This is a genomic window from Actinomadura sp. DC4, from assembly GCF_030406325.1.
Taxonomy (GTDB): Bacteria; Actinomycetota; Actinomycetes; order Streptosporangiales; family Streptosporangiaceae; genus Actinoallomurus.
Genome location: NZ_JAUEQY010000002.1, coordinates 225,626 through 450,769, shown reverse-complemented (window position 1 = coordinate 450,769; position 225,144 = coordinate 225,626). Strand labels below are relative to the sequence as shown.

Here is a 225,144-nt window from a genome sequence, read left to right as displayed (position 1 = left end):
ATGTTACGTTGTGGCGTTGAACGGAGGTTCGATGACCGCACAACCGATCTATGAGCCGGATCCTGATGATCCGATTGAGATCCTCCACGTCCTGCCCAGGACATATCATGAGCAGTTCCTCGCGGAGTATACGAGCGCGGTCGACCAGGCCCGGCGACCTGAGCAGTATCGGCGGCTCCATGACTTGCTGAGGCTGTGGCGACTGAGAGCGGTTGCCTACTCCGATCCTGGATACGACGCCAGGCTGGCCGCCGCCCCCTCCGGGAGCGAAGCGGACTTCGTCCCCGTCGAGCAGGTGATTCCTGACTGGCCCGGTGGCCGGACCGCCCGGTGATCTATCGGGTCGAGTTCGGTGGGGGCGCCGAAGGCCAGTTTCACAGCCTTCCCAAGGATGCACGTGAGGCTCTCATCGAGCGCGCCGTCGATCTCTGCGAACATCCTTGGGACAACGCCGCCATTCGACCGCCCGGTCAGGGCCGGAGATTTCGCGAAACCATCTACGGCTCCGGCCACGGAGTCCTCGGTTTCTATGTGGACGACAGCGCGGAGTTCGTCCGGATCTTCGACATCGTATGGGTTGGCTGATGATTTGCCGCCTTCGACCCGACGCGGCCGCGTCTTGGCATTGGGGCGGACTCCTAGCCCGAGAGGCTCTCTGGTCCAGCCCGACCAGAGAGTCCACATGGCCTGACGGTCGCCGCTCACTCAGTCGTCGCCGTGCCGGCGGCGCGCTCGCTCAGCGATCCCGCTGGAAAGCTTGTCCGTCACCGATTTGGCCCGGCCCAGGGTTTCGTTACCGACGTGCTTGGCGGCATCGACGCCCGCTGTTCCTGTTTCGAGAACCTTGTCTCTTGCCTCCGCAGCCGCGTCCGCCCATCGTCTCGCCTCCAATGACTGTCGATCGCGCTCGATCCCGAGCCGCCCTTGAAAGTCGACGACGGCGGTCGCAACATGGTTGCTCGAATGGACCACGGTCCGGCACACGGTCGGGTGCAGCAGCACCTTGGTGTTGGCCGTGCCGGCGGCCGCATTCATGCGGGCCATCAGATGCTCAGTGCACTGTGAGATGCGTTCCAGCCGGTTCTGCCGGGCAGCCCTCAGCGCGAGGCGATGCCGGTCAAGCTCCTCCGGAGACGCGTCCAGCACGCGGTCGAGTTCCAGCACCGCGATCGCATCCTGCAGCTGGGTACAGCGAGCCAGAACGGCGAGCCACTCCTGAACCTTGGACTCGGCTTCCTTGGACGCCTTGGCGAGATCACCGATCCTGGCTTTGTGCTCCACCTTCTCCGCGAGTGCGTCGAGCTGCCGCAATGCGTACGCCTGGGTCCGCGCGATGGTCATCGATGTGGCCTGGACCTTCGACCATGTGACCTCGGAGACCCGGCCCACATGCTCTCGGACGGTCATGGCCTCCTCGATGACGAAGTCCACGCCGATCATGTCCGCCAACACAGCGTCCTTCTGGGCGCGGAGCACGTCGTCGACTTTCTCGTCGATCGTGGCGAGATAATCGGTGATCTCGTCCATGGTCTGCTGCATCGCAAGCTGCGCCATGATCCCTGCGGCACCGGCCAGAAGGGCCGGGTTGGTCAGAAGTGATCCAGGCCCCTTCGTGAATTCGACGAAGCCCTTGATCTGGCCATTTTTTCCTTTCAGCACACCTGAGCTGAGACCTGTCTTCGAGCTCGTCCTCAGCCCGTGCTTGTTGACAAGCTGCGCTGACTCCTTGCTCATCTTCACCCAGCGACCTGAGTGGACGGCGATCTCAGAACCTGCCTGTGCGGCTTCGGCCGCGGCACCGAGGGCAGCAGGCGTGAACCGTTGCAGCCCCAGGTCCTTCGACGGCAGTCCCTCAGAGACGAGGAAGCGTTCGACATCCGTCGGACTCCCGATGACGGCCAGGCCATCGCCGTCACTGATCAGCTGAATCTCGCTGTCCATCGTTGCTCCTGGGGTGTGGGCAGGGAGGGCCCTGCGATGGATGGGGCGGGTGAGAGCTCAGGCGTAGCCAGGCTTGGGATGCTCAGTGGGGAACGGACCGCTGCCACTGCGGTCGGCAGGTGCAGGCGTCGGGCGCCGGCCGGGCCGCTTCGGCTGCAAAGTCGACCGTGGGCGGCGCGAATCGCCGTTCGATGAGGCAATGCGCGAAGTCGGCGTGATCGGCATAGTGGGAAACATCGTGCCCGTCGAAGAGATCGGCGATCAGACCTATCAGGGAGAGCACGCGCTCGCGAACGGCCGATGCCGGGTCGGTGAACGCGTCTCCCAGAGCGGTTGCCAGATTGCTGGCCTTCCACGCGCCCTCGCCCTCTTGGTCGATGCCGAGCCACTTTTCGATCGTGCCGCTCAGCCGTACGCCGCCGAGCAGAGCCGGGTTCGTGTTTCGGGTGGAGGCTCGACCATTCAGCTCCACTTGGTAGGAGTACGGGACCTCGTAGGCGAGCGGGTCATCCTCGGCGGGAGCCGGTTCGTCTGCCGGGGCGGGCGTCTCACTGACATCCAGCGTTTCGGCGGCGGCTCGCAGTGCCTCCAGAGCAGCGTCATCACGGCATTTCTGCTGGTACTGCTCCCAGGAACCGGAAACACGCATTGCAGCGTCCTCGTCCCAGACGACCACATGCGGGATCTGGAAGAGCGTCAGGATCGACACCGCACGGTGCAGCTCGTACTTGCCGCCCGCGTCGAGGACACCGACGTTCGGCCCGATGAACGCGAGGTGACCACGCCGGCCGAGCCACTCGAAGAGGACTGCGTCGCTGTGCCCTTCGACCACGATGACCTGGTCGGCGAAGAAGGCGGCGGAGCGCCGCGCGTCAAGGTCGTACAGGAGGCGAGAGTGCTCCTCCCCGGCGGGCGTCATCCGCTTCCTCTTGAAGCAGTGGTTCGCGGACTGGGCGTAAGCGGACCGGAGGTGGATCGCCTCGAGGACCTTGCCGACGGTCTCCGGATCTGGAGAGATCGCCCTGGTTCGGGTGCCCCAGCGGTGGACGCGCACCAGACCTTCCAGGGGCGTCTCGCCGGCGGACAACGTGGTGGGATCGTGGGTCGTGATCGTCACTGTGGCGTTGCCGACTGACGCGATCTTGGCGAGGTCCTGGGTGAGCCGGGCGACCTGAGCCGGATGTAGGTACGCCTCCGGCTCCTCGAACAGGATCCAGCGGAACGCGTTCTCGTCGGCGTCGTTGCGGAGCTGGGCGGCCGCCTGGATCAATGCCGCGACAAGCGACCGCTGGACCCCGGAGCCCTGAGTCTCCATCGGGCGCTCGGTGCCCTCCTGCTCGATCGTCAGATCGACCAGATGGTTGATGATGAACTCGTTCGTCAACCCTCCGATGCCGATTCTCGCGGTCAGTCCCCAGGGCCGTAGCGCCTCCCCCAGGGCCTTCTCCAGGTCAGCCACCGGTCCGGTCTTCATCAGGTGCCGGGTGCTCTGCAGCGCTTGGCTGCTCGCGGCGAGAGCGCCGTCGACGCCCCGGTCGGAGAAGGCGAGGAGCATCACATCACGCAGCGGTGACGGCCCGTTGAGCGAGGTCTGATCGTGTACCGGCGACATGGCCGGCACATAGACGCACTGACCGAGCCGTCCGGCGACCTCTGGCCAGCCGGTCCATGTCTCGTCGCCTTCGGCGGGAGTGAAGTAGTACTTGCCGTTCCGCTCACCGGAGAAGTATCGGCGTATGTCGAGCCGATTACCGGTCAGCTGTCCGACCTCGAGGTGTTCGATCTCCTCATCGGTCAGCCGGTAAGTGATCTCCACCCAGGATGGTTCCTGGGGATCGCAGTCCCAGGGGCGATCACGCGCGGCATCCCAGCGCAGCGTGTCGTAGAAGAGCCGGATGGCATCGAGCAACGTGGACTTGCCGGCGTTGTTGGGGCCGATGAGCGCGTTTAACGGCCGTACGTGAAGCTCCACGTCGCCGGCGCCTCGTATGTTCCGAACGCGTACGCGCAGGGGTTGCATCGGGGACTCCTCGGTCAGCGCGGCAGGAAGGGGCTCGGTGCGCCGGAGTGGGTGACGTACAGGCGGTCACGCGCCCGCGTGCAGGCGACGAAGAGCAGGCAACGCTCACGTTGCAGGTCTTCCTCATGAGCGGCACGGTCGTCTTCGGCCGGAGTGACGGCATACGGCAGGGGAACGATCTCCTCGTCGACGCCGGTGACGGCGATGCAACGGAACTCCAGGCCTTTCATGGCGTGCATGGTCGCGACTCGTACACCTTCGCCGGTGGCCTGCGTGGACACTGCGGTGATTCCCACTCGACTCAGCGCGTCCTTGACCTGCTTCACGAGGGTGTTGACACGTGCCGCGATGCCGATGGCCCTCGCCTCCACACCGTCGTTCAACCAGGCCCGGACCTGGGCGACCAGCGCGTCGATCTCGGCCTCCCGATCGGGGAACCGGCGTACGGCGGGACGGCGGCCGTGCATGGGCGATCCGTAGCCTTCGAGGCCGTCGGGTTCGTCGTCCAAGCCGGCGGCCGGCGTCAAACCGAGCACGTGCACGGCCCAGGTGAGGATCTCCTGCGTGGTGCGGTAGCTGACCGTGAGCCGGCGGCTGCGCCCGCGTACGTCGATGCCCAGGCGGGCGAGCGACACCCGGTGACCATAAATGCGCTGGTGCGGGTCACCGACGAGGAACAGGTCGTCGGGTCCACGCGGTACGAGGGCACGCAGCAGCCGCCACTGGACGGGATGCAGGTCCTGTGCCTCGTCAACGATCACGTGCCGGTACAAGTGCCCGCCGCTATCCGTAAGGACGCGCGCGGCCTCGTCCACGAGCTGCAGGAACGACCACTCGTCGGCCTCTCGCATGCGCTCCGTCAGCGTGGTGATCGCCTGCCACACGGCGTGGCGTCCGGCTGCGCCGAGGCGTTCCCGCCGACCTGCGCGGCTGCAGGCCAGGTACGCCTCTTCAGTGGTAAGGCCTTGGGCGAGGATCACCTGCTCCCACTCGTCCACCAGAAACCGCCCACTGTGGTCGAGGCGCAGCTTTCTGGAGGCGGTTTCCCAAGAGTCGCGCAGCCGCGGTGCGGCGACCAGCGTGGGCTGACGGCCGATCGCCTGGCGAACGATCTGTGCCGCGACCTTGTCGAGATTGCGCACCTCAACGCGGTCGCGGAGCTCGGGATCGTCGATGAGCAGGGTGAGCTGCTGTTCGAGCGCGTGCGCGAGACTCGTCGTGTACGTGGTGAGCAGGATCGACGCGCCGGGCTCGGCGATTCGGCGGTCGGCGAGGTGCGCGGCGCGATGGAGCGCCGTCACCGTCTTTCCCGTGCCGGCCCCTCCGCTGACCATCGCCGGCCCGCTGTAGGACTCGCGACGGGCGATCTTCTGCTGCATCGGGTGCAGGAAGACCCGCCAGACGTCGAAGGGGTGGTCGAGCATCTTGGTGAGCTCATCCGGCCCCTCGACGAACGTCACTTGGTCCGGCGTACGCGCGATGGCGGAGCCGAGGTCGTCAGGGTCGACCCGCTCGGGCGGGGTGCTGTCGACGAGGCTCTTGCTGATCTCGGCCCATGCCTCCTCGATGCTCATCCCCGAGGCGAGCGCCAGCAGCGCGTCGTACTGCAGCGTCGGCAGCAGGTGTTGCAGCGCCTCAAGATGGGCCTCGCGGGTGAGCAACCGGATGATCGGCAGAACCTGCTCGTCGATGCCGAGCCGCTTGAGGTCGGGGTCCTTGAAGCCGTCGAACAGCCGCGCCGGCGCGATCTCGGCCGCCTTGCGCAGGGTCGGCTCGAGCGTCTCCAGCTGCGACTCGTCGCGGCTCTCCAGCACACCCAGGGTCTGGTTGACGGTGAACCGGCGACTCATCGCGAAGGCGTACGCGTCGTCGTGTGGCAGGACGCGCAGCAGGCAGTACAGGTCGCCGGTCTCGGGAGCGAGCACGACGCCGCGCCAGAACTTGGCGATGCGGATCGTACGTATGCGGGGGTCGCGGGCATGGGTGACGGGTTCGAGGTGCAGGCCGGCGTGGGTGTGCCGACCGAACTTCTCGATCGCCTCCTGCACCGCGCGCTGCACGGGCTTCTCCAGCTTCGCGTACTCGGCGAGGAACTCCTTGGCGATCGCGAGCTGTGCCACGTACGGCTTCCTCTCCGGCGGTGACGCCTGGGATGCTGGATTGCCCGGGATGCCGGAATGTTAATGCGTACGTCACTTGCGTGCAGCGTTACGGTGCGGTTCTGTCCAGTGTCGGTTGCCTACGCGAAGAGGCGAACCGGCCGTAGGAGAGCCGGAGCGCGGGCAGACTGGTGACTCCGAGTACGGGCCGCTGGCGTGGTTTGCGGGGAAACGTCGGCCGCCGACACTAGTCTTCTCGGCGACGGACGAGCGGGGAGAGGTCACTACGTGGCGAAGCTGACATTGCCGCAGCTTGAGGCGCATCTTTTCGGGGCGGCGGACATCCTCCGCGGCAAGATGGACGCGTCGGAGTTCAAGGAATACATCTTTGGCATGCTGTTCCTCAAGCGGTGCTCCGACCAGTTCGAAGCCGTCCGCGAGCGGCTCATCGACGACCAGGTCGCGAAGGGCAAGGCACGCGAGCAGGCCGAGAACCTGGCCGAGATGCGGCACTTCTATCGCGAAGGTGACTTCTACGTCCCCGACGAGGCCCGCTGGCCGTCCATCAAGGACGCGTCGCGCAAGAAGGGCGTCGGCGACATGCTCAACCGCGCCCTCGCCGCGCTCGAAGAGGGCAACACCCCGGCGCTCGACGGCGTGCTCCAGCACATCAGCTTCACCCGTAAGGTCGGCCAGACGTCGCTGTCGGACAAGAAGCTCCAGGAGCTCGTCGACCACTTCGGCCGTTACCGCCTGCGCAACGAAGACTTCGAGTTCCCCGACCTGCTCGGCGCCGCGTACGAGTATCTGATCGGGGAGTTCGCCGACTCGGCCGGCAAGAAGGGCGGCGAGTTCTACACGCCGCGTGGCGTGGTGCGCATGATGGTGCGCATCGTCGAGCCGCACGCCGACATGCGCGTGTACGACCCGTGCTCGGGGTCAGGGGGCATGCTCATCCTCGCCAAGGAGTACGTCGAGGAGCACGGCGACGACGCCCGCAGCCTGTCGCTGTTCGGCCAGGAGTACAACGGCGGCACTTGGGCGATCTCAAAGATGAACATGATCCTCCACGGCGTCGGCAACGCCGTACTGGAGAACGACGACACCCTCACCAGTCCCAAGCACCTTGAGGGCGGCGAGCTGATGCGCTTCGACCGGGTGCTGACCAATCCGCCATTCTCCCAGAACTACACGCCTGACGGCATGGCCTTCCCGGAGCGGTTCGAGTACGGCTGGGCGCCGGAGAGCGGCAAGAAGGCCGACCTGATGTTCGCCCAGCACATCCTCGCCGTGCTGGCCCGCGACGGCATCGGCGCGACCGTCATGCCGCACGGCGTGCTGTTCCGCGGCGGCGCGGAGAAGCAGATCCGCCAGGGCATCATCGAGGACGACCGCCTCGAAGCGGTGATCGGCCTCGCGTCCAACCTGTTCTACGGCACCAGCATCCCCGCCTGCATCCTGGTGCTGCGCGGCACGGCCCCGCGCCCGGCCGAGCGACGCGGCAAGGTCCTGTTCATCAACGCCGACCGCGAGTTCACGGCCGGCCGTGCGCAGAACTACCTCGACCCCGAGCACGCCGAGAAGATCGTCGCCGCGTACCGCGCGTACGAGGACATCGACGCCTTCGCCCGCGTCGTCGACGTCGGCGAGCTGGCTGAGAACGACTTCAACCTCAACATCCGCCGCTACGTCGACAACACCCCGCCACCCGAGCCCCAGGACGTACGCGCCCACCTGCACGGCGGCGTGCCCAAGTCAGAGGTCCGTGACAAGGAGGCGCTGTTCGCCGCCTACGGCGTGGACGCGCACTCCCTGTTCGCCGAGCGCGACGCGGACTACTACGACTTCCTACCGGAAGGCTGGGAGCGAACGGCCGAACGCATCCCGTCGCTGACCGAGCCTGCCGAGGAACGCCTGCGCGAGGCATTCAACGAGTGGTGGAACCGCCACTCGAAACGCATCCGCGAGCTACCGGACACCAGACGCGTCATGGCAACCCGCGCCGAACTGCTGGAATCGTTCGTCGCTGAGCTGGAGCCGCTGGGCACTTTGGACCGCTTCCAGCTCGCCGGCGTCATCGCGAGCTGGTGGGGCAGCGTCCAGTACGACATCCGCACCCTGTCATACCACCAGTTCAGCGGCGTCGTCCGAGGCTGGCTGTCGACGATCGAATCGGCCTTTACCGATGATGCGAACGATGCCAGAGACACGCAACGCCTGGCGGCGGCGAAGCGCAATGCCCGCGACCACCGCATCGTGCCCGTCCTGATCCCAGATTACCTGGCCGAGCTTGAGGAGGCCGAGGCCCATCACACCGCACTCGGCGCCGAAGTGAAGGCCGCGATGGCACCGCGCGACGAAGACGGCGAAGAAGAAGCCGAGAACGTACCCAGCCCGGCAGAGCTAAAGAGGCTCAAAGCAAAGCTGACCACAGCGAAACGCGAGGTCCGCGCACTGGAGGCCGCCTTCGTTGGGCGCCTCGGTCGTGCGGTCCACCGCAAACTTGCTGAAGGTGGCACGGACGACTTCGTACTCCATATACTCAAGGGCGACCTGCAGTGCCGTCTGGATGCCTGCCTTCTTTCCGGCCGACACGTCGTAATCAACGGCTTTCGAACCTGGGCCGATAAATACGCTATCACGCTGCGCGATATCAAGGTTCAACGTGACGCAGCGGAGTCTCGACTGAATACATACCTTGAGGAGCTTGGCTATGCCTGAGCTGCCCTCTGGCTGGGTAAGAAGCTCTCTTGCTGAGTTGACGGTTATCAAGGCGGGAAGTGTCCCAGTAGGCTCGAATTATGGTGACATACCCGTCATGGGGGCCAACGGTCGTATCGGCAGCACAAGTACGTCAAACTTCGGTCCGGGTTATCTTGTCGGACGCGTCGGCGCGGCCGGCGCTGTAAATTATTCCGACGAGCCATGCTGGGCGTCAGATAACGTGTTGACAGTTCTTCCGCGCGAGTCGATTGTCGATATTAACTTCTTGTGGCACCTACTTGTCTATACTGATCCGCGAAAACTGGCCACTCGACAGGCGCAGCCGCTGCTGACTCAGAGCGCCGTTGCTTCGCTGAAGGTGGTCTACCCGGTTTCCGTAGCGGAGCAGCGGAGGCTCGCGGAGATTCTCGACACGATCGATGATCAGATCGGTAGGTCCGAGCGTGTCATAGCTAAGCTGAGCTTGAGGCAGAAAGGCATCCAATCGTATCTGCTGAATCAAATCCAAGGCTCCTGTCGATCCTTGATGGACTACCTGGCTTGTGGTCCTCGTAATGGTTTTTCGCCGAAGGAGGTTGATGAGTGGACCGGGCTCGTTGCTATCGGGTTGGGATGTTTGACGGAGTCCGGTTTCGAGCCGCGTCAGCTTAAAAATGTTCCTTCTTGGAGCGTATCGAACAGGCAGGCTATACTAGAAGACGGTGATCTGCTAATAAGTCGAGCCAACACTCGGGATTTGGTCGGCCTTGCCGGGTGTTACCGCGAAATAGGTGTGCCTTGTATTTATCCGGATCTCATGATGCGACTCAAGCCAAACGCTTGGTGTCGTGCGGATTTCCTGGAAATTACACTCCAGAGCTCCTCTGTTCGGCGGCAGATTCAAGCCGTAGCGCAGGGGACCTCCGAAAGTATGGTGAAGATCAGCGCAAGTAGTGTCCGTTTGCTAAAGGTGGCTATCCCGGATCTCTTCGAACAGGACCGAATTGTTCGACTCGTCGATCATGGAAACGCGCTGATTCGAAGCGAAAAGCGGCAGCTAGAAAAGCTCCTCCTTCTCAGGCAAGGACTTATGGAGGATTTGTTGAGTGGGAACGTTCGGCTGCCTGATTAATTCGTGCTGCAGAACTGGCGATCAGTTGACGGTGCTTCAGCAGGGTTCGATCAGCCCGCTTTCTTTCTTAGGGTAGTCGGTCTGGATAATGGTTATTTCTATGCACTCTCCGTTTGGGTCGCTGTGGCTAGACTTGCGCCAATATTTGCATATCCCGATCATTTGTAATGTCCCGCCTTATTGGCTAGTTGATCTGCGATCTTGCTCAGAAGAGAGAGGCTGGCCGCAGGAGAGAGTGATGCAGATTCAAGACGCGCGTAGTGTCCGGCGTATCGTGATACCGCATCTGGTTCGGTGTAGACAAGGTCGGCATTGACCGTATCGGTTACGGCCATAGGTGGATCCTCGGGGTCGGGGAATGTGTATAGCGTGAAGGACGACTTCGGTAGCAAGCCACCGAAGAGAGCTGCATCGATGGGTAGTACGTGCACGGTTAGTCTTGGCTCTTGCGAGACTACGTCGATCAAGTGTCTGAGCTGTTTTTCCATCACCACAGGATGAACGGCGAGGCGGCGCAGGACGAACTCGTCGAGGACGACTTCGTATGTGGGGCCGCCAGGCGCGGCAAGAGTCCGTTGCCGCTGAACGCGAGCTTCCGCCATGCGTTCCGGACGATAGTCGATCGGACCCTCACTTTTGTTTAGTTCGATGAGCGCCCATACGAATTCCGGTGTCTGAAGAAGACCAGGAATTGCGGTCTGATTGTAGGCGCGGATGGTCTTGGCGCCGGACTCTAAATCGGCGTAGAGGCGTTGGCGGGGGCCCATGGCGTCGCCGTAGGCGTCCCACCAGCCTTTTTCTGCTGCGTCGCGGGCGATGCGGACGATGTCGTGCCAGCGTTCGCCCTTCGCGCCGAGGATGTCGAGGATCTTCATGACCTCGGCGAGGTCGGGGCGGATGTGGGCGTTCTCCAGGCGGCTGATCTTCATGCGTGACTGGTGGATCAGCTTGGCGAGCCGATCCGTGGTCATGCCGGCCTCCTCGCGAAGCGTCCTTAGCTCGATGGCGAGCCTGCGGCGGCGTACGAACGGGCTGGTCATCGCTGATCGTCCAAAGAACTGTTCAGGTGCTGCACGTCCATTCTCCGTTCTTCGACTATCGCACGCACGTGATGTGAACGTTCAAGGCCTGCCCGTGCGAATGTGAACCGATGGCCGCATCGGGCCGACAAGAGCAGTACACGGACGATTGCACAGTGTAATCATGGGTGTGATGACCTGGTCGCGAAACGCACGGTTCGAAGCCCAAAGCACTTTCGAGGTGTCTTATGTCGATTCTCTTGGCCACCCGCCCCGACGCGCCCGTGGACGTCTTCCGCTGGGGCCGCGCCTTCCCCGGTTGCCCAGAGCAGGCGTCGGTCGTGCGCCGGTTCGTGGCGATCCTGCTGCACGGCTGCCCGATCGTTGACGACGTCCTCCTCGCGGTCGACGAGCTCGTGGTCAACGCGCTCCGGCACACCAGATCCGGTCAGGCCGGCGGTACGTTCGCCGTCGGGGTACGCCGTGGGTACGCCGAGGTCGCGGTCATGGTCACCGACCAGGGCTGTGCGACCGAACCGGCCCCCACGGACGCCGACGAACTCGCCGAGTCAGGCCGCGGCCTGCGTACCGTCTCCCTGCTCGCGACGAGCTGGGGCTGGCACGGCAACGCCGGTGGCCGTACGGTCACCGCCGTCTTCCCCACCGAGCTGACCGGCGTCGTCCGGCTGTCCGGCTTCAGCCCTGAGCACGAGTGACCGCCTGGCGGGAGCGAGGTCGCGGGTGCGACCCACTGATCGTGACCCGGAAGGTCCCGTCCGCTTTACCTGAGTCGGCGCGAGCTCCACTCGCCGATTACGTGCCTCAGTGTGTGACTCAATCCCGCCGCCTTCGGCGGCGTGGCGTCAGCAAAGGCTTTGTCGACCTCGGCGGTGAAGAAGTACTCGGCCTCGTCGCCGGTGGTGATCGCGCCACGTGCGCTGCGGGCCTTCGTCCAGAAGCGGTACATGTCGCGGCTGGCCATCAGATAACGGAGTGCACCGCGCAGCTCGGCCAGTTCGATCGTGTGTGCCTCGTACGCGACTTTCTGGAGATTGAGGATGAGGTTGCAGTAGTGATCTTTCTTGGTTTCGGCGATGCCTGGTGCGATCGGCGGCCAGACCTCACGTAGCTCGCGGTCGCTGATGGCCATCTTGATGAGATCGGTGTGCAACTGCCGCAGCGCGACCTCGCTGTTTCGTTGCTGCTCTTCTCTGGTGATGGTCAGCTCTTCTCGCTGGTTCTGGAGTTCGCGCGACTGGAGGAAGAGCGTCAGGGCGATCCCGATGAAGGCCACGCCTGAGAAGAACACGCCGACCGGCTCGAGCGCCTGTCCTACCTGGGACCACCGGCTCAGCGCCGCGTCGTCGACACGCAAGAGCAGGACGACGGGGACGGCCACGCCGGCGGTCACCAGCATCAAGCCGACTACCAGGGCGACACCGATGGCTACGGGCCTCGACTCCCGGCGACTCACTGCAAGACCATAACAGTCACCCAAGCGTGGTCATCGGGCTGCGGATGACCGAGGTCGGCGATGACGGCGCAAATGGATCGAGCTATGTGTTCACCAGGTACTGCTGGAGAGGTACGGCGCTGCGGCGGAGCTTCGAGATCGTCCCCTCCAAGCCGGCGATGGCGTCCCGGTCGTGCGTGAGCCAGCCGCCGGTCTGCAGGCCGACGTCGCCTGCGCCATAGTCGTGTATGAGTGCGGTATGCCTGTCGAACAGGAGAAAATCGAAGTGCCGTTCGTCTGGCAGGCGCAGAGCCGGATCGCAGCGGACGACCTCGATCCTCTCGCCCATGTCAGCGCGGATCCGGTAGCTCAGCAGCTCGTACCCGAGGTAGCTGCTCAACGGTTCCTGCACGAGGCGAACCCGTGCGTATTCGAGGCGTCGTCGATCGACCTCCTCATACAGCGACCGGTCGGCCTCCGCCTCGCGCTGAAGGAGCCGACGGGCGGTCTCGATGTCACCGCGTTCGTAGGCCGCCTGTGACTGGCTCGCCTCCGACTCTCGGTACGCCTGCCAGCATTCGAGCTTCAGGAAGCCTGACTCGATCCTCGACCAAGCCGTCGCGAACGCGGCCCCGAACTTGGCAAGATCCAGCCGCGTGCTGGCCGAAAGCATCCATTCCGGTGGATACATTTAGCCTTCCGGAATGTCGTTTTTGGCCGCTGTAAGAGTGTTGCGCGGGATTCTCACCACGCGTTCGTTCGAAGCACAGCGCGCGCTGAACGAACCAAGATCCTGGACCTGATCGGTGATGTCGACGCCGATCACTGCGAAAGCGCCGTCGTCCAGCTCCAAGATGTCAGGTGAACCACTGACGCCCGTGGTGTTACCAAGCTCGGCCGGAGTCTTGCCGAGGCGACGAACTGCCTTCATGCTGCACTCCTCGGTGGGAGTAGTTACGGGATAACCGAGAGCGTAGACGAATCAGGCCTCGGAATTCTCTGGCGCGTGTCCGGAAAGTCCGCCATAACGTCGTACCTCTGAGCGATCATGTCTGTGAGGGGCGTTACGGGGAGGATGGGTAGAGCTGTGGGCGATCCGGAGTACGTACAGGTCGAGGAGCCGTTGATCCGCCAGCTCGGAGGGATGGGCTGGACACATTTCGCGGGGTCGGCACCGGATGCGCCGAAACCGACCGACCCCAGCGCCTCGGGGCGCGAGTCGTTCGCCGAGGTGTTCCTCCTCGATCGGCTGCGGAAGGCGCTGCACGCCATCAACCCTGGGGCGGACGGCAGGCCCTGGCTGGACGAGCATCGCATCTCCCAGGCGGTCAACGCGCTCGACCGGCTCGGCGTCACCGACCCGGTAGAGGCGAACCGGACCGCCACCGGTCTGCTGCTGGACGGCATCACCGTGGACGGGTTGCCGACCTGGGACGGCGGCCGTGAGCAGCGGGTGCACTTCATCGACTGGCGCCATTGGGAGCGCAACGACTTCGTGCTCGTATCGCGGTTCCGGCTCGACGTCCCTGGCACCCAGGGCCGTAAATACGTGGTGCCGGACGAGGTGCTGTTCGTCAACGGCATCCCGCTGGTCGTCGTCGAATGCAAGAAGCCCGGCTCGGACAACGCCATCGGTGAGGCCGTCACGCAGCTGAAGCGGTACGCCGAGAGCGGCGGGAGTCATACCCCGGAAGGCAACGCGAAGCTGTTCCACACCGTGCAGCTCACCGTCGCGACCTCCGGGGAGGAGGCCAGGCTGGGTACGTTCACCGGCGCGGCCGAGCACTACATGCCGTGGCGCGACCCGTACCCGCTGACGCGTGACACGCTCGCCGGGATGCTCGGAAAGGCGTCGGCGTCGGTGACTCCTCAGGACGTACTGGCCGGCGTCATACTCCAGCCCGAACGGCTGCTCGACATCGTGCACAACTACGTCACGTTCATGCCGACCGACGACGGCCCGATCGTCAAGGTCGCACCCCGATACCAGCAGTACCGCGCGGTCGAGAAGGCGATCAAGAGGCTGTTGACCGGTGAGACCAAGCCCATCAACGGCGAGGCGGACCAGCGCGGCGGGATCGTCTGGCACACCCAGGGCTCCGGTAAGAGCTTGACCATGACCTTCTTGGTCCGCAAGATGCGTTCGATCGAGGACCTTGACAACACCAAGGTCGTCGTCGTCACCGACCGTACGCAGCTCCAGGGCCAGCTCAACGCGACCATGCATCTCGCCGGCGAGAAGACCGATGTAGCCAAAAGCGTCCGAGACGCCCGAGCGCTGCTCGGTCAGCACGGGCCGGGCATCGTCTTCGTGATGATCCAGAAACAGCAGGACGGGGGCGCGCGTAAGGGCGCGCGTGACGATGCGCTGGATGAGAAGCACGCCCCAACGCTCGGCGAGCTGAACGCCGACGAGTCGATCGTCGTGCTCATCGACGAGGCCCACCGGTCCCACGGCTCCGTCCTCCACAAGAACCTGCTGGAGGCACTGCCCAATTGCGCCCGGATCGGCTTCACCGGTACGCCCATCATCATGGGCAAGCGGAAGAAGACACACGAGATCTTCGGCCCGTTCATCGACATCTACCGGCTCGCGGACGCCGAGAAGGACCGCGCCGTCGTACCGATCTTCTACGAGGGCCGTACGGTCAAGGGCGCGGTCCGGGACGGGCGCGATCTCGACGACGTGTTCGAGGACATGTTCGCCGAGCAGACCGACGAGGAGCGCGAGGCACTCCAGCGGAAGTACGCCACCAAGGGCGATGTGCTGGAGGCCGAGGAGCTCATCGCCGCCAAGGCGCGCAACATCCTCCACCACTATGTCGGCACCGTGATGCCGGGCGGGTTCAAGGCCCAGCTCGTCGCGCACAGCCGCAAGGCCACGATTCGTTACCGCGACGCTCTCATCAAGGCACGTGACCAGCTCGTACGACGGGCCGAGATCCTGCCGGAACACCTACGCGGCGTCGACCCGACCGAGTTGACGAATCCGCGGACCGCGCTGCTGATCCATGCGTACCGCCAGCTCGACCGGCTCCGTTCGATCGACTTCGTACCCGTCATCTCGCCGGGCACGGCGAACGACGAGGAGCGCTATACCGAATGGACCGACGAAAGCCGCCAGAAGAGCCTCATCAAGGCGTTCGTCCGGCCGTTCCGTGACGAGGAGCCCCCGATCGCCTTCCTGATCGTGAAGTCGATGCTCCTCACCGGCTTCGACGCGCCGATCGAGCAGGTGCTGTACGTGGACCGGTCGCTGAAGGAGGCGGAGCTGCTGCAAGCGGTCGCGCGGGTCAACCGTACGGCCGACCGGAAACGCTGCGGCTACGTCGTCGACTACTTCGGCGTCGCCAACCACCTGAACCAGGCACTCCAGGCGTACGCGGACGAAGACGTCCGGGGAACACTGCGAAGCCTGACCGAGGAGATCGACAAACTCGATCCCCAGCGTCGGCGGGTGCGGGCGCTGTTCACCGAGCGCGGTGTCACCCCCGGGTCCGGCGAGCAGGCCATCGAGAACTGCGTCCTTTTGCTGCTCGCCGAACATCAGCTCTTCGACCGGTTCGAGGCCGAGCTCAAACGCTTCCTCGCCACGGTCGACACCATCCTGCCGAATCCCGCCGTGACGCCGTACCTTCCCGACGCCCGGCTCTTCGCGCAGATCCAGCTGCGGGCGCGCCGCCGGCGCCGGATCGACGGCGGCGAGTTCAACCCCAGCCTGTACGGCGAAAAGGTGCGCGAGCTGATCGACGAGCACCTCGTCTCCCTCGGCATCGAGCAGAAACTGCCGCCGATATCACTCACCGCCAACGACTTCCGCGAGAAGGTCGAGGCACTCGGCGGCTCCCGAGCAAAGGCGTCGGAGATGGAACACGCCATCCGCCACCACATCGAGGTCAACTTCGACCGCGACCCGCACCGGTACACGTTGCTCAGCCAGCGGTTGGAGGAGATTCTCCGCCAGCACAAGGAGAACTGGGAACAGCAGGTGCTGGCCCTGCGAGATCTCCTGACTGATATCGAGAGAGACCGGCAGGACGAGGACGACCCGCTCAGTCCGGTCGAACGAGCGCTGTACGGCGTGCTTCTCGGCGAGACCGCGACCGATGGTGTCGTCGACGATGCCATCGACCGGCGGCTGTGCGACTTCGTGTCGAAGGTTCACGTCCTGGCCGTCGGAGAGATCCACCGCCGCGATTTCTGGCGCCGCGCCGTCGACCAAGCGGACTTCACCCGGCTGATCGGCCAGAGGCTGATCATCGACGACGTCTGCCGACTGGATCAGGTGGACTCGCTCGCCGACAAGCTCTTCGACGTCATCAGGGCCAACCGGCGCGACATACCTCGCCCCTGACGAGGCGGATGTCAGCATCGGATGGAATGCTGGTCGTCGTGAGTGAGCCTGAGGTGCTCCATATCGGTGACCTGGACGTACGGGTTCGTTTCAGCGACCGTCGACGCTCCGTGCGGCTCACCGTCGAACGCGACGCCACCGTGACCGCGGTCGTCCCGCCAGGGACCGATCCCGACGACCTGGTCAGGCTCGTCAAAGCGAAGCGGCGCTGGCTCTACGGCAAGCTCGCCGACAGACAGGCGCTCGGCGAAGCGCGATCGTCCCGGCAGTACGTGTCAGGTGAGGGCTTCTTCTACCTCGGGCGCAGTTACCGGTTGCTGCTCGTCGATGACGCGCCGGCTCCGGTCAGGCTGGTTCGCGGCAGGCTCGAGCTGCGGCGCGACCACGTCCCCGACGCTGCTCGCCACCTCGTGCGGTGGTATCGCCGGGCGGGATGGTCGTGGCTGGGCAAACGCATTCAGCCTTGGGCGGCCAGGATGGAAGCCCCGCTCACGGAGTTGAGGGTGCTTCCGCTCGGCTTCCGATGGGGTTCCTGCTCAGCCGACGGACGGCTCAACATCCATTGGGCCACGATGCAGCTGCCGCCTGACCTCGTCGACTATGTCCTCGCCCATGAGCTAGCGCATGTACATCGGCCTGACCACGGCCCCGAATTCTGGCGACTCATCGAGCGGGCCATACCCGACTGTCATTCCCGAAGAGACCGGCTCCGTCGCCTCGGCCCCGACCTCTGGCTTCCTGGTGCCTCAGACCCAGGGGAAAACCTGTTGTAACGGCGGATGGCGCGAGTCGATCATGGAGTATGGGTGAGGAGCGGTGCGAGAAGTGTGACCTGCCGATCGGCCAGTGTCCCTGCTCCAGCATGCGGCCGGGGATGCTCCGGCGCGTCTGGGCGACCAAACGAGGGCAGGCATATCACCGGTCGGCGTACTGCGAAGGCCTCCTCGATGGCCACCGCTACGCAGCCAGGCTCGGCCAGGAGATCCACGACGCCGTCTCTATCCCCCATGATGACGCCCTCGCCCAGGGACTGGGCGAATGTGCCTTCTGCTTTCCGGCTAATGACCCCAGCGGCCAGGCCAGGCCCGCGCGGCCGAGCGGCCACTACCGTCGGCAGTGACGCGTGAGGACCGCTGGGGCCTCCCCTCCCATCGCATCGAGGTCCCTACGAGCCGATCAGCAACTTCGGAAGACGTAGTGCGGACCGCCCGGCGCGGTCACCTCCAGGTCCCGTAGGACGATGGAGAGTCGCGCGCCTACGCGGCGGCAGGCCTTCGTGAAGTCGCCCGGCCGGTACTCGATGTCGACGACGCGGTTCGCGTACGCCGACGCGTAGTCGTCGCACTCGCCGTACCGCCCGCACTCCTCGGTGACGGCGAAGTCGAAGCCGATGCTCGTACGCCGCGCCAGCAGGTCCGCCGCGTTCTTCTGCCCGATCGCCAGCCCGCCGGCGTGCGCGCGGCGGGCCAGGAGGGTCGCGAACGCGACGTTGTCGTCCCTGGTCAGCCGGCCGTCCGAGCGCTCGTAGGAGTCGAGGTTGTCCGGCTCGACGGCCTGGAACCCGGCGCGGGCGCAGCCGTCGATCCAGCCGCCCACCACACCGGCGGCCTCACGACGCTTGGCGGGCGTCGAGACGTCCAGGAGCACCTCGTCCCAGCCCTCGTCCACGACGAGGCGGCCGTCCGCGCCGCGCAGGAGCAGGTCCGGATGGGCGCTCTTCCACCAGCCCAGCTCGTCCGGCTGGGCCTGGAAGGCGTTGACGTAACAGATGGAGTAGAGCGAGGCCGCCGGCCGGCTCGACCGGTCGCGGGAGACGACGCCGACGCCACGGGCGGGCGGGTACGGCGCGCCGATCTGGTAGTCGAATGTCCCGTTGACGGGAGGAGGCGCTACGGACGGCGAACGAGGAACGGCGGACGGCGAACGAGGCACACCGGCAGTGGGCGGCTTCGCCCGGCACGCGAGCGCGGTGACGGCCAAGACCGCGACGACGGCCGCCAGACGGCGGGTCACGGCAGCGGAGGCGCCTTGCGAGCCGAGCCGCGGTACGTCTCGACGTCGTAGCGCCGCTCGTTCTGGTCCAGTTTGGCGTGCCCGGCCGCCACGAGGTCGATGCCCAGCGCGTCGGCCAGGCGGACCAGGTAGAGGATCACGTCACCCATCTCCGCGCGCACCCGGGCGCCCGCCTCCGGATCGGCCATGACCGTCGCCGACTCCTCGGGCGTCAGCCACTGTAGCTCCGCGACGAGCTCGCCCACCTCGCCCGCCAGAGCCATCGCGAGGTTCTTCGGTGTGTGGAACCGCTCCCACTCACGGGCCGCGACGAACTCCCGCAGCCGTCCCGTCAGCTCCTCCATCAAAGATCCTTCTGGTAGACGAGGAAGTCACAGGGCGCCCTGAAGCTCCTCCACCCGACGGCCGCCTTCCACACCCTGCCCGAAATGCCGCGTCCGATGGTGCCATGTGATCGGCGCGGGGTACGGACCCGGGGTGTGGCAGGGCCTGCCGGGGATCGCGTATCGCGGCACACTGAGTGCCATGGCTGACTTCGACGAGCTGCGCGGGGAAGAGTGGCGGCGGCTGCTGGCCGCGGCTCGTCGCAGGCTGGACCGTACCGGCGGCGAGGTGGCCGGGTCCGTCGCGCTCGCCCATCCCACCGGCGACGAGCTGCGCGTCCTCGGGCGGATCACGAGCCGTACGGCGGCCGGGCGGCGGTCCGTCGTCTCGCTGGCCGAGCTCGACGGCGCGCTGCGCCACGACCATGGCGTCGGGCTGCGTACCGCGCTGGCGCGCCTCGACCGGCCCGGCCGGCCCGCGGACGTCCGTACGGCGCTGGAGGCCGCAATGCGCTGCCGCCACGCCGGCGAAGGGTGGTTCACCGGCTGGCTCGGCGGGCTCACCCGCGACGGTACGGCCCGGCGGCTCGTCCAGCGCGGCGACGGTGACCTGCTCGGCTGGGCGGCGGCGGTCCTCGACCGGCTGCCCGCCCGCGACGTCCCGCTGCCGGTTCTCGCCGAGTGGGCGACCGGCGACGCGACCGCGCTGTCCGGCCGGCCGCTGGCCGGGTTGGTGCTGCGCGCGCTCGTCCTGTGGCAGGGTGCGCCGCCGCCCGTCGGGCGGGAGGACGAGCACCGGGTCTGGGGCGACGCCGGCGTGCTCATCGACGACCTGACCAGCCAGGTGCTCGTCCTCGGCCTGCGCGTACGGGAGAAGCACACCGTGGCCGGGTGGCTGGAGGACGCCGCGGCCGCGGGCATGCCGTTCCGGCTGACCCTGCAGCAGCTCGTGGCCGGCCCGGTGACTCCGGCGGGGCGGCGGATCCACGTCTGCGAGAACCCCGGCGTGCTCCGGGCGGCGGCGGCCGAGCTGGGCGCCGGGTGCGCCCCGCTCGTGTGCACGGAGGGCCGCCCGTCGGCCGCCTGCGACCGGCTCCTCGGCACGGCCACCCGGTCACGTGTCCGCTGGCGGAACGACTTCGACTGGGCAGGGCTACGCCTGACCGCCGCGGCGACCGCACGGTACGCCGCGGAGCCATGGCGGATGACCTCCGAGGACTATCTGGACGCCCTGAAGACAGGCCCCGGCGATCCGCTGGAGGGCCCGCGCGCGGCCACGCCCTGGGACGCGAGTCTCGCGGCCACGATGGCCCGCGAGGACCGCGCGGCCAGGGAGGAGTGGCTCCTGCCGGCCCTTCTGGCCGACCTCCGGGAGGCCTGAGGCGTTCGCCCGGCGTTCCGGGCCGACCTGCGGCGGATGACCATCCGGACACCCTGAAGACAGGCCCCGGCGACGCGCGGCCACTCCCCGGGACGCGAGTCCCGCGGCCAGGGAGGAGCGGCTCTCGCCGGCCCTTTTCAGCGACCCCGGCGAGGTCTGAGGCGCGGGGTTACCCCTCGTCCATGGAACCGTCCCAGGCCCAGGCCAGCGCTCGTGGAAGACCCCAGCGGCCGAGATCGGTGAGGCGGCGGTGCTCGTCGAGCGCACCGACCGCCTCCCAGATCGGCACGATCAGGCCGAAGGCGAACTCGATCGGCTCGCGGTCGTCCGGCTCGTACGCGCCCTCGATCTCCGGGCAGTTGTCGGCGAGGGAGTAGAGGTCCTCCGCCCACGCCCGTGTGCCCACGCCCGCACGGGCCAGGCCGATCACCGCGCCCGCCCAGTCGCCGTGCTGCAGGGTCATCAGGGAGCTTTCCTCGTGGCTCCCCAGCCCCGACTCGCCGTTCATCGACACGAGCGCGCCGGCGGCCTGGATCCACAGGATCTCGTCGTCGGCCGGGGGCTGTTTGCCCCAGTCGGCCGCAGCGGCGAGGTGGCGGTGTGGCCATTCGGTCAGGTGGGTTCGGATGTGCTTCGCCGCCTCGGCCAGCGACTCGGCCGGGACCGTCGCCGCGACGACGTCCGGCAGAGCCTCGCGGAGCAGGTCCACGGCGGCGCGGTCGGCCTCCTGCCATTCCTGCAGGAAACCCTCGGCGTCGAAGTCCGCTAGATCGTCGTAGCCTTCCACGTCGCCGGTCGGCAGCCGTGTGACGTTCTGGTTGCTGTCACTCACGCCTAACGACTGTAGTGGCGTTACCAGCATGCTGTGCGCGGCTGAAACGGCTCGAAACTCACGACCCGGGCCTCAGCAGCGGGAACGGGATGGTGTCGCGGATGTTGCGGCCGGTAAGGGTCATGATCAGCCGGTCGACGCCCATGCCCATACCGCCCGCCGGCGGCATGCCGTACTCCAGGGCGCGGAGGAAGTCCTGGTCGAGATCCATCGCCTCGGGATCGCCGCCGGCGGCCAGGAGCGACTGCTCGGTGAGGTTGCGGCGCTGCACGATCGGGTCGATGAGCTCGGAGTACGCGGTGCCGAGCTCGAGCCCGAAAACGATCAGGTCCCACTTTTCCGCGAGCTCCGGCGAGTCGCGGTGCGTCCGGGTCAGCGGCGAGGTGCTGGCCGGATAGTCGCGGACGAACGTCGGGGAGCGCAGGCCGGACTCCACCAGGATCTCGAACAGCTCCTGGGCGAGCTTGCCCTGGTCCCATTCTGGATTGTGGTTCAGCCCGATCCGGTCGGCGTGTTTCTGCAGCGTGCGCAGGGTGGTCGCCGGGGTGACCTGCTCGCCGAGCGCCTCGGAGACCGAGTCGTAGACGGTGATCTCCCGCCACGGCTCCGCCAGGTCGTACTCCACGCCGTCACGCGCCACGACGGTGCCGCCCAGGGCCGCCTGCGCCGCCGCGAGGACGAGGCCGCGGGTGAGGGCGGCCATCGTGTCGTAGTCGCCGTACGGCTCGTACGCCTCGAGCATCGTGAACTCGGGGTTGTGCCGCGGGGAGACGCCCTCATTGCGGAAGTTGCGGTTGATCTCGAAGACCTTGCCGACGCCGCCGACGAGGAGGCGCTTGAGGTAGAGCTCGGGGGCGATCCGCAGGTAGAGATCGAGGTTGTAGGCGTTCATCTTGGTGGTGAACGGCCGGGCGGCGGCGCCGCCGTGCACCGGCTGGAGCATCGGCGTCTCGACCTCGAGGTAACCGCGTTCGCGCAGGCCCTCCCGCAGGGACGTGACGACGTCGCCGCGCAGCCGCAGCATCCGCCGCGCCTCGTCGTTGACGATCAGGTCGACGTACCGCCGGCGCACCCGCGACTCGTCGGTCAGCGAGCCCGGGGTGTGGGCGGGCAGCGGGTGCAGGCACTTGGCCGTGAGCTCCCAGGAGGACACGAGCACGGAGAGCTCGCCCGTACGGGAGGTGATGACCTCGCCGCGCACGCCCACCTGGTCGCCCAGGTCGATCAGCTGCTTCCAGTGCTTCAGCGACTCCTGGTCGACCGAGTCGGCCGCCAGCATGATCTGCAGGTCGCCGGACTCGTCGCGGAGCCGTACGAAGATCAGCTTGCCGTGCTCGCGGGCCAGCACGACCCGGCCGGCGACCGCCACCGTCTCGCCCGTGTGGGAGTCCGGCGCGAGCTCGCCGAACCGCTCGCGCACCTGCGCCGCCGTGGCCGTACGGTCGAAGCCCAGGGGATAGGGGTCGATGCCGGCCTCGCGCAGGCGCTCCAGCTTGTCGTGGCGGACGCGCTCCTGCTCCGAGAGCCGCCGGGCCGGCAGGCGCGCGGCGTCCGCGGCCTCCTCGATCTCCTTGATCCGGTTGACCAGGGTCGGGGACGGCGACGGCGTGTCGAGCCGCGGGGAGAACAGCGTGGGCAGGAAGCCCTCGGCGCGCGCGGCGGCGAGCCCGATGCGTACGAGGTCGCGGCTCTGCGGGAAGCACATGAACCGCGGCGTCCACACCGGGTTGTACTTGGCGTTGGCGAGGAACAGCGACTCCAGCTGCCAGAACTTCGAGGCGACCGAGAGCAGGCGGTACGCCAGCCGCGAGATCGGCCCGGCGCCGATCGCCGAGCCGCGCTCGAAGACCGACCGCAGCATGGCGAAGTTGAGTGAGACGCGGGTCACGCCCACCGCGGCGGCGTTCTCGGCGAGCTTGGCGACCATGAACTCGTTGAGGCCGTTCTCCGCGTCGCGGTCGCGCCGCATGAGGTCCAGGGACAGCCCGGGCCGCCCCCACGGCACGAAGCTCAGCAGCCCCCGGCGTACGCCCGCGCCGTCGAACGCCTCCACCATCACGCAGCGCGCGTCAGTGGGGTCGCCGAGGCGGCCCAGGGCCATCGAGAAGCCCCGCTCGGTGTGCCCGTCGCGCCAGCGGTCCGCGTCGGCGACCAGCTCGGTCATCTCCTCCCGGCTGATCGAGCCGTGCCGGCGGATGCGCACGGTGTAGCCGGCCCGCTCGACCCGGCGTACGGCCTGGCGGACCTGCCGCATGTCGCGGCCCTCGAGGTTGAAGTCGCGCAGGTCGAGGATCGCCTCGTCGCCGAGTTCGAGGGCGTCGAGCCCGCAGCGGCCGAACGCGGCGGCGGCGCGCTCGCTCGCGCCCAGGACGCCGGGGATCCACGCGTGCGCCCGGCACTCGGCGAGCCATGCGCTGATCGCGGCGTCCCACGACTCGTGGTCGCCGAGCGGGTCGCCGCTCGCCAGGCTGACCGAGCCCTCGACGCGGTAGGCGATGCCGGCGCGGCCGTTGGGGGAGAGGATGACGTCCTTGTCGCGGCGGAGGGCGAAGTAGCCCAGGGAGTCGCGGTCGCCCCACTCGGCCAGCAGGGCGCGGGCGGGCAGCTCCTCGTCCGGGGTGAGCACGGCGAGCCGCCGGCCCGGCCGGAACAGCGCCCACACGGTGATCACGAGCAGGCCGCTGCCGAGGATGCCGAGGATGCCGTCGACCCACGCGGGCACGTTGACGTTGAGGTCCCAGCCGTTGTCGCCCGCCCCGAGGAGCGTCTGCAGCCCCGCGTACACCAGGTGGGTCCAGGCGGGGCCGCGCGGGTCGCGGTCGGTGAGGAAGACGAGGTTGGTGCCGATGACGCCGCCGACGATCAGCAGCCCGGTGAAGACCAGGAGCGCGAGCCGCCGGTTGGCGCGGTCGGGCAGCGCGTAGAACTCCTTGTGCGCGGCGACCAGCAGGGCGACGACGAGACCGAAGGCGCCCGCGGTGATCAGCTCGCCGTAGCCGCCCCAGTCGGAGAGCCCGGCCAGCGCCCAGACCGCGAAGAACAGCAGGAAGAGCACCACGCTGATCCGCCACGCGGCCTTCTTGCGGCGGCGCACGCCGACCGAGACCAGGATCAGCAGCAGGCCGTACGGGAGGCTGGGGTACCACCCGAAGTAGTTGATGGAACGCAGCACCCAGACGCTGAACATCCACTCGATCAGGCCGTAGGAGAGCCATGCCAGGACGGACAGGACACCTGACACGCGGAGGTACCAGAACAGGACGGTTGGCACGGCCTCGATGACACGCCGAGACCATGATCGCCCCGCAGCCGCCACCTTCGTCGTCATCTCGCTCCTGGGGTCGCGCACCATATTCTTTCTTTGTACCGGTGATTGGGCGTGCGTCAGGCCAACGAAAGGCCTCGCGGTGGGTATCGTGGGCGAACTATGCCGGAAAACCCCCTTCTTGCGCAGCGCTATCGCCTGCTCACCGAAGTAGGCCGCGGCGGCATGGGAACCGTCTGGCACGCTCGGGACGAGGTTCTCGGCCGCGACGTCGCGGTCAAAGAAGTGATCTTGCCGCACGGCTTCTCCGATGAGGAGCGCGAGATCCAGCACAAGCGCACCTTCCGGGAGGCGAGGACCGCGGCGCGGCTGAGCCATCCCGGTGTCGTCACCGTGTACGACGTGGTCGAGGAGGATGGCCGGCCATGGATCGTCATGGAGCTCATCCGCGCCCGCTCGCTGCACGAGCAGATCAAGCGGGACGGTGTGCTCTCGCCGCAGAAGGTCGCCGAGATCGGGCGGCAGATGGCGGGTGCGCTCCGTGTCGCCCACGAGGCGGGCATCCTGCACCGCGACGTCAAGCCGAGCAACGTCCTCGTCAGTGGCTCGCGCGCCGTGCTCACCGACTTCGGCATCGCGCGGGCGCAGAGTGACGCGACCCTGACCCAGACGGGCATGCTCATCGGCTCGCCCGCCTACATCGCGCCCGAGCGTGCCCGTGGCCGTGTCGCCGTGCCGGCGTCCGACATGTGGTCGCTCGGCGTGACGATGTACGCCGCGGTCGAGGGCAAGTCGCCGTTCGAGCGTCCCGACGCGATGGCGAGCCTCGTGGCGGTGCTCACCGACGAGCCGGAGTCCGCGCCGAACGCCGGCCCGCTGCGGCCGGTCATCGAGGGCCTCCTGCGCAAGAATCCGGCCGAGCGGCTCACCGTGGACCAGGTGGCCTCGATGCTCGACCGGATCCTGGCCGGGGATCCCGAGAAGACGCCCGTCGACGCCGAGTCCCCGGAAGGGGCGACGCGGCGGCTGCCGTCCCCGGTCGAGACGATGCCGGACGAACCGGAGGTCCTCGCCGAGTTCGTCGAGGCCGCGACGACGCCCGGGAGCGGCGAGTCGGGGACGATGGCGTACCCGGTCCGGTCGATCGTTATCGTCGCCGTGGTGCTGCTTGTCCTTTTCGGCGTGTTCGTTTTTGCGACATTTAGCTGAATTACTCGGCTAACCGTGCCGATCAGCCACCGGCGGTCGGTATGGTCCTCAGCTATGCCGTTCGGGGAGGGTTCGGTGCTCGGGCGTCGCTACCGCCTGCTGAGCCAGGTCGGTCGCGGCGGCATGGGCAGGGTCTGGCATGCGCACGATGACCTCCTGCATCGCGATGTCGCGGTGAAAGAGGTCATTTTTCCGCCGGGGCTGACGGCCTCGGACCGCGAGGTGCTCTACGAGCGCACCCTGCGCGAGGCGCGGTCGGCCGCGCGGCTGACCCATCCGGGCATCGTCACGGTCCACGACGTCGTCGAGGAGGACGGGCGGCCGTGGATCGTCATGGAATTCGTCCGCGCGCCGTCGTTGCAGGAGGTCATCGACGGCGAGGGCCGGCTCCCGGTGACCAGGGTCGCCGACATCGGCGTCCAGATGCTCGCCGCGCTGCGCGTGGCGCACGCCTCCGGCGTCCTGCACCGCGACGTCAAACCCGCCAACGTGCTGCTCGACTCCCGCGCGGACGGCTCCACCCGTGTCGTGATCACCGACTTCGGCATCGCCCGGATCGACGGCGACGCCACGCTGACCCAGACCGGTCTGGTCCTGGGCTCGCCCGCCTACATCGCGCCGGAGCGCGCCCGCGGCGACGGGGCGAGCCCCGCCTCCGACCTCTGGGCGCTCGGCGCCACGCTGTACGCCGCGTGCGAGGGCCGCAGCCCGCACGACCGCGTCGAGGCCATGGCGGCGCTCACCGCCGTCCTGAACGAGGAACCCGACCCGCCGCGCTACGCCGGCCCGCTCGGGCCGCTGATGATGGGCCTGCTGGTCAAGGACCCGGCGCAGCGCGTCACGGCCGACCAGGCGGCGGCCGATCTCGCGCGCGCCGCCCGCGGCGAGGTGCCGGCCCCGGCGACGGGCCCGGCCGAGACCTGGCATGACATTCCGGACACCGCCCGGGTGCCGCAGTCGTGGACCAGCGAGTTCGGCAGCGGCGCGAGCCCCGCACCCCGGTTCGACGAGACGGTGCGCGAGTTCGAGGAGCCCGTGCCACCGCCGTCGCAGGAGGCTCCGCCGAAGCAGCGGCCGAAGGCCCTGCTGATCGTCGTCGCGGTGCTGGTCGTCGCCGCCGTCATCGCCGCAGCGGTGCTCCTGACGCGCCACTCCGCCAAGGGCTCGCCCGGCGGCCCCAGCCCGAGCCCCAGCGCCACCCCCAAGACCACTCCGAGCCCCACCGCGACGCCCGCGCCCACGCTGCCGCCCGGCTTCCACTGGTCGACCGGTCCCGACGGGTCGCGCGTCGCCGTGCCGGCGGGCTGGACGCGGCAGGTCGTGGGCGCCTCGTCGGTCCGCTGGTCCCTCGCCTCGACCGGGGAGCAGATCCAGATGGACACCATCCCGTGGGGCGTCGCCGACCCGGTGGAGCACTGGCGCAACTTCGCGTCCGAGGTACGGACCAAGAACACCGTGCCCGGTTTCGCCGTGACCCGCCTCGGCGACCGGTTCACCGCGCGCGGCTGGCCGGCCGCCGATCTGTTCTACAACTGGTCGACGAGGGATCACGGCACCATGCGGGCCGTCGACCGCGGGTTCACCGCGAACGGCCGGCAGTACGCCATCCTCGTCACGGCCCCGGTCGCTTACTGGGACAAGGACGCCGGCTACCTGAGTTCGATCTTCGAGTCGTTCCAGCCCGCGCACTGAGAACGCGCGGGTTTCGCCACCGAAAGTAATCATGTGGCGTCCCCGGTGCACCGATGCCGGTACGTTTTCCCTCGCAATGCGTAATCGATCGACTGCTCTCTGTCACGATGAGTGTCCAAGTGGTCGAGCGAGCGGCAACTCGCGAAGGGAGCTCCCGTGCGAACGATTGTGCGGGCGGCCTACCCGGCGGACCGGACCGCGGTCGCGCAGGCTCGCCGGTTCGTCCGGGAGACGCTGATCGGGTGGGGCGCCGATGACGCGATCGACGACGCGGTCCTGCTGACCAGCGAACTGGCGACCAACGCCGTCATCCACGCGGGGACGCCGTTCGAGGTGATCTGCCGGGCGGGCGGCGGCTCGGTCCAGGTCGAGGTGGTCGACGGCGACACGACGCGCGTGCTGCCCGCCCCCGGCAAGGGCGACGACGCCGACCGCATCAGCGGACGCGGACTGCTCATGCCGATCATGCTCGCCGCCGAGTGGGGCGTGTCGTACGCCGCCGGTTCCAAGACGGTCTGGTTCCGCCTGGGTACGCGCGCCACGCCGGCCCTGGTCATCCCGGGCGTCGAGCACCGCCTCGTACGCCCCGCGGGCCGGCCGCTCGACGGCGACCTGTACGACGTGTTCGAGGCGGCCCCGGGCCACTGGCGCTTCTCCGTCGGCGGCGTCTGCGGCACCGGCCCGGAGACGGCCACGCTCACCGGCCTGGCCCGGCACGGCCTGCGCCTGCTCGCCGCCGAGGGCCACGAGGTGGCCGCCGCCGTGGCCCGGCTCAACGAGGCCATCCTCCGCGAGGGCGTCCACGGGCGGCTGATGACGCTGCTCCACGGCGAGCTCGTTCGCCGCCCGGGCGCGGGCGTGCGCCTCACACTGGTGTCGGCGGGCCACCCGCCCCCGCTGCGCCTGACGCCCTCGGGCGAGGCGAGGTCGCTGACCGGCACCCAGCGCCTGCTGGGCGCGGTCCACGGCTCGCACTTCGCGGGCGAGACCGTCGACCTGGACCCGGGGGAGCTGCTGGTGTGCGTGACGGGCGGCGCGATCGCCGCCGCGCCCGACCCCGACGTGGCGCGCCTGCTGGCGGGCTGGGCCCCTCCCGAGACGGTCGCCGACTGCCTGAGACGGTCCCAGGGGGGAGCCGTCCTCGTCATCCGGGTCCGGTAGCGCGTCACGGAGCGTCGAGGTGGCGGTGGAAGAAGCCGACCGCCCCCGCGAAGGCGGCGAGTCCGGCAAGGCCGGTCTCGGCCGCCTCGTGACGCGCCAGCCAGGTCAGGCCCGCGACGGCAGCGCCGCAGGCGGCCGCGAGGAGGAGGACGACTGCGGTTCTCGTCGTGAGCAGGGCCGGCGGTGTCTTCGTGCTCATCGGGCTTCCCTCGTTCGTCGTGATGGCGTTTCGTAGGGATCTATGGCGAGCGGCCGCCGCGGGCCCACGTGTGGGCCGGGGCCCGTTCTCGCGCATAGGAAGGGAAGAGGGCCTCAACGCGGGAGCCCGAGGGAGACTCCGATGACGAAGACGATGACCGCGGCCGCGAGAACGGCCGCGCCGCCGCCGAGCGATGGCGGAAGGCCGGTTCGCCTCGGCGGCACCGATGTGGCGCGGGAGGCGGCCGGCGCGCAGCGAGAGATGGAACGCCGCCGCGAGGTGTTCGACGCTCGCGGGCCGCAGCTCGGCCTGCCCGAGACGATCAGGCTCTGGGGCGAGTACGAGCACGCCAAGCTCCGCTACGAGCGGCTCAAGAGGCGATTGGGCGGCCCCACGGCCCACGCAGGGGGTGCGCAGGAGCCCCAAGACGTACCGGACGAGCCCCTCGTACGCCCGGTGTCGTACGACGGCCGGCCGTCGTCCTGCGGCCAGACGGGCCCGCCTCACGCACGACTGGGCGGTGAGCGACGACCGGTCGTGGACACCCGCTCGCAGGAGCAGCGCACGGCCGAGGCGCGGCTCGTCGAGCATCTCGCGGCCCAGGGCTTCGCCGGCCCGGACCACGACCGGTTCCTCGACGGCCTCGCGCGCCACGGGCTGGCCGTGATCAAGCCCTGGGTGCGCACCGGCTACATCTTCGAGCGCTGCGCGGCCCGGCGCGTACGCGGGCTGCCCTCGTCCATCCCCGGCTCCTGGTCCCCCGAGGACATCGAGGAGCTCGTCCTGGACACCGTGGCCCGTGCGATCACGGTGTTCGAACGCGACGCCCTGCACGGCCGCCGGTGGACGCCCGACGGTGGCGCGAGCCTGGCCACCTATTTCATCGGCACGTGCCTGTTCGCCTTCGCCGAGGTCTACCGGCGACGGCACACCGAGTGGCAGCGGCGGCTGAGGATCGAGTCCGCCGTTCGCCGGGAACGCCCCGACGACCTGCCGGACGTGGCCGAGTCCGTCGTCGAACAGGCCACGGTCATGGGCTTCCTGGCGGCCACCACCCCGGACCCGCGCATGCGGCTCGTGGCGTACCTGCACTGCGAGGGCCACACCCACGCCGAGATCGCGGCGGTCCTCGCCGACGGGACCGGCGCCCGGGCGGTCGAGGGAATGCTCTACCGCTACCGCCGGCAGCTCGCCCAGGACAGGAAGGCGGCGCGCGATGACGAGTGAGCCCGGCTTCGAGGACCTGCTCGCCGGCTCGTCCCTGGACGGCGAAGACCTCGGCTCCCGGGTCGAGGACGAGAGCGTCCGCGAGGTCCTGCGGCGCAGGACCGCCGAGGAGATCCTCGACCGTCTCGACCCGGAACCGGACGGTGACCTGTGTCCCGAGCCGATGGCCGCCGACGACCCGGCGACCTGACCTGTACGGTCGAATCCGGTCAGCGGTAGGCAAACCCGGCATGACGTGGCACGATTTCGCAGGTGACCAGCAGACTCGACGAGGCGCAGCGCCTGCGTGATCTCGCGCGGCTGCGCCGCGTACGGGACCGGATCGACCGGGACCACGCGCAGCCGCTGGACGTCGAGGCCCTCGCCCGGGGCGTCCACATGTCGGCGGGCCACCTCAGCCGCGCCTTCCGGCTCGCCTACGGCGAGTCGCCGTACGGCTATCTGATGACGCGGCGGATCGAGCGCGCGATGGCGCTGCTGCGCCGCGGCGACCTCAGCGTGACCGAGGTCTGCTTCACGGTCGGCTGCTCGTCCCTGGGCACCTTCAGCACGCGCTTCACCGAGTTGGTCGGCGTGCCGCCCAGCGTCTACCGGCGGCAGGCGGTGGCCGCGACGGAGGGGATGCCCTCGTGCGTGGCCAAGCAGGTGACCCGACCGATCAGGAATCGAGAAGCGTCCTCCGGCGAGGCGCAACTAGCGTGACCTCCATGGAGACACGATGAGCCCGCACCTCGCGGACGGCCACGACCTGATCCGCGTGCACGGCGCACGGGTGAACAACCTCAAGGACGTCAGCGTCGAGATCCCGAAGCGCCGGCTGACGGTGTTCACCGGCGTCTCCGGCTCGGGCAAGAGCTCGCTGGTCTTCAGCACGATCGCCGCGGAGTCGCAGCGGATGATCAACGAGACCTACAGCGCCTTCGTGCAGGGCTTCATGCCGACGCTGGCGCGGCCCGAGGTCGACGTCCTCGAAGGCCTGACGACCGCGATCATCGTCGACCAGCAGCGGATGGGGTCCGACCCCCGCTCCACGGTCGGCACCGCGACCGACGCCAACGCGATGCTGCGCATCCTCTTCAGCCGGCTCGGCAGGCCGCACATCGGCTCGCCCCAGGCGTTCTCCTTCAACGTCGCCTCGATCAGCGGCGCGGGCGCCGTCACCATGGAACGCGCCGGGCGGGCCGTGAAGGAGCGCCGCAGCTTCAGCATCACCGGCGGCATGTGCCCGCGCTGCGAGGGCCGGGGCTCGGTCAACGACATCGACCTGTCCCAGCTGTACGACGACACCAAGTCGCTCAACGAGGGCGCGCTCACGATCCCCGGCTACAGCATGGACGGCTGGTACGGCCGGATCTTCACCGGCTGCGGTTTCTTCGACCCGGACAAGCCGATCGGGAAGTTCACCAAGAGGCAGCTGAACGACCTGCTCTACAAAGAGCCGACCAAGATCAAGGTCGAGGGCGTCAACCTCACGTACGAGGGCCTGATCCCGAAGATCCAAAAGTCGATGCTGTCCAAGGACGTCGACTCCCTGCAGCCGCACATCCGCGCCTTCGTGGAGCGGGCGGTCACCTTCACCACCTGCCCCGAGTGCGAGGGCACCCGGCTCAGCGCCGAGGCGCGGTCCTCGAAGATCGACGGGATCGACATCGCCGACGCCTGCGCGATGCAGATCAGCGACCTCGCCGAGTGGACCGGGCGCCTGGACGAACCCTCCGTCGCGCCCCTGCTGACGGCGCTGCGGCACACCCTCGACTCCTTCGTGGAGATCGGGCTGGGCTACCTCTCGCTGGACCGGCCGTCGGGCACACTGTCGGGCGGTGAGGCGCAGCGCACCAAGATGATCCGCCATCTCGGCTCCGCGCTCACCGACGTCACCTACGTCTTCGACGAGCCGACCATCGGCCTGCACCCCCACGACATCCAGCGGATGAACGACCTGCTGCTGCGGCTGCGGGACAAGGGCAACACGGTGCTCGTGGTGGAGCACAAGCCGGAGACGATCGCGATCGCCGACCACGTCGTCGACCTCGGCCCCGGAGCCGGTACGGGAGGCGGCGCCGTCTGCTTCGAGGGCACCGTCGAGGAGCTGCGCGCCGGCGACACGATCACCGGCCGCCACTTCGACGACCGGGCCGCGGTCAAGGAGAAGGTGCGGACCTCCGTCGGCACGCTGGAGATCCGCGGCGCGACGAGGCACAACCTTCGCGACGTCGACGTCGACATCCCGCTCGGGGTGCTGTGCGTGGTCACCGGCGTGGCGGGCTCCGGCAAGAGCTCGCTGCTGCACGGGTCGATCTCGGCCGGCGAGGACGTGGTGTCGATCGACCAGAGCCCGATCCGCGGCTCGCGCCGGAGCAACCCGGCGACGTACACGGGGCTGCTCGACCCGATCCGCAAGGCGTTCGCGAAGGCCAACGGCGTGAAACCGGCGCTGTTCAGCGCCAACTCCGAGGGCGCCTGCCCCACCTGCAACGGCGCCGGGGTGATCTACACCGACCTGGCGATGATGGCCGGCGTCGCCGCCACCTGCGAGCAGTGCGAGGGAAAGCGGTTCGACGCGTCGGTGCTCGAATACCGCTTCGGCGGCCGGGACATCAGCGAGGTGCTCGCGATGCCGGTGGCCGAGGCCGAGGAGTTCTTCGGTGACGGCGAGGCGCGTACGCCGGCCGCGCACCGCGTCCTCGCCCGGCTCGCCGACGTCGGCCTGGGCTACCTCACCATCGGCCAGCCGCTCACGACGCTGTCCGGCGGCGAGCGGCAGCGGCTCAAGCTGGCCACCCACATGGCCGACAAGGGCGGCGTGTACGTCCTGGACGAGCCGACCACCGGCCTCCACCTCGCCGACGTCGAGCAGTTGCTCGGCCTGCTCGACCGGCTCGTCGACTCCGGCAAGTCGGTCATCGTCATCGAGCACCACCAGGCGGTCATGGCGCACGCCGACTGGATCATCGACCTGGGCCCGGGCGCCGGCCACGACGGCGGCCGGGTCGTCTTCGAGGGCACGCCCGCCGACCTCGTCGCCGCCCGCTCGACCCTCACCGGCGAGCACCTCGCGGCGTACGTGGCGGACCGGTGACCAGACCGATCAGGAATCGAGAAGCGCCGGTCACGGGGCCGCAACTAGCGTGACCGGCATGGACTTCACGATTCACTCGAGCTTCCTGCCGCACGAGGACGCGGACGCGTCCCTGGCCTTCTACCGCGACCTCCTGGGCTTCGAGGTCCGCAACGACGTCGGCTACGGCGGCATGCGCTGGCTGACGATCGGCCCCGTCGGCCAGCCCGACACGAACATCGTCCTGGAGCCGCCGGGCGCCGACCCCGGCGTCACCGACGACGAGCGCGGCACCATCGCCGAGATGATGGCCAAGGGCACCTACGCACGCGTCCTCCTGGCCACCGCCGACCTCGACGCCACCTTCGAGCGCCTCCAGGCGAGCGACACGGAGATCGTCCAGGAGCCGACCGAACAGCCGTACGGCGTCCGCGACTGCGCCGTCCGCGACCCCGCGGGCAACCTGCTCCGTATCCAGCAGAAGCGCTGACACCGGACGATCGCCGTGGCGGGCGCCTACGAGCTGCCCTTCCCTGACGGCGCTCCTGCTCGACGCGGGCTTCGCGGGCGTCCTCACCTCGCCCTCTGCTGTTCGTGACCGCCGCCACGCGCCGCTGAGGCGGGTTCAGGTCGCCGCGATGATGTCGCGGAGCTCGGGTGAGCGGGCCTCGAAGATCTCGAACAGGCCCACCGCGGCGACGGCCGGCGTCAGCGCGCGCAGCTGGTCCGAGACCTGGCGGTGTTCGTCGGTGCCGGGGGTGAGCCGCTGCAGTCGCTGGGCGTTGGCCACGAAGGCGGCGACCGAACCCTTGCGGACCGGGACGCCGTTCAGCAGGGTGCCGTCCACGCCGTCGGGCAGGACGTCCTCAGGGCGGACGATCGCGTTGTCGGCCATGGCTCCTCCTTAGAGCGTGCAATTTGCACGCTTTCCATCCTAGACCAAAGTGCGTGTAAATTGCACGTAGGATCGGACCGTGACCGCGCACGCCGAACAGATCGCCACGACCTTCGGGGCCCTGCTGCTGCGCACCAACCGCGCTCATCTCTACGACCGGCTCACCGCGGGGGTCGACGGGGTCGACGGCACCACCTACCCGGTCCTGTCCGGCCTGGCCCGTACGGGACCGGCGACGGCGAGCCGCCTCGCGGAGCTCATCGGCCTCGACCGTACGGTGACCACGAGGTACGCCACCCGGCTCCAGAAGGCCGGTCTGGTGGCGCGGGCGGCCGACGCCGACGACGCGCGGGCGACCCGTCTGTCGCTCACGCCCGAGGGCCGCCGGGCCGTCCAGGCCATGCGCGCCGCCCTCGGAGCGATCGTCGCCGACGCCCTGAGCACGTCCGAGCCCGAGGAGGTCGAGGTCTTCGCCCGGGTGCTCCAGCGTCTCCTCGACGCGCTCGCCCCAGGCGCTTAGGGCCTGTCTCGAAGTCCCGCTGCGCGGGGACTTCGAGACAGGCCCTAAGCGTCCTCGTGCTGCAGGTGCTGGCTCACCCAGAGCAGGGCGCTGGGCAGGACACGCCGCCAGGTGCGGGGGTTGTGGCCGCCGCCCGGGACCAGGATCTTGTCGGTGATCAGGGGCGCGCGCGACGCCTGGAGGAACTTCCTCGCCTCGCCGAAGTCGCGTTCGCCGTCCGGGCTCGTCGTGACGAGCACCGAGATCGGCGGTGGCGGGAGGTGCTGGAGGCGCCAGATCAGGCTGTTGTCGTTCTTGACCTGCTTGCTGCCGCCGTACAGGTCGCCGGTCTGCCAGTCCTGGCGCGGGTAGAAGTAGCCCGCCATCGACACCGCCGCCGTGAACCGGTCCGACGCCTTCATCGCCAGCTTGACCGCGCAGTAGCCGCCGGTCGAGTCGCCCATCGCGCCCCAGGCGTGGTAGCTGCTCGCCACGCGGTAGGTCGACATGAGGGCCTCGGCGACGTCCTGCGTGTAGAAGGTGAGCACCTGCGGGCCGGCCGGGACGTCCGTGCACTCGGTGTCCTTGGGCATGACCGAGGACGGCGACGGCCGCATCATCACGATGATCATCGGCTGGATCTGGCCGGTGTTCATCATCTGGAGGGCGGTGGCCGGCACCTTGAGCCGGGTCACGAGCTGCTCCGGGATGCCGGGAAAGCCGGTGAAGTCGTACAGCACGGGGAAGTGACGCTTGACGAACTGCTTCTGGAAGTACTGCGGCGGCAGGAACACCAGCGCCTGGGTGGTCAGGCCCGTACGGGCGCCCTGGATCTGTACCTGCTCGATCTGACCGTCGCGGGCCGGGTCGGGTTTGCTCTTCTTGTCATAACCCGTCGTCTGGCGGGCGAGCGGCTGCCCGTTGCCTTTCGGTTTGGTGGCGATGATGGCGTTGTTGGTCTGGATATGCACCGGCTGGTGATTGGTGCCGAGCAGATCCGACCATGAGGCGTAGAACAGGAAGTAATTGTTCACCGCCAGCAGGAGCACCATCAACAGGGTGAACTGGGCACTCACGAACAGCCCGATCCGGGAGAGCACCGCACGCACCCCGGTACCGGCGAACTTCGGCCACCACCAGATCGTGGCCGCGCCCAGCCCGACGGCCACCAAGAGCATAAAGGCGAGGAGGCCCCCGCTCGTCAGTCCCACCGATGTCCTCTCATGCTCCGGCCCGTCCCTGACGGAACGCGCCTCGGACGGGGTCAGGGGAATTGGTCACGACACCCCCGGCCGGTTCACGGTATCCGTCCAACCGACTCCTCCGGTCCACTTATGAGCGCCCGAGTCGCTGCAAGAACGCCGCACACCTCCCCTATGGGCGAGACGGGCCCGGCCACAGTGTTGTGGATGGCGGGCAAACGACTGGTAAATGCGAGGTCAGCCAGTGGCTACTCCCGTCGGCGTAGTCCCGATGTCCACCGGCGCACGATGCCGTACGCACGCATGACCTCCTAGGGTTCAGGTGTGACGGGCGAGCGCGAGACGAGATGGCGGCCCAGCGGGCTGCCGGTGTTCGTCGTGCCGCTCGTCGTCGGGTTCGTCCAGGTCATGGGCTCGTCGGGCGCCGACGCCCACATGCGTTATCCGCTGACGCACCTCGACGCGGCGGCGTACGCGCTGCTGGTCGCGGGCCCCGTCGCGCTGCTCTTCCGCCGTCGTTTCCCGGGCGCCGTACTGACCGTGGTGATGGTGATCACGATCGGGTTCCTGCTGCGCGGATACGTCTTCGGCCCGATCTTCCTGAGCCCGGTCGTCGCGCTCTTCGGCGCGGTGCTGGCCGGCCGCCGTACGCTCTCGCTGGTGGCGGCCGGCCTCGCGGTGACCGTGCTCACCGTGCTGGGGCTGTCCGTGCCCTTCGGGCCGTTCCGCCTGCACGAGTGGAGCCTCGGTCACAGCGGGGTGGCGCTCACCTGGCTCCTGCTCGTCGTGGCCGCCGCGGAGGTCGTCCGCATCCGCCGCGAGCGCGCCGACGAGGTCCGCCGCACGCGCCAGGAGGAGGAACGCCGCCAGGCCAGCGAGGAGCGGCTGCGCATCGCACGGGAGCTGCACGACGTCCTCGCGCACAACATCTCGATGATCAACGTCCAGGCCGGGGTGGCGCTGCACCTGATGGACGAACGCCCCGAGCAGGCGCGTACGGCGCTGAGCGCGATCAAGGACGCCAGCAAGGAGGCGCTCACCGAGGTGCGGTCCGTGCTCGGTGTCCTCCGCCAGGTCGACGAGAGCGCCCCGCGCGCGCCCACCGCGGGCCTGGCACGCCTGGACGACCTGCTCTCCCGCACCCGTGTGGCCGGCATCACCGTACGCCTGCGGACGACGGGCGAGCCGCGTACGCTGCCGGCGGGCGTCGACCTCGCCGCGTTCCGGATCATCCAGGAGTCACTGACGAACGTCACCCGCCACGCCGGGCCGGGCGTGACGGCGCAGGTGCTGCTCGGCTACTCCGACGGCGAGCTGCTCATCGAGGTCCAGGACGACGGGCGCGGCGCCCCCGGCGACCTGCCGGACGGCGGCAACGGCATCCCGGGGATGCGCGAACGCGTCTCGGCCCTCGGCGGGGATATCCGGACCGGCCCCCGTACGGACGCCGACGGCTTCCGCGTCCGGGCCCGGCTCCCGGTTCGCTACCCAGGCGACGAGGCCGGGCGTCCGGCCGACGACAGGAAAAGAGAGCACGGTTGATCCGCGTACTTCTCGCCGACGACCAGGCACTCGTACGTGCCGGGTTCCGCGCGCTGCTCGACGCCCAGGCCGACATCGAGGTGGTCGGCGAGGCCGGCGACGGCGAGGAGGCCGTACGCCTCGCCCGGCGCGAGCGGCCCGACGTCGTGCTGATGGACATCCGCATGCCCGTCCTGGACGGCCTGGCCGCCGCCCGCCAGATCATCGGCGACGCGCGGCTGGCCGAGACGAAGATCATCATCTTGACCACGTTCGAGCTGGACGAATACGTCTTCGAGGCGCTGCGGGGCGGGGCGAGCGGCTTCCTGGTCAAGGACACCGAGCCGGCCGAGCTCGTACGGGGCGTGCGCGAGGTCGCGAGCGGCGACGCCCTGCTGTCGCCGGGCGTGACGAGGCGGCTGATCTCCGAGTTCGCCGCCAAGGCGAAGAAGCCGAGGTCGGCGGTCGAACTCTCCTCCCTCACCGACCGCGAACGCGAGGTCATGGCCCTGGCCGCCGAGGGCCTGTCGAACGAGGAGATCGCCGCCCGCCTGGTCGTCAGCCCGGCCACGGCCAAGACCCACGTGAGCCGCGCCATGATCAAACTCCACGCCCGCGACCGCGCCCAGCTCGTCGTGATCGCCTACGAGACCGGCCTGGTCAAGCCCGGCTGGCTCGACTAGCGGAAGGGTCAGGCGGGGCGGGGGGTCCAGCGGATCGGCAGGCGTTTGATGCCGTTCTGGAAGTTCGAGCGCAGCCGGATCGGGTCGCCCGCCGGTTCGATGTCGTCCAGGCGGTCGAGGACGGCGGTGAACATCGCGCGCATCTGGAGGCGTGCCAGGTGCGCGCCGAGGCAGAAGTGCGGGCCGTGCCCGAAGGTCAGGTGGTCGTTCTCGGTCCGCCCGACGTCGAACCGGGACGCCTGGTCGAAGACGGCCTCGTCCCGGTTGGCCGAGGAGAACCACACGACGACCTTCTCGCCCTTGCGGACCGGGACGTTGCCGACGACCGTGTCCGCCGTCGCCGTACGACGGAAGTTCATCACCGGGGTCCACCACCGCAGCATCTCCTCGACCGCGGTCTCGAGGAGGGAGCGGTCGGCGCGCAGCCTGGCCAGCTCGCCGGGGTTCTTGAGCAGCGCGAACATCCCACCCGGCAGGCCGTTGCGCACGGTCTCGTTGCCGGCCACCGCGAACAGCCAGAAGAGGTTCTCGAACTCCTCGACCGCGACCGTGCCGTCCTCGTCGTCGACGTGGTGCATCAGGGCGGTCATGACGTCGTCGCCCGGATGGCGGCGTTTGTACTCGCCCAGCTCGTGGGCGTAGGCGTACAGGTCGGGCATGCCGGCGCGCGAACGCGGGTTCACCGGGTCTCGCGGGCGCAGCCGCATCGCCCGCCGGGCCATCTCGGTGGCGCTCGACGCGTCGAACGCCGCGCTGCGGGAGTATTCGGCGTCCTGGTAGCCGATGACCCGGTTGGACCAGTCGAACAGCAGCCACCGGTCGGACTCGGGGATGCCGAAGACGTCGGCGAGCGTGAGCAGCGGCAGGTCGGCGGCGATCTCCTTGGCGAAGTCGGCCTCGCCCTTCTCGGCGACCGCGTCCACCAGCGCCTGCGCCCGCCGGTCGATGCGCTCCGCCAGCCGGGCCACCGCCCGCGGGGTGAACGCCTTGCCCAGCAGCCGCCGCAGCCGGGAGTGCTCCGGCGGGTCCATGTTGAGCATCATCCGGCGTACGTAGTCGAGGTCCTCGGCGTCGCGGATCTGCGTCGCGCCAAGGTGTGAGGAGAACAGCCGTGTGTCGCGCAGCACGTGACGCACGTCGGCGTGCCGTAACACCGCCCAGAACCCCGGTCCGGCCGGCCAGTCGTCGACGGGCCGCTCCTCCACCCAGGCCACGGGCGTCGAGTGCCGCAGCCGGGCCAGGGCGTCATGCGGCACCGACCGTACGTAGGTGTCCGGACTGTAGATCAGCTCCGTGTCCGACACGGCATGGCTGACTCGCCGTTGAGCCATTTCTTCCCTCCCGTGTCCAAAGACCGTAACCTCTGCCACCCGCTCGGATCCAGGTCCGGTATCGGCCTTCCGCGGAATGTGCCGGGAAGATGGGGGGTTGGGGAAGCCATGAGCCTGACTTTGCCTGGAGCACCTCTGTCCGGACGGCCCGCGGGAGTGTTCAACGGAGACGTACGGGCCCCCGAGCACCTTCTTTACTTCGAGCCGACGCCGAAACGGATCCGCGTGGAGTTCGGCGGCGAGACGATCGCCGACACGACCGGCGCGCACCTGCTGTTCGAGACCGGCATCCTGCCCCTGTACTACATTCCCGAGGCCGACGTCCGGATGGATCTGCTGACGCGGACCGACCTCTCGACGCACTGCCCGGTGAAGGGCGACGCGGCGTACTGGACCATCTCGGCCGGCGGCCGTACGGAGGAGAACGCGGTCTGGGGCTACCCGGACCCGATCGCGCCCTGGCTCAAGGGCTATGTCGCCTTCTACTGGGACAAGATGGACGCCTGGTACGAGGAGGACGAGCAGGTCTTCGGGCACCCGCACGACCCGTACAGCCGCATCGACATCCTCGCGAGCTCGCGGCACGTGAAGGTCGGCGTCGGCGGCGAGGTGCTCGCCGAGTCCTCCAAGCCCGTGATCCTCTACGAGACGGGCCTGCCGGTCCGCTACTACCTCCCGCGCGAGGACGTACGCCTGGACGTGCTGAAGCCCTCGGAGACGACCAGCTACTGCGCCTACAAGGGCGAGGCGTCCTACTGGGCGTACGGCGGCGAGGACATCGCCTGGACGTACGAGGCGCCGCTGCGTGAGGCCGAACCGGTCCGCGACCTCGTCTGCTTCTTCAACGAGAAGGCCGACGTCGAGGTGGACGGCAAGGCGCAGGAGCGCCCCGCGTCACCCTGGTCCTGACCGCCATCAGGGCGCGAGGACGGCGGCGAGACGTGACAGGCCGTCGGCCCCGTGTCCCGCGTCCACGGCCCGCCTGACGACGGCGTGGGAGGCCTCCAGCACGCCCGTGTCCATGCCGTGCGCACGTGCGGTGGCGACGACGTGCTCCAGCCCGGCGGCGGCCGAGGCGACGGTGGACCGCTCGCCGGGATGGTCCCCGTCGTCGAGCCGTCGCGCGAACCTCGTCGCCATCTCCGGCAGCAGGGCGAAGACCAGCGCGGCGTACGGCGCGATCACGTCGCCGGAGATGCCCTCCGCGCGGGCCAGGGCGAGCCCGTGGACGAGGCCGCTGACCGAGGTCCAGAAGACGTCGAGCAGGGTCACGTCGAAGGCGGCGGCCCGGCCGGGATCCTCGCCGAGGTACGTCGCGGTGCCGCCCAGGCCGTCCAGTATGGGGCGATGCGCCCGGTAGAGGTCCTCCGGCCCGCTGTAGAGGACGAGGGCCGACGAACGCCCGATGGTCGGCGTCGGGGTCAGGATCGCGCCGTCGAGGTAGCCGGCGCCCTGCTCGCGGGCCCACTCCGCCCGCCGGCGCGCCTGCCCGGGCGCGCTGGAGGTGAGGTTCACCAGCGTCCGGCCCCGGAGATCCGCGGGGCCGAGGACCGCCTGCACCGCGTCGTCGTCCAGCAGGCAGGCGACGACCAGCGGGCTCGCGGCGACCGCGGCGGCGGCCGTCGCAGCCCTGACCGCCCCGCGCGCGACGAGGTCGTCGGCCCTGGCGGCGGTGCGGTTCCACACGGTCGTCGGATGGCCGGCCTCGACGAACGCCCCCGCCAGCGCCCGGCCCATCGGGCCGAGGCCGATGACGGTGACCGGCGCCTCTGCGCGTTGTGTCATGGAGACTCCTGAAGGTTTGATGGTTGGGCGATCGTCAAACTAACAGCATGGTTTTATGTTCGTCCAACCGTCGAACCGTGCGTTAGGCTGCCGGGCGTGAAGGCGCGGGAGGACTGATGCGGGAGCCGTTCCATCCTCCGGCCGGGGACATCTCCCTGGCCGCGGTCATGCACGCGCTCTCCGACCCCGTACGCCTGGAGATCGTCGCGCGGCTCGCCGACACCGACGGGGAGAACTGCGGGGGCATCGGCGACGGCATCGACGTGCACAAGTCGACCATGTCCCACCACTACCGCGTCCTGCGGGAGGCCGGCCTCACGCTGACGACGATCGAGGGCCGGGCGCGCGTCGTCCGGCTGCGCCACGACGATCTGGAGGCCCGGTTCCCCGGCCTGCTGGGTTCCGTGCTCGCCGCCCTCGGGCGTACAAGAGTGCTTAAAAAGGCATGACTTACCGCTTATGTAGTGACTACTGTCGCTGACCGGTCTCTCTTTCCGGATCGTTGCGGCGCCGGGGGTCACATTGCGGTTTCGAGCTGTCCTGCTCGGCGTGGCGACGCTTCTGGCGCCCGCGTGTTCCGCCGGCCACAAGGGCGACGACACGACGCCGCCGAAGGTCCGGACCGACCACTCCACGACCGGCGCGGCCGCGGCCGCGCTCGTCGACGCCGGGCCGGCGGCCGGCACGCTCGGCGAGTCCTGGCACGTGGACACGCGCCCGCCCGCGGACTCTTCCGATCCCCAGGTCTTCCGGCGGCTCGTGGACGGAGAGCTGATCGTGGGGACCGTCACCGGCGTCGACGCGTACGACGCGGGCACCGGGCGGGCGCGCTGGCACTACCGCGAGCCCGGCCGGAAGGTCACCGGCTATGCCGAGACATCGGGCTCGCTCGTGGTCATGACCGCGGACCCGGACCTGGCGCGCGGATCGTCGCGCTGGACCGGGCTGGCGACGGCGACCGGGCGGGTCCGCTGGACCTCCGCCCGCCCCGGCTACCAGCTCACGAGCGGCGGCCTCGACGTCGCGGCGGGCCAGGGCGTGCTCCCGGTGCTCCCCGTCTCCGGGTCCGGAGTGCGCGGCGTCGACGCGAGCACCGGGCGTACCCGGTGGATCCGGCCGGTGGCCGAACACGGCTGCAAGACGCCGATCATCGACCAGCTCGGCGCGCAGGACACCGACGGCAGCCTGTTCGCGCTCCGGGAGGAGTGCGCCGGCCACGTACGGGTCCTGGCCCTGGACCCGGCCACCGGCACCGTGCGCTGGGCCCACGACGCCGATCGGCGCGCCGTCACCGTCGTGCGCCGGGGGATCGCGCTGATCGATGACATCAAGGGCGTGACGGTCGTGGCCGCGAACGGGCACGACGTGGTCGCCGGCCGCCCGTGCCCGGCGCCCTGCCGGTTCGCGGTCACCGGCGAGCACGCCGTCGTCACGAGCGCGAGCCAGGCCCTGGCCGTCGACCTGACGAGCGGGAAGGTCACCGCCCGGCCGCTCCTCGCCCCGTACGGCGCGCTGGCCGTCGCGGGAGACGAGGTGTACGGCGTGCGCGGTCACCTGGGCCAGGGCGGCGTGCGGCTGCTGCCCGCCGCGCTCGACGCCATCGACCCGGCCGCCGGGACGGTACGGACCGGGCCCGCGCCCTTCGCGCTGGCCGAGCAGCCCGGCGACGCGGGAGAGCGCGCCGTGCCGTGGATCGCGGTGGCCGGCCGGCGGCTCTACGCCGGGTACTCCGTCTCAGGGCTGTTCCGTACGACCTCCTACGACACGACCAAGGCGGGCTCGCCGGGGGAGCTCGGGGGCATACCGCAGTCGGACTGGCCGGACGCGTGCGCGGTCGCGCCCGGGTACAAGGCCGCGTCGCCGCCGGTCACCCCGGCCGTGAGCGTCGGCTCGGTGGCCCTGCACGACCTGAGCTGCGCCTACCGGCTCGCCGGCGACACGAACGCCTCTCTCGACATCGCCTGGGTCGCCCCGACCCCGGACGACGCCCACCGCCTGCTCACCGTGGACGCCCAGGCGCAGCCGGTCCAGGTCGACGGCGCCGACGAGGCGTACGCCTACCCCTCACCGCCCGTGCTCTGGTTCCGCGCGGGCCGTTTCGTGATGCGGATCGACCAGACCGGGCTGGACGCGCGGGCGCTCGCCTCGGCGGCGGCCAAGCACCTGCGGACCCACTGAGGCACAGGCCCTAGCTAGGCGCGGACGACCTTGACGCCGGCCTCCTCGTACGGCCCGGCGTCCGCGTCCGCGTCGGTGACCAGCATGTCGACCTCGCCGATCCCGCAGATCCGGGCGAACGCGCGCGTGCCGAGCTTGGAGCCGTCCGCGACCACGACGACGCGTTCGGCGCGGACCGACATCTGCCGGTTGATGCTCGCCTCTTCCTCGTTGGCGCAGGTCGCGCCGCGTTCGACGTCGAGGCCGCTGACGCCGAGAAACGCCATGTCGAGCGTGACCTGGTCGAACACCCCGTTCGCGAGCGGGCCGACCAGCTCGTACGACTGCGGCAGCGCCACTCCGCCGGACAGCACGATCTTGATGTGCGGGCGGACGACCAGCTCACCGGCGATGTTGAGCGCGTTCGTCACGACGGTGACCGCGAAACCGCCGGTCTCGGTGTGCAGGTCCGCACGCGTGGCGAGCGCCCGCGCAACCTCGGTCGTGGTCGTGCCGCCGTTGATGCCGACGACCGCGCCGGGCTGGACGAGGTCGGCGGCGACGGCCGCGATGCGCTGTTTCTCCGAGGCGCGCCGCGCGCTCTTGTAGCGCAGCGGCAGGTCGTAGGTCACGGTGTGGGCGACGGCGCCGCCGCGCGTACGGGTCAGCATCTGCTGCTGGGCGAGCTGGTCGAAGTCGCGGCGGATGGTCGCGGCGGAGACGTTCAGCTCGGTGGCGGCCTCCTCGACGCTGAGCCGTCCCCGGCCCGCGAGCAGGGAGAGCAGGCCGTTCCACCGCTCGTATCGGCTCATCGGCCCATGTCTCCCGTCACCCGCGTGCTCGTTTCAGGGGGCAGGGTGCAGGTCAGCGGTTAGACCAGTGCCGCCCGTGAGCTGAACTGATCGTACATCGCGTACACCGCGCACGATTGTGCACGCGCGGGGAGTCATTGCTTCCGATGCCGAAAAGGCGGATAAATCCGGGCAGCTAACGCAGAAGCCATTCCCCGGTACTGACGCTGACCAGGCCGTAGCGGGCCGCGGCGATGACGGCCTCGCGCTGCGAATGGACGCCGAGTTTGGTCAGGACGCTCTGCACGTGGCTGCGGGCGGTGCTTCGGGTGATCTCCATCGTGCGGGCGAGGGTGGCCGTGTTCTCGCCGCGGACGAGCCGGGTCAGCACCTCGCGTTCGCGCGGCGTCAGGTAGCGGGCGAGCCGCTGGGCCTCGCTGGGCGGGCGCAGCGGCATCCGCGAGCCCGTGGCCGGGTCGGCCACGACGTCGCCGGCGTGGACGCGGGCCAGCATGGCGACGATCTCGTCCGCCTGCTGGCCCTTGTGCGCGAAGCCTCGTACGCCCGCGGAGAGGGCGGCCGCCAGCACCTCGGGTTCGCGCGAACCGGACAGCACCACGAACCGCGTCGCCGGCGCCACCCGCAGGAGAGCGGGCAGGCTGTCCAGCGCCGACCCCTCGGGGAACTGCAGGTCGATCAGGCAGATGTCGGCGGGCGCCGAACCGAGCAGACGTAAGGCGTCGGCGGGGGAGTAGGTGACGCCGATCACGTCGTGCCCGGACTCGCGCAGCACCATGGCCAGCGAGTCCGCGAACACCGCGTGATCGTCGCAGATCACCACTCTCATGGATGCGCCGCCAAGGGCAGCAGGATGCGTACGCGCGCGCCGCCGAGCTCGCACCGGCGGACCTCCAGGCTCCCGCCGTAGCCGGAGACCAGGTCGTGGACGATGCCCAGCCCGAGCGAGGCGAGGCCGCCCGCGCCGGCGCCGAACCCCGGCCCGTCGTCGTCGACCTGGACGACCGTCCAGCCGTCCTGGCCGAAGACGCTCACGTCGATGCGTTCGCCGGCGATCCGGCAGGCGTTGTCGAGGATGTTGCGCACCGCGCGCCACAGCGCGAGCGGGTCGATGTGCGCGCACGCCGGTACGGAGTCATACGCGACGCGGCGGATCGAGGCCAGCCGCAGCCCGGCGACGATCTCGCCGACGAGCTCGTCCACCCGTACGCGCTCGGGGCTGGGCAGGTGGTCCTCCGGCCGGTCGTCGTCCTCGTCGAGGCGCCGCAGCAGGTGGTCCAGCCAGCGGGTCTCCCCGAGCAGCGCGTCGACGCGCCGGCGGCTGTCGGGCCCGACGTCGTCGGCGACCGACATGGCGGAGGCCAGCATGATGATGGTGCCGAGCTCGTGACGGATGTCGTGGCGGATCCTCCGCCGCCACAGGTCGGGGTCGCCGTCAGAGGGGACCGGGAGTGCGACGGGCTGAGGCTCCAGCAAAGGAGCGGTCGCGGAGGGTGATGAGCGTGACTGTCCATCGATCATTGGAGACCCCCGTCTTTGGAAAACATGGACCAACGTTGTCGACCGTCACTCCGTACGACGCCGGTGTCCAGGCAGCCGGTGGTAAATAGAGGGTTGCTGGCCGGAGGTGGTCATGTGGTCACTCTCGGTAAACTAAGCTTGAAGATACAGCGTCTACGTGCAATCCAAGTGCGCGGACGAAATTCGATAAACCTCGTCCAAAGTCACCGAAAGTGACCGGGGGTCGCAGCGATCGGCCACCCGAGTCAGCGCGGCTCGACTCATTCGACGCGCTTCTCCGGGATTGTCCAAAATAAAGGCGATTGCGTCGGCGAGTTGTCCGGGATCGCCGGGCGCGGTGAGAAGACCCGTTTCGCCGGCCCGGATGATGTCCGGTCCGCTCGGCGCCACCGTCCCGACGAGCGGCACGCCGGCCGCGGCCGCCTCGACGGCGGTGTACGGCACGCCCTCGTGGCGGCCGATCATGGCGAGCACGTCGAAACCGGGCAGCAGGTCGGCGATCTCGTCGCGGTGGCCCAGCCACAGCAGCCGGTCGCCGCCGAGGTGTTCGGTCAGCCGGCGGCTCATCCGCCCCGGCAGCCGGGGCCCGCCGTCGATGTCGGCCCAGACGCCGTGGACGTTCGTGGGCAGCCGCGCGATCGCCCGCGCGAACACGTCGGACCGCCGCGCGCCGCGCGCCGCGCCGATCCCCCCGACCACCTGCGCGCCGAGCGGGAGCCCGAGCGTCCGCCGCGCCCGCGTGCGCGTGCCGGCCTGCTTCGGGAGTTCGACGGCGGGCCAGATCGCCCGCAGCCGCTCCGGAGCGGCGAGCCCGAGCCGGAGCGCCCGCGCGGCCGTCCGCGTGCCCACGGCGAGGAACACGTCAGTGTGCCGGGCCGCCCGCCGCTCGGCGGGAGAGGGCGCGGGCGGGGAGTACCAGGTGTGCACGAGCCGCGGCACACCCGCACGAACGGCGGCGAGCCGCCCCGCGGTGCCGTCATGGGTGTGAACGACGTCGTACGAACCGGCGTCCAGGACGTCGGCCAGCGCCCGCGTCCCCTCGGCGCGCACCACCTCGACCCCGGACTCCGCGGCCCACTCGTCGAGCGCCCCGGGCCCCCCGGTGACGACGGTGTGGTCGTACGCTCCGGCGTCGAGTGCGAGTGCGGCGGTCAGGGCGGCGCGTGCGGGGCCGCCTTCGAACCGGTTGAGGACGAGGGCGACGCGCAGCCGGTCGGCCGGCGCTCCGTCGGTCATGGGTCTTCCTCGCGGGGGCGGTACTCCGGCAGGATGCGGCGCATCAGCGCCCGTACCTCGTCGTCGGCTCCCCGGGCCGCCGCGTCCAGGAGCGCGGTGAGGGGCTCGTTCCGGCCGTGCGCGGGCACCGTGGCGCGGGTGGCGAAGATCAGCGGGTGGGCGGTGCGCAGGCGTTCCTCCGAGGCCGCGAAGGACCGGGCGCGCAGCCGTTCGCCCGGGCCCAGGCCCGTGAAACGGATCGTCACGTCCGGCACCCGCAGGCCGTCCACCAGCGCGCCCACCACCTCCAGCACCGGCGACGGCGGGCCGGTGTCCAGGGCGAACGTCTCGGCGTCCTCGGCCATCGCGGTGGCCTCCAGGACGAGTTCGGCGGCCTCCCGCGCGCTCATCAGGTGCCGCGCGGCGTCCGGATGGGCCACGGTGACCGGCTGGCCGGCGGCGAGCTGGCCCGCGACCGCGCGCAGCGGGGACGCGCCCGAGCCCAGCACGCTGCCGGCCCGTACCGCAGCGAAGCACGTCGGGCCGCCCGCCTCCGCCTGCAGGACGAGCTCCGCCAGGCGGCGGGTCGCGCCGAGGACCGAGACCGGCTCGGCGGCCTGGTCGGTGGAGACCAGGACGAGCCGCTCGACGTCGTACCGCACCGCCGCGCGCACGAGGTTGCCGGTGCCCAGGACGTTGGTGCGCACCGCCGCGGACGGGCGCCGCTCCAGCGGCCGCGGGTCGTGGTTGAACCCGGCGGTGTGCAGCACCAGCTCCGGCCGTACGTCGTCGAACAGCGCGTCGACCCGCGGCCCGTCCCGGATGTCCACGGCGGCGGGGCGTCCCTCGTCGCTCTCGGCGGTCAGCCGGGCCAGCGCGCCCGAGTCGTTGTCGAGCTGGATGAGCGCCGCGGGGCGGAGCGTGCGCAGGCGGCGGCAGAGCTGGGCGCCGACGGCGCCGCCCGCGCCGGTCACCAGCACCCGCCGGCCCGCGACGAACCGGCGCGCGCGCAGGCTCGCCACCATCAGCTCGTCCCGGCCGAGCAGCCGCAGCGGCTCCGTACCGGCCCGGGCGCCCGGCGGCAGATAGCGCACGTCCAGGCCCGCCCGCGAGACCTGCTCGATCAGCCGCGCGACGCGTACGGGCGGCAGGGACGGGATCGCGACGACGGCGACCTTCGCGCGTACCGGCCACGCGGCGCCCGCGACGTCGCCGGTGCCGCCGAGCACCGGGAGGTCCATGGGGTCATCGGGCCCGTCGTCGAGGAACCCGACCGGCGTCAGGCCGCCGCCGGACTCGAGCAACGCCCGCGCGAGCGTACGGCCGGCGTGGCCCGCCCCGATGATCAGGGTACGGACGCGGCCGTCGCCGCCGTGGCATCTGCGCTTCCGCAAGGTCAGCCCCGCCCGTTTTCCACGAACGCCCCTCTCGCCTGCGCCGAGAGTACGGGCGCCGTCACCGCGCCTGAACGCGCATCAGGACGATGACGACCTACGCCATATGGGGGACGCCCGTTCACATCGGGGGATCATCGCCGGGATTCGACGGACGCATCCCGGCGCGCATCGCGACCGTGATGGCCTCGAGCGCCGAGTGCGCGTCCAGCTTGGAGAGGAGGTTCTGGGTGTGGGTACGCACGGTGTTGGCCGACAGCCCGAGCCGGTCGGCGATCTCGGGGCGGTTCCGCCCGTCCACCATGCACCGCAGCACCTCGCGCTCGCGAGGCGTCAGCTCGGCGAGGTCGTCGGCGTCCGGCATCCCGTCGGCCAGCAGCCGGCGCAGCACCTCGCCGAGCACGGCGGGCGGGATCCAGCCGCCGCGCCCGGCCGCCCCGCGGATCACCCGCGAGACCAGGTCGGCGCTCTCGGTCTTGGGCAGCCAGCCGACCGCGCCCCGGCGCAGGGCGGTCACGATCGGATCGATGTCGGTGACCCCGCTGAGCACCACGGCGCGTATGTCGGGATGGCGCCGGCGCAGGAGGTCGAGCGCGTCCAGTCCGCTCTCCTCGCCGAGCACGAGGTCAAGGACGACGACCTGCGGCGACTCGGTCGCGATGAGCGCGGTGGCACGCCGGATGTCGTGGGCGACGGGAAGGATCTCCAGGTCGGGCTCGGCGCTGAGCCGGGCGGCGAGCGCCTCGGCGAACAGCACCTGGTCATCGACGATGAGGACGCGGATCAATCCCATGCGGCCAGGATGACGTAACCCGGGCCGCAGGGGATCCCGCATTTGCGGGAGCCCGTTTCAGGCGATCGCGCCGCTTTCGCGCAGGTCGGCGATCTCTTCCGGCGTCAGGCCGAGCTCGCCGAGCGCGGCGTCGGTGTGCTCGCCGGGGCGTACGGGCGGGGCCGGGGTCTCGGCCGAGGTGCGGCTGAAGCGGGGTGCGGGCGCCGGCTGCGGCAGGCCGCCCACCTCGATGAAGCCCGTACGCGCGGTCGCGTGGCCGTGGGCCGGGGCCTCGGCGAGGCCGAGGATCGGGGCGACGCAGGCGTCCGTGCCGTCGAAGACCGCGGTCCACTCGTCCCGCGTCCGCTGCTTGAACACCTCGGTGAAGCGCGCCCGCAGCTCCGGCCAGCGGTCGCGGTCGAGCTGACCCGGCAGGTCCTCGTCCGCGAGGCCCAGCCCGTGCAGCAGCGCCGCGTAGAACTGCGGCTCCAGCGCGCCGACGCTCATGAACAGCCCGTCGGCGGTCTCGTACGTGTCGTAGAACGGCGCCCCGGTGTCGAGCAGGTTGGTGCCGCGCGCGTCCTGCCACGCGCCCGAGCCGCGCATGCCGTGGATGAAGGAGGTCAGCAGGGCCGCGCCGTCGACCATCGCCGCGTCCACGACCTGGCCGCGGCCGGACCGGGACCGCTCGAACAGCGCGGACAGGATGCCGACGGCCAGGAGCATGCCGCCGCCGCCGAAGTCGCCGAGCAGGTTCAGCGGCGGCACCGGCCGCTCCCCGGCGCGTCCGATGGGTTCGAGCGCGCCCGCGATGGCGATGTAGTTGATGTCGTGCCCGGCCATCTGGGACATCGGGCCCTCCTGGCCCCAGCCCGTCATACGCCCGTACACGAGGCCGGGGTTGCGCTCCAGGCACACGTCGGGACCGAAGCCGAGACGCTCGGTCACGCCCGGCCGGAACCCCTCGACCAGGACGTCGGCGGTCTCCACCAGCCGCAGCAGCACGTCGACCCCGGCGGGGTCCTTCAGGTTGAGACCGATGGAACGACGGCCGCGCCCCAGCGGGTCGGGCGACGCGTCGCGTCCGACGCTCGTGGGCCGGTCGACCCGGAGCACATCGGCGCCCAGGTCGGACAGCACCATGCAGCCGAACGGCGCGGGTGCGAGACTAGCGATCTCGATGACGCGTACACCGTGCAGCGGTCCCATGCTCCACCTCTCAGGTCGTCGGCCTACTCTAGAACCTGGTTCTACAGAGCCGTGCACCGGGGAGCACGAGATACAGGGTCGGCCACGAGGTGGTCACGTGGCGAAATCACAGCGGACGGTCCGCCGGAAGTGTGAGGGTGGCGCGGCTGAGGCCGCGCCGGGGATCACAGTGCGTTCACGAACCTCGACAGTGAGTTGCCCGCATCGGCGAGGGTACCCAGTGCGTTGTGCACTACGTGAGCCGCACCTGACGGAGAATTGAGCAGGTAGAACACAACAAAGGCCCCGAGTGCCCAGGTGAGGTACTTCTTCATTGGCGCTCCCGCCTCCCAACGAACGCCGATTTGCCACCAACCCGTGGCGCGGACGGCATCCTTCCAGTTTTAGTTGTTCTGGTGCGCGCCGCCCGGCGGGCGACCGTCATCGCGACCGTCTGTCTCCCACGTCTGAGTATCACCGCTCTTCTGCAATCTGTCGCGTGTCAACTTTGACACACATCGGTACGGCGCGACGACCGGGAACCAAGACCCCGGGCGAGGTTTCGCATATGCGATTAAATGTACTGGTCACAACGGTCGTGGGGTACCTCAGCCGTTCCGTCGCGAAGGCCAGGAAAAAGCGAACGAGACGACGCGACAGCCGGAGATGCGCCGACGGTTTCGTCGCGGAGCGTGTCCGCCGGTCACGCCGGGTCGGCGACCGGGGATTCGGGCATCCGGGTACACCTCTCCCGGCGGGGGACCGCCCCGGCCGCTTCTGGACACGCTCCCGGCCGATCTTGCGGTTAAAAGGCTGTGGCCTGCGCAAACGCATAAGCGGGGTGTCTGCCGGGTAACTCATCGTTGCCGTGAACGACCGTCGGGGGGCGGTGTGTCCGCGGCGCAAAATCGTGCGGCTTCCCAACGAGCAACTCAGCAGAGTGCGCGTCACCGTCATCGCGATGGTGGTGACGGGTTTCCTCGCCATGCTCGCGTACGGCGCCCTGCTGGCCTTCGTACGGATCCAGGCCGGCGCCCAGCTGAGCAACCAGCTCGTCTTCACCGCGCGTCAGGTCGGCGCCATCGCGCGTACGGGCCACCTCGCCACCCCGATCGTCAGCGGCACGCCCGGCCTGATCCAGGTCCAGGACGACCGGCGGCACGTCGTGGCGGCCAGCCGCTCTCTCGTCGGTCTGTCGGCGCTGCGGGCGCCCCGGCCGGCCGGGGACGGCCCGCTGTTCGAGCGCGTCTGCCCGGGAAACCGCTGCTTCACCGGCGTCGCGACCCGCGTGGCCGGCCCGTCCGGGCCGCTCACCGTGTACGTCCTCGCCCCGGAGCTGGGGCTGTTCCCCCGGCCCGGGCTCGCGGTCTTCCTCGCGCTGGGCATCCCGGTCAGCATCGGCGCGGCGGGGGCCTGGAGGTGGTGGCTCGACGCCCGCAGGGCGCGCCCGGTCGAGCTGATCCGGGCCGAGCTCGACGAGATCAACGCCGCGGACCTGCACCGCCGGGTCCCGGTACCGCCCCGGCGCGACGAGTTCCACTCGCTGGTGATGGCGATCAACGCCACCCTCGACCGGCTGGAGGCGGCGGTCGAGCAGCAGCGGCGGCTCGTCTCCGACGTCTCTCACGACCTGCGCAGCCCGATCGCGGGGCTGCGCGCGGAGCTCGAGACCGCGCTGATCGACCCGGAGGGCGCCGACCTGCGGGCCGCGCTCGGCACGACGCTGAAGAACACCGAACGCCTGCAGAACATCGTCACCGAGCTGCTCGTCCTCGCCCGGCGGGAGGCCGGCCTGCCCGGCCGGGCCGAGCACGTCGACCTCGGCGACCTGGCCGAGCGCGAGGTCGCCCGCCGGCCGCGCCGCGTCGCCGCCAAGGTGGACGCCGAGCCCGGTGTGGTCGCCCGGGTGAACAGCGTCGACATCGGCCGGGTGCTCACCAACCTGCTCGACAACGCCGCCCGCCACGCCGACTCCGAGGTCATCGTGACCGTGCGCCGCGAGGCCGACGACGCGGTCGTCGAGGTGTTCAACGACGGCGAGACCATCGCGCCCGAGGACCGGGAACGGATCTTCGAACGGTTCATCCGGCTGCCGGCGGCACGCAGGCTCGACTCGGGGGGTACGGGCCTGGGCCTGGCGATCTCCCGCGACATCGCCCACGCGTACGGCGGCTCACTGACCCTGGCCGACGACGACCTCGGCACCTGCTTCGTCCTCACCCTCCCGATCCTCGGCGAGGACCTCTAGGGCCTGTGGGGCAGCGGCCCCGGGACCTTTACGGCCCCTCGCGCAGCGGGCCCGCGAGGATCACGAGACGGTGTGCGGAGTGCCGGTGTGGGCCGCGACGTCCGCCCGGCGTCGACCGGGCGGACGTCGCGGCCGCCATCGCGGATCCTGCCGTTCAGGCCCTGTTTCTTCGCCGCCGCCGTATAAGGGACCGGCCACCGATGATGCTTGTGAGGATCAGGCCGACGATGAGCGCCACGAGGGGGTAGGTCATGGCCGTCTCCGCCCTGGCCGTTTCCCGTCCCGCGGAGATCGGGAACGTGATCGTGGCCTCGGCGGTCCGTTGGGTCAGTCCACTTCGCAGCCGGATGTGGGCACGCCACGGACCGTTCGGCACGTGCACCTCCAGGGGCACGGACACGGATCCCGAGTCGCCGGGGGCAAGAGTGGTCCCCGTCTGGACCGGGAACGGGCCGGCGTTCAGACTACCCGGGCCGTTCGTCAGCTTCAGGCTGCCGCTCAGGTCGAGAGCGCGACCGCCGGTGTTGTGGACCTGGGCCTGCACCGCCTGGCGGCCGTCGGGTGACCGCAGAGCGGTGATCGAGTCGATGGTGAAGGCTGCGGCCGGCGGGTTGCCGGGGCCGACGGAAAGATAGATCCGGATCCCGACCCGGTTGATCTCGGCGACGCCACCGTTGGACGGCGCCTTCGCCGCCGTCTCGGCCCAGACGACGGCGTAGCGCTCCCCGGGAGCGGCGTCGCCGGGCACGTTGATGGTCGTGGTGACCATCGACCGCGTGTGCGGCGGGAGGGTCAGCTCTTGTTTGTCCGTCTTGGTCCAGGTGGACAGCTCGTTGGGAGTACGGGCGGGGGCGAACTGGAACTTCTGCTTGCCGATCTGCGCGGCCGCCGCGTAGAGCGCGATCCGGCGAGTCGAGCCGGTCGTGTTGGTGATCTGGACGCGCCGGTGGATGACGGCACCCGGCGGAAGGTGGTCGATGATGTAGCGCCAAGCGCGGGAGTCGGGTCGCTCGCTGACCGGTGCGTCGACGAGACGGAGCTCGATTCCGTTGCTGTGCGGCCGGGGCGCCGCCGCGGCGGTTCCGCCGAGGCTGCCGGCGGCCGGGATGATCGAACCGGCGGCCAGCAGCCTCATGATGGTGGTGAGAAGCCGCACGATCGTCATTCGCGCCGGCTAGGCGACCGAATGGGTGATGGTGCCGGTGTACGTTCCCGCGACGGCCGCCGCCGGAATCGTGATGGTGAGCGTCGGGTTCCAGGTCGCGGTGTTGTTGCCCGTCAGCGCGGTACCGGTGAAGGCGACTCGCGGCACATTGAGAATGCCGCCCGGGCCCGGAGTGAAGGTGCCCGTGCCTGTCGTGCTGGTCGCGTCCCCGGGGACATAACTGACGTTGATGGCCGGGATGGTCTCAGGTCCCGTGGCGGCACCGGTGGTGAAATCGGTCGAGGTGACGGTCGCCGTCCAGGAGCCGCCGAGAGTACCGCGGAGGTCGGTCACCGTGACCGGCCCGATCTGACCCGAGACGTTGGTGGCGCCCGATGCCACCTCCCCGAGGTTCACCGCTCCCGGCGCGCTGATCGTGAGACCGGCGGTCGTGATCGCGAATGTGACGGTCGTGTCGACCGCCGCGGCGGGCAACGCCGTCGCCGCGACGAGGCCGACGGTGCCGGCCAGCGCACAAAACGTTTTACGCATTCAATTTATCCAATGTTAAAGCGGATATGGGAGGTGACGCGATGGCTGAATACTCGACTGGCATTTCACGCCGTCGCCTCACCCGAAGCAGATGGTAACTCTCCGTAGCCGCCACAAGATCAAAAGTGTCGCAAACAGCTTCTCCGGGAAACGGCATGCCGTTGTAACCAGGTGCCATTCAAGCACCGCTTAAGTCGATCACCTTATGGAAAGTGATCCGGTGAGGGGTTGGGGATGGCTACTGGGGGTTTCGCCACATCGGCCACAAGCGCGGACCATCGCCCGGCAGGCGGATCTCTCCGGTGACCCGGAAGCCGAACCGCTCGTAGTAGGGGACGTTGCTCTCCTTGGACGACTCCAGGTACGCGGGAAAGCGCCGCTCGTCGCAGCGGGTCAGCCTCGACCGCAGCAGCGCCGATCCGAGCCCGAGCCCCTGCGCGCGGGGGTCGGTGCCGAGGACCGCCAGATACCAGTGCGGCTCGATCGGATGCTCCCGCTCGACCTCGCCCAGCCCGCGCAGCACCGTGAAGGTCCGCCCGCCCAGTATGCGCATGAGGCCGGGAAGCTGGCGTAGCTGGGTGGCGAGGGGGACCCGCCAGCGGCCCGGAGGGTCCCACATCGCGCCGGCCACGATCCGGCCGTCCCGTTCGGCCAGTTCGGTGAGGCCGTTCGGCAGGTGGGCGTGGCGCAGCATCGACGCGAACATCGAGCCCATCCGCTCCGGACGCCGGGGGAACATCCACTGCCAGACCGGGTCGCCGGCGAAGGCACGGCCCAGCACCGCCGCCAGCGGATCGGCGTCCGCCGCGGTGACGTCACGGACTTCACTCACGAGTCCTCGCTCATAAGAGGGTGCGCGGGTGTGCTCCGCTCACTGATGCGCTGAGTGTTTCGTGCAACGATCGGTATGTGAAGATCCTGATACGAGTGGTTACGACCGCAATCGCCCTCTGGGTGGCGACCCTGATCGTCAGCGGCATCGAGCTGACGACGGCCTCCACACCCCGCAAGGTGGGCACCCTGATCGCCGTGGCAGTCGTGTTCGGTCTGATCAACGCCTTCCTCAAACCGATCATCAAGACGCTCGGCTGCGCCTTCTACGTCCTCACGCTGGGACTCTTCGCGCTCGTGGTGAACGGGTTGCTGCTGTGGCTGGCGAGCTGGGCGGCGGACAAGATGAACCTGCCGTTCAACGTGTCCGGCTTCTGGGCGGCCTTCTGGGGCGCGATCGTCGTCGGCCTGGTGAGCTGGCTGCTCAACCTGTTCGTCCACGACGACCAGGAGTGAGGCTCAGACCGGGTCGAGGTGGTCGGTGCTGCTGAACGTGACGAGACGAAGGTCGCCGTCCTCGCGCGCCCACACGGTGAGCGAGCCGTTCGGCACGAGCGTGCGCTCGATCTCGAGCACCTCCCGCTCGGTGAGCCGCTCCACGATGTAGCGCGTCAGCACCACGACCGCGTCGTGGGCGAAGACGAGCACCCGGCCGTCCGGATGGTCGCGTTCGATGTCGGACAGCGCGCTGCGCAGCCGCAGCGCGACGTCCGCCCACGACTCGCCGCCGGGCGGCCGGTAGTAGAACTTGCCGGTCAGCCGCTTGCGCGCCGCCTCCTCGGGGAACCGGGCGGCGATGCCGCGCCAGGTCAGCGCGTAGAGCACGCCGGTCTCGCGGTCGCGCAGCCGTTCGTCGAAGTGGATCGGCGGGTCGCCGATCTCGGCGAGCGCGATGCGCGCGGTCTCGGCGGCGCGGACGTACGGCGAGGAGACGACCGCGGTGGGCCGCTCGTCCGGCGGCATCGCGGCGAGCCTGCGGCCGAGCGCCTTGGCCTGCCGCCGGCCCGTCTCGGACAGCGGTACGTCGGGGTCGCGCAGGCCGACGTCGATCTCGTCGAGCTCGGCCGACTCGGCCGCCCGCCAGGCGGCGTTGCCGACGCTTTCACCATGCCGGGCCATCGCCAGCCAGTCGAGTTCGCTCACAGCACCCCGACCCTACCGGGCGCTCATGACATGGGGCAGGCCTGCCCACAGGTGAGACGGATGAGCATCTCCAGGAACACCTCCTGGATCTGGCCGGGGTCGAGCGTGACGAACGCCTGCCCGCCGGTCGCCCTGGCGATCTGCTGCAGCGGCCCGGGGTCGATGTCGGGGCCGAACGCGATGGGCACGATCGCGACCGGCTTGAGCGGGTCGGCGGTCTTCGCGAGCTCCTTCATCAGCTCCTGCAGCAGGATCGTGTGCCCGGGGTCGTAGTTCATGCCGTCGGTGAGCACGACCAGGACGTTGTTGCGGTCCGGCTGGTATGTCCGCACGGCCTCCTTGTACGCCGCGAGCACGGAGTCGTACAGCGCGGTCCGTGTGCCCAGGACGGGCTGGGCGGCGTTGAACGCCGTGATCAGGGCGTCGCGCTGGATGCCCGTCCCCACCTTCTGGGTCAGCGGCCGGTACGGCACGAGCTGCCGGTAGTCGAGGTCGTGGTCCAGCCGGGTGGAGAACTCCCAGAGCGCGACCTGGGAGTTGTCGCTGAGGATGCGGGTGCCGCTGATGGCCGCGCGGGTCGTCGCCCGGATGCGGGTGTCGTTGCCGCTCGGCACCGGGTCGCCCATCGAGGGCGAGACGTCGAGCAGGATCAGCATCCGCGCGCCGAGCACGGTCCGCTGCCACATCTGCAGGATCTTGCCGACGGTCGCCGGGTCCTGCGGGCGCGCCGGGATCGGCGCCTCGGAGGCGACGCCGTACTTCGTGCCGAACCCCGCTCCGGCCACGCCGTCCGGCGTACGCAGCCCGAGCGACTGCAGCGCCTCACGTGACTGCGACTGCGAGAGCGCGGAACGGAAGTCCTCCACCGTCCGGCTCTTCTCGCGGTCGCCGGTCACCGAGACGTACGGGAAGTCCAGCGCGAGCGCGCCGTCGCGGGGATACCTGGCGCTGACCGGCCGCTTGGCGTCCGTGTGGTTGTGCTGCCAGACGGACTGCTCCGACAGCACCACCGCGGTCGGCGGGTCGCCGCCGCGGAACATCGCCGCGTACGCGGCCTTGTCGTCGGGCAGCGCGGAGGACAGATCGGAGTAGAGCGTGATCGCGAAGGTGCCCAGTCCGGTCTTTCCGGGCCCGGAGGCCTGATGGGCGAGCATGAGCGCGCCGAGCCCGGCGGCCTGCGTCGTGGGGTCGAGGAACCGCACCCGTACCGGCGGCTTGCCGGCCCCGGTGCCGGGCAGACGGGAGGACAGGAGCAGTCGCCAGCTCACGTCACTGGGGGACCGTCCCTCGGCCGCGGCGAGCACGAGCGGCGACGAGGCGATCGACGTCCCGGTGGGCCGTACGGCGCCGGCGCCGAGCTTGGTCCGCCGGGCGACGGGGAGCCAGAGCGATGAGTCGGGGATCCAGGCGTCGGGCCGCGTGGCGCCGGGCGACGAACCCTGGCCGGACAGCACGCCGGCGACGTCCGCGGGCTCCTCGTGGGTCACGGTGACACGGACACAGGTCGTACGGGCGTTGTAGCGGCGTGCGGTCTGCTCGACGGCCGGGGCGATGGCGGGGGTCACCGCCACGGTGATCGCCTCCGCCCGGCATCCGTCGGCATGGGAACCGATCGAGCACGCGGCGGTGGCCGGTGCGATCGCCAGCAGCAGGGTCAGTACTTGTTTTCGGGCAGCGCTGCGACGGTATGGCATCCGAACTTCCCGTCCCCGATCAATGACGGCATCCCGTCTTTTGCCCGGAGATTATCCGGTTAACCAGTCTGGCAGCGCCCCTTTCGTGACATTTCGCCGGACCGATGGCTCGGGGGGTGGATACCACCCGTCACACCAGTAACATCCATTTCTTTGATGCCGTCTTTCACCAGGTGAGAGTATGATGTCCGTTCCCTTGACGAATTGAAATACCTGACGTGGCATTGGTGTCTGACTAAACTCCCTGGGTGTGGGACGTCATGTCTCTTCCGAGCGCAGGCGTTCGCTACGCGGCAGATTCCTCCTAGCGCTTCTCGCGATCGCGGTGCTGATCTGCGCGGCGTCCTTCGCGGCGTACCAGATCTGGGACCAGGCCGGCCTCCAGCGGCCGGCCCGCAAGAGCCGTGCCACGGTTTCGGCCACACCGGTCGCCGCGGTCACGTTGACGGTGACGGTCACGGGGGCGAAGTGCCAGGTGTTCGTCCGGGTTCCGGGCGGCGACATCCTGGTCAACCGGAACCTGCTGCGCGGCGAGTCGATCCGCTTCGAAGAACCTCAGCTGAGCGTGGTCCTGGGCGATGCGAGTGCCGCCCAGGTCTACGTCAACGGCGCGCTGCGCCCACCTGGCAAGCCCGGCCGGCGCGACGCCTTCATCGCCACCCGGGGCTGAGATGGGTCCCCCCGCCAGGTCAGAGCCCGGCGAGGGAACCCCTGTACGCCGCTAGCGGCGCCGGCGGGCCAGGGCCAGGCCGCCGCCGGCCAGGGCGACGACCAGAACGACCAGGCCGATCCACCACCAGCCGGCGCTGGAGGTCTTCTTCTCCGCCGACGTGGCCGGCTGTGTCGCCGGGGCGACGGCCGGGGTCGTCGGCGCCGTGGAGGCCGCGCCGCCTCCGGCCTTGACCGTGAACTTGTACTCACCCGTGACCGGGTGACCGTCCGGGGCGACCACGCGCCAGCCGACCGTGTACACGCCGGGGGCCAGCGTGCCCGCGACGGCCTCGGTCACGTGGTTGTCCACCGCCTGCGACTTGCCCGACTCGTGGTGGCCGCCCGTGGCGTCCTCCACGACGACCCCGGTGAAACGTACGGGGTCGGCGAAGGTCAGGCGGATCTGCGCCGGCGCGGTCACCGTCGCGCCCTTGCCCGGGGTGGCCGAGGTGAGCGTGGTGTGGGCCTCCGCCGGGGCGGCGGTGACCAGCACTCCCAGGAGCGCCGTCGCGACGGCGGCCAGTGCGAGCCTCATGCCGCCCGCTTCCGGGTCAGGCCGTACACGCCGGCGGCCAGGCCGATGATCCCGGCGGCCAGGCCGAGCCCGCCCAGCCACCGGGCGGTGCCATCGGAGGAGTCCGTTGACGACGGAGCGGCCTTCGGCGCCGTCCCGGCCCCGGCGGCCTTGACCAGACGCACGGTCGGCGCCGGGTGTTCGGGCTCCTGGCCCCCGTTGCCGGGGTCCTGGTCCCAGTTCACGACCTCGCCGTTCGAGTAGGTCTGCGCGGTCTTGAACATCAGCCGGTCCGTGTCGGTCGGCAGCGGCCCCATCGACACGTCGAACTCCTGGAACTGCCCGGGCGTGATCTTCCCCCCGCTCCACGTGATCGTCGAGACCGCCTTCGTGATCTCACCGTCGTCCGACTTGAGCGGAGTGGCGAGCTTGGCCGAGGTGACCTTGACGCTCCAGCCGGGCACCGGCCGTACCGACACCGAGGCGATCGGGTGATCGGTGGGCAGGGTGATCTCGAGCTTGGTCGTGTCGGCCTTCGGCTCCTCATTGGGAACCCGGAACGACACCTTGCTGTACGAACCCGGTTCGGCGGTACTCGGGTTCGCCGTGACGTGCGCCGAGGCGGCCGTCGCCACCGCGGTCAGGGCGAGCGCCGCGAGGCCGGACACGGCCGCGGCGCGCTGGAACGTGCGCATTGAGGGGATCTCCGTTCGAAAACGCTGATCGAGGAAGGCCGGGTCCGCGATGGGACCCGGTGACGTTTCCGGCGCCTCAGACGAGCGCCGCGAACGGAGCCGGCGGCCCCCGCCGTACGACGACGTGGCGGAGGAATGCCTTCCGGGGCGAGAGAACCCCGGCGGTGGCGGCGACGGGAGACGGCGGAGCCGGGACACGCGACGGCGAAGGCAGCACGACCCGGCGTACGAGGCCGGCTGCGACGCGCTTGGCCAGGCCCCACACGGCGCGCTCGCCGCGCCGCAGCCACCAGGCCGACACGATCGCCGCCGCGACGTGGACGAACGTCATCGCCGCGCCGCCGGAGGAGGGCGACATCGGGCTGCCGTGCGTCAGGTGCTGGCCCTGCTGTGCCGCCGTGAAGAGGGCGTGCAGCATGAACTGCCCGCCGAGCAGACCGCCCAGGATCGTCGCCAGCGAGCGTTCGGTCCCGGCGAGCGCCGCGCCCATCACGGTCAGGCCGAGGAGGCCGCCGGCGGCCGCGAGCGGCGGCACCGGCGCCCCGGAGATCATCATGTGACCGGTGATGGCCAGCCCGACGCACACGGTGGCGAAGACCACCGCGCGCGCGGCTCGATACACCGGATGGGTCGGCATGACGCCCCAATTATCGGCCTACGCGCCCGCGCACGCCGAAGGGGTGGGGCCATAAGCGGACGGCCGCAGGTGGCCGCACCGACTCAGGCGCCGCGCAAGGTTTGGGCGGCAACCTATTGACGTGGTGATCGTAAGTACTTAACTTCCATACGACCACGTCATGACGTTGGATATTTTCGAGCCCCGGGAGTTCCATGTTCCGGCCCGCCCTCCGACTCTCTCGTCACACGCGCCGCAGCAAGCGAATCGCCGCCGTCGCGGCCCTCCTCCTGGGCGGCGCCGCGGTCGCCCCGTCCGCCCAGGCCACGACGCCGGGCGAGCTACGGTTGCGGGTGATGGCCTACAACATCCAGGCCGGTGCGGGCAGCGATCACGTGTTCGACCTGGAACGACAGGCTCGCGCCATCGAGTCCGAACACCCCGACCTCGTAGGCCTCGAAGAGGTCGACGTCGACTGGGCGGCCCGGAGCGACTACACCGACGAGGCGGCCTGGCTGGCCCGCCGGCTGCACATGCACGTCTTCTTCGGGCCGATCTACGACCTGCCGCCGGACCGCGTCGGCGCGCCCGACCGGAGGTTCGGCGTCGCGCTGCTCTCGCGCTTCCCGATCCTCCACGCCGCGAACCGCGAGATCACCCGACTCTCCACCCAGGTGCCCGACCCGGTCCCGGCGCTCGGGCCGGGCTTCCCCGAGGTCCTGGTCAGCGCGCACGGCGTGCCCCTGTGGGTCTACGTCACCCACCTGGACTACCGCGGCGAGCCGGACGTACGCGAGGCGCAGGTCGCCGACATGGACAAGATCATGGACGGCAGGCACGGCCGGAAGCTGCTCCTCGGCGACTTCAACGCCCAGCCGGACGACGCCGAGCTGGCTCCGCTGTGGACCCGGCTGACCGACGCCATGACGGTCGCCGGGCAGCGCACCACACCGACCTGGCCGGCCGACGTGCCGGCCAAGCGCATCGACTACGTCACCTACTCACCCGGCCTCCGCGCGCTCGACGCGCACGTGCCGGACACGCTCGCCTCCGACCACCGGCCGGTCGTGACCGACCTCATCGTAAGGAGGATGAAATGACGACGACACGACGAGGAGTACTCCGCGGTATCGCCGCCGCGGGGGCCGCGGCACCGTTCGCCTCGCTGTCCGCCACGCCCGCGGAGGCCAGGACCGGCGGGGTCCAGACCGGTTTCGACGTCCTGCACGCGGGCGGCTACAAGGAGCTCAAGGGCCAGAAGGTCGGCATGGTGGCCAACCCGACCGCTGTGGTCCGCGACCTCACCCATGAGGTCGACGTGATGCACGACTCCGGCGCCGTCGACCTCGTCGCGGTGTTCGGGCCCGAGCACGGCTTCCGCGGCTCGGCGCAGGCCGGCGGCTCCGAGGGCTCCTACAAGGACCCGCGGACCCAGATCCCGGTCTACGACGCGTACGCCAAGAGCGTCTCGGCGATCGCGGCCGACTTCACCAAGTCCGGCATCGACACGGTCGTCTTCGACATCCAGGACGCCGGCGCGCGGTTCTACACCTACATCTGGACGATGTACGACTGCATGCAGGCCGCGACCCAGGCGGGCAAGCGCTTCGTCGTGCTCGACCGGCCCAACCCGCTCGGCGGAACCGCGGCGACCGGGCCGGTGATGCACCCGGAGTACACCTCCGGCGTCGGCAAGAACGCGATCTCCGAGCAGCACGGCATGACCGTCGGCGAGCTGGCCCTGCTGTTCGACAAAGAGTTCCTCGGCGGCAAGGTCAAGCCGCAGGTGATCAAGATGCGCGGCTGGCGGCGCGGGACGTTCTTCGACCAGACCGGCCTGCCGTGGGTGATGCCCTCGCCCAACATGCCGACCCTCGACACGGCGATCGTCTACCCGGGCATGGGCCTGTTCGAGGCGGTGACGATCTCCGAGGGGCGCGGCACGACCCGCCCGTTCGAGATCGTCGGCGCGCCGTTCCTCGACTGGCACTGGGCCGACGCGCTGAACGCCCTCGATCTGTCCGGCGTACGGTTCCGCGAGGCGTACTTCGTGCCCACCTTCAACAAGTGGGCGAACCAGAACTGCGCGGGCGTCCAGGTCACCGTCACCGACCGCCGCAGGTACGACTCCATCCGTACCGCGGTCGCCATGATCGTCACCGCCAGGAAGCTGTACCCCAAGGACTTCGCCTGGCGGGAGAGCGCCCCGCCGTACTGGATCGACAAGCTGACCGGCTCCGACCTCGTACGGACGGGGGTCGACGCAGGCTCAACGACGGACCAGATCGTCGCTTCGTGGCAGGGCGAGCTGGCACGGTTCCGCGCCCAGCGGGCCCGTTATCTGCTGTACCGCTGAGGAGGAACACATGCGTCGCCCCCCACGTCGCTCCCTCATGATCCTTTTGGCCGCCGCGTGCCTGTGCACGCCGGCGGTCGCCCAGGCCGCCCCCCAGGCCGCGCCGGCGAACGGACCGCCCACGGTCACCGCCGACGACCTGAAGTTCACGCCCGGCCGTACGCTCCACTACGGCTCGGCCGCCTCGGTGGGCCTGCTGCCCGACCAGGTCGCGGCCATGGCCAAGGACGCGGCGGCGTACGAGACGGCCCTGCCGGGCGCGGCGCACCCGCTGTACCCGGGCGCGGTCGTCCTGGCCGGGCACGACGGCACGATCGTGCAGCACAGCGCGTCCGGGTACGCCCTGCGCTACTCCGACGACACGCCCACCGAGCTGCCGCAGGATCAGTGGATCCCGATGCGGAACGACACGATCTTCGACCTCGCGTCGATGTCGAAGCTGTTCACGACGATCGTGGCCCTGCAGGAGGTCGAGCGCGGCAAGATCGACCTGGACGCGACCGTCGCGTCGTACCTGCCGGACTTCGCCCAGAACGGCAAGGGCACGATCACGCTGCGCCAGTTGCTCACGCACACGAGCGGCCTGCGGCCCGACCTGCCCTTCTACAACTACACGGGCCGTGCCGCGCAGGAGCAGGCGCTGTACGCCGAGAAGCTGCAGAACCCGGTCGGCACCGCGTACGTCTACTCCGACCTCAACCTGATCACCCTGCAGTTCGTGCTGGAGAAGGTCACCGGCAAGACCCTCGACGTCCTCGTACGCGACGGGATCACCGCCCCGCTCGGCCTGCGCGACACCGGCTACAACCCGCCCGAGGCCAAGAAGCAGCGGATCGCGGCGACGGAGTACGAGCACACGCCGTACGCGGCGCTCAACCGCGGCCTCGTCTGGGGCCAGGTGCACGACGAGAACTCCTACGCCCTCGGCGGCGTCGCCGGGCACGCCGGCGTCTTCTCCACCGCGCGCGACATCGCGACCCTCGCCCAGATGATCCTGGACGGCGGCCGGTACGGGCGCACCCGCGTCCTCAAGGACGGCTCGGTACGGCTGATCTTCACCAACTTCAACCAGAAGTTCCCGGGCAACTCGCACGGCATCGGCTTCGAGCTGAACCAGCGCTTCTACATGGGAGCCCTGTCCTCCCCGGTGACCGCCGGCCACACCGGCTACACGGGCACCGACATCGTGATCGACCCGCTGTCCCGGTCGTTCAGCATCCTGCTGACCAACCGGGTGCACCCGAGCCGCAACTGGGGCAGCATCACCCCGGCGCGCGGCGCGGTCGTCGGCGACCTGGCCCGGTCCATCCCGGTACGCCCGGTCGCGGGGCGCGACGCGTGGTTCTCCCAGATGAAGGACAAGACCACCGCGACGCTCGCCGCACCGGTGACCGGGGCGGCCAAGCTGTCCTTCGACCTCTGGTACGACACGGAGGACACCGACCTCGGCGTGCTGGAGACCACCACCGACGGCACGACCTGGACGCCCGCGCCCTTCTCGCTGAGGACCGGGCACAACGCGTGGACCTCGACCGGCACGTTCTCCGGCTTCGAGGATCGGCGCTGGCTGCGCGCCACCGCGACGCTCCCGGCGGGCACCACGTCCGTACGGTGGCGTTACACGACCGACACGGTCTACCAGGGCCGCGGCGTGTACGTGGACGGTGTGCGGGCCTCTGACGGCTCCGGGCACGTCGTCTTCGACGGCGAGCGCCGCTCCGACGCGGCGCGCTTCGTCTCCAACGGGTGGGTCCTCAGCTCCAACTGATCACAAGCCCTCTCCCGGCCCTGATCCGCCGTACGGCCGCGTACGGCGGATCAGGGCGTGATCACCGGTCTGTCAGCGACCGGTTGTGGCCAGCGGCTATGGTGTGCGTGAGGGGAGTACTTCCTCGCACCGGCCCGGTCAGCACGGACGTCCCTTGCGGCGTCCCCGGGCGGTGGCCCGCCTCGCGCGGGTGAAGGAGACCTCGGACGACGAGCCGTTCGAGGAGCCCGCATGCCCCACACCACCCCGTCCGTCGCCTCACCGCTGCTCTGGGCGGTGACCCTCGCGGGGGTGCTGTTCTTCTTCGCGGTGGACTTCGTCATCACGCGCCGCCCGCATGCGGTCCGGTTCCGCGAGGCGCTGGCCTGGACCGGCTTCTACCTGGCACTGCCGGTGCTGTTCGCGGTCTTCACCTGGCTGCGGTTCGGCTCGGAGACGGCCGTCGACTACTTCACCGGTTACCTGGTGGAAAAGTCGCTGTCGGTCGACAACCTCTTCGTGTTCATGCTGCTCATCGCGGCCTTCGCGGTACCGGCCGTGCTCACCCAGCGGGTCCTGCTGTACGGCATCGCCGGCGCGCTCGTCCTGCGCGGGATCTTCATCGCGATCGGCGCGGCGGCGGTGCAGACCGTCGCCTGGACCTTCCTGATCTTCGGCGGCATCCTGCTGTTCACCGCCGTGAAGATCTTGCGGGACACGGTCACGGGCGCGAACCACGAGGTCGATGTCTCCTCGCTGCGGTCGGTGCGCCTCGTACGCCGGTTCATGCCGGTGACCGACGACTACCAGGGCCCGAACCTGACCGCCCGGCAGGGCGACCGCCGCGCGCTGACCCCGCTGGCGCTCGTCGTCATCGCGGTGTTCGGCACCGACCTGGTCTTCGCGGTCGACTCCATCCCGGCCGTCTACGGCGTCACCCAGGACCCGTACCTCGTCTTCACCGCCAACGCCTTCTCACTCTTCGGCCTGCGCGCGCTGTACTTCGTGCTGCAGAGCACGCTGAGCAAGCTCATCCACCTCGGCTACGGCCTCGCCGTCATCCTCGCCTTCATCGGCGTGAAGCTGATCCTGCACTGGGCGCACGGCACGTGGAAGTGGCTGCCGGAGATCCCGACGCCCGTCTCCCTGGCCGTCATCGTCGTGACGCTGGCGACCGTCACGCTGACGAGCCTGTACGCCGGCCGCCGTACCGCGCCTGCGGTGCCGGACCGGGCCGACCTCAGCCACCGTTAGTAGCCCACGTAGGAGAACGTCACGCCTGGACCCTGGTGGCCGGTCGAGGCGTGGCGGCCCAGGAACAGGTACTTGCCGCGGTACTTCGTGTCCTTGGCCGAAACGCTCTTGTCGGGCCCGTCGACGCGGGTCACCTTCACCGTCGTACCGCTCACGGTGATGTGCAGGCTGGCGGTCTGCCCCTTCTTGATCGCGGGCGTGGTGATCGTCTTGAGCGTGACCGTCTTTCCGGCGTCCTTGCGGTACAGGCCGAGCTGTCCGTTGGTGCGCAGGATCGCCGAGTAGCCGCCGTTGAGGGAGGAGTCCGCGTCGCTGTAGGCCGCGTCGTTCTTGGCCGAGAAGTACACCCCGGCCCAGCGCGCACGGTCCGTACCGAGCGAGTCGTAGCGCATGTGGACGTGCAGCGTGTACGTCTTCGGCAGCGGGCTCGCCCAGCCCTGGAGCACGAACAGCGGGTACTCCCCGAGGTCGGCGTGCCACAGGTTCGGCGTGATGAACCGGCCGCGCTTGGAGGCGGACAGCGCGTCCGCCGTCTGGGACTGGCTGATCTGCCCGTACCAGAAGGCCTGCTTGCTGAACGGGTCGCTGGTGCGGTGGTAGATCGCCGTGTCGCCGCTCACGTACGTCGGGTCGTTGCTGTCGATGCCGCGGACGCCCATGGCATAGAGCTGGTCGCGGCGGTACTGCCGGTCGACGTTCCACACCGAGACGGCCAGGCCGGCCTCCACGTACGAGCGGATCACGCTGTCGGGCAGCGTGTCGTGCAGAGAGACGCGCGGGACCCCGTCGGCGACGAGCGAGGCCGGGTCGTCCACCTGGGCCTGGGCGGTGTCCTCGATGAGCAGCTGGCCGTTCATACCCGCGGCGAGCGCGAGTTCGAGATCGCTGCGGGAGAACGTCTGCACCTGGACCGCCGGGGTCAGACCGCGCCGGGTCACCTCGTCGATCACCAGCCTCATGGCCGCGGTGTCCTTGGGATGCGCGAGCAGCAGCCGCTTGCCGCCGAACTCGGTGAGCACCTGATCGAGCAGGACAGGGTGCGTGTTCGCGACTCCACCGCCGAACCAGGTCTTCGAGTCGATCACCAGCTTGTCGAACGCCGCGCTGCTGAGGTCGTCGACGGAGCCGGTCGAGGTGCTGACCCGGTCGACGGTGGGGTCGTGCCAGACGCCGCCAACGCCGTCGGTGAGGACGCGGACGTCGAACTCCAGGAGGTTCGCGTCGGGTTCGGCGTTCCCCTTGCTGAGGGCCTGCTCGGTGTTCTCCGGAGCGACGTACGCGCCGGCGCCGCGGTGCGCGATGAAGTAGTGCTGCGGGAGGTCGGCGAGCCGCACCTGGATCTTGGGGCGGGGGGAGGGAGCGGCGTTCGCCGCGGTCGCGGCGGAGGCCGAGACCACGAGCCCGGTCGCGACGAGAGCCGTGAGAGATGCGCGCATTCCCGGGAAGTTAAACGATCAACCACCTCGGTGCACGGGGTACGGCCACATTCAGCCATGTGTCGTGATTTAGGGCGTTTTGGCTGTGATTGCTGGCGCTGCCGTAACCGCCGATTCCGCCATCGCCGTCCGACCGCCACTGGCCTGCCGCCGATGCCGATGCCAGCACCGGTGCGGGTGTGGGTGTGGGTGCGCTGTCCTACCGCCTCGTCCTGTGGTCGCCGGTCCCGCTTCGCCGTCTTGCACGGCCGTCACCGGCCGGAGTTCAGGAGCCGGGCAGGCCCTTGTCCAGGCCCGCGCGGCGGAGGGCGTCGGCTAGCGCGCCTCCGCCTCCTGAGCCTGAGTCGCCCTGGCGCGGCCGGGGCGGGCGCTTGCCGCCGCCGCGCTGGCCACCACCACCTCCGCTACCTCCGCCCTGACGCCGTCCGCCCTCGCGGCCACCGCCACCGCCTCCCTCGCGACGGCCTCCCTCGCGACCGCCACCGCCGCCTCGGCGGTCGGTTTCGTCCTCCAGGCGCAACGTGAGCGAGATGCGCGCCCGCGGGATGTCCACGTCGAGGACCTTCACGCGCACGATGTCGCCCGGCTTCACGATGTCGCGGGGGTCCTTGACGAAGGTCTTGGACATCGCCGACACGTGGACAAGACCGTCCTGGTGGACGCCGACGTCCACGAAGGCACCGAAGGCCGCCACGTTGGTCACCACGCCCTCGAGGAGCATGCCCGGCTCCAGGTCGGCGATCTTGTCCACGCCTTCCTTGAACGTCGCGGTCTTGAACGCCGGGCGAGGGTCGCGGCCAGGTTTGTCCAGTTCCTTCAAGATGTCGGTGATCGTCGGCAGCCCGAACGCGCCGTCCACGAACTCCTGGGGCTTGACCGCACGCAGTGCCGAGGAGTTGCCGATCAAGGCCGAGACGTCGTCGCCCAGACCGGTCGACTTGAAGATCCGGTGGACCACGGGGTAGGCCTCCGGGTGCACGCTGGAGGCGTCGAGCGGGTCGGCGCCGCCCTGGATGCGCAGGAAGCCCGCGCACTGCTCGTACGCCTTCGGGCCCAGCCGCGGCACCTCCTTCAGCGCCGTACGCGACCGGAACGGGCCGTTGGCGTCGCGGTGCAGCACGATGTTCTCCGCCAGGCCCGAGCCGATGCCCGAGACCCGCGTCAGCAGTGGCGCCGAGGCGGTGTTGACGTCGACGCCGACCGCGTTCACGCAGTCCTCGACCACCGCGTCGAGCGAGCGGGACAGCTTGGCCTCGGAGATGTCGTGCTGGTACTGCCCGACGCCGATCGACTTGGGGTCGATCTTGACCAGCTCGGCGAGCGGGTCCTGCAGCCGGCGGGCGATCGACACCGCGCCGCGCAGTGAGACGTCCATGCCCGGGAGCTCCTGCGAGGCGAACGCCGAGGCGGAGTAGACCGAGGCGCCGGCCTCCGAGACCATGATCTTGGTGAGCTGCGGGAGCAGCTTGATCAGGTCGGCCGCGAGCTGGTCGGTCTCCCGCGAGGCCGTGCCGTTGCCGATCGAGATCAGGTCCACGTTGTGCTGCTTGGCGAGCTTGCCGAGCGTGGCGAGCGCCTCGTCCCAGCGTCCCTGCGGCTTGTGCGGGTAGATCGTGTCGGTGGCCACCACCTTGCCGGTGGAGTCCACGATGGCGACCTTGACGCCGGTCCGGAAGCCCGGGTCCAGGCCCATCGTCGTACGCGTGCCCGCGGGGGCCGCCAGCAGCAGGTCGCGCAGGTTGGCGGCGAACACCCGTACGGCCTCGTCCTCGGCCTCCTGCCGCAGGCGCAGCCGCAGGTCCAGGTCGAGCCGGACGATGATGCGCGTCCGCCAGGCCCAGCGCACGGCCTCGGCCAGCCACCGGCTGCTCAGCGGCACCTCGAACCGGTGTGCGATCGCCCGCTCGTACGAGGTCACCTCGCCGTCTTCCTCTTCCGGCGCCAGGGTGAGCTCGAGGATCTCCTCCTTCTCACCGCGGTAGAGCGCGAGGATGCGGTGCGAGGGCAGCCGCGTCAGGGGCTCGGCGAAGTCGAAGTAGTCGGAGAACTTCGCGCCGGCCTCCTCCTTGCCGTCACGTACGCGCGCGACCATGCGGCCCTTGGTCCAGAGGCGTTCGCGCAGGTCGCCGATGAGGTCGGCGTCCTCGGCGAACCGCTCGACCAGGATCGCGCGGGCGCCCTCCAGCGCCGCGGCGGCGTCGAGGTCCTCCTTGACGAAGGGAGAGGCCGCGGCGTGCGGGTCCAGCGAGGGGTCGGCCAGGAGCTGGTCCGCGAGCGGCTCCAGACCCGCCTCGCGGGCGATCTGCGCCTTGGTGCGCCGTTTCGGCTTGTACGGCAGGTAGATGTCCTCGAGCCGGGACTTCGTGTCGGCCGCCATGACCTGCGCGCGCAGGGCGTCGTCGAGCTTGCCCTGTGAGTCGATCGACTCCAGGATCGCGGCGCGCCGCTCGTCCATCTCGCGCAGGTAGCGCAGGCGTTCTTCGAGCGTGCGCAGTTGCGCGTCGTCGAGCGTGCCCGTCGCCTCCTTGCGGTAGCGGGCGATGAACGGCACGGTGGCGCCGCCGTCGAGCAACTCGACGGCGACCTGCACCTGCCGTTCGCGCACGCCGAGCTCTTCGGCGATCTTCTGGTGAACCGACGTCGACACGATCCCTGCCCTCCCGCTGAGCTTCGGGATGCATTGTGCAGGCATCCGCCGCCATTGTCGCGTCAGACCGTGCGGACGGACAGGTCGTGCACAGGCTGTGGATAACTTTTCGTCACCAGGGGCAGCGGACCGTCGTCGTCGAAGCACCCGCCCGTCGGCCCGTCGTCGCCCAGCGTGGCCAGCCGCACCGCGATCGCCGCGCCCTGTGCCGCCGTACGGGGGCTCGGGCGCCCGAGCCCCTTGGTGAAGTCACGTGAAGTCGCGTGAAGTCACGTGAAGTCACGTGAAGTGTGAAGTCGGTCGCGCAGCCGCCGGGGTCGGCGGCGTTCACCAGGATGCCCGCGTCGCGCAGTTCCTGGGCATAGTTCACGGTCAGCGCGTTGAGGGCGGTCTTGGCCGGCCGGTACGCCGTCGAGGCGGGCAGGTTCACCTGGTGGGTGCCGGGGGTGGTCATGAGGCCGAGCGAACCGAGGCTGCTGGTGACGTTCACGATCCGGCCGGCGGGCGAGCGCCGCAGCAGCGGCAGCATCGCGTCGGTCACCGCGATCACGGCGAACACATCGACCTCGAACACCTCTCGCGTCACCGCGAGGTCCGCGGTGCCCGGCCTGACGGGTGATGTCCCTGGAGATCCCGGCGTTGGTGACCAGCACGTCGAGGCGGCCTTCGCGTACGGGTCGCGGCGGCCGGCGGCCGCGCCGCGTGAGGCTCTCAGGCTCGCGTACGGGCGCCGCGTACCTCCAGATGGGCCAGCAGGTCGGCGGTCGCCTGAGCCACCGCTTCGACCGCCTGGTCGAAGACGGCCTCGTTGTGCGCCGCGGGCTTGCGGAACCCGGAGATCTTGCGGACGTACTGCAGGGCCGCCGCGCGGATGTCGTCGTCGGTCACGACCTCGGTCGCGGGCGGCCGGAGGGTCTTGATGCTTCTGCACATGCGGTCCATCTTGCGCCCTGGCCCGGAGCCGCGTCGACGTCACGGCTGGGACATTTCGCCTCATCGGGCACCATGGTGGGGTGACTCGGACCGTAGATGAGGGTCCAGGGGACCTGGACACGCCTTCCGCCTTCGCCACGCTGACCGACCTCGTCGGGGACGGCGAGGTGGTGATCCTCAGCGGCGCCGGCCTGTCCACGGAGTCGGGCATCCCGGACTACCGGGGCGAGACCGGCCGGCAGCGGCGAGCCGAGCCGATGACCTACCAGACGTTCGTCGGCAGCGCCGCCGCCCGCCGCCGCTACTGGGCGCGCAGCCACCTCGGCTGGCGGCACGTCGCCCGCGCCGTGCCCAACGCCGGCCATCGCGCCGTGACCGAGCTGCAGGCGCGCGGCCTGGTGGCGGGGATCATCACGCAGAACGTCGACGGCCTCCAGCAGGCCGCCGGGGCGCACAGCGTGATCGAACTGCACGGCAGCCTCGACCGGGTGGTCTGCCTCGACTGCGGCCGGCGGACCGCACGGCAGGTTCTGTACCGGCGGCTCAACGAGGCCAACCCGGGCTGGAGCGCCCAGGTCACCGAGATCAACCCCGACGGCGACGCGGTCCTTCCGGACGACCGGATCGAGGCGTTCGAGGTCGTGCCCTGCGCCGACTGCGGCGGCGTGCTCAAGCCCGACGTGATCTTCTTCGGCGAGAACGTGCCGCCCGCCCGGGTGAGGCAGTGTTACGCGCTCACCGAGGACGCGAACGTGCTGCTCGTCCTGGGTTCGTCGCTGACCGTCCTGTCCGGATTCCGGTTCGTCCGCCGCGCGTCCGAGCTCGACATTCCGGTCGTGATCATCAATCACGGCGTCACGCGCGGTCACGATCACGCGTTCTTGACCTTCGACGCCCCGCTGGGCCCGACCCTCACCACTCTCGTACGGAGCCTCGGCCCATAGGGCGAGCCGCACGACACGCCCACCGTGTCAAGGACGGGCAATTCCTTCTTGGGGCGGGCAAACCCATGATCGGCAGGTGGGGCGGCCCCTGCTGCGGTTACGGGCCTGCGTATGCCGAGTGTGGCCCGGATGACAGGGCCATATCGTCCCGCGAAAACGGCCCTGAGAGCAGGATTCGTGACGGAGTTCGCAGATCGGACGGCCCGTATTTACACCGCTGAGGCTCCGGCGGGCGCATACTAATGAAGATGAAGCCACCCCGCGCCGCGACCCGGCGACACCTGCCCACCAGTCCTTTCAAGCCTCCGGCCGCCGCGCCGCCGGTCGAGCGGTTCGCCGTCGACGACCGAGTGAACCACGACCAGTACGGTCTCGGCGTCGTCATCGGCGTCGAGGACGAGGTCGCCGTACTCGTCGACTTCCGCCCTCGCCAGGAGCGGATCACCGCGCCGTACGACAAGATGACCAAGCTCTGAAGACGAGACCGATGACGCGGCCGTTGCCGAGCGGCAGCGGCCGGGTGATCGAGCCGGGACGGTCGCCCCTGACCGGGTTACCCCGGATACGGCGCTGATATCCGCGCCGAGTACTCACGCGTCGTGATCGCCGGACCTGGGTAGGTCCGCCCTCGTCGAGCAGGCGATGCGCGGCGAAAGGAACTCGGTGATGACCCAGCGCCCGGAGACGATGCCCGAGACGGGTGCCGTCGCACTGCTGATGCGACAGCACGAGGAGATCCGCGACCTCTGCCGGATCGTGGAGTCGACCACCGGCGAGCGCCGGGCGGACGCGTTCGACCGGCTCCGGCGGCTGCTCGCCGTCCACGAGACGGCCGAAGAAGAGATCATCCATCCGCTCGTACGGAACAGCCTCCCCCGGGGCGACGAGATCGTCGACGCGCGGCTGGCGGAAGAGCGCCTGGGCAAGCGGATGCTCCGCGAGCTGGAGCGGATGGGCACCTCGGGCCCGAGCTTCACGCCGATGTTCGCGCGGTTCCGCACCGCCGTGCTCGAACACGCAGAGCGCGAGGAGAACGAGGAGTTCCCCATCCTGCGGCAGCGGAGCGAGGCCGAACTCCGCGGGCTCGCGGCGGCGATCAAGACGGCCGAGGCCCTGGCGCCCACACATCCCCATCCGGGCGTCGAGTCGGCGCTCAGCAACCTGGTCTTCGGCGGGGTCGCCGCGGTGGCCGACCGTACGCGTGATCTGATCCGCAGGCTCACCGGACGCCGCTGAGTGATGTCATTCTGACGTCATCGTGACGTCAGTGCCGGGGCGCCCGCTTGGCTCTCGTCGCCGGTGGCACATGGCGTTGCCACGTCGGCGGCTTCGTGGTCGGGCGCCCCGGCGGCTCGGGGAGCTCAGCTCGCCACGGCGCCCAAGGCTACGCGGCGCGCGTCGAGGAGCGCCAACAAAATTGGCGGGTCGAGCACCCGCATCGGCCTGAGCTGCAGGTTCAGTGGCGCGATGACCCGTCCCGGCCGTACGGAGACCGGTCCGTGGACGGCCACCAGCGGCGGGCGCGGGCTGAGAACGTCCTCCTCGCCGGGGCGTACCGACTGGGCGAGGAGGTACCACGTGCCCTCCGGCGCCCGGTCGAGCCGGAACCGCCCGGGCCGGCGGAGCACGGCACAGCTCGCCGGATGGCCCTGGGGGATGGTGTCGGGGAACAGCCCGAGGAACACCGGGCCGGGCTCGTCACCGTCCTCCAGAGGCTCCGGTGGCGCGCAGATCTCGCCCTGGACGACCGCGGTGTGCAGGCGGAAGCGCCGGTCGTCGGAGATGTACGGGGCGTACCCGTGGAGTTCGCGGTACGCGGTGGGCGCCAGGCCCACGCTGCTCTTGAACCGCGAGCTGAAGGTGCCGACGCTCGAGTAACCCACCCGGTGACTGATCTCGGTGACGCTCAGCCCGGTGGAGAGAAGCAGTTTCTTGGCCTCTTGGAGGCGTACGGCGGACAGAAAACGGCCCGGTGAGACCCCGGTCATGCGCTGGAAGAGGCGAGTGAAGTGGAACTTGCTGAACATCGCGGTACGGGCCATGTCGTCGATCGTGATTCGTTCACTGATGTTCTCGTAAATGCTGTCGATAACCCGTTGGATGTTCTGCTCGGTCTGCTGGTCGTACGGGCCCATTCCGTTGCGCTTCCTTCCCGGGTCGGGGACCAGGTCAATATGCGGGGGTGGTCCCGGCGACAGCCGGCGGCCGGTCCGTCATGGTTTCCCCTGGACCCGCGACGGGCGGCCACGCTGGTGAAGCCGTGGACAAAGGCTAACATCCATTGTTTTAGGGCCAGGTTGCGCGAGTGAACGATATTGGCCCTCTGTGTTGTCGTGTGACGGGACGCCGAATAGAGAGCGCGCCCCCACCTATCGGCGATTTACCTCCGTGCTCAGCGGCGGGCCTGGCGCCGCAGTGACTGGGCGAGAAGATCCCAGTCCTTTGCGCATTGCTGAGCGATTTTAAAGATCGCTTCGATACGATGGGGTGGCACCGAATCGGCCAATTCAGGCCAATCGGCGATCACCGTGCTGGAGAAGAGCAGCCGGAGCATCCGGCGGCCCGGATCGGTGAGACGCAGCGCCGGATCCTTGGCCAGCTTCTCCAGGAGGAGCGGCAGTTCGGCCGACATGTCCGGCTCTTGGGGGACGTCCGCGGTGAGGGCGGTCCCCACGGCGTACGCGTCGACGGCGGAGGCGGGCGGCTCGGGTGCGTCGGCCCGGTGTCCGCGGGGGATCGGATCCTCGCCGCGGCGCAGCCGGGACCGTACGTCGTGCGCGGTGCCCAGGGAGACGCCGGCGGTCTTGGCGATCTCGCGCAGCGATGCGTCGGGGTGTTCGGCGATCAGGTCCACGGCGCGGAGCCGGCCCTCCGTGGCGTCCAGGGGGCGCCGGCGCCCGTCGAGGCCCTCGCGGGCGTTCGACCGTGGGGTTTCCTCGGTTGAACACCGCCGCAGCGTCGCGATCGTCCGTGCGGACAGCCCGGTGTGTGTGGCGATCATGCGGTCGGACAGCTCCGGGTGCGCGGACATGATCCGCACCGCGGCGGCCTTGCGCTCGGCGAGGTTCAGCGGGAGCCCGTGGGCGATGTTCTCCTCGACGGCCCGGATGAACGCGTGCTCCTCGCTGCCGTCGAAGAACACCACGTCGATGGTGTCGCGACCGCGCAGGAGCGCTGCCCGGAGGCGGTGCCGGCCGTCGATCACCTGCATCGTGGACCGGTGCACGAGGATCGGCGGGAGGGGGGAGTCGGTCTCGGCCAGGCGGTGGACGTGGTCCTCGTCAGTGGTGCGACGCGGGGTCGGCCCCGGGCGCAGCGCGCTGATCGGCACGGTGTGGGCTCCGGGAGCGGCGGCCTCCGCCGTGCGGTGGTCAGCTGGCGCCGTCACTTGTGTCACCGTGTGACCCCGACTCACGAATCCTCATCCCTGTCGCGTCGCGAGTCATGGCTGCTCCTCGGCCAAACGGATAGGGGGCGGCAGTACGCTCGCGAATCGCTGGTCGACCATGCAAAAAGATACCGGCTGGCCGAGTTTTGGCAATGGCGGACGCGGCCACAGTCGGTCGGACTCGACCGTTGCCGGGCCGTCGCGGAACGTGGCGCGCCGCTGCTCATCGGCATTTTTATCGCCGCGTGTACAGAGCATTTCGCGCGGCGCAATGTAACGCGAAGGTAAATCACACGAGTGTAAAAGGTAAGAATAGCGTTCGCGCGCCTTGACAGCGGACGAGAACGCGCTGATGCCGGGCGCGTGAGCCTATGCGTCCCCGCTCAGTGCGCCGAGGTGTTCCATGATCTCGGGCAGGCGTTCGGCCGTCACGAGCCCCGGCAGCATGTGCCGCCACATCGCCGTCACCAGCTCCTGGAGGTCGGTCTTGGCGGGGTTGATGGCGTTCATGCGCTGCAGTCCGGCGAACGCGGCGACGACGACCTCCGCGACCACCCGCGAGTCGGCCTCCGGGAGCAGGTCGCCTTGCTCACGGGCCTCATGCAGGAGCTCCTCGACGACGTCGGCCCAGCCGGCGAACAGACGTGGCGCGGAGGAGTCGATCAGGTCGAGCTCGCAGGCGAGGCGCGTGCTCGCGCGGGCCAGCGCGTCGTCGCGGAGGATCGCGGTCGCCTGGCAGAACAGCTCCAGCAGGATCCGGATCGCGCTCTGCTGGCGGCGGCGCAACTCGCTGATCAGGGCGGGCCAGAGCTCGTGCTGGTCGGCGAGGATCGCGAGGGCGAGGTCCTCTTTCGAGGGAAAGTGAAAGTAGAGCGCGCCTTTGCTGACGTGGCGTCCGGTGACGATGTTCTGCAGGCTGGTGCCGAGGTAACCGCGGGCTTCGAAGGTCTCCGCCGCGGCCTTGAGAATGACATGCCGCGTCCGCTCTGCTCGCCTCTGCATGCTCCTGCCCAGGGCTCGGGGATGAGCCGAATTGTATAACGGTCAGTCCGCGATCGTGTACGTATCCGATCGTGACACGTATCACTGACACCTAGTCATGAACTGCTGAAATTGGGAACGTGCCTGTTCAGAAGAGTGCGCTTAAGTGAGCATTTTGAAAGATGCGGGAGGCGGACCGTAACTGTATGCGCGCGGTTTCCTCCACGGAACCCTCCACGTCGTGCGGGCGGCGTCCGGTTCGGGTGCCCCCGCCGGTGTCTTTCCACCGTCAGGTCCGTGGCGGCGGTTCCCTGGTCGGCGCCGGCCGCCCGCCGACGCTCACGTACGGTCGTCGATCGAGCGCGTATCCCCTATTACGGACGTTCCTTTCGGGGGTCACCGCGTCGTCACCTCGGGTCCGGTCCGAGACGCCGCCGCCGGGACCGAGTGATTCGCTACTTAATCTATTGACAAAGTAGGAAAAGCTTTACACTCTGGAGAGGTGACTCGTGATGTTCCGCTGACAGTGCGCCTGCATGTCGACCTCCGTCTGCAGGCGAGCGCGCTGTGTGCGGCTTCCGTGCGATGAGAGCAAGAGTCCGACGCCGCCCGGCTGATCGCTGAGCCGTACTCCCGGCATTCCGGCCCAGCCCGGTGGCGGCCCTATCCGCATGTGAAGAGGGTCTGGCATGACACTGCCGCGAAGCTCCAACGTCATCGACGTCGCCACACGCATCCCGTACGGCGAGCCACCGGTCTTCGCGCTGGGCGACGTCGCGCCCGGCAAGGTGCTCGACATCATCCCGGTGCCCGACACCGGTCAGTACATGATGATCGTCGCGCACCTCGTCTCCGCGGACGAGGCGAAGGCGGTGAAGGCCGAGAGGCCGCAGGCGTCCGACGGCCTCGGCGGGCTGGTCCTCGACCGCGACGCGCGGCGGGTCTGGGCGGAGGGCGACGAGGTCGCGCTCACCTTCCAGGAGTACGAACTGCTCGCCTATCTCACCGAGAAGCCCGGCACGGTGTTCACCCGCATCCACCTGATGAACGTGCTCTGGCCGGGCTCCACGCGCGCCACTCCGCGGACCGTCGACGTCCACGTCCATCGCCTCCGGCGCAAGCTCCGCGGCCACGGCGCGAGTCTGGTGACCGTACGGCGGGTCGGGTACGCCTATCGGCCGGCGCGCTCCGGCAGGTGAAGGCCCGGCGGACGCTCCGCTATTCAGGAGTAGTTTCGGTCATGCAGCTGAATGGTTGCTGGATGACCTTAATGCCTGTTCTGCATGTTACTTGTCCGTTAAGTCAGGGCCGGAAATCGCGAATAGGGCTACTAGCGAGTTAGGTTTCGACCATGGAGTTCGACAGGGAAAGCCTCGAACGCGACCTGCGCGCGCTCGAGTCCCGGACCCGGGAGACGCAGGAGGAGCTCGACACCTTGGCGGTCGGGGCGAAGAGCAAGGACGGCCTCATCGAGCTGACCGTCGTCAGCCCGGGACGTGTGCACGAGCTCACCCTCGACCCTCGCGTGAAACGGCTCGACATCGAGGACCTCTCCGAACGCATCGTCGCGATGACCAATGACGCGCTGGATCTGCTCCATGAGGAGACCGCCGCGAAGGTCGGCGCCCTGCTCCCCGATTTCTCGCCCGACGAACTGTTCGGAGGCGGGCGTTCGTGAGTACGACACGGGAGCTTGTTCGATGAGTGCGGCCTTCCGTCCCGGTCTTTTCATCGGCGGGAACATCGCTCTCGCCGTCTACAACCTGCTGTCGGTGGAATACCCGGCAGGCGATCCCGCCAAGGCCCGCCAGGCGGCGGAGGTGTGGGCCGGTCTCGCGAAGGACATCCGGGACTGGGGGGAGTACGGCGACGCGGCCGCATTGGCGATCGTGATGAACAACGCCGGTGAGAGCATCAACGCCTTCGGGGACTTCTGGCGACGCTACTTTCCCCCTCCGCCCGCGACGGGCGACGTGGACAAGCTGGTCGCCCACTGCGAGGGAATGAGCGCGGCGTGCCAGCACTACGCGGAGGTCGTCGACTACGCCCGGCAGGCTTATTACGCGCTTCTCCTGTCGACCATTCTCAGCTTCCTTTTCCTCAGCACGTTCCCCTGGCAGGCGGGTTTCGCGTACCGGATCGCCGAGAACAAGATCAAGGCGAAGATCGTCGAGAAGTTCGTCGAGGACACGATCGCCAAGAAGATCGTGGGGACGCTCGCCGCCAAGGCCGCGGAGTACTCCCTCGGCAGCGCCATGTTCGCCGTCGGCGACGTCGCCGTGATGGATGGCGGAAAGCTGCTGGCCGGGAAGTTCGCCGGCGACGGTTTCGACTGGCACGACGCGGGCTCGCTGAGCGACAACTGGGACGAGACCTGGAAGGAGTTCGTCGCGTCGATCGCCTTCTACGGCGTCTTCGACGTCGTGGCCAAGCCCCTGAGCTGGACACCGAAGCGGCTTCCCGCAGGGGGACTCCCGGAGGGGACGCTCCCCCCGGCGACGGCACCGGCGAAACCGCTGGTCAACCCGGACGTGAATTACTTCATCTCTCGAATGGCCGGCGGGAACATCGGCTATGGACCCGTCTACCACTATCTGAACGGCGACCGCGGCAGCGACTTGAAGCCCACGGAGAAGGACTACATCCTCAGGACGCTGCTCTACACGACCATGGCCGCCAAGCCGGCCGGTTGACGCAAGGACGAGGCCGACATGACCCCTCCCAAGAAGCCACCGCCCCCGCCGCCGGAGTTCGTCACCGTCACGCGCTGGGACACGCCGCACAGCTCGCTGTGGAAGATCGCCGAAGAGCAGTTCGAGGACGGCACCAAATGGCGTGACATCTACGAGGCGAACCGCGACCTCATCGGCGACGATCCCGGGAAACTGCGGGTCGGCATGCGACTCCGCATGCCGACCACGGAGGTGCATCCCGCCTATATCCGCTCCGTCGCCGGCGGCCTCGACGAGGAGAGCGCCACCATCACGGCGAAGATCCTCGCCGCGGAGCAGCGGCTGAGCGAGATAGGGAACTTCTGGGGCAACGACGACGTCGGTACCAAGTTCTACCGGGGGGCCGACGGAAAACCCGGCTATCAGACCGTGAGCACCGAGACCGAGACGGCCGTCGGTGCTTTCGGCCAGTTCTACAAGAACGTGGCGGACAGACTGCGTGCGATGGCGGACCGGCATGACGTGACCGAGTGGGAGAACACCATCCAGGTGCTGTCCGTCGCCCTCAAGGCTCTCGACAAGTAGCTACGAGCGGGCGTACAGCCTCTTCGACCAGAGGTAGCCGGCGAGCGCGATGCCGCAGCACCAGGCGACCGCCTGGACCGCGCTGCCGCCGATCGGGTCGCCCAGCAGCAGTCCCCGTACGGTCTCGATGAGCGGGGTGAAGGGCTGGTACTCGGCGAACCAGCGCAGCCCGGCCGGCATCGAGTCCGTGGGGACGAACCCGCTGCCGAGGAACGGCAAGAGCGTCAGCGGCATGGGCGCGTTGCTCGCGGCCTCGACGGTCTTGCACACGAGGCCGAGCGCGACCGACAGCCAGGTGAGCGCGAGCACGAACAGGCCCAGGACGCCCGCGGTCGCCAGCCACTCGAGCGGGCTCGCGGTCGGCCGGAACCCGATCGCCAGGGCGACGCCGATGACGACGGCCATGCAGACCAGCGTCTGGATCACGCTGCCGACGACGTGCCCGGTCAGCACCGAGGCGCGAGAGATCGCCATCGTACGGAACCGGGCGACGATTCCCTCGGTCATGTCCATGGCGACCGAGACCGCCGTACCGGTGGCGCCGCCGGCCACGCACATCAACACGATGCCGGGAGTCACGTAGTCGACGTACTCGGCCCGGCCGCCGCCGATCCCCGCGCCGAGCGTGCCGCCGAAGACGTAGACGAACAGCAGCAGGAAGACGACCGGAATGCCGACGAGGAACAGGGTCATGGAGGGGTAGCGGAGCATGTGCCGGAGATTGCGGCGCAGCATCGTCGCCGAGTCGCGCGCGGCGTACGGCAGAGAGCTCATCGAACGCGTTCCTTTCCGGTCAGCGTCAGGAAGACGTCATCGAGGTCGGGGGTGTGCACCGACAGCTCCTCGACCTCGATCGCCTGGTCGTCGAGCCGGGCGAGCAGGGCCCGCAGCGACTTGACGCTGCCGTCGCTGGGCACATGGAGGGTGAGCTCGTCGCCGGGCGAGCTGTCGCCGAGGGCGCGCCGGGCCGACTCGAGCCCACTCGCCTCGGCGAACCTCAGGCGTACGTGACCGCCGGGGATGAGGCGTTTCAGCTCCTCGGGTGTGCCCTCGGCGATCAGCACGCCGTGGTCGAGGACCGCGATGCGGTCGGCGAGCTGGTCGGCCTCGTCCAGGTACTGCGTGGTGAGGAAGATCGTGACGCCGCGGGCGACGAGGTCGCGGATGATCTGCCACATGTCGCGGCGGCTACGGGGATCGAGGCCGGTGGTCGGCTCGTCGAGGAAGATGACGCGAGGGTCGCCGATGAGCGTCATCGCCAGGTCGAGGCGGCGCCGCATGCCGCCGGAGTAGGTCGCGGTCGTCTTCCCCGCCGCCTCGGTCAGGTCGAACCGGTCCAGGAGCTCGGCGGCGCGGCGCCGGCCTTCCTTACGGCCGAGGTGGTGCAGGTCGGCCATCATGATCAGGTTCTCCTCGCCGGTGAGGAACTTGTCGACGGCGGAGTACTGACCGGTGACGCCGATCGCGGCGCGTACGGCGTCGGGGTCGCGGGTCACGTCGTGGCCCGCCACCCGCATCTCTCCGGCGTCGGCGCCGATCAGCGTGGAAAGGATCTGCACCACGGTGGTCTTGCCGGCGCCATTGGGCCCGAGCAGGGAGAAGGTCGTTCCTTCGGTGACGTCCAGGTCGATGCCGTCGAGCACGACCTTGTCGCCGTAGGACTTGCGCAGTCCGGTGGCCGCGATGGCTGTCATGGTCCTTCTCCTCAGGGGCGGCGGATCAGGATGTCGCCGTACGAGGTGCGGCCGTGCACCTCGACTGTGTCGTCGGACTCCCCGGGTTTCTCGCTGGCCTCGAGGTCGCTGCGTACGGTGCCGTACTGGGAGCTGACGTCGAGCCAGGCGGCCGTACCCTCGCGTACGCCCAGCTCCACGTCGCCGAACCCGGTCTCGAGGACGACCGAGCCGCGGACGACCTCGCCGACCCGTACGCTGCCGTTCGCGGTCTTGGCGCTGACCGCGGCGAGGGCGCGATAGACGGTGATGTCGCCGTTGGCGGTCTTCAGCTGGACGTCACCGGTCACGTCGCCGACCGTGATGTCGCCGTTGGAGCTCTTGACCACCGCAGCGCCGTCGATCTCCCCGACCCAGACCTTTCCGGAGGAGGTGCTGATGTCGACGGGCCCGGTCGACCGGGCGACGGAGACGTTGCCCGCTGCGGTGCGAAGCTTGAGCCGCCCGGTCTGGTCGAGCCGTACGGAGCCGAGGGCGCCGTCGAACACCGACTCGCCGATGCGGCCCTGGCTCTGGTAGTCGGCCCAGCCGGTCGCCTGGAGACGCGAGTCGCTGGGCAGGTCGATCGTGACCTCGATCGCCCCGGGCCGGCCGAAGAGCGTACGCAGGGTGTTGCGGGGGGCCTTGACCGTGAGCTGGCCGTTGGCGTAGTCGACCTTGGTACTGCCGGCGGCCTGGACGTCGGCGTCCCGGCTCGCGTCGGCCGGCCGTACCTCGACGACCGTGTCGGTACGGTCGCCGGCGTGGATCCTGACGTGGCCGGCGGTGACGTCGAGGGTCACGGCGATCGGCTCTGGGGTGTCGAAAGCAGGCATGGCAATGCCCTTCTTTGTGCTTTGGGGGTCGTGGGGGTCTTCGGGAGGGTCAGCGGACCCAGCCGGTGTAGCGCTGCCCGAGCTGCTGGCCGCCGGGGTTGCCGGGCGGCGGTGGGGGGCCGGGTTCGAGCGCGGCGGAGACGGCGCGTACGAGCCAGGCGTTGACCGAGAGACCCATGCGGCCGGCGGCCTGATCGATCAGCGGCTTGAGGTGCTCGGGGAGCCGGAGTGTGATCCGGCTGGTGCCACCGGTCTCTTCGGCGGCCTCTTGGTAGGGCGCGCGTACGCCCATGGTGACTTCGAGCGCCCCGGCCAGGGCGCTGCGGAGGGTGGGCTGTGACGTCTCCTCTGACGTCGCCGGTGGCGTCGGCGGTGGTGTCACGACGAAGTCGGGGTTCTTTCCACGGAGCCGTACCTCGACGGAGCCGGGGGCGAGGTCGGTCGTGATCTCGTCGGCGGCGGCTGAGAGCGCTTCGAGCAGCGCAAGCCGGGCAGCAGAGTCGAGCGCGACGGAAAGCCGCTCCGCAAGCGCCCTCGCGTCCTCCCCGCCGGCCTCAGCCGCAGCCGCAAGCTCGCGACGAAGGTTGTCGATGTACGGCGTCAGGTCCATGGCGCCACTATGACATCACAATGACGTCACCGCAAGACCACGGGTCGCGAGCGCCGCGCCATTACAGTGAGGGCATGTCCGGTGAAATGGTGCCCGATCGCCGCGAGCTGCGTGCGTCTCACGAGGATCGAGACCGGGTCGTGGAGCGACTGCGGGATGCCGCCGGAGACGGCCGGTTGAGCGCGGATGAGCTGGACGAACGGCTTGACGTGGCGCTGACGGCCCGTACGTACGGGGAGCTTGAGGCGCTGCTCACGGATCTGCCGGCGGCCGGACCGGCGCTGGCTGCCGCTTCTCCGAAGGAGATGTCGCGGATCGCGGTCGGCAGTGCGAGCGCGAAGCGAGACGGCCCTTGGGTGGTACCCCGGCGCATCGAGATCGAGGCCAAGAGCGGCTCCGTCGTGCTCGACTTCACCGGTGCCGTCATCGCCTTGCCCACGTTGGAGATCGAGGCGTCGGTGCGCAGCGGGTCGGTGACGCTGGTGGTTCCGCCGGACGTTCTCGTGGACGTCGACGATGTGGAGATGCACAGCGGCAGCGTGCAGAATCGCGCACCTGTCGACCCCGCGATGCCGATCCGGCTACGCGTCCACGTGACGGGGAAGGTACGTAACGGCAGCATCGTCGTACGGTTGCCCAAGCCACCCCGCCGTAGCTTCTGGCAATGGCTGCTGCGGCGCCCTCGGCCGATGACGGCACTCACTCGCTGAGTCCGGGTCCACGGCGCGGCGTAGGGTCCGTCGGCGATCTACCTCGGCCCTTCCTGACAGTGGCCGGCGCTCTCGTTCCGATCACGAGTGGCCTGGCGTGGCCGGCTTCCCGTACGTGCCGCCGCACCGACGCATGGTGTCGGGGCGGCCGACAATCGACGGGTGCTCCGACCCGCGAGAGGGCTGGGCGCTTCCGCGCCGGAGGCAGGTCCCTTGACACTGCGTGGATTGTGGCGGTGCGTCGAGATCAAATGCCGGGCGGAGCGCTGCGACTCGGCATGTCCGTATCGGTGATCCCACGAATGCGGATCGAGGTCGCCGGGCCGAACCGGTTCTGGATCTGGCAGGAAACGGGGCCGGTGCCACTGGCGAAAACGGCGCGCTGAAACTACGGCGTGCATTATCTGCGCCTCCCCGGATACCTGCCGGTGCTCCCGCCGATCACCGCGGCGTTGGCGCGTACGGCGTCGGCGTGGCACCACCGGTATGCGTCATGCCTGACCACCGCGCGTGCTCTCCCGCGCGTACGGCGGGACGTCGTGACAGACATCAATCACGTGGGTGAGCACTCCGGTGCGCGGGGGTCTGGGGGCGGCGGAGCCCCCAGGAGTAGCGCTCGACCAGCATTGACGTCAAGGCCGTGGTCCTTTCATCGCATCCGCGTACTATCGAACATGCTGCAGTTTCTGTGTTTGGGGGGACGATGTATAAGGCGTTCAACTGGGTGCGGTTCGGGAACGTGCGGACCTTGCTTTTCGTGGCTGTCGTCTTTGACTTGGTCAACCAGTCGATGGCCCGTTACCCCTCCGGCAGTCGGGGCGTGGCTGTGATGTGGCTATGCGTTGATCTCATGTTGTTCATCGCAGTAGCTCGGGGCAGTCGCGCTGCATGGCGGGTACTTGGCGCGTTGATGGCGTTCGGTGCCGTGCTGTTCTTGATTGCCGAGCTCGGGGATCCGTCCGGTTTCCAGCTGCCGCGCGGCCTGTTGTTCGCGGCTCAGCTTCTTCTGCTCTTCAGCCCAGCGGTACGAATACGGGTGGGGATCAGGCGCGAGCAGCTCGAAGCAAGAGCGGGTTGAGCGGCACCTCGCGGAGTTCGGGACCGACGAGCATGGGCGACTCTTCCGAACTGTGCGAGGGGGCGTCTATCGGCGCTCCACGCTGTGGCAAGCTGGACAAGGCGTTCACGCCGGCTCAGATCAAGCGGCCGCTGGCGCGTAAGCCCTACGACTTCCGTCACGCAGGTGTCTCACTACGGCTTAACGCCGGCACTCCACCCACCAACGTCGCGGAGTGGGCCGGGCACTCAGTGGAGTTCCTCCAGCGGGTCTACGCCCGCTGCCTCGACGGCCACGACGGCCACGACGGTTCGAACGAATCGACGCCGCGCTAGTCGGCTGGGCTGCGAGCCCCGGTGGTTCCGCCGGGGCTCTCGTTTTCCCGGATCGACCTGGGAAGACGGCACGGAACCATTCCGCATATATTCCGCGAACAGCGGCAATCAGTGGCACATGGCTGCAAAAGCACGAAACCCCGGTGGACAGCATCGAGGCTGTTCAACCGGGGTTTCGCTGATCATCTCGTGCGCCCCCTGCTGGATTCGAACCAGCGCACCCGGCTCCGGAGGCCGGTGCTGTCTTTCAGTCCGATCATGACTTGACCTGCGGCCGGGCGGTATCAGGATCTGCCGTGCGAAGGATCATTCCGCGTATATTCCGCGGTCCAGATTCGCCTGATGGATCGCGGCGCACCGCTCCGGGGTGCTCGTCCACGCGTAGGCGAGAAGTGGTGACAGACCTCGATCGCGTGGGCGAGTGCCCTGGCTCGCGGGGGCCTGGGGGCGGCGGAGCCCCCAGAGGTGCGCTCGACTAACCCGTTGGGGTTAAGCCCTCGGCTTGGAGGCGTATGGATCCCGGCCGTCATGTGAGCTGACCTGGGTGTCCGGATGCTCGCGAGTGACCTTTGTCGACCCCGCGCTCGTCAGGTTGGTGGCGCGACGCGAGTCCCGGCTCCTTCTCGGGCGCGCGGTTAGTTTGGCCCTGCAGACAACCGCTGTACGTAACGAGGCGTCTCCTCTTTGTTAAGTGAGAGCCATCGATGGGGGTCATGGTGAGTGCAGCACGGGGCTTGTCGCTGGTGGGCTTTCTGGTGGTGGTCGCGGGGTTGATTACCGGGTTCATGCCCGTGTCTGCTCAGGGGACGAACTGCGGTTCGGCTTTTCACGCCTCGCGTGACGCGGAGACCGCCGACCTGACACACGCCATGGAGGCTGATGGCGCTGGAGTGAGTCTCTTCGACGTCAGCTCGACCGCGGACGCCTGCTCATCGCTGCGGTCAACAGTGCGGATACCTGCGGTCGTGTTGCTGATGTTAGGCGGATGTGTCCTGCTGGTGGGGGCTGTGAAGTCCAGCAACCAAGCATCACCGCCGGCCAGCGATCCGGCCGAGTCGAGCTCGTAAAGTTTTGGATCCGCTGCGGCGGATGCTTAAGTCCGACGGGCCGCCCGACCGGCGCGACCGAGGGACCGGCGTCCACGCCGCACGCCCGTAGGGCGGGCCGAAGCGGGCGGCCAGCGCCGGCGCGAAGCGCCGGCGCCTTGATCTTATACAGCGAAACTCTGCAAAATCCGCGCCTAGCTTTAAGGGTGATCTTGCGTAGGAGCGCTAATTCCAAGAAGCAGCATAGAGTGGAGGATGGCGAGGGATGAACACCCCATTCAGAGTAACCAACCTATCGTTTAATGGTGACACGTCGATCGATGTGCAGGATGCTGACGTCGTTGTTCTTATTGGCCCGAACAATACAGGAAAGTCACGAACGCTCCAGGAGATATCTGACCACTTGTCCCTTGGGCCCGGTCAGCCAGTCCCCCAGAATGCCTTCCTGGCTCTCAGTGATGTGGCGATAGATAAGCGTATGTCAGGCTATGAAGTAAATGCCTGGCTTAAGGAACGTCGCTACACATGGAGTAACCATAATGACCTAAGGGAGCGCATTCACACGACTAATGTTGGCGAGCTCTACCTTGATCAGGTGGTGGCAGTCTGGGATGCTCACTCAGGAGGACGACTTGGCGCCCTAGCTAATCACCTTGTGCGAGGGCTGTGGTGCGGCGAGCGGCTTGGTTACCTAGGATCCCCGGGGCGCCTAGAGATGGGTGCACATCCTGATCATGCAATACATCTTTTGACGAGAGACGAGCAGCTTAAATCCTCCTTTCGAGAGGCGTTATTTGGTGCATTCGGAATGAATACCATTGTCGATGCGTGGGGTAACTCAATTCGCCTTCGTGTCAGCCGTGTCGATACACAGGAAGACTTCGCTACCACATCGACCGATGGTTTCGCTGACAGCGACACGCTTCAACGACTCTCCGCCCTACCGCCGATAGAGTCACAAAGTGATGGCGTCCGAAGTTTTGCGGGAATTCTTCTTACGCTTCTAGCGGCGCAATATCCCTTGGTTCTCATCGACGAGCCGGAGGCGTTTCTTCATCCGCCCCAAGCTCGCCTGATCGGTAAATATATTACCGAACTGAAGGGGGAGGGTCAGGTATTTGTTGCTACTCATAGCCTTGACATCCTCCTTGGTCTTATTGAGGCACAACCCGATAGGGTTTCAATAATTAGGCTTACGCGCGACTCCGACCTGACTTCCGCTCAAAGCCTTCCTCGGAGTCAACTGGCAAAGCTCTGGCGTGACCCTTTTCTTCGATTCTCACGCTCACTTGATGGGTTGTTTCATGACGCCGTAATTGTTTGCGAAGGTGACACTGACTGTCAATTCTATAGTGCCATTGCCGAAAATGTCCGGACGACGGGATCGTCGCCATATAGGCGCGATGTAATGTTTACCTATGCTGGTAGTAAGCATAGGATTCCCACCGTTACCGCAGCATTGCGGGCGCTAGGTGTGCCCGTCAGGGTGGTGGTTGATTTTGATGCGTTGAATGACGAGTCGGTTCTCAAGAATCTCGTCGAGAGCGTTGGTGGGGAATACACGAGTGAGATGACAGGGGACCGCAATTTGCTGGATTCGCAAATACGGGGAAGCGGGACGGTGCTAACGGTCGGAGCGATCCGAGGCAAACTAGCACAACTACTGGGGGACAAAGATGATCGAAAGATGACTAGCGCAATGATACGCGCGATCCGCCAGTTGACAGAACCCGAAACAGGCTGGAGGGCGGCGAAGAAGAGCGGTACATCGGTAGTCCCTTCTGGCGACGCAAGTGCTGCGCTACAGCGGTTGCTAGCTTCATTGCAGGCAGTGGGCGTATTTGTTGTTCCGGCCGGTGAAGTTGAGTCATTCGTTAAGGCTGTTCCGGGGAAAGGTCCTCGATGGGCAGTGGAAGTCGCCGAAGGTGGGTACCTCGACAGCGCCGTCGAGGCCCAAAGATTCATCCAAGATCTATGGTCCTCTCTATGAGGAATCCGCGCTCGGGTTGCTGTATTCAACGATTAGGGGCCGCGACCCTCTCGACTGCTATATTTTGACGGGTAGACTGATTCCGAAGCCACTCTCCGGGAGGTTTGCCAACCGAACTGTCGAGTCCGGAGGATAGGGATGGAAAGGTGATTTACTACGGGGTCGTCCCTATCATCTCGCTAGCGCCGCTTCTCGAAATTAGAATCCGGCTACCGCTTCCCTGACGGCAGCAGTGTCGGCAAGGTCGTACAAGACGGTGGTCGCCCCTGCAGATCGAAGGTCCTCCGCTGATGTGTTGCCAGAAGCGACGGCAATGATCTGTGCACCACCTTTCGATGCGGCTTCGACGTCACTTGGGCTGTCGCCAATGATGACGGTGGTCTTCTTGGTGAATGTAACGCCAGTCTGTTTATAAACGCGCTGTCTGGCGATGTCAACGAGGTTCGCTCGTATTGCGTCGTCATCGCCGTACGCTCCGGTGTTGCCGTTCAACATTGTGGCCAAGTCGAATATGCTGAGTTTGGCTTCTGCAGAGGGGCGCGGGTTACCGGTCAAGACCGTTTGGTAGGCATCCAGACCCGTTGCAAGGCTTTCGAGAGCTTCACGCGCTCCGGGCAGGACTCGACCGCGACGCCGCATCTCCTCGGCTCGGCTTTGGTATCCCTCGGCTTGGGCTCGGACGAATCTAAGGAAGTAGTCGCCGGGATCCTCAATGCCGTAGATCTCCAACGTCTCTTGGAAGATGATCGGCTCCGTGCGGCCGGTGACATCGGCCAGCTTTTCGATCTTGTGGCCGGTGACCTGCTCGAACGCGTCACGGAAGACTTCGCTTCCAACTCCGCCGGTTTCGATCAATGTGTGGTCGATGTCCCACAGGATGAGCTTTGGCGTGGTCACGGATACGTCCTCCGGTCGTCCGGGCACTTCAAGGCAGGCTGCCATACGGTGCGTTGACTGCTTACGCTGGGACTGACCGGCCAGATTCCCGTTCCTCTGGGGAGCATGCGTGAGCCCATCGGCTGAGATCCGGATCGGGGAGAGGCTGCGCTTCTACCGGCAAGGGCGGGGCAAGACCCAAGCGGCCGTGGCCGGCCTTGCCGGGGTGACTGAGGACTACCTCTCGCAGATCGAGCGGGGGTTGAAGACTCCGACGATCACGCTGCTGCACCAGTTCGCGCGCATCCTCGGGGTGCGGGTCTCGGTGTTGCTTGGCGAGCCGGAGTTCGAGCAGGACGGGACTGCGCATCCCGTGGCTTCGGAGATCCACCGGGCGATGATGGCGTACGGGGGTGCTGACAGCCCGGTGGAGCTGGCGCCGCTGCGCGGGCGCGTCGATGCGGCCTGGAACGTCTGGCAGTGCTCGCCGAACCGGTACACCGAGGGTGCGGCCATCCTCCCGGAGCTGATCAGTGACGTGCAGCAGGCCGGCCGGGCCTTCCACGCGGTTGGTGAGGCGGCTGAACGGCGGGACGCTGCTCGGCTGACGAGTGACATGTACTTCCTGCTGCGGACCTTCGCCAAGCGCATCGGCCGTACAGACCTATCGTTGTTGGCGGCCGACCGCGGCATCGCAGCTGCTCAAGATGCCGACGACCCCTTGCGTATGGCGGCGGCCACCTGGAACCTCGGTCACATCCTCCTCGCCCAGGGCGAAGCCGAGGCAGCCGAAGAGACGGCCCTCCGCGCGGCCGAGGAGTTGAAACCCCGTCTGGACGACGGTCCGGACTGGGTGGCGCTGTACGGCTCTCTGTGGTTGGTCGCCGTGGTTGCTTCCGTACGGCAGGGAGATTCCTGGACCGCGCGTGACCGGCTGCGCGAGTACGCCTTGCCTGCGGCTAAGGCTGCCGGTGAGGGGAACGTTCTGTGGACGGTCTTCGGTCCGACCAACGTTGACCTTCACGCGATGAGTGTGGAGATGGAATCCGGCGAGGCCGCGACGGGGCTGGCGATCGCCGATCAGATCGACGTCACCAATTCGCCCTCGTTGGAACGTCAGACGACGTTCTACCTGGAGTTGGCGCGGCTGAATGACCAGCGTCGGGACGACGCCGCGGTGCTCCTGCATCTGATCAGTGCCGAGGCGAGCGGGCCGGAGGACATGCGGTACAACCTCCTCGCCCGTGATCTCGTACGCGGGTTGTTGCGGCGTGCCCGTCCTTCCCTCGCTCCTCAGGTGCGTGCGTTGGCCAAGCGCATCGGCCTCGTGACGCCCTAGCGATCCGAGCCAATGGGCTACCCGAACTGAGAGTTCGGGTTGGCGGCCCGAACTGCTTCTAACGTCCCGTGACACGTTCACGTCTCGGGCTAGAGGAGTCGGGCCTTTATGGATTCGCGAGAGACCCCCTGTAGCGATCTCTGCGTCGCTTGCAGTGGGCGGCGGTGGAAGTACGTGAGTCCTCGTCGGGGTCTGGTGGTGGCGCGGGCGGGTGAGCCGGTGGCCGCGGTGCGGGTTCGTGCGGCGTGTTCGCGGTGTGACGGGTCGGGCCGTGAACGTGTGGCGGCTTGATCGATAGCTGCGGGGCCGGTGACGTCGCTCGCTGAGGCTTTGTGGTCTTCGTTCCTATGTCGCGGTACGGAGCGCACCACGAGTGTTCTCGGCTGAAGCTGTTGCCGGTCCCGCTTCCATTCGGGAGGAGTGGGTGTGTCGTGGCTGGCCACGATAGGGGGCTTGGTTCCTTGACGCGGTTGTGTCGGGAGCTGGCGGGGCTCGGGTTGAACGTGGGGTTGAGTGATGCGCGGCCGGCGTTGCGCGTTACCGCCGGGCCTGGGGTGTTGCTGTGGATCACGGTGGATGACTCGGGTGAGTTCTTCGAGTGGGACCAGGCGGGTCGCCATCCGGTCGAGGATCCGGCGGGTGCGGCGGCGCTGATCTCCCGTGCCGTCAGCGCTCGGTCTGGTTCGGGTGATGGGTCGTGATCCCGGCCGAGGGACTGACGGGTTGGGTTGCGGCCGGCGGTCCGGCTCCGCGTCGGCGGTCTCGCCGAGTTGTCCCGGGAGTGCTTGACGCTGAGTGTGTGCGGCGGGCTCAGCAGCTTCAGCAGAGTCACCGCGGGTGGGTGGTGATGTGGTCGGCCTGGCATTGGACGTACACGGCGTTCGGTTGTTTCTCTGACGCCGGGCTGGTGGTGGATGAGCCGACCGTCGATCGTCTGGTCGACCAGATGCGTCGCATCGAGGGGCACCACTGCCCTACGCGCGTGGATGTCTTCGGCGGCGTCTCCGTCCCTGTCCCTCAAGTTCCGGCGGCTTCGCCCACGCCTTCTGGTCGTGCCGTCCCTACGTGGAAAGGGCAGTTCCGTTCATGAATGACAACGCGACCACACCGCCGGCGTTCGACTCGAACACGCCGACTCCAGCGCGCGTCTATGACTACTACCTGGGAGGCAAGGACAACTTCCAGGTCGATCGGGAGGCGGGGAAGAAGGTTCTGGAGGTTTTCCCGCAGGCGTCCACGCTGGCGCAACGAAACCGGGGCTTCCTGCTACAAGCCGTGCGGTACTGCGCCGAGGCGGGCATCGACCAGTTCATCGACCTGGGTACCGGCATCCCGGCGTCTCTTAACGTCACCGAGATCGCTTGTAAGTTCAACCAGGATGCGCGGGTGGTCGGGGTCGACAACGATCCGGTGGTGCTGAGCCACCAACGCCTCGAAGTCTCCGCGAAACGGGGCCGCTACACCGTCATCGAGGGTGACATCCGTCGGCCATGGGCGATCCTGGCCGACCCGTGCCTGTCCGAGGTGATCGATCTGTCTCGGCCGGTCGCGGTGCTGTGCGTGGCGGTCCTGCACTTCATCTCCGATGAAGAGGATCCGGCTGGAATCCTGTCCGCGTTCACCGACGCCATGGCGGCGGGGAGCTTCCTCGCCGTGTCGGCGGCCACCTCCACCAACACCGACCTGGCCGTCATCGCTCCGATCGAAGACGCTTACCGGAGTGCCTCGACGCCGGTGATCTTCCGGCCCGCTGATCAGATCTGCTCGTGGTTCGAGGGGCTGGATCTGGTTTATCCCGGAGTGGTGGATGTGACGCACTGGCCGACGTGCATCGGTGTCCCTACCCGCGTGCGCATCCTCGGCGGTCTGGCCCGGAAGCCGGGCGGCCCTGATAGCGGTGGCTCGTAACAGCTCTGGCTCTTCCTCTAGGACTTCTCCCCGTACCCCTCGCACTAGATTGGCCTGCTCGCGTGCTGCTCATGAGTTCTGGACATGACGATGATCTGCTTCGACCCCGTGAAGTTGCGGCGCTGTTAGGTGTGAGGCCCACGACCGTCGCCCGGTGGGCGCGTGATGGGCTCCTCAAGGCCGTGATGCTGACGCCGGGTGGTCATCGTCGCTACCGTCGCGCGGACGTCCTCGTGGCCCGCAACGCCGGCGATGCGGCGGGGGCGGATCCGGAGCTGCGCAGGATGGAGCAGGACGCGGTACGGCTTTACGAGCAGGGGTGGACGATACGCCGGGTCGCGGATGAGTTCGGTGTGGGTTACAGCAAGATGCGTCGGATTCTCAGTGAGAACACGGTGTTGAGGGACCGCGGCGGGAGGCCCCGCGAGGGAGCCGCAGGTGACGCGGGGTGGTTCTCGTGACAGATCGATGGCGTTCGTGCGACGCTGGTTGACCTGTCGAGTTGTTGGGTGGTCGTCATGGTCGATGATGCGGGGTTCGAGCCCCCCAAGTACGCCCAGATCGTGGCGGCCATCCGCCGGCGTATCGCCGATGGCACCTACCCGCCCGGCTCGCTGCTGCCTTCGGAGTCGAAGCTGGTCAAGGAGTTCGGGGTGTCCCGGCCCACGGTGGTGCGGGCACTGGAGGCGCTGAAGCTGCGCGGGGAGATCGACCGTGAACACGGCCGGGGCTCCTTCGTCAAGGCCACGCCCCTCCCCGGTGATGACGCTCCCCGTCCGGTTCGTTCGGTGCTGGACCGGGCCGAGGCCGAGGAAGCCGGGTGGACCACGACCGTGGAGCGTTGCCAGGCTCCCGCGGCGATCGCTGGTCTGCTGGGCCTGGCTGAGGCCGTGCCGTTGGTGCTGCGGCGGCGGCTGACGGTCGCTGATGATGCACCGTATGAGCTGGTGTCGCTATGGCTGCCGGTCGAGCTCGCCGAGGCCGCCGGGCTGGACCAGGACGCTCCCCTGACCGCGAGTGTGCGACAGCTCGTGCAGTCCGCGACCGGTCGCCGGTTCGGCCACGTCGCCGAACGTCTCACCGCCCGGCGCCCCACCTCAGATGAGGTCAGTCAGCTCGCGATCGGTGAGAACGCGCCGGTCCTCGGAGTGATCTCGACGGTGTTCGACACGGCCGGCCGCGCGGTCCTGGTCGCTGAGCTGGTGCTTCCCGGGGACCTGCACGAGCTGACGGACAACTACGCCCTGTGACGTGGCTTAGGTCACATAAGCGCCTCCAAAACTCGACTTGTCAAGTGCACATCTCCGGCATACCTTCGATATAGCTCGACAAGTCAAGTTGTTGAGCAGGCAACTAAATGCGGAGGTGGTGTCCGATGGCGCTTTCTGGTGGGACGCGGTTCAAGGTTTCGATGGGTGAGGTGTTCCCGGCCGGCTGTGCGCTGGTGCCGGGTTCGATCGCTGAGGCGCAGGATTACGACGAGCGGACGGGGCGGCGTTCTCCGGCGAAGGACAAGGTCACCGGTCAGCGGGTCTGGTCGTGCCGGGTGATGGACATGGACCCGGAGCTGGAGGGGCGTTCGCGTGAGGTCGCGGTGAAGATCCTCGCCGACGTGCAGCCGGTTCCGCCGACCGGGGGGCTGTTCGAGCCGGTGGAGTTCGAGGGGTTGATGGTGACCCCGTACGCGAACGACAAGGGCCGGATGGCGTTCTCCTTCCGCGCGACGGCGATCCTCGCGCCCAAGGGCGGCAAGGCTCAGGCTCCGGGCGCGGGTTCGGCCGGTAAGGCGGCTGCGTGATGCCGGGCCGGATGTCGGCACTGTCGCTGCCGGTCGAGTCCCGCTCGGGCGCGGAGTTCCGTTCCTACGCCCGCCGTACGCCGGTGTTCACCCTCAACGCGGGCAAGGTGCTGGTCTCGCTGACCCTGCCGGAGCGGCTGCGGCCCGAACACGTCGAGTTCGCCCGGTCTCTGGCCGAGCAGGCGGCGGCGTACGCGGCCGAGGTCGAGCGCCTCTACCGCCACGGGTACAGCGCGGGGAGGGCGGCGTGATGGGTGGCGGCTACAGCTACACCGTGATCACCGGCCAGACAGGCGAGGAGATGAACGTCCGGACCTCGTTCTACCTGGACGAGACGGCCTGGATCCGGCTGTGCGGTGCGGGCAAGGACCAGGTGTTTCTCGCGATCGACCACGGTGAGGTCAGCGTCACCATCGGTCTTCGGATGGACGTGCGGCTCACCGACACCGACATCACGCTGATCCGCCAGCTCGCCGACCAGTCCGCGGCGCTGCTGGCCGAGGTCGAACGCATCCACGCCGAGCAACAGGCCGATCGGGCCGAGACGGCGGCGTAAATCGGAGCGGGGCGGCCGGAAGCTCTCACCTTCCCGGCCGCCCCTTGGTCTGCCCCTGCATGGCTTCTACCTGAGGAGACCCCTCGCATGTCTACCCGAACCAAACGGCCGCGCTGCGTCGTTTGCCGCAACGTCCTCCCTGATGCCTCCCGCGACAAGTGCGCGGGCACTTGCCAGCACCAGACCGTCTTGTTCCCCAAGAGGGTCGCGCTCCGGCTCGCCCGCAAGGTCGGGGGTGGTCGGTGATGGGTTGGGAGTTCCGCCGATCGGCCCCCTCCGACAACGTCATGGTGCCCGCCACCTCCGACCCGTTCGAGTCCCCGAAGTGGGCGCCTCCGGTCTGGCACATGCCCCCGGCCTTGGTGCTCATCGTCAACCTGGTGCGCGGGCTCGTCGGCCTGGCTGCCTTCTGCGCCCGTCATCCGGTCGCGGTGGGCGTGGCCGGCGTCCTGGGCTCGCTGACCTATCTGGCGGGTTGGCGGCTGCTGGTGTGGCTGGCCGGTCTGCTCGCCTTCGTGCTGTGTGGCTGGGCGTGGTGCTTCTGGCCCTCGTTCGTGCGTCTGGTGGCCCGGCCCGTCCGTGCCCGCTGGCGGTACCTGGCGGTGTATCGGCGGAACTGGCGGCCGGTGATGGTGATGTCCGGCCTGGCGTTCTACCGCAATGCCCGCGAGTACCTGCCCACGATCCTGCGGGTGGAGGTCACCAAGACCACGGACCGTGTCCTGGTCAAGATGCTGTCCGGTCACGCCCCCTCGATCTGGCAGGACCACGTCGAAAACCTCGCGCACGGCTTCGGGTCCACCACATGCCGGGTCCGTACGGCCAAGCGTCCCCGCCGTCGTGTCTGGCGTCGGGGGCTGTCGGGGCAGGACTGGCCGGGACACCTGTGGCTGGAGTTCGTCCGCCAAGACGCTCTGCGCCGGCCGCTGGCGGGTCTGCTCGACGCCGGGCACCCGGTCAACCTGACCGCCCTACACGTGGGCATGCGTGAGGACTCCCTCCCGTGGCGGGTGTGCCTGCTCGGAACCCATCTCCTCGTCGCTGGCGCGACCGGCTCGGGCAAAGGCTCGGTGCTGTGGTCACTGGTCCGGGCGATGGTCCCGGCGATGCGCGCGGGCCTGGTCCAGGTCTGGGGCATCGACCCCAAACGGATGGAACTCGCGTTCGGGCGGGGCATCTTCAACCGCTACAGCGATGACACCGGCGGCGGCATGGTCGAGTTGCTGGAGGCCGCGGTAGCCGAGATGTCCAAACGGGCCGCACGCTTCGGAGGCGTCACCCGTACGTTCATCCCCACCGTGGCCGACCCGTTCATCGTCGTCATGGTCGATGAACTCGCCTTCCTCACCGCGTACTGCCCGGACCGGGATCTGCGCCGGCGGGCCTTGGCCGCGTTGTCGACGCTGACCAGTCAGGGCCGATCGGTCGGTCTGTGCGTCGTCGGGGCGCTCCAGGACCCGCGCAAGGACGTCATCAACATCCGCAATTTGTTCCCCACCCGGATCGCGCTGCGGCTGGATGAGGCCGAACAGGTCGACATGGTCCTCGGCGACGGCGCGTACGAGCGGGGTGCGCTGGCCGACCAGATCTCACCGCTGCCAGAGATCGGCGCGGGCGTGGGCTACGTCCGGCTGGAGGACTCACCGGATCCGGTGCGGGTTCGCGCTGAGTGGGTCTCTGATGCCGAGATCGCGCAGATGGCCGACTACCTCACGGCGGAGGCCGCTTGATGCTCCGCCTCACCGCGAATGAAGGGCCGGCGGCGCTACCTGTCCTGTTGGACGACGGAACGGAGGACGCGTGACAGACCAGATCAACGACGCCCCGTCCACTTTGGGCAAGGTTCGTCCGCCCCTGGCGCGGGACCTGGTGAAGGCCGTCGCGGTCGAGCACGGGGTGTGCATCCGTCCCGTGGCGATGCGCCGGACCGATCTGGCCACGGGTGAGAGCCAGATCGTGAACCTGCCGTGCGGGCACACCCTGGCGTCGGTGTGCCCGCCGTGCGCGGAGAGGAAGCGCAAGATCCGGGCGACGCAGTGCCGGGAGGGTTGGCATCTGGAGGACGAACCGGTCATCGTCCGCGCGGACCCGGACGAGGAACAACGGTTCTGGATGGAGAAGCGCGCCGAGGTCCAGGCCCAAGCGGAGAAATCCGAAGCAGCAGGTCAAGATGCTTCGGAGCTGCGCGAGTTGCTTGGGGAGATTAACAGCGAACTCACGCGGACCGGCGTCGTCGGCCGGATCCCTACGGACGTCCCGGACCGTCCTAAGAGGTCCACAAGACGTCGCCAGGACGTCCCGGATCTTCCTCGCCGTCCTGTCTCGTCCCGGACGGTCGGCAAGGTCTACACCGCCCCGGACGGCAAGACCTTCCGTCCGTCCCTGTTCGTCACCCTCACCCTGGACTCCTACGGCCGCGTGAAGGCGGACGGGACACCGGTCGACCCGAGCACGTATGACTACCGGCGGGCGGCTCGGGACGCGTTGCACTTCTCCAAGCTGGTCGATCGGTTCGTGCAGAACCTGCGCCGCCTGGTCGGCTATGAGGTGCAGTACTTCGCCGCCGTCGAACCACAACGCCGACTCGCCCCACACCTGCACATGGCCATCCGCGGAACCATCTCCCGCGCTGAACTGCGTCAGGTGGCGGCGGCGACCTACACACAGGTGTGGTGGCCACCGACCGACACCGTCCTCTACGCCGGTGCCCACGTGCCCTACTGGGACCCGCGGCAACGGGCCTACCTCGACCCGGACACCAACACGCCCCTCACGTCTTGGGGCGACGCCGTACGGGCTCTGGACGACGACGGGGCCGAACCCCTGCACGTGGGCCGGTTCGGCCGTCAGGTCGACGCTAAGGGCGTCATGGCGGGCTCTCCGGACTCGGACCGGTGCATCGGCTACATCACCAAGTACCTGGTGAAGGACATCGCCGAATGTCACGAGGCTAAGACCTCAGCGGAGGCCGATCACGCGGACCGGCTCCTCGACGCGCTCCGGCACGAGCCGTGCTCACCGGCGTGCGCGAACTGGCTGCGGTACGGCGTCCAACCCAAGGGGGCCAAGCCGGGAATGACGCCGGGCTACTGCAAGAGCAAGGCACACCGCCGCGAATACCTCGGCTACGCCGGACGCCGCGTCCTGGTCTCCCGCAAGTGGTCGGGCAAGACCATGGCCGATCACAAGGCCGACCGCAAGAACTGGGTCCTCGCCCGCCTTGCCGAGGCCGGTGTTTCGGCAACCGGTCATCCGACCGAACCGGGCCGCTACGCCTGGGAACTCGCACCACCTGACCACCCCGACGTCGGACCCGTCGAACAACGCCTCATGGCAGCCATCGCCGAACGGCTGGAGATGCGCCGCCAGCTCGACCAGGCCAACGCGGCGGCCGATCTTTCGGCAACTCCGGAGGCGGCGTGAACGGCATGGACAGTGAGGACCTGTTGACCGTCTCGGAAGTCCTCGCAGAGCTGCGCGACGTCTCGCGTCGGACCTTCTACCGCTGGCGGGAGCTGGGCATCGTCCCGGCCTGCATCCGACTCCCGAACGGGAGTCTTCGTGTCCGTCGTGCTGATCTGCGGGCCTGGTTGGACGACCACAGCGAAGAGGCGGCCTGAGATGCACGGACGTAAGGCGCGCCGATCACCAGAGGCGGCCCGAAGGGTGAACGGAGTGAATCAACCGGCGGCGCTACCCGCACCAGCCGCGACCATCGAAGGGGCTCATTCATGAGGTCACATGACGTGCGCTTCTGGGGGATCAAGCCGAACAAGGTCACGCGGGATGGCAAGACCGTCGTCCGTTCTCACACGGTGCGGTGGACCGTCGCCGGGCGCGAGAAGTCCAAGACCTTCACGAAGAAAGCGCTCGCGACCCGGCACCTCGGCAGGCTCAATCAGGCGGCGGACAACGGGGAAGCCTTCGACGTTGACACCGGGCTGCCGGACTCCATGGCGCGGGAACGTTCCGAACGGACCCGGTACACGCATGCCTGTGAGTACATCGATCACCGCTGGCCGGATCTTTCGGCAAAAGGTCGGCTGTCGGTGGTTGAGGGCCTGGTGGCGGTGACCGTGGCTCTGGTGAAGCCGGGGAAGGAGGCTCCCGATGCGGCAGTACTTCGCCGGGCGCTGCGCAAGTGGGCGTTCAACACGGCACACCGTGACGACCCGATTCCCGAAGCGGAGGCGGCGGCACTGCGATGGATCGCCAAGGCATCGGTCGCGCTGACCGCACTGGATGAAGAACGCACCATCACTAAGGCACTCAGCGCGTGCGCTCACAAGCTCGATGGGAAGCCGGCCGCTGCTGAGTACTACCGGCGACGTCGGCGCGCTCTCTACGGGGCGCTGAAGTGGGCGGTCCGTGAGAAGCGGCTGTCGGTGAACCTGCTGGATGACAAGACTCAACTCGACTGGAGGCCGCCGGAGGTCGTAGTGGAGTTGAACCGTCGTCGCGTGCCCAACCCCGTCCAGGTGCGGGCGCTTCTCGACGCGATCAAAGGCGTAGGCGAGACGCAGGGACCGCGCTTGGTCGCGCTGTTCGCGTGTATGTACTACGCGATGCTCCGGCCCTCTGAAGCCATGGCGCTGACCAAGGACGCCTGCCACCTGCCTAACGAAGGCTGGGGGTACCTGGAGATCGACGAGGCGATGTCCGATGGCGGCCGTGAGTGGACCGATGACGGGGAGGTTCATGAGAAACGGGGTCTCAAGGGGCGACCGCGCAAGACGGTTCGCCGGATCCCGATTCCGCCTGCCCTGGTAAAGCTGCTGCGGGAGCACCTCGCGGAGTTCGGAACCGACGAGCACGGGCGACTCTTCCGAACCGTCCGAGGCGGCGTCTACCAGCGCTCCACCTTGTGGCAAGTGCTGGACAAGGCTCGGAGCAAGGCGTTCACACCGGCTCAGATCAAGTCGCTGCTGGCGCGTAAGCCGTACGACTTCCGTCACGCGGGTGTCTCCCTGCGGCTCAACGCCGGCACTCCACCCACCAACGTCGCGGAGTGGGCCGGGCACTCAGTGGAGATCCTCCAGCGGGTCTACGCCCACTGTCTCGACGGTCACGATGAACGATGGTTCGACCGAATCGACGCCGCGCTAGTCGGCTAGCCTGAGAGCCCCGGTGATTCCGCCGGGGCTCTCGTTTTCCCAGCTCGACCTGGGAAGACGGCGCGGAACCCATTCCGCGTATATTCCGCGAACAGCGACAACCAGCGGCATCCGGTGGCACATGGCTGCATACGCACGAAACCCCGGCGGACAGCATCAAGGCTGTTCAACCGGGGTTTCGCTGATCATCTCGGGCGCCCCCTGCTGGATTCGAACCAGCGCACCCGGCTCCGGAGGCCGGTGCTCTATCCCCTGAGCTAAGGGGGCTCAAGACGGATAGAGGCTACCAGCATCCGCCACCCCGTCGCTCCAGTCCCAGCACCCGCGCGCGATCAACGGCCCCTCCCGGATAACGATGATGCTGCACCTTGCGGGTTATCCGCGTGTCAGCACCGTGAGACCCGCTAGCTTGGCCGCCGTGACCCTTGGACGCGTGCTGGTCGTCGATGACGACGAGGTGATCCGGCAACTCATCGCCGTCAACCTCCAACTGGAGGGGTTCGAGGTGGCGACGGCTGTGGACGGGCAGGACTGTCTGGAGAAGGTGCGCGACGTCGATCCCGATGTGATCACGCTCGACATAATGATGCCCCGGCTCGACGGGTGGGTCACGGCGGTGAAGCTCCGTGAGGACCCCGGTACGCAGGCCATCAAGGTCGTGATGATCACCGCGCGGGCGCAGGAGCACGACATCAGGCGGGGGCATGAGATCGGGGTGGACGCCTACGTCACCAAGCCGTTCGACCCCTCCGAGCTCATCCGGACCGTACGGCGGCTGGCGGGGGCCGGCGACGACGAGTGACGCTGTCCACATGCTGGTCAGATAGTCTCGTACCCGTGACCCCGGGTAGCCTCGCGCACGTGAGCCCGGGTGACCTGAGCAGTGCGGTCATCGGCGCCGTGCGTGACGCGGTCGCCGATGGCGACATCACTGTGTCCGTTCCCGACACGGTGCACATACAGGCGACCGCCACCGGGGACTACGCCACGCCGCTCCCGCTGCGGCTCGCCGAGGCCGCCGGGCGACCGGCGCCCGAGGTCGCGGCGCTCTTGGCGCAAAGGCTGGCGAAAAGGCCCGAGATCGGCGAGGCGCGGGCGACCGGACCCGGGTTCCTCACGATCACGCTGGGCACACCGCTGCTGAAACGGATCGACGAGAACTACGGCCTGGCCGAAGTACCCATGGGCCCGACCTGGCCCGTACGGCCGATGACCTTTGAGAACACGGGCTTCCGCGTACGGTTCGCGTACGCGCGGGCCAGCGGTGTCCAGCGGCACGCCGCCGACCTCGGCATCCCCGAAGGCCCGGCGACGACAGTGGCGACAACAGACCCACGCGAGCACCGCCTGACGGGCCTGCTCGCGGACTTTCCCGGCCGGGCGGAGCAGGCGGCGCGGCAGGACGACCCGCGCCCCCTCGCCCGGCACCTCGAGTTGATCGCGGACGCCTACCACGACGTCCACGAACAGTGTCCGGCTCTGCCGAAGGGCGATGAGCCCGCCGGCGACCGGCACATCGCGCGGCTCGGCCTGGCCAGGGCCGTGCGCATCGTCTTGGGAAACGGACTGCGGATGCTCGGGGAAACGCCGGACGACCGCCTGTGAGCGCAACGGAGAAAGCATGAGTCGAGTCCATCCGGCCGGGTCCCGGCACGCCGACGTGCTGCCCGAGGACCACCCGCTGCCGCCGGCCAGCGACCTCAACGCGATCGCGGCGGGGGTCTGGCCGCGCAGCGCGCGCCGGGACGACCAGGCGTTGATGATCGGCGGTGTCGACGTACGCGACCTCGCGCAGGAGTACGGCACGCCGCTGTACGTCTACGACGAGGACGACTTCCGCTCCCGCTGCCGCGAGTTCGTCGGCGCCTTCAGCGACGGCGACGTCTACTACGCCGGCAAGGCCTTCCTGTGCACGGAGATCGCGCGGTGGGTGGCCGAGGAGGGGCTGGGCCTCGACGTGTGCAGCGGCGGCGAGCTCGCCGTGGCGGTGCACGCGGGCTTCCCGCCCGAGCGCGTCACCTTCCACGGCAACAACAAGTCCACCGCGGAGCTGAGGAAGGCCCTGGACGTCGGCGTCGGGCGCATCGTGCTCGACTCCTTCGAGGAGATCGCGCGCCTCGGCTACCTCGCGAAAGAGGCCGGGCAGCGGCCCAAGGTGATGATCCGCATCACGACGGGCGTCGAGGCGCACACCCACGAGTTCATCGCCACCGCGCACGACGACCAGAAGTTCGGGTTCTCCCGCGAGACCGCTCTGGAGGCCGTACGCCGCGTGCACGACCTCGACGAGCTGGAGCTCGTCGGCCTCCACTCCCACATCGGGTCGCAGATCTTCGACACCGACGGCTTCGAGCTGGCCGCCCGCCGCGTCATGGACCTCCTGGTGGCCGTCCACGACGAGCACGGCATCGAGCTGCCCGAGCTGGACCTCGGCGGCGGGTACGGCATCGCCTACCTCGACACCGACGACCCGCTCGACCCCAAGCACATCGCCGACAACCTGCGCTCGATCATCACGCGGGCCTGCCAGGCGCGTGACCTCGCGGTTCCGCGGCTGACCGTGGAGCCCGGGCGCACGATCGCCGGGCCCGGCGGGATCACGGTGTACGAGGTGGGCACGATCAAGCCGCTCGACGGTCTCCGCACGTACGTCTCGGTCGACGGCGGCATGAGCGACAACATCCGGACCGCCCTGTACGGCGCGGACTACACGAGCGTGCTCGCCTCACGGCGCTCGGACGCCGCCCCGATGCTCAGCCGCCTCGTCGGCAAGCACTGCGAGAGCGGCGACATGGTCGTCCGTGACCTGTGGCTGCCCGAGGACCTCGCCGCCGGCGACCTCGTCGCCGTGGCGGCCACGGGCGCCTACTGCCGCTCGCTCGCCAACAACTACAACCACGTGCCCCGGCCGGCGGTCGTGGCCGTACGCGGCGGGCACGCGAAGCTCATCCTCCGCAGGGAGACGGAGGAAGATCTGCTGCGTCTGGAGGTCGCGCCGTGAGCCGGGCCACGACACCGATCAAGATCGCGCTGCTCGGCTGCGGCGTCGTCGGCACCGAGGTCGTACGCCTCCTGCGGGAGCAGGCCACGGACCTCGCCGCGCGGGTCGGCGTGCCGCTGGAGCTGGCCGGCATCGCCGTACGCCGCCTGGACAAGCGGCGTGACGGCGTGCCCGCGGAGCTGCTGACGACCGACGCGATGAGCCTGGTCACGCGGGACGACGTGGACATCGTGGTGGAGGTCATCGGCGGGCTCGAACCCGCCCGCGGCCTCCTGCTCGCCGCGATGAAGTCGGGCAAGTCCGTCGTCTCCGCGAACAAGGCGCTGCTCGCCGAGGACGGCGCGACGCTGTTCGGGGCGGCGCGGGAGTACGGCACCGACATCTACTACGAGGCGTCCGTGGCGGGTGCGATCCCGCTGCTGCGCCCGCTGCGCGAGTCGCTCGTCGGCGACCACGTCCACCGGGTCATGGGCATCGTCAACGGCACGACCAACTACATCCTCGACCAGATGGACACCTCCGGCGCCGGGTTCGCCGAGGCGCTGGGCGAGGCGCAGGCCCTCGGGTACGCCGAGGCGGACCCGACCGCCGACGTCGAGGGCTTCGACGCGGCGGCCAAGGCCGCGATCCTGGCCCAGCTCGCCTTCCACACCCGCGTCACCGCGGCCGGTGTGCACCGTGAGGGCATCGCCGACGTGACCTCGGGCGACATCGACAGCGCAAAGGCGATGGGCTGCGTGGTCAAGCTCCTGGCGATCTGCGAGCGGGTGCCGTCGAGCGAGAGCCGGGCCGGCCGGGGCGTCGCGGTCCGCGTCCACCCGGTCATGATCCCCCGCTCACACCCGCTGGCGAGCGTCCGCGAGGCCTACAACGCCGTCTTCGTCGAGGCGGAGTCGGCCGGGTCGCTGATGTTCTACGGCGCGGGCGCGGGCGGCGCGCCGACCGCGAGCGCGGTGCTCGGCGACCTGGTTGCCGTGGCCCGCAACCGCGTGCAGGGTACCCGCGGACCGGCCGAGTCGACCTACGCCGACCTGCCCGTACTCCCGATGGCCGACACGATCACGCGCTACCACGTGGCGCTCGACGTGGCCGACCGCTCCGGCGTGCTCGCGCGGGTCGCCGACGCGTTCGCCGAGAACGACGTGTCGATCCAGGCCGTACGCCAGGAGGGGCACGGCCGGGAGGCGCAGCTCGTCATCGTCACCCACCGGGCCCCCGACGGCGCGCTGTCGGCCACCATCGAGGGCCTGCGCGACCTGGAGATCGTCCGCGAGGTGGCCAGCGTCATGCGCGTCGAAGGCGACGAATAGTCAGAAAAGAGGCTCGTACGTCGCCTCGTAGAACGAATCGCCCTCTTCGTGGCGGGCGATGGGCAGGAAGTCCGGAACGGTACGCGCCGCGCTGGCGCGCAGGAGCGCGAGGGCCTCTTCGGGGGCCGGCGGCTCCACGCCGAGCAGGGCGAGGAGCTCGCCGCGCGCCTGAGGAAAGTCGGGGTCGTCGTCGACGATCTCCGCGGCCAGTTCCTCGGCGGAGTGGCCGCGGCCGAGGTCCTGCCAGTACGGGTACGCGGCGATCAGGGTGACGGCCTCGACGAGGTCGGCGGCGACCAGGGTGGCCCCGCCCTCGGAGTCGGCGTACAGGACCGGGCGCGGTCCGCCCGGGTCGCCGCACAGGAAGTAGCTACCGCCGCTGCCGTCGCCCGCGACCGGCGTCAGCGGCCATCCGCACGGGACCCGCAGCTCCTCCACCGGGTCGCGGCGGGCGATGTCGAAGTCGCCCGGCCACACGAGCAGGCCGGCCAGCCGAGGCTCGGTCTCGATGCGGCGAAGAAGATCGTCGGCAGCGGTCATGCCCGGACTCTAACCTCCGGCGTACCGCCCGCACACAGAGAAACCTGATTAGCATTCCGGGCGATGGACGACGACGCGACCGTGCCCGTGGTGCTGCTGCCGGTCGCCGCGGTACGCCTCGCCGGCCGTTACTTCGTCCCGCTGGCGCTGTGGTTCAGCGCCGGGGCGATCGTGCGCTACCTGCTGATCCAGGAGATCTCCCGGCTCGGGCACGGCGGTCACTCCGAGGTCCGCCGCGCGCTCGTCCTGCTGCCGCTGAGCGTCACCGTGCTGGCCTCGCTGGCCGTCACGATCGGCATGATGTTCACGCTCGGCCGTGGCCTGAAGGTGATCCACGATCCCGCCGAGCCGTACGTCACCGCGATCAGCCGCACGCTGTTCCCCTTCGTCCTGATCTACCTCGGCTGGAACCTCTACACCGACGACCTGCGCGCGGTGCTGCGGGCCGACGCGCAGCGGCTGGCCGACGCCGGCGACGCGATGAACGCCGGCAACCTCCTGGACCTGTCGATCGTCGTGTGCCTCGTGGTGGCCGCGGTCGCCTGGCTGCTGCGGTTCCTCTGCGAGCGAAGGTATGAATCCCGGCCGTCACGGACGCTCGAGGTGCTCATCGCCTTCCTGGAGGTCGACTTCACGCTGTACGCGCTGTACTCCGTCGTGCGGTTCGTCAGGGGAGCGCAGCGCTGGATCGCCGACCGGGAGTTCTGGCACGCGATCACCGGGGTGGTGAGCCTGCCGGGACCCGGGCCGGTCGAGGACGCCCTCATCCTGCCACTCGTGTGGCTCGCCATCGCGGCCATCGTGTACGGCCTGGAGATGCGCGACCGCGAGGCCGTCCAGGGCACTCCGCTGGAGAAGATCCCCGACCGTCTCGCCGGGCACCCGCGCCGCCTCGCCGAGGTGGCCAGCCGCAGCCTGAGAGAGAAGTACGTGCCGGTGGTGCACGCCGTACGGCTGGTCCTGCGCGCGGGCGCGCCGGCGTTCGCGTGGTTCTGCCTCTGCTACGTCGCGATCGGCGCGCTGATGGACCGTCTCCAGCGCGGTGTCGTCGTCCTCATCGGCACCGACCACACCGTACGTTTCTGGAACCTCGCGCTGACGCCGGTGGAATTCGGCCGCCATCTGCTGCAGGAGATCCTGCGGCTCGCGCTGCTGGCCGCGATGTTCGACCTCGTGATGCGCAAGGTCAGCGCCGGAACACCAGCTCCGGACCGCCCAGAGCCGGCGACAGATCCCGATGCTGATGCCGCATCACCAGCTCGAACGAGCCCACCGCCCGGCTCGGCACCAGGCCCATGACGTACGCCGGGTCGTGACCGCCGTAGTAGATCGTCGTGTGCCAGGGGAACGCGCTCCAGCTGTGCCCGGCGCGGTCGCGCAGGGAGTAGTCGATCTCGAAGTCGCGCGGTTTCTCGGTGAGCGGCTCGGCCCGCAGCGTGGCGAGGACGAGGGTCTCGCCCGGCCGGGCCGGGGAGCCGATGCCCTGCGCGGGCAGGTCGCCGGGTTTCAGCACGGCCGGGCCGTAGCCGACCAGCGTCCAGCGGATCTGCTGGAAGTCCGCCGGACGTCCGGGCGCGACCGTACGGGTGTGGCTCCCGGGCACGTCCTGGCGGTAGTACTTCCACTCCGGCCGGAACGGCAGGTAGACCGCCACGCCCGCCAGCGCCACCAGGGCCACGATCCGGATCGCGTGTCTCATGACGGCTCCGGGAGGCCGTAGCCGGTGGCCGCCGTGCGGTTCAGAAGTGCGGCGTCGGCGGGGGAGATGCCGAGGTCGACGTGGGCCTCGGCGCTGAACCGCACCGGGTCGTTCCGGTAGAAGCCGAACTGCGCGTCCTCGATGTCGCGGTCGGAGGCGTACAGCCACGCGCCCGCCAGCGCCCGCGCCGGCACGTCGAACAGGTACGCGCCCCGCCGCGGCATACCGGGCTGGAACCGCACGTAGCTCAGCGGCGTGACCGGCGGCCCGGACAGGAGCCCGCCGCCGAGCTTGTCGGTGGGGTAGTAGTCGCCGAACCTCGTGTGCAGCCGGGCCGAGGCGACGTACACGGGCGAACGCCGCGCCGCCACGGTGGCGATGACCACGACGAACACACCGGTCGCGGGGATGATCTGCGGCTTCGCGCCGTACTCGCCCTCCGGTATCCGGATCGTCCGTGCCGTCTGGACCTGCTCGACGCGGATCGTGAAGTGCGGCTCGGCGACCGTACGGCCGATGTGCCCGTTGACCGGGATCGGGCCGTACGCCCGGTCGTAGCTCCAGTGCGCGCCCTGCAGCGCCACCGCCGCCCACGCCAGGCCGACGGCGACCAGGATCGACGGCGCCCGCCTCATCGCCGCACCGGCAGGGTCACGTCGGCGGCCAGCACCGGGATGATCCGCGTGACCCGCCCCGACTTGTGGGTGAGTGGATCGGTCTCGTTCTTCTTCTCGTACCGGCGGGCCTCCCACTCCCAGTAGCCGCGCGGGTCGAGCACACCCGCGCCGGCGTGCTCGTAACGCGCCAGTGCGACCGTCACGTGGTCCGGTACGACGGTGTTCGCGGCGAGTTCGTACTGCACGGCGACGTAGGTGGGCAGTCGCGGCTGGAGAGAGTGGAAGAGGGTGTTCCCGGCGATGCCCTGGGCGTCCACGAGGCGCGGGGCCGGGCCGTTCCGCGCCTGCCAGCGCAGGAACATGCCCTGGGAGAAGGCGTCGTGGTCGTCGCCGCGATGCGTGGCGATCGTCTCGCGTGTCGGGTTCACCACCCAGGCGTTGACCACCAGCAGGCGGCGGCCCGCGGTGAACTTCGTCTTCGCGAGGACGGCCACGTGGGCGCCGACCAGTCTGGTGCGGAACAGGTGCTGGTCGACCTCGCGCCCGGGCCGTACGGACCGGGGCGTGTCGGCCGCGCGCAGGCCGCCGGACAGCCACAGGGCGCCCGCACCGACGAGGAGGACCAGCGCGGTGGAGGCTGCGATTCGTGCTCGGGGGCGCACGGGGCACAATGATAAGTGCGCACCTCATGCAGCGGGGGGTCCAGCATGTGGAACGACATGAGACACGAGGCCCGCTGCCCGTAGACTCGGCGCACAGTCATCGCAGGTCAGGAGGAGCACCGTGACCAAGGCATGGCGGGGGGTCATCGAGGAGTACCGTGATCGGCTCCCGGTGACGGCCGACACGCCGGTCGTCACCCTGCTGGAGGGCGGCACGCCGCTCCTCCCGGCCCCACGGTTGTCCCAGCTCACCGGCTGCGACGTCTACCTCAAGGTCGAGGGGCTCAACCCGACCGGTTCCTTCAAGGACCGCGGCATGACCGTCGCGATCAGCAAGGCGGCCCAGGACGGGGCCAAGGCGATCATCTGCGCCTCGACCGGCAACACCTCCGCCTCGGCCGCGGCCTATGCCGTACGGGCCGGCATGGTGTGCGCGGTCCTCGTGCCGTCGGGCAAGATCGCGATGGGCAAGCTGGCCCAGGCGCTCGTGCACGGCGCGCGGCTGCTGCAGATCGACGGCAACTTCGACGACTGCCTCGAACTCGCCCGCAAGCTCGCCGCCGACTATCCGGTCTCGCTGGTCAACTCGGTGAACCGCTACCGGCTCGAAGGGCAGAAGACCGCGGCGTTCGAGATCGTCGACACGCTCGGTGTCGCGCCCGACGTCCACTGCCTGCCGGTCGGCAACGCCGGCAACATCTCGGCGTACTGGATGGGCTACAAGGAGTACGACAAGCGCCCCCGGATGCTGGGTTTCCAGGCATCCGGCGCCGCGCCGATCGTGCGCGGCGAGCCGGTCCTGAAGCCCCAGACCATCGCCACCGCGATCCGCATCGGGCACCCGGCCTCCTGGGACCTGGCGATCCGTGCCCGCGACGAGTCCGGCGGCGCGATCGAGGCCGTGACCGACCGGCAGATCCTCGCGTCCTACCGCCTCCTCGCCCGCGAGGAGGGCGTCTTCGTCGAGCCCGCGTCGGCGGCGAGCGTCGCCGGCCTGCTGCAGGCCCGCGACGAAGACCTCGTACGCCCCGGGCAGCTCGTCGTCTGCACGGTGACCGGCAACGGCCTGAAGGACCCGGACTGGGCCATCTCTGGCGCGCCGGCGCCGCTCACGGTCCCCGTCGACGCGCACGCGGCGGCCTCCGCGCTGGAGCTCACGTGAGGGAGCGAGCGGCGAGGGAGCTTCCTTGACCCGTGCCGTACGGGTCCGGGCTCCGGCCACCAGCGCGAACCTCGGCCCCGGCTTCGACGCGCTCGGGCTGGCCCTGACCCTCTATGACGAGGTCGAGGTCGAAATGGCCGGATCCGGCCTGTCGATCGAGGTCAGCGGCGAGGGCGAGGAGACCGCGGACCGCGGCGAGGAGCACCTGATCGCCCAGACCTTCCGCACGGCGTACGGCCTCATCGGAGGTACGGCGGGCGGGCTGCGCATCCGCTGCGTCAACCGCATTCCGCACGCGCGGGGGCTCGGGTCCTCCTCGGCCGCCACGGTCGCCGGCATCCTCGCCGCCCGCGCGCTGCACCCGGACGGCGAAAAGCTCACCGACGACGACGTCCTCGCGCTCGCCACTCGTGTCGAGGGCCACCCCGACAATGTCGCCCCCTGCCTCGCCGGCGGTCTCACGATCGCCTGGCAGACCCCGTCCGGAGCGCGGTCGACCCGGCTCGAGGTCGCCCCGTGCGTACGTCCCGTGGCGCTGGTGCCCGCCTCGCGGCTGGCCACCGAGCGTGCCCGCGGGCTGCTGCCCGCGACGGTGCCGCACGCCGACGCGGCCGCCAACTCCGGACGTGCGGCGTTGCTCGTCGCCGCGCTGGCCGGCGCGCCGGACCTTCTTCTGGAGGCGACCGAGGACCGGCTGCACCAGTCCTACCGCGAGCCCGCGATGCCGGACTCCATCGCCCTGGTCGCACGATTGCGGATGAAGGGCATCGCGGCGGTCGTATCTGGGGCAGGTCCGACAGTTCTGGCACTCACCTTCCGCGAGGGGGAAGTTGATTCAATAGGCGCGGAAGTGGGTACTTCGTGGCACATACGGGTGCTGGAAGTGGCCCCCTATGGCGCAAGCACCTCGCCGATCGATCAGTGACACGCGACATCGACCTCTGGGGAATAGCAGTGTGCCCAGGTGATGTTAGGCTAGGTGCCGCACCAGATGCCCCGCTCGGGGGCGTGGGCTCGTCGGCCACTCCGGCTTTTGCCGGCCGCGTGACGCGGATGTGGTTCCCCGGCACCGAATCCGCTCGTTGTTCATTGTTCCGGCAAAACTTCGGACGTAACGGGATCGGGGATCAGATCCGGCGACCTGCCTCCATCATCTGGCTGTGGCCAGAACTCTTCGCCGATCAACACCAGATCAGCAGAGCTCGACTGATCCGGCGCCCCCGCCGGCTCGCACTACCGGGTTGCCTGGCCGACGGCGGCCACACCCGCTCCCTGGGAAGGACCCTTAGTGAGCGAATCCACCGAACTCCTCACGGACGCAGCCACACCAGCGCCTGACGTCGCCCCTGCCGAAGAGGCGGCTCCCGCTCCGCGGCGCCGCCGCAGCGGCACCGGCCTGTCGGCGATGGTGCTCCCCGAGCTGAAGGCCCTTGCCTCCAGTCTCGGCATCAGCGGGACGGGCGGCATGCGCAAGAGCCAGCTCATCGCTGCCATCCAGGAGAAGCAGGCGGCGAACGCCGGCAGCGGTGACCAGGCGACAGCGCCTAAGAACGACGTGAAGAACGACATCGCGACCGCGCCGACGGTCGCCGAGACGGCGGTGGACGCGGAGCACGCGCCCCGCGTCCAGGACGACAACGAGGCCGCCCAGCAGCCCCGGCGCGAGCGCGCGCCGCGGCGCGAAGAGGCCACGGCCCAGCAGGGCCAGCAGCAGGAGATCAAGACCGACTCCGGCGAGGCCGAGGGCGGTGGTCGCGAGAACAACCGCGACAACAACCGCGAGGGCGGCGGCCGTGACGGCGGTCAGCGTCAGCGCCAGCGGAGCAACCGCAACCGCGACGGGCAGCGTGATGACAACCGCGGCCAGCGCGACGACAACCGCGGACAGCGCGAGCAACGCGACGACAACCGTGGCCAGCGTGATGACAACCGCGGGCAGCGCGAGGACAACCGCGGGCAGCGCGAGGACAACCGGGGGCCTCGCGAGGACAACCGTGGTCAGCGCGACGACAACCGCGGCGGTGGCCAGGGCCAGCGCGGCGGCCAGGGCCAGCGGCAGAACGACCGGCAGCAGAACAACGACGACGATGACGAGGCCGGCGGCAGGCGGCGGCGCGGCCGGTTCCGCGAGCGCAACCGCGGACGTGGGGGCAGCCGTGAGCGCTACGGCGAGGCCGAGCCGGTGATCAACGAGGACGACGTCCTGATCCCGGTCTCCGGCATCCTCGACATTCGCGACAACTACGCGTTCGTCCGTACGACCGGCTACCTGCCGGGCCCGCAGGACGTCTACGTCTCGCTCGCCCAGGTCCGCAAGTACGGCCTGCGCAAGGGTGACGTCATCACCGGCGCCGTGCGGCAGCCGCGCGAGGGCGAGCGGCGCGAGAAGTTCAACGCGCTGGTCCGCCTCGACACGGTCAACGGCATGGAGCCGGAGCAGGCCAAGGGCCGCGTCGACTTCTCCAAGCTGACCCCGCTCTACCCGCAGGAGCGGCTGCGCCTGGAGTCCGACCCGACGCAGCTCACCACGCGGATCATCGACTTCGTCGCCCCGATCGGCAAGGGCCAGCGCGGTCTGATCGTCTCGCCGCCGAAGGCCGGTAAGACGATGGTCCTGCAGGCGATCGCCAACGCGATCACCAAGAACAACCCCGAGTGCCACCTGATGGTCGTTCTGGTCGACGAACGCCCTGAAGAGGTCACCGACATGCAGCGCACGGTCAAGGGCGAGGTCATCCACTCGACCTTCGACCGGCCGGCCGACGACCACACCATGGTCGCGGAGCTCGCCATCGAGCGCGCCAAGCGTCTCGTCGAGCTCGGCCACGACGTCGTCGTGCTGCTCGACTCGATCACCCGTCTCGGCCGGGCCTACAACCTGGCGGCCCCGGCCAGCGGGCGCATCCTGTCCGGTGGTGTCGACTCCACCGCGCTCTACCCGCCGAAGCGGTTCTTCGGTGCCGCCCGCAACATCGAGAACGGCGGCTCGCTGACGATCCTGGCCACCGCCCTGATCGAGACGGGCTCCCGGATGGACGAGGTCATCTTCGAGGAGTTCAAGGGCACGGGCAACATGGAGCTGCGGCTCCGCCGTGAGCTCGCCGACAAGCGGGTCTTCCCGGCGATCGACGTCGACGCCTCCAGCACCCGTAAGGAAGAGATCCTGATGGCTCCGGAGGAGCTGCGGGTCGTCTGGCAGCTGCGCCGGGTGCTGCACGCGCTCGAGGCCCAGCAGGCCCTGGAGCTCCTCATCGAGAAGATGAAGGAGACCAAGTCCAACGCGGAGTTCCTGCTCCAGGTGCAGAAGACGACGCTGAACGACTGACACGCGTGATCGACGGACGCCCCGCGGCTTCGCCCGGGGCGTCCTCGCGTATCCGGGGTGGGGGTAGCCCTACCTCGATGAGGCTGGGACGCTCCATGGCGGCGGAGACCGCGATTCGCGAGGCTGTAGCCGTACGGTTGATGGCGGCGCGAAAGGGACAGCGGTGAACACCACGCTCGAGATGACATCCTCCCAGCGGAGGTTCGGGCCGCTGCGGTTGGCGAGAGAGTCGCTGACCTGGCGGTCGGCGGCCTACCTGCTGTTGCACTTCCCCCTGGGCGTGACCTACTTCGTGGGGCTGGTCACGCTGCTCTCGGTGTCCGCGGGCACGGTCGTCATCTGGGTGGGCGTGCTCGGCCTCGCCCTCGCGATGATCCTGTGGCGCCTCGCCGCGAGGTTCGAGCGCCGGCTCATGAAGGCCGCCTTCGGGTTCGAGATCACCGACCCGTACCGCCCCCTGCCGGCGGGCGGCAACCTGTTCAAGAAGTGGCGGGCGATGGCCGTCGACCCGGCCACCTGGAAGGACCTTCTCTACCTCTTCCTGGTCTTCCCGCTGGGCACGGCCGAGTTCGCGCTGTCGGTCGGGCTCTGGTCCGCCTCGGCGGCGCTCGTCGCCATGCCGCTGACGATCAACTGGCAGGACGCCGGCTTCATGTACATCACGCTCGGCGGCCACCAGATCTGGTTCGACAACACGATCGCGACCCTCCCGGCGATCCCGCTGGGCATCGCCCTCGGCTTCGTGACGCTCTACGTCGTCCGCGGCGTCGGCTACGCCCACGGCTCGCTCGCCCGCTACCTCCTCGGCCCGAACGAGAACCAGAAGCTCCGTGCCCGTACGGCACAGCTTCAGGCCAGCCGGGCCCGCGGCGTGGACGCCGCCGAGGCCGAGCGCCGGCGCATCGAGCGCGACCTGCACGACGGCGCCCAGCAGCAACTGCTCGCGGTGGCGATGGACCTCGGCCGTGCCCGCGCCAAGCTGGAGACCGACCCGGCGGGGGCCGAGGAGCTGATCCAGCAGGCGCACGCCGGCGCCAAGGAGGCCATCGCCGAGCTGCGCAACCTCGCCCGTGGCATCTATCCGGCGATCCTGACCGACCGCGGCCTGGACGCGGCGATCTCCGCGGTGGCCGCACGCACCCAGGTGCCGGTGTCGGTCGAGGTCGACCTGCCCACCCGGCCGCCCGCCGCGGTGGAGAGCATCGCCTACTTCATCGTCTCCGAGGCGCTCACCAACGTCAGCAAGTACGCCCGCGCCACCCGCGCCTCCGTGCGCGTCACCCGCGATCAGAACTGGATCGTGGTGGAGGTCTCCGACAACGGCGTCGGCGGCGCCGCCGCCGAGGCGGGCGGCGGCCTGGCCGGTCTCGCCGACCGCGCGGCCGGGATCGACGGAATCCTCACGGTCAACAGCCCGGCGGGAGGTCCCACCGTGATTCGGGCGGACCTCCCGGCTGTCTGGTAGCGGTTCAGCCCGGGCTGTGCCGCCCGGGCTCCACGAGCGCGATGACGTGAGCCGATGCACACGCGTGACGTGGACCTGCTCCCGGCCGATCGCGGACGATCTTGATAGGTTGCGGCCGATCGGAACACGTACGGGGTGAGGAAGAGGATTGTCGGTCGTGAATCGGGGACAGGCCGGGACGAGTCGGGAGCGGTGGCTTACATCGGGGCACAGCGCGGCCATGGGCGGGACTGCCTGCGTGCAGGCGGTCGAGGCGTCACACTGGCCGAACGGAATGATCACGCTTGGTCACAGGTCGAGCTCACGCGAGAGGTCGGTCGTGCTGAGGCCGGCCGTCGGCCACGACATGATCGCCGCCGCACCTGCCGACGGCGCTGAAGCCAGGCGAAGCCGTCTGCGAGAGCGGCTGCGGGGGGTCTCGTTGCCCCGGTCGTCGCCGGGCGCCGATGACTGCGTGCAACGGCTGGAGATCATTCGCAGTGCGTTCTACGGTTCGCCGGTGGTGCGCGACTCATCCCGGCTCGGCACCGGCCGGCCGCAGGATGCCCTGGCGGCGGCCACGGGTGGTGACTGGCGGCCGGTGGAGCACACGCTCAGGTCAGTGGTCGACCGGGTCGGGACCCTCCCTTCCGGCTCGGCGGCGTTCGTGCTGGTGTCGCGGCCCGGCAGGCCACGGCATGGTTTCCTTGTGGTCAACGAGGGAGGCGAGGTCTTTCGGGTCGAGCCTCAGGCGCCGCAGGAGCCCCAGATCACGAGTGTCTCCGAGAAGTGGCCGGTGGCCTCGGGGGCTCGAGTGATCGTGATGGACCCTGCCGGCCGGGCCGTGCCACTGATGGACGAGGCCGGCGAGCCGATGGCCGTCACTCCGGCCAGTACCCTCAACGCGCTCCTCGACCCGTCACCCGGCTTGCGATACGAGGGCGGGGGGATGGAGTGGGAGACGTATTTCATCCTCGGAAGGTCGGACGGCAAGGACATCGAAACCGTCGGCGACATTCTTCTCCGGGACGAAGACACCGGGATAGAGATCGTCGCCGACAGCTACGGATTTCCGGCGGCCGGCAACCGTTATTTTTCAACGGTCGCGGATGCGGAGGCGTCCGGCCTGGGGCCGGTCTACACCGCAGATGTGAAAATCCTGGAAATCGTTGTTCCGGTCATGTTCATGGTGCCAGGAGATGACGGGCGGCCGAAGTCCGAAAGTATTCTGAGGGAGGCTCGCCGTATGCTTGACGCATTGAAAGAAGCGAGCCAGGACAACAGCGATCCCCGGTCCGGCGTCTTTTTGAGCAGCATCTTCACTGGTCGCCGTTATCGGTATCTGGCTTGGGGGAAGCGGGCGACCTTCAGGCCGGGCCCCAAGAACATCGATGAGATCGCAGTGCAGTTTTCGGTTGGTGTGCCCTTGGCCGGACTCAAGTATTTCTTGCAGTTTGCCCATCATTATACGTGGCTGGACCGTGACGCCCGTAATGCACCGCCCGATGCCCCGCCGTTGAAAAGCCATATGGAGCAGGCACTCGAATTCGGCAGAGGACTTGCCCGTCGCTATGTCGGGCAGCTCATCGGCCGAGGGGCCGATGAGCACGTCGTCAGGGCCTTTGAAGGTATCGATGGTGTAGCCGAACTGGAAAGCGCGGCGGCGATCGCCTACCTGCAGTTTGCGGCTGTGGCGAATCAGGTGCTCGACAGGAAGATCATCGCCAAGAACTATACCAGCGTGCTTCTGCGCAATTCATTGGCGAGTGTCCGAGAATCGCTCCCCTCTGGCGTACAGTCGTTCTTGCTGAACCATGCGGCCTGGGTGAAGGGCATGATCGAGGTCCACCTCAGTGAGACGCTTGGTGATCTGGAATCGCTGTGGACAAGAAGCTCTTCAAGCGATGGTGCGTACCCGGGGCTGATGGGCCTGAGCCTGGAGGACCTCGTGCCCGGGCGATCTTTTGGTGATGTCGTGGACAACTTTCTGCGACAGGTAGGTGGTAGCCGTAGGATCGGTACGGCTGAGCTGTTCCAGTCTTTTGGCTTCGACGCCCTCGACTTCAACAGGGGGAAGTCGAAGGTCGGCCTCGCGGTGATGGAACTCCGTTTCCATCGTGCTTCTGTAATGACGTCTTCCGGAGCTGTCATGGCTTATGGGGAGATAGAAAAAGTAGCAGGAACTGCATTTGAGCGGGGTTCGACGATCAAAAAGGCCGCGATGGCCGCCTCGAGCGAGGCTCATGTCCGCTCTCTGGTCGACGCGGCGAGTCATCTTGCCGGCCGTCAGCAGGGGCAGGACCTGGCATCGGTGGTGTGGGACCTGCTCCGGCGCATCGAGGCCATCGCCGGCTGGACTCTGAGTAAGCCGCTGACGAAAGGCGACCTCACCAGCAACGTCGCCGCGGTTGTGACGCTAGCTCTGCACGAATTTCTTCTCGGCGGCGTCCCCGGGTCCGCTGTGACGCTACGTGATCTCTTGGGCTCGTTGCGGCACGATGTCGCCACCGCCCGGGACAAGTTCCAGGACACGCGAGTCGTCGACACCTGGCTGAGCGAGCTCGGCCGAGTGATCGACGCGCTCACACCCGTCGGCGTCGGGCCGGTGCCGGCGCCGGTCCCGCTGATGGGCCGTGGCGTGCCGATGGGTCGTGGCGCAATGAGGGGGCGTGGCATACCCACGGTGCCGTTGCCGCCGATGAGTCCCTTCGGGTCGGCGAACCACGGCGCGTCGACGGGCCACATCGGCATGATGGGGCCGGTCGCACCTATGGGTCCGAGGGGGACGTCGTACGGTGGTCCGGGCGTCCCCGGCCGTGGGACGTTCGGCACGCCTGGCACGAATCAGCCAGGTCGGGGTGCGCACGCACACGGAGGCGCCGGTTTCGTCGGGCGGGGAGGCGCCGGATATCGCCGGATCTTCATGGCCAACGGCGCCGACTCAGTCCTCAATGGGCTCCGGCGACATCTGAAGGAAGCCGAGGGCGGGTCCGCACAACGCTACTCCGCCGAGCACGTTCGGTTCTTCCGCCACAGATTGGTTGAGTGGACGACGCCCGCGGGCACAAGTCCCGTTGAGCCGTCCCTGCCCCAGAGCGGGCCCGCCGCCATGAACCGGGCACAGGATCGGGCCATCGAGTATGACGAAGACGGGATCGGCTGGAAGTCTCCGCGAGCATGCGTTTTCTACGCGGACGGCACTCCAGTCCCCCACCCGACTTGCGTCAACGTCGCGGTCATCGCACTGAATCCGCGTGCGAGTGTGAGCGGCTAGGCCGATCCGGCAGGCACGTCCCCCATCGACGACGGCGGGCCCGTCCGGAGGTGCTCTAAGCTGAACCACCGTGCGGGTCGTGATCGCGGAAGACGCTGTGATGCTGCGCGAAGGCCTGATCCGCCTTCTCGCCGATGAGGGCATCGAGACGGTGGCCACCTCGGGAGACGGGACCAACCTCGTCGCCCAGGTCGAGGAGCACCGTCCGGACCTTGCCATCGTGGACGTGCGCATGCCGCCGTCCTTCACCGACGAGGGTCTGCGCGCCGCGCTGGAGGTACGGAAGCGGGTGCCGGGCACCCCGATCCTCGTCTTCTCCCAGTACGTCGAGGAGCGCTACGCCACCGACCTGATCGGCGGCGGCGCGGAGGGCGTCGGCTACCTGCTGAAGGAGCGCGTCGCGGACGTCGCGGAGTTCCTCGCCGCGGTCCGCCGGGTGGCCGAGGGCGGCACCGTGATCGACTCCGAGGTGATCGGACAGCTGCTCGGCCGGCGCCGCAGAGGCGACCGCCTGGAAGCCCTGACGCCGCGCGAGCGCGAGGTACTGGCACTCATGGCCGAGGGAATGTCCAACGCCGCGGTCGCCCGCAAGCTCGTCGTCACCGACGGCGCGGTGGAGAAGCACATCTCCAACATTTTCCTCAAACTCGGCCTCCAGCACACCAACAGCACCCATCGCCGGGTCATGGCCGTCCTCGCCTACCTCGGCCAGAGCTGAGACCGGCCACGGCCGAGACGGGGCAGGTGAGCCGGGAAGAATCCGCAGGGTTCGGCCCGGGAGCGCGCCCCGGAGGCCGGCCCTAAGGGTCTGTCCTCAAGGCCAGGCGAGCAGGTTGGTCAGGTCGATCAGGGCTTGGTAGACCGGGCGGTCTTGTCGTAGCGGGTGGCGAGGGCGCGGTATCGCTTGAGGTGGTTGAAGCAGCGTTCGACCACGTTGCGCCGTTTGTAGATGAAGCGATCGGAGGCCGGTGGCCGGCCGCCGCATGCACTGCGGCGACGGCGTCCGGCTTCCTGGTCGGTGTGTTCGGGGATGGTCGCGGCGATACGGCGGCGCGCAGGTAGGTGCGGATGGCGCGGGGCAGGAGCCCTTATCGGCGATCACCCGTACCGGACGTCTCCACGGGCGTCCCGGTCGCTTCAGTGGGTGTCGTGGGATGCAGAGACCACATCGAGCGGGTACTGACCGACAACGCCTGGCCCTACCGCACAAGCGACCACCACAGATGCCACACCGCACGCGGCGGCCAGCCACCCGTCACCCGCGGCAACAACCGATCAGATCAATACACCTAGGTGCCGCCCAGGTAGGCCAGGACCGCGAGGACGCGGCGGTTGTCGTCGTCCGAGGGCGGCAGGTCCAGTTTGAGGAAGATGTTGGACGTGTGCTTGGCGATGGCGCGCTCGGTGACCACGAGCCGCTGGGCGATCGCGACGTTCGAGCGGCCCTCGGCCATCAGCGACAGCACCTCGCGCTCGCGAGGAGTCAGCGCGCCGAGCGGCTCGTCCCGCGACTTGCGCATCAGGAGCTGGGAGATCACCTGCGGGTCCATCGCGGTGCCGCCCGCGGCCACCCGGCGTACGGCGTCGACGAACTGGTCGGCGTCGAACACCCGGTCCTTGAGCAGGTAGCCCACCCCGCCGCTGCCATCGGCGAGCAGCTCGCGGGCGTACAGCTGCTCCACGTGCTGCGACAGCACCAGCACCGGCAGGCCCGGCACCTCGCGGCGGGCGTGCAGGGCGGCCTGAAGGCCCTCGTCGGTGAAGGTCGGCGGCAGCCGGACGTCGACCACCGCGACGTCCGGCTTGATCGTCACCAGCGCCCGGGAGAGCTCCGGTCCGTTGTCGACCGCGGCCGCGATCTCGAAGTCGTACGCCTCCAGCAGCCGGACCAGGCCGTCTCTCAGCAGGAACAGGTCCTCGGCGAGGACGACACGCATGACGGCTCCCAAGGACTATTGCTCAGGCGAGGACAGCTCGCACGGCAGCTCCATGGTCACGATCGTCGGGCCGCCCGCCGGGCTGTTCAACGCGAGGATGCCGTCGAATGTACCGAGTCGGCGCTCGATGCCGCGCAGGCCCGTTCCGCCGGACAGCGCGGCCCCGCCGCTTCCGTCGTCGGTGACCATGATGTGCAGCATGCCGTTCTCGTGACGAAGGTCCAGCCAGACGCGCTGCGCGCCCGAGTGCTTGGCCGCGTTGGTGAGCACCTCCGAGACCGCGAAATAAGCGGCCGACTCGACCGGCGCGTCGATGCGGCCGGGAATGTCGACCTCCACCTCGGTCCGCAGCGGGCTCGCCATCGCCAGGGCGCGTACGGCGTCGCCCAGCCCGCGCTCGGCGAGCACCGGCGGATGGATGCCGCGGACCAGGTCGCGCAGCTCGGTGAGGGCCTTGGAGGAGGACTCGCGCGCCTCGGCCAGCAGGAGCCTGGCCCGCTCCGGGTCGCGTTCGAGCAGGTGCTCGATGGTGCCCAGGCTCATGCCCATGGCCACGAGCCGGGCCTGCGCGCCGTCGTGCAGGTCGCGTTCGATCCGGCGCAGCTCGGCGGCCTGGGTGTCGATCGCGTCCGAGCGGGTCTCGGTCAGCCGCGCGACCCGCATCTCCAGCTCCCGCTCGCGCGTGGGCTTGAGCAGGTTCGCCGCCATCCGCGCGTGCTGGAGCATGACCCGGGGGGTCAGCCACAGGCCCAGGCCGAGGTAGACGAAGCCGAGCAGCCCCGCGTAGTTCGCGGTGCGCTGGTCGCTGATGCGGACGAAGGTGTACCACTCGTTGCCGCCGGAGTGCACGATCGGGCGCCACACACCGGCCGCCAGCACCCAGCCGTACGGGCCGTACATCGGCAGTGAGAAGGCGAAGATCCCCAAGGTGAAGCCGGCCGTGGCGTCGACGATCATCCAGGCCATGTCACGCCACGTCGCCGGGTCGGTCATGATCCACCGGTAGCGCTCCATCGCGCCGATCACGCCGCCCTGGAAGCGCGGCCGCGGCTTGTACGGCTCCCTGACCTCGACGCCGAACCACTCGTGGGCCAGCCTGCGGCGCAGGTTGGCGTGGCTGCGCGCGACCTCGGTGACCAGGGGGACGAGCAAGACGCCGATGCCCACCACCGATAGAGAGATCGACACCACCGACAGGATGAACAGCACCAGCGACCCGACCATGCCCAGCAGGGCCAGGCCGAGGCCGCGTACGGCCCCGAGCGCCGTGGCTCGAATGATGTTCATCGTTCCTCCCGATCCCGGTCTTATCTTGCCCTCCCGAGTCTCGTGATGGGAGCGCCGCCGGTCACTGGGGTCAGGCACCGGCCGGGGGTGTCGCCAGCACCACCATCGAAGGGGTGGTGAGCGGCTGGGGCGCGCCCGCGTGGATTCCTAGCGTCTCGTACAGACCCCAGAAGTCGGGAGACGCTGATGAGAAACCCTGAGAGAACACCCACGTCCGTCGCCGCACGGCTCGGCGGCTGGAGCGTACGGCACCGCAAGACCGCGATCATCGGCTGGCTGCTGTTCGTGATCGCCGCCAGCATGATCGGCGGGATGGTCGGCCAGACCACGATGAAGCCCTACGAGAACGGCGCCGGCGACTCCGCCCGCGCCGAGAAGATCCTCAGCGACGCCGGGATCCAGCACCCGGCCGGCGAGATGGTCATCGTCCACAGTGCGGAGCCGGGCGGCTGGCGCGACGCGGCGGGGGCCGTGGCGGCAGGCGTACGGGCGACCGGCCGCGTGGACCACCTGCAGCCCGCCCTGGCGGCCAGGGACGGCCGTGACGGCCTGGTGCGGTTCGACGTGTCCGGCGACCCGGAGACGGCCCCGGACCGGGTCCAGCCCGTGCTCGACGCCGTCGCCCGGGTCAAGGCGGCCCATCCGGAGGTGACGATCGGCCAGTTCGGCGACGCCAGCTCGGGCAAGTGGCTGAACGACATCCTCGGCAAGGACTTCGCCCAGGCGGAGTGGACCGCGGTGCCGCTCGCGCTGGGCATCCTGCTGATCGTGTTCGGCGCGCTCCTGGCGGCCCTGCTGCCGGTCGGGCTCGCGCTGACCGCCTTCATCGCGGCGAACGGGCTGCTCGCCGTGGGCAGCCACGCCCTGCACGTCTTCGACACGACGAGCTCGGTGATGATGCTCATCGGCCTGGCCGTCGGTGTGGACTACTGCCTGTTCTACATCCGCCGCGAGCGCGACGAGCGGGCGGCGGGCCACGACAAGGAGACCGCGCTGCGCATCGCCGCCGCGACCTCGGGCCGGTCCGTGCTGGTCTCCGGGCTCACGGTCATGCTGGCCATGGCGGGCATGTTCCTGTCCGGCCTGCTGCTGTTCAAGGGCTTCGCGCTGGCCACCATGCTGGTCGTGCTGATCGCGATGCTCGGCTCGGTGACCGTGCTGCCGGCGCTGCTGTCCCTGATCGGGGACAAGGTGGAGTTCGGCCGCCTTCCGTTCGTGCGCCGCGGCCGTGGCCGTCGCGCACGGGGAGGGCGCGTGTCGGCCGCCGTCCTGCGCCCGGTGCTGGCCCGTCCCGGGATCTTCGCGCTGCTGGCCGCCGGGGTGCTGGTCGTGCTGGCCGCGCCGGCGGTGGGCATGCGCACCCAGAGCCTCGGCCTCGACCAGCAGATGTCCAAGGGCACGCCGATGGTGGACGCGTACCAGCGGATCACCCGGGCGTTCCCGGGCGGTCCGGCGCCCGCGCAGGTGGTCGTCAAGGCCACCGACATCCGCTCACCGCAGGTCACCCAGGCCATCGCCGCGCTGAAGAGCGAGGCCGGCCACAGCGAGGAGTTCGGCGCCCCGGTCGTCGTGACCGTGCACGCCGACCGGAACGTCGCCCAGATCGACGTGCCGCTCGCCGGCGACGGCACCGGTGCGGTCTCCCAGCACGCCCTCGCGACGCTGCGGGAGCGGCTCGTGCCCGCGACGGTCGGCGGCGTGGCGACGGCGCACGTCACCGGCCAGCTCGCCGGGTCGCTCGACTTCACCGCGCAGCTCCGCGCGGACATCGTGCCGGTGTTCGCCTTCGTGATGGTCGTGACGTTCCTGCTGATGCTGGTCTCGTTCCGGTCCGTGGCCGTCGCGGTGACCGCGATCGTGCTCAACCTGCTGTCGGTGGGGGCCGCGTACGGCGTCATGGTCGCGGTCTTCCAGCACGGCTGGGGCGCGGGCCTGTTCGGCGCCGAGCCGGTCGGCGCGATCGAGTCCTGGATGCCGCTGTTCGTCTTCGTGGTGCTGTTCGGGCTGTCGATGGACTACCACGTGTTCGTCGTGTCCCGTATCCGCGAGGCGCGCGACCGCGGCCTGCGCACCCGCGACGCCGTCGCGGACGGCGTACGCTCCAGCGCCGGTGTGGTCACCAGCGCGGCGGCGATCATGGTGGCCGTCTTCGCGGTGTTCGCGACACTGTCGATGCAGGACATGAAGCAGATGGGCGTGGGGCTGGCGGTGGCCGTGTTCCTGGACGCGACCGTCGTACGCGCCGTGCTGCTGCCGTCGGCGATGGCCCTGCTCGGCGAGCCCAACTGGTACCTGCCCCGGTGGCTGGGGTGGCTGCCGAAGGTCTCCCACGGCGACGAGACGGCGACCCCGCGGCCGGTGGAACACGCGATCCCGGTCCGGCGTTGACCCCGCCCGTACGGCCCTCTACGGGCCGGGAATGCACGGTGGCCTCGGCATGTTGTGCAATCTGGCACACTGGTACGCGCTGCGGTACCGGTTCACATCGCCCGGATCCCCGGGAGATGACCCGGCGACCGCCTGAAGCGAGGAGAAGTAGTGAAGCCTGAAATCCACCCGGACTACGACGTCACCACCGTGACGTGCACCTGCGGGAACACCTTCCAGACCCGTAGCACCGCCCAGAACGGCGCGATTCACGCCGACGTGTGCTCGAACTGCCACCCGTTCTACACGGGCAAGCAGAAGATCCTCGACACCGGCGGCCGCGTCGCCCGGTTCGAGCGTCGCTTCGGCAAGAAGGCCACGGGCGAAAAGAAGTAAGACTTTCGTTTTACGCCGGCCGGAGAGGCTGTTCTCCGGTCGGCGTCGGCCTGTCTGCCCAGTGCCAACCTTGGACCTGACGTGAACCTCGACGATCTGACCAGCGAATACGCCGACATCGAAAAGCGGCTCGCCGACCCGGCCGTGCATGCGGACCAGGGCGAGGCGCGGCGTCTCGGCAAGCGCTATGCCGAGCTACGGCCGATCGTCGAGGTCGGCCGCGAGCTCTACACCGCCCGCGAGGACGCGGACGCGGCGCGTGAGCTGGCCACCGAGGACCCGGCGTTCGCCGAAGAGGCGGCCGAGCTGGACAAGCGCATCGGCGAGCTCGAGGAGACGCTGCGGCGCCTTCTCGTGCCCCGCGACCCCAGCGACGGCAAGGACGTCATCCTCGAGATCAAGGCGGGGGAGGGCGGCGAGGAGTCGGCGCTGTTCGCCGGCGACCTGCTGCGGATGTATCTGCGTCACGCCGAGCGCACCGGCTGGAAGACCGAGATCATCGACGCCCAGCACTCCGACCTCGGAGGCTACAAAGACGTCACCGTGGCGGTGAAGTCACGCCCGTCCGCCGAGGGTGTGTGGGCCCGTCTGAAGTATGAAGGCGGAGTGCACCGCGTCCAGCGCGTCCCCGCCACCGAGTCCCAAGGCCGCATTCACACCAGTGCGGCGGGCGTCTTCGTCGTCCCCGAGGCCGAGGACGTCGAGGTCCAGATCGACCCGAACGACCTGCGCATCGACGTGTTCCGCTCCAGCGGCCCCGGCGGCCAGAGCGTGAACACCACCGACTCCGCGGTCCGGATCACCCACCTGCCGACCGGCATCGTCGTCTCGTGCCAGAACGAGAAGAGCCAGCTCCAGAACAAGGAGCAGGCCATGCGCATCCTGCGCGCCCGGATGCTCGCCGCCGCCCAGGAGCAGGCGGACGCAGCGGCGGCGGCCGAGCGTAAGAGCCAGGTGCGTACGGTGGACCGCTCCGAGCGTGTCCGCACCTACAACTATCCGGAGAACCGCATCTCCGACCACCGCGTGGGCTACAAGGCCTACAACCTCGATCAGGTGCTCGACGGCGACCTCACCAACGTCATCCAGGCGCTCGTCGACGCCGACATGGAGCACAAGCTCGCCGAAGCCACATGACGGTCATATGACGCATCTGCTCTCCGACGAGATCGCCCGAGCGACGGCACGGCTGGCCGCCGCGGGGATTCCGTCGCCCCGGGCCGACGCCGAGGAGCTCGCCGCGTTCGTCCACGGCGTCAAGCGCGGTGAGCTGCACGGGGTCCCGGACGGCGCGTTCGACGCGCGTTACTGGGAGGGCATCGCGCGGCGCGAGGCGGGCGAGCCGCTGCAGCACATCACAGGCCGCGCCTTCTTCCGCTATCTGGAGCTGCGGGTGGGCCCGGGGGTGTTCGTGCCGCGGCCGGAGACCGAGGTCGTGGCGGGCTGGGCGATCGACACGCTGCGCACCATGGACGTCGGCGACCCGCTCGTCGTGGACCTCGGCACGGGCTCGGGCGCGATCGCGCTGTCCATCGCCCAGGAGGTCCCACGGGCGCGCGTGCACGCCGTGGAGAAGGATCCGAAGGCCTACGTCCACGCGACCCGCAACGTCGAGGAGCTGGACGAACGCGGCCGCGTACGCCTGCACCTGTCCGACTTCGGCGACGCCCTGCGCGACCTGGACGGCACCGTCGACCTGGTGGTCAGCAACCCGCCCTACATCCCGATGTCGGAGTGGGAGTACGTCCCGGAGGACGTGCGCGACTTCGACCCGCCGCCGGCGCTGTGGGGCGGGGGAGACGACGGCCTCGACGCGATCCGTGTGGTCGAGCGTACGGCGCGGCGGCTGCTGCGCCCCGGTGGCTGGACCGCGGTCGAGCACAGCGACCTGCAGGGCAACCCGGTCTACTGGATCTTCGCCGAGGAGAACGGCTGGCGCGACATGCGCAACCACAAGGATCTGACCGGACGCGACCGCTTCGTCACGGCACGGCTCGGCACCGACTGAGGTCGTGCATGAACGACTGCCGGGCGGTGGGAGAATAACCGCCGTGAGCCGAAGCTATGACTGCTCAGAGCCGATGGAACGCACCCGCGGGATCGCCGAGGCGGTCTCGGCCGTACGCCGCGGCGAGCTGCTGGTGCTGCCGACCGACACGGTGTACGGCATCGGCGCCGATGCCTTCACGCCGTCCGCGGTGACCGCGCTGCTCGACGCCAAGGGCCGTGGCCGCGACATGCCCGCGCCGGTGCTGGTCGGCTCGGTGCGCGCGGCCCAGGCGCTGGTCGAGGACTTCGGCACGTACGGGCAGGACCTCGTGGACGAGTTCTGGCCGGGCGCGCTCACGCTGGTGTGCCGGGCCAACAGCACGCTCGCCTGGGACCTCGGCGACGCCAAGGGCACCGTCGCGGTCCGCATGCCGCTGCACCAGCTCACGCTCGAGCTCCTCAAGGAGACCGGGCCGCTGGCGGTCAGCAGCGCCAACCGCTCGGGCGCCCCGCCGGCGCGTACGGCGGCCGAGGCCGAGACCCAGCTCGGCGACTCGGTGGAGATCTACCTGGACGACGGCCCGAGCGGTGCGGCGGAGCCGTCCTCGATCGTGGACCTGACCGGGGCCGTGCCGCGCCTGCTGCGGGCCGGCGCCATCTCCGAGGAGCGCATCCGCGAGGTGTGCGGCGTCCTGCTCAGCGACGAGGACGAGCCGGTGAGCGCCGACGAGGGCCTGGTGAACTCCGACGACGTGGTGGCCGAAGAGGCGCCGGCGAAGCCGGATGAGCCCGTAGAGATCACCGGCGAGCCTGTGGACAAGTCACCGGTAAAAGCCGACGAGCCTGTGGACGGTTCCGCGAAGCCGCCGGTCACCGAGGCAGCACCTGTGGATAAAACGGCCATCCCAGACAAGCTCGCAGACACGCCCGTCGACAAGCCCGTCGACAGGCCGGAGAGCGGCGAGCCCGGTCAGTAGCGTCGGCGCCAGCCGCCGCACTTCTTGATCCGGAACGCCTTGCCGTGCCACCGCCCGACGCATTCCTGCACGTAGAGGTGGCCGGTGTTCGCCGACTGGACCGTCCGCCACCGGCGCTTGGCGCCCGCCGGGCGCAGCGCCACGACGCGGACGGCGTTGCGGTGGTGCCGTTCGGTGAAGGAGAACCGCACCGCCGCGCCGTACCGGTCCTTCCTGGTGTCCTTCAGGAAGAACGCCAGCGCGACCCGGGCCGGCCGCGTGCGGTAGACGCCGAACGCGTCCACCCCGGGCAGCCCGGCCGACCGCCAGAAGCCGGTGTCCGCGCTCGCGGGGCCGAGCGCGGTGATGATGACGCCGGCCGTCAGCGTCGCCGTCGCGACTCGCCACATTGATCCCCCCGAGAGCGTTTCGCCGGAAACAACCGGCGATGGCAACCGCTTGAGTCCATGCCCGCGAAAAGGGACCGTGAGAGGCCGCGAGAGAGGGCTCTGGCGGTACGTGACCCATTCGTGACCGTCGTGGCCAAACTCATCGCCTCGTTCGCGGGTCCAACGGATCAGGTCGACACGTACCCATGTCCGTGGCGTCATCGCCACGGACGGAGCTGGGAGAACGCCGAGAGGCCCGCACCAGCCTCCGTCACCCGCCCGGGAGACAGGGAGTCGCGGCGTCGACGCGCATCGAGGAGCGATGTCCACCGTGGAGCTGAACGACCATTCGCACGAAGGAGCCCTCACGCGCCATCGTGAAGGTACGGAATCGGCGCGTGAATGCCGGTGGGCGTTCGAGTCGATAACCGCGTGCCCGCGCCAGTCCGATAGAGATATCGGTCGCATTGTCCAGATCGACGCGTGGATCGGCGCCGTGCCGCAGCGGGACGGTGCCGCGCAGGACCTGACGGGCCCGGCCGTTCCCGCACGAGTGCCGGTCGTTGAAGACGATCAGCGAGCGCGCGCCGGGAGCGCCGAGCCGGCGCGCTCCCTCGGCCAGGACGCCGCGAGAGTCCGATTCGAGCCGGCTGGCGGCCTCCGGCAGGGTCGTGCCGCGGGCGCAGCCGGAGCCGAACACGAGAACGAACGCGCAGATCTGCGGGACCCTCATCGCCGGAAGACTAACGAGCACCGCCACTGAGCTGCGGAGACACACGCACGGTGACGGAAATGTGATGCGTCGGTCGCGGGACGTGAGTACACGCGGGACGGGCGTCGTGGTCGTCTGGGAGCAATAGAGTTGGTGCCCGGTCAAATGACGAGCATCGGCGCCCGGTCGAGGGAGGTGGAGCGGTGAGGGAGTACATCCTCACGTTCCTTACGGGTGCGATCGTCACCTACCTGCTCGTCCCGCTGGTCCTGAAGTTCGCCATCGCGTTCAAGGCGATGACTCCGGTCCGCGACCGCGACGTCCACGCGATCCCGACGCCCCGGCTCGGCGGCCTCGCGATGTTCTTCGGGATGATGGCGGCGCTGCTCATGGCCTCCCGCCTGCCCCACCTGCACCGGGTCTTCACCGAGAGCCCGACCTGGATCGGCCTGCTGTCGGCCGGCGGGCTGCTCGTCGTGGTCGGCATCGCCGACGACCGGTGGGAGATCGACGCGCTGACCAAGATGGCCGGCCAGGTCGCCGCCGCCGGCCTGCTCATCATGAACGGCGTCCAGCTGCTGTGGATCCCGCTGCCGGGCGCCACCCTCGTCCTGCCCCCGTCGTACGGCGTGCCGCTGACCATCGTCCTCGTGGTCGCCACGATCAACGCGGTCAACTTCATCGACGGCCTCGATGGCCTGGCCGCCGGCATCGTCGGCGTGTCGGCGCTGGCCTTCTTCCTCTACGCCTTCCTGGTCACGGTCGTCGTGCACCTCGACCACCAGTCGGCGCCCGCGCTCATCGCGGCGATCCTGGCCGGCATGTGCGCCGGGTTCCTGCCGCACAACTTCAGCCCGGCCCGCATCTTCATGGGCGACACCGGGTCGATGCTGATCGGCCTGCTGCTGGCCACGTCCATGATCACCGTGTCCGGGTTCGACCCGGTCGCGCTGCGGGGGTCGATCAACCGGTTCCCGACGATCCTGCCGCTGATCCCGCTCGCGATCCTGGTCGTGCCGTACGCCGACATGCTGATGGCGGTGATCCGCCGGTCCTACGACGGGCGGTCGCCGTTCGCGCCGGACAAGAAGCACCTGCACCACCGGCTGCTCGACCTGGGCCACTCGCACCGGGGCGCGGCACTGGTGATGTACTTGTGGACCGCGCTGTTCTCGTTCGGAGTGGTCGCGCTGTCAGCGGTCAAGTCGCCGCTGGTGGTGCTGTCGGTGGCGAGCCTGGTGGCGATCGCCGCACTCGTCGTGATGGCCTTCCCGCAGCTGCGGCCGCACGGCCGCCGGCATCGTGCCTCTCAGCGATCGGCCGACCAGCGGCCACGACAACCCGTCTGAACTGCGCATTTTGCCATTACTTGACGGGTAATCCTGGAGTCTGAGAAGCTTGTGATATCTTTCACGAGCGGCAAGCAACCACTCACCGTGAACACCCCGGAGCACTCATGCAGTCCACCGACGCCCGGATCCTCCGTGGCGCCGCGATCCCCACAGGCCTGGCAGGACTCATAGCCATCGTCGCCGGCCTCCTGATCGCAGGAGGCAAGGGCGCGCTGGGCGCGGCCATCGGGGTTGCCCTCGTCCTCATATTCTTCACCCTCGGCATGCTCGTCGTCAGCTATGTGACGAGATTGTCGCAACAACTTGTGATGGCGGCCGGCCTGATGGGCTTCCTCGTCAAGCTGGTGGCGGTGTTCGCTCTCGTCGCGGCGCTGAACCACGTGACGGTCTGGAACGCCCATGCGTTCGGCTGGACCGTGCTGGCCCTGACCATCGTGTGGCTCGCCGCCGAGGTGAACGCCACGATCAACGCGAAAACACCGTACGTCGAAACCGGCGGTGGACCGCGTGACCTCGGCAAACCGGGCACCCGATGACATTGGACTACTCCAATATGACTATGCGGCGGGTAGCCTGCTATCGTCCGGAGCGCGATGACTGGAAATGGGCGTCTGCCCACCGAGTCGGAAGACCGCGAGTTCGCCAACGCCGTGTCGGCCGCTCCCGCCACCATTCTGGCTGGGATGCTGGTGTTCGGCGGAGCGGGCTGGCTCCTCTCTCGATGGCTGGACATCCTCGCCCTGCTTCCCATAAGCCTTGTACTGGGCCTGGTCTTCGCTGGCTACCTGGTCTACGTCCGCTACGGCCGCTGAAAGCGCCGGGCGGGGCCGTGGCCCACCGAGACGACAGCAAGGTTGCCGCCTTGATGAGCTACGACAGCGAAAGGAACACCGGGTGAGTGCCCCGCACATCCTCGCCAAAGACTTCGAAGCCCCGGGACTCGGCCTGTTCGAGTGGAAGCCCCTCTTTCACGTAGGTCCCTTCGCGGTCGCCAAGCCGATGGTGCTCTGCTTCCTGGTGATGATCATCGTCATCGCCTTCTTCTGGGCCGCTTTCGCCAAGCCCCAGCTGGTGCCGCGGGGATGGCAGAACGTCGGCGAGGTCGCGTACGTCTTCGTCCGCGACGAAATCGGCCGGCCGTTCCTGGGCAAGGACACCGAGCGCTGGATGCGCCTGCTGATCCCGGTGTTCTTCTTCGTGTGGGTCGGCAACCTGATGTCGGTCGTACCGGTCGCGCAGTTCCCCGTGAACTCCCGGATCGCGTTCCCCGCCGTACTGGCCGTCCTGATCTACCTGACCTTCTGGGTCGTGGGAGTCAAGAACCAGGGCCTCTTCGGCCTGCTGAAGAACGCGACGATGCCGCCCGACCTGCCCAAGGCGCTCTACCTCATCGTCATCCCCATCGAGTTCGTCTCGACGTTCTTCATCCGGCCGTTCACGCACGCCGTCCGGCTCTTCGCGAACATGTTCGCCGGCCATATCCTGATCGCGCTGTTCGCGACCGTCGGCTTCCACTTCCTCTGGGAGAAGGTCACCCCGCTCGGGTTCGGCGTGGGCATCCTCGGTGTGGTCCTGACCATCGTCATGACCGCCTTCGAGCTGTTCATCCAGGCGGTGCAGGCATATGTCTTCACACTGCTCGCCGCCTTCTACATAAGCGCCGGACTCTACTCCGACCACTAAGACCTGACCCGCAGATCGTCAACATCTGACCGGCGGAGACGACCGCCGGCCTATCGAAAAGGAATTTCCAATGTCCTTGATCGCCGCCGCGAGCACGAACATCAACCCCGGCCTGAAGTCGATCGGGTACGGCCTGTCCGCCATCGGCCCGGGTATCGGCGTCGGCATCGTCTTCGGTCAGGGCGTCAACGCCATCGCGCGCCAGCCGGAGCTCACCAGCACCATCCGCACGAACATGCTGCTGGGCTTCGCCTTCAGTGAGGCGCTCGCCCTGATCGGCCTGGTCGCGCCCTTCATCTACACCTCCTAACCAGGACCTCTACGGAAGGCTGTGCACGCCATGTTCCTGGCCGAACACGCCGCCGGGTTCCTTGCCGCGGAGAAGAACCCGAACCCCTTGATCCCTGACGCGGCGGAGCTGATCTTCGGCACCTTCGCGTTCCTCGTCGTGCTCGTCGTCCTCGGCAAGATGCTGATCCCGCGGATCCAGACGACCCTTGCCGAGCGCACGGACGCGATCGAGGGCGGCATCAAGCGGGCCGAAGAAGCGCAGGACGAGGCCCAGAAGGTGCTCGAGCAGTACAAGGAGCAGCTCGCCGAGGCCCGGCACGAGGCCGCTCGTTTCCGTGAGGAGTCGCGCGAGCAGGGTGCGCAGATCATCGCGGAGATGCGCGAGCAGGCCCAGACCGAGGCCCAGCGCCTCATCGATCAGGCGCACGCCCAGATCGAGGCCGACCGCCAGCAGGCCTTCACCAGCCTGCGCACGGAGATCGGTGAGCTGGCCGTCGACCTGGCGAGCCGCATCGTGGGCGAGTCCCTCGAGGACGAGGCCCGCCGCCGTGGCACCGTCGACCGGTTCCTCGACCAGCTCGAAGACCGGGCTCGGGCGGAGGCGTAACGAGCATGAGAGGCGCTAGCAGGGCTTCGCTGGCCGAAGGGCAGGAGCGGCTCGAGTCCGTGTTGTCCGCAGACCCCGCATCGCTCGGCGACGAGCTGTTCGCGGTGTTGCGGCTGCTCGATCGTGAGCACGTGCTCCGGCGGGCGCTCGCGGACCCGGCCCGGCCGGTCGACCAGCGCGCCGGGCTCGCCTCGGCGGTGCTCGACGGCAAGGTCGGCGCGGCGACCGCGGAGCTGATCGCGGACCTCGTACGCCTGAGGTGGGGGCGCTCGATCGACCTCACCGACGCCGTCGAGCGGTTCGCCGTGATCGCGACGGTGGCGGGCGCGGAGTCGGACAACCGGCTCGACGACCTGGAAGACGAGCTGTTCCGCTTCGAGCGCATCGTCGAGGCGCAGCCGCAGTTGCGCGGTGTGCTCGTCGACCACCGGGTGGCGCCGGACCGCAAGGCGACGCTGCTGAACGAACTCCTCGAAGGCAAGACCACGCAGGCGACGTTGCGGCTGATCATCGAGGCCGTGACGCACCCGCGAGGACGTAGTCTGGAGCGTGTGCTCGCGGAGTTCGGCCGCATCGCCGCCGAGCGCCGCAACCGCCTGGTCGCGGTGGTGCGCACCGCGGTGGACCTGAGCGAGCGGCAGAAGTCGAGGCTCGCCACCGCGCTCTCGGCGCAGTACGACCGCGATGTTCACCTGAACATCGATGTTGATCCTTCAGTTCTGGGTGGAATGTCCATCCGGGTGGGGGATGAGGAAATCGACGGCACCATCGTTCGCCGCCTGGCAGACATCCGCCGGCGCATCGAGCGGGCGAGCTGAATCCACGCAATGGACTCACGGAGAGAGACGAAGAAGACATGGCGGAGCTGACGATCCGGCCGGAGGAGATCCGGGGCGCGCTCGAGCGCTTCGTCCAGGCGTACGAGCCGGAGGCCGCCGCGCGCGAGGAGGTCGGGACCGTCGTCGAGTGCTTCGACGGCATCGCCTTCGTCGAGGGTCTTCCCTCGGCCATGGCGAACGAACTCCTTGAGTTCGAGGACGGCACGCGCGGCATCGCGCTGAACCTTGACGTTCGGCAGATCGGTGTCGTCATCCTGGGCGACTTCTCCAAGATTGAAGAGGGCCAGCAGGTCCGCCGTACGGGCGAGGTCCTCTCGGTCCCGATCGGCGACGGCTACCTCGGGCGCGTGGTCGACTCGCTGGGCAACCCCATCGACGGCAAGGGCGAGGTCGAGACGAGCGGCCGCCGCGAGCTGGAGCTCCAGGCGCCGGGCGTCATGCAGCGCCAGCCCGTGGGCGAGCCGCTGCAGACCGGCATCAAGGCGATCGACGCCCTGACGCCGATCGGCCGCGGCCAGCGCCAGCTCATCATCGGCGACCGGCAGACCGGCAAGACCACGGTCGCGATCGACACGATCCTCAACCAGAAGCAGGCGTGGGAGAGCGGCGACCCCGCCAAGCAGGTCCGCTGCATCTACGTCGCGATCGGCCAGAAGGGCTCGACGATCGCACAGGTGCGGGCGACGCTGCAGGACGCGGGCGCGCTGGAGTACACCACGATCGTGGCGGCCCCGGCCTCCGAGCCCGCGGGCTACAAGTACATCGCCCCCTACACCGGCTCGGCCATCGGCCAGCACTGGATGTACGAGGGCAAGCACGTCCTGATCGTGTTCGACGACCTGTCCAAGCAGGCGGAGTCCTACCGCGCGATCTCGCTGCTGCTGCGCCGCCCGCCGGGCCGCGAGGCGTACCCCGGTGACGTCTTCTACCTGCACTCGCGTCTCCTCGAGCGCTGCGCCAAGCTCTCGGACGACCTGGGCGCCGGCTCGATGACCGGCCTGCCGATCATCGAGACCAAGGGCAACGACGTCTCGGCCTACATCCCGACCAACGTCATCTCGATCACCGACGGGCAGGTCTTCCTGGAGACCGACCTGTTCAACCAGGGTGTTCGCCCGGCCATCAACGTCGGTATCTCGGTGTCCCGCGTCGGCGGCGCGGCGATGACCAAGGCGATGAAGAAGGCCACGAGCAACCTCAAGCTGTTCCTGTCCCAGTTCCGTGACCTGGAGGCGTTCGCGGCGTTCGCGTCCGACCTGGACGCCGCCTCGCGCGCGCAGCTCGACCGCGGCGCCCGCCTGGTGGAGCTGCTCAAGCAGCCGCAGAACGACCCGTTCCCGATGGAGGAGCAGGTCGTCTCCATCTGGTCCGGCACCGGCGGCGAGCTGGACGAGGTGCCGATCGAGGACATCCGCCGCTTCGAGGCCGAGTTCCTCGACTACCTCAAGCGCACCGACGCCGGTGTGCTGGAGACGATCCGGGAGACCGGAAAGTTCGAGGACGACACCGCCACGAAGCTCAAGGACCTCGTCAAGGAGTTCAAGAAGACCTTCGAGACGACCAGCCACGGTCTCCTGATCCAGGAGGAGACGGTGGAGGCCATCGACGAGGGTGACGTGGAGCAGGAGAAGATCACCCGCGTGAGGAAGAAGTAGCCGATGGGTGCTCAGCTTCGGGTCGTACGGCGCCGCATCGCCTCGACGAAGTCGATGGCGAAGATCACGCGTGCGCAGGAGCTCATCGCCTCGTCGCGCATCGTCAAGGCTCAGCAGCGGGTGCGGGAGTCGGGGCCGTACGCACGGCAGATCACGCGGGCCATCTCCGCGCTGGTCAGTCACAACGTCGGTGTCGGCCACCCGCTCCTGGAGGAGCGGCCCGACAGCAAGCGTGCCGCGGTGCTGCTGATCACGAGCGACCGCGGGTTCGCGGGCGGCTACAACGCCAACGTTCTGCGTGAGGCCGAGGGTCTGATGACGCTGCTGCGCGAACAGGGCAAGGAGCCCATCGCGTACATCGTCGGCCGCAAGGGTGTCGGGTGGTACCGCTTCCGCGAGCGTGAGTACGCCGACGAGTGGACCGGTTTCAGTGACAACCCGCGCTTCGAGAACGCCGAGACGATCGGCCGCGCGCTCGTCGAGGAGTTCAGCAAGCCGGCCGAGGAGGGCGGTGTGGGCGAGATCCACATCGTCTACACCGAGTTCGTGTCGATGCTGACGCAGACCGCCCAGGTACGCCGCCTGCTCCCGCTGGAGATCGAGGAGGCCGAAGAGCTTCCCGAGCAGGAGGCCCAGGGCGGTGCGCTGCCGGCGTACGACTTCGAGCCCTCGGCGAGCGCCGTTCTCGACGCGCTCCTTCCGAACTACATCGAGAGCCGGATCTGGCACATGCTGCTCCAAGCGGCCGCGTCCGAGCACGCCCAGCGCCGGCGGGCCATGAAGTCGGCGACCGACAACGCCAATGATGTGATCCAGAACCTGACGCGGGTGGCCAACCAGGCCCGCCAGGCCGAGATCACGCAGGAAATCAGCGAGATCGTCGGTGGCGCGAACGCGCTGGCCGAGACGTCCGCGGGGAGTGAGTGAGAGCCACCATGACTGCTTCCGTAGAAGAGACCGCAACGACCGCGGCGACGGGCCGGGTCGCCCGCGTCACGGGCGCCGTCATCGACGTCGAGTTCTCGGTCGAGACGATGCCCGAGATCTACAACGCCCTGAAGATCGAGGTCACCCTCGGCGAGCAGAAGCGGCTGCTGACCCTCGAGGTCGCCCAGCACATCGGCGACAACATGGTCCGCGCCATCTCGCTGCAGCCGACCGACGGCGTCGTCCGCGGCGCGCCGGTGGTCGACACCGGTGAGTCGATCTCGGTGCCGGTCGGCGACGGCGTCAAGGGCCACGTGTTCAACACGATCGGCGAGGCCCTCGACGTGCCGACCTCCTCCCTGGAGGTCACCGAGCGCTGGCCGATCCACCGGCACGCGCCGGCCTTCGACCAGCTCGAGAGCAAGACCGAGATCCTCGAGACCGGCATCAAGGTCATCGACCTGCTGACCCCGTACGTCCGAGGCGGCAAGATCGGCCTGTTCGGCGGCGCGGGTGTGGGCAAGACGGTGCTCATCCAGGAGATGATCACCCGTGTCGCCCGTAACCACCGGGGCACCTCGGTGTTCGCGGGCGTCGGCGAGCGTACTCGTGAGGGCACCGACCTGCTGATCGAGATGAAGGAGGCGGACGTCCTCAAGGACACCGCCCTCGTCTTCGGCCAGATGGACGAGCCGCCGGGCACCCGTCTGCGGGTCGCGCTGTCCGCGCTGACCATGGCGGAGTACTTCCGCGACGTCCAGAACCAGGACGTCCTGCTGTTCATCGACAACATCTTCCGGTTCACCCAGGCGGGTTCGGAGGTCTCCACGCTGCTCGGCCGTATGCCGTCCGCGGTGGGGTACCAGCCGACCCTGGCCGACGAGATGGGCGAGCTGCAGGAGCGGATCACCTCGACCCGTGGCCACTCGATCACCTCGATGCAGGCGATCTACGTGCCCGCGGACGACATCACCGACCCCGCGCCGCACACGACCTTCGCCCACCTCGACGCGACGACGGTGCTCTCTCGTGCGATCACGGAGAAGGGCATCTACCCGGCGGTGGACCCGCTGGACTCCACGTCGCGGATCATGGACCCGACCATCCTCGGCCAGGAGCACTACGACGTCGCCCAGGAAGTGATCCGTATTCTGCAGCGCTACAAGGAGCTGCAGGACATCATCTCCCTGCTCGGCATCGACGAGCTCTCCGAAGAGGACAAGGTCACGGTGGAGCGGGCGCGCCGCATCGAGCGCTTCCTGTCCCACCCGATGTACATGGCCGAGGCGTTCACCGGTCAGCCGGGCGAGAACGTCCCGCTCAGCGAGACGATCTCCTCCTTCAAGGCCATCACCGAGGGCAAGTACGACCACCTTCCGGAGCAGGCGTTCTTCATGGTCGGCGGCATCGAGCAGGCCGAGAAGAAGGCGCAGGAACTCCAGAAGTAGTCACGGCCCGGTTCGAAGGAGAACGAAGTGGCAAAGCTGCGCGTGGAGCTGGTCTCACCGGAGCGTGAGATCTGGGCCGGCGAAGCCGATATGGTCGTGGCCAAGACCATCGAGGGTGAGATGGGCATCCTGCCCGGCCACGCGCCGGTCCTCGGCGTGATGGTGGACGGAAGTGTCGTGCGCATCCACCCGGCCGACGGCGGCGAGCCCGTCGCGGCGATGGTCTCCGGTGGATTCTTCTCTGTCGCCGCAGGCGAGGTGTCGGTGCTCGCGGAGTACGCCGAGCTGGGCGGTGAGGTCGATGTCCGCGCCGCCCGCGAGGAGTACGAACGCGTGTCGGCGCAGGAGGGCGACGAGGCCGCCGCGGCCCAGCGCCGCGCGCGGGCACGGCTGAGAGCCGCCGGCCAAGAAGTCTGATCTTCGGGGAAGCAGGGGGGAGTGGGCGGGTACCTGGCACTGAACGTAGGCGGGGTCCTCGCCGCTGTCCTGCTGGCGGTCGTCGCCGTGTTCGCCATGCTCTCGCTGCGACGGTGGCTGCTGGAGCGCCGCGGCGGCACGGTCGAGTGCAGCCTGCGCGAGCCGGACGGCCGTGGTGTGTGGCGGCTCGGCATCGGCCGCTACAACGGTGACGAGCTGCTCTGGTTCGCGATCTTCGGTTTTCGTTTCAGGCCCCGGCGGGTCGTTCACCGCCGGGGCCTTGTCGTCGCGGGCCGCCGCGAGCCGGCGGCCGACGAGGAGCCGGCGCTCCAGCCGGACACCGGCATCGTCGAGGTACGCGACGACGGGCACACCGTCGAGCTGGCGATGAGCGGCGCCGCGCTGACCGGCTTTCTCGCCTGGCTGGAGGCGTCGCCGCCCGGCTCCTCGCTGAAGTGAGGCGCCTCAGCGCTCGCCGCCGGGCTTCCACAGCACGTCACCGCGTTCGGCGTTGGCCACACGGCCGAGGATGAACAGCAGGTCGGAGAGCCGGTTGAGGTAGCGCGCGGTGAGCGGGTTCATGTCGTCGTGGACCTCGAACGCCGCCCAGGCCGCGCGCTCGGCCCGGCGTACGACGGTGCGGGCGATGTGCAGCAGCGCGCCGCCCGGGGTGCCGCCGGGCAGGATGAAGCTCCGAAGCGCCGGCAGGCCGGCGTTGTAGGTGTCGCAGGCCTCCTCGAGCCGGGTGACGTACTCCTCGGTGACCCGCAGCGGGGGGAACTCCGGGTCCTCCACGACGGGCGTGCACAGGTCCGCGCCCACGTCGAACAGGTCGTTCTGCACCCGTTGGAGGACCGCGGCGAGCTCCTCGGTCAGGTCGCCGAGGGCGATGGCCGCCCCGATCGCGCTGTTGGCCTCGTCGACGTCCGCGTACGCCGTGAGCCGCGGATCGGTCTTGGGCGTACGGCTCATGTCGCCGAGGTTGGTCGTGCCGTCGTCGCCGGTGCGGGTGTAGATCTTCGACAGCACGACCGGCTGGTCGTCGCGGTTCTTGGCCATGGCGTCAACCCTAACGAGAGTGCGGCCGATCCGGCCGGGCAGGCAACGCCGGACGCCCTTCAACGCGTCTTCCCAGGTGACAGCCGTTCCGCGGGCGGGTGACGCGGGCCGGCCTGACAAGTGGCGCCCGGCGGACCTCGGGGGCGTGCCGGGCGCCGCGATATTGCGGCGTGTCCCGGGGCTCGTGCCCCGGGACACGCCCCGCTCAGCGGGTGACGAGACCGGCCGGCGCGGCCTGGGCGGCCGGGCGAGCCGCCGCCTGGCGTACGGCGGAGCGCTCGCCGTTGACCGGCAGTGTGCTCTTGGCGAGCACCTGGACGGCGTAGGCCGCCCCGTCGGACAACTGGTCCAGGATGGTGGCGTTGTTGTTGGCGTAGGTGTCGCAGGCCTGGTGATAGCAGCCGTCGTACGGCTTGCCGGCCTCGCCGCCGTAGATCGTGGCCTCTTCCGGCGTCTTCAGCTTCTCCGCGCCGGAGTCCAGGCCACCGGCCGGGATGCCGTTGTCGATGAACGGTCCGTAGTCCGAGCGCCCGTCGAACACGCTCGGCGAGGTCGGCAGCTTGCGCTCGCCGTAGTAGTCGTTGAAGACCTTCTCGATCGCGCCGGAGCCCGCGGGCGGATTGGTGCCCGATCCCTCGGAGTCGTCGCCGTCGTAGACGCCCCGCCGGCCGTTCGGGGACCCCAGCATGTCGAAGTTGAGGTTGAGCGCGATGGTGGCCTTCTGCGCGGCGCTCAGGTGCGTCACGTAGTAGGTCGAGCCGAGCAGGCCCTCCTCCTCGGCGCCCCAGAAGGCGAATCGCACCTTGTTCTTGATCTCGCGCCCGAGCTGGGAGATCTGCTCGGCGACGGTGAGGACCGTCGCGGTGCCGCTGCCGTTGTCGTTGATGCCGGGGCCCTTGGTGACGCTGTCGAGGTGGGCGCCCATGACGATCACGTTGTCGGCGCGGCCGCGGTCGGTGTCGGCGATCACGTTGTGCGCGGTGCGCTGTTCGTTGATCGTGTTGGTCTTGATGTGCAGCTTCAGCGTGCCATCGGCCGAGGCCTTCACCAGGTCGGTGCCGAGCTGGTAGGTCGGCCCGATGATCGGGATCTGCCAGGCCTGGCCCGCCGTCCCCTCGACCGGGCCCATGCGGTCCGGCGCGGCGCCGTCGTTGTAGATCGCGATGGCGGCGGCGCCGGCGGTCTGTGCGTTGCTCGTCTTGTCGGAGAAGGTGCAGCCGCCGCGCTTGACCAGCGCGATGTCGCCCTTGGTGAATCCGGCGAAGTCGGCGGGCTCACAGCCGCTGCCCACGCCCGTGCCGTCCGGGTCGACCGCGTGGGCCGTCGCCGTGACGTCGCCGGTGCCGGAGAAGTCGAGGGTGGCGTAGTCGGTGCCGTACTTGTAGACGGGGCCGCCGGGCCGGTCGAAGACGGCCGGCGTCCGCTCCTTGAAGTAGGCGAACGGGAAGTCCTGCACCTTCGGGCGGTAGCCGGCCTTCTTGAGCTGCTTGACGATGTACTGGGTCGAGACCTCAAAGCCCGGTTCTCCGGCGGCGCGGGTGCCACCGTTGTAGTCGGCGATCTTCTGGAGGTCGTGCTGATGTCTGCGGATGTCCTGCAGCTTGACCAGCCTGTCCAGACGAGGATGTTCGGCCGCGTCCGCGGGAGCCGCCGTCACGATCGCGGCGGCGGCGAGGCCGATGAGGGTACCGATGGCGATTGTGCGCACGAGCGCCCCTTCTAATCGGTAAAGCGGAGGTAATGGACCTGAGGTTGACACTGCAGTCATCCCCCGCGCCAGACGTTGAGACCTACTCGTTGTCGAGATCGCGCACTGTTGGCTAGAACACGATTCGGTGCACTGCCCCAGAACGTCCGGAAATCGATATGGTTTGGCGAGGTTCCCCAAGGAGGCGGCCGTGTACGACTACGTCATCGTCGGTGCCGGCAGCGCGGGCTGTGTGCTCGCCTCCCGGCTGAGCGCGGACTCCGGCGCTCGAGTGCTGCTGCTGGAGGCGGGCCCGCCGGACGACGCGCCCGAGATTCACATCCCCGCCGGACTGCAGGCGCTGTTCAAGGGCCCGTACGACTGGGACTACACGACGACCCCGCAGGAGGAGGCGCAGGGACGCTCCGTCTACTGGCCGCGCGGGCGCACGCTGGGCGGTAGCTCGTCGACCAACGCGATGATCTACATCCGCGGGCACCGCCACGACTACGACACCTGGCGCGACGAGTACGGCTGCAAGGGCTGGGGCTACGCCGACCTGCTGCCCTACTTCCGGCGTGCCGAGGACCAGCAGCGCGGCGAGTCGGACTACCACGGCGTCGACGGGCCGCTGCGGGTCGAGGACCTGCGCTACAAGCACCCGCTGACCCGTTCGTGGGTCGAGTCGGCCCAGGAGTTCGGCCTGCCGGCCAACAACGACTTCAACGGCGCCGAGCAGGACGGCGTCGGGTACTACCAGGTCACCCAGCGGCGCGGACGGCGCTGGTCGACGGCCGACGGATACCTGCGGCCGGTGCTCGACCGCCCGAACCTCACCGTGCGCACCGACGCGCTCACCACCAAGGTGCTGATCGAGAACGGGCGCGCGACGGGCGTCCGCTTCGTGGCCGGCGGCAAGGAGGAGGAGGCGCTCGCCCAGCGCGAGGTCATCCTGTGCGGCGGCGCGGTCAACTCCCCGCAGCTCCTCATGCTGTCCGGGCTCGGCCCGGCGGACCACCTGCGCTCCCTCGGCATCGACGTGGTCGCGGACCTGCCCTCGGTCGGTACGGGACTGCAGGACCATCCGATCGTGCCGGTCCGGTGGCACACGCCCGGGACGAAGGCGATCTGGGAGGGCGTCAACATGCGCAGCTTCCTGCTCTGGCAGTCGCTGGGACGCGGCCCGTACGCCTCCAACGTCGCCGAGGCCGGCGGTTTCGTCCGGACCTCATCGGGCCTGCCCGCTCCCGACCTGCAGTACCACATCCTCGGGACGCCGTACGTCGGGCAGGGCCTGACCGACGTGGCGGAACGTATGATGTCGGTCTTCGTCACGGCGGTGGCGGTGGAGAGCCGGGGCACCATCACGCTGCGGTCGGCCGACCCGCGCTGGAAGCCGCTGATCGACCCGGCGTACCTGCGTGCCCCCGCCGACCTCCAGGTGCTCCTGAGCGGCATCGCGCAGGCGCGGGAGATCGCGACCTGCCGTCCGTTCGCCAAGATCGGCGGCGGCGAGGCGGCGCCGGGCGAGGGCGTCGACGTGACCGACTGGGTGCGCCACGAGGTCGTGACGCTCTACCACCCGACCAGCACGTGCGCGATGGGCGGTACGGACGACTCGGTCTGTGACCCGGAGCTGCGCGTCCGCGGCATCGACGGCCTGCGCGTCGTGGACGCCTCGGTGATGCCGGCCGTACCGCGCGGCAACACCAACGCCCCGACCATCGCGATCGCCGAGCGCGCCGCGGACCTGATCGCCGGCACGCCGCCGCTGGCGGCCGCCGACCCGGCGACCGCCGAGCCCCTGCTGCCCGCCGGCGACTGAGCGGGCCCCTCAACGAGGAATCCCGCCCGTCCGGACAGACTCCGGACTGGGCGGGATTCGGCGGGCGATGCGCCGCGGGGTCACCGCGCGCGGACCTTCGCGGACTTACGAGCGTCGCGTACGTCGTTGCCGAGGTCGCGGACGTGCTCCTTGATGATGGCCCGCATGATGTCGGGGTGCATTTTCGGCTCCTCCTGCTGCGAACCGGTCGATCCGGTCTCGCAATGTCAAGATTCGCGCTAAGCCGGGTGCCCCTGCATTGGGACGATGCACTATCTCCAAGGTAGGTAACGCCTTAGGCCGCCTTAGACATGTCCTAGGAGCCCCCCGCGTGGGTCTAGTACGGTGTCTGCGCTATGTCGCGAGACGCGGAAACAGTGTCGGCGGGACGGCCGCCAGCGGTGTCGCCCTGGGCCCTCGCGCCGTTCTGCCTTGTCGTCACGACGGCCGGGTTCGGGACGTTCCTGGCGCTGACCGTACCTGACCTCGACGCCCCGGCGGCGCTGGCAGGCGGGCTGATCCTCGGGGTGCCGGCGACCCTCCTGACCACCTTCGGCCTGACCGACCGCAGGTTCCGGCGCAGGTGGAGCCGGGCCGAGCGGACCGCGATGGCGCGGGCGTACCGTACGGGCGAACCCCCGGCCGACCCCGCGTACGAGGCCGCGGTGCGTTCGATGATCGTCCGCAGGAGCCGTCTGCTGCGGCGGCAGGTGACGTACGGGCCGTGGACGATCGCCCTGCTCGGCCTCGCCGACGTGGTGAGCGTGGTCAGCGACCGCGTGACGACCGGGGTGCCGAGCGTCGTCTTCTTCGGCGCGCTCATGGTGTACATGCGGCTGTCGGCGCCGCGGGCGCTACGCCGCCTGGAGCGCCTGGAGGCCTCTTTGCGCGAGCCCGCGGCCGCCGGGCGCGTGGCCCGGCGGCCCGGAACTCACTTGTAGCGCTTGCCGTGCAGCATGTTGACGAGCGACAGCGCCTTGGCCATGTCCTTGTCGGTGCGCTGGAACGAGGTGAGGTTCATCGTCGAGAAGCGCTGACGCGTGATCGCCTTGGCGCGGGCGAACTCCCGCAGGCCGTCGGCGCCGTGGATACGGCCGAACCCGGAGTCGCCGACCCCGCCGAACGGCAGCGCCGGCACGGCCGCGAAGGCGATCACGGCGTTGATCGAGGTCATCCCGCTGCGGAGCCGCCGCGCCGCGCTCAGCGCCGTCGCCTTGCTGCCCGAGAACACCGCCCCGGCCAGCCCGTACGCGGTCGCGTTGGCGCGGTCGACGGCCTCGTCCACGCTCTTCACCCGGTGCACGGTGATGGTCGGCCCGAACGTCTCCTCACAGACGGCCGCGGAGTCATCGGGTACGTCGAGAAGGATGACCGGCTCGACGTAGGGCTCCTTGACGGACTCGGGGCCGCCGACGACCGCCCTGCCGCCCCTGGCCACGGCGTCGTCGATGTGCCGCTTGATGACGTCGAGCTGACCGGGCATGGTGATCGGCCCGTACGAGGCCGTACGGTCCTCGCCGGCGCGCAGCGCGCCCGCCTGCTCGGTGAGCTTGCCCACGAAGGAGTCGTAGACGCTATCCACGACGTAGACACGCTCGACGCCGACGCAGGTCTGGCCCGCGTTGGACATCGCGCCCCAAAGGGCCGCCTCGGCGGCGCCCTCCACGTCGGCGTCGGCGTCGACGATGAACGCGTCCTTACCGCCGCACTCGGCGACGATGGGCGTGAGGCGCTCGGCGCAGGCGGCCATGACCTTGCGAGCCGTACGGGATGATCCGGTGAACGCTATTTTGTCCACCGCGCCGCGGGTCAGCGCCGCGCCGGTCTCGCCCAGGCCGGTCACCACCTGCAGGATGGGCTGCTCTGGCACGACCTGACCGACGAGGTCGGCGAGCAGCAGCCCGACGCCGGGGGTGAACTCCGAGGGCTTGAAGACGACGGCGTTCCCGGCCGCCAGGGCGTACCCGATCGAGCCCACCGGCGTGAAGAGCGGGTAGTTCCAGGGCCCGATGACCCCGACGACACCGAGCGGCTGGTACTCGAGGACGCACTTCTGGTTGATCGCCAGGAGGCCGGGGAAGACGCCGCGGGGCCCGAGGACCTTCTCGGCCTTGCGCGCGGCCCAGTCGAGGTGCGTGATCGCCATGACCACCTCGAGCTGCGCGTCCTCGATGGTCTTGCCGGTCTCCTCGTGGATGAGCTGCGCGATGCGGTTGAGGGAGCGGGTGAGCGCCCCCTTGATGTTGAGCAGCCGGATCCGGCGCTCTTTCCACCCGAGCCCGCCCCACCAGGCGGCGGCGTCACGGGCGCGCGCGATCGCGGCGTTCACCGCCTCCTCCCCGTGGACCGGATGCTCACCGACGACTTCACCGGTCGCCGGGTTGAGGGACTGAAAGCTCTCGGCGGTCTCGGTATCCATGGTCGCTGTCATCGCCACCACCCACTAGAAGGAGATTCTGTTCTCCGTAAATTACCGCAAGTACCCACCCCCGTCCCGACCGTTAGCGACGGATGTGTCTGGGCAGGCCAGCCGGCGTTTTCGGCGGATCTTGATCCGGCGCCGTTCAGCGCATCACCCGGGGGGTCCGATTCGCGAGACCTTCGTGGTACTCGTCGACTTCAGGCCGCCGACGGCGTGGACGACGGCGGTCAGGTTCGGCAGTTCGGCATCCGGCCAGGCCAACGCCTCCTCCTGAGAAGCGAACATGGCCCCCAGTCCGGAGGTCGGGGCCAAGCAGTGTCCGCGGCCATGGCGGCCGTCAGGTAGTGCGTGAAGAGCCGGTCGTTGGCCTGGTCGCGATGGTCGGCGTCGGCCTGCGCCTGGGCCAGGTCGGTGGCGTACAGGCGGACCAGGTCGTGCGTTCGCCACCAGCCGAACGGCTCGCCCGGTTCGATCAGGTGGGTGCGGGCGAGTTCTTCCAGCGTGCGCTCGGTCTCCCGGGCAGGCAGGTCCGCGGCGGCCAGAGTAGAGATCTGCGCGCCGGGATTGACCGTGATCATGCGGAAACACCTGCCCCGTCTCCGCCTCCGAACGAAACCGCTCCAGCGCCCCATCGGCGCCCGGCTTCGCGGAGACCAGCTCGTGCAGGGCCTCCATGCCCTCATCGAGCACCCGGTCCACCTCGGTGTCGCCCACCCGCCGCAACTTACGCAGCAGGTGCGCGACCGCCGCGCCCGCCGGCACCTCGACACCCGTCATCGGGACATCACCCACGTGCACCATCACTACTGCACGTAACGTCCCCGTCGCACACGCCCGGCCGGATTCGGTCACCGGCCGGGCGCCGGCAGGATGCCCCGCTCCAGCGCCGACGTGACCGCGGCCGTACGGTCCGACACCCCCAGCTTCCCGAACGTCCGGAGCAGATGCGTCTTCACCGTCGCCTCGCTGATCAGCAGCTCCCGGCCGATCTCGGCGTTCGTAAGGCCCCGGGCGACGAGACGCAGCACCTCGATCTCGCGGCGCGACAGCTCGACCGGAGACCGCATCCGCGACACCAGCTTGGCCGCGACCGACGGCGCGAGTACGGTCTCGCCGCGCGCCGCCGCCCGGATCGCCTGGGCGAGCTCCGCCCGCGACGCGTCCTTCAGCAGGTAGCCCGCCGCCCCCGCCTCCACCGCGCGCAGGATGTCCGCGTCCGTGTCGTACGTCGTCAGCACGACCACCCGGATGGCCGGGCGCTGGGCGAGCACGCGCGCCGTCGCCTCGACGCCGTCGCCGCCCGGCATGCGCAGATCCATCAGCACCACGTCCGGCGTGTGCGCGCGTACGCAGGCCACCGCCTCCGCCGCGCCGCCCGCCTCCGCCACCACGTCCAGGTCCTCCTCCGCCGCGAGCATGCCCCGCAGCCCCTCGCGTACGACCGGGTGGTCGTCCACCAGCAGGATCTTGATCACGCCGGCACCTCCACCGTGATCTCGGTGCCCGCACCGGGGGCGCTGCGGACGAGGAGGGTTCCCTCGACCTGGGCGGCGCGCTCGCGCATGCCGCGCAGGCCGAAGCCGCCGGCCCGCGACGGGTCGAAGCCGGTCCCGTCGTCGCGGACGTGCAGGCACACGGAGGAAGCGCCGTACGCCAGCTCCACGCCGACGCGCGTGGCCTTGGCGTGCTTGCGGACGTTCGCCAGCCCCTCCTGGGCCGCGCGGAGCAGTACGACCTCCGAGCGCGCCGTCAGCCGGCGCGGCTCCCCGGACACGATGCACTCGGTGTCCACGTCCAGCTCCTCGCTCAGCCGGTCCGACAGCCGGCGTACCGCCTCGTCCAGCGACGCGTCGCCGAGCGCGGCCGGCGGGACCGCGGCGATGAGCGCGCGCGCCTCGGCGAGGTTCTCGCGTGCCGTACGGATCGCCAGGCCGACCTGCCGCCGCGGCTCGGCCGGCGAGATGCGCGGCTCCGCCGCCTGCAGGAGCATCAGGATGCTCGTGAAGCCCTGCGCGAGCGTGTCGTGGATCTCGGCCGCGAGACGTTCGCGCTCGGCCATCACTCCGGCCTCGCGGCTCACCCCGGCCAGCTCCGCGCGCGTCGTCTCGAGCTGGTCGATCAGCTCGCGGCGTTCGGTGCTCTGGTGGATGATGCGCTCGATCCACAGGCCGAAGAACAGCGAGAACGCGAGGGACACGACGGTCCACAGCACGAAGGACATGATCGAGCCGACGGTGTGGGGGCCGCGCAGGAACCGCGACGCCGGGACGACGTTCAGAAGGAGGACCGCGACACTCGCCCCGCGCCAGCTCGCGATCATGTAGCACTGCGGGCAGGCCGCGAACATGACCAGCGCGCTCTCCGGGGCGGCCAGCGCGGCGCCCGAGGACAGCGCGACCAGCCCGGCCACATAGACGTACGGCAGCGGCCCGCTCCGGTCCACGCCGAGGAGGCGCCGGCCGAGCAGGAGGTACCACGGCACCATGGCGGCCAGGAGGGCGGCCGCGACCGCCCCCGCGGGCCACGCGCCGTCCTCGGCCAGCACATAGGTGAGCGTCGAGGCCAGGACCAGGCCGAAGTACGCCTCCCAGCGGCCGAGTCCCAGCTGCCACGCGTCCTCGCCGGTCATCCGTCGCCGCGCCGCTTCCAGCGGAATGTCGTCAGGCACAGTGCGAAGCCTGCTACACCCCACGCCGCGAGCACCAGCGCGATCCGGCCGTGCTCCCACGCGTGCGCAGGCTCGGCGGGCAGCAGGGTGTCGGGCAGCAGCGCCGAGCGCAGGCCCTGGCAGATCCACTTGAGCGGGAACAGCGCGCCGGCCTGCTGGACGCCCGAGGGCAGGTCGCCGAAGGAGAAGTAGACGCCCGAGATGAACTGCAGCACGAGGTAGGGCACGTTGAGCACGGCCGCCGCGCCCCGGCCGGAGCGGGGCACGCTGCTGACCGCGATGCCGAGCAGAGTGCAGACGGTCACGCCCAGCACGAAGACCCAGACCAGGGTGGACCAGCGCTCGGGTGTGCTCGGCGGCTTCAGGCCGAACATCGCGCCGCCGAGAAGGAACAGGATGACCGTCTCGGCGACCGACAGGACCAGCGCCGAGATCGTCTTGCCGATGAAGTACGCCGCCGGCGGCATCGGCGAGCCGTACAGGCGCTTGAGCGTGCCGTCGTCGCGCTCCTGGGCGATGCCGACGCCCAGGCTGATGAACGTGGTCGAGGCGATGCCGCTCGCGATGATCCCGGCGGCGAAGTACTGCCGGAAGTCGACGTTCGTGCCCTCGACGTTCCCCTTGAAGATCGTGCCGAAGATCACCAGGAGGAGGACCGGCATCGCGGCCGTGAAGGCCAGCGCCTCCTTCTCGCGGACGAAGCTCTTCAGCTCCAGCGCGCCGCGCGCGACGCCGACGCGCAGCGTCGACGGCATGGCCGGGGTGGTCATCGGTCTGCTCCGATCATGGAGAGGTAGGTGTCCTCGAGGGTCGGCCGCGTGACCGTCAGGCCGGGCACCTCGCCGTCGAACCGGTGGCCCAGCTCGGCCACGACCTGGGTGGGGGAGTCGGTCTCCAGCGCCTGCGGGCCCTCGGGCGCGGTCCAGCTCACGCGCGCCCTGGCGGTGGCACGGCCGCCGAGCTCCCACGGCGGGGCGACCTCGACGAGCCGCCCGCCGGCGATGACGCCGACCCGGTCCGCGAGGGCCTCGGCCTCGTCCAGGTAGTGGGTGGTCAGCAGGATCGTCGTGCCGTCGCCGGCCAGGCTCTCGATGAGCTTCCAGAACCTCCGGCGCGCGTCCGGGTCGAACCCCGTCGTCGGCTCGTCCAGGAACAGCAGCTCGGGACCGCCGATGATGCCGAGCGCGACGTCCACCCGCCGCCGCTGCCCACCGGAGAGCTGCGAGAGCCGGGAGCCGGCCTTCTCGGCCAGCCCGACCGCCTCGATCACCTCATCGGGGTCGCGCGGGCTCGGGTAGTAGCCGGCGAAGTGCCGCACGAGCTCCCGTACGCTCAGCGGGGGCTGTTCGCCGGAGGTCTGGAGCACGATGCCGATGCGGGCCCGCCAGCTCCGTGTGGGCCGCCCGGGGTCGGCGCCGAGCACCGCGACCTCACCGCCCGTACGCCGCCGGTGCCCTTCGAGGATCTCGACCGTCGTGCTCTTGCCCGCCCCGTTGGGTCCGAGCAGCGCGAACACCTCGCCGCGGGAGATGTCCAGATCGACGCCGCCCACCGCCTCGACGTCGCCGTACCTCTTGCGCAGGCCGCGTACGCGCACCGCTGTTTCCGCCATACCGCCAGCTTTCCGGCGGCAACGGACTCACGCGATCGGCGAACCGGTCATTCCCGTGTCCACCGAACGACGGACACTCACCCGAAGTTGACGCTCTGCCAGAACTGGAACAGGGCGTGGCCGACCGTCGTGAGGTCGGTGTTGATGCCGAACAGGTCGGTCAGGTGGTAGATCACCGAGAAGAACCAGCGGTTGACCGCCGGGATCCACAGCAGCGCGAGCAGGCCGATGAACGCGTAGCCGCCGACCCGGTTGGCCTGGGCCACCCAGTGGCGCGGGAGGTAGGGCTCGACGATGCCGAAGCCGTCCAGGCCCGGCACCGGCAGGAGGTTGAGCACCGCCGCGGTGACCTGGAGGAACGCCAGGAAGGCCAGGCCGCTCCAGAACAGCGCGTGGTCCAGGCTCGTGGCGAGGTTGGACAGCACGACGCCGAGGACGATCGCGAAGACGAGGTTGGCGAGGGGGCCGGCCGCCGAGATCAGGCTGTGCCGCACCCGGCCGCGGATGGCGCCCCGGTCGATGTAGACCGCGCCGCCCGGCAGGCCGATGCCGCCGAGCAGCAGGAACAGCACCGGGAGCACGAAGCTCAGTGCCACGTCGGTGTACTTCAGCGGGTTGAGCGTGAGGTAGCCCTTGCCGGCCACGCTGCGGTCGCCCGAGCGGTACGCGAAGAACGCGTGCCCGAACTCGTGCAGGCACAGCGACACGATCCAGCCGGCCACCACGAAGATGAACAGCAGGAACCGGGCCGAGTGCCCGACATCCGTGCCGTACCGCCAGACGGCGAAGCCGGACAGGACGAAGATGCCGAGGACCAGCAGGAAGATGGGGCTGGGCCGCACGGAGGACCGCAGGGCGGTGACGTTGCTCATCAGGTGCTCTCTGCCAGGGCGGGGACGACGTAGGTGCGGAGGAACTCGCGGGGTTCATCCTCGCGAGGCATGACGATCATCGAGGAGATGATGCGGAAAAGGAACTCGATCGCACCTTCAACGGTGATGTCGGCTCGGAGGGTTCCCTCCCGCTGGGCGGCGCCGAAGTGCGGGCGTACGTAATCGGCGCACAGGTCCAGCAGACTACGCGCTCCGCCGACCACCGCGGCCTGGGTATGCCCGGCGGCGTCGGGGGTCAGCAGCGCGGCCACCTGGGGCTCGCCGCGGACGAACGCGACCGCGTCGACGACGCCCTCGACGATCGCGTCGGGCACCGACCGCTCGCGGCTCAGCCGCCTGGAGAGGCGGTCGAGGAAACGCCGCAGGTCGCGGAGGACGACGGCCAGGATCACCTCGTCCCGGCCGCCGGCGAAGCTGCGGTAGACGGTCGCGCGGGACAGGCCCGCCGCCGCCGCGATGTCCTCGATCGTGGTCTTCCCGACGCCGTACCGCGTGAAGCACGCCTCGGCGGCGTTCACGATCCGATCACGGACCTCGGTGACCTGCGGCATGCCCCGCAGGCTACCGGTACGCCCTCAGGCGGAACATGAGACGGACATCGCCTTTTGTCGCGCGACGCGGACGTCGAGCCTGCTCCGCACGGTGTCCGATATCGGATGATCGATGAGGCCTAAGCCCGGTGTGCCGAAGCGTGTCCACGCGAACGCCCGGCGTGACAGGATGCCGGGATGAAGATCGCTCAGATGACCGTTCTGGTTACCGGGGCGACGGGCGGCATCGGCCAGGCCATAGCGCGTGACCTGGCCGAACGCGGCGCGTCGGTGGTGCTGAGCGGTCGGCGTGCCGACGTGCTCGAACCCCTCGCCGCCGAGCTCGGTGGCCGGGCCATCGTCGCGGACCTGGCCGACCGCGACGCGGCGGCGGCGCTCATGGACGAGTCGGGCCCGGTGGACATCCTCGTGGCCAATGCCGGGCTGCCGGCCAGCGGGTCACTGGTCGACTATCCCCTCGACGCGCTCGACCGTGCCCTGGACGTGAACCTCCGCGCCCCCATCGTGCTGGCCCGGCTCGCCGCCGGGGAGATGGTCTCCCGCCGCCGCGGGCACCTGGTCTTCGTCTCCTCGGTCGGCGGCAAGATCGCCGCCGGGGGAGCGTCGGTGTACAACGCGACCAAGTTCGGGCTGCGGGGCTTCTCCCTGGCGCTGCGGGAGGACCTGCGGGCGCACGACGTGGGCGTCTCGGCCATCTATCCGGGCTTCATCCGCGATGCCGGCATGTTCGCCGACGCGAACGTCACGCTGCCGCGCGGCATCGGCACGCACACGCCGCAGGACGTGGCACGCGCGGTCCGCCGCGCGATCGAGCGTGACGTGGCGGAGATCGACGTGGCGCCGCTGCCGCTGCGCTTCGGCGCCCGCTTCGCGGGCGCGGCCCCGGGCCTGGCCGCCCTCGTCCAGCGCCTGGGCGGCGGCGAGCGCTTCGCCCACGACCTGGCGGAGGGGCAGCGCGACAAGCGTTAGAGGTCATCAGAGGTCATCAGAGGTCATAGATGAGCGTGTAGGAGTGGCCTCCGTCGGCGTCGATGACGATCTGGCCCTCGCCGGTGATGCCGGCCAGCTCGCCGGTGCCCGAGCCCTCGGTGATCTTCCAGGTCAGCCAGGGCTTGCCGTCCTCGCCGCCCGCGTTGTGCTGGAAGACGAACCCGCCCGTACGCCCGTCGAGCGTGCCCTCGACGCGCTCGATCGCGACGTACGCCCGCGGGGTGTCGCCGGTGGTCACGGTGATCAGATCGGCCGTGCTCGTGCCGGCCAGGCCGCCACTGAAGGTCTTCTCGATGTGCACCCGGGCGATCTTGGTGTCCAGGTGTTCGTCATAGGGCTTCTCGGCCTCGTACGTGTCGAGGACGAAGGTGCCCGTGGCGTTTTTCGTCATGACGCAGATCCTGCTGGAGATACCTGTCAGCTTCCGGCAGGTATCAGAACAGCGTGCCGCCGCGTTCGATGCCGCGCAGGGCGTCGTAGTCCAGGGTCACGCAGCCGATGCCGCGGTCCGTGGCCAGGACGCGGGCCTGGGGCTTGATCTCCTGGGCGGCGAAGATGCCCTTGACCGGGGCGAGCAGCGGATCGCGGTTGAGCAGCTCCAGGTAGCGGGTGAGCTGCTCGACGCCGTCGATCTCGCCCCGCCGTTTGATCTCGACCGCGACCGTCGTGCTCGTCTCGTCGCGGCAGAGGATGTCGACCGGGCCGATCGCGGTGGGGTACTCCCGGCGGATCAGCTTCCAGCCCGCGCCCAGCGTCGTGATGTGCTCGGCCAGCAGCTCCTGCAGGTGCGCCTCCACACCGTCCTTCTGCAGGCCCGGGTCGATGCCCAGCTCGTGGCTGGAGTCGTGCATGATCTCTTCGATCGTGAGGATCAGCTGCTCGCCGGACTTGCCGTGGGTGACCGTCCACTTCCCCTCCTCCTCTTTGAGGATGCAGGGAGGGTTCATCCAGTTGAGCGGCTTGAACGCCCGGTCGTCGGCGTGGATCGAGACCGACTTGTCGGCCTTGATGAGGATCAGCCGCGGGGCCATGGGCAGGTGGGCGGTGAGCTTGCCGACGTAGTCGACGCTGCAACGGGCGATGACGAGACGCACGGTCGCCCACCTTAGCCGTACGTGGACGGCCGATCAGGCGAAAGCCGGGTCCGGATCGGCGCTCTGGGAGACTTCGGAGCATGAGCGCTTCGTTGAGCAGGGTGGGAGTCGTCGGGCTCGGCACGATGGGTGCGGGCATCGCCGAGGTGCTGGCCCGCGGCGGGTACGACGTCGTCGGGGTCGAGGTGAACGACGACGCGCTCCAGCGCGGGCGCGGGCACCTGGAGAAGTCCACCGGACGGGCCGTGCGACGCGGCAGGCTCTCCGAAGCCGAGCGGCAGGCGATCCTCGGCCGCGTCGCGCTCGACACCTCCTTCGCCGCCCTCGCCGACTGCGACCTGGTCATCGAGGCCGTACCGGAGCGGCTCGACCTCAAGCGCCGCGTCTTCGAGGAACTGGACAAGGTCTGCCGGCCGGGCGCCGTGCTCGCCACGAACACCTCCTCCCTGTCCGTGACCGAGATCGCGGCGGCCACCGACCGGCCCGCGCAGATCGTCGGGGTGCACTTCTTCAACCCCGCCCCGGTCATGAGGCTCGTCGAGATCATCCACACCGTCCTGACCCGGCCCGAGGCGCTCCGCGCCGTACAGGACCTGGTCGGCGGGCTCGGCAAGGTCGGGGTCACGGTCGGCGACCGGGCCGGGTTCATCGCCAACCGGCTGCTGTTCGGCTACCTCAACCAGGCCGCCGCGATGTACGACTCCGGGCACGCCACCCGCGAGGACATCGACGCCGCGATGAAGGCGGCGGGCCTTCCGATGGGCCCGCTGACGCTCATGGATCTCATCGGGCTCGACGTCTCGCTGGAGGTCTGCGAGGCGATTCACCGGGAGACGCGCGACCGGCGGCACGCCCCGGCGCCGATCCTGCGGCGGCTCGTCACCGCCGGGCTGCTCGGGCGCAAGACCGGGCGGGGCTTCTACACCTACGACGAGCCGGCCGCCGAGACCGGACCGGAGACGGTGGAGGCGCCCAGCGTCGGTGTCGCCGGCTCCGGGCCCCTGGCGATCGCGATCATCCGGGCCGCCCTCCGCGCCGGGGCCGACGTACGGTTCGTCGCCGACGACGACGACAAGGTGCGCGCCGTACGCGACGCCGTCGGGGAGAAGGCCGCCGGCGGCACCGACCTGGCGCTGCTGTCCGACCGCGACCTGGTCGTCGAGGCGGTGGCCGGCGACCTCGCGGTCAAACGCTCGCTGCTCGCCGCCGTCGGCGACGTCGCCCGCGAGAGCGCCGTGCTCGCCACCACCGTCGCGACCACGCCGGTCATCGAGCCGGCCATGGCCACCGACCGGCCGCAGGACGTCGTGGGCCTGCACCTGCCCGACCCCGAGGGCGAGCTCGTCGAGCTGGTCCCCACCGTGCTGACCGGCCCGGACGTGCTGGCGCGGGCCGAGGACCACCTCGTGAGGCTCGGCAAGCACCCCGTACGCTCCGCGGACCGCGCCGGGTTCATCGTCGACGCGCTCCGCGTGCCCTACCTCAACGACGCCGTCCGCCTGCTGGAGGCCGGCTACGCCGACGCGGACGCGATCGACGCCGCGATGACGTACGGCTGCGGGTATCCGATCGGCCCGATCGCCGACCTCGACCGGATCGGGCTCGGCCACGCCGTCGAGGTGCTGCGCGCGCTCTACGCCGAATACCGCGAGCCCGCGTTCGCACCCGCTCCCTTGCTGGACCGGCTCCGGACCGCAGGTGGGACGTTCCGCTGACGACACATACCCTGATCCGCATGAGTCCGCGAAAAAACCGCCGTACACGCGATATGCAACGGGAAACCGGGCAGAGCGCGTTCGGCGGTCCGCAGCGGACCGAGGAAGGGCCTGACGGCGAGTGGATCGTACGTCCCGCGGTCGGCGCGCCCAAGGCGTACCGCTGCCCCGGATGCGACCAGGAGATCCCGCCCGGCGTCGGCCACGTCGTCGCGTGGCCGGCCGAGGGCGGCGGCCCGGAGGACCGGCGCCACTGGCACCGGCCGTGCTGGGACAACCGGCTGCGCCGCATGCCCAACATCCAGCGGTCCCGCCGCGGCCCGCGCTACTGAGAGGACCACGATGGCGGAGATCCGGGCGAGCACGGTGCTGCCCGCGCGCCGTACGGACATCGAGCTGCAGACGGCCGACGGGCTCACTCTCGTCGGCGAGCTGGCGGTCCCGGAGGACCGTCCGCCGGTGGCGACGCTCGTGTGCCTCCATCCGCTGCCGACCGCCGAGGGCATGATGGACAGCCACGTGCTGCGCAAGGCGTCCTACCGCCTGCCGGCGCTCGCCGGGCTGGCCGTGCTCCGCTTCAACACGCGGGGGACGAGCAGTGACCGCGGGACGAGCGAGGGGGAGTTCGGCGGCAGCGACACCGAGCGGTACGACGTGGCGGCGGCGCTGGAGTGGGCGGAGTACCACGATCTCCCGCGCACGTGGCTGCTCGGCTGGTCGTTCGGCACCGAACTGGCGCTACGGTGGGGGCGCGACCCGTTCGTCGAGGGCGCGATCCTGCTGTCGCCGCCGCTTCACCGGGCGACCGACGACGACCTCGACGCCTGGGCTGAGTTCGGCCGGCCGCTGGTCGCGCTGGTGCCCGAACGCGACGACTATCTCCAGCCGCCGGAGGCGCGCGAGCGCTTCAAACGGGTACCCCAAGCGGAGGTGATCGGAGTCGACGGAGCGAAACACCTGTGGGTCGGTGAGCCTTATGTCCGGATCGTGCTGAACGAGATCGTGAAGCACGTCGTGCCCGAGGCGTATCCGCTGCCCACTGAGGTTTCGTAGGCTCCGGCCCTGCGGAAGCGGTACGGGAGGAGCCGTCCTCCCAGAGGTTCACTCCGGCTAAACGTCCGAGACCGATCACGGCCACGGTATCGGCAGGACGGGAATCACGGGTGACGATGTGCGTGGTCCGGTGTGTACCGGGCTGGGGAGGTTCGTGCCGTATCGAGGGGGAGGGGCGCCGTGCAGTTGTACACCCGCGACGTCGGTGGTGGGACGCCGTTAGTACTGTTGCACGCGTTTCCGCTGTCGTCGGCCATGTGGTTGGCCCAGCGGGAAGGTCTTGCGGCGCGATTCCGGGTGATAACACCTGACCTGCGGGGATTCGGCGGATCCCCACTCGGGGCCGACGATCCGTCCGTCGACGCGATGGCGGACGACGTCGCGGCCCTGCTGGACACCTTGGGCATCGAGCGCGCGATCGTCGGCGGCCTGTCCATGGGCGGGTACGTCACACTCGCGTTCTGCCGGCGGCACGCCGAGCGCGTGCTCGGCGCGGTCCTGGCCGACACGAAGGCCACCGCGGACGCCGACGGGGCGCGTGAGGCGCGCATCCGCACCGCGGAGCGGCTGGAGGCCGAAGAGAGCGTCAGCGTGCTCCTCGACGATCTCCTGCCCCGGCTGGTCGGCCCGACCACGATGCGCCAGCGCGCCCTCGTCTACGGACGGGTCCGCGGCCTCGTACAGTCCACGCCCCCGCTCGCCGCGGCCTGGGCCCAGCGGGCGATGGCCGCCCGGCCGGACTCGACCGAGGCGCTCGCGGACTTCCGCACGCCGACGCTCATCCTCCAGGGAGCCGAGGACACGATCGTGAGCGAGGAGGACGCGCGGCGGATGGCCGAGGCCCTGCCGAACGCCGAGCTCATCATGATCCCCGGATCCGGTCACCTCACCGCGGTCGAGCAGCCGCAGCTCTTCAACGACGCGGTCACCGAGTTCGGCGCGGCCCTGACCCGTACGCTCCGCTGAGCGTACGGGCCGGCCGGGTCACGACTGCTCCTGCCGGGGCATCACGACCTCACGCAGGATCAGCGCCACCGCGGCGGCGGCCGGGATCGCCAGGAGCGCGCCGATCACGCCGAGCAGCGCGCCGCCGATCAGCGCCGCGATGATCGTCACTGCGGGCTGCACGTCGACGGAGCGCTTCATCACCCTCGGCTGGACGATGTAGTTCTCCACCTGCTGGTAGACGGCGAAGAAGATCAAGGTGGTGATCCCCACCCAGAAGCCGGAGAAGAACGAGATCGCGGTGACGAAGATCGCGCCGATCGTGGCGCCGACCAGGGGGATCAGGTCGGTGATGGCCACGAGCAACGCGAGCGCGAGCGCGAACGGCACGCCGACGATCAGCAGGAAGATGTACGACGTCACCCCGGCGATGAGCGAGATGAGCAGGTTGCCGGCGACGTATCCGCCGATCCGGGTCAGGATCTCGTCGCCGAGCAGGGCGACCCGCGCGCGCCGGGACCGCGGCGCCAGGCGGTACATGAAGCCGGTGATGCTGGGCAGCGAGCTGAGGAAGTACAGCGTGAGGATCAGCACGGTCAGCGTGCTGAACACCCCGCTGAGCACGACCTGTCCGACACCGACGACGCCGTTGGCCGCACGCGTGCCCAGATCTTTGCTCTGCAGCGCGGTCCGCGCCTTCTGCAGCAGGTGGTAGCGGTGGTCCCAGTCCTGCAATCGTGGATTTCGCTGGAGCTGTTCGAGATAGCCGTTTCCGCTGGTCAGGTTATGGATGATCGCGGTCGTCTGCTGTGACAGCGGCGGGACGATGGCGAAGCCGAACCCGACGAAGAACCCCACCAGGGCGAGGAACACCACGAGCACCGCCCACCGCCGGGAGATGCCGAACCGCTCCAGCGCCTCGACGCCGGGGTTGAGCCCGACGGCGAGGAACAGCGCGACGATGATGAGGATGATCACCTGGCGCGCGTTGAGGAAGGCCTGGACCAGCATGTACGCGGCCAGCACGCCGAGCGCCCCGTAGAAGCCGAAGACGAACGGGTGGCTCTTGGTCAGCGGCCGCCCGGGACGTCCGAAGGGGAACGCCTCGTCCACCCCGGCCTCACGCTCACGCGCCTTCATGTCGGTGATCGGATCCGCCCCGGCCACCCCACCGGGAACCGACACGACCGCGCCGCTCTCGGTCTCGATCACCTCGACCGGGCCGCCCTTGGAGTCCTGCGTACCCGACTCGGCCGTCGGCGATCCGACGAACTCAGAACCGTCCGCGGTACGCCCGGCCGCGGGCGCACCCGGAGCCCCGGAGCCTTCCGCGCCCGGCTCGGCCGTACGCGAGCCATCGGACTCGGAGCCGTTCGCGTCCTCGGCGTTCCGTTCGGTCTCGGACGAGACCCGCGCCGCCGGGACCGGTGTACCGGAGCCGTCCGCGTTCGAATTCTCCGCCGCAGGTACGTCTGGGGCGTCGGACTCTGAGTCCTCGGCATTCGAATCATCCGACGCGGGTTCGGCCGAATCGTCGGCCTCCTCCGCCAAGCGTCGGTCGCGGGCGAGAAGGCCTCTGTCCGCGCGCCGGTCGTCATGTGCTGGGGGTTTGTCAGGCACTCCCGCCACCTCCCTTAAAGATCTGCCTCAAATTATGGCAAAAAGCCTAGAGGCACCATGGCCTCTAGGCTTTCCGCCGTCTCGCCTTTTATTGCGGGATTGCCCGCTTTATTCGCGGAGTGTGCTCCCGGTTACTCCTGCCACCAGTCGTCGTCGTCATCCTTCTTGCGCGGCTGCGACTGCTGCTGGGCCGCCTTCGGCTGCTGCTGTTGCTGCTGCTGCGGAGCCGGAGCCGACTTCGGCTCGGCGGCGGCGAGCGCGGGCTTCTCCGGGGGAGCGGCGAGCGCGTCGTCGCCGCCGGCGCCACCGCCCAGCGGGGACTGCATGCCGCCGATGAGCTGGCGCAGCTGGTTGAGGTGGCTGGTGATGCTGTCGCGCTGGCGCGTGAGCTCGTCCACCTGGCGCTGCGCGGTCGTGCGCATCCGCTCGGCCTCGGACTTGGTGTCCGACAGGAGCTGCTCGGCCTGGGCCTTCGCCTCGGCGATGACCGAGTCGGAGTTCTTGCGGGCGTTGGCCACCAGCTGCTTGGCGTGGCTGTCGGCCTCGCGGCGGGTCTGCTCGGCCTGCTGCGTCGCCTTGGTGGCGCGCTGCTCGGCGGAGGCGGCCCGCTGCTCGGCTTCGGCGACGAGCTTCTGGGTGGCGTTCTGCGCCGCGGAGTGACGCTCGGCGTCCTGCCGCTCGGCCTCTTCGCGCCGGGCGGCGAGCTGGATCTCGAACTCGCCCTCGGCCTGCGCCCGCTGAGCTTCGCTCTCCTCGAGGATGCGCTGGGCCTGGGCCCGCATCTCGTCGGCCTGGCGCTTGGCCGTCGTGAGGATCTCGTCGCGCTCCCGCTTGGTGGACGCCCGCAGCTGGGCGACCTCCCGCTCGGTGGTCGTGCGGAGCTTGGCGATCTCACGCTCGGCGGCGGCGCGCTTCTCGGCGACCTCGTGGTCGGCGGTGGCGCGCAGCTTGGCGACCTCGCGCTCGGTCGTGGAGGTCAGCTCGTCGGCCTCGCGGCGGGCTCCGGTGCGCACCTCCTCGGCCTCGCGCTCGGCCATGTTGCGCATGTCCTCGCCCTCGCGCTGGGCGGTGGCGCGGAGCTCGGCCGCTTCGTTCTCGGCGGTGGCGCGGTGCTCGGCGGCGTCGACCTTGGCCGCGGCCTTGATCTCGTTGGCCTCTGAACGGGCCGCCTGCACGAGCTCGGTGGCCTGCTCCTCGGCGAGGCGCAGCAGTTGCTCGATGCGCGCGCCGAGACCGGAGTAGGTCGGTCGTTCCTGCTCCTGCAGCTGGCGGTGCGCGTCGGAAAGCTCGCGCTGCATCGCCGAGGTCTGCTCGCGGCTCTGCCGGACCTCGTTGTCAAGCTGCTTGATGTGCTCTTCGACCTGGTGCCGGTCGTAGCCGCGAAGCACCACGTCGAACTCGCGTGGGGGCGTGTCTTCGAAGAAGTTACTGAGCTGGGCGTCGATGTCGGACTGCATGAGGCTCAATCCTGCTGTGACGAGACGGCTACAAGTGGTGGAGATGCCAGATCATGGCCATGCGGATACGGCGTGTTACGGGGTACTGCACGCGCTGGACCACTTCCGGCGACAGCAGCGTACTCCGGACACTGCTGTGTTGGGGGCTCAACGGGACGCCCTGGGTGCATTGTCTTATTTCTTGTGATTTTTCGGGCACGTGATGGCCCTACCTGGCCTTGCGGTCACCCTGCGCTGCCTGTACAAGCTCGGTCAGCACCCCTCCGACGTCCTTCGGGTGGAGGAACGCGATCGACGCTCCCATCGACCCATGACGGGGGCGCTCGTCCAGCAGGCGCACGTCCTTGGCACCGATCGCCTCAAGGGCTGCCGCGACGTCGTCCACACCGTAGCCGACATGGTGCACGCCTTCGCCACGCTTGGCGAGGAACTTGCCCACCGGCGTGTCCGCGCCCAGCGGCTCCAGCAACTGGACGTACGAGGCTCCGGACGGGCCGTCGGCGACGTGCAGCATGGCCTCCTTGACGCCCTGCGCCTCGTTGACCTCGCGTGACGCCACCACCAGGCCGAACGTCGTCTCGTAGAAGGCGATCTTCTCCTCGAGGTCGTGACAGGCGATCCCGACGTGGTCGATGCGTGTGAGCATGGCTTGGCCCTCCCAGGAAGTGCACTGTCCCCGTGTGGGTATGTTGGCAAACGTCGTGCCGACCGGTTAGTGGAGGTCTGAATTTATGGCCGGATCCGTTATCGTCGCCGGGGCGCGTACGCCCATCGGCCGGCTGCTGGGCTCCCTCAAGGGCTTCGCGGCCGTGGACCTCGGCGCCCTCGCCATCAAGGCCGCGCTGGAGCGCGCCGGCGTGACCGGCGACCAGGTCGACTACGTCATCATGGGCCACGTCCTCCAGGCGGGCGCCGGGCAGATCCCCTCCCGCCAGGCCGCCGTCAAGGCGGGCATCCCGATGAGCGTCCCGTCGCTGACCATCAACAAGGTGTGCCTGTCGGGCCTTGACGCGATCGCCCTCGCCGACCAGCTCATCCGCGCCGGAGAGTTCGACGTCGTCGTGGCCGGCGGCATGGAGTCGATGACCAACGCGCCGCACCTGCTGCCCAAGTCGCGGCACGGCTACAAGTACGGCTCGATCGAGGTGCTCGACGCGACCGCGCACGACGGGCTCACCGACGCCTTCGACGGCGTCTCCATGGGCGAGTCGACCGAGGGCTACAACGCCGAGCTCGGCATCTCGCGCGAGGAGCAGGACGCGTTCTCCGCCCGCTCTCACCAGCGCGCCGCCGAGGCCGCCAAGAACGGACTGTTCGACGACGAGATCGTGCCGGTCGAGATCCCGCAGCGGAAGGGCGAGCCGGTCGTCTTCAAGACGGACGAGGGCGTACGCGCCGACACGACCGCCGAGTCGCTCGGCCGGCTGCGGCCGGCGTTCAGCAAGGACGGCACGATCACCGCCGGGTCCTCGTCCCAGATCTCCGACGGCGCCTGCGCGGTCGTCGTGATGTCCAAGGCCAAGGCGGAGGAGCTGGGCCTGACCTGGCTCGCGGAGATCGGCGCGCACGGCAACGTCGCCGGCCCGGACAACTCCCTGCAGTCCCAGCCGGCCAACGCCATCAAGCACGCGCTCGGCAAAGAGGGCCTGGACGTCGGCGACCTGGACGTCATCGAGATCAACGAGGCGTTCGCCTCGGTCGGCGTGCAGTCGATGCGCGACCTCGGCGTGGACGAGAGCAAGGTCAACGTCAATGGCGGCGCGATCGCGCTCGGCCACCCGATCGGCATGTCCGGCGCCCGCATCGCGTTGCACCTGGCGTACGAGCTGCGCCGTCGCGGCGGCGGAGTGGGCGCGGCCGGGCTCTGCGGCGGTGGCGGCCAGGGCGACGCCCTGATCCTGAAGGTCTGAGGGTGGCGCGCAAGGCCGACGTCGAGGACCTGGTCGCGCGGGCGCGCAAGGGCGAGCCGCGCGCGGTCGCGCGGCTCATCACCCTGGTCGAGAACGCCTCACCGCAGCTCCGCCAGGTCATGGCCGCGCTGAACCCCCTCGCCGGCCGGGCGCGGGTCGTCGGCCTGACCGGCGCGCCGGGCGTTGGGAAGTCGACGTCCACCAACGCGCTGGTCCGCGCCTTCCGCCGCCAGGACCTGCGGGTCGGCGTGCTGGCCGTGGACCCGTCCTCGCCGTTCACCGGGGGCGCCCTGCTCGGCGACCGGGTGCGGATGCAGGACCATGCCTCCGACTCGGGCGTCTTCATCCGGTCGATGGCCAGCCGTGGCCATCTCGGTGGGCTTTCGTGGGCCGCGCCGCAGGCGATCCGGGTGCTCGACGCGGCCGGCTGCGACGTGGTCCTCGTCGAGACGGTCGGGGTCGGCCAGGCGGAGGTGGAGATCGCCTCGCTCGCGGACTCCACGATCGTGCTGGTCTCACCCGGGATGGGCGACTCCATCCAGGCGGCCAAGGCCGGCATCCTGGAGATCGCGGACGTCTTCGTGGTGAACAAGGCCGACCGGGACGGCGCCCAGCACACCATCCGCGACCTGCGGAACATGGTCGCGCTGGCCGAGACCGGGGGCTGGAAGCCGCCGATCGTGCCGACCGTCGCGGTGAAGGACGAGGGCGTCGACGACGTCGTCGAGCAGCTCGGCAGGCACCTGTCCTGGATGGAGGACTCGGGTGAGCTGGGCCGCCGGCGGCGGGCCCGCGCGCGCGACGAGATCGAGGCGATCGCCGTCACGACGCTGCGCGAGCGCATGGGCGACCTGCACGGGCACCAGCGTCTCGACGTGCTCGCCGAGAAGGTCCTGGACGGGTCCTGCGACCCCTACACCGCGGCCGACGAGCTGGTCGAAGGTCTCACCGACCCCGGTCACCAGCCCGGATAGCGCAACCCCGCGTAAGAGTCCTCGGTCGCGTGTTCGGTGCGGCCGACCGGCTCGCCGGCGCCCGAGCGCCAGTGCCCGAACTCCAGCGTGAGCAGCGCCACCGCGATCGGCAGCAGGCTCGCCCACGACGGGAACATCACCGTGCGCGCGATGTAGCGCGGCTTGAACTTGCGGTTGAACAGGTAGAGCGACTCGACCTTCACGAACCGGTCGAGCAGGTGGATCACGCGGTAGGTGCCCTGCTCGATCGGGCCGCGGTCCTCGGTCTCGAACAGCTCGCGGAACGCCGCGAAGTTGAGCGAGACCTCGTCGACCCGCTGCTCGGCGGCGTACGCCATGATGTCGGCGATCATGCGCTCGTTGAGCCCGTTGGGCGAGCCCGGCTTGCGGCGCATCGCGTCGAGCGACAGGCGGCGGCCGGACGCGCTCGGGAGGTATCTCTGGAAGCCCACGGGATCGCCGTCGGCGTCACGGGCGACCACGAGCACCGGGAAGGTGTGGCGACCGGTCAGCAGCCCGTCCATGTTCATGGAGAAGCCGCGCTCCTCGACGCCGCCCATCGCGTCGGTGGCGAGCGCCCGCAGCAGCGTACGGTCCGTCTCGCTCAGGCCGCCCTCGGGCACGACCTCGGTGGTCACGCCGAAGTTGTGGGTGCGCCGCACCGCCTGGCGTACGTTGCGCATGCTCCGGCCGCTGAGCCCGAACTCGCCGGTCGACAGCACCACCTCGTCGCCGATCCCGATCGAGTGCATGCCGTACGGGGCCCAGAGTTCCAGCAGGTCGGCACGGGCGCCGAGCACGGCCATCCGCCAGCCGGACCGGCGGGCGAGCGAGGCGAACTCCGCGACCGCGTCGGCGTAGGAGCGCGGGTCGCCGACGGGGTCGGCTCCCGCGGCGGCGACGCCGAACAGGACGCGGTAGCCGATGACGGCGTGCCGGTCGCGGCTGAAGACATAGGACTTGTCGCCGCGCAGGAGGAACGGGGCCAGGGTGTCGGAGCCGTCGGCGTCGACCAGGCGTGCGGCCTCGGCGCGCTCCTCGTCGTTGCCGGGAGGCGGCGCGGGTGCGGGGGACAGCAGGGCCACGAGCATCGCGAGGAGGCCGCCGCCGCCGAGGATGCCGAGGCTGGCCGCGAACCAGCGGTCGGCCGAGCCGTCGAAGTGCAGGGGGCTGGTCCCCGAGGCGCTCAGCCCGGCCAGGATCTCCTTGCCGGCCTCACCGGCGCCGGGGCTCGGCGTGATGTGGTGGCGCTGGGCGATCATGACGGCGAGGCCGTACCCGATCGCCACCCCGTACGTGATCAGCCCGGTGCGTACGGCGACGCGGTACCGGCTCGGGACGGTGTCGAACTCGTGCCGGTAGTGGACGAGCGCGACCGCCGCTGTGATGAGGATCAGGACGCGTCCGGGGTCTCGGGCGTCGAGCGCGTCGAGGGCGGACAGCACGGTGAGGGTCAGGACGACCCAGTAGGCGACCCGGCGGCGGAGCAGCAGCCCACGCGCCGAGGCCAGCAGGATCAGGGCGAGCAGCAGCTCCTGGCCCCCGGGGAACGGCTCGCCCACCAGCAGCCGGGCCGGGCGGTCGGAAAGGGAGGGGACGAGTGCGGGTAGGCCGACGGCGACGGCCGCCGCCGCGACGGGTAGCGCGAACGGCCAGGTCGGTCGCCCGGCCGACTCGTCCGCAACCGTTGCTGCCTCTGCTGCGATGGACACAGCACATCACCCCGACTCGTCCCCAACCACGCCTTCTGGTGTGGTATTCCCCCGGTGATCCTTTGCCGAAAGTCAGGGAGATGTGGCAAAGGTCACGGTAACTGTTTTGAAGCCCAAAGCCTTCAACATGTTCGTGAGCATCGACTGCGTGTTCGTGTCAGCACGCTGAGCGAGCCCGCTGGAGTTCGCCGCGTCCTGGATCTTCTGCGACGCCAGCACGTACATCTGCTGCTGCTGGTTGGGGTTGGAGCTGAAGAAGTCACCGAAGCGGTCGAACAGACCGCGCTGGCGGGCGAAGACGTAGCTGCGCTTGGGGTCGAGGTTGGTCTTCTCCAACTGCGCGTGGGGGACGCGCACGGTGACGGTGTTGTGGGCCTTGTCGACGGTCAGGGCGCCGTTGCCGATGTGGGAGAAGTCGACGTAGGCGTCCACGCTCCCGTTGCCGACGAACAGCGTGCGTTCGCCGCGCAGGGCGCTGGGCAGGAACTTCGCGTCTTTCTCCAGGTCCACGACGACCTGGTAGTTGCCGCTCGCAGCTTCGTAGCGGGACAGGTTCTGGATGGAGTTCAGCACGACGGGCGCGCTGCGGTCCTTGGTGGTCTCACCGAACGGGTTCAGCCAGTGCGGAAGCTTGTGCACTGCCTGCAGTCCCGCGTAGACGAGAGCGATGACCACGATGACGACCACGATGGCGCGCAGGATGGGCCGGCGCGGACGTTCTGATATCTGTGTGTCCTCGGTTGTGTCCGAGTGCGACATTTCGCATCACCTCTGGAGGTTGCTCACCCCCGGCTATTCCCCATAAAGCCGAGAAGTCACCCTGTTGTCTCGGCGTGCGGGGTGACCGCTGCTTGTTCGACTTCGATCAACGACTCTCCACGACGACGGGCCTCGTACGCCTCCTTGCCACCGCGGATCCCGAACAACCGCTTGGACACCAGGAGATACACGACCAGGCCGACGTTGATCACCAGAGCGCCGGCGCGGACGACGGTGATCCGCTCGGTGAGTTCGTAGATCTCGAACGGCAGGCCGCACGAGGTGGCGACGACGGCGAAGTACTCGCCCCAGCGCTTGAGCAGCCACAGGCCGACCGCCTCGATCAGCTCGATCAGAGCGTAGGCGAGGAGACCGACGGCGAACCAGGTCAGCGTGCTCGACTTGAGCACGAAAACGTGGCGGATGCTCTCGACGATGTGGGAGTTGTCCAGATCCCAGCCGATCTGGCCGGCCAGCGGCTTCAGGAGCGGAATGTCCTTCTCGAAGACCTTCTGGATGGAGCCGCGGTGCGCGGAGAACCGCCACACCCCGTACGCCGCCGCCGCGATCACCAGACCGCGGATGACACGCTCGAGCGCGAAGAACCGCATGAGGAAGGCGTCGCGCAGCTCGCGTCCGCGCAGGACGAGCGGCGCCTCTTCGGCGGGCCCGTGCCCGTGCGGCTCGCCGTGGACGTACGTGCCGCAGCGCAGGCAACGCCACGCCTCACCGGCGGGCGTCTCCACGTGCAACCGGTCGCGCAGAGCGCTTTCGTCCGGTGCGTAGGTGATGTGGCCCTTACGGGCACATGTCAGCATGCTCCAGTCCACGGGCTGACCTTAGTCAACATCGGGGACCAGCGTCATGCTCATGTGATCACTGAGCGCGTCCCTTTTCGGCGACCCTGGCGGGGCGTCATGCTCCTGGGATGGCGGAGCCGACGGTCGATGCCGTCTACGAGGCGTTCGCGGGCGTACGGCGCCCGGCGCGGGTGACGGGCTGCCCGCACTGCGTGAACCCGGATGAGGACCGCCCGCTGCTCGCCCGCCCGATGCGCGCGCTCCCGCCGGAGGAGCTCGCGCGGTACGCCGCGAAGGCGCTCACCACCTGGGGCGGCGTCGAGGAGTTCCGCTACTTCCTGCCCCGGCTGCTGGAGTGCGCGCGGGCGGACGCGTTCGGCCATCCGGACCCGCCGATCGTCTTCGGCAAGCTCGCCTCGGCGGGCTGGCGCGGCTGGGCCGAGGGCGAGCGTGGGCCGATCGAGGGGTTCCTGACCGCTTGGTGGGCCGGCACGCTGGACCGTCATCCCGCCGAGCCGCCGGTCGGCACGGTCCTGTGCTGCCTGGGCGCGACCGGGGCCGACCTGGATCCGTTCCTGGCCCGCTGGGGCCGGCTCAGGACCGCCGGCGAGGTGCGCCACCTGCATGACTTCGTGTTGCACGAGGTGCGGTGGACGGGCTGGCTGCGGCTCGCGGACGCGTTCTGGGACCGGAACGGCGTCGCGTACGGGCAGGTCGTCGCGTGGCTGACCGGGGGGCGGGCCGCGGCAGCCGTCGAGGCGGCCTTCGCCGCTGCGGCGGGTGAGGACGTGCTCGGACTCCTCGCCGAGATCCACTCCGTGCTGACCTGAACCGGTCACACGAGGCGGAAGTCGCGGGCGCGCAGGGTGCAGGAGCGGTAGCGCAGATAGTGGATGCGCAGCCAGTGGCGCCGCCGAACTTCGACCCAGCGGGCGAAGTCGCGCGCGGCGACCGTGTCCGTCAGGCGCGGGGGCGCCTCGTCCAGTAGCCAGGCCGAGACCAGCGCGGTGTAGCGGACGCCCGCGGCGTGGGCGGGGTTGCCGCAGGTACGGCCGTCGAGCAGGCTGATCTGGATCTCCTGCTCGGCCCGGTGCTCATACCCCGGCGACAGATCCCCCAGGTGGATGTAGACGACGCCGCTCGCCGGCCGGGGGAAGTCGCCGTCGGGCCGGTGCTCGACCTTCGTGAAGCTGCCCGGCGTGCCGCTCAGCCGCGTCGCGAGCGGCGTCAGGGCCGCCTCCAGGGACGGTAGCGCCGTACGGAGCGCGGGGTGCACGCACACGGTCAGCGGCCATTGGCGGCAGGAGTACTCGAACGCGCGCGGCGCGAGCGGCGCGCGCTGCTGCGCGTGGATCCACAGGGTCGTGGAGACGATGGCGGTGGCGGCCGCGACGATCGGGAGGGCGAGCCACGCGCGCCGGGTCAGCAGCCACAGGTAGCAGGTGACCAGCAGCGTGCCCAGCGCGAACGACCACAGCGCCTGCCCGGCGAGCAGAGCCGTGCGCAGGCCGGCGAACGGGTGGATGTGCTCGACGCCCGGCGGGGGCAGGAGGTAGGTCCAGGTGCCCGGGCGCACGAGCCCCCACACTGAGGTGAGCGCCGCGGCCAGCCCGACCGTCGGCAGCCGGGGCACCACGCGGCCGGCGAGATAGCCGATCACCGTGTAGACGAGCAGCGTGAGGGCGCCGGCCAGCAGCCCGAGCGCCTGCGGGTGCCCGGCCTCCACGTGGAGCAGGGTCTTGACCACGACGACGATCGCCACCGCGGCGTACGCGCCCAGCGTGACCACGCCGAGCAGCATGAGGTCGAGCAGCGGCCCGAGCGCCGGCGAGCGAGCGCTCAGCCCCCGCAGGTAGCCCAGGCGGTGTTCGCGCAGCGCCATCCAGGCGGCGAGTGCCGCCGAGGCCGGGCCGAGCACGCGCACCGAGGCGAACAGCGCCGCGACGGCGTCGTCCCAGTAGGCGACGCCGGGCAGCAGGGCCCGCCAGGCCGCCACGGCACCGAGCAGCGCCAGGGCCGGGACGGCCAGGAACGGGGCGGTGCGGCGGGCATCGATCCGCAGCACCCGCCCCAGGTCAGACACCGGCCGGCACCCGGGACCACGATCGGGATACCTCCAACGACTCGATGAGGCGTGCACGGGCGATGCTGAACACCCGGTCACACCAGCCCGTGAGTTCCGCCGGATCCGGTGCCGTCACCACGACGGCCGGGGCGAGCCCGCGCAACAATCCGATCAGCTCGTCGCGCTCCGGCTCGGCGATGGAACTCAGTGGTTCGTCCAGGAACACCAGATCGGGCCGGTGCACACAGGTGGCCGCAAGTCCCGCCCGCAACCGTAGATCGGCGGGCAGCATGTCCATCTCCAATTCCGCGGCATCGGTCAATTCAAATTGTTCCAAAATCGCATTGACGGCGTGGCTGGGCGTTGCTTTGAAATAGGCCGCGTAGGCCACGAACTCGGCTACGGTGACCCCTGCCGCCCAGTGGAACCGATCGGGCAACAGGCCCAGCCGCGTGCGTACGGCCCGCTGGCCGGACGGCGCGGTGACGTCGTGCCCCAGCAGCTCCAGCGCGCCCACGGTGGGCCGGCGCAGCGTGGCGAGGGTCGCCAGCACGGCCGACCTGCCCGAGCAGGGCGGACCGGCCAGGCCGACCACCCCCGAAGTGATGCCGAACGTGGTGGGACGCAGGATCCACCGCCCCCCGCGGCGGATTCCCATACCCCGTGCCACGATCGTGGAAAAGTCCGCGATCATTTATTACCCCCCGAAATCGCGGTGCGCGCCCGAGGATGGAACGGATCAGCCCGATGAACGGCCGCCTCAACGTCTCCCTTTGCCGTCGCCGCACGCACCGACAACGGAACTATAACTTGCCTTGGTGATGACTGTCAGCGTTGTTGTGGGTGCCGGTGTCGCTGGCAATGATCCGAAGAGTGCGGCGAAAGCAATTGTAGATATAGGTCGGTAAATGTCGGAAGACTGCGCGGGCCCTCGGCCGGCAGGCGCTAACGTGTCCAGGTGGCCAAGCCGCTCAATCTCCCCTTCGACCCGATCGCCCGGGCCGGCGACCTCTGGGAACGCCGCTGGGGACGCTCGCCCGCCATGCTCGCGGTGACGTCGATCATGCGCGCCCAGGCGATCCTCATCGCCGAGCTCGACGCGCTGCTGCGCCCGTACGAGCTGACGTTCGCCCGCTATGAGGCGCTCGTGCTACTGACGTTCAGCAGCCGGGGCGCGCTGCCGCTGTCCAAGATCGGAGAGCGGCTGATGGTGCACCCGACGAGCGTCACCAACACCATCGACCGCCTGGAGCGGCAGGGGTACGTCCGGCGCCGCCCGAACCCGCGCGACGGGCGCGGCGTGCTCGCGGAGATCACCGAGGCCGGCCGGGGCGCGGTCGAACGCGCCACGGGCGACCTCATGGCCGCCGACTTCGGTCTCGGCGCGTACGACGAGGACGACCTGACCGCGATCTTCGACGTGCTGCGGTCGTTGCGCGTGACCGCGGGCGACTTCCAGGACTGAGGGATCCTTCCGTGGCTCCGGTGGTCCCAATTACTAGGACGTCCTAGTATCTTGGGAGGAGACACCGGAGGAGCGTGCCCATGGACAGCAAGGACATCGAAGAGGGCCGCCGGCGATGGCAGGAGCGGTTCGACGCCTCCCGTCGCCGGGAGGCCGACTTCACGACGCTCTCCGGGACCGAGGTGGAGCCGGTCTACGGCCCGCAGGCCGGTGACCCGAGGTTCGAGCGGATCGGCTGGCCGGGGGAGTTCCCCTTCACCCGCGGGCTCTATCCCACGGGCTACCGCGGGCGCGCCTGGACCATCCGGCAGTTCGCCGGTTTCGGCAACGCGCGGCAGACCAACGAGCGCTACAAGATGATCCTCGCCGCGGGCGGCGGCGGCCTCTCGGTCGCGTTCGACATGCCCACGCTGATGGGCCGCGACTCCGACGAGCCCCGCTCCCTCGGCGAGGTCGGGCACTGCGGCGTCGCGATCGACTCGGCCGCCGACATGGACGTGCTGTTCGACGGCATCCCGCTCGGCGACACCACGACGTCGATGACGATCTCCGGCCCGGCCGTGCCGATCTTCTGCATGTACCTCGTCGCGGCCGAGCGCCAGGGCACCGACATCCGCGGCCTGGACGGCACGCTGCAGACCGACATCTTCAAGGAGTACATCGCCCAGAAGGAGTGGCTGTTCGCGCCAGAGCCGCACCTGCGGCTCATCGGCGACCTGATGGAGTACTGCGCGGCGGAGATCCCGGCGTACAAGCCGCTGAGCGTCTCGGGCTACCACATCCGCGAGGCCGGCTCCACGGCCGGACAGGAACTCGCCTTCACGCTGGCCGACGGGTTCGGCTACGTCGAGCTGGGCCTGTCGCGCGGGCTGGACGTCAACACGTTCGCGCCCGGCCTGTCGTTCTTCTTCGACTCTCACATCGACTTCTTCGAGGAGATCGCGAAGTTCCGCGCCGCGCGCCGCATCTGGGCGCGCTGGCTGCGCGACGTCTACGGGGCGACCTCCGACAAGGCGCAGTGGCTGAGGTTCCACACGCAGACGGCCGGGGTGTCGCTGACCGCCCAGCAGCCCGACAACAACGTCGTGCGCACCGCGCTGGAGGCCCTGGCCGCGGTCCTCGGCGGCACCAACTCCCTGCACACCAACGCCCTGGACGAGGTGCTGGCGCTGCCGAGCGAGAAGGCCGCCGAGATCGCCCTGCGCACCCAGCAGGTGATCATGGAGGAGACCGGCGTCGTCAACGTCGTGGACCCGCTCGGCGGCTCCTGGTACGTCGAGGAGCTGACCGACCGCATCGAGGCCGAGGCGGAGAAGATCTTCGCGAAGATCAAGGACATGAGCCCGGACGGCTCGATGACCGGCGGCATCCTGCGCGGCATCGAGGAGGGCTGGTTCATGGCCGAGATCGCCGACGCCGCCTTCACGTACCAGAAGCAGCTCGAAAAGGGCGAGAAGAAGATCGTCGGCGTCAACTGCCACACGCAGGGCATCGACGAGCCGCTGGAGATCCTGCGGGTCAGCCACGAGGTGGAGCGCGAGCAGAACCGCGTCCTCGGCGCCCGTCGGGCCTCCCGCGACCAAGCCGCCGTGGACGCCGCGCTGAGGCGGATGATCGAGGTCGCCCGTACGGAGGAGAACCTCATCCCCGCCATGCTCGACGCCGCTCGCGCGGAGGCCACGCTCGGCGAGATCTGCGGCGTGCTGCGCGAGGAGTGGGGCAGCTACTCCGAGCCCGCCCGCTTCTGAGAGCGGGCCACCGCCGAGGTGGCCCGCCGCAGGCACCTCAGTTGGGCGAGACCACCGGGAGATTCGCGGCGCTCGCCGCGTCGAGCAGCCGCTTGTCGTAGGTGACGAAGGCGGTGAGGTGTTTGGCGACGCTGAAGGCGGACGCGAGGTGGATCGCGTCGAGCGAACCGAGGCTTGTCGGCTGGAGCATCGTGGCGGTGTCGAGAATCTCGTTGGTCACCGGGATGCGCCGGGTCTTCGCCACGAGAGTCCGCGCTTGAAGGATGGCGGCCGGCTGCCTGCGCATCACTGAGCGTGGAACCTCCACCCTGATCACGCTGCTGGACAGCAGCGGAGCCCCGGAGCCATTCCGGAGCCATGCCAGCAGCGCAGCGGACTCCGGCTCCACGATGGCCAGTTTCACGAGCGCGCAGGAGTCGAGGTAGATCATCGGGGCGGCTCCTGTCGCTCGCGAATGATGTCCTCGCTCGGCAACGGCGCGCCGGGAGGCAGCGGCATGGGAACGATGTCGAGCAGGTCGAGACCCTCGTCGGAATCCTCCAGGGGCTCGACCAGGCCGGCGGCGACCAGGTCCGCTAGGGGGTCCTCCGGTTGCTCGACCGGAATGATGCGGGCGGCCAGGTGGCCACGGTTCGTCACTTCCACAGTCACTCCCTCTCGCCACACCATGTCGATGTAGACACTCGCGTTCTGGCGAAGCTCGCGGATGCCGATGCGTGCGACCCTGCGGTCAACCATGAGACCAATGTAGCACTTCATGTGCTACCCCAGGCGTGGACATGCGCTCCCCAACAGGCGGGCGCTCGTACGCATTCGCCGGTGTATGCGGCAGGATGGACGCATGACGTCATCGGACTTCTCGTTGCACGGCGCCGTCGACCTCGGCGCCCGGCAGGCCGCGGCGAAGAGGGCGCAGCAGCGTCCGGCCCCCGCGGGTGGCTCCTCATCCGTCATCGACGTTACCGATGCGACGTTCAACGCCGAGGTCATCGACCGGTCGCGCGACGTGCCGGTGCTCGTCGACTTCTGGGCCGACTGGTGTCAGCCGTGCAAGCAGCTCGGCCCGATCCTGGAGAAGCTCGCGAACGAGGCGGCCGGCGGCTGGGTGCTCGCCAAGGTCGACATCGACGCGAACCCGGGCCTGGCCCAGCAGCTCAGCCGCATGGGCGTGCAGGGCATCCCGTTCGTCGCGGCGGTCGTCGGTGGTCAGATGCTGCCGGTGCTCAACAGCGCCGCCCCGGAGCCGCAGGTACGCCAGGTGCTGGACCAGCTCTTCGACGCGCTGCGCGAGCAGGGCCTGATGCCCGAGGGTGCGGGCCAGGCACAGGAGGGCGGCGAGGCGCAGCCGGTCGCCGATCCCGTGCAGATGGAGGCGGAGGCGGCCCTGCAGCGCGGCGACCTCGACGCGGCCGCGAGCGCGTTCGGCAAGATCCTCGAGACGACGCCGAACGACACCTACGCCAAGAGCGGGCTGGCCCTGGTCGAGCTGCAGCGCCGGGTGGAGGGCCTCGACCCCCAGCAGGCGCGCAAGGACGCCGCCGACCGGCCCGACGACGCCGCGGCCCAGGCGCGCGTCGCCGACCTCGACCTGGTCGAGGGCCGGGTGGAGGAGGCGTTCGACCGGCTCATCGGCACCGTGCGCCGCACCTCGGGCGACGAGCGCGACACGGCGCGCAAGCACCTGCTGTCGCTGTTCGAGGTGCTGCCGCCCGACGATCCGCGCGTGGCGAAGGCGCGGCGCAGGCTCTCGTCCGCGCTGTTCTGATCCGCGCCTGACGGGCATCATCCAGTCATGGCCGGCGTGGTGACGGTCTCCGCGACGTTCGGCGCGGCGGGCAGTGTCATCGGCCCCGCGGTCGCCGAGCGTCTCGGCACGCCGTTCGTCGACCGGGCGATCCCCTACACCGTCGCCGCCGACATCGGGTGCACGCTCGAAGAGGCGCTCGCCCACGACGACCGGAGCGAGCGCGGCCTCGGCCGGATCCTGTCCGGCGCCGCCCGCCTGCCGAACATCAGCCTCGGCGGCATCGACTCCTACCTGTCCGACCAGGGCGTCGTGCCCGCGGAGGAGTTCCTCCTGCGCACCGAGAAGGTGATCAGGGAGATCGCCGAGCACGGCGGCGGCGTGATCCTCGGCCGGGCCTCCCAGCTCGTGCTCGCCGGCCATCCCACCGCGCTGCACGTACGCCTCGACGGCCCGCGGAAACGGCGGCTGGCGAACGTCCGCGAGACGATGGAACTCTCCCCGCAGGAGGCCGAACGCCTCCTGGACGACAATGACCGGGCGCGCAACGCGTACGTTAGGCACTTTTACCGGGCTGATCCCACCGATCCGGCGCTCTATGATCTGGTCATCGACAGTACGCGGCTGGCGGCGGCGGCCTGTGCCGACATCATCGTGACGGCCGCGCTCGCCATCCCCTGAAAATTCAGCCCGGCGGGCCGGGCGTCGTCTCGTGGTGACACCATTGCTGGCGAGCTCTGACCCGGCAAAAGGAGCAGTTGACGTGGCGAGCGTGCCCAGCGTGTCCTATTCGATCACCGTGCGCCTCGAGGTGGCGGCGGGCGGCAAGGCGGTGAGCCAGCTCACCGGAGAGGTGGAGCAGGCCGGCGGCATCGTCACGGCCCTCGACCTCACCCCCGCGGCGCACGACCGCCTCCGCATCGACGTCACCTGCGCCACCCGGGACACCGAGCACGCCCAGGAGATCGTCGACGCGCTGGAGAAGGTCGACGGCGTCACGATCCACAAGGTCAGCGACCGTACGTTCCTGATGCACCTCGGCGGCAAGATCGAGATGCAGTCGAAGGTGCCGCTGCGCAACCGCGACGAGCTGTCCATGGCCTACACGCCGGGCGTCGCGCGCGTCTCCCTGGCCATCGCCCGCAATCCGGAAGACGTGCGCCGCCTGACCGTCAAGCGCAACAGCGTCGCCGTGGTCACCGACGGCTCGGCCGTACTGGGGCTGGGCAACATCGGGCCGGAGGCGGCGCTGCCGGTGATGGAGGGCAAGGCCGCGCTGTTCAAGCGGTTCGCCGGCATCGACGCGTGGCCGATCTGCCTCGACACCCAGGACACCGACGAGCTGGTCCGTACGGTCCAGATCATCGCCCCGGCGTTCGGCGGCATCAACCTGGAGGACATCTCCGCGCCGCGCTGCTTCGAGGTGGAGCGCCGGCTGCGCGACCTGCTGGACATCCCGGTCTTCCACGACGACCAGCACGGCACCGCCATCGTCGTCCTGTCCGCGCTGACCAACGCCCTGCGCGTGGTCGGCAAGGACCTCGCCGACGTGCGCATCACGATGGCCGGCGCGGGCGCCGCGGGCACCGCCGTGCTGAAACTCCTGCTGCACGCGGGCGCCAAGCACGTCGTGGTCTGCGATTACCGCGGCGCGGTCCACGGCGGACGCGACGACCTCGACGAGTCGCTGCGCTGGATCGCCGACAACACCAACGACGACGGCTACACCGGCGACCTGCACGGCGCGGTGCGCGGCGCGGACGTGTTCATCGGCGTCTCGGCGCCCGGCATCCTGACCGGCGAGGACGTCGCGACGATGAACGAGGGCGCCGTGGTCTTCGCCCTGGCCAACCCGGACCCGGAGGTCGACCCGGCGGCGGCCCGCGAACACGCCGCGGTGGTCGCCACGGGCCGCAGCGACTACCCCAACCAGATCAACAACGTGCTGGCCTTCCCGGGCGTCTTCCGCGGCCTGCTCGACGCGCAGAGCCGTACGGTCACCCAGGACATGCTCCTGGCAGCCGCGCGGGCCCTCGCCGCGGTCGTGACGGACAAGGAGCTCGGCCCGAACTACATCGTGCCCAGCGTCTTCCACGCGGACGTCGCCCACGCGGTGGCCGCCGCCGTCCAGGAGGCGGCCACCGGGAGCCACTGAGCTACTTGGAGTCGTCGAACATCTTGTCGCGGCGGCCCGGCCAGATGCGGCCGTACCAGAAGATGATCAGCCCGGTGAGCATGGCGGCGACGCCGGTCGCGATCCGGGCGATGATCATGCCGCTGTCCGGGCCGGTGTGCGGCAGTGCCTTGCCGGGGGCGTTACGGACGCAGTGCGCCGTACGGTCGATGCTCTTGACCGGGACGTTGTGCCAGGTCACGGCCACCGTCGTCGCGTGGTCCTCCTTGATCGTCAAGGTGGACTTACGGGTGGCGCCGGCCGGGATGCGGTCGGCCACCGAGATCGAGCCGTCCGTGGTGATCGCGTAGTCCTCGGTCGCGTTGCCGTGGTTGACGACCGTCACCAGCACGCTGCGGCCGGGGCACCGTACGGAGCCGATGGCGACCGTGAACGGGGTGTTCGGCGTCACGGTCGGCGGCGCGACCGGCTTCTTCGTCGTGTGCGTGGGAGAGGGCTTCTTCGTCGTGTGCGTCGGCGACGGCTTGGTGGTCTTGTGGGTCGGCGAGGCCGAGGCGCTGACCGAGACCTGCGGGGACGGTGTGGCACTCGTCAGCTGTGAGGGCGACGAGTCGTTCATCAGCATCGGGATGATGATGAGCGCCCCGACGACAAAGAACACGGCCGCTATGGCGACCCTGGAAAGTTGCATCGGGGTCCTCCGGGGGATGGTGGGGCACGCCTTCATGATCTCGTACGTGATCTACGCCCGTATTCTGCCGATTACCCACGCGTCAAGGGCGCGTAACCGACGTACTCGGCCGCGCACTGTTCGCATGCGGCGTCCGGCACAGGATGATTGAGGGATGGACGACGGGATAATCGCGGGCCGGCTGCTCGTGGCGACGCCCCAGCTTGCCGACCCCAACTTCCGCCGCAGCGTGGTCCTCCTCGTAGAGCACGAAGAGGAGAGCGGCACGCTCGGGGTCGTGCTCAACCGTCCGACCGAAGTGCCCGTCGACCAGGTGCTGCCGCCCTGGTCGGAGCTGGTGACGGGGCCCTCCGTGGTGTTCCAGGGCGGACCCGTCGCGCTCGACAGCGCACTCGCCCTCGCCCATGTGCCCGGCACCGACGAGCCGCTCGGCTGGAGGGCGCTGAGCGGCACTCCCTCGGTGGCGCGTGTCGGGCTCGTCGATCTGGACGCGCCGCCGGAGCTGCTGGCCACGGAGGTCACGAAGCTACGGGTTTTCGCCGGGTATGCCGGATGGGGGGTTGGCCAGCTCCGGTCAGAGGTCGACGACGGCGCCTGGTACGTCCTGCCGGCCGAGTCAGAAGACGCGTTCATGGACGATCCGGAGCGCCTGTGGCACGACGTTCTGCGACGTCAGGGCGGCGATCTGGCGTTCGTGGCGACGTTTCCCGAGGATCCGTCACTAAACTGAGCCCGTGAGTACGAAGATCCTTCCTGAGAGTGACACCCGGCCAGATCTCTCCCATGGCGACGGCGGTCACGAGCGATTCGCGCACTACGTGCAGAAGGACAAGATCATGGAGAGTGCCGTCAGCGGCACTCCCGTGATCGCGCTCTGCGGCAAAGTGTGGGTGCCCAACCGTGACCCGAAGAAATACCCGGTGTGCCCGGAGTGCAAGGAGATCTACGAGTCGATGTCCGGTGGCGACGACGGCGAGTGAACGTCAAATCGGCGTGATGCGCCCGCGCGTCGTGCGATCCGCGCGGCCCTGAGGGCTAGCCTCTCCGTCTCGGGGGGAACCAATGAGGCGGAGAGTTCTGTCCGGGCTGTTCGGGGTCGTGCTGGCGTCGTGTGCGACGGCGTCCGCGCGCACCTGTCCACCACCGGCGCGCGGCATCATGTGCCTGCGCCACGCGTCGGCGGCGGTGCCTGGTCGGCCACGCGATCCTGACGCGCTGTCCGCGCCGCGCGTACGGGCGATGCTGCGTGACTTCTCCGCGGCGCTGCGTCGGGAGTACGGCGTGACCGACGAGCGGCGGATCCCTCCGGTCGGGCGGCTCGTGATCCCGGTGCGCTTCCACGTCATCACCGACGGGCGTACCGGCGTGCTGGGCCGGCCCGTCATCGACCAGCAGCTGCGAAGCCTCAACGCCGCGTACGGGGGCACCACCGGCGGCGCCGACACGGGAGTGTCGTTCCGGCTCGTGGCGGCCGACGTCACCACCAGCCAGCAGTGGTTCGAGCGCCCCCACGACAACCAGGTCGCGATGCTGGGCGCTCTGTCTCGTGGCGGCCCCGGCACGCTGAACCTTTTCACCGCGGCGGTCGGCTCGCAGGTGCTGGGCTTCTCCTCCTTTCCCCAGATGTACCGCCTGCGGCCGGGCCTGGACGGGGTGGTCGTCGACTACCGCAGCGTCCCGGGCGGCCCGTTGGAGCACTTCAGCCGCGGCTACACGGCCGTCCACGAGATCGGCCACTGGCTGGGCCTGTTCCACCCCTTCGAGGGCGGCTGCCGCCCGCCCGGCGACGGCGTGGACGACACCCCGTACGAGGCGGTGCCGACCACGAACTGCCCGCTGGTCAAGGACACCTGCCCCGCGCCGGGCACGGACCCGGTGCACAACTTCATGGACTACGCCTGGGACCCGTGCATGACATCCTTCACACCGGGCCAGGGCGTCCGTATCCGCGCCATGTGGGCGGTCTACCGCGCAGGTCAGAGCGGTCGCGTCCTTTAACACGCCCCTCGCGGGTTTCCCGAGATCACACCGTGCTCGGCATGTCCTGTCGGTGCGTCCGGGTAGCCTTTGTTCACCGTGAGCACGTTCGCCGCATCCGACACCCCTCCCGCACTTCCCGGGCGGGCGCCCTGGGGCACCGCCCCGGCGCTGCGCGCCTGGCAGCAGGGCGCCCTGGAGGAATACTTCCGCAACGAGCCCCGCGACTTTCTCGCCGTCGCGACGCCCGGTGCCGGTAAGACGACCTTCGCGCTGCGGCTCGCGGCCGAGCTGATGGGGCGCCGCATCGTGGACCGCATCACCGTGGTCTGCCCGACCGAGCACCTCAAACGCCAGTGGGCCGAGTCCGCGGGCCGGGTCGGCATCAAGATCGACCCGGAGTTCAAGAACGCCCACGGCCGTACGGCCAAGGACTTCGTCGGCGTCGCGGTCACCTACGCGCAGGTCGCCGCGCACCCGGCGCTGCACCGCGGCCGTACGGAGAACCGCAAGACCCTCGTCATCCTGGACGAGGTGCACCACGCGGGCGACGGCAAGTCGTGGGGCGACGCCATCCGTGAGGCGTTCGAGCCCGCGGCACGGCGGCTGGCGCTCAGCGGCACGCCGTTCCGCACCGACATCAACCCGATCCCCTTCGTCCTGTACGAGGAGGGCCCGGAGGGCGTGCGCCGCAGCCGCGCCGACTACACCTACGGCTACGGCCCGGCGCTCGCCGACGGTGTCGTCCGCCCGGTGATCTTCCTGGCGTACGCGGGTGAGATGCGCTGGCGCACGCGCGCCGGCGACGAGATCACCGCGTCGCTGGGCGAGCCCCTCACCCAGGACCAGATGTCGCAGGCGTGGCGGGCCGCGCTCGACCCCAAGGGCGAGTGGATGCAGCAGGTGATCGCCGCCGCCGACCGCCGCCTGACCGAGGTACGCCGCGGCGTCCCGGACGCGGGCGGCATGGTCATCGCCAGCGACCACGAGACCGCGCGGGCGTACTCCAAGATGATCCGCAACGTGACCGGCGCGGGCGCGACCGTGGTGCTGTCCGACGACCCGGGGGCGAGCCGCAAGATCAAGCAGTTCGGCGAGTCCGAGGACCGCTGGATGGTCGCGGTCCGCATGGTCTCCGAGGGCGTCGACATCCCGCGCCTCGCGGTGGGCGTCTATGCCACGTCGACGTCGACGCCGCTGTTCTTCGCCCAGGCGATCGGCCGTTTCGTCCGCGCCCGGCGGCGCGGCGAGACCGCCTCGGTGTTCCTGCCGTCGGTGCCGACGCTGATGGGCCACGCGTCGGAGATGGAGACCGAACGCGACCACGTCCTCGACCGGCGGGTCCGTGAGGACGGCCTGGACGACGACCTGCTGGCCGAGGCCAACCGCAAACGCGACAACCCCGACGTCGGCGAGGAGGTCCCGTTCGAGACGGTCGAGGCGTCGGCCCACTTCGACCGTGTGGTCTTCGACGGCGGCGAGTTCGGCATGGGCGCGGCGACCGGCTCCGCCGAGGAGGAGGACTACCTCGGCATCCCGGGCCTGCTGGAGCCCGAACAGGTGACGAGCCTGCTGAAGCAGCGCCAGGCCGAGCAGCTGGCCAACCAGCGCAAGGAGAAACGAGCGGGCACGGCCAAGCCGGAGGACCGGACGGCCTCGGAGGACCTGCACGCGCTGCGCAAGGAGCTCAACGGCCTGGTCGGCGCCTGGCACCACCGCACGGGCCAGCCCCACGGGGTGATCCACGCGGAGCTGAGACGCTCCTGCGGCGGCCCGCCCTCGGCCCAGGCCAGCGGCGAGGACATCCGCGCCCGCATCGCCAAGGTCCGCGAATGGGCCGCCCGGCCCGTGCCCCGCACCCGCGACTAGGGTCTGTCTCGAAGTCCCCGTTCGTAGCGAGCGTCGTCCAGGCGACGCGCAGCCGGACAGCGGGACGTCGAGAAAGACTCTGGAAGCGACGCCGGCCTACGAGCGGGCCGGGAGCGTGACGGAGTTGACGTGCGTCACGGCGGGGTCGATGCCGTTCATGCGGCCGTCGCAGAAGTCCGACTCCGAGATCTCCTTCACGGCGCCGGCCGGGTCGTAGACGATGATCATGTCGTCGCGGTGGCCGACCATCAGGACGTAGTGGAACTCGCCGTCGTGGCTCAGCTGGCCGGGCGTCGGGGCCAGCAGCACCGGCACCGCGTGGCCCGCGTCGACCGCGGTGATGGCGTCGCGGAGCGCGGGATGGGCGCTGCGCCCGTCGGTGTCGTCCACCCACACCGTGCGATAGTCCCCGCCGGGTACGGCGTGGTTGATCCCGTTGGTCTCGCCCCACGGGCTCGTGCCGGCCGCCTTGGGCCACACGTCGTTCGTCAGGGTGTGCGTGCTCGTCTGTGCGGCCGCGAAGCGCTTCGCGAACTCGGCCGCCGTCAGGCCGTCGCCCGCCTCGTCGGTGGTCAGGCTCAGCCCGTACACCGGATCGTTCATGGCGTGCGCGACCACGATCGCCGTGGAGCCGCACGCGGTCGGGTCCGACTGCTTGATCGGTATGCCGTCGAAGTCGACGTCGCCCGGCGTGTTCGGGTCGATGTTGAGGGCCAGGTGCTGCTTCAGCCAGTTCGAGTCCCTGCCGCGGATCCGGCCGGCGAACGACGTGACGTCGGCGACGGAGTGGCCGGCGACCAGCGCCTTGAGGATGTAGGCCTCTTCCAGCAGCGACGCCGCGTCGGCGAGCATCCCGCGCAGCTTGGCGCGGTCGGCGGGCGGGAGGTCCTTCATCAGCGTCGCGAGGCGCGTGAGCTGCGCGGCCGACAGCACCGCGTTGCCGTGGCGCGGCGTCGTACCGTCCGCGCCGATGTCGGCAAGGACCACGGCGTCGGCCGGCGCCATCCCGGCCCGCACCGGCTCGGCGGTACGGGCCATGGCCCGTACGTCGGCGAACCGCCCGGCGAAGACGTCCGCCGCGTCCAGGGCCTCGTTGTAGACGGCGACGCACCCTCTGATGAGCTCGGCGACGGCTCCGCACCACCGGACGAGGTCGGTGAGGTCGGGGAGCGGCAGGTCGACCCCGAAGATCTTGACGTGCCCGATCGAGTGCATGGCCTCGTGCAGCCGCTGGTAGAGCCGGCCGTGCCGATCCCTGAGGTCCTGCACCGTGCTCGCGTAGGCCTCCAGAGCCTGGGCGGCCGCCGTGAAGGCGATGGTCGTCATGTCGATCAGGTCGCCGGTGTCGCCGACGACGGTGTAGACCCCGGGGGCGACGTCGCTCTTCCAGACGGCGGGCAGCTTCTGGTTCGCCGTGTTGTGCACGTCGGTGGCGATCGGGGCCGCGTCCGAACCGGCCTTGCGGAAGGCCGCCGCCAGCGCGCGAAGCTCACCGGGGTCGCCCGGCGGCGGGTGCGCGGCCGCCGAGATCGCGCCGGCGAGCACCTCGACCAGGTGGGCCGGATCGCACAGCCCGGCGAGCTGTTCGAGCCGGTGGATCAGCGTGGAGATCTGGGCATAGTCACTACTCGACATAATGGCGCTCCCGTAGGCGTCGGCTAGTGACGTTGCACAATGGACAGGTTGACCTGTTCGGCGTCGCGGTGAATGTTTCCCGAGCTCTGGAGCTTTCGGCAGAGCTGTTCAAGAATGGTGACGTAGACGCCGAGCTCCTGTGACCAGGTCTCCTGCGTGTCGGCGAACACCTTCTCGACCTCGGCGAACCCGAATGGACTGCCGCTGGTCTCCGTGGTCGCGGTGTTCCACGTACGGCGCAGGGAGGAGAGCTCGTTCGCGAGCGCACATACGTTAGTGCCGGCTCCGACAATGCCCGCCGAGTTGAATTCCAGGTCGTCCATTCCGGGAGAATATGACATTCATTCGGCCGGCCGCCCGCCGGGGAGCGAGCGGGCGAGGCGGGCGGCGGTCTCGGCGTTCAGCGGGGCGTGCCCGATCAGGAGGCGGTACCAGAGGAGGCCGTACATCTGGTCGACCATGAGGCCGAGGTCGGCGTCTTCGGGGAGTTCGCCGCGCGACCGGCCGCGCTCCAGCAGGCCGTGCAGCTCGGCCCGGCGCGCGGCGGCGAAGGCTCGCAGGCCCTCCGCCGCGTCGTCGTCGCGCAGGGACTCGGCCATCGCCGTACGGAGCAGGGGGCCGTTGCGCTCGACGGCCGCGAACGTCACCGTCAGGAATCCCTCCAGGTCGGCCGAGAGCACGCCCGTGTCCGGGACGGCGGCCTCGCGGCGGGCCTGCTCGACCATCGCCTCCAGCAGGACCGCCCCCTTCGACGGCCACCACCGGTAGATCGTGTGCTTGCTGACGCCGGCCCTCCGGGCGATCGCGTCGACCGAGATGGCCGGGCCGTCCGCGGAGGCGAGCAGGTCGGCGGCGGCGTCGAGCACCGCCTGGCGTACGGCGGGGTTGCGCCGGCGTCCCGTGTGGGGACGGCGTGCGCCGCTCTCAGCTGCCATCAAGCAGGACGATACCACTTGACGGAACTATCGGTTCCGGCAAAGCTTGCCGAAACCATCAGTTCCGATAAGAGGAGTGCCATGACGGCCAAGGACAGGCGCCGCCGCGCCGCCACCTGGTTTCACAAGCGCGTCGCCAACCCGCTAATGCGGCCGCTCTCGCGCTACGTGCCCGGCGGAGCCGTCCTGGAGACCATCGGGCGCAAGAGCGGCCTGCCCCGGCAGACCCCGGTGGGCGGCCGGATCGAGGGCGACTGCTTCTGGATGGTGTCCGACCACGGCCGCCAGTCCCAGTACGTCCGCAACATCGAGGCGGACGCCCGGGTCCGCGTGCGGGTGGGCAGCCGCTGGCGTACGGGCACCGCCCACCTCATGCCCGAGGACGACCCCAGGCAGCGGCTGAGGCGGTTGCCGCGCGCCAACGGCCTCCTCGTACGGCTGCTGGGCACGGACCTGCTCACGATCCGCGTGGACCTCAGTCCCGGGGAGTCAGCCCCGTACGGTCGATGATCTCCTGGACGATCCGCTCGGGCGGGCCGTCGATGGAGACGACGAGAGGGTGCTCCTCGGGCCCCGGCGTCTCCAGGTCCGCGAACTGGCTGTCCAGCAGCTTCTTGGGAAAGAAGTGCCCGTGCCGGGCCGCCATCCGCTTGCCGATCAGCTCGTGGCTGCCGTCGAGGTAGACGAGCCGCAGGTCGGGACGGCCCGCACGCAGCATGTCGCGATATTTGTGCTTAAGCGCCGAGGACGTCACGACGGCCGGCCCGTCCTGTTCCTTCATCCACGTCGCGGTGGCCTCCAGCCAGGGCTTGCGGTCGTCGTCGGTCAGCGGGATGCCGGCGTGCATCTTCTCCACGTTCGCCGGCGGATGGAAGTCATCCGCCTCGGCGTACGTCCAGCCGAGCCGTCCGGCCAGCATCGCGCCGATCGTGGTCTTCCCACTACCGGAGACGCCCATGAGCAGCAAAATCGGGTTACGCATCCCCGAAACGTACCGGGCTCCCTTATGGGGCGACGACCGGTTCCCCGGTCAGCTCGATCCCGGCGTCGCTCATCTCCGTGACGGCGCGCTCGGTCGTCCCCGGCGCCACACCGGCCGTCATCGTGAGCAGCACCCGCGTGGCGAGCCCGGCGCCCCGGGCGTCCAGCGCGGTCGCGCGTACGCAGTGATCGGTGGCGATCCCCACGATGTCGACGCCGCCGACCTCGTTCTTGCGCAGCCACTCGCCCATCGGGGTGCCGTCGTCGGCCGCCCCTTCGAAACCGCTGTACGCCGACTCGCGCTCACCCTTGCTGAACACCGTCTCGATCGGCGCGAGGTCGAGGTTCGGATGGAAGTCGGCCCCGGGCGTGCCGATCACACAGTGCGGCGGCCAGGTGTCGGCGTAGTCCGGATGGTCGGAGAAGTGATCCCCGGGATCCAGGTGGAAGTCACGGGTGGCCACGACGTGGTCGTACTCGTCCCGGTGCGAGGCCACGTACGCCGAGATCGCCGAGGCGACCTCGGCCCCGCCCGTCACGGCGAGCGAGCCCCCTTCACAGAAGTCGTTCTGCACATCAACGATGATCAATGCTCTGCCCATTGCAGCCCCTCCCCAGACTGATCCTCACGAGAGGGAAGCTACCCCGGCAGAACCGGAAACATCAGCGGCCGCGGGCCAAGCTTCCACCGGCCGTGGCCACCTCCACGCAGTCCGACGGTCTTGGGGCTCAGCCGTTCAGGAAGTCCGTCGGGATGGCCGGGTCGCCGCGAGAGAGCTGGAAGGCGCGCGGGGGGAGCTCGGCCAAGGCTCGTTCGTGGCGGGCGCGGGCCTCGGCCAGGGGCTCCCGGCCGATGACCTCGCCGTCTCGTACCAGTGGCCGCAGCAGCGACCGGTCGTACGGGCCGGGTTCGAGTTCGCCCGTCGACACCACCTCGGCGATCGCCTTCCCGTCCTCGCCCAGGTGCCGTACCGCCCACTTGCGACCGCCGCGGCTGGGTTTGCCGACCGAGCGCTTGGCCACCGGCCGTAGCGGGCCCTCCGGCGACTCCGCGCGGGCCACGAGCTTGTACACCAGCGCCGCCGTCGGTGCCCCCGACCCCGTGACCAGCGACGTCCCCACGCCGTACCCGTCGACCGGTGCCGACGCCAGGCCCGCGATCGAGTACTCGTCCAGGTCGCCGGTCACGATGATCCGGGTCTTCGGGGCGCCCAGGGCATCGAGCTGCGCGCGTACCTCGTGCGCCGTCTCGGCCAGGTCGCCGCTGTCCAGCCGTACGGCGCCCAGTTCCGGCCCGGCCAGGTCCACCGCCACCGCGACCGCGCGGGCGACGTCGTACGTGTCGACCAGCAGCGTCGTGTCGCGGCCCAGCGCGGCGAGCTGGGCCTGGAACGCGTGCCGTTCACTGTCGTGCAGCAGGGTGAACGCGTGGGCGCTGGTGCCCGCGGTCGGCACGCCGTACGAGCGGCCGGCCTCCAGGTTCGAGCTGGAGGTGAAGCCGGCCAGGTACGCGGCGCGGGCGGCGGCGACACCCGCCATCTCGTGCGTACGGCGGGAGCCCATCTCGATGATCGGGCGGCCCGACGCGGCGTGCACCATGCGGGACGCGGCGGAGGCGATCGCGGCGTCGTGGTTGAGGATCGACAGGGCGAGCGTCTCCAGGATGACGGCCTCGGCGAAACCCGCCTCCACGACGAGGATCGGCGAGCCGGGGAAGTACAGGTCACCCTCGCCGTATCCCCAGATGTCGCCCGAGAACCGGTACGACGCCAGCCACGACGCCGTACGAGAGTCCACGATGTCGTGAGATGTTAGGAACTCCAGCGACTGATCGTCGAACCGGAACGCCTCCAGGGCATCGAGGAAGCGGCCGATCCCGGCCACCACGCCGTAACGCCGACCGGCCGGAAGATGGCGGGCGAATACTTCGAACACCGCTCGGCGTGCCTCGGTGTCCCCGCCGAGCGCACCCCGCACCATGGTGAGCTCGTAGCGGTCGGTCAGCAGTGCCGTCGTCGAAAGATCCACGAGTGGCAGATTACGGTGAATGTGTGCACGATGATTGAGGGGAGCTCCCGTTAAGGAGGCACCATAGTGAGCACGGCTCCTGTCGAGCTCGATCGACCGGACGCCGCCGAGGACGTACGACCGGACCGTCCGTGGGTGGCGATCGTGTGGAACGATCCCATCAATCTCATGTCATACGTGACGTACGTGTTCCAGGCCGTGTTCGGCTACTCCAAGAAGAAGGCCGAGAAGCTGATGCTGGACGTCCACCACAAGGGACGAGCGGTCGTCTCCAGCGGCACCCGCGAGGAGATGGAGCGCGACTGCGAGATCCTGCACTCCTACGGCCTGTGGGCGACCGTCAAGCAGGACGTGTGATGAACGGCGGCTTCTCCAGTGCCCGAGGCGGCCAGGTCTGCCTGCGCATGGGGGCCGAGGAGGCCTCCGTCGTCCGCCTGCTGGTCGGGCAGCTCCTCGACCTGATCGGCGAGTCGGACGAGTCCGAGACGACCTTCGAGGGCATGCCGGACCTCCGGCTGTCCGACAACACCTCGGTCCCCGAGGACCCGGTCCTGGCCCGGCTGTTCCCGGACGCCTACCGCGAGGACCAGGGCGCCTCGGCGGAGTTCCGGCGCTACACCGAGGGCAGCCTGCGCGAGGGCAAGCGTGCCGCGGCCCAGACCGTCCTGCGGACGCTCGGCGAAGGCGGCACGGTCTATCTGGACCCCGAGCAGGCCCAGGCCTGGCTCCGGGCCCTCAACGATCTGCGCCTCGCGCTCGGCACCCGCCTCGACATCACCGAGGAGACGCTGGAGCAGATGCGGACGTTCGACTGGGACGATCCGCGCAACGCCGGGTACGCCGCGTACGACTGGCTCACCTACCTCCAGGAGAGCCTCGTACGCGCCCTGTGGTGATCGGCCCGAGAGCACGCGTGGATACGCTTTGCCCATGCTGACGATCGAACGCGCCATCGTTGACCAGATCGTCGCGCACGCGCGCGCCGACCACCCCGACGAGGCGTGTGGCGTCGTCGCGGGCGCGGCCGGGTCGGACCGGCCGGCGCGGTTCATCGCGATGGCGAACGCCGAGCGTTCGCCCACCTTCTACCGCTTCGACTCGATGGAGCAGTTCCAGGTGTGGAAGGAGATGGACGACCGCGACGAGGAGCCGGTCGTGATCTACCACTCCCACACCGCGACCGAGGCGTACCCCTCCCGTACGGACGTCTCCTACGCGTCGGAGCCGAACGCGCACTACGTCCTGGTGTCCACGCGGGACGAGAACGAGACCGAGTTCCGCTCGTACCGCATCGTCGACGGCGAGGTCACCGAGGAAGAGGTCACGATCGTCGACTCGGTAGACTGATGCCGTGACGACGACGATGGTGAAACGCCGCGGACGCGGGCGAGTCGTCACCCCTGTGCAGAATTTCCTGTTCGGCCACTCCCGCGCCGAGATCGTCTACGACTGTCACTAAGGCTCATTCCCTCAGGCCTGGAATCCCTGGACGTCTCGCCGCGTTTGCGTGCGATGCCGGGGCCCGTACGACGAATGGAGCACATCGCCATGGCGATCGAGGTTCGCATCCCGACGATTCTGCGTAACTACACCGACGGCGCGAAGGCCGTCGAGGGTGGCGGGGCCACGCTGAACGAGCTGTTCGCCGATCTGGAGGGCCGTCACCCCGGCCTGCGTGAGCGGCTGGTCGACGAAAAGGGCCTCCGCCGGTTCGTGAACGTCTACCTGAACGACGAGGACGTGCGTTTCCTGGGCGGGCTGGACACCGAGGTGTCCGACGGCGACACGGTCACCGTGCTGCCCGCCGTCGCGGGCGGCTGACGTGCGGTTCGACTCGCTGCTCGACTCGCTGGGCCACACGCCGCTGGTCGGCCTGCCGAGGCTGTCCCCGTCGGCCGACGTACGGCTGTGGGCGAAGCTGGAAGACCGGAACCCGACCGGTTCGATCAAGGACCGGCCGGCGTTCTGGATGATCGCCAAGGCGGAGAAGGACGGCCTGCTGACGCCGGGCTGCACGATCCTGGAGCCCACGTCCGGCAACACCGGCATCTCGCTCGCCATGGCGGCCCGGTTGCGCGGCTACAAGATGATCTGCGTGATGCCGGAGAACACCTCGGCCGAGCGCACCCAGCTGCTGAAGATGTGGGGCGCCGAGATCATCCCGTCGCCGGCGGCCGGCGGCTCCAACGAGGCGGTACGGGTCGCCAAGGGACTGGCCGCCGAGCACCCCGAGTGGGTGATGCTCTACCAGTACGGCAACGAGGCCAACGCGCGCTCGCACTACGAGTCGACCGGGCCCGAGCTGCTCGAGGACCTCCCGTCGATCACCCATTTCGTCGCGGGCCTGGGCACCACGGGCACGCTCATGGGCGTCGGCCGGTTCCTGCGCGAGCGGGTGCCGGACGTGGCGATCGTGGCGGCCGAGCCGCGCTATGGCGAGCTGGTGTACGGCCTGCGCAACATCGACGAGGGCTTCATCCCGGAGCTGTACGACGAGTCGGTTCTGACGACGCGCTTCTCGGTGACCTCGGAAGACGCCCTGCGGCGCACGCGCGAGCTGCTCGCCGCCGAGGGGATCTTCGCCGGCATCTCGACGGGCTGCGCGCTGCACGCCGCCCTCGGCATGGCGGCCAAGGCGGTCAAGGCGGGCGAGCGCGCGGACATCGCCTTCGTCGTCGCCGACGCCGGCTGGAAGTACCTCTCCACCGGCGCGTACGACGGCACACTGGACGAGGCCGAAAAGCGCCTCGACGGCCAACTCTGGGCCTAGAAATCGTTCCACTTGTACGAGGGCAGGTCGTAGGGCTCGGCGTCGCTGTTCCACAGGCCGACGAAGGCGCGTTTGGCGTCCGCCGCCGTCTGGTTGGCGTCGTTGATCGTGCCGGTGGCGGGCACGCCGGTGCACCCGACGCTCTCGCCCTTCCGCGCCCAGGTCAGATACTTCTGGTCGGCGGTCAGGGTGCTCTGGACCATGTTCAGCAGCGCCTCCTTGAGTGATTCGCCGTCCGAGAGCGAGTCCGCCGCCAGGGCGGGCGCCTGGCTCGCCTGCTCGTCGCGCTCCTGGACGACCTCTTCGAGGGACGCCTCGTCGGAGGCGAGGTTCGTGCACGAGCCGAGCGTGTCGGGCACCTTCGCGCGGGTGTGCTTGATCGACTCGAGCAGCGTGTTGATCGCGGTGAGCTGGTCGAGCGGGTCGGCGGTGGGCGTCTCGGACTCGGCGGACGGCGTCGGCGTCGGGAGGACCAGGGGCGGCTCCTTGACGGGCCAGTGGGTGTAGGTGTTCACGCCGCCCAGCGTGAGCGCCGACAGGGCCACGAGCGAGACCCCGAGACTCTTGAACCACGTCACCGTGGCGGCGTGCAGCTCCTCATCCTCCGGCGTCGGGTACGCGGGCTCCTCCTCGGGCTCGGGCCGGGGGAACAGCCACTCGCCGCAGTGCGTGCACATCGGGCCGAGTGAGAAGTTTCTGTTGGAACACCACCGGCACTGCATGATCAGCCTCCGCCCTGTTCGTCGTCCGGGGAGTCCGGCTCGTACTCGTCGCCGACCGGCTTGTATCCGTGCCGGATCCTCGCCTGCTCGATCCACTTCCTGCCGTCGGCGGCCACCGCCTCCAGCAGGCTCAGCGCGCCGGTCAGGTCGGCCAGGTCGGGCGTCGCCCGCGGCTCGTCGTCCCCCGGCCGCTGCGGGAGGAGCGCGGCGTCGAAGTTCTCCACCGTGATCACGATCGTTTCGTTGTTGGTGAGCGAGAGGCTGAACCGCTGGCGGAAGATCAGCGAGGACACCTGAGGCGCGCGCTGCTCGCCGTGGGGATGCGGGAGGATGACCTCGCGCCGGCCGTCGTCGAAGCGGATGCCGGACTCCGTGACGTTGGCCGAGGCGATCGCGTCGTAACGGAAGGCCCTGCGGTCCTGGTCGCTCGCGATGCCGGTGGGGAAGTCGAGCTTCACGGCCACCTGGCGCGCCCCGGACATGGTGAGCAGGAACACCCAGACCACGTACGCGGAGAAGCGCGGCTGCCCTCCGACGACGCGGGCGCGGCGGGCGTTCGGCGTCGCCTCGGGCAGGATCGCGTGCGCGATGACGTCGCGGTTCGCCAGCCCGTACTGGTTCATGGCCAGTGTCTTCAAGTAGATCTTGTCGTAGTCCAGCCACCGGGCCATCTCGTCGTCGTCCGGCCGGTCGGCGAGGACGGCGAGCCGCGCCTCGTAGGCCGCCTTCTCCTCGGTGAGGCGGCGCTGGGCCTCGGCCCTCTCGGCCCTGTCATACCTGCGTACGAGACGGACGTCCGCCCGGCCCCAGGCCAGGAAGACGACCCCGATCGCCAGCCACACCACCGTGATGAGCGTGATCCCCGCCTGCGTCTCGCTCGCCTCGGACAGCGCGTAGAACCCCCCGAAGCAGAGCCCGAGGCCGCCCGCGAGGAGGGCCAGGATCTTGAAGGGACGCTCCCGGTCGTCGAGCCCGCCGGCGGACCACTCGCGCGCGGCCTCCGCGGCGTACCAGGCGATCAGCCAGTCGATCGCGCCGAACGCCACCTCGGGCTCGCTGTAGAGGTCGACGATCTCGTTGGCGAGCGTCGACCGGAAGCGCAGGGTCGCCATCCGCCACGCCGACCGCTGCCCGAACGACCGCGGGGCCTGCTTGTCGAACTGCCGCTCGACGCTCTGGCCGACGTGGTCGCTGAACGCCGTCGGCGCGGGCCGTGGCCGCTTGGGATGCAGCGCCGAATAACGGGCCGGGAGCTGCTCCGGTGCGAAGTAGGCGATGAGTGCGCAGGACAGGAGGATGCCGCCCGCGGCGAGGAGGGTCGTCGTCACGCTGCTGAGACCGGCGAGAGTGAACGCCACGCCGAGCCCGGCCAGGCACATGGCGGCACCGCAGACGGTCGCGGTCCGCTCGAAGGGACCCCACTCGGGCCTGCGCAGCACCTTCGGCCGTGGCGCCTCCGGCTCGGGCTCGAAGTACTTCCACACCCGGTGTTCCCGATGGCCGGCCGTACGCTGCGTGCGTACGATCTCGGCGAACCGCGCGTCGAGCCGGTCCTGGATGACTCCGGTGAGGATCAGGTCGAGATGGCGCCGGATCTCGTCGCGCCGGTCGTAGGACAACCGGTCGAACTCGGTGAAGAAGCCGTCGAGTGCCTCCGCGTCGAGCGTGCCGCTGGTCTCCTCGCTCTGCAGGCACGCGATGAGCCGGGTGATCGTCTGACGGGCGCGGCGCCAGTCGTCGGGAGGGCCGTTGCGGCCCAGCCGGCCCGCCCGCTCCAGGTCGGCGAACTCCTCCTTCTCCAGGAGCTCGAAGGACTGGTCGCTCAGCGCCGCGATGGTCCAGTAGTAGGCGACCTCGTTCACCAGGGGATCGCGGGCGCCGTCGGCGACGAGGCCCGCGATGACGGCCTCCTCGATGAGCTGCTTCGCGCGGCGCGGCATCTTGCCGGCGAGGCAGCTCTTGGCCACCTCGTACTTGCGGTCGGGCGGGTCGTCGCCCGCGACCTCGTACCGCACGTCGCCGATGACGGTGCCCTGGACGCCGATGGTGGCGTTGCCCGACGCGGTGTTGGTGGTCGGCTGCTGCCAGGGCCACTTACGGGGCTCGGATGGGCTCATCGCCCGCCCCGGTCACGCCATGGCCCGAAGTCGACGTTGCCCATGACCGTGCCCTGTACCCCGATCTGCGCGTCGTCGTAGGCGTTGTTGACCGTGCCGCCGGTCCCCGGCGTGAGCACCTTCTTGTCCTTCAGCTCCGGCACCAGCCGGGTCAGCTCGACGGCCAGGCGGTCGAGGTCGGCCTCCATGTCGCGGTTGCGCAGCCGCAGGTACTCGCAGACGGCCAGCTCGCTCAGCTCGGCCGGCAGGTCGCTCGCGGCCAGCGGACGCGCCTTCCCGACGAGTACGGGGATCACCCGGACACGGTTGCCGAACGCCTCCAGGATCTCCCGGCGCGTCCAGTCGGCGGCATCGTCGAGCTTCGGCTGCCCCTGCTTGTCGCGTACCTCCAGCCAGCGGGGGCCGATGACGGCCAGGAGGGCGGTGCTCCGGCGGACGGCCGTCACCAGCGCCCGTTCGTAGTCGTCTCCCGGCGGGATGGACTTGCTGGCGCGGAAGAACACGCCCGACTCGAACCGGCGCGACAGCGCGTGTTCGAGCAGCGCCGCGACGTTCTCCTCGTCGCCGGTGCGGTAGTTGACGAAGAACTCGACCATGGTCGGCCTCGCTTCCCTTCTCATCGGGTCACACCTTCGATGTCTGCAGCGACGCGGTGAGCGCCGGAAAGAGCTCGCGTACGGGCGGGTGCTGGTGCCAGCGGGACAGCACCCGCGCCAGCCGGCGCAGGTCGGTCGCGATCGTCGCCGAGCTGACGACGTCCGTGATGGACAGCAGCTCGCCGGTCAGCTCGCACGCGTGGTCGACCTCGCCCGCCGCGGCGTGCGCGAGCGCCTGCCGTACGCCGTACCGGGCGCGGGAGCGGAGGGCCTGCGGCTGGATCCGTGCCACCTCGGCGTCCAGGATCGGGCTTGCCTCCTTCGGCCGTCCCAGCTCGTAGAGACACCAGCCGGTGACCATGGAGACGGGGTCGGTCAGGTTGGTCGGCCCGAGCGCGGAGACCCCCGGAGCGTCCTCGGCCGAGGACAGGAGCTCCCGCGCCCGGTCCAGGCTCCGCAGGCACGCGTCGTAGTCGCCCCCGAGCGCGTGCCCCTGGGCCTCCCGTTGCGCGGCCAGCCCGCGGATCCGGCGCGGAACGCCCGGGCGCACCTGGGCCTCGCGCGCCAGCTCGATCGTCTGGGTGGCGTCGTCGCGGTAGAGCGTCACCAGCGCCCGCCGGATCAGGGCGTAGACCGCCAGGTCGCGGTCCTGGCCGGCCTCGGCCATCGCGACGGCCTGGGCGGTCCACCAGAGGGCGCCGGCGTCGTCGCCGGACTCCTGCGCCATCCAGCCGGCGTACTCGGCGAAGCGCGCCGCGAGGACCAGAAGCTCGTCTCTGACACCGGTGGGCGCCCGTGCCGCCAGGGAGCGGAGTACGTGGGTCTGCGCGATCACCGGAGGGAGGACGACGCCCGGGCTCGCGGTCTGGCCGAGGTTGCGGAACTGGTCGAACAGCGACCGGAACACCTCCAGCGCGGTCGGTTCCTTCGCGGTCGCCGACAGGCCCTGCGTGCTCAGTGCGAAGCCCGCCGGCGACGACGCGGTCATCGCCAGGGCGTCACGCCGGTCCACCGGGCGAAACCAGCTCGTGTCCATCGATGAGAGATTCATCAGCCACACTCCGTCCTCGTCCGTTGTCCCTTCGGACGGCAGCACTTCGGATGGCTTTTCGGCGATGAGCGAGATGAGTGCTCCCCGGGCGTCGAGTTCCGCGTCGCACCGACGCGCCAATTCGACAGAAGGGGATTTGCGTCCAGTCTCGATCTTGCTCAGATGGCCTTTGCTGTAATGCAGCCGATCGCCCAACTCCGCCAACGAAAGTCCAGCCTCCATGCGAATCCGCCGAAGTTCGATACCGAATGCTCTCAGCCGATCGGCCATTGTGACCTCCGTCGCCCGTTGTCAATAATGTAGGCCGCTGTGAAACGCCTGTTCGCGAATGGGACGTGCCCTTCGATGGGCGACCCGCCACCCCGCGCGCGGTGCCCGTACGCGGCGGGAAGGAGGCTCGTGACCTGTGAGGCAGGGCGCCGCGCCGCGGTCGCCGCGGCGCGGGCGAGGGCGGCCGCGGCCGGCCGTGCGGAGGGATTCCGCCGGGTGCTTCCTGTTCCGATCATTGCTGTCATGGATTCCTGGCGAGGGCTCCGGAAGACCTCAATCATGGATGGTGATGGGGACAGTCCGACAAATCATGCCGAAAAAACCCGTTGAGGGGTGAGTCGCCGCGGGGGGTTTCCCGTTTCCTCCTCGAAGAAGCGACTGGAAACCCCATGGTGGGAGCATCTTTCGATGGGTGAACGGTCCGCACTTAGCTGTGGTAAAGGTCGCTCCGAATAGGGGCCGTCAATGGGCAGGCCGCCCGCTGGCGCACGCTGCAGCAACCTGTGGTTGCCATCTCCCCATAGGCAACCTATGGTTGCCACATGAGCGAACCGATGACCCTGGACACTCTGATCGCGCAGGTCCGTACGGGACTGGAGACCGCACCGGTGCTCGACCGGCTCGCGCGGGCCGTCGAGGTGTCGGCGCACGTCAGCGAGCTCGGCGAGAACCTCGTCGGGTTCTACGTGGACGAGGCGCGCCGCGACGGCGTCTCCTGGGCCGACATCGGCACCCGGCTCGGCGTGAGCCGGCAGGCGGTACAGAAGCGGTTCATCCCCAGCGGGGAGTCCGAGCGCCCGGGTTTCTGGGACCGGGCCACCGACGGCCTGCGGGCCGTGGTCGGCGAGGCGCGGGAGGAGGCGCGCCGGCGCCGCAAGACCTACCTCGGCACGGAGCACCTTCTGCTCGCCCTGTCCGCACGCGAGGAGGACCCCGCCAGCCGGGCGCTGGCCGTCTGCGGCGCGGGTCCCGCCATCCTGCGGGCGGCGATCGACGGGCGCGTCGGCATCCCGGCCGGCGACCCGCTGCCCGACGAGACTCCCTTCACCCGGCTCGCACTGACCTCGCTGCGGCACGCGCTGCGTGAGGCGCTGCGCGAGGGCAGCGAGAGTGTGGGCACCGGGCACCTCGCGCTCGGCCTGCTGACGCTCGACGACGGCCTGGCCCACGACGTCATGGTCAAGCTCGGCGTCGACTACGACTCACTGCGTGCGGCGGTGATCACCCAGGCCTGACTCCACCTGCGGGAGCCGGAAAGGTATGGTTCGTACCGAATGCGGTTCTAGATTTCAGGGGTACAGGTATGGGCAGCTTTGACGAGGCCACCGCGGTACGGCGGATCGGCGACGGGCGCTACTCCGCCGAGCTCGACGCCGCGTACGGGTTCGAGCAGGCGCTCAACGGCGGTTACCTGATGGCCGTACTGGCCCGCGCCGCCCTCGACGCGGCCGGTCGGCCGCACCCGATCTCCACCGCCGCGAGTTTCCTGCGGGTGGGCCGTCCCGGCCCCGCCGAGGTGCACGTCGAGTCGCGCAAGTCCGGGCGTACGGCCGACGTGGCGCGCGTGACGCTCGTCCAGGAGGACACCGCGGTGGTCGAGGCCATCCTCACCACCGGAACGCTCGACGGCGACGCCGAGCCGGTCTACTCCGCGGACATCGACGGGCTCCCGCCGCTCGGAGAGTGCGTCCCCTTCGGCAGCGAGCCGGAGTCCGGCTTCGCCGCGCAGGTCGAGCTGCGCTACGACGCGGCGACCATGGGCTGGCTGGACGGGCAGCCCACCGGCCGGCCGGAGATGCGGGCCCACTTCCGGCTGCGCGAGGAGCGCGAGCCGGACGGCGTCCTGCTCGCGCTCGCCGTCGACTCGCTGCCGCCGGTCGTGCTCAACACCGGCGCGTACGGCTGGGCGCCGACGGTCGAGCTGACCTGGCACATGCGGGCCGTGCCCGCACCCGGCCGGCTGTCCCTGCACGGGCACGGCCGCCTGGTCAGCGACGGGTGGTTCGACGAGGACGTCGAGGTCTGGGATTCGCGGGGCCGGCTCGTCGCGCAGAGCCGCCAGATCGCCCGAGCGGGCCGTAACCGGCACTGATCTCCGGCCGCCCGCCGAAAATAACCAATGTGACATGCAGCGCATTGCCTCCGCGGGCCGTGGCGTGTTCTCTAGCCTGTTGGGTCATGTCTGACGCTTCGATCGGGATCTTCGACAGTGGGGTCGGCGGGCTGACGGTCGCCCGCGCGATCATCGACCAGCTGCCCAATGAACCCCTGCTGTACGTCGCCGACACGGCGCGTTTCCCGTACGGGCCGAAGCCGATCGCCGAGGTGCGCGCGAACGCGCTCGAGGTGCTGGACCACCTTGTCGAAGAAGGCGTGAAAATGCTCGTGATCGCATGTAACACTGCAAGTTCCGCGGTGTTGCGAGACGCGAGAGAGCGCTACGAGGTACCGGTCGTCGAAGTCATCCAGCCCGCCGTACGCGCCGCGGTCAGCGCGACGAGCACGGGAAAGGTGGGATTGGTCGCTACTCGTGCGACGGTCACCAGTCGTGCGTACGAAGACGCATTCGCTGCTGCGCCTCATGTGACACTGACAAGTGTTGCTTGTCCGCGTTTTGTGGAGTTTGTGGAGCGGGGCATCACCATGGGCGACGAGCTACTCGACGTCGCAGAAGGCTATTTGACGCCGATTCTCGAGGCGGGCTGTGACACGCTCATCCTCGGGTGCACCCATTACCCCTTGCTTACCGGAGCCATCTCATACGTCGCCGGAGACGGGGTAACCCTCGTATCGAGCGCGGATGAGACCGCCAAGGACGTATATCGGGTGCTGCAAGATCGCCGCCTGGCCCGTGCCGAGGATTCTCCGGAACCCCGACATCGGTTCCTTGCGACAGGGGATCCCGCGCCGTTCGGCGCGCTCGGCCGCCGCTTCCTCGGCCCGGAGATCGGGCTGGTCGAATCCGCACCCGTGAGCATCTCGTTCTCGGCATGAGAACACGCCCGCGGGCCAATGGAGAGGGGAGCGTGGATCCAGGTGGATGACGCGCGAAACCGGCAGCGGATGAATGCCGCGCCACGAGGACCCGCCCGTTCGGCGCGGTCCGGTCCATCCCGTCTTCGGGTGACGTGAGGGAGGCCGGCGCGTGCGGATTACGGTGATCGGCTGTTCGGGCAGCTTTCCGGGACCCGACAGCCCCGCGTCCTGCTATCTCGTCGAGGCCGGCGGCTACGCGCTGCTGCTCGACCTTGGCAGCGGGGCGCTCGGCGCCCTGCAACGCCACATCGGCCTCTACGACATCGACGCGATTCTCCTGACTCATCTGCACGCCGACCACTGTCTTGACCTCTGCGGTTACTGGGTGGCGCGGAGATACGCGCCGAGCGGCCCCAAACCGCGCATTCCGGTGTACGGGCCGGCCGGCGTCGCCGACCGGATGGCCCGTGCGTACGACCTCGATCCCGAGCCCGGCATGTCCGAGGCGTTCGACTTCCACACCCTCTCTCCGGGCACCTTCGAGCTCGGACCGTTCACCGTGACCGCCAAGCCGATGAGCCATCCGGTCGAGACGTACGGCTTCCGGGTGGAACACGATGGCGTGGCCCTCGCCTACTCCGGCGACACCGGCGTGTGCGAGGCACTGGCCGACCTGGCCCGCGGCACCGATCTGCTGCTGGCCGAGGCCTCCTTCGTCGAACGGCCGGGCCTGCCGCCCGGCCTGCACCTGACCGCGCGGCAGGCGGGGGAGTACGCCGCGCGCGCGGGCGCCAAGCGGCTCGTGCTCACCCACCTCGTGCCGTGGAACGACAACAGCAACAGCCTCGCCGAGGCGAAGGAGAGTGGCTACCGGGGAGACATCGAGCTGGCGTTCCAGGGGGCCGTGTACGACCTGTGATCGGGGGTCGCCCGGTCTCGATAGGGTTGGCCTCATGGCGCGTCCCGACGATCGTTCAGCCGACCAGCTTCGTCCCGTGACCATCCGCCGCGGATGGCTCACTCACGCGGAGGGCTCGGTCCTCGTGGAGTTCGGCGGCACACGCGTGCTGTGCGCCGCGACGGTGCAGAGCTCGGTGCCGCGCTGGCGCCGCGACTCCGGGCTCGGCTGGGTGACCGCGGAGTACTCCATGCTGCCCCGGGCGACCACCACACGTAACGACCGCGAGTCCGTGCGCGGCAAGATCGGCGGCCGCACCCACGAGATCTCGCGGCTGGTCGGCCGGTCGCTGCGGGCCTGCGTCGACTTCAAGGCCCTCGGCGAGAACACCATCCTGCTCGACTGCGACGTGCTGGAGGCCGACGGCGGCACCCGTACGGCCGCGATCACCGGCGCGTACGTCGCCCTCGCCGACGCGATCACCTGGATGCGCGACCGGAAGATGCTCAAGACGAGCCCGCTGGTCGGCTCCGTGGCGGCGGTGAGCGTCGGCATCGTGGACGGCGAGCCGCGGCTCGACCTGTGTTACGAGGAAGACGTCGCGGCCGAGACCGACATGAACGTCGTGTGCACCGGCGACGGCCGCTTCGTCGAGGTGCAGGGCACGGCCGAGGGCCAGCCGTTCGACCGCGCCGAGCTCGACGCGCTGCTCGACCTGGCGGCCGGCGGTTGCGCCGACCTCACCCGGATGCAGCAGGAGGCCCTGGGCTCGTGAAGGTCGTACTCGCCACGCGTAACGAGGGCAAGCTCGTCGAGCTCCGCCGGATCCTCGTGGACATCGACGTCGTGGGGTTGGAGGAGTTTCCCGACGCACCCGACGTCCCGGAGACCGAGCTGACGTTCGCGGGCAACGCCCTGCTCAAGGCCCACGCGATCGCCGAGCACACCGGCCTGCCGTCGGTGGCCGACGACTCGGGCCTGTGCGTCGACGCGCTGAACGGCATGCCGGGCGTCTTCTCGGCCCGCTGGTCGGGGCGGCACGGCGACGACGAGGCCAACCTCGACCTGCTGCTGGGCCAGTTGTCCGACGTCGCGCTCGAACACCGGGGCGCCCGCTTCGTCTGCGTCGCCGCGGTCGCCTGGCCCTCCGGCGAGGAGCAGACCGTCGAGGGCGAGCTGACCGGGCACGTCGTCGGCGCGCGGCGCGGGACCAACGGCTTCGGCTACGACCCGATCTTCGTACCGGACGACGAGACCCGTACGACGGCCGAGCTCGACCCGGAGGAGAAGGACGCGATCAGCCACCGCGGCAAGGCCTTCCGTGCCCTGTCCGAACTCCTGCGTCAGAGCTCGTAGAGGTCCGGCCCCGCCGTACCCGTCGTGAGGCGCTCTAGCGGGCGGGGACGCGGAGGCGGACGTCGGTGCCGGTCGGGCCCGTGCGGAGCTGGACCAGGGGGCACAGCATGCGCACGCCCCACAGGCCGAAGCCGGCGCGGACCATCGGGTCCGGCGGGAGGAAGCCCGGCAGGCCCTCGGGCTGCCAGTGGCCGCCGTCCGACACGTCGACCACAAGATCGTTTCCCTCGGCCCACGTGCGGCAGGTGACCGGGGGGAGGCCGTGCCGGATCGCGTTGGTGGCGATCTCCGTCGTGGCGACCAGCAGGTCGTGCAGGCGGGCCGAGGAGACACCGTGGTCCTCGGCGTGGCCACCGACGAAGGCGCGCAGCGCGCTCAGGTCGATGTCGTCGACCGTCATCGTGGGAGCGTCCGGCGGGACCGGGTCGAGCGGCTCCCGGTCGACGTCGGCGTAGACCGTCAGCGGGTCGCGGTAGGCGTCGTTGACGTGCGGGCCGGCGACGCTGACCAGCTCCGGATGGGTGTGGACCACGCCGTCGAGGATGCCCTGGTCCGCGCCGCGCCGGTCGTACACGCAGAGCACGACGGCGTCGAGGTCGGCGAACGTCTGGTTGACGATCGACTCGTAGCGCGTCCATTCGGCGATCTCGGCGGCCGAGTCGCCGTCCCAGTCGGGCTCGGCGAGGACACGGATGCGCGCGCCCGCGTGCTCGGTGATGAAGGCGCTGTAGGCGGCGATCGTACGCGTCGGCTGGGAGTACCAGTGGGCGGCGTCGCGGTAGGTCACGGCGTCGGAGCCGACCGCCCGGCGCAGGTCGTCGATGGAGGAACCCCGGACGACGGCGATCACGGCGTCGCCCGACTCCAGACCCTGTCGCAGGAAGGGGACGGACGCGTCGAGGAACTCCTGGTGGTCGGCGTAGATCAGGGCCCGGTGGATGAGTTTGGTCACGACGCCCTGCACCTGCCGATCCTCAGCCAGGGGAGCATGGGGCCGCCGACGAGCTGGACGACCTCGGTCAGGTCGGGCGACGGGTCGTCGAGGGTGAGGCTGCCGCGAGCGGCCATGTTCATCGCCGCTCCGGCCATCATGTTCAGTGCGCCCAGGTCGACGAATCGAAGGTCACGGACGTTGAGGTGAATGTCGCCGCCCTGCGCGATCACGGCGTGGAGGGCCTCGGCGAACACGGTGTGCCGCGCGCCGTCGAGCTCGCCCCTGAGGTGTAAGCCGCGCGGCTCGAACGTGCGTGTGATGGTGAGGACTCCGTCATCGAAGTCGGGATCGGCGCCCACGAGAACCTCGTGTGTCTCCTTGAGTGCGGTGAGCTCGTCGTATGTGCACGAACGCCGGTCGATCTGACAGATGGCCATGGCCGTCGTGCTGGGCGCGATGGCCGCGTCGAGGCCGGCCTCGCAGTCCAGGACCCGGTCTCGGCCGCTCCGCTGCCGGATGGCCCAGCTCATGTCCGCCGTGACGCGTACGCCCCGGAACCGGTCGCGCTCCGCCCGGGCCAGCACGTCCTCGAGGGACGCGACCATCCGGCCGGGGTCGAAGACCCCGGCCGTCAGGCAGGCCTCGGCGCGTGGGAGGAGCGCGAGCTGGCCGGTGCGGAGGTAGTTGCGCGGATCGAGGTCACCGCGTGCCCGCAGGCCCGGCAGGTCACGTGGATCGGAGTCCGTGATGTAAATGACCTTGTCGGCCGCCATCAGCCCGTCACGGAGGAAGGCACCGACCACATGCTCCTGTTCCTCCTGGCTGGAGTAGGAGAACCACGCATGGTCTCCGGGCAGCATCTGGCCGACGGATCGTTCGGCGAACCAGCTCTCCATAGGCTCCACCCAGCGTGGCATCGGCAGGCGACTCTAGCTTAGGTCCATGGACGCAGCGTGACGACTCTTTCACTTATACCGATTTCAACCGGCTCAGCGAGGATGCGGGTCGAAGGCACCGTACCGGCCATGGTGGTAGAGAAGGGGTTCGCCGGAAGGTCCCAGCTCAGAGCCGATGACGAGCCCCACCACGAGCCAGTGGTCGCCCAGCGCGATGGTGTCGTACGGCTCGCAAAGAAGGTGGGCCGCCACCCCGCCGAGGATCGGCACGTCGTACGGGCCGGCCCGCCAGCGGGTCGGTGAGCCGAACCGGTCGATGCCCCGGTCGGCGAACCGCGCCGCGACCGCGGCCTGGTCGCCGCCCAGCACGTTGACCGCGAAGAACTCCGCCTGCCGCAGGTCCGGCCAGGTCCTCGAGTCGCGGGCGACGCAGAACGACACCAGCGGCGGATCCAGGCTGACCGAGGTCAGCGAGGTCGCGGTCAGCCCGACCGGGCCCGGCCCGGTGACCACGACCACTCCCGCGGCGTGCCGGCCGAGCGCGCGGCGGAATCTCGCGGCGTCCACGATCGGGGTCTGCTTCACCCGCGTGCCCATTGACCGCCCGCCTCCGAGATCCGTACGGCCGCCGCCCACTCGGCGAGGATCTCCTCGATCCGGTCCAGGTCCGACTCGACCACCGCGAGGCCGGGAGTGGGCACGGTCGCGCCCAGTTCGACCAGCAGCGGCCGCAGGTGCACCTCGACCGCGAGGGCGTGCCGCGGCGAGCCCATCACGAGCAGCGGCAGCGCGGTGACGCCGGCCAGCGAGCGCACCCGGTCCAGGAACACCTTGAGCAGCCCGGTGTAGGTGCCCTTGTACGTGGGGCTGGCGACCACCAGCACGTCGGCCGAGGTGACGCGCTCGATCGCGTCCTCGACCGCGACCGAGGCGTGCGAGCCGAGGAGCACGGGCGCCAGCGCGGTCAGGTCGATGACGTCGGGGGTCGCGTCCGGGACCAGCGCCCGCGCCGCCTGCGCGGCGACCGCGTGTGTACGCGACGCCGGGCGCGGGTTGCCGACCAGGACGACCACGCGCGGACCGTTCCTGGGAGCCGTACCCACGGAACCACTCTGCCCGTTCACCTGCTCGCTCATGCGGCCTCCTTCAGCAATCCGAGGCGGGTGAGTTCGGGCAGCACGCCTTCGCCGAACCAGTACGCCTCCTCCAGATGGGGGTAACCGGACAGGACGAACTCCTCGATGCCGAGCGAGGCGTACTCCGCGATGCGCTCGGCCACCTGGGCGTGGCTGCCGACGAGCGCGGTGCCCGCGCCGCCGCGTACGAGACCGACGCCCGCCCACAGGTTCGGGTAGATCTCCAGGTCGTGGGCGGACCCGCCGGTGCGGTACTCCTCGTGCAGGGACCGCATCCGTGCCTGGCCCACCGACTCGCTGCGGGCCAGGCCCTCCTGGGCGGCCGCGATCTCCGCCGGGTCCAGGTCGTCCAGCAGCCGGTCCGCGGCCGACCAGGCCTCCTTGGCCGTGTCGCGGGTCACCACGTGCAGCCGGATGCCGAAGGTCAGCCGCCGGCCCTCGCGCTCGGCCAGTTCGCGGATCCAGCCGATCTTGCGTTTGACCAGTTCGGGAGGTTCGCCCCAGGTCAGGTACACGTCCACGTGCTTGGCCGCCACCGGGCCCGCGGCGGCGGAGGACCCGCCGAAGTAGAGCCGGGGGACGGGGTCCGGCGGCGTGGAGACGGTCGCGCCCTCCACGTCGTAGTAGTTCCCGCCGAAGTCGAACGGCTTCTCGCCCCACGCGCCGCGCAGGATGGCCAGGAACTCATCGGTGCGGGCGTAGCGCTCGTCGTGGGAGAGATGGTCGCCGAAGCGCGCCTGCTCGACGGTCTCGCCGCCGGTGACGATGTTGAGCAGCAGCCGGCCGCGGGAGAGCCGCTGGTACGTCGCGGCCATCTGCGCGGCCAGCGTCGGCGACAGGAAGCCGGGGCGGAAGGCGACCAGGAACTTCAGGCGCTCGGTCTCGCGGGTCAGCGCGGCCGTGGTCAGCCAGGCGTCCTCGCACTGCGTGCCGGTCGGCGTGAGCACGCCCTCGAAGCCGAGCTGCTCGGCCGAGCGTGCGATCTGCGCGAGGTACTCGATGTCCGGCGGGCGCTGGACGCCGCGCCGCGCGGCGCCGTGGCCGCCGCCGACGAGGTTGCGGCCGTCGCCGCCCGTCGGCAGGAACCAGTGGAACTTCGTCATGATGATCCTCCTGGGACGGTGTCGTTGAACTGCCGGTCCACGAAGTCGCCGAACTTCAGCCGGCCGGGGATGAGCTTGGCGTCGGAGAAGGCGTCGGCGAGCTGCTGCTCACCGGCGATGACGGCGTCGTCGATCGGCACGGGCCTGGTCACCCGCCGGCGCGCGGCGACCCGGGTGACCGCGAGCGGCAGCCCGATCTGCGCCGACCAGGTCTTCGCCCACTGGTCCTGGTGGGTGGCGGCCCAGACGGTCGCGCGGTCCAGCCGGACCAGGTAGTCGCGGATCGCCGCGACCTTGGCCTTGTCCTTCAGCGCCTTGGCGGCGGCGACGTTGAAGTTGTAGTTGGTGCCGAAGCCGTTGCCCGACACCAGCGTCCGGGCGCCGGTCTGCGCCTCGGCCTGTGCGGTGTAGGGGTCCCAGATCGACCAGGCGTCCACCCGGCCGGAGCTGAAGGCCGACAGGGCGTCGGCCGGCTGGAGGTACTGCGGCTGGATGTCGCCGAACCCGAGCCCGGCCTTCCTCAGCACGCTCAGCAGGAGCGCGTGTGCCGAGCTGCCCTTGGCCAGCGCGATCTTCTTGCCCTTGAGGTCCTGGATGGTACGGATCGCCGATCTCTTCGGTACGAGCACTGCCTGCGCCGCGAGGTTCTGGTCGCCGGCCGCGACCACCTTGATCTTCGAGCCCGCCGCGGCGGCGAAGATCGGTGGTGTGTTGCCGACGGCGCCGAGGTCGATCGCGCCCGCGTTGGCGGCCTCGAGCAGCGGCGGCCCGGAGGTGAACTGCGACCAGGTGATCTTGTACTGGACGCCGCTGAGCTGGCCCGCGGCCTGGAGCAGCGCCTGCGACCCGGCCTTCTGGTCGCCGACGTGCAACGTGACCTTCGTCAGGTCGACCGAGCCGTCCTTGCGGATCGCCGCCGCGTCGCCGCCGCCGGCGTTCCCGCAGCTCGCGAGGACGACGAGCGCGCCGAGCAGGGGGAGCAGTCTCTTCATCCGGTTCCCTCCTCCACGCCGAGCCGCAGCAGCAGCTCGGCTCGCAACGTGACCAGGTCCTGCGGCCGGCGCGGCCGCTCGGCCTCGACAGATGACTCGTAGGCGATCCGGCCCTCGCCGAGCACGAGGACACGGTCGGCCAGCAGCAGCGCCTCGTCGACGTCGTGGGTGACGAGGAGGACGGCGAGCCCGTCCTGCCGCTGCCACAGGTCGAGGACGAGGCGGTGCATCGTGATCCGGGTCAGCGCGTCCAGGGCGCTGAACGGCTCGTCGAGCAGCAGCAGGCCGGGCTCCCGTACGAGGGCGCGGGCCAGGGAGGCACGCTGGGCCTCGCCACCGGACAGCGTGAGCGGCCAGGCTCCGGCGAGCTCACCGAGCCCGACCTCCTCCAGCGCCTTCCGGGGGTCGGCCCCGCGAGGGAGGCCGAGGGCCACGTTGTCGATCACGCGTTTCCAGGGCAGCAGCCGCGGCTCCTGGAAGGCCACCGCCACCGTCCCGTCGACGGTCAGCTCGCCGGTGGTCTCCCGGTCGAGCCCGGCCAGCGCCCGCAGCAGCGTGGACTTGCCCGAGCCGCTGCGGCCCAGCAGCGCGACGAACTCCCCCCGCGCGATGGCGAGGTCGAGGCCGTCGAGGACCGTCCGGTCGCCGAACGCCCGGGTGAGGCCGCGGACGCTCGCGACGTACGGCGCGGCTACGCGGGTCGGAAGGCTCGTCGCCATGCCAGGGCCCTTCTCTCGATGAGGCGTACGAGGGCGTCGGTGAGCAGGCCGAGAGCGCTGTAGACGATCAGCCCGACCACGATCACGTCGGTGCGCATGAACTCGCGGGCGTCGTTGATCATCCAGCCGAGGCCGGCGTCGGCGTTGACCTGCTCGGCGACGATGAGCGCCAGCCAGGCGACGCCGAGGCTCTGCCGCAGCCCGACCAGCGTCTGGGCCAGCGCGCCGGGCAGAATCACGTGCCGGATCAGCGCCGTACGGCCCAGCCGCAGCGTCCGGCCGGCCTCGATGAGCCGGTCGTCCACGCCACGGATGCCGGCGAAGGTGTTGAGGTAGAGCGGGAACGCCACGCCGAGCGCGACCAGCGCCACCTTGGGCGTCTCGCCGATGCCGAACCAGAGGATGAACAGCGGGATCAGGCCGTAGAAGGGCAGTGCGCGCAGCATCTGCATCGGCGGGTCGATGGCGTTCTCGCCGAGGCGGCTGAGCCCGGAGGCGAGGGCGAGCACGATCGCGACGGCGGCGCCGATGACGAAGCCCTCGGCGACCCGCCGCAGGGACACCGCGATCGCGTCCGGGAGCGTCCCGGCGGTGGTCAGGTCGGCGGCCGTACGGGCGATCTGCACGGGCGCGGCGATGAGGCGTTCGGGGAGGAGGCCCGCGGAGCTCGCGGCCTGCCAGAGGAGGAGAAGGACGATCGGGCTAATGAGCCGGAGCAGACCGGCCGACCCGGGAACACGGAGGCGTGTTCGGGCAGCCTGCCGGGCCGGCCCCAGATCCAGGGCGGGTGAGGACATGACAAGGAGACCCTTTGAGAGGTGAGTGGTGGGGAGCGGTCGCGCGCTCCGGAGGCCGACGTCGTCAGACGGTCGGCGCACACAGCGCGCTGGCCTGGCGTCGAAGATCGACGTGTAGGCGCACAACGAGGGGCTGACCGGTACTCACGCGCCCATCGTCCGCAACCAAACCGACAAAGTCAACCAGTTATATAGGGAATATTCGCCTCGTACGATCGGGGGCATGGCAGTCGTGGCGGTCGTCACCGGGGCGGCGAGCGGGATCGGGCGGGCGACCGCACTGGCACTCGGCGCGCGCGGGCTGAAGGTGATCTGCGCCGACCTCGACGCCGACCGTGCGGGAGAGGTCGGCGTCCCGTACGCCGTCGACGTGGGCGACGCCGAGGCGATGGAGCGGTTCGCGGCCTGGGTGCTCGCCGAGCACGGCGCCCCGGCCATCCTGGTCAACAACGCCGGCGTCGGGATCGGCGGGTCGTTCTTCGACCACACCGTCGCGGACTGGCGGCGGATCGTCGACGTCAACCTCATGGGCGTCGTGCACGGGTGCCTGTTCTTCGGCCCGCAGCTGACCGGGCGCGGGCGCGGCCACATCGTCAACGTCGCCTCGGCCGCGGCGTTCACCCCCACACGGATGCTGCCGGCGTACGGCGCGACGAAGGCGGGTGTGCTGATGCTCAGCGAGAGCCTGCGCGCCGAGCTCGCCGGTACGGGCGTGGGCGTCAGCGCGGTCTGCCCCGGCTTCGTCGCCACCGGCATCTACCGCGCCGCCCGGCACGCCGGGGTCGAGGCCGCGGAGGAGAGCAGGCGGCGGGAGCTCACCGAGCGCCTGGCGGGCCGGTGGGCGCCGGGACCGGAGGTCGCGGCGAGGGCGATCATCCGTGCCATCGAGCGCGACCGCCCCGTCGTCCCGGTCACCGCCGGCGCCTGGGGCGCGTACGCCCTGTCCAGGATCTCGCCGGCGGCCATGCGGCGGCTGGCGCGCCTGGGCGGCGAGGACCCGTTCCGGGTGGTGGAGCGCTTGTTCCGGTCGCGGGGCGCCGGCGCGGAGTAGGCCTTCCGGTTCCGGCCAGACCGCACCTCTAGGCATCGGTTGCGTCGTCGGTCATGATCCGAGGTTGTTCATGGCTTATTTCCGGATTTCCGGATTTCCGGTGACGCGGCCTACCCCTGCCGGCCGCGTCCCGGGAGAGATCCAGCCCTGACAGGAGGTCGGATTGAACCCCCGCCGCCGAGCCGCGATCATCTTCGCGGCCCTCATCAGCATGGTCCTGCCCCTGGCCGCCATCCCCTCCGCCGGCGCCGCGGTCGACGCGTCCAAGCTCAGTGTCGGCTTCGGCTGCGCCTCGGCGCGCGCCGGTCAGCTGCACTGCTTCGGCCGCATCCGCGCGCACCGCGCGAGCAACGGGAAGGTCGCCCCGCTCACCGTCACCAGCCCCACCGGTCTGCTCCCGGCCGACCTGCAGTCGGCCTACAACGTGGCCGGGCTGGACGGCGGCGGGCGTACGGTCGCGATCGTCGACGCGTACGACGACCCGAAGGCCGAGGCCGACCTCACGCACTACCGCTCGCAGCTCGGCCTGCCCGCCTGCACGACCGCGAACGGCTGCTTCAAGAAGGTCAACCAGAGTGGCCAGACGTCGCCGCTGCCCGCGACGGACTACGGCTGGGCCGAGGAGATCAGCCTCGACCTGGACATGGTCTCGGCGATCTGCCCGAGCTGCCACATCCTCCTCGTCGAGGCGAACGAGCCCACTGACGCCGCGCTCGGCGCCGCCGTGGACGCCGCCGCCGCCACCAGCGGCGTCGTGGCGATCTCCAACAGCTACGGAGGCGCGGAGGACGCGACCATCCTCACCGCCGACGCCCACTTCAACCACCCGGGCATCGCGGTCACCGCGAGTTCCGGCGACTCGGGCTACGGCGTGAGCTGGCCGGCCTCGTCCCAGTACGTCACCGCGGTGGGCGGCACGACGCTGAACCGGGCGAGCAACGCGCGCGGCTGGACCGAGACCGCCTGGTCCGGCGCCGGCTCGGGCTGCTCGGCGTACGAGCCGAAGCCGTCCTGGCAGCACGACACCGCCTGTGCCAGGCGGACCGTCGCGGACGTCTCGGCGGTCGCCGACCCGGCCACCGGAGTCGGCGTCTACGACACCTACAACAACTGCGGGACCAGCGCGTTCTGTGACTTCCTCATCTCGCTCGGCCTTGTGTCGGGGCTGGACGGCTGGGCCGCGGTCGGCGGGACGAGCGCGTCGTCCCCGATCATCGCGAGCGTGTACGCGCTGGCGGGCAACACGGGCGGCATCACGTACGGCTCGTACCCGTACGCGCACACGTCCGCGCTGTTCGACGTCACGTCCGGCTCGAACGGAAGCTGCGGCGGAACGTACCTGTGCACGGCCGGGCCCGGCTACGACGGCCCCACCGGCCTGGGGACGCCGAACGGAACCGGCGGCTTCTGAGGTACGGACGCGGCGGTCGTGCGCTCCACGCACGACCGCCGCATTCGCCTGCCCCAGGGGCTCGACCGCCGAAGTCGGCCGCGTGGTCCACCGCCCACTGCCGGAACGTACGGGCGGGCGCTCCGGTGACCGTACCCACGGTGGCGGTGACCGGCTCGGGTTCGCGTGCCATCGCGGCCCACGCGGCGAGCGCACCCTCCGCCACCACCTCCGGCCAGCCGCGCGTGACAGGCCGGCGGGGTCGGTCAGGTCGCCGTGCGTGACCTCGACGCCGTCCGGAAGGCGCGCGGGCGTACGGGCCACGGCGCGGACCTCCGCGCCGGCAGTGGCGAGCTCGGCGACCACCTCACGGCCGACCTTTCCGGTCGCGCCGATGACAAGAACCGGGCTCATGAGGCGAGAGGCTAAGACGTCGACCTAAGTTGAGGTCAAGCCGTCTTTCGGCGGGAAGGGGAGACCGGCCTCGAGGTGGGCGAGCGCGCGGTCGAGTTCGGCCGGTGCGTCCACGCCCGGGTCCTTGGCCCAGCGGAACATCACCTCGAGCATCACGCCGAACACCGCGCCGCTGAACGTACGGACCGCGGCGTCGTCCGGAGCGCCGCCCTCCCGCGCGGCCACCATGTCGGTCAGCATCCAGAGGTTCTCGGTCAGGTTGTTCAGGCTGGCACCCCAGAGCGCGGGCACGGACAGCACGAGCAGGATGCGTTCGCGCTGCACGTTCAGCTCGCCGGAGGACATGGCGACGAAGGTCTCGCGCAGGGCGCCCCGCAGCACCTGGATCGGGCTCAGCCCCGGCGGTTGCGCCCGGAACGCGGCGATCAGCACCGGGTCGTAGTCGTCGGTGATGACCAGGTCTTCCTTCGTCGGGTAATAGCGGAAGACCGTACTGGGGGAGACCTCGGCCGCCTCCGCGATCTGTTCGACCGTGGTGGCGTCGTAGCCCTGCGCGCGGAACAGGCGTACGGCGTGCTCCTGGATGGCGGCCTTGGTCTTCGCCTTCTTGCGCTCCCGGAGCCCGGGTACGGCGCGGTCGCCTTCAGACAGCCTCATGTTCTGATTCTGGCCGTTCGGAGCGGCCGGACCCAACCTCACCGGGCCGCCGCGACGGCAGGAACAATCCGAGGAGCGCGGCGAGCACCCCCAGACTCGCGGAGACGACGAGCAGGACGTCCATCCCGTGGACGAACGCCGCCCGTACGTCACCGGCCAGCGCCGCCGACCCGGTGCGGCGCGCGACCTCGAGCCCGCCATAGACACCCGTTCGTACTTCGTGCACCACGATCGGCGGGAGCCCGGTGAGGTCGAGGTGGCCGCGGTAGCCGGAGTTCAGCACCGAGCCGAGGATGGCGGCGCCGAAGCTGCCGCCGACCATGCGCACCGCCTGGATGAGCGCCGACCCGACGCCGCCGGCCTCCTCGCGCAGCGTGCCGATAGCCGCGTCCATCGCGACCGGCATCACGAACCCGAGCCCCAGCCCGGCGACGGTGATCCACGCGGCGGCGAGCCCGTACCCGCTGCCCGCCGAGGTGGTGGCGCCGGCGAACATCGCGCCGGCCAGCAGCGCGTATCCGAGCCCGACCACGGCGCGGGCGCCCGCGCGTACGGCGAACCGGTCGGCCACCGCGACCCCGGCGAGCATCCCGCCGATCAGCGGCAGGAGCCGTACGCCGCCGCCCATGGCGTCGGTGCCGAGGACCGCCTGGAAGTACTGCGGTACGGCGAACAGGACGCCGAACATCACGAAGTTCACGGCCGTGCCGAGCAGGGTGCCCACGCTGAATGAGGCGTTGCGGAACAGCGTCAGGTCGACGAGCGGCTCGTTCGCGCGCCGCTCCCAGGCGACGAAGCAGGCGATCAGCACGGCGCCGCCCGCCAGCGGGCCGGTGGCGGTGACGTCGCCCCAGCCGTACTGGCCCGCCTGGATCACGCCGTACGTGAGGGCCGCGAGGCCGGCGCTGGAGCCGATCACGCCGGGCACGTCGAGGCGCCGCGGTCGCGCGTCGCGCGACTCCGGCAGCCAGGCGGCGGTGGCGAGCAGGGCGAGGACGACGACGGGGACGTTGATGAGGAAGACCGCGCCCCACCAGAAGTGGCCGAGCAGCCAGCCGCCGAGGATCGGCCCGACGGGGTACCCGACCATGCTGGCGCCCATGACGACGGCGATGGCCCGCCGGCGCTCCTCGTGCGCGAACAGCGTGGGCACGACGCCGAGCACCATCGGCAGGATCACGGCGCCGCCGAGCCCGAGCACGGCCCGCGCGGCGATGAACGCTCCCGCCGAGGGCGCGTAGGCGGCGGCGAGTGAGCTACCGCCGAAGATGACCAGGGCGATGAGCAGCATCTTCTTGCGGCCGAACCGGTCGCCGAGCATGCCACCGGGGATCATCGCGGCGGCGAACACCAGCGTGTACGCGGCGACGAACCACTGCAGCTGGGAGGTGGACGCGTGCAGACCGGTGGCGAGGGCGGGCAGAGCGAGACTGAGGATCGTCACGTCGAAGCCGACGGCGAGCACCGCGAGCACCAGCGCACCGACCGCCCACCACCGCCGAGCACCGAGCGTTCTCATGAGACACCGCCACCATTTAGAAGTAGACCAGCTTTTGAGAGTCTACTTCCAAAATTCTGCCGGGCAAGGGAGTGGGCGGCTCAGGTCGGTAGGCGGCTCAGGGGGAGGCGGTCGCGGGTCTCGTCGTTCTGCGGCGTGTAGACCGTGATGCGGAACTCGGTGGCGGACGCGATGGTCAGTTCGGTGCGTTCGAAGATCAGGTCTCCGGCCGCCGGGTGCCGGAAGTGATGCGTACGGACCGATGGCTCGGCCACCTCGTGGCGGGCCCACAGGTCGGTGAACTCCGGGCTGATGTCGAGCAGGCGCCGGATGTCCTCCTCCCAGGAGGGATCGCCGACGTATCGGCCGTACGAGGAGCGCAGCCGGGCCACGAGGTGGGCGACCTCCTCGTCGTAGTTGAGGAACCGTTCGCGCGCCTGGGGCTCGGTGACGCAGCACCACAGGAGGTTTCGGTGGACGCACGGCAGGCCGTGCCAGCCCACGAACAGGCCACGGTGTGCCGCGTTGGAGTCGATGACGTCGAACCGCATGTTGGTCAGCGAGGCCGGGAGCGGGTCGAGACCGTGCAGGATCTCGACCAGCGCGCCGGGCACATCCGTCGGACGCACCCCGGTGCGCGCCGGGGTGGCCTCGGCCAGGCGGTAGAGGTGCTCACGCTCGGCTCGGTCGAGCCGCAGCGTGCGGGCGACGGCGTCGAGCACCTGACCACTCGCGTTGATCGGGCGGCCCTGCTCCAGCCATGTGTACCAGGTGATGCCGACACCGGCGAGCAGCGCCACCTCCTCGCGACGCAGGCCGGGCGTGCGCCGACGCGGCCCCGGCGGCAGCCCGACGTCCTGCGGGCTCAGCCGCGCCCGGCGTGCCTTGAGAAAGCCGCCCAGCGCGGCACGCCGTGGCCGGATGGCGGTCTCGGTCATCGCGCCCCCTTCGCCGACGACCACAACCGTACGCGCCGGGTCCGACATTCCCGCTTTACGTCAGTGCGCCCGCGCGGCCCTCCAGGTAGTGCTTCTCCGGTGCGCTGGTCGCGTAGCGCGCGGCGGTCCGGTAGCTCTCCAGCGCGTCGTCCGGGCGTCCGGACATCTCCAGCAGATGAGCGCGTACGGCGTGGAGCCGGTGGTGGCGGGCCATCCGTTCGTCGGACTCCAAGGGGTCGAGGACCTCAAGGCCCGCCTGGGGTCCGTGCACCATGGCGACCGCGACGGCACGGTTGAGCGTCACCATCGGGCCCGGCGCGATGGTCTCCAGGAGCTGGAAGAGCGCCAGGATCTGCGGCCAGTCCGTCTCTTCGGCGGCCGGCGCCTCGTCGTGGAGGGCGGCGATCGCGGCCTGGATCTGGTAGGGGCCGAGCCGGCTCGTACGGGCCAGTGTCTCGGTGGTGAGGGCGACGCCCTCGGCGATGAACTCCCGGTTCCAGCGGCCCCGGTCCTGTTCGGCCAGGGGGATCAGGGAGCCGTCCTCGCGGGTACGCGCGTCGCGGCGGGCCTCGGTGAGCAGGATCAGCGCGAGCAGCCCGGCCACCTCGCCGTCGTCGGGCAGGAGCCGGTGCAGCAGGCGGGTCAGGCGCAGGGCGTCGCGGGTCAGGTCGTGCCGCTGCAGCCAGGGACCGGCGGTGGTCGTGTGGCCCTCATTGAGCATGAGGTACAGCGCGTGCAGGACCGCCCGCAGCCGCTCCTCGCGCTCGCCGGGCGGCGGCAGGGCGAAGGTCGCGCCCGCCTTGCGGATGCTCTGCTTGGCGCGGCTGATGCGCTGCGCCATCGTCGCCTCGGGTACGAGGAACCCCCGGGCGATCTCGGCCGTGGTCAGCCCGCCCACCGCCCGCAGGGTCAGCGCGATCTGCGACGGCGGCGACAGCGCCGGATGGCAGCACAGGAACAGCAGAGTGAGGGAGTCATCGCTCGTACGGGGCTCGTCGGCCGGCGGCGCCGCGAGCGGAGCGTCGAGCGCGTCGGTGTCCTCACGCCGGCGCCGGGCGCTGTCACTGCGCACCCAGTCGACCAGCCGCCGCGTGGCGACGGTGAGGAGCCAGCCGTACGGATTGTCGGGCGTGCCGTCTTTTGGCCACTGGGTGGCGGCGGCGAGAAGCGCCTCCTGTACGGCGTCCTCGCAGGTGTCCAGGGTGCCGTGACGACGCATGAGCGCACCGAGCACCTGCGGCGCCAGCCGGCGCAGCAGATCCTCCAGGCCTTCCTCACCGTCGGGAAGCCCGGCCGGCTCCGGAGTGCCGTCCAGCACAGAACCGCCTCCCTCCTCCTGACGCGTGAGCGTACCCCCGGCGCCAGGCCGCCGGCTGGCCTGGCCCTTTCGTACCAACGCGGGTAAAGGGCGGATACGCTCGGCCGATGGCGCGACCTTCGATCTTCGAGTACGCCGGCGGGACGCCCGCGTTCCTCGCCCTCGCCACCGCGCACCACGAGCGCTGTCTGCGGGACCCGGTGCTGAACCACCCGTTCTCCCATCCCGGCCACCCCCAGCACGTGGAGCGACTCGGGAGCTACTGGGCCGAGGTCTTCGGCGGCCCGCCCGCCTACTCCCGGTCGTGCGGCGGCCATTCGGGGATGCTCGGCGTCCACGCCGCCCAGGGCGCGGAGGAGGACCTGGGCCGCCGCTTCGTGAACTGCTTCGTCCAGGCGATCGACGACGCCGGCCTCCCCGACGACGCGGAATTCCGTCGGGCCCTGCGGTCGTACATGGAATGGGCGGTCGCCGAGGTCATGGCCTATTCGCCGAAGGGTTCGCAGGTCGCCCCGGACCTGCCGACTCCCCGCTGGTCATGGGACGGCCGGCAGACCTAGGGAAACGCCGACCTCGGCCCGTGGGGGGCGTGGGGAGCGGAAGCCCCCCACATCGGGGGCTCCGGGGGTCGCCCCCCGGGCTGGCACAGCGTGGGGCCGGTGGGATTCGAACCCACACTGGCGCGATCCTAAGTCGCGTGTCTCCTGCCTGATTGGACTACGGCCCCTTTTCGGGCGGGTCTCAGACGCCCAGTTCGCGCAGGATGCGCTCGACGTGGCCCGTGGCCTTCACGTTGTAGAACGGTTTTTCGATCTTGCCGTCGGCGTCGACGATGAAGGTCGAGCGGATCACGCCCACGATGGTCTTGCCGTACAGCTTCTTCTCGCCGTACGCGCCGTACGCCTGCAGGACCTTCGTGTCCGGGTCGGACAGCAGGGGGAAGGCCAGCGAGTCGCGGTCGCGGAACTTGGCGAGCTTCGGGGGTTCGTCGGGGGAGATGCCGAGGACCGCGACGCCGGCCGCGTCGAGGGCCTGGAGGTGGTCCTGGAAGCCGACGGCCTCCTTGGTGCAGCCGGGAGTCATCGCGGCGGGGTAGAAGTACACGACCACACGTCGGCCGCGGTACGACGACAGCGCGACGGGCTTTCCGTCGGCGTCGGAGAGAGTGAAATCCGGGGCGGCATCCCCCGGCTCCAGCCGCTGTTCCGTCACGAGACCACCTTTCCGTCGAGCCGACCCCCAACCCTACTCGTCAAGGTCCCGCCACAACGGGAACGGGTACACAGTGGGGCGGGAAGCGGTACCGCGGGACCGTACCTGACAGACTGATCATTGCTCTGCCTCGGTGAGTACCGTTAGGCCGCAGGAGGTTACGTCATGGCCGACAAGACCCGCGACCCCGCGGTGATAGAGAGCGAGATCGAGCGTACGCGCGACGATCTCGCGCGCAGTATCGACCTCCTCGCCGATCGTCTGAGCCCCAAGCGCGTCGCGCGCCGGGGGATGGCGAAGGCGAAGGAGGAGGCGGGGCACGTCGCCGCGGACATCGGCGCGATGGTACGGCGCGAGCCGGCGGACCGGCGCAGCCCGCTCACCGGGCCGGTGCTCATCGGTGCCGGGCTCGTCGCCACGACCGTCGCGGTGAGTCTGCTGCTGCGCCGCCGCCGTGTCTGAGAGCCCCGGCCCCCACCGCGGGGCCGGGGTCCGCACCTCAGTCCGAGACGGCCACCAGCTCGCGTGAGCCCGAGATCTTCCTGACGTGATGGCGAAGCCGGCCGGCCCCACAGCGTGCCGAACTCCAGGAAGCCGCCGAGCACGCCGCGCCGCTTCGTCGGGGCGTACTCCTCGATGAACGTGGCCGCGCCGCCGTACTCGCCTCCGGTGGAGAAGCCCTGGACGAGCCGTACGAGGAGCAGCAGGAGCGGCGCGGCGAAGCCGATGGTGGCGACCCATTCGATGCGGTTCCCCAGCGCGGGCGCGACGACGGCTCGTCGTACGGTCGCCTGATCGGGCGGCTCCTCGGGCTCGGCGGCGAGAGGCTCCTCCTCCGAGTCCTTCTCCCAAAGGATCAAATGGTCGTAACGGACGGTTCAAAACCTCTTACTTAACGACATTGCGCAAGGCTGCCCGCTCGAATCGACCCCGAACGCGGGGCTGTAACCGCCGACTTGCGGACACCGATTGCTACGGTGACCCAGTCAAGATCAGGGGGAGGGGTTCGTGTCTGGTCGGCTGACACCGGTTCAGCGCTGGATTCTGGGCCCGTCGGCGATCTTCGCCGACGTCAGTGGGTTCGCGGTCGACCGGCTCGGGGTGAGGGACGAGAAGCAGCAGAAGGAGGCCCTGGAATTCCTGACGGGGCCGTCATGGGGGTTCGAGACCACACAGGACCTGCTGGACCAGGCGGACATCCTGGTGCAGCACGGCCACCGGGCGGAGTTCGCCCAGACCGCGCAGATGGCGATGCTGCCGCCGGCCGCGCGTGCGGAGTTCACCGACCTGCTCCGGCAGATGGGCGCCCTGGTCAAGCGCAAGGCGGCGGGCCCGGGCTCGATCGGGCCGGCGATCCTGCGGCGGCTGGTGGTGTTGCGGTTCGGGGTGGCGTACGCACCGCTGTTCGACGAGTTGCACGGAGGCGGCGATGACGACGTCGGGTCGATGGAACTGCTGGAGATGCGGTCCTTCCTGCACTCGATCTTCACCGACCCGGACTACGCGGACGAGGAGCCCAAGCGCCTGGAGATGTGGCTGGACCCGACGTTCCCGCGTGAGCCGAGCCGCTACATGATCTGGGACTACGCCCGGGTCATGCTGCTGCTCCGCTGCGGGTACATGGCGGACTGGCTGCCGGAGCCGTTCTGCTGGGACCGGCTGTTCATGCTGGCCATGGACGTGCAGCGGCACTACACGTCGTGGCACGACATGGCAACGTGCTACCTGCAGGGACGCCTGATGTGGTCGGGCGGCGCGGCCTCTCGCCAGGAGGTCTTCGAACGCTGCGCGGACCGGCTCGCCACCGACCCCGAAAGCCCGTGGAACATGACCCCGTGGAACCTCCCCCTCCGCCGCGACTGGCCCTGACCACGCGGACGCCCCGGCGCGTCACCCCTGAGTCAGCGGAGCGGGACGGCGAGACTCTTCGTTCCTCCCGCGGAGAAGGCGACCGCGAGAGTGCCGCTCGTCCCGGGCACGGTGACCGTCGACGTTCCGGCCGGAACGTCGACGGTCCTCTGCCCGAGGACCCTGCCGTCCCACACGTACGCGTGTACGGTGCCGGGCGCCGTCGTCCGCAGGCGGAACGTCACCGATCCACCCGCAAGACGCGGCCGGCCCACCAGCCGTACCGACGCGGAGGCCGCCGGGCCCGCCGCCAGCGGAACGCCCGTCGACGCCGCCTCGATGATCGACTGCGGGGAGTCCACCGAGAGGGCCGCGGTCTTCGGCATCACCGGAGGCGGCGCGGTGGTCGGCCGGTCCGGCGGCGGCGTGTAGCCGGGCAGCGTCGCCAGGCCCCAGCGGTACGGGTCGCCCTGGACGCCGCCCCACGTCGACCAGCCGACACGCGTCTGGCCCGTCTTGTCTGTCGTGTCGGAGTCGTATACGAAAATGTCCATCGCCAGCCGCGACGGGTCCACCGCCGCGGGCAGGTCGGCCAGCGGGATCTTCGTCTCCACCGTGTACCCGGTGTACGGCGACGACACCGACGACGCGACCTTCATCCCCGGCGCCGTCTCCGCGCCCGGCCCCTGGTGGTTGTCGGCGTCGCGTTCGAAGCACGGCCCGCCGCCGGTCGTCGAGGGCAGGATGCCGGTCTTGAACGTCGTCGCGGTGTTCTCCGCGTCCCCACGCGGGTCCAGGCCGATCTCCACCGAGTCGGTCCGCCAGTGCCGCTTGCAGTCGGCCGCGTCGAGGACGCTGCCGGGCTTGTCGTCCTTGACCTGGACGAGCACGTAGAGGGCGTCGTCGTACCAGGTCACCTTGCCGGTGGCCGAGCAGTCACCGGCGGAGGAGCACGGCGTGCCCTCCCACAGCCGCGACAGGTCCAGCGACGGGCCGGAGTACTCCCCGGAGGACTCCTGGCCGTCCACCGACGGCGCCGAGGACGCCTGCGGGATGGTCGTGGCCGGTACGAGCTCCAGCGCGGCGTGGGAGGTGTCCGTCGCCGCGCCCTGGACCGTCGTGGTGATCGTGTAGTCGTAGTCGCCGGCCGTGCCGCCCTGGTCGGAGGTCGGCAGCGAGGCGTCGGCGTCGCGCACGGTGAAGGTCACCGAGCCGGTCGCACCGGCCGCCAGGGAGTAGGGCCTGCTCGCGGCGTCGGCGGTGAAGCCCGGCGGCAGGTTCAGCGTCACGGTGCCTTCGCGTGCCTCGTCCGTGGTGTCCGCGAGGTCGACCCGTACGGTTCGAGAGCCGCCGGACGCGAGCGTGAGCACCCGCTTGACCCGCCCGGACAGCTGCGGAACGCCGGTGGACTTCGCCCACGCGTCGAAGTCCGCCACTCGCGGCAGCGGCTGCTGCACGCCGGTGACGGGGTCGGTGACCTCGACCGCGCGGCCCGTCGTGCCGCTGCCGTGCCGCGTGGTGACCGTCGCGCCGAGCCGTACGCGCCCGGCCGGGCCGGACGGAGTCACCGAGAACCTCGCCAGGCCCCGCCGTACGGAACCGGAGCCCGTCGCGGTCCAGCCGGCCGGCAGGGACAGGGCGACGTGCCCGGAGGGGGCGTGCGCGGTCACGGTGAAGGGCTCGCCCGGCGGTACGGAGAACGCGCTCGTCGTCAGGTAGAACTCGGTGCCGAGCGGCAGGCCGCCCTCGGCCGGGTAGAGCGCGCCCTCCAGGGCGGCGTCCGGGCCGTGTTCGCCGCGGGTGAACGGCACGCGGCTGTCGACCTGGGTGAGGTAGTCGCAGCCGATCTGGTTCGGGTCACCGGGCGCGTCCGGGGTGTTCGCCCAGCCCTGGCTGGCGTAGAAGCGCTTCGCCTCGGCCTCGATCTGCGCCCAGGTGCCGCCCTGACGGGAGGTACGGCCGGCCCAGACCCCGTAGACGTCGGCGGACGGGTCGGTCGGGGTGAACGTCGTCTCGCACGCCGGTCCCGTACCGGCCGTCACGAGGTGCTCCTGGTGGAGGAGCCGGCCGGCCCGCCAGATCCTCAGGTGCTCCTTGGTGAGCTGGGAGGGGAAGGCCGTGGGATCGGCGGCCAGGTAGTACGCCTCGACCGCGAGGCGGCCGGCCTCCTGATGGTTGCCGTGCTGGCCCGGGATCGGCGACGGCGTCATCGTCGTGATGACCTTCGGCCGCGTCTCCCGTATGAGGCGGACGACCTTGGCGAGCGCCGAGTCGTGGTCCCAGACGTCACGGGTGAGGTCGTCGCTGACGGTGTAGTAGAAGTCGGCCTTGTCGAGGTAGTCGATGTCCTCGATGCCCGCCCTGGCGACCGCCTTGCGCTCCTCGGCCTCCCGGAGCAGGCCGAGGGCCGGGCCCTCCTCGGTGCCGACCGCGTTGCCGCCGCCCTCGCCGCGGGTGATCGTGAGCACGCCGGTCCGTACGCGGCGCCGCTCGTTCCACTGGCCGAACGTCGACAGGTCGCCCGACTCGTCGTCGGGGTGCGCGCCGACGAACAGCACGTCCAGATCCGGCCGCTTCCCCGGCCCGCTCTTCGCCGGAGCCGCCGCGTCGCGGGCGGGAGCATGGGCGGCGGCGGGAGTCTCGTGCACTGCGGCGGCCGGCCGGGCGTACGCGGCCTGGTCCCACGCGCTCTGCGCCGGCGCGATCCGGCCGGGCCTGGACTGCGGCGCAGGTGGATGCCGGGGCGCGGGCGGCACGGTGGCCGGGAGAAGGGCGAGGACCATCCCCGCGGCGAGTGCCATCGGCGCCGCGAGACCTCCGCGCATGGGACCTCAACTCCTCTGGGCGATCACACGCTAGAGATTACGTTTCCGATTTACTCCTTAACAGCCCCAGAGAGCATGCCCGCGATGAAATGCCGCTGGAGGAAGACGTAGACGATCACGACCGGAGCGGCGACGATCAGCGCGCCGGCCATCAGGAGCTGGTACTCGGTCTGATGCTGCCCTTGGAAGATCGACAGACCCAGCGGCGCCGTTCGCCGGTCCTCGCTCGAGTTGATGATCACCAGGGCGAGCAGGAACTCGTTCCAGGTCCACATGGCGATCAGTACGACCATCGTGAGGATCGCGGGCCGGCCGACGGGGACCAGCACCCGGCGCAGCGTGGTCCAGCTCGACGCGCCGTCGATGCGCGCGGCCTCGATCAGCGACCGCGGCGCCGACCGGAAGTACGCGCGCATCCAGAAGACGCCGAAGGACACCGACTGGGCGATCTGCGGCAGCATCAGGCCCGGCAGCGTGTTGTCCAGGCCGACCGAGCGCAGGTCGAAGTACAGCGGGATGACGATCGCCTCGGTCGGCACCATCAGCCCGGCCAGGAACACGTAGAACAGCACGGTCGCGCCGCGGAACTCCATCGTGCCCAGGGCGTACCCGGCCAGGATCGACAGCACCGACGCCACGATCACGACCACGGTCACGACGATGAGGCTGTTGGTGAGATAGCGGGCGAAGTGCCCGCGCCGCCAGGCCTCGGTGAACGCCCCGAACGACAGGTGCGGCAGGCCGAGCGCCTGGGACGCGACGGCGAGCAGCGGAAACATCGCGATCACCGCGAACAGGCTCAGCACGCCGTACGTCGTGAGGCGCTCCGCGCGGGAGGTCATGGCCGCCCCTCGACGACCCGGTTGATCACGGCGGTGATCGCGAACACGATGATCGCGATCGTGATGCCGATCGCGCAGGCCAGGCCGACCTCGCCGGTGTTGAACGTGCGGTTGTAGACCTCGTACGCGGGCACCTTGGTCGCGTCGCCGGGCCCGCCGCTCGTCGTCAGGTAGATCAGGTCGAAGTTGCGCAGCGCCGCGACCGTGGTCAGGGTCAGGGCGATGGCCAGCTCGCGCCGCAGGCCGGGCAGCGTCACCGCGAAGAACTCCCGTACGGCCCCGGCGCCATCGACGCGCGCGGCCTCGTACAGCTCGCGGGGGATCTTCTGCACGCCGGCCAGGAACAGCACCATGGCCAGCCCGATCTCCACCCACGTGCCGATCAGCCCGACGGAGGGTAGCGCCCACGTGAAGTCGCCGAGCCAGCCGCGCGTGAGCCCGCCCAGGCCGGCGAACCGCAGCGTGTCGTTGATCGGGCCGTGGTCGGAGTAGATCCACTGCCAGGCCACCGCGACCGCGACCATGGCCACGACCTGCGGCAGGAACAAGACCGTACGGAAGAAGGTCATACCGCGCGGCCGGGACCGGGACATGATCGATACGAGGACGAACGCGATGCAGCAGGGCAGGACGGCGTAGAAGATCAACAGCACGGCTGCGTGCCCGAACGACCCGCGAAGCTGCGGGTCGCCGAGCGCCTCGGTGTAGTTGCCCAGCCCCGCCCACGTACCGAGGGTCAGGCCGTCCCAGTGGAACAGCGAGAGGTACGCGCCGTGCAGCAGCGGCCACAGGAAGAACAGGGCGTAGACCACGAAGGCCGGCAGGACGTACAGGTAACCGATCCGGCGCGGTTCACCGGGTGGGCTCATTTCTTGGCCAGGAACCGGCTGTAGTCACGCTGGGCCTCCCGCATGCCCTCCTCCGGCGTCTTCCGGCCCGCGACGATCTCCTGCAGCGCGGCGCCGAGGGTGTCGAGGAAGGTCGTCGTGGAGTAGTCCAGGTACGGGACGAGGATGTCGCCCTCGCTCGCGACGCGGTAGGCGTTGAAGATGTCGCGGCCCACGGGAGTGACGGGCTCGGCGGTCGCGGGCTTGGCCGCGGCCAGCCCGCCGGTCTGGGTGACGACGTCCATGGCCTGGGGGTTGGTCATGAAGTCGAGGTAGGCCGCGGCGACGTCCGGGTGCTTGGACTTGGACGTGATCGCCAGCGGCAGGCCGGGGCCGCCGAGCGTCGGGGGCTGCGGCTGACCGGCGTTCGCGGGCGGCGGGAGCATGAAGCGGACCTTGGACCCCATCTTCTTCTCCAGGTCCGCGGCGAACCAGGGGCCGCCGATGAGGAACACGCCGTCCCCGCTGGCGAAGGCGTTGGGGGAGTCGTTGTACTTGCCGGCGTTGGCGGTCTTGGGCAGGTAGCCGTTCCTGGACCAGTCGGCGAGCTTCTGCGCGGCCTTGACGATGGACGGATCGGTCCACGCGCCGCCCTGGCCGAACACCAGGTTGCGCAGCGTGCCCTTGTCCGTGGTCTGGCCGAGCAGCACGCCGAGTTCGTGGATCGCGGGGAACTTCTCCAGGTTGGCGAAGTAGATGGGCGTCTCGCCCCTGTTCTTGGCCAGTGCCAGGTCCTGCTCGAACTGGCCGAAGCTCACGGGCGGCTGGATGCCGAGTTTGGCCAGCTTGTCGGTGTTGTAGTAAATGCCGACGGCCTCACCGGTCATCGAGACGCCGTACAGGCTGCCGGAGCCGATCGTCTTGCCGTCCGGGGTGACGCTGTTGAGCTGGGAGACGCCGGCCGGGAAGCGCTTGCGGAAGCCGTAGACCCTGTCGTACGCGTCGAGCGGGACGAGCGCGCCGGCCTTCACCAGCGCGGCCATGATGCCGTACCCCTGGTTGGCCTCGACGACGTCCGGCGGGGTGTTCCCGGACAGGGCGAGCCGCAGGGTCTTCTCCAGGTCGCTGAACGACCGCGACACCCGTTTGATCGTTACGTTGGGGTACTTGGCATGGAAGGCGGCGTTGAGCTTCTGCATCTGCTCGTTCTGGCCGCCGAGAACCTCCTGGTCCCAGACGGTCAGCGTCACCGGGCCGTCCTTGGCGATGTCGGTGTTGACCGAGCTCACCGGTTTCGGCTTCGGCTTGCTGCCGGACCCGGGAGTACAAGCGGCCACGGCGACCAGCACCGTGGCCAGGACCATGATCGGTTTCCGCATGGCGGGGCTCCTTCGTCAACCGAACCGGGGCGGGTGCGTGCGAACACACACGAGTACGCGCCGTCATGATCTTTTGTACAAGAACTTTTCACCCGGCGCGCGGGTTCGCTCAGGAACGGTCCACGGACCAGGCCTCGCGCACGGTCGGCTCGGCGCGGGCGACCGACTCGGTCGCGGCCTCGGGGATGTACGGGACGACGAAGGCGTAGTCGCGCAGGATCTCCTCGGGCAGCTCGCCGGACTCGCCGAAGGCGGCGATGTCGCCCCAGCAGGGGGAGCCGAGCGAGCCGCTGTGGTGGCGTACGGACAGGCCGGCGCACAGGTTGGCGAAGCGGAGGCGTTCGAGCAACGGCCACCGGGCGAGCGTGCCGTAGACGAACGCGGCGCCGAAGACGTCTCCGGCGCCGGTCGGGTCGAGGGCCTCGATCGGCAGGGCCGGCGCCTCGGCCCGCTCGCCGGTGGTCTCGTCCACCGCGATCGCCCCGTCCGCGCCCCGCTTGACCACCACGACGGGCACCCGCTCGCTTAGCGCCGCCAGCGCCAGCTCCGGCGTGGAGGTGCGGGTGTAGGCCATGGCCTCGATGGAGTTGGGGAGGAAGACGTCGACCCAGTCGAGCCGGTCGAGGACCTCGGTGGACCAGGTCTCGGTGGAGTCCCAGCCGACGTCGGCCACCACGGTCGAGCCCTTCGCGCGCATCTCGTGCGCCCAGGCCGGGACGGGCCGGTCGAGGTCGAGGAAGCACGTGCGGGCGGGCGGCGGGGCGCCGATGAACTGCTCGGGCAGCACCGGCATCGGCCGGTGGTAGGTGACCATGCTGCGGTCGGAGTCGTACGCGAGCGAGACGGTCACGGGGGTCGGCCAGCCGGGCAGCCGCCGCGAGTGGTCGAGCCCGACGCCCTCCTGCTCGGACAGCGTCCGCCAGAGGTAGCCGCCGAACATGTCGTCCCCGAACGCCGCGGCGAGCCCGACGTTGAGCCCGAGCCGGCTCATGGCGACGGCGATGTTGGCGATGCCGCCGGGCGCCGAGCCGAGCCCGTCGGTGATCAGCTCGGTGCCGGGCGGCGGCAGGCCGGGCAGCCCGGTGAAGATCATGTCCATGAAGACGGTGCCGGCGAGGAACACGTCGAGTCCGTTGCCCCCGGGGTGCAGGAGATCCCGGGCGGCGCCGCGCTCGCCGCAGGGGTCCTGCAGGTGGGGCTCTGGGGCGCGGCCAGGCGGAGCCACCCCGTTTTCGACGTGACCCAAGGCTCCTCCCAACCAGGGCCGGATTCCGGACTGAGATATGACCATACGCGCCTCGGGGGCCTGGTCAGCCGCCGATGAGCTCATCCGGTGGTGGAAGGAGACGCCCCGGGCCTCGTACGGAGCCCGAACCGCACTCTGGAGGAACCCGCTTCTCTACGACTACAAGAAGGTCTTGCCCTCGCCTCGGTAGGTCGGGACGGTGGCGGTCACTTCGCTGCCCTCGATGAGGTGGAGCTCGGCGAAGCGCTCGCAGAGCTCGCCCGCCTTGGCGTGCCGGAAGTAGACGCGGTCGCCGATCTCCAGCTGGTCCGCGGCGCCGCCGATCAGCGGCGTCTGGACCTCGCCCGCGCCCTCCTTGGGATCGAAGCGCAGGCCGGCCGGCAGGAACGGCTGGGGCAGGCGGCTCCGGTCGGCGATACCGGACGCGAGGTAGCCGCCGCCCAGGACGGTGACCACGGCCGGGCCCGGCCGGCGTACGACGGGGAGGGCGAACAGCGCGGCCGGGCGGCCGGTGAAGTTGGTGTAGTAGTCGAACAGGACCGACTGATACAGGCCGGAGCCCGCCGCGACCTCGGTCACCGCGACCTCGGCCGCGGTCTTCTCCACGCTTCCGGTGCCGCCGCCGTTGACGAACTCCAGGTCGGCCTCCCTGCGGACCGCCTTCACGATCGCGGCGCGGCGCCGGGCCAGCTCGACGCGCGACTGGGCCTGGACGAACCGGACCGCGCGTGAGAACAGCGGCTTGCCCGGCGGGTTGTCGCCGACCCCGGCGATCTGCGACTCGTACGCCATCAGGCCCACCAGCCGCAGTCCCGGCCGCCGTCCGATCTCCGCGGCCAGCGCGGCGGCCTCCTCGGCGGTGCGGACCGGGGACCGGAGCGCGCCGATCCGTACCCGGCCGCCGGCGGTGCGCCAGGCGGCGTCGATGTCGATGCAGACGCGTACGGGGCGGCCTCCATTCCGACGGATGGCGACGCTCTCGATGAGGTCCAGGTGCTCGGCGCAGTCGACCATCACCGTGACGGTGGCGGCGGCGTGGTCGTCACGGGCGAGCTCGGCCAGCGCGGTACGGTCCACGGTCGGGTACGCGACGAGGATGTCGTCGCTGAGACCCTCGGAGGCGAGCCAGAGCGCCTCGGGCAGCGTGAACGCCATCACGCCGCCGAACCCCTCGGTGGCCAGGATCTGTTCCAGCAGCGCGCGGCAGCGTACGGACTTGCTGGCCACGCGGATCGGCTTGCCCCGCGCCCGCCGGACCAGGTCCGCGGCGTTCGCCCGGAAGGCCTCCAGGTCGACGACCGCGAACGGCGGCTCCAGCGAGGCCGTCGCGGCGTCGTACCGCTCACGCAACGTCATCCCCGCAGGGTGCCACAAAAACCCTGAATATGAAAAGAGTTCACGTCCGGTGGCTGGACACCTCGGGTCGCGGCGCGCCCGGGGCGGTGGCCGGAGCGGCGGCGGCCGCGGTGTCGCGCGCCTGGAGGGCGACGACCGTGGCGGCCAGCGCCAGGGGTACGGCGACGGCCAGGGCCAGGGCCGGAACCGCGACCCCGGAGTCGTTCACCGCGCCTCCCACCAGCGCGGTCACGAAGGCCCCCGACAGGCCCGCCCGCAGCATCGGGGCCCGCGCGTACGCCAGCTCCAGCCCTCCCGCCCGGGCCCGCCCGGGGCGGTGCAGCACGAGCAACACGAACAGGAACGCCGACACGACCACCGGCATCAGCGTCATGTTGCCGAACGTGTGCGTCATCGCGGTGAACTTGCGCTCCAGCCAGGGCAGCGAGTCGCCCTCCACGAGCTGCCCGAAGAACCGGCCCATGTGCGTACGCCGCGAGGGCGGCCGCAGGTAGTCGATCCAGGCCATCCCCAGCACCAGGGCCATCCCCGTCGCGCGCAGCAGCTGCAGCCGGAGGAACGACACCCGGCGGCCCGCGACCAGGAGCGCCGTCGTCGCCAGGCCGGGGACGAACGCGATCAGGCCGCCGAAGTCGCTGCCCCACGCCGTCCAGCTGTCCAGCAGCGCCGCCGTCAGGGTCAGCGCGAGCACGGCCGCCACCGCGGCCCGCCGGCCCCGCCGCGGCTCCAGCCACTGGGCCACCCCGGCGGCGGCCAGCAGGGAGGACGTCGCCAGGACCGCGAACGCGATGTTCCCCATCCCGTAGTACCGCCCGCCCACCAGCGGCGAGTAGCCCATCAGGCTGTTGAGCTGCAGATCGCTCCCGGTCACCAGGTCCAGCCCGAGCACGGCCGCGGTCACGGCCGCGATGACGGTCCCCGGGCCGAGGATGTCGCGCCGCCACGGGCCCGCGACCGCGACGGCCACGACCGAGGCGTCGAACGCCGCGACCCCCGCCACCAGCCACGCGAGAGGGCTCGCGGTGTGCCACCACGGGAGGACGTTGACGAGGTAGGTCGAGACGGGGACGGCGGCGGCGGCGAGCGCGGTCAGCCGGGTGGCGGACAGGATCCGCCGCCGGTGGCCGGGGGCCCACCGCAGCCGCAGGGCGAGGGCGGCCGCCGCGTACAACAGCACCTGGCTCACCACGAACCCCGCGAAGAAGCGCGGCAGCAGCCGCCGGTGCGTCTGCGCGGCGACGTCCTGAGAGGTCAGGTCCGCCACGGCGGAGGAGAGGCGCGCCGGCCGTACGGCGGAGGGCAGCAGCGGCGTGCCGACCATCCCCTCCGGCGCCGGGATGCCCGCGGACCGCAGCAGCGTCGCGGTCAGGTCCGGCAGGATCACCATGTCGGAGCGGCGCGTCGAGTCCGAGCCCAGGTAGCGCCCTGCCGCGCCGGTGGCGAGCACCGGCCTCAGGTGGACGGCGCCGTCGTCGGCCACGCCCGCCACGACGACGTCCGAGGACGGCGCGCGGGCGAGCACGGAACCGATCATCGCGTCGGCGCGGCGTACGGCGGCCAGGCGCGGGCCGCCCCCGCCGAGCACCGAGCCCGCGTCGACGACCGTCACCGGGCAGCGCGCCAGGGCGGAGGCGGGGTCCGACGGCGCGTACACGTCGACCCGGCCGCCGCTGTCGGCGGCCGCCAGGGCCGCGCCCGGGCCGACGGCGGCCGTACAGCCGCCGGCGCGGTGCACCGCGCCGCCCAGCAGCCCGACCGGCCCGAAGCCCGCGTTCATCCTGCGGAGCCGTGCCACCTCACCGACCACGGCGCCCGGCCCGTACGGCGTCACGGTGAGCGGTTTCTCGCAGAACGGCCCGGCCGCCGACCGGGCGCCCGCCGACACGGTGGCCCACGCGTCCGCCGGGCAGGTCAGGGTGCCGACCGCGCGTACCGACAGCAGCCCGATGCCGGAACCCCCGGCGAGCCGCCAGAGGTTCGGCGTGGCCGACGGGCTCACGTCGCTCCACCGGAGGCCGGGCACGCCGATGAGCACGGCGTGGCCGGTCGAGGCACGGGCCGGAGGGAAAGAGGACGAGATCAGGGCGGTGCCGGCCAGCGCCAGCACGGCGGCGATGCGCTTCAGCAACGATCGTCTCCCCGAGTGGAGTCCACGACATGGCGCCGGCGATGATGCCCGCCCGCCGGGGCGTCCCCGCGCCGCGCGCGTTACGTGAGCCGGTCCGCCCGGTGAAGTATGGAGGCGGCCCTCGCCGGCACCGGGTCCGAGGCGCCCGCGTGTTCGCAGACTTTGCCGAGCGCAGGCCTGCCGCAGGTGCCCGAATGGCCGACTGCGGGCGCCGGGCGAGGCGATCGTAGTGCGATGTTCACCGTAAGCTCGTGACATGACACAGTACGTGCTCACCCTGTCCTGTCCCGACCGGCCGGGCATCGTGGCCGCGGTGTCCGGGGTGCTGGCCGAGCGCGACTGCAACATCGTGGAGAGCCAGCAGTTCGGTGATCGCGGCACCGGCCGGTTCTTCCTGCGGACGCAGTTCGACGCGCCCGAGGGTCTGGGGGAGGGCGCGCTCACCGAGGCGTTCACCGCGCTGGGCCCGGAGTTCGCCCTCGACTGGCACCTGTACGACCGGGCGGTGCCCACGCGGGTGCTGATCCTGGTCTCCAAGTACGGCCACTGCCTGAACGACCTGCTCTACCGCCACCGCTCCGGCCTGCTCGGCATCGACGTCGTGGCGGTCGCCTCCAACCACCCCGACATGCGGCCGCTGACCCAGTCCTACGGCATCGACTACCACCACCTGCCGGTCAGCGCGAAGAACCGCGCGGCCCAGGAGGCGGAGATCCTCGCGCTGGTCGAGCACTACCAGGCCGACCTCGTCGTTCTCGCCCGCTACATGCAGATCCTGACCGACGACCTCTGCGCGAAGCTGCCCGGCCGGATCATGAACATCCACCACTCGTTCCTGCCGAGCTTCAAGGGCGCCAAGCCGTACCACCAGGCGTACGAGCGCGGCGTGAAGCTCATCGGCGCCACCGCGCACTACGTCACGCCGCACCTGGACGAGGGGCCGATCATCGAGCAGGAGGTCGCCCGGGTCGACCACACCCACGGGCCGGACGAGCTGATGGCGGTCGGCCGCGACATGGAGTGCCTCGCGCTGGCTCGCGCCGTCCGCTGGCAGGCCGAGCACCGCGTACTGATCAACGCCGACCGGACCGTGGTGCTCCGCTGACCTGTCGTCGCGGGCCGCAGGTCACCCTCCGTGGTCTAATGCCACGGTGCGTGATCGAACCCCTACCCCAGGCGAGCCGGACCGGGCCGACGCGTGCCGCGCGGCGGTCCGGGCGTTCCGGCCCCGGCGGGTGCTGCCGGCGGTCCTGGCCGCCTCGCTGCTGACCGTCTCCGGCGGCTCCACCGTCGTCCAGGTCGTGTCCTCGCGGCTCGGCCACCCGGTGCTGCGCCCGCGGGTGATCGGGCGGATCCACGTGCTGACCTGGGACGACACGGCGCCGATGGCCGCGGGTGGCGGGCTGGCGCTCGCCGGTCTCCTGCTGGTCCTGGCCGCCGTGCTGCCCGGCCGTACGCGCACCGCGCCGCTGGCGGGCGACGACCCGAGGTTCGTCACGGGCCTCGGCCGGTCGTCGCTGCGGGCGGCCCTGCGCGCCACCGTCGTGGACGTGCCCGGCGTCGACTCCGCGACCGTACGCCTGCGGGGGCGGCTGCGGCCCCGGGCCGAGATCCGCGTGGTCGGCGGCTTCCGCGACCCCGGCGAACTCGGCGAGCAGGTGGCCGACGCCGTACACGACCGGCTGGCCGGCCTCGATCCCGTACGGGTCCCCGTGGTGGCCGTGCACGTCGCCGAGCGCAAGGACTAGAGGAGGAACGACTATGGGAAACCGGGTCTGGCTGGCCCTGACCGGGCTGGTGCTGCTGGGCACCGGCGGCACGACGCTGGGCCTGGGCGTGTTCCGGCCCGGCCGGCCGCTGGTCACCGGCGCGACGTCGCGGTGGATCTCGGCGCACCCGTGGTTCTGGGCGTCCGTGTCGGGCGTCGCGCTGGCCGTGGCGATGCTGGGCACGGCGTGGCTGTCCGCGCAGTGGCGGCGCCGTACGCTGCGCCGCCTCGCGATGGGCGACGCCCGCGCCGGAGCCACCCGGATGGCGGCACGCGTCGCCGCCCGAGCGATCGCGGCCGACGTGACGTCCTATCCGGGCGTACGGCAGGTGCGGACCCGGCTGGCCGGCAGCGCCCGGCGGCCCTCGATGCGGGTCCTCGTGATGTGCGACGCGGAGGTCGACCTGGCCGAGCTCTCCTGGCGGATCCGCGACGACGCGATGGTCCGGCTGCGGACGACCCTGAACAGGGACGATCTTGGCGGAGTGGTGGATTTCCGGATGAAGCGCGCTGACCCGGCAGGGGCCCGCCGCGTAGTGTGAGAAGGCATGTCCCCCATGCGCGCCGCCGCCGGCGACCTCCAGGACGACCTCGTACGACTCCGCCGTGACCTGCACCGCGAGCCCGAGCTGGGCCTCCACCTGCCGCGCACCCAGGAGAAGGTGCTCGCCGCGCTGGACGGCCTGCCGCTGGAGACCAAGACCGGCACGGCGCTGTCGTCGGTGACCGGGGTGCTGCACGGCGCGTCCCCGGGTCCGGTGGTGCTGCTGCGGGGCGAC

226 protein-coding genes, 3 tRNA genes and 3 pseudogenes (1 of these 232 running past the window's edge) are annotated in these 225,144 nt (G+C 69.8%); 120 read left to right on the top strand and 112 right to left on the bottom strand.

What is annotated here, in order from left to right; genetic code table 11:
• Positions 1-31: 31 nt before the first annotated feature.
• Together QWU11_RS04740 and QWU11_RS04735 are read left to right on the top strand one after the other, a co-directional pair.
• Positions 32-334 (top strand): DUF6247 family protein, encoded by a 303-nt coding sequence (locus QWU11_RS04740; protein ID WP_290103752.1) that lies wholly within the window; start codon positions 32-34, stop codon positions 332-334.
• Entirely contained in the window at positions 331-585 is a 255-nt protein-coding gene (locus QWU11_RS04735) for a hypothetical protein (RefSeq protein ID WP_290103751.1), read from the top strand. The genes QWU11_RS04740 and QWU11_RS04735 overlap by 4 nt, the downstream gene beginning before the upstream one ends.
• A 120-nt stretch (positions 586-705) precedes the next feature.
• Here QWU11_RS04735 and QWU11_RS04730 read toward each other — a convergent pair whose 3' ends face one another.
• The 3 genes from QWU11_RS04730 to QWU11_RS04720 form a co-directional block, all read right to left on the bottom strand.
• On the bottom strand, positions 706-1,941 hold the full coding sequence (locus QWU11_RS04730) for a hypothetical protein (protein WP_290103750.1): 1,236 nt from the start codon (positions 1,939-1,941) through the stop codon (positions 706-708).
• Between the two features lie 82 nt (positions 1,942-2,023).
• A complete protein-coding gene (locus QWU11_RS04725) occupies positions 2,024-3,961 on the bottom strand; it encodes an AAA family ATPase (RefSeq protein ID WP_290103749.1) in 1,938 nt (645 codons plus the stop codon).
• A gap of 14 nt (positions 3,962-3,975) precedes the next feature.
• Positions 3,976-6,081 carry a UvrD-helicase domain-containing protein gene (locus tag QWU11_RS04720; RefSeq protein WP_290103748.1) on the bottom strand — a complete coding sequence of 702 codons (2,106 nt, stop codon included), beginning with the start codon at positions 6,079-6,081 and terminating at the stop codon, positions 3,976-3,978.
• 267 nt (positions 6,082-6,348) lie between these two features.
• On the opposite strand from QWU11_RS04720, the gene QWU11_RS04715 reads away from it, so the two are divergent.
• Positions 6,349-8,781: a class I SAM-dependent DNA methyltransferase gene (locus QWU11_RS04715; protein ID WP_290103747.1), complete on the top strand. Its 2,433-nt coding sequence runs from the start codon at positions 6,349-6,351 to the stop codon at positions 8,779-8,781.
• A complete protein-coding gene (locus tag QWU11_RS04710; RefSeq protein ID WP_290103746.1) occupies positions 8,774-9,895 on the top strand; it encodes a restriction endonuclease subunit S in 1,122 nt (373 codons plus the stop codon). Before QWU11_RS04715 ends, QWU11_RS04710 begins: the two co-directional genes overlap by 8 nt.
• Positions 9,896-9,931: 36 nt before the next feature.
• Here the strand turns inward: QWU11_RS04710 and QWU11_RS47200 are convergent, their stop codons facing one another.
• Complete coding sequence (locus QWU11_RS47200; RefSeq protein WP_354670800.1) at positions 9,932-10,057, bottom strand: DUF397 domain-containing protein; 126 nt, start codon at positions 10,055-10,057, stop codon at positions 9,932-9,934.
• Positions 10,054-10,935, bottom strand: a complete 882-nt coding sequence (locus QWU11_RS04705; RefSeq protein WP_290103745.1) for a helix-turn-helix transcriptional regulator — start codon at positions 10,933-10,935, stop codon at positions 10,054-10,056. Before QWU11_RS04705 ends, QWU11_RS47200 begins: the two co-directional genes overlap by 4 nt.
• Before the next feature lie 227 nt (positions 10,936-11,162).
• Between QWU11_RS04705 and QWU11_RS04700 the strand changes: the two genes are divergently transcribed.
• Positions 11,163-11,630 carry an ATP-binding protein gene (locus QWU11_RS04700; protein WP_290103744.1) on the top strand — a complete coding sequence of 156 codons (468 nt, stop codon included), beginning with the start codon at positions 11,163-11,165 and terminating at the stop codon, positions 11,628-11,630.
• Between the two features lie 65 nt (positions 11,631-11,695).
• On the opposite strand, the gene QWU11_RS04695 is transcribed toward QWU11_RS04700, so the two are convergent.
• From QWU11_RS04695 to QWU11_RS04685, 3 genes are all read right to left on the bottom strand, one after another.
• Positions 11,696-12,331: a DUF6082 family protein gene (locus QWU11_RS04695; protein WP_290103743.1), complete on the bottom strand. Its 636-nt coding sequence runs from the start codon at positions 12,329-12,331 to the stop codon at positions 11,696-11,698.
• Between the two features lie 139 nt (positions 12,332-12,470).
• Positions 12,471-13,040 carry a DUF6879 family protein gene (locus QWU11_RS04690; RefSeq protein ID WP_290103742.1) on the bottom strand — a complete coding sequence of 190 codons (570 nt, stop codon included), beginning with the start codon at positions 13,038-13,040 and terminating at the stop codon, positions 12,471-12,473.
• A gap of 18 nt (positions 13,041-13,058) precedes the next feature.
• Entirely contained in the window at positions 13,059-13,298 is a 240-nt protein-coding gene (locus QWU11_RS04685) for a hypothetical protein (protein ID WP_290103741.1), read from the bottom strand.
• Between the two features lie 156 nt (positions 13,299-13,454).
• On the opposite strand from QWU11_RS04685, the gene QWU11_RS04680 reads away from it, so the two are divergent.
• Together QWU11_RS04680 and QWU11_RS04675 are read left to right on the top strand one after the other, a co-directional pair.
• Positions 13,455-16,721 (top strand): type I restriction endonuclease subunit R, encoded by a 3,267-nt coding sequence (locus QWU11_RS04680; RefSeq protein WP_290103740.1) that lies wholly within the window; start codon positions 13,455-13,457, stop codon positions 16,719-16,721.
• Between the two features lie 26 nt (positions 16,722-16,747).
• Complete coding sequence (locus tag QWU11_RS04675; protein WP_290103739.1) at positions 16,748-17,494, top strand: SprT family zinc-dependent metalloprotease; 747 nt, start codon at positions 16,748-16,750, stop codon at positions 17,492-17,494.
• Between the two features lie 403 nt (positions 17,495-17,897).
• On the opposite strand, the gene QWU11_RS04670 is transcribed toward QWU11_RS04675, so the two are convergent.
• Both QWU11_RS04670 and QWU11_RS04665 read right to left on the bottom strand, forming a co-directional pair.
• The gene (locus QWU11_RS04670; protein WP_290103738.1) at positions 17,898-18,734 is read right to left on the bottom strand and encodes an endo alpha-1,4 polygalactosaminidase; all 837 of its coding nucleotides are present in this window, start codon (positions 18,732-18,734) and stop codon (positions 17,898-17,900) included.
• Positions 18,731-19,078 (bottom strand): nucleotide pyrophosphohydrolase, encoded by a 348-nt coding sequence (locus QWU11_RS04665; protein ID WP_290103737.1) that lies wholly within the window; start codon positions 19,076-19,078, stop codon positions 18,731-18,733. Before QWU11_RS04665 ends, QWU11_RS04670 begins: the two co-directional genes overlap by 4 nt.
• Before the next feature lie 181 nt (positions 19,079-19,259).
• On the opposite strand from QWU11_RS04665, the gene QWU11_RS04660 reads away from it, so the two are divergent.
• Positions 19,260-20,438 (top strand): DUF2399 domain-containing protein, encoded by a 1,179-nt coding sequence (locus QWU11_RS04660; protein ID WP_290103736.1) that lies wholly within the window; start codon positions 19,260-19,262, stop codon positions 20,436-20,438.
• 169 nt (positions 20,439-20,607) lie between these two features.
• Here QWU11_RS04660 and QWU11_RS04655 read toward each other — a convergent pair whose 3' ends face one another.
• Both QWU11_RS04655 and lysX read right to left on the bottom strand, forming a co-directional pair.
• Positions 20,608-21,270, bottom strand: a complete 663-nt coding sequence (locus QWU11_RS04655) for a hypothetical protein (RefSeq protein WP_290103735.1) — start codon at positions 21,268-21,270, stop codon at positions 20,608-20,610.
• A 58-nt stretch (positions 21,271-21,328) separates the two neighbouring features.
• Positions 21,329-24,598: a bifunctional lysylphosphatidylglycerol synthetase/lysine--tRNA ligase LysX gene (gene lysX / locus QWU11_RS04650; RefSeq protein WP_290103734.1), complete on the bottom strand. Its 3,270-nt coding sequence runs from the start codon at positions 24,596-24,598 to the stop codon at positions 21,329-21,331.
• A 99-nt stretch (positions 24,599-24,697) separates the two neighbouring features.
• On the opposite strand from lysX, the gene QWU11_RS04645 reads away from it, so the two are divergent.
• The 3 genes from QWU11_RS04645 to QWU11_RS04635 all read left to right on the top strand — a co-directional run bounded on the left by QWU11_RS04645 (position 24,698) and on the right by QWU11_RS04635 (position 28,597).
• Entirely contained in the window at positions 24,698-25,744 is a 1,047-nt protein-coding gene (locus QWU11_RS04645; RefSeq protein ID WP_290103733.1) for a serine/threonine-protein kinase, read from the top strand.
• Between the two features lie 54 nt (positions 25,745-25,798).
• Positions 25,799-27,436: a serine/threonine-protein kinase gene (locus QWU11_RS04640; RefSeq protein WP_290103732.1), complete on the top strand. Its 1,638-nt coding sequence runs from the start codon at positions 25,799-25,801 to the stop codon at positions 27,434-27,436.
• 156 nt (positions 27,437-27,592) lie between these two features.
• The gene (locus tag QWU11_RS04635; RefSeq protein ID WP_290103731.1) at positions 27,593-28,597 is read left to right on the top strand and encodes an ATP-binding SpoIIE family protein phosphatase; all 1,005 of its coding nucleotides are present in this window, start codon (positions 27,593-27,595) and stop codon (positions 28,595-28,597) included.
• Positions 28,598-28,601: 4 nt separating this feature from the next.
• Here the strand turns inward: QWU11_RS04635 and QWU11_RS04630 are convergent, their stop codons facing one another.
• On the bottom strand, positions 28,602-28,796 hold the full coding sequence (locus QWU11_RS04630) for a hypothetical protein (protein WP_290103730.1): 195 nt from the start codon (positions 28,794-28,796) through the stop codon (positions 28,602-28,604).
• A 141-nt stretch (positions 28,797-28,937) separates the two neighbouring features.
• On the opposite strand from QWU11_RS04630, the gene QWU11_RS04625 reads away from it, so the two are divergent.
• From QWU11_RS04625 to QWU11_RS04605, 5 genes are all read left to right on the top strand, one after another.
• Positions 28,938-30,023, top strand: a complete 1,086-nt coding sequence (locus QWU11_RS04625) for a hypothetical protein (protein WP_290103729.1) — start codon at positions 28,938-28,940, stop codon at positions 30,021-30,023.
• Positions 30,013-30,213, top strand: a complete 201-nt coding sequence (locus QWU11_RS04620; RefSeq protein WP_290103728.1) for a hypothetical protein — start codon at positions 30,013-30,015, stop codon at positions 30,211-30,213. Before QWU11_RS04625 ends, QWU11_RS04620 begins: the two co-directional genes overlap by 11 nt.
• A gap of 62 nt (positions 30,214-30,275) precedes the next feature.
• A complete protein-coding gene (locus QWU11_RS04615) occupies positions 30,276-30,725 on the top strand; it encodes a helix-turn-helix transcriptional regulator (protein WP_290103727.1) in 450 nt (149 codons plus the stop codon).
• A 16-nt stretch (positions 30,726-30,741) separates the two neighbouring features.
• Entirely contained in the window at positions 30,742-33,102 is a 2,361-nt protein-coding gene (locus QWU11_RS04610) for an excinuclease ABC subunit UvrA (RefSeq protein ID WP_290103726.1), read from the top strand.
• Between the two features lie 58 nt (positions 33,103-33,160).
• Positions 33,161-33,571 (top strand): VOC family protein, encoded by a 411-nt coding sequence (locus tag QWU11_RS04605; protein ID WP_290103725.1) that lies wholly within the window; start codon positions 33,161-33,163, stop codon positions 33,569-33,571.
• 135 nt (positions 33,572-33,706) lie between these two features.
• Here the strand turns inward: QWU11_RS04605 and QWU11_RS04600 are convergent, their stop codons facing one another.
• On the bottom strand, positions 33,707-33,976 hold the full coding sequence (locus QWU11_RS04600) for a hypothetical protein (RefSeq protein WP_290103724.1): 270 nt from the start codon (positions 33,974-33,976) through the stop codon (positions 33,707-33,709).
• Between the two features lie 79 nt (positions 33,977-34,055).
• On the opposite strand from QWU11_RS04600, the gene QWU11_RS04595 reads away from it, so the two are divergent.
• Positions 34,056-34,496 carry a MarR family transcriptional regulator gene (locus QWU11_RS04595; RefSeq protein ID WP_290103723.1) on the top strand — a complete coding sequence of 147 codons (441 nt, stop codon included), beginning with the start codon at positions 34,056-34,058 and terminating at the stop codon, positions 34,494-34,496.
• A gap of 44 nt (positions 34,497-34,540) precedes the next feature.
• Here QWU11_RS04595 and QWU11_RS04590 read toward each other — a convergent pair whose 3' ends face one another.
• Positions 34,541-35,653: an alpha/beta hydrolase-fold protein gene (locus tag QWU11_RS04590; protein ID WP_290103722.1), complete on the bottom strand. Its 1,113-nt coding sequence runs from the start codon at positions 35,651-35,653 to the stop codon at positions 34,541-34,543.
• 348 nt (positions 35,654-36,001) lie between these two features.
• Between QWU11_RS04590 and QWU11_RS04585 the strand changes: the two genes are divergently transcribed.
• Together QWU11_RS04585 and QWU11_RS04580 are read left to right on the top strand one after the other, a co-directional pair.
• On the top strand, positions 36,002-37,219 hold the full coding sequence (locus QWU11_RS04585) for a sensor histidine kinase (RefSeq protein WP_290103721.1): 1,218 nt from the start codon (positions 36,002-36,004) through the stop codon (positions 37,217-37,219).
• Positions 37,216-37,881 (top strand): response regulator transcription factor, encoded by a 666-nt coding sequence (locus tag QWU11_RS04580; protein WP_290103720.1) that lies wholly within the window; start codon positions 37,216-37,218, stop codon positions 37,879-37,881. The genes QWU11_RS04585 and QWU11_RS04580 overlap by 4 nt, the downstream gene beginning before the upstream one ends.
• Before the next feature lie 8 nt (positions 37,882-37,889).
• On the opposite strand, the gene QWU11_RS04575 is transcribed toward QWU11_RS04580, so the two are convergent.
• Positions 37,890-39,212 carry a cytochrome P450 gene (locus QWU11_RS04575; protein ID WP_290103719.1) on the bottom strand — a complete coding sequence of 441 codons (1,323 nt, stop codon included), beginning with the start codon at positions 39,210-39,212 and terminating at the stop codon, positions 37,890-37,892.
• 120 nt (positions 39,213-39,332) lie between these two features.
• On the opposite strand from QWU11_RS04575, the gene QWU11_RS04570 reads away from it, so the two are divergent.
• Entirely contained in the window at positions 39,333-40,121 is a 789-nt protein-coding gene (locus tag QWU11_RS04570; RefSeq protein ID WP_290103718.1) for a DUF427 domain-containing protein, read from the top strand.
• Between the two features lie 6 nt (positions 40,122-40,127).
• Here the strand turns inward: QWU11_RS04570 and QWU11_RS04565 are convergent, their stop codons facing one another.
• Positions 40,128-40,997 (bottom strand): NAD(P)-binding domain-containing protein, encoded by an 870-nt coding sequence (locus QWU11_RS04565; protein WP_290103717.1) that lies wholly within the window; start codon positions 40,995-40,997, stop codon positions 40,128-40,130.
• A gap of 116 nt (positions 40,998-41,113) precedes the next feature.
• Between QWU11_RS04565 and QWU11_RS04560 the strand changes: the two genes are divergently transcribed.
• Both QWU11_RS04560 and QWU11_RS04555 read left to right on the top strand, forming a co-directional pair.
• Complete coding sequence (locus QWU11_RS04560) at positions 41,114-41,446, top strand: metalloregulator ArsR/SmtB family transcription factor (protein ID WP_290103716.1); 333 nt, start codon at positions 41,114-41,116, stop codon at positions 41,444-41,446.
• A 100-nt stretch (positions 41,447-41,546) separates the two neighbouring features.
• Entirely contained in the window at positions 41,547-43,175 is a 1,629-nt protein-coding gene (locus tag QWU11_RS04555; RefSeq protein WP_290103715.1) for a PQQ-binding-like beta-propeller repeat protein, read from the top strand.
• A 14-nt stretch (positions 43,176-43,189) separates the two neighbouring features.
• Here QWU11_RS04555 and QWU11_RS04550 read toward each other — a convergent pair whose 3' ends face one another.
• The 7 genes from QWU11_RS04550 to QWU11_RS04520 form a co-directional block, all read right to left on the bottom strand.
• A complete protein-coding gene (locus QWU11_RS04550; protein WP_290103714.1) occupies positions 43,190-43,966 on the bottom strand; it encodes a DeoR/GlpR family DNA-binding transcription regulator in 777 nt (258 codons plus the stop codon).
• A gap of 175 nt (positions 43,967-44,141) precedes the next feature.
• Positions 44,142-44,792, bottom strand: a complete 651-nt coding sequence (locus tag QWU11_RS04545) for a response regulator transcription factor (RefSeq protein WP_290103713.1) — start codon at positions 44,790-44,792, stop codon at positions 44,142-44,144.
• Positions 44,789-45,439: an ATP-binding protein gene (locus tag QWU11_RS04540; RefSeq protein ID WP_290103712.1), complete on the bottom strand. Its 651-nt coding sequence runs from the start codon at positions 45,437-45,439 to the stop codon at positions 44,789-44,791. The genes QWU11_RS04545 and QWU11_RS04540 overlap by 4 nt, the downstream gene beginning before the upstream one ends.
• Positions 45,440-45,637: 198 nt before the next feature.
• Complete coding sequence (locus QWU11_RS04535; RefSeq protein ID WP_290103711.1) at positions 45,638-46,720, bottom strand: glycosyltransferase; 1,083 nt, start codon at positions 46,718-46,720, stop codon at positions 45,638-45,640.
• Entirely contained in the window at positions 46,717-48,093 is a 1,377-nt protein-coding gene (locus tag QWU11_RS04530; protein ID WP_290103710.1) for a polysaccharide biosynthesis protein, read from the bottom strand. Before QWU11_RS04530 ends, QWU11_RS04535 begins: the two co-directional genes overlap by 4 nt.
• Positions 48,094-48,214: 121 nt before the next feature.
• Positions 48,215-48,886 carry a response regulator transcription factor gene (locus QWU11_RS04525; RefSeq protein WP_290103709.1) on the bottom strand — a complete coding sequence of 224 codons (672 nt, stop codon included), beginning with the start codon at positions 48,884-48,886 and terminating at the stop codon, positions 48,215-48,217.
• A 57-nt stretch (positions 48,887-48,943) separates the two neighbouring features.
• The gene (locus tag QWU11_RS04520; RefSeq protein WP_290103708.1) at positions 48,944-50,074 is read right to left on the bottom strand and encodes a CaiB/BaiF CoA-transferase family protein; all 1,131 of its coding nucleotides are present in this window, start codon (positions 50,072-50,074) and stop codon (positions 48,944-48,946) included.
• 889 nt (positions 50,075-50,963) lie between these two features.
• On the opposite strand from QWU11_RS04520, the gene QWU11_RS04515 reads away from it, so the two are divergent.
• Positions 50,964-52,301, top strand: a complete 1,338-nt coding sequence (locus QWU11_RS04515; RefSeq protein WP_290103707.1) for a HAMP domain-containing sensor histidine kinase — start codon at positions 50,964-50,966, stop codon at positions 52,299-52,301.
• 154 nt (positions 52,302-52,455) lie between these two features.
• On the opposite strand, the gene QWU11_RS04510 is transcribed toward QWU11_RS04515, so the two are convergent.
• The 3 genes from QWU11_RS04510 to QWU11_RS04500 all read right to left on the bottom strand — a co-directional run bounded on the left by QWU11_RS04510 (position 52,456) and on the right by QWU11_RS04500 (position 54,829).
• Positions 52,456-53,466, bottom strand: coding sequence for a peptidase (locus QWU11_RS04510; RefSeq protein ID WP_290103706.1), 1,011 nt, complete (start codon positions 53,464-53,466; stop codon positions 52,456-52,458).
• Between the two features lie 9 nt (positions 53,467-53,475).
• Entirely contained in the window at positions 53,476-53,997 is a 522-nt protein-coding gene (locus tag QWU11_RS04505; protein ID WP_290103705.1) for a hypothetical protein, read from the bottom strand.
• 238 nt (positions 53,998-54,235) lie between these two features.
• Positions 54,236-54,829, bottom strand: a complete 594-nt coding sequence (locus tag QWU11_RS04500; RefSeq protein ID WP_290103704.1) for a GNAT family N-acetyltransferase — start codon at positions 54,827-54,829, stop codon at positions 54,236-54,238.
• Positions 54,830-54,849: 20 nt separating this feature from the next.
• Here QWU11_RS04500 and QWU11_RS04495 point away from each other — a divergent pair, with 20 nt between their 5' ends.
• The gene (locus QWU11_RS04495) at positions 54,850-55,284 is read left to right on the top strand and encodes a phage holin family protein (protein ID WP_354670799.1); all 435 of its coding nucleotides are present in this window, start codon (positions 54,850-54,852) and stop codon (positions 55,282-55,284) included.
• 3 nt (positions 55,285-55,287) lie between these two features.
• Here QWU11_RS04495 and QWU11_RS04490 read toward each other — a convergent pair whose 3' ends face one another.
• Positions 55,288-55,971, bottom strand: a complete 684-nt coding sequence (locus QWU11_RS04490) for a histidine phosphatase family protein (RefSeq protein ID WP_290103702.1) — start codon at positions 55,969-55,971, stop codon at positions 55,288-55,290.
• Positions 55,972-55,994: 23 nt separating this feature from the next.
• Positions 55,995-57,665, bottom strand: a complete 1,671-nt coding sequence (locus QWU11_RS04485; RefSeq protein WP_290103701.1) for a substrate-binding domain-containing protein — start codon at positions 57,663-57,665, stop codon at positions 55,995-55,997.
• 250 nt (positions 57,666-57,915) lie between these two features.
• Between QWU11_RS04485 and QWU11_RS04480 the strand changes: the two genes are divergently transcribed.
• A complete protein-coding gene (locus tag QWU11_RS04480) occupies positions 57,916-58,335 on the top strand; it encodes a RodZ domain-containing protein (RefSeq protein WP_290103700.1) in 420 nt (139 codons plus the stop codon).
• Positions 58,336-58,386: 51 nt separating this feature from the next.
• Here the strand turns inward: QWU11_RS04480 and QWU11_RS04475 are convergent, their stop codons facing one another.
• The 3 genes from QWU11_RS04475 to QWU11_RS04465 form a co-directional block, all read right to left on the bottom strand.
• A complete protein-coding gene (locus tag QWU11_RS04475) occupies positions 58,387-58,911 on the bottom strand; it encodes a copper resistance protein CopC (protein ID WP_290103699.1) in 525 nt (174 codons plus the stop codon).
• Positions 58,908-59,585, bottom strand: a complete 678-nt coding sequence (locus QWU11_RS04470) for a YcnI family protein (protein WP_290103698.1) — start codon at positions 59,583-59,585, stop codon at positions 58,908-58,910. The genes QWU11_RS04475 and QWU11_RS04470 overlap by 4 nt, the downstream gene beginning before the upstream one ends.
• A gap of 76 nt (positions 59,586-59,661) precedes the next feature.
• On the bottom strand, positions 59,662-60,222 hold the full coding sequence (locus QWU11_RS04465; protein ID WP_290103697.1) for a hypothetical protein: 561 nt from the start codon (positions 60,220-60,222) through the stop codon (positions 59,662-59,664).
• Positions 60,223-60,416: 194 nt separating this feature from the next.
• On the opposite strand from QWU11_RS04465, the gene QWU11_RS04460 reads away from it, so the two are divergent.
• The 4 genes from QWU11_RS04460 to QWU11_RS04445 all read left to right on the top strand — a co-directional run bounded on the left by QWU11_RS04460 (position 60,417) and on the right by QWU11_RS04445 (position 65,558).
• Complete coding sequence (locus tag QWU11_RS04460; RefSeq protein WP_290103696.1) at positions 60,417-61,301, top strand: endonuclease/exonuclease/phosphatase family protein; 885 nt, start codon at positions 60,417-60,419, stop codon at positions 61,299-61,301.
• Positions 61,298-62,557 (top strand): DUF1343 domain-containing protein, encoded by a 1,260-nt coding sequence (locus QWU11_RS04455; protein WP_290103695.1) that lies wholly within the window; start codon positions 61,298-61,300, stop codon positions 62,555-62,557. The genes QWU11_RS04460 and QWU11_RS04455 overlap by 4 nt, the downstream gene beginning before the upstream one ends.
• 10 nt (positions 62,558-62,567) lie before the next feature.
• The gene (locus QWU11_RS04450) at positions 62,568-64,325 is read left to right on the top strand and encodes a serine hydrolase (RefSeq protein WP_290103694.1); all 1,758 of its coding nucleotides are present in this window, start codon (positions 62,568-62,570) and stop codon (positions 64,323-64,325) included.
• A 231-nt stretch (positions 64,326-64,556) separates the two neighbouring features.
• Positions 64,557-65,558 carry a TerC/Alx family metal homeostasis membrane protein gene (locus QWU11_RS04445; protein ID WP_290103693.1) on the top strand — a complete coding sequence of 334 codons (1,002 nt, stop codon included), beginning with the start codon at positions 64,557-64,559 and terminating at the stop codon, positions 65,556-65,558.
• On the opposite strand, the gene QWU11_RS04440 is transcribed toward QWU11_RS04445, so the two are convergent.
• The 4 genes from QWU11_RS04440 to QWU11_RS04425 all read right to left on the bottom strand — a co-directional run bounded on the left by QWU11_RS04440 (position 65,555) and on the right by QWU11_RS04425 (position 70,574).
• A complete protein-coding gene (locus tag QWU11_RS04440) occupies positions 65,555-66,994 on the bottom strand; it encodes a glycerophosphodiester phosphodiesterase family protein (RefSeq protein ID WP_290103692.1) in 1,440 nt (479 codons plus the stop codon). The two genes, QWU11_RS04445 and QWU11_RS04440, sit on opposite strands and share 4 nt — an antisense overlap.
• Positions 66,995-67,259: 265 nt before the next feature.
• On the bottom strand, positions 67,260-69,641 hold the full coding sequence (locus tag QWU11_RS04435) for a Tex family protein (protein ID WP_290103691.1): 2,382 nt from the start codon (positions 69,639-69,641) through the stop codon (positions 67,260-67,262).
• 112 nt (positions 69,642-69,753) lie between these two features.
• Complete coding sequence (locus tag QWU11_RS04430; RefSeq protein ID WP_290103690.1) at positions 69,754-70,227, bottom strand: SDR family NAD(P)-dependent oxidoreductase; 474 nt, start codon at positions 70,225-70,227, stop codon at positions 69,754-69,756.
• Between the two features lie 125 nt (positions 70,228-70,352).
• The gene (locus QWU11_RS04425) at positions 70,353-70,574 is read right to left on the bottom strand and encodes a DUF2277 domain-containing protein (protein WP_290103689.1); all 222 of its coding nucleotides are present in this window, start codon (positions 70,572-70,574) and stop codon (positions 70,353-70,355) included.
• A gap of 80 nt (positions 70,575-70,654) precedes the next feature.
• On the opposite strand from QWU11_RS04425, the gene QWU11_RS04420 reads away from it, so the two are divergent.
• The 3 genes from QWU11_RS04420 to QWU11_RS04410 all read left to right on the top strand — a co-directional run bounded on the left by QWU11_RS04420 (position 70,655) and on the right by QWU11_RS04410 (position 72,754).
• Positions 70,655-71,518, top strand: a complete 864-nt coding sequence (locus QWU11_RS04420) for an NAD-dependent protein deacetylase (protein WP_290103688.1) — start codon at positions 70,655-70,657, stop codon at positions 71,516-71,518.
• Positions 71,519-71,766: 248 nt separating this feature from the next.
• Positions 71,767-71,994, top strand: coding sequence for a hypothetical protein (locus QWU11_RS04415; RefSeq protein ID WP_290103687.1), 228 nt, complete (start codon positions 71,767-71,769; stop codon positions 71,992-71,994).
• A 190-nt stretch (positions 71,995-72,184) separates the two neighbouring features.
• Positions 72,185-72,754: a hemerythrin domain-containing protein gene (locus QWU11_RS04410; protein WP_290103686.1), complete on the top strand. Its 570-nt coding sequence runs from the start codon at positions 72,185-72,187 to the stop codon at positions 72,752-72,754.
• 125 nt (positions 72,755-72,879) lie between these two features.
• Here the strand turns inward: QWU11_RS04410 and QWU11_RS04405 are convergent, their stop codons facing one another.
• The 3 genes from QWU11_RS04405 to QWU11_RS04395 form a co-directional block, all read right to left on the bottom strand.
• Entirely contained in the window at positions 72,880-73,653 is a 774-nt protein-coding gene (locus QWU11_RS04405) for an AraC family transcriptional regulator (protein ID WP_290103685.1), read from the bottom strand.
• 257 nt (positions 73,654-73,910) lie between these two features.
• Positions 73,911-74,906, bottom strand: coding sequence for a ParB/RepB/Spo0J family partition protein (locus QWU11_RS04400; protein WP_290103684.1), 996 nt, complete (start codon positions 74,904-74,906; stop codon positions 73,911-73,913).
• Positions 74,907-75,275: 369 nt separating this feature from the next.
• Positions 75,276-75,908 (bottom strand): ScbR family autoregulator-binding transcription factor, encoded by a 633-nt coding sequence (locus tag QWU11_RS04395; protein ID WP_290103683.1) that lies wholly within the window; start codon positions 75,906-75,908, stop codon positions 75,276-75,278.
• 668 nt (positions 75,909-76,576) lie between these two features.
• On the opposite strand from QWU11_RS04395, the gene QWU11_RS04390 reads away from it, so the two are divergent.
• The 4 genes from QWU11_RS04390 (at position 76,577) to QWU11_RS04375 (ending at position 79,144) form a co-directional block, all read left to right on the top strand.
• Positions 76,577-77,086, top strand: a complete 510-nt coding sequence (locus QWU11_RS04390; protein WP_290103682.1) for a winged helix-turn-helix domain-containing protein — start codon at positions 76,577-76,579, stop codon at positions 77,084-77,086.
• Between the two features lie 152 nt (positions 77,087-77,238).
• Positions 77,239-77,565, top strand: coding sequence for a YbaB/EbfC family nucleoid-associated protein (locus QWU11_RS04385; RefSeq protein WP_290103681.1), 327 nt, complete (start codon positions 77,239-77,241; stop codon positions 77,563-77,565).
• A gap of 22 nt (positions 77,566-77,587) precedes the next feature.
• Positions 77,588-78,580 (top strand): hypothetical protein, encoded by a 993-nt coding sequence (locus QWU11_RS04380; protein WP_290103680.1) that lies wholly within the window; start codon positions 77,588-77,590, stop codon positions 78,578-78,580.
• Positions 78,581-78,598: 18 nt separating this feature from the next.
• On the top strand, positions 78,599-79,144 hold the full coding sequence (locus QWU11_RS04375; protein WP_290103679.1) for a LysM peptidoglycan-binding domain-containing protein: 546 nt from the start codon (positions 78,599-78,601) through the stop codon (positions 79,142-79,144).
• On the opposite strand, the gene QWU11_RS04370 is transcribed toward QWU11_RS04375, so the two are convergent.
• The 4 genes from QWU11_RS04370 to QWU11_RS04355 are packed head-to-tail and all read right to left on the bottom strand — an operon-like array spanning position 79,145 to position 82,302.
• Complete coding sequence (locus QWU11_RS04370) at positions 79,145-79,918, bottom strand: ABC transporter permease (protein ID WP_290103678.1); 774 nt, start codon at positions 79,916-79,918, stop codon at positions 79,145-79,147. It lies immediately after the preceding gene.
• Complete coding sequence (locus tag QWU11_RS04365) at positions 79,915-80,838, bottom strand: ATP-binding cassette domain-containing protein (protein WP_290103677.1); 924 nt, start codon at positions 80,836-80,838, stop codon at positions 79,915-79,917. The genes QWU11_RS04370 and QWU11_RS04365 overlap by 4 nt, the downstream gene beginning before the upstream one ends.
• Positions 80,839-80,849: 11 nt before the next feature.
• A complete protein-coding gene (locus QWU11_RS04360) occupies positions 80,850-81,692 on the bottom strand; it encodes a DUF4097 family beta strand repeat-containing protein (protein WP_290103676.1) in 843 nt (280 codons plus the stop codon).
• Between the two features lie 49 nt (positions 81,693-81,741).
• Positions 81,742-82,302: a hypothetical protein gene (locus QWU11_RS04355; RefSeq protein WP_290103675.1), complete on the bottom strand. Its 561-nt coding sequence runs from the start codon at positions 82,300-82,302 to the stop codon at positions 81,742-81,744.
• Positions 82,303-82,376: 74 nt separating this feature from the next.
• Here QWU11_RS04355 and QWU11_RS04350 point away from each other — a divergent pair, with 74 nt between their 5' ends.
• The 3 genes from QWU11_RS04350 (at position 82,377) to QWU11_RS04340 (ending at position 84,404) form a co-directional block, all read left to right on the top strand.
• Complete coding sequence (locus QWU11_RS04350; protein ID WP_290103674.1) at positions 82,377-83,012, top strand: DUF1707 domain-containing protein; 636 nt, start codon at positions 82,377-82,379, stop codon at positions 83,010-83,012.
• A gap of 757 nt (positions 83,013-83,769) precedes the next feature.
• On the top strand, positions 83,770-84,090 hold the full coding sequence (locus QWU11_RS04345) for a hypothetical protein (protein ID WP_290103673.1): 321 nt from the start codon (positions 83,770-83,772) through the stop codon (positions 84,088-84,090).
• 32 nt (positions 84,091-84,122) lie between these two features.
• Positions 84,123-84,404, top strand: coding sequence for a hypothetical protein (locus tag QWU11_RS04340; RefSeq protein ID WP_290103672.1), 282 nt, complete (start codon positions 84,123-84,125; stop codon positions 84,402-84,404).
• Between the two features lie 192 nt (positions 84,405-84,596).
• Here QWU11_RS04340 and QWU11_RS04335 read toward each other — a convergent pair.
• A tRNA-Arg gene (locus QWU11_RS04335) sits at positions 84,597-84,684 on the bottom strand.
• 1,031 nt (positions 84,685-85,715) lie between these two features.
• On the opposite strand from QWU11_RS04335, the gene QWU11_RS04330 reads away from it, so the two are divergent.
• Positions 85,716-87,440, top strand: a complete 1,725-nt coding sequence (locus tag QWU11_RS04330; RefSeq protein WP_290103671.1) for an AAA family ATPase — start codon at positions 85,716-85,718, stop codon at positions 87,438-87,440.
• 198 nt (positions 87,441-87,638) lie between these two features.
• Here the strand turns inward: QWU11_RS04330 and QWU11_RS04325 are convergent, their stop codons facing one another.
• The gene (locus QWU11_RS04325) at positions 87,639-88,337 is read right to left on the bottom strand and encodes a haloacid dehalogenase-like hydrolase (RefSeq protein WP_290103670.1); all 699 of its coding nucleotides are present in this window, start codon (positions 88,335-88,337) and stop codon (positions 87,639-87,641) included.
• A gap of 109 nt (positions 88,338-88,446) precedes the next feature.
• Here QWU11_RS04325 and QWU11_RS04320 point away from each other — a divergent pair, with 109 nt between their 5' ends.
• From QWU11_RS04320 to QWU11_RS04265, 11 genes are all read left to right on the top strand, one after another.
• Positions 88,447-89,655, top strand: coding sequence for a helix-turn-helix transcriptional regulator (locus QWU11_RS04320; protein ID WP_290103669.1), 1,209 nt, complete (start codon positions 88,447-88,449; stop codon positions 89,653-89,655).
• 1,086 nt (positions 89,656-90,741) lie between these two features.
• The gene (locus QWU11_RS04315; protein ID WP_290103668.1) at positions 90,742-91,563 is read left to right on the top strand and encodes an SAM-dependent methyltransferase; all 822 of its coding nucleotides are present in this window, start codon (positions 90,742-90,744) and stop codon (positions 91,561-91,563) included.
• A gap of 71 nt (positions 91,564-91,634) precedes the next feature.
• Positions 91,635-92,024 carry a helix-turn-helix domain-containing protein gene (locus QWU11_RS47195; protein WP_354670807.1) on the top strand — a complete coding sequence of 130 codons (390 nt, stop codon included), beginning with the start codon at positions 91,635-91,637 and terminating at the stop codon, positions 92,022-92,024.
• A 57-nt stretch (positions 92,025-92,081) separates the two neighbouring features.
• Positions 92,082-92,813, top strand: a complete 732-nt coding sequence (locus QWU11_RS04300; protein WP_290103667.1) for a GntR family transcriptional regulator — start codon at positions 92,082-92,084, stop codon at positions 92,811-92,813.
• Positions 92,814-92,938: 125 nt separating this feature from the next.
• Positions 92,939-93,361, top strand: a complete 423-nt coding sequence (locus tag QWU11_RS04295; protein WP_290103666.1) for a plasmid replication, integration and excision activator — start codon at positions 92,939-92,941, stop codon at positions 93,359-93,361.
• An 11-nt stretch (positions 93,362-93,372) separates the two neighbouring features.
• Positions 93,373-93,612 carry a hypothetical protein gene (locus QWU11_RS04290; RefSeq protein ID WP_290103665.1) on the top strand — a complete coding sequence of 80 codons (240 nt, stop codon included), beginning with the start codon at positions 93,373-93,375 and terminating at the stop codon, positions 93,610-93,612.
• Positions 93,609-93,917, top strand: coding sequence for a hypothetical protein (locus tag QWU11_RS04285; RefSeq protein WP_290103664.1), 309 nt, complete (start codon positions 93,609-93,611; stop codon positions 93,915-93,917). Before QWU11_RS04290 ends, QWU11_RS04285 begins: the two co-directional genes overlap by 4 nt.
• Before the next feature lie 245 nt (positions 93,918-94,162).
• Positions 94,163-95,647, top strand: coding sequence for an FtsK/SpoIIIE domain-containing protein (locus QWU11_RS04280; protein WP_290103663.1), 1,485 nt, complete (start codon positions 94,163-94,165; stop codon positions 95,645-95,647).
• A 70-nt stretch (positions 95,648-95,717) separates the two neighbouring features.
• On the top strand, positions 95,718-97,340 hold the full coding sequence (locus tag QWU11_RS04275) for a replication initiator (RefSeq protein ID WP_354670798.1): 1,623 nt from the start codon (positions 95,718-95,720) through the stop codon (positions 97,338-97,340).
• A gap of 5 nt (positions 97,341-97,345) precedes the next feature.
• The gene (locus tag QWU11_RS04270; protein WP_290103824.1) at positions 97,346-97,537 is read left to right on the top strand and encodes a helix-turn-helix domain-containing protein; all 192 of its coding nucleotides are present in this window, start codon (positions 97,346-97,348) and stop codon (positions 97,535-97,537) included.
• 111 nt (positions 97,538-97,648) lie between these two features.
• The gene (locus QWU11_RS04265) at positions 97,649-99,031 is read left to right on the top strand and encodes a site-specific integrase (protein WP_290103662.1); all 1,383 of its coding nucleotides are present in this window, start codon (positions 97,649-97,651) and stop codon (positions 99,029-99,031) included.
• Between the two features lie 195 nt (positions 99,032-99,226).
• Here the strand turns inward: QWU11_RS04265 and QWU11_RS04260 are convergent.
• A tRNA-Arg gene (locus tag QWU11_RS04260) sits at positions 99,227-99,298 on the bottom strand.
• Positions 99,299-99,464: 166 nt separating this feature from the next.
• Between QWU11_RS04260 and QWU11_RS04255 the strand changes: the two genes are divergently transcribed.
• The 4 genes from QWU11_RS04255 to QWU11_RS04240 are packed head-to-tail and all read left to right on the top strand — an operon-like array spanning position 99,465 to position 103,342.
• A complete protein-coding gene (locus QWU11_RS04255; RefSeq protein WP_290103823.1) occupies positions 99,465-99,833 on the top strand; it encodes a response regulator in 369 nt (122 codons plus the stop codon).
• Between the two features lie 35 nt (positions 99,834-99,868).
• Positions 99,869-100,636 carry a DALR anticodon-binding domain-containing protein gene (locus tag QWU11_RS04250; RefSeq protein ID WP_290103661.1) on the top strand — a complete coding sequence of 256 codons (768 nt, stop codon included), beginning with the start codon at positions 99,869-99,871 and terminating at the stop codon, positions 100,634-100,636.
• A 16-nt stretch (positions 100,637-100,652) separates the two neighbouring features.
• Entirely contained in the window at positions 100,653-102,032 is a 1,380-nt protein-coding gene (lysA, locus tag QWU11_RS04245) for a diaminopimelate decarboxylase (protein ID WP_290103660.1), read from the top strand.
• 23 nt (positions 102,033-102,055) lie between these two features.
• The gene (locus QWU11_RS04240; RefSeq protein WP_290103822.1) at positions 102,056-103,342 is read left to right on the top strand and encodes a homoserine dehydrogenase; all 1,287 of its coding nucleotides are present in this window, start codon (positions 102,056-102,058) and stop codon (positions 103,340-103,342) included.
• On the opposite strand, the gene QWU11_RS04235 is transcribed toward QWU11_RS04240, so the two are convergent.
• Positions 103,343-103,882 carry a hypothetical protein gene (locus QWU11_RS04235; protein WP_290103659.1) on the bottom strand — a complete coding sequence of 180 codons (540 nt, stop codon included), beginning with the start codon at positions 103,880-103,882 and terminating at the stop codon, positions 103,343-103,345.
• A 63-nt stretch (positions 103,883-103,945) separates the two neighbouring features.
• Between QWU11_RS04235 and QWU11_RS04230 the strand changes: the two genes are divergently transcribed.
• Complete coding sequence (locus QWU11_RS04230; RefSeq protein WP_290103658.1) at positions 103,946-105,181, top strand: hypothetical protein; 1,236 nt, start codon at positions 103,946-103,948, stop codon at positions 105,179-105,181.
• On the opposite strand, the gene QWU11_RS04225 is transcribed toward QWU11_RS04230, so the two are convergent.
• Genes QWU11_RS04225 through QWU11_RS04215 form a run of 3 tightly spaced genes read right to left on the bottom strand, consistent with a single transcriptional unit; the run spans position 105,069 to position 106,860 of the window.
• Positions 105,069-105,581 carry a hypothetical protein gene (locus QWU11_RS04225; RefSeq protein ID WP_290103657.1) on the bottom strand — a complete coding sequence of 171 codons (513 nt, stop codon included), beginning with the start codon at positions 105,579-105,581 and terminating at the stop codon, positions 105,069-105,071. The genes QWU11_RS04230 and QWU11_RS04225 overlap by 113 nt on opposite strands.
• Positions 105,578-106,216 (bottom strand): hypothetical protein, encoded by a 639-nt coding sequence (locus QWU11_RS04220; RefSeq protein WP_290103656.1) that lies wholly within the window; start codon positions 106,214-106,216, stop codon positions 105,578-105,580. Before QWU11_RS04220 ends, QWU11_RS04225 begins: the two co-directional genes overlap by 4 nt.
• Positions 106,213-106,860 carry a hypothetical protein gene (locus QWU11_RS04215; RefSeq protein WP_290103655.1) on the bottom strand — a complete coding sequence of 216 codons (648 nt, stop codon included), beginning with the start codon at positions 106,858-106,860 and terminating at the stop codon, positions 106,213-106,215. Before QWU11_RS04215 ends, QWU11_RS04220 begins: the two co-directional genes overlap by 4 nt.
• Positions 106,861-106,981: 121 nt before the next feature.
• On the opposite strand from QWU11_RS04215, the gene thrC reads away from it, so the two are divergent.
• The 6 genes from thrC (at position 106,982) to QWU11_RS04185 (ending at position 116,783) form a co-directional block, all read left to right on the top strand.
• Positions 106,982-108,022, top strand: coding sequence for a threonine synthase (gene thrC / locus QWU11_RS04210; RefSeq protein ID WP_290103654.1), 1,041 nt, complete (start codon positions 106,982-106,984; stop codon positions 108,020-108,022).
• Positions 108,023-108,047: 25 nt separating this feature from the next.
• Positions 108,048-108,947: a homoserine kinase gene (gene thrB / locus QWU11_RS04205; protein ID WP_290103653.1), complete on the top strand. Its 900-nt coding sequence runs from the start codon at positions 108,048-108,050 to the stop codon at positions 108,945-108,947.
• 363 nt (positions 108,948-109,310) lie between these two features.
• The gene (gene rho, locus QWU11_RS04200) at positions 109,311-111,347 is read left to right on the top strand and encodes a transcription termination factor Rho (RefSeq protein WP_290103652.1); all 2,037 of its coding nucleotides are present in this window, start codon (positions 109,311-109,313) and stop codon (positions 111,345-111,347) included.
• Positions 111,348-111,510: 163 nt separating this feature from the next.
• Positions 111,511-112,812: a sensor domain-containing protein gene (locus QWU11_RS04195; RefSeq protein WP_290103651.1), complete on the top strand. Its 1,302-nt coding sequence runs from the start codon at positions 111,511-111,513 to the stop codon at positions 112,810-112,812.
• Positions 112,813-113,266: 454 nt separating this feature from the next.
• On the top strand, positions 113,267-116,065 hold the full coding sequence (locus tag QWU11_RS04190; protein ID WP_290103650.1) for a hypothetical protein: 2,799 nt from the start codon (positions 113,267-113,269) through the stop codon (positions 116,063-116,065).
• A gap of 70 nt (positions 116,066-116,135) precedes the next feature.
• Positions 116,136-116,783, top strand: a complete 648-nt coding sequence (locus QWU11_RS04185; RefSeq protein ID WP_290103649.1) for a response regulator transcription factor — start codon at positions 116,136-116,138, stop codon at positions 116,781-116,783.
• A 128-nt stretch (positions 116,784-116,911) separates the two neighbouring features.
• Here the strand turns inward: QWU11_RS04185 and QWU11_RS04180 are convergent.
• From QWU11_RS04180 to QWU11_RS04170, 3 genes and pseudogenes are all read right to left on the bottom strand, one after another.
• Positions 116,912-117,016: pseudogene (locus QWU11_RS04180) on the bottom strand (transposase); the annotation flags it as partial.
• Between the two features lie 338 nt (positions 117,017-117,354).
• Positions 117,355-118,002, bottom strand: coding sequence for a response regulator transcription factor (locus QWU11_RS04175; RefSeq protein ID WP_290103648.1), 648 nt, complete (start codon positions 118,000-118,002; stop codon positions 117,355-117,357).
• Positions 118,003-118,017: 15 nt separating this feature from the next.
• The gene (locus tag QWU11_RS04170; RefSeq protein WP_290103647.1) at positions 118,018-119,289 is read right to left on the bottom strand and encodes a sensor histidine kinase; all 1,272 of its coding nucleotides are present in this window, start codon (positions 119,287-119,289) and stop codon (positions 118,018-118,020) included.
• A gap of 186 nt (positions 119,290-119,475) precedes the next feature.
• Here QWU11_RS04170 and QWU11_RS04165 point away from each other — a divergent pair, with 186 nt between their 5' ends.
• The 5 genes from QWU11_RS04165 (at position 119,476) to QWU11_RS04145 (ending at position 125,018) form a co-directional block, all read left to right on the top strand.
• Positions 119,476-121,677: an MMPL family transporter gene (locus QWU11_RS04165; RefSeq protein ID WP_290103646.1), complete on the top strand. Its 2,202-nt coding sequence runs from the start codon at positions 119,476-119,478 to the stop codon at positions 121,675-121,677.
• A 150-nt stretch (positions 121,678-121,827) separates the two neighbouring features.
• Positions 121,828-122,052, top strand: a complete 225-nt coding sequence (rpmE, locus tag QWU11_RS04160) for a 50S ribosomal protein L31 (RefSeq protein ID WP_290103645.1) — start codon at positions 121,828-121,830, stop codon at positions 122,050-122,052.
• A gap of 81 nt (positions 122,053-122,133) precedes the next feature.
• Complete coding sequence (prfA, locus tag QWU11_RS04155) at positions 122,134-123,189, top strand: peptide chain release factor 1 (RefSeq protein WP_290103644.1); 1,056 nt, start codon at positions 122,134-122,136, stop codon at positions 123,187-123,189.
• 7 nt (positions 123,190-123,196) lie between these two features.
• Complete coding sequence (gene prmC, locus QWU11_RS04150) at positions 123,197-124,060, top strand: peptide chain release factor N(5)-glutamine methyltransferase (protein WP_290103643.1); 864 nt, start codon at positions 123,197-123,199, stop codon at positions 124,058-124,060.
• A 43-nt stretch (positions 124,061-124,103) separates the two neighbouring features.
• Positions 124,104-125,018 (top strand): L-threonylcarbamoyladenylate synthase, encoded by a 915-nt coding sequence (locus QWU11_RS04145; RefSeq protein WP_290103642.1) that lies wholly within the window; start codon positions 124,104-124,106, stop codon positions 125,016-125,018.
• Here the strand turns inward: QWU11_RS04145 and QWU11_RS04140 are convergent.
• Positions 125,012-125,407 carry a hypothetical protein gene (locus QWU11_RS04140; protein ID WP_290103641.1) on the bottom strand — a complete coding sequence of 132 codons (396 nt, stop codon included), beginning with the start codon at positions 125,405-125,407 and terminating at the stop codon, positions 125,012-125,014. The genes QWU11_RS04145 and QWU11_RS04140 overlap by 7 nt on opposite strands.
• A gap of 250 nt (positions 125,408-125,657) precedes the next feature.
• Positions 125,658-126,119 carry a hypothetical protein gene (locus tag QWU11_RS04135; protein ID WP_290103640.1) on the bottom strand — a complete coding sequence of 154 codons (462 nt, stop codon included), beginning with the start codon at positions 126,117-126,119 and terminating at the stop codon, positions 125,658-125,660.
• Positions 126,120-126,301: 182 nt separating this feature from the next.
• Between QWU11_RS04135 and QWU11_RS04130 the strand changes: the two genes are divergently transcribed.
• The 12 genes from QWU11_RS04130 to QWU11_RS04075 all read left to right on the top strand — a co-directional run bounded on the left by QWU11_RS04130 (position 126,302) and on the right by QWU11_RS04075 (position 135,776).
• Positions 126,302-127,447 carry an MraY family glycosyltransferase gene (locus tag QWU11_RS04130; RefSeq protein WP_290103639.1) on the top strand — a complete coding sequence of 382 codons (1,146 nt, stop codon included), beginning with the start codon at positions 126,302-126,304 and terminating at the stop codon, positions 127,445-127,447.
• 107 nt (positions 127,448-127,554) lie between these two features.
• A complete protein-coding gene (locus QWU11_RS04125) occupies positions 127,555-127,986 on the top strand; it encodes a hypothetical protein (RefSeq protein WP_290103638.1) in 432 nt (143 codons plus the stop codon).
• A gap of 57 nt (positions 127,987-128,043) precedes the next feature.
• Positions 128,044-128,262, top strand: coding sequence for a hypothetical protein (locus tag QWU11_RS04120; RefSeq protein WP_290103637.1), 219 nt, complete (start codon positions 128,044-128,046; stop codon positions 128,260-128,262).
• An 82-nt stretch (positions 128,263-128,344) separates the two neighbouring features.
• The gene (atpB, locus tag QWU11_RS04115; protein WP_290103636.1) at positions 128,345-129,133 is read left to right on the top strand and encodes a F0F1 ATP synthase subunit A; all 789 of its coding nucleotides are present in this window, start codon (positions 128,345-128,347) and stop codon (positions 129,131-129,133) included.
• Positions 129,134-129,203: 70 nt separating this feature from the next.
• On the top strand, positions 129,204-129,443 hold the full coding sequence (gene atpE / locus QWU11_RS04110; protein ID WP_290103635.1) for an ATP synthase F0 subunit C: 240 nt from the start codon (positions 129,204-129,206) through the stop codon (positions 129,441-129,443).
• Between the two features lie 30 nt (positions 129,444-129,473).
• Positions 129,474-130,031 carry a F0F1 ATP synthase subunit B gene (locus QWU11_RS04105; RefSeq protein WP_290103821.1) on the top strand — a complete coding sequence of 186 codons (558 nt, stop codon included), beginning with the start codon at positions 129,474-129,476 and terminating at the stop codon, positions 130,029-130,031.
• A gap of 5 nt (positions 130,032-130,036) precedes the next feature.
• The gene (locus tag QWU11_RS04100; RefSeq protein WP_290103634.1) at positions 130,037-130,849 is read left to right on the top strand and encodes a F0F1 ATP synthase subunit delta; all 813 of its coding nucleotides are present in this window, start codon (positions 130,037-130,039) and stop codon (positions 130,847-130,849) included.
• Positions 130,850-130,887: 38 nt separating this feature from the next.
• The gene (gene atpA, locus QWU11_RS04095; protein ID WP_290103633.1) at positions 130,888-132,525 is read left to right on the top strand and encodes a F0F1 ATP synthase subunit alpha; all 1,638 of its coding nucleotides are present in this window, start codon (positions 130,888-130,890) and stop codon (positions 132,523-132,525) included.
• A 3-nt stretch (positions 132,526-132,528) separates the two neighbouring features.
• The gene (locus tag QWU11_RS04090) at positions 132,529-133,452 is read left to right on the top strand and encodes a F0F1 ATP synthase subunit gamma (protein WP_290103632.1); all 924 of its coding nucleotides are present in this window, start codon (positions 132,529-132,531) and stop codon (positions 133,450-133,452) included.
• Between the two features lie 8 nt (positions 133,453-133,460).
• Positions 133,461-134,900 (top strand): F0F1 ATP synthase subunit beta, encoded by a 1,440-nt coding sequence (gene atpD, locus QWU11_RS04085; RefSeq protein WP_290103631.1) that lies wholly within the window; start codon positions 133,461-133,463, stop codon positions 134,898-134,900.
• Positions 134,901-134,927: 27 nt separating this feature from the next.
• On the top strand, positions 134,928-135,317 hold the full coding sequence (locus QWU11_RS04080) for a F0F1 ATP synthase subunit epsilon (RefSeq protein WP_290103630.1): 390 nt from the start codon (positions 134,928-134,930) through the stop codon (positions 135,315-135,317).
• Positions 135,318-135,338: 21 nt separating this feature from the next.
• Entirely contained in the window at positions 135,339-135,776 is a 438-nt protein-coding gene (locus tag QWU11_RS04075) for a DUF2550 domain-containing protein (RefSeq protein ID WP_290103629.1), read from the top strand.
• 6 nt (positions 135,777-135,782) lie between these two features.
• On the opposite strand, the gene QWU11_RS04070 is transcribed toward QWU11_RS04075, so the two are convergent.
• Positions 135,783-136,376, bottom strand: coding sequence for a cob(I)yrinic acid a,c-diamide adenosyltransferase (locus QWU11_RS04070; RefSeq protein WP_290103628.1), 594 nt, complete (start codon positions 136,374-136,376; stop codon positions 135,783-135,785).
• 205 nt (positions 136,377-136,581) lie between these two features.
• Complete coding sequence (locus QWU11_RS04065) at positions 136,582-138,084, bottom strand: M20/M25/M40 family metallo-hydrolase (RefSeq protein ID WP_290103627.1); 1,503 nt, start codon at positions 138,082-138,084, stop codon at positions 136,582-136,584.
• Between the two features lie 190 nt (positions 138,085-138,274).
• On the opposite strand from QWU11_RS04065, the gene QWU11_RS04060 reads away from it, so the two are divergent.
• Together QWU11_RS04060 and QWU11_RS04055 are read left to right on the top strand one after the other, a co-directional pair.
• Positions 138,275-139,888 (top strand): GMC family oxidoreductase N-terminal domain-containing protein, encoded by a 1,614-nt coding sequence (locus QWU11_RS04060; protein WP_290103626.1) that lies wholly within the window; start codon positions 138,275-138,277, stop codon positions 139,886-139,888.
• A gap of 401 nt (positions 139,889-140,289) precedes the next feature.
• Positions 140,290-140,829, top strand: coding sequence for a hypothetical protein (locus QWU11_RS04055; RefSeq protein ID WP_290103625.1), 540 nt, complete (start codon positions 140,290-140,292; stop codon positions 140,827-140,829).
• Here QWU11_RS04055 and QWU11_RS04050 read toward each other — a convergent pair.
• Positions 140,820-142,319, bottom strand: coding sequence for an aldehyde dehydrogenase family protein (locus tag QWU11_RS04050; RefSeq protein WP_290103624.1), 1,500 nt, complete (start codon positions 142,317-142,319; stop codon positions 140,820-140,822). The genes QWU11_RS04055 and QWU11_RS04050 overlap by 10 nt on opposite strands.
• 218 nt (positions 142,320-142,537) lie before the next feature.
• Positions 142,538-142,888: a hypothetical protein gene (locus QWU11_RS04045; RefSeq protein WP_290103623.1), complete on the bottom strand. Its 351-nt coding sequence runs from the start codon at positions 142,886-142,888 to the stop codon at positions 142,538-142,540.
• An 82-nt stretch (positions 142,889-142,970) separates the two neighbouring features.
• Between QWU11_RS04045 and QWU11_RS04040 the strand changes: the two genes are divergently transcribed.
• Positions 142,971-143,126, top strand: coding sequence for a hypothetical protein (locus tag QWU11_RS04040; RefSeq protein ID WP_290103622.1), 156 nt, complete (start codon positions 142,971-142,973; stop codon positions 143,124-143,126).
• A 32-nt stretch (positions 143,127-143,158) separates the two neighbouring features.
• Here QWU11_RS04040 and QWU11_RS04035 read toward each other — a convergent pair whose 3' ends face one another.
• The 6 genes from QWU11_RS04035 to QWU11_RS04010 all read right to left on the bottom strand — a co-directional run bounded on the left by QWU11_RS04035 (position 143,159) and on the right by QWU11_RS04010 (position 148,034).
• Complete coding sequence (locus QWU11_RS04035; RefSeq protein WP_290103621.1) at positions 143,159-143,785, bottom strand: response regulator transcription factor; 627 nt, start codon at positions 143,783-143,785, stop codon at positions 143,159-143,161.
• Positions 143,782-144,978: a sensor histidine kinase gene (locus QWU11_RS04030; protein ID WP_290103620.1), complete on the bottom strand. Its 1,197-nt coding sequence runs from the start codon at positions 144,976-144,978 to the stop codon at positions 143,782-143,784. The genes QWU11_RS04035 and QWU11_RS04030 overlap by 4 nt, the downstream gene beginning before the upstream one ends.
• Positions 144,936-145,748, bottom strand: coding sequence for an ABC transporter permease (locus QWU11_RS04025; RefSeq protein ID WP_290103619.1), 813 nt, complete (start codon positions 145,746-145,748; stop codon positions 144,936-144,938). Before QWU11_RS04025 ends, QWU11_RS04030 begins: the two co-directional genes overlap by 43 nt.
• Complete coding sequence (locus QWU11_RS04020) at positions 145,745-146,590, bottom strand: ABC transporter ATP-binding protein (RefSeq protein WP_290103618.1); 846 nt, start codon at positions 146,588-146,590, stop codon at positions 145,745-145,747. Before QWU11_RS04020 ends, QWU11_RS04025 begins: the two co-directional genes overlap by 4 nt.
• A gap of 77 nt (positions 146,591-146,667) precedes the next feature.
• A complete protein-coding gene (locus QWU11_RS04015; RefSeq protein WP_290103617.1) occupies positions 146,668-147,462 on the bottom strand; it encodes a site-2 protease family protein in 795 nt (264 codons plus the stop codon).
• Positions 147,462-148,034, bottom strand: a complete 573-nt coding sequence (locus QWU11_RS04010) for a TetR/AcrR family transcriptional regulator (protein ID WP_290103616.1) — start codon at positions 148,032-148,034, stop codon at positions 147,462-147,464. Before QWU11_RS04010 ends, QWU11_RS04015 begins: the two co-directional genes overlap by 1 nt.
• A gap of 192 nt (positions 148,035-148,226) precedes the next feature.
• Here QWU11_RS04010 and QWU11_RS04005 point away from each other — a divergent pair, with 192 nt between their 5' ends.
• Entirely contained in the window at positions 148,227-149,003 is a 777-nt protein-coding gene (locus tag QWU11_RS04005) for an SDR family NAD(P)-dependent oxidoreductase (protein ID WP_290103615.1), read from the top strand.
• Between the two features lie 16 nt (positions 149,004-149,019).
• On the opposite strand, the gene QWU11_RS04000 is transcribed toward QWU11_RS04005, so the two are convergent.
• Together QWU11_RS04000 and nucS are read right to left on the bottom strand one after the other, a co-directional pair.
• Complete coding sequence (locus tag QWU11_RS04000) at positions 149,020-149,415, bottom strand: DUF3224 domain-containing protein (protein WP_290103614.1); 396 nt, start codon at positions 149,413-149,415, stop codon at positions 149,020-149,022.
• Between the two features lie 43 nt (positions 149,416-149,458).
• Positions 149,459-150,118: an endonuclease NucS gene (gene nucS, locus QWU11_RS03995; protein ID WP_290103613.1), complete on the bottom strand. Its 660-nt coding sequence runs from the start codon at positions 150,116-150,118 to the stop codon at positions 149,459-149,461.
• 80 nt (positions 150,119-150,198) lie between these two features.
• On the opposite strand from nucS, the gene QWU11_RS03990 reads away from it, so the two are divergent.
• The 4 genes from QWU11_RS03990 to QWU11_RS03975 all read left to right on the top strand — a co-directional run bounded on the left by QWU11_RS03990 (position 150,199) and on the right by QWU11_RS03975 (position 153,852).
• Positions 150,199-151,833, top strand: a complete 1,635-nt coding sequence (locus tag QWU11_RS03990; RefSeq protein WP_290103612.1) for a 3-hydroxyacyl-CoA dehydrogenase — start codon at positions 150,199-150,201, stop codon at positions 151,831-151,833.
• Between the two features lie 20 nt (positions 151,834-151,853).
• Positions 151,854-152,165, top strand: a complete 312-nt coding sequence (locus tag QWU11_RS03985) for an ATP/GTP-binding protein (protein ID WP_290103611.1) — start codon at positions 151,854-151,856, stop codon at positions 152,163-152,165.
• A gap of 10 nt (positions 152,166-152,175) precedes the next feature.
• Positions 152,176-152,886 carry an alpha/beta hydrolase gene (locus QWU11_RS03980; protein WP_290103610.1) on the top strand — a complete coding sequence of 237 codons (711 nt, stop codon included), beginning with the start codon at positions 152,176-152,178 and terminating at the stop codon, positions 152,884-152,886.
• Positions 152,887-153,066: 180 nt separating this feature from the next.
• Positions 153,067-153,852, top strand: coding sequence for an alpha/beta hydrolase (locus QWU11_RS03975; RefSeq protein WP_290103609.1), 786 nt, complete (start codon positions 153,067-153,069; stop codon positions 153,850-153,852).
• Between the two features lie 18 nt (positions 153,853-153,870).
• Here QWU11_RS03975 and QWU11_RS03970 read toward each other — a convergent pair whose 3' ends face one another.
• From QWU11_RS03970 to mce, 3 genes are all read right to left on the bottom strand, one after another.
• On the bottom strand, positions 153,871-155,451 hold the full coding sequence (locus tag QWU11_RS03970; RefSeq protein WP_290103608.1) for an AI-2E family transporter: 1,581 nt from the start codon (positions 155,449-155,451) through the stop codon (positions 153,871-153,873).
• Between the two features lie 131 nt (positions 155,452-155,582).
• Positions 155,583-156,908: a DivIVA domain-containing protein gene (locus tag QWU11_RS03965; RefSeq protein WP_290103607.1), complete on the bottom strand. Its 1,326-nt coding sequence runs from the start codon at positions 156,906-156,908 to the stop codon at positions 155,583-155,585.
• 208 nt (positions 156,909-157,116) lie between these two features.
• Positions 157,117-157,554 (bottom strand): methylmalonyl-CoA epimerase, encoded by a 438-nt coding sequence (gene mce / locus QWU11_RS03960; protein ID WP_290103606.1) that lies wholly within the window; start codon positions 157,552-157,554, stop codon positions 157,117-157,119.
• Positions 157,555-157,639: 85 nt separating this feature from the next.
• On the opposite strand from mce, the gene QWU11_RS03955 reads away from it, so the two are divergent.
• Positions 157,640-158,818: an acetyl-CoA C-acetyltransferase gene (locus QWU11_RS03955; protein ID WP_290103605.1), complete on the top strand. Its 1,179-nt coding sequence runs from the start codon at positions 157,640-157,642 to the stop codon at positions 158,816-158,818.
• Positions 158,819-158,820: 2 nt separating this feature from the next.
• Entirely contained in the window at positions 158,821-159,792 is a 972-nt protein-coding gene (gene meaB, locus QWU11_RS03950; RefSeq protein ID WP_290103604.1) for a methylmalonyl Co-A mutase-associated GTPase MeaB, read from the top strand.
• Here the strand turns inward: meaB and QWU11_RS03945 are convergent.
• From QWU11_RS03945 to QWU11_RS03935, 3 genes are all read right to left on the bottom strand, one after another.
• A complete protein-coding gene (locus QWU11_RS03945) occupies positions 159,777-161,504 on the bottom strand; it encodes a phosphatidylglycerol lysyltransferase domain-containing protein (protein ID WP_290103603.1) in 1,728 nt (575 codons plus the stop codon). The two genes, meaB and QWU11_RS03945, sit on opposite strands and share 16 nt — an antisense overlap.
• Before the next feature lie 72 nt (positions 161,505-161,576).
• Positions 161,577-162,263, bottom strand: coding sequence for a DUF4230 domain-containing protein (locus QWU11_RS03940; protein WP_290103602.1), 687 nt, complete (start codon positions 162,261-162,263; stop codon positions 161,577-161,579).
• A gap of 56 nt (positions 162,264-162,319) precedes the next feature.
• Entirely contained in the window at positions 162,320-163,093 is a 774-nt protein-coding gene (locus QWU11_RS03935) for a DUF2127 domain-containing protein (protein WP_290103601.1), read from the bottom strand.
• A 98-nt stretch (positions 163,094-163,191) separates the two neighbouring features.
• On the opposite strand from QWU11_RS03935, the gene QWU11_RS03930 reads away from it, so the two are divergent.
• Positions 163,192-163,893, top strand: a complete 702-nt coding sequence (locus tag QWU11_RS03930) for a hypothetical protein (protein WP_290103600.1) — start codon at positions 163,192-163,194, stop codon at positions 163,891-163,893.
• A 5-nt stretch (positions 163,894-163,898) separates the two neighbouring features.
• On the opposite strand, the gene QWU11_RS03925 is transcribed toward QWU11_RS03930, so the two are convergent.
• Both QWU11_RS03925 and QWU11_RS03920 read right to left on the bottom strand, forming a co-directional pair.
• Positions 163,899-165,146 carry a hypothetical protein gene (locus QWU11_RS03925; RefSeq protein ID WP_290103599.1) on the bottom strand — a complete coding sequence of 416 codons (1,248 nt, stop codon included), beginning with the start codon at positions 165,144-165,146 and terminating at the stop codon, positions 163,899-163,901.
• Entirely contained in the window at positions 165,139-165,822 is a 684-nt protein-coding gene (locus QWU11_RS03920) for an ATP-binding cassette domain-containing protein (protein ID WP_290103598.1), read from the bottom strand. Before QWU11_RS03920 ends, QWU11_RS03925 begins: the two co-directional genes overlap by 8 nt.
• 264 nt (positions 165,823-166,086) lie before the next feature.
• Between QWU11_RS03920 and QWU11_RS03915 the strand changes: the two genes are divergently transcribed.
• Positions 166,087-166,593 (top strand): MarR family transcriptional regulator, encoded by a 507-nt coding sequence (locus QWU11_RS03915; RefSeq protein WP_290103597.1) that lies wholly within the window; start codon positions 166,087-166,089, stop codon positions 166,591-166,593.
• A gap of 80 nt (positions 166,594-166,673) precedes the next feature.
• The gene (locus tag QWU11_RS03910; protein WP_290103596.1) at positions 166,674-168,341 is read left to right on the top strand and encodes a methylmalonyl-CoA mutase family protein; all 1,668 of its coding nucleotides are present in this window, start codon (positions 166,674-166,676) and stop codon (positions 168,339-168,341) included.
• Between the two features lie 37 nt (positions 168,342-168,378).
• Here the strand turns inward: QWU11_RS03910 and QWU11_RS03905 are convergent, their stop codons facing one another.
• Together QWU11_RS03905 and QWU11_RS03900 are read right to left on the bottom strand one after the other, a co-directional pair.
• Positions 168,379-168,771, bottom strand: coding sequence for a type II toxin-antitoxin system VapC family toxin (locus tag QWU11_RS03905; RefSeq protein WP_290103595.1), 393 nt, complete (start codon positions 168,769-168,771; stop codon positions 168,379-168,381).
• Complete coding sequence (locus QWU11_RS03900) at positions 168,768-169,079, bottom strand: type II toxin-antitoxin system prevent-host-death family antitoxin (RefSeq protein WP_290103594.1); 312 nt, start codon at positions 169,077-169,079, stop codon at positions 168,768-168,770. Before QWU11_RS03900 ends, QWU11_RS03905 begins: the two co-directional genes overlap by 4 nt.
• Before the next feature lie 103 nt (positions 169,080-169,182).
• On the opposite strand from QWU11_RS03900, the gene QWU11_RS03895 reads away from it, so the two are divergent.
• From QWU11_RS03895 to QWU11_RS03885, 3 genes are all read left to right on the top strand, one after another.
• Positions 169,183-170,106 (top strand): tetratricopeptide repeat protein, encoded by a 924-nt coding sequence (locus tag QWU11_RS03895; RefSeq protein ID WP_290103593.1) that lies wholly within the window; start codon positions 169,183-169,185, stop codon positions 170,104-170,106.
• A 27-nt stretch (positions 170,107-170,133) separates the two neighbouring features.
• Positions 170,134-170,766 (top strand): cytidylate kinase-like family protein, encoded by a 633-nt coding sequence (locus QWU11_RS03890; protein WP_290103592.1) that lies wholly within the window; start codon positions 170,134-170,136, stop codon positions 170,764-170,766.
• An 82-nt stretch (positions 170,767-170,848) separates the two neighbouring features.
• A complete protein-coding gene (locus tag QWU11_RS03885) occupies positions 170,849-172,240 on the top strand; it encodes an NAD-dependent malic enzyme (RefSeq protein WP_290103591.1) in 1,392 nt (463 codons plus the stop codon).
• 1 nt (position 172,241) lies between these two features.
• Here QWU11_RS03885 and QWU11_RS03880 read toward each other — a convergent pair whose 3' ends face one another.
• Entirely contained in the window at positions 172,242-172,910 is a 669-nt protein-coding gene (locus QWU11_RS03880; protein ID WP_290103590.1) for a hypothetical protein, read from the bottom strand.
• Positions 172,911-173,064: 154 nt separating this feature from the next.
• Between QWU11_RS03880 and QWU11_RS03875 the strand changes: the two genes are divergently transcribed.
• The 4 genes from QWU11_RS03875 to QWU11_RS03860 all read left to right on the top strand — a co-directional run bounded on the left by QWU11_RS03875 (position 173,065) and on the right by QWU11_RS03860 (position 176,756).
• On the top strand, positions 173,065-173,640 hold the full coding sequence (locus tag QWU11_RS03875; RefSeq protein WP_290103589.1) for a YqgE/AlgH family protein: 576 nt from the start codon (positions 173,065-173,067) through the stop codon (positions 173,638-173,640).
• 4 nt (positions 173,641-173,644) lie between these two features.
• Positions 173,645-173,890, top strand: coding sequence for a DUF3039 domain-containing protein (locus QWU11_RS03870; protein ID WP_290103588.1), 246 nt, complete (start codon positions 173,645-173,647; stop codon positions 173,888-173,890).
• A gap of 82 nt (positions 173,891-173,972) precedes the next feature.
• A complete protein-coding gene (locus QWU11_RS03865; protein ID WP_290103587.1) occupies positions 173,973-174,908 on the top strand; it encodes a zinc metalloprotease in 936 nt (311 codons plus the stop codon).
• Positions 174,909-174,986: 78 nt separating this feature from the next.
• Positions 174,987-176,756 (top strand): DEAD/DEAH box helicase, encoded by a 1,770-nt coding sequence (locus tag QWU11_RS03860; RefSeq protein ID WP_290103586.1) that lies wholly within the window; start codon positions 174,987-174,989, stop codon positions 176,754-176,756.
• A 96-nt stretch (positions 176,757-176,852) separates the two neighbouring features.
• On the opposite strand, the gene QWU11_RS03855 is transcribed toward QWU11_RS03860, so the two are convergent.
• The 3 genes from QWU11_RS03855 to QWU11_RS03845 are packed head-to-tail and all read right to left on the bottom strand — an operon-like array spanning position 176,853 to position 179,326.
• Complete coding sequence (locus QWU11_RS03855) at positions 176,853-178,391, bottom strand: hypothetical protein (protein ID WP_290103585.1); 1,539 nt, start codon at positions 178,389-178,391, stop codon at positions 176,853-176,855.
• 23 nt (positions 178,392-178,414) lie between these two features.
• Entirely contained in the window at positions 178,415-178,714 is a 300-nt protein-coding gene (locus QWU11_RS03850) for a hypothetical protein (protein ID WP_290103584.1), read from the bottom strand.
• An 18-nt stretch (positions 178,715-178,732) separates the two neighbouring features.
• On the bottom strand, positions 178,733-179,326 hold the full coding sequence (locus QWU11_RS03845) for a TetR/AcrR family transcriptional regulator (RefSeq protein ID WP_290103583.1): 594 nt from the start codon (positions 179,324-179,326) through the stop codon (positions 178,733-178,735).
• An 81-nt stretch (positions 179,327-179,407) separates the two neighbouring features.
• Here QWU11_RS03845 and QWU11_RS03840 point away from each other — a divergent pair, with 81 nt between their 5' ends.
• Positions 179,408-179,836 (top strand): nitroreductase/quinone reductase family protein, encoded by a 429-nt coding sequence (locus QWU11_RS03840; protein ID WP_290103582.1) that lies wholly within the window; start codon positions 179,408-179,410, stop codon positions 179,834-179,836.
• On the opposite strand, the gene QWU11_RS03835 is transcribed toward QWU11_RS03840, so the two are convergent.
• From QWU11_RS03835 to QWU11_RS03825, 3 genes are all read right to left on the bottom strand, one after another.
• Complete coding sequence (locus tag QWU11_RS03835; RefSeq protein WP_290103581.1) at positions 179,802-180,308, bottom strand: gluconokinase; 507 nt, start codon at positions 180,306-180,308, stop codon at positions 179,802-179,804. The two genes, QWU11_RS03840 and QWU11_RS03835, sit on opposite strands and share 35 nt — an antisense overlap.
• 22 nt (positions 180,309-180,330) lie before the next feature.
• On the bottom strand, positions 180,331-180,909 hold the full coding sequence (locus tag QWU11_RS03830; protein ID WP_290103580.1) for an isochorismatase family protein: 579 nt from the start codon (positions 180,907-180,909) through the stop codon (positions 180,331-180,333).
• Positions 180,910-181,036: 127 nt separating this feature from the next.
• Entirely contained in the window at positions 181,037-182,344 is a 1,308-nt protein-coding gene (locus tag QWU11_RS03825) for a nicotinate phosphoribosyltransferase (protein WP_290103820.1), read from the bottom strand.
• A gap of 54 nt (positions 182,345-182,398) precedes the next feature.
• On the opposite strand from QWU11_RS03825, the gene clpS reads away from it, so the two are divergent.
• The 5 genes from clpS to QWU11_RS03800 all read left to right on the top strand — a co-directional run bounded on the left by clpS (position 182,399) and on the right by QWU11_RS03800 (position 185,105).
• On the top strand, positions 182,399-182,692 hold the full coding sequence (clpS, locus tag QWU11_RS03820; RefSeq protein WP_290103819.1) for an ATP-dependent Clp protease adapter ClpS: 294 nt from the start codon (positions 182,399-182,401) through the stop codon (positions 182,690-182,692).
• A complete protein-coding gene (locus QWU11_RS03815; protein ID WP_290103579.1) occupies positions 182,692-183,231 on the top strand; it encodes a DUF2017 domain-containing protein in 540 nt (179 codons plus the stop codon). Before clpS ends, QWU11_RS03815 begins: the two co-directional genes overlap by 1 nt.
• A 34-nt stretch (positions 183,232-183,265) precedes the next feature.
• Positions 183,266-183,682, top strand: coding sequence for a M67 family metallopeptidase (locus QWU11_RS03810; RefSeq protein WP_290103578.1), 417 nt, complete (start codon positions 183,266-183,268; stop codon positions 183,680-183,682).
• 201 nt (positions 183,683-183,883) lie between these two features.
• Positions 183,884-184,156: a MoaD/ThiS family protein gene (locus QWU11_RS03805; RefSeq protein ID WP_290103577.1), complete on the top strand. Its 273-nt coding sequence runs from the start codon at positions 183,884-183,886 to the stop codon at positions 184,154-184,156.
• A gap of 1 nt (position 184,157) precedes the next feature.
• Entirely contained in the window at positions 184,158-185,105 is a 948-nt protein-coding gene (locus QWU11_RS03800) for a cysteine synthase (protein WP_290103576.1), read from the top strand.
• On the opposite strand, the gene QWU11_RS03795 is transcribed toward QWU11_RS03800, so the two are convergent.
• From QWU11_RS03795 to QWU11_RS03780, 4 genes are read right to left on the bottom strand one after another with little or no spacing between them, the layout of a single operon-like run.
• Positions 185,102-185,782 (bottom strand): hypothetical protein, encoded by a 681-nt coding sequence (locus tag QWU11_RS03795; RefSeq protein ID WP_290103575.1) that lies wholly within the window; start codon positions 185,780-185,782, stop codon positions 185,102-185,104. The two genes, QWU11_RS03800 and QWU11_RS03795, sit on opposite strands and share 4 nt — an antisense overlap.
• Before the next feature lie 47 nt (positions 185,783-185,829).
• Positions 185,830-187,944, bottom strand: coding sequence for a hypothetical protein (locus QWU11_RS03790; RefSeq protein WP_290103574.1), 2,115 nt, complete (start codon positions 187,942-187,944; stop codon positions 185,830-185,832).
• Complete coding sequence (locus tag QWU11_RS03785; RefSeq protein ID WP_290103573.1) at positions 187,941-188,564, bottom strand: toll/interleukin-1 receptor domain-containing protein; 624 nt, start codon at positions 188,562-188,564, stop codon at positions 187,941-187,943. Before QWU11_RS03785 ends, QWU11_RS03790 begins: the two co-directional genes overlap by 4 nt.
• 4 nt (positions 188,565-188,568) lie before the next feature.
• A complete protein-coding gene (locus QWU11_RS03780) occupies positions 188,569-189,861 on the bottom strand; it encodes a helix-turn-helix domain-containing protein (RefSeq protein ID WP_290103571.1) in 1,293 nt (430 codons plus the stop codon).
• A 542-nt stretch (positions 189,862-190,403) separates the two neighbouring features.
• Between QWU11_RS03780 and QWU11_RS03775 the strand changes: the two genes are divergently transcribed.
• The 6 genes from QWU11_RS03775 to rdgB all read left to right on the top strand — a co-directional run bounded on the left by QWU11_RS03775 (position 190,404) and on the right by rdgB (position 195,091).
• Entirely contained in the window at positions 190,404-191,096 is a 693-nt protein-coding gene (locus QWU11_RS03775) for a Clp protease N-terminal domain-containing protein (protein WP_290103570.1), read from the top strand.
• 68 nt (positions 191,097-191,164) lie between these two features.
• Positions 191,165-191,953: a thioesterase family protein gene (locus tag QWU11_RS03770; protein WP_290103569.1), complete on the top strand. Its 789-nt coding sequence runs from the start codon at positions 191,165-191,167 to the stop codon at positions 191,951-191,953.
• Positions 191,954-192,039: 86 nt separating this feature from the next.
• Positions 192,040-192,855, top strand: coding sequence for a glutamate racemase (murI, locus tag QWU11_RS03765; RefSeq protein WP_290103568.1), 816 nt, complete (start codon positions 192,040-192,042; stop codon positions 192,853-192,855).
• 151 nt (positions 192,856-193,006) lie between these two features.
• Entirely contained in the window at positions 193,007-193,756 is a 750-nt protein-coding gene (locus QWU11_RS03760) for an MBL fold metallo-hydrolase (protein ID WP_290103567.1), read from the top strand.
• 34 nt (positions 193,757-193,790) lie between these two features.
• Positions 193,791-194,510 carry a ribonuclease PH gene (gene rph, locus QWU11_RS03755; protein WP_290103566.1) on the top strand — a complete coding sequence of 240 codons (720 nt, stop codon included), beginning with the start codon at positions 193,791-193,793 and terminating at the stop codon, positions 194,508-194,510.
• Entirely contained in the window at positions 194,507-195,091 is a 585-nt protein-coding gene (gene rdgB, locus QWU11_RS03750; protein WP_290103565.1) for an RdgB/HAM1 family non-canonical purine NTP pyrophosphatase, read from the top strand. Before rph ends, rdgB begins: the two co-directional genes overlap by 4 nt.
• Positions 195,092-195,125: 34 nt before the next feature.
• On the opposite strand, the gene QWU11_RS03745 is transcribed toward rdgB, so the two are convergent.
• The 9 genes from QWU11_RS03745 to QWU11_RS47190 form a co-directional block, all read right to left on the bottom strand.
• On the bottom strand, positions 195,126-196,043 hold the full coding sequence (locus QWU11_RS03745; RefSeq protein ID WP_290103564.1) for a sensor histidine kinase: 918 nt from the start codon (positions 196,041-196,043) through the stop codon (positions 195,126-195,128).
• A complete protein-coding gene (locus QWU11_RS03740; RefSeq protein ID WP_290103563.1) occupies positions 196,040-196,921 on the bottom strand; it encodes an MEDS domain-containing protein in 882 nt (293 codons plus the stop codon). Before QWU11_RS03740 ends, QWU11_RS03745 begins: the two co-directional genes overlap by 4 nt.
• Before the next feature lie 93 nt (positions 196,922-197,014).
• Positions 197,015-197,518 carry a flavin reductase family protein gene (locus tag QWU11_RS03735; RefSeq protein WP_290103562.1) on the bottom strand — a complete coding sequence of 168 codons (504 nt, stop codon included), beginning with the start codon at positions 197,516-197,518 and terminating at the stop codon, positions 197,015-197,017.
• Positions 197,503-198,057 carry an NAD(P)H-dependent oxidoreductase gene (locus tag QWU11_RS03730; RefSeq protein ID WP_290103561.1) on the bottom strand — a complete coding sequence of 185 codons (555 nt, stop codon included), beginning with the start codon at positions 198,055-198,057 and terminating at the stop codon, positions 197,503-197,505. Before QWU11_RS03730 ends, QWU11_RS03735 begins: the two co-directional genes overlap by 16 nt.
• Positions 198,054-199,163: an LLM class flavin-dependent oxidoreductase gene (locus QWU11_RS03725; protein WP_290103818.1), complete on the bottom strand. Its 1,110-nt coding sequence runs from the start codon at positions 199,161-199,163 to the stop codon at positions 198,054-198,056. Before QWU11_RS03725 ends, QWU11_RS03730 begins: the two co-directional genes overlap by 4 nt.
• Positions 199,157-200,152 (bottom strand): ABC transporter substrate-binding protein, encoded by a 996-nt coding sequence (locus QWU11_RS03720; RefSeq protein WP_290103560.1) that lies wholly within the window; start codon positions 200,150-200,152, stop codon positions 199,157-199,159. Before QWU11_RS03720 ends, QWU11_RS03725 begins: the two co-directional genes overlap by 7 nt.
• Positions 200,149-200,871: an ABC transporter ATP-binding protein gene (locus QWU11_RS03715; protein ID WP_290103559.1), complete on the bottom strand. Its 723-nt coding sequence runs from the start codon at positions 200,869-200,871 to the stop codon at positions 200,149-200,151. The genes QWU11_RS03720 and QWU11_RS03715 overlap by 4 nt, the downstream gene beginning before the upstream one ends.
• Positions 200,844-201,668, bottom strand: coding sequence for an ABC transporter permease (locus QWU11_RS03710; protein ID WP_290103558.1), 825 nt, complete (start codon positions 201,666-201,668; stop codon positions 200,844-200,846). Before QWU11_RS03710 ends, QWU11_RS03715 begins: the two co-directional genes overlap by 28 nt.
• A 64-nt stretch (positions 201,669-201,732) precedes the next feature.
• The gene (locus QWU11_RS47190) at positions 201,733-201,816 is read right to left on the bottom strand and encodes a putative leader peptide (RefSeq protein ID WP_354670806.1); all 84 of its coding nucleotides are present in this window, start codon (positions 201,814-201,816) and stop codon (positions 201,733-201,735) included.
• A gap of 75 nt (positions 201,817-201,891) precedes the next feature.
• Here QWU11_RS47190 and QWU11_RS03705 point away from each other — a divergent pair, with 75 nt between their 5' ends.
• Entirely contained in the window at positions 201,892-202,719 is an 828-nt protein-coding gene (locus tag QWU11_RS03705; RefSeq protein WP_290103557.1) for an SDR family NAD(P)-dependent oxidoreductase, read from the top strand.
• Positions 202,720-202,882: 163 nt separating this feature from the next.
• On the top strand, positions 202,883-204,130 hold the full coding sequence (locus tag QWU11_RS03700) for a S53 family peptidase (RefSeq protein WP_290103556.1): 1,248 nt from the start codon (positions 202,883-202,885) through the stop codon (positions 204,128-204,130).
• A gap of 234 nt (positions 204,131-204,364) precedes the next feature.
• Here QWU11_RS03700 and QWU11_RS03695 read toward each other — a convergent pair.
• From QWU11_RS03695 to QWU11_RS03675, 5 genes and pseudogenes are all read right to left on the bottom strand, one after another.
• A pseudogene (locus QWU11_RS03695) lies at positions 204,365-204,523 on the bottom strand (NAD(P)H-binding protein); the annotation flags it as partial.
• A 24-nt stretch (positions 204,524-204,547) separates the two neighbouring features.
• Positions 204,548-205,180, bottom strand: a complete 633-nt coding sequence (locus tag QWU11_RS03690) for a TetR family transcriptional regulator (protein ID WP_290103555.1) — start codon at positions 205,178-205,180, stop codon at positions 204,548-204,550.
• Complete coding sequence (locus QWU11_RS03685) at positions 205,167-206,699, bottom strand: DHA2 family efflux MFS transporter permease subunit (RefSeq protein ID WP_290103554.1); 1,533 nt, start codon at positions 206,697-206,699, stop codon at positions 205,167-205,169. The genes QWU11_RS03690 and QWU11_RS03685 overlap by 14 nt, the downstream gene beginning before the upstream one ends.
• Before the next feature lie 80 nt (positions 206,700-206,779).
• Positions 206,780-207,616, bottom strand: a complete 837-nt coding sequence (locus QWU11_RS03680) for a helix-turn-helix transcriptional regulator (protein ID WP_290103553.1) — start codon at positions 207,614-207,616, stop codon at positions 206,780-206,782.
• Positions 207,617-207,671: 55 nt separating this feature from the next.
• Positions 207,672-208,934 carry a sigma-70 family RNA polymerase sigma factor gene (locus QWU11_RS03675; protein WP_290103552.1) on the bottom strand — a complete coding sequence of 421 codons (1,263 nt, stop codon included), beginning with the start codon at positions 208,932-208,934 and terminating at the stop codon, positions 207,672-207,674.
• A 107-nt stretch (positions 208,935-209,041) separates the two neighbouring features.
• On the opposite strand from QWU11_RS03675, the gene QWU11_RS03670 reads away from it, so the two are divergent.
• Positions 209,042-209,494 (top strand): group II truncated hemoglobin, encoded by a 453-nt coding sequence (locus QWU11_RS03670; RefSeq protein WP_290103551.1) that lies wholly within the window; start codon positions 209,042-209,044, stop codon positions 209,492-209,494.
• Positions 209,495-209,585: 91 nt separating this feature from the next.
• Here the strand turns inward: QWU11_RS03670 and QWU11_RS03665 are convergent.
• Both QWU11_RS03665 and bcp read right to left on the bottom strand, forming a co-directional pair.
• Positions 209,586-209,661, bottom strand: a tRNA-Leu gene (locus tag QWU11_RS03665).
• Between the two features lie 14 nt (positions 209,662-209,675).
• A complete protein-coding gene (bcp, locus tag QWU11_RS03660) occupies positions 209,676-210,146 on the bottom strand; it encodes a thioredoxin-dependent thiol peroxidase (protein WP_290103550.1) in 471 nt (156 codons plus the stop codon).
• Between the two features lie 165 nt (positions 210,147-210,311).
• Between bcp and QWU11_RS03655 the strand changes: the two genes are divergently transcribed.
• Complete coding sequence (locus QWU11_RS03655; protein ID WP_290103549.1) at positions 210,312-210,608, top strand: DUF3618 domain-containing protein; 297 nt, start codon at positions 210,312-210,314, stop codon at positions 210,606-210,608.
• Between the two features lie 104 nt (positions 210,609-210,712).
• Here QWU11_RS03655 and QWU11_RS03650 read toward each other — a convergent pair.
• Positions 210,713-211,003: pseudogene (locus QWU11_RS03650) on the bottom strand (MFS transporter); the annotation flags it as partial.
• A gap of 151 nt (positions 211,004-211,154) precedes the next feature.
• On the opposite strand from QWU11_RS03650, the gene QWU11_RS03645 reads away from it, so the two are divergent.
• A complete protein-coding gene (locus tag QWU11_RS03645) occupies positions 211,155-212,015 on the top strand; it encodes a DUF1266 domain-containing protein (RefSeq protein WP_290103548.1) in 861 nt (286 codons plus the stop codon).
• A 32-nt stretch (positions 212,016-212,047) separates the two neighbouring features.
• Here the strand turns inward: QWU11_RS03645 and QWU11_RS03640 are convergent, their stop codons facing one another.
• The 7 genes from QWU11_RS03640 to QWU11_RS03610 form a co-directional block, all read right to left on the bottom strand.
• Positions 212,048-214,819: a sugar-binding protein gene (locus QWU11_RS03640; RefSeq protein WP_290103547.1), complete on the bottom strand. Its 2,772-nt coding sequence runs from the start codon at positions 214,817-214,819 to the stop codon at positions 212,048-212,050.
• Between the two features lie 50 nt (positions 214,820-214,869).
• A complete protein-coding gene (locus QWU11_RS03635; protein ID WP_290103546.1) occupies positions 214,870-215,661 on the bottom strand; it encodes a carbohydrate ABC transporter permease in 792 nt (263 codons plus the stop codon).
• Positions 215,658-216,530 (bottom strand): sugar ABC transporter permease, encoded by an 873-nt coding sequence (locus QWU11_RS03630; protein ID WP_290103545.1) that lies wholly within the window; start codon positions 216,528-216,530, stop codon positions 215,658-215,660. The genes QWU11_RS03635 and QWU11_RS03630 overlap by 4 nt, the downstream gene beginning before the upstream one ends.
• Positions 216,527-217,867 carry an extracellular solute-binding protein gene (locus QWU11_RS03625; RefSeq protein WP_290103544.1) on the bottom strand — a complete coding sequence of 447 codons (1,341 nt, stop codon included), beginning with the start codon at positions 217,865-217,867 and terminating at the stop codon, positions 216,527-216,529. Before QWU11_RS03625 ends, QWU11_RS03630 begins: the two co-directional genes overlap by 4 nt.
• 109 nt (positions 217,868-217,976) lie before the next feature.
• Complete coding sequence (locus QWU11_RS03620) at positions 217,977-219,113, bottom strand: carbohydrate kinase family protein (RefSeq protein ID WP_290103543.1); 1,137 nt, start codon at positions 219,111-219,113, stop codon at positions 217,977-217,979.
• 159 nt (positions 219,114-219,272) lie between these two features.
• Positions 219,273-220,469, bottom strand: coding sequence for an amino acid deaminase/aldolase (locus QWU11_RS03615; RefSeq protein WP_290103542.1), 1,197 nt, complete (start codon positions 220,467-220,469; stop codon positions 219,273-219,275).
• A gap of 40 nt (positions 220,470-220,509) precedes the next feature.
• Positions 220,510-222,597 (bottom strand): hypothetical protein, encoded by a 2,088-nt coding sequence (locus tag QWU11_RS03610; RefSeq protein ID WP_290103541.1) that lies wholly within the window; start codon positions 222,595-222,597, stop codon positions 220,510-220,512.
• Positions 222,598-222,853: 256 nt separating this feature from the next.
• Here QWU11_RS03610 and purU point away from each other — a divergent pair, with 256 nt between their 5' ends.
• The 4 genes in view from purU to QWU11_RS03590 are tightly spaced (at most 46 nt apart) and all read left to right on the top strand, a layout consistent with a single transcriptional unit that may run on beyond the window.
• On the top strand, positions 222,854-223,702 hold the full coding sequence (gene purU, locus QWU11_RS03605) for a formyltetrahydrofolate deformylase (protein WP_290103540.1): 849 nt from the start codon (positions 222,854-222,856) through the stop codon (positions 223,700-223,702).
• Positions 223,703-223,748: 46 nt separating this feature from the next.
• Positions 223,749-224,345: a DUF6286 domain-containing protein gene (locus tag QWU11_RS03600; protein ID WP_290103539.1), complete on the top strand. Its 597-nt coding sequence runs from the start codon at positions 223,749-223,751 to the stop codon at positions 224,343-224,345.
• A gap of 13 nt (positions 224,346-224,358) precedes the next feature.
• Positions 224,359-224,907 (top strand): alkaline shock response membrane anchor protein AmaP, encoded by a 549-nt coding sequence (locus QWU11_RS03595; protein ID WP_290103538.1) that lies wholly within the window; start codon positions 224,359-224,361, stop codon positions 224,905-224,907.
• Positions 224,908-224,913: 6 nt separating this feature from the next.
• A protein-coding gene (locus tag QWU11_RS03590) for a M20 family metallopeptidase (RefSeq protein ID WP_290103537.1) crosses the window boundary here: on the top strand, positions 224,914-225,144 show its 5' end (the start). 963 nt of this gene lie beyond the right edge of the window; the window shows 231 of its 1,194 coding nt (coding positions 1-231); the start codon lies at positions 224,914-224,916; its stop codon lies beyond the right edge, outside the window.

Bases quoted from the DNA above. Each gene is read 5' to 3' on its own strand.
- QWU11_RS04740 (WP_290103752.1), top strand. From the start codon at position 32: ATGACCGCACAACCGATCTATGAGCCGGATCCTGATGATCCGATTGAG.
- QWU11_RS04730 (WP_290103750.1), bottom strand. From the start codon at position 1,941: ATGGACAGCGAGATTCAGCTGATCAGTGACGGCGATGGCCTGGCCGTC.
- QWU11_RS04725 (WP_290103749.1), bottom strand. From the start codon at position 3,961: ATGCAACCCCTGCGCGTACGCGTTCGGAACATACGAGGCGCCGGCGAC.
- QWU11_RS04710 (WP_290103746.1), top strand. From the start codon at position 8,774: ATGCCTGAGCTGCCCTCTGGCTGGGTAAGAAGCTCTCTTGCTGAGTTG.
- QWU11_RS47200 (WP_354670800.1), bottom strand. From the start codon at position 10,057: ATGATCGGGATATGCAAATATTGGCGCAAGTCTAGCCACAGCGACCCA.
- QWU11_RS04705 (WP_290103745.1), bottom strand. From the start codon at position 10,935: ATGACCAGCCCGTTCGTACGCCGCCGCAGGCTCGCCATCGAGCTAAGG.
- QWU11_RS04700 (WP_290103744.1), top strand. From the start codon at position 11,163: ATGTCGATTCTCTTGGCCACCCGCCCCGACGCGCCCGTGGACGTCTTC.
- QWU11_RS04695 (WP_290103743.1), bottom strand. From the start codon at position 12,331: ATGCTGGTGACCGCCGGCGTGGCCGTCCCCGTCGTCCTGCTCTTGCGT.
- QWU11_RS04690 (WP_290103742.1), bottom strand. From the start codon at position 13,040: ATGCTTTCGGCCAGCACGCGGCTGGATCTTGCCAAGTTCGGGGCCGCG.
- QWU11_RS04685 (WP_290103741.1), bottom strand. From the start codon at position 13,298: ATGAAGGCAGTTCGTCGCCTCGGCAAGACTCCGGCCGAGCTTGGTAAC.
- QWU11_RS04675 (WP_290103739.1), top strand. From the start codon at position 16,748: ATGCTGGTCGTCGTGAGTGAGCCTGAGGTGCTCCATATCGGTGACCTG.
- QWU11_RS04665 (WP_290103737.1), bottom strand. From the start codon at position 19,078: ATGGAGGAGCTGACGGGACGGCTGCGGGAGTTCGTCGCGGCCCGTGAG.
- QWU11_RS04660 (WP_290103736.1), top strand. From the start codon at position 19,260: ATGGCTGACTTCGACGAGCTGCGCGGGGAAGAGTGGCGGCGGCTGCTG.
- lysX (WP_290103734.1), bottom strand. From the start codon at position 24,598: ATGACGACGAAGGTGGCGGCTGCGGGGCGATCATGGTCTCGGCGTGTC.
- QWU11_RS04645 (WP_290103733.1), top strand. From the start codon at position 24,698: ATGCCGGAAAACCCCCTTCTTGCGCAGCGCTATCGCCTGCTCACCGAA.
- QWU11_RS04640 (WP_290103732.1), top strand. From the start codon at position 25,799: ATGCCGTTCGGGGAGGGTTCGGTGCTCGGGCGTCGCTACCGCCTGCTG.
- QWU11_RS04630 (WP_290103730.1), bottom strand. From the start codon at position 28,796: ATGAGCACGAAGACACCGCCGGCCCTGCTCACGACGAGAACCGCAGTC.
- QWU11_RS04625 (WP_290103729.1), top strand. From the start codon at position 28,938: ATGACGAAGACGATGACCGCGGCCGCGAGAACGGCCGCGCCGCCGCCG.
- QWU11_RS04620 (WP_290103728.1), top strand. From the start codon at position 30,013: ATGACGAGTGAGCCCGGCTTCGAGGACCTGCTCGCCGGCTCGTCCCTG.
- QWU11_RS04610 (WP_290103726.1), top strand. From the start codon at position 30,742: ATGAGCCCGCACCTCGCGGACGGCCACGACCTGATCCGCGTGCACGGC.
- QWU11_RS04605 (WP_290103725.1), top strand. From the start codon at position 33,161: ATGGACTTCACGATTCACTCGAGCTTCCTGCCGCACGAGGACGCGGAC.
- QWU11_RS04600 (WP_290103724.1), bottom strand. From the start codon at position 33,976: ATGGCCGACAACGCGATCGTCCGCCCTGAGGACGTCCTGCCCGACGGC.
- QWU11_RS04590 (WP_290103722.1), bottom strand. From the start codon at position 35,653: ATGCTCTTGGTGGCCGTCGGGCTGGGCGCGGCCACGATCTGGTGGTGG.
- QWU11_RS04575 (WP_290103719.1), bottom strand. From the start codon at position 39,212: ATGGCTCAACGGCGAGTCAGCCATGCCGTGTCGGACACGGAGCTGATC.
- QWU11_RS04565 (WP_290103717.1), bottom strand. From the start codon at position 40,997: ATGACACAACGCGCAGAGGCGCCGGTCACCGTCATCGGCCTCGGCCCG.
- QWU11_RS04560 (WP_290103716.1), top strand. From the start codon at position 41,114: ATGCGGGAGCCGTTCCATCCTCCGGCCGGGGACATCTCCCTGGCCGCG.
- QWU11_RS04550 (WP_290103714.1), bottom strand. From the start codon at position 43,966: ATGAGCCGATACGAGCGGTGGAACGGCCTGCTCTCCCTGCTCGCGGGC.
- QWU11_RS04545 (WP_290103713.1), bottom strand. From the start codon at position 44,792: ATGAGAGTGGTGATCTGCGACGATCACGCGGTGTTCGCGGACTCGCTG.
- QWU11_RS04535 (WP_290103711.1), bottom strand. From the start codon at position 46,720: ATGACCGACGGAGCGCCGGCCGACCGGCTGCGCGTCGCCCTCGTCCTC.
- QWU11_RS04525 (WP_290103709.1), bottom strand. From the start codon at position 48,886: ATGGGATTGATCCGCGTCCTCATCGTCGATGACCAGGTGCTGTTCGCC.
- QWU11_RS04520 (WP_290103708.1), bottom strand. From the start codon at position 50,074: ATGGGACCGCTGCACGGTGTACGCGTCATCGAGATCGCTAGTCTCGCA.
- QWU11_RS04510 (WP_290103706.1), bottom strand. From the start codon at position 53,466: ATGACGATCGTGCGGCTTCTCACCACCATCATGAGGCTGCTGGCCGCC.
- QWU11_RS04505 (WP_290103705.1), bottom strand. From the start codon at position 53,997: ATGCGTAAAACGTTTTGTGCGCTGGCCGGCACCGTCGGCCTCGTCGCG.
- QWU11_RS04485 (WP_290103701.1), bottom strand. From the start codon at position 57,665: ATGCCATACCGTCGCAGCGCTGCCCGAAAACAAGTACTGACCCTGCTG.
- QWU11_RS04475 (WP_290103699.1), bottom strand. From the start codon at position 58,911: ATGAGGCTCGCACTGGCCGCCGTCGCGACGGCGCTCCTGGGAGTGCTG.
- QWU11_RS04470 (WP_290103698.1), bottom strand. From the start codon at position 59,585: ATGCGCACGTTCCAGCGCGCCGCGGCCGTGTCCGGCCTCGCGGCGCTC.
- QWU11_RS04465 (WP_290103697.1), bottom strand. From the start codon at position 60,222: ATGCCGACCCATCCGGTGTATCGAGCCGCGCGCGCGGTGGTCTTCGCC.
- QWU11_RS04460 (WP_290103696.1), top strand. From the start codon at position 60,417: ATGTTCCGGCCCGCCCTCCGACTCTCTCGTCACACGCGCCGCAGCAAG.
- QWU11_RS04455 (WP_290103695.1), top strand. From the start codon at position 61,298: ATGACGACGACACGACGAGGAGTACTCCGCGGTATCGCCGCCGCGGGG.
- QWU11_RS04450 (WP_290103694.1), top strand. From the start codon at position 62,568: ATGCGTCGCCCCCCACGTCGCTCCCTCATGATCCTTTTGGCCGCCGCG.
- QWU11_RS04445 (WP_290103693.1), top strand. From the start codon at position 64,557: ATGCCCCACACCACCCCGTCCGTCGCCTCACCGCTGCTCTGGGCGGTG.
- QWU11_RS04440 (WP_290103692.1), bottom strand. From the start codon at position 66,994: ATGCGCGCATCTCTCACGGCTCTCGTCGCGACCGGGCTCGTGGTCTCG.
- QWU11_RS04425 (WP_290103689.1), bottom strand. From the start codon at position 70,574: ATGTGCAGAAGCATCAAGACCCTCCGGCCGCCCGCGACCGAGGTCGTG.
- QWU11_RS04415 (WP_290103687.1), top strand. From the start codon at position 71,767: ATGAAGCCACCCCGCGCCGCGACCCGGCGACACCTGCCCACCAGTCCT.
- QWU11_RS04410 (WP_290103686.1), top strand. From the start codon at position 72,185: ATGACCCAGCGCCCGGAGACGATGCCCGAGACGGGTGCCGTCGCACTG.
- QWU11_RS04405 (WP_290103685.1), bottom strand. From the start codon at position 73,653: ATGGGCCCGTACGACCAGCAGACCGAGCAGAACATCCAACGGGTTATC.
- QWU11_RS04395 (WP_290103683.1), bottom strand. From the start codon at position 75,908: ATGCAGAGGCGAGCAGAGCGGACGCGGCATGTCATTCTCAAGGCCGCG.
- QWU11_RS04390 (WP_290103682.1), top strand. From the start codon at position 76,577: ATGACACTGCCGCGAAGCTCCAACGTCATCGACGTCGCCACACGCATC.
- QWU11_RS04385 (WP_290103681.1), top strand. From the start codon at position 77,239: ATGGAGTTCGACAGGGAAAGCCTCGAACGCGACCTGCGCGCGCTCGAG.
- QWU11_RS04380 (WP_290103680.1), top strand. From the start codon at position 77,588: ATGAGTGCGGCCTTCCGTCCCGGTCTTTTCATCGGCGGGAACATCGCT.
- QWU11_RS04375 (WP_290103679.1), top strand. From the start codon at position 78,599: ATGACCCCTCCCAAGAAGCCACCGCCCCCGCCGCCGGAGTTCGTCACC.
- QWU11_RS04370 (WP_290103678.1), bottom strand. From the start codon at position 79,918: ATGAGCTCTCTGCCGTACGCCGCGCGCGACTCGGCGACGATGCTGCGC.
- QWU11_RS04365 (WP_290103677.1), bottom strand. From the start codon at position 80,838: ATGACAGCCATCGCGGCCACCGGACTGCGCAAGTCCTACGGCGACAAG.
- QWU11_RS04360 (WP_290103676.1), bottom strand. From the start codon at position 81,692: ATGCCTGCTTTCGACACCCCAGAGCCGATCGCCGTGACCCTCGACGTC.
- QWU11_RS04355 (WP_290103675.1), bottom strand. From the start codon at position 82,302: ATGGACCTGACGCCGTACATCGACAACCTTCGTCGCGAGCTTGCGGCT.
- QWU11_RS04350 (WP_290103674.1), top strand. From the start codon at position 82,377: ATGTCCGGTGAAATGGTGCCCGATCGCCGCGAGCTGCGTGCGTCTCAC.
- QWU11_RS04340 (WP_290103672.1), top strand. From the start codon at position 84,123: ATGGGCGACTCTTCCGAACTGTGCGAGGGGGCGTCTATCGGCGCTCCA.
- QWU11_RS04330 (WP_290103671.1), top strand. From the start codon at position 85,716: ATGAACACCCCATTCAGAGTAACCAACCTATCGTTTAATGGTGACACG.
- QWU11_RS04315 (WP_290103668.1), top strand. From the start codon at position 90,742: ATGAATGACAACGCGACCACACCGCCGGCGTTCGACTCGAACACGCCG.
- QWU11_RS47195 (WP_354670807.1), top strand. From the start codon at position 91,635: ATGAGTTCTGGACATGACGATGATCTGCTTCGACCCCGTGAAGTTGCG.
- QWU11_RS04300 (WP_290103667.1), top strand. From the start codon at position 92,082: ATGGTCGATGATGCGGGGTTCGAGCCCCCCAAGTACGCCCAGATCGTG.
- QWU11_RS04295 (WP_290103666.1), top strand. From the start codon at position 92,939: ATGGCGCTTTCTGGTGGGACGCGGTTCAAGGTTTCGATGGGTGAGGTG.
- QWU11_RS04290 (WP_290103665.1), top strand. From the start codon at position 93,373: ATGTCGGCACTGTCGCTGCCGGTCGAGTCCCGCTCGGGCGCGGAGTTC.
- QWU11_RS04280 (WP_290103663.1), top strand. From the start codon at position 94,163: ATGGGTTGGGAGTTCCGCCGATCGGCCCCCTCCGACAACGTCATGGTG.
- QWU11_RS04270 (WP_290103824.1), top strand. From the start codon at position 97,346: ATGGACAGTGAGGACCTGTTGACCGTCTCGGAAGTCCTCGCAGAGCTG.
- QWU11_RS04265 (WP_290103662.1), top strand. From the start codon at position 97,649: ATGAGGTCACATGACGTGCGCTTCTGGGGGATCAAGCCGAACAAGGTC.
- lysA (WP_290103660.1), top strand. From the start codon at position 100,653: ATGAGTCGAGTCCATCCGGCCGGGTCCCGGCACGCCGACGTGCTGCCC.
- QWU11_RS04235 (WP_290103659.1), bottom strand. From the start codon at position 103,882: ATGACCGCTGCCGACGATCTTCTTCGCCGCATCGAGACCGAGCCTCGG.
- QWU11_RS04230 (WP_290103658.1), top strand. From the start codon at position 103,946: ATGGACGACGACGCGACCGTGCCCGTGGTGCTGCTGCCGGTCGCCGCG.
- QWU11_RS04225 (WP_290103657.1), bottom strand. From the start codon at position 105,581: ATGAGACACGCGATCCGGATCGTGGCCCTGGTGGCGCTGGCGGGCGTG.
- QWU11_RS04220 (WP_290103656.1), bottom strand. From the start codon at position 106,216: ATGAGGCGGGCGCCGTCGATCCTGGTCGCCGTCGGCCTGGCGTGGGCG.
- QWU11_RS04175 (WP_290103648.1), bottom strand. From the start codon at position 118,002: ATGCGTGTCGTCCTCGCCGAGGACCTGTTCCTGCTGAGAGACGGCCTG.
- QWU11_RS04170 (WP_290103647.1), bottom strand. From the start codon at position 119,289: ATGAACATCATTCGAGCCACGGCGCTCGGGGCCGTACGCGGCCTCGGC.
- QWU11_RS04165 (WP_290103646.1), top strand. From the start codon at position 119,476: ATGAGAAACCCTGAGAGAACACCCACGTCCGTCGCCGCACGGCTCGGC.
- prmC (WP_290103643.1), top strand. From the start codon at position 123,197: ATGACGCATCTGCTCTCCGACGAGATCGCCCGAGCGACGGCACGGCTG.
- QWU11_RS04140 (WP_290103641.1), bottom strand. From the start codon at position 125,407: ATGTGGCGAGTCGCGACGGCGACGCTGACGGCCGGCGTCATCATCACC.
- QWU11_RS04135 (WP_290103640.1), bottom strand. From the start codon at position 126,119: ATGAGGGTCCCGCAGATCTGCGCGTTCGTTCTCGTGTTCGGCTCCGGC.
- QWU11_RS04125 (WP_290103638.1), top strand. From the start codon at position 127,555: ATGCAGTCCACCGACGCCCGGATCCTCCGTGGCGCCGCGATCCCCACA.
- QWU11_RS04120 (WP_290103637.1), top strand. From the start codon at position 128,044: ATGACTGGAAATGGGCGTCTGCCCACCGAGTCGGAAGACCGCGAGTTC.
- atpE (WP_290103635.1), top strand. From the start codon at position 129,204: ATGTCCTTGATCGCCGCCGCGAGCACGAACATCAACCCCGGCCTGAAG.
- QWU11_RS04105 (WP_290103821.1), top strand. From the start codon at position 129,474: ATGTTCCTGGCCGAACACGCCGCCGGGTTCCTTGCCGCGGAGAAGAAC.
- QWU11_RS04100 (WP_290103634.1), top strand. From the start codon at position 130,037: ATGAGAGGCGCTAGCAGGGCTTCGCTGGCCGAAGGGCAGGAGCGGCTC.
- atpA (WP_290103633.1), top strand. From the start codon at position 130,888: ATGGCGGAGCTGACGATCCGGCCGGAGGAGATCCGGGGCGCGCTCGAG.
- QWU11_RS04090 (WP_290103632.1), top strand. From the start codon at position 132,529: ATGGGTGCTCAGCTTCGGGTCGTACGGCGCCGCATCGCCTCGACGAAG.
- atpD (WP_290103631.1), top strand. From the start codon at position 133,461: ATGACTGCTTCCGTAGAAGAGACCGCAACGACCGCGGCGACGGGCCGG.
- QWU11_RS04070 (WP_290103628.1), bottom strand. From the start codon at position 136,376: ATGGCCAAGAACCGCGACGACCAGCCGGTCGTGCTGTCGAAGATCTAC.
- QWU11_RS04050 (WP_290103624.1), bottom strand. From the start codon at position 142,319: ATGACAGCGACCATGGATACCGAGACCGCCGAGAGCTTTCAGTCCCTC.
- QWU11_RS04045 (WP_290103623.1), bottom strand. From the start codon at position 142,888: ATGATCACGGTCAATCCCGGCGCGCAGATCTCTACTCTGGCCGCCGCG.
- QWU11_RS04025 (WP_290103619.1), bottom strand. From the start codon at position 145,748: ATGACCACCCCGGCCATGCCGTCGACGCTGCGCGTCGGCGTCGCGCGC.
- QWU11_RS04020 (WP_290103618.1), bottom strand. From the start codon at position 146,590: ATGGCGGAAACAGCGGTGCGCGTACGCGGCCTGCGCAAGAGGTACGGC.
- QWU11_RS04015 (WP_290103617.1), bottom strand. From the start codon at position 147,462: ATGAGCAACGTCACCGCCCTGCGGTCCTCCGTGCGGCCCAGCCCCATC.
- QWU11_RS04010 (WP_290103616.1), bottom strand. From the start codon at position 148,034: ATGCCGCAGGTCACCGAGGTCCGTGATCGGATCGTGAACGCCGCCGAG.
- QWU11_RS04005 (WP_290103615.1), top strand. From the start codon at position 148,227: ATGACCGTTCTGGTTACCGGGGCGACGGGCGGCATCGGCCAGGCCATA.
- QWU11_RS04000 (WP_290103614.1), bottom strand. From the start codon at position 149,415: ATGACGAAAAACGCCACGGGCACCTTCGTCCTCGACACGTACGAGGCC.
- QWU11_RS03990 (WP_290103612.1), top strand. From the start codon at position 150,199: ATGAGCGCTTCGTTGAGCAGGGTGGGAGTCGTCGGGCTCGGCACGATG.
- QWU11_RS03985 (WP_290103611.1), top strand. From the start codon at position 151,854: ATGAGTCCGCGAAAAAACCGCCGTACACGCGATATGCAACGGGAAACC.
- QWU11_RS03980 (WP_290103610.1), top strand. From the start codon at position 152,176: ATGGCGGAGATCCGGGCGAGCACGGTGCTGCCCGCGCGCCGTACGGAC.
- QWU11_RS03965 (WP_290103607.1), bottom strand. From the start codon at position 156,908: ATGCAGTCCGACATCGACGCCCAGCTCAGTAACTTCTTCGAAGACACG.
- mce (WP_290103606.1), bottom strand. From the start codon at position 157,554: ATGCTCACACGCATCGACCACGTCGGGATCGCCTGTCACGACCTCGAG.
- QWU11_RS03955 (WP_290103605.1), top strand. From the start codon at position 157,640: ATGGCCGGATCCGTTATCGTCGCCGGGGCGCGTACGCCCATCGGCCGG.
- QWU11_RS03940 (WP_290103602.1), bottom strand. From the start codon at position 162,263: ATGTCGCACTCGGACACAACCGAGGACACACAGATATCAGAACGTCCG.
- QWU11_RS03930 (WP_290103600.1), top strand. From the start codon at position 163,192: ATGGCGGAGCCGACGGTCGATGCCGTCTACGAGGCGTTCGCGGGCGTA.
- QWU11_RS03920 (WP_290103598.1), bottom strand. From the start codon at position 165,822: ATGATCGCGGACTTTTCCACGATCGTGGCACGGGGTATGGGAATCCGC.
- QWU11_RS03910 (WP_290103596.1), top strand. From the start codon at position 166,674: ATGGACAGCAAGGACATCGAAGAGGGCCGCCGGCGATGGCAGGAGCGG.
- QWU11_RS03905 (WP_290103595.1), bottom strand. From the start codon at position 168,771: ATGATCTACCTCGACTCCTGCGCGCTCGTGAAACTGGCCATCGTGGAG.
- QWU11_RS03900 (WP_290103594.1), bottom strand. From the start codon at position 169,079: ATGGTTGACCGCAGGGTCGCACGCATCGGCATCCGCGAGCTTCGCCAG.
- QWU11_RS03895 (WP_290103593.1), top strand. From the start codon at position 169,183: ATGACGTCATCGGACTTCTCGTTGCACGGCGCCGTCGACCTCGGCGCC.
- QWU11_RS03890 (WP_290103592.1), top strand. From the start codon at position 170,134: ATGGCCGGCGTGGTGACGGTCTCCGCGACGTTCGGCGCGGCGGGCAGT.
- QWU11_RS03880 (WP_290103590.1), bottom strand. From the start codon at position 172,910: ATGCAACTTTCCAGGGTCGCCATAGCGGCCGTGTTCTTTGTCGTCGGG.
- QWU11_RS03875 (WP_290103589.1), top strand. From the start codon at position 173,065: ATGGACGACGGGATAATCGCGGGCCGGCTGCTCGTGGCGACGCCCCAG.
- QWU11_RS03865 (WP_290103587.1), top strand. From the start codon at position 173,973: ATGAGGCGGAGAGTTCTGTCCGGGCTGTTCGGGGTCGTGCTGGCGTCG.
- QWU11_RS03855 (WP_290103585.1), bottom strand. From the start codon at position 178,391: ATGTCGAGTAGTGACTATGCCCAGATCTCCACGCTGATCCACCGGCTC.
- QWU11_RS03850 (WP_290103584.1), bottom strand. From the start codon at position 178,714: ATGGACGACCTGGAATTCAACTCGGCGGGCATTGTCGGAGCCGGCACT.
- QWU11_RS03845 (WP_290103583.1), bottom strand. From the start codon at position 179,326: ATGGCAGCTGAGAGCGGCGCACGCCGTCCCCACACGGGACGCCGGCGC.
- QWU11_RS03840 (WP_290103582.1), top strand. From the start codon at position 179,408: ATGACGGCCAAGGACAGGCGCCGCCGCGCCGCCACCTGGTTTCACAAG.
- QWU11_RS03835 (WP_290103581.1), bottom strand. From the start codon at position 180,308: ATGCGTAACCCGATTTTGCTGCTCATGGGCGTCTCCGGTAGTGGGAAG.
- QWU11_RS03830 (WP_290103580.1), bottom strand. From the start codon at position 180,909: ATGGGCAGAGCATTGATCATCGTTGATGTGCAGAACGACTTCTGTGAA.
- QWU11_RS03815 (WP_290103579.1), top strand. From the start codon at position 182,692: ATGAACGGCGGCTTCTCCAGTGCCCGAGGCGGCCAGGTCTGCCTGCGC.
- QWU11_RS03810 (WP_290103578.1), top strand. From the start codon at position 183,266: ATGCTGACGATCGAACGCGCCATCGTTGACCAGATCGTCGCGCACGCG.
- QWU11_RS03805 (WP_290103577.1), top strand. From the start codon at position 183,884: ATGGCGATCGAGGTTCGCATCCCGACGATTCTGCGTAACTACACCGAC.
- QWU11_RS03795 (WP_290103575.1), bottom strand. From the start codon at position 185,782: ATGTGCACGCACTGCGGCGAGTGGCTGTTCCCCCGGCCCGAGCCCGAG.
- QWU11_RS03790 (WP_290103574.1), bottom strand. From the start codon at position 187,944: ATGAGCCCATCCGAGCCCCGTAAGTGGCCCTGGCAGCAGCCGACCACC.
- QWU11_RS03785 (WP_290103573.1), bottom strand. From the start codon at position 188,564: ATGAGAAGGGAAGCGAGGCCGACCATGGTCGAGTTCTTCGTCAACTAC.
- QWU11_RS03780 (WP_290103571.1), bottom strand. From the start codon at position 189,861: ATGGCCGATCGGCTGAGAGCATTCGGTATCGAACTTCGGCGGATTCGC.
- QWU11_RS03775 (WP_290103570.1), top strand. From the start codon at position 190,404: ATGAGCGAACCGATGACCCTGGACACTCTGATCGCGCAGGTCCGTACG.
- QWU11_RS03770 (WP_290103569.1), top strand. From the start codon at position 191,165: ATGGGCAGCTTTGACGAGGCCACCGCGGTACGGCGGATCGGCGACGGG.
- murI (WP_290103568.1), top strand. From the start codon at position 192,040: ATGTCTGACGCTTCGATCGGGATCTTCGACAGTGGGGTCGGCGGGCTG.
- rph (WP_290103566.1), top strand. From the start codon at position 193,791: ATGGCGCGTCCCGACGATCGTTCAGCCGACCAGCTTCGTCCCGTGACC.
- QWU11_RS03740 (WP_290103563.1), bottom strand. From the start codon at position 196,921: ATGGAGAGCTGGTTCGCCGAACGATCCGTCGGCCAGATGCTGCCCGGA.
- QWU11_RS03735 (WP_290103562.1), bottom strand. From the start codon at position 197,518: ATGGGCACGCGGGTGAAGCAGACCCCGATCGTGGACGCCGCGAGATTC.
- QWU11_RS03730 (WP_290103561.1), bottom strand. From the start codon at position 198,057: ATGAGCGAGCAGGTGAACGGGCAGAGTGGTTCCGTGGGTACGGCTCCC.
- QWU11_RS03720 (WP_290103560.1), bottom strand. From the start codon at position 200,152: ATGAAGAGACTGCTCCCCCTGCTCGGCGCGCTCGTCGTCCTCGCGAGC.
- QWU11_RS03715 (WP_290103559.1), bottom strand. From the start codon at position 200,871: ATGGCGACGAGCCTTCCGACCCGCGTAGCCGCGCCGTACGTCGCGAGC.
- QWU11_RS03710 (WP_290103558.1), bottom strand. From the start codon at position 201,668: ATGTCCTCACCCGCCCTGGATCTGGGGCCGGCCCGGCAGGCTGCCCGA.
- QWU11_RS03705 (WP_290103557.1), top strand. From the start codon at position 201,892: ATGGCAGTCGTGGCGGTCGTCACCGGGGCGGCGAGCGGGATCGGGCGG.
- QWU11_RS03690 (WP_290103555.1), bottom strand. From the start codon at position 205,180: ATGAGGCTGTCTGAAGGCGACCGCGCCGTACCCGGGCTCCGGGAGCGC.
- QWU11_RS03685 (WP_290103554.1), bottom strand. From the start codon at position 206,699: ATGAGAACGCTCGGTGCTCGGCGGTGGTGGGCGGTCGGTGCGCTGGTG.
- QWU11_RS03680 (WP_290103553.1), bottom strand. From the start codon at position 207,616: ATGACCGAGACCGCCATCCGGCCACGGCGTGCCGCGCTGGGCGGCTTT.
- QWU11_RS03670 (WP_290103551.1), top strand. From the start codon at position 209,042: ATGGCGCGACCTTCGATCTTCGAGTACGCCGGCGGGACGCCCGCGTTC.
- QWU11_RS03655 (WP_290103549.1), top strand. From the start codon at position 210,312: ATGGCCGACAAGACCCGCGACCCCGCGGTGATAGAGAGCGAGATCGAG.
- QWU11_RS03640 (WP_290103547.1), bottom strand. From the start codon at position 214,819: ATGCGCGGAGGTCTCGCGGCGCCGATGGCACTCGCCGCGGGGATGGTC.
- QWU11_RS03635 (WP_290103546.1), bottom strand. From the start codon at position 215,661: ATGACCTCCCGCGCGGAGCGCCTCACGACGTACGGCGTGCTGAGCCTG.
- QWU11_RS03630 (WP_290103545.1), bottom strand. From the start codon at position 216,530: ATGAGCCCACCCGGTGAACCGCGCCGGATCGGTTACCTGTACGTCCTG.
- QWU11_RS03625 (WP_290103544.1), bottom strand. From the start codon at position 217,867: ATGCGGAAACCGATCATGGTCCTGGCCACGGTGCTGGTCGCCGTGGCC.
- QWU11_RS03615 (WP_290103542.1), bottom strand. From the start codon at position 220,469: ATGACGTTGCGTGAGCGGTACGACGCCGCGACGGCCTCGCTGGAGCCG.
- purU (WP_290103540.1), top strand. From the start codon at position 222,854: ATGACACAGTACGTGCTCACCCTGTCCTGTCCCGACCGGCCGGGCATC.
- QWU11_RS03595 (WP_290103538.1), top strand. From the start codon at position 224,359: ATGGGAAACCGGGTCTGGCTGGCCCTGACCGGGCTGGTGCTGCTGGGC.